This window comes from Micromonospora vulcania, from assembly GCF_042658605.1.
Classification (GTDB): domain Bacteria; phylum Actinomycetota; class Actinomycetes; order Mycobacteriales; family Micromonosporaceae; genus Micromonospora; species Micromonospora vulcania.
Map to the genome: position 1 here is coordinate 1 of NZ_JBHSQS010000001.1, position 226091 is coordinate 226091.

A 226091-nucleotide genomic window follows, 5' to 3' on the forward strand; every position below is an offset into this window, starting at 1 on the left:
GCGGACGGGGTGGGCGCGGCGGCGGCGCGCGGCGCGCGGCGCGGGCGGGGCGGGACGCGGCGCGCGCGGGGCGGGGCGCGGCGCGGGCGGGGCGCGGTGCGGGTGTGGGTACGCGGAGGGGCGCCGGTCAGGTTGACCGACGCCCCTTGCGGACCGGGAACCAGCGGCTCAGCCGAAGCGGCCGGTGATGTAGTCCTCGGTCTTCTTCACGCTCGGGTTGCTGAAGATCTTCTGGGTGTTGTCGTACTCGATGAGCCGGCCCGGGTCGCCCGTCTTCTCGATCGAGAAGAAGGCGGTCCGGTCCGACACTCGGGCGGCCTGCTGCATGTTGTGCGTCACGATGATGATCGTGAACTTGTCCTTGAGCTGGAACATCAGGTCCTCGATCGCCAGGGTGGAGATCGGGTCCAGGGCCGAGCAGGGCTCGTCCATCAGCACGACCTGCGGCTCGACCGCGATGGTACGGGCGATGCAGAGCCGCTGCTGCTGACCGCCGGAGAGGCCCGCGCCGGGCTTGCCCAGCCGGTCCTTGACCTCGTCCCACAGGTTCGCCGAGCGCAGCGCCTTCTCGGCCGCGTCCTCCAGGATCGACTTGCGGCGGACGCCGTTGAGCTTCAGCCCGGCGACCACGTTGTCGAAGATCGACATGGTGGGGAACGGGTTGGGGCGCTGGAAGACCATGCCGATCGTGCGCCGGACCGCGGTGACGTCCACGTCCCGGTGGTAGATGTCCTGGTCGTCGATGGTCAGGCTGCCCTCGACCCGGGCGCCCGGCAGCACCTCGTGCATCCGGTTGATCGACCGCAGGAAGGTGGACTTGCCGCAGCCGGACGGCCCGATGAGGGCGGTGACCGTCTTCGGCTCGACCGTCAGGTTGATGTTCTCGATCGCCTTGAAGCCGCCGTAGTAGGCAGTGACGTTCGCGGCTTGGACGCGCTTGGCCATGGTGGTACCTCCGGGGTTCATCGGCTGAGCCTGTTGCGGCGGGCCAGCAGCTTCGCCGCGATCGTCAGGATGAGCACGAGGGCGACCAGGGTGAGTGCCGCGGTCCACGCCCGTGCCGGCGCGTACCTCGACGCGTCACCGGCCTGCTGGTAGACGAAGAGGGACAGCGACGACTGGTTGTTCTCGAAGGGGTTGGTGTTGATCGCGGCACCGCCGCCGGCGACCAGCAGCACCGGCGCGGTCTCGCCGGCCGCACGGGCGATGGCGAGCATGACGCCGGTCACGATGCCGGGCAGTGCGGTCGGCAGCACCACCCGCAGGATGGTCTTCCACTTGGGTACGCCGAGCGCGTACGCGCCCTCGCGCAGCGGCGCCGGGACGAGGCGGAGCATCTCCTCGGTGGACCGGACGATGGTGGGCAGCATCAGCACGCTGAGTGCCAGCGCGGCGGCGAAGCCCGAGAAGCTCGGCCGGCCGTCGTTGAACCACGGCGACACGACCAGCACCCAGAACGCCAGCACGAAGAGGCCGGAGACGATCGACGGGATGCCGGTCATCACGTCCACGAAGAACCGGATCGCGAACGCGAACCGGCCCCGCCCGTACTCGACGATGTAGATGGCGCAGAGGATGCCGAGCGGCACGGTGATCAGGGCGGCGATGCCGACCTGCTCCAGCGTGCCGATGATCGCGTGGTACGCGCCGCCGTTCGCGTCCCGGGCGCCGATGTTGTTCATCGAGGTCTGGAAGAAGTTGCCGTCCAGCCGCTCGGCGCCCTTGCTGACCAGTGTCCAGACCACCGACGCGAGTGGCAGTACGGCCAGCACGAACGCGGAGTGGATCAGCGCGCTCCAGGTGCGGTTGCGGGCCGACCGACGTCCCTCGACGGCGTTGGCCGCGGCGAAGAGCCCGGCCAGGTAGAGCACCGCGGCCAGGGCGACCACGAGAACCGGGCCGCCGATGCCGGTGCCGTAGACGAGCACGGCGGCGAGCGCCAGGGCCGCCACGGCGATGGCCGGTGCGGCGTACGGGGGCAGCCGCCGGGCCCGCAGCGAAGCGGGCTGGGCCGGCGGGCGGGAGCGATGGGAGGTGACGGTTGTGGTCATGCGGCCGACTCCGTGAACTCCCGGCGGCGGTAGATGATCGCCCGGGCGGTGATGTTGACGATCAGCGTGATGGTGAAGAGCACCAGGCCGGAGGCGATCAGCGCGCCCCGACCGGTCTCGTTCGCCTCGCCGAACGCGTTGGCGATGTTGGCGGCGATGGTGTTACCGCCGTTCTGGATCAGGTTGAACGAGATCCCGAAGGTGATACCGAGGGTCAGCGCGAGGGCGATGGTCTCACCGAGTGCGCGGCCCAGCCCGAGCATCACCGCGGCGATGATGCCGGGGCGACCGTAGGGCAGCACCGCGGTGCGGATCATCTCCCAGCGGGTGGCGCCCAGGGCGATGGCGGCCTCCTCGTTCGCCTTCGGCGTCTGGAGGAACACCTCGCGGGAGAGTGAGGTGACGATCGGCAGCACCATGATCGACAGGACCAGGGCACCCAGCAGGATGGACGCTCCGAAGGGCCCGTCGCCGCCGAAGAGCGGGATCCAACCGAAGTATTCGTTCAGCCAGGCCGAGAAGTCCCGGACCGGGCTGCTGAAGACGTCCCGCCCCCAGAGGCCGAAGACCACGCTCGGTACGGCGGCGAGCAGGTCGACCAGGAAGCCGAGCGCGGTGCCCAGCCGGCGGGGCGCGTAGTGCGAGAGGTAGAGCGCGATGCCCAGCGCCACCGGTACCGCGATGAGCAGGGCCAACGCCGAACTGAGCACGGTGCCGAAGGCGAGGGTCCCGATGCCGAACTTGGGCTCGGTGTCGTTCGGGGACCAGCCCTCGTAGGACCAGAAGTTCTCGGTGTTGGCGCGTAGGGCCGGTACCGCCTTGGCGATCAGGAAGATCGCGATGGCGGCGATGATGACCAGGACGGCGGTGCCGGCGGCCAGGGTGAGACCGCGGAAGGCCCGCTCGGCGCCGAATTTCCGGTTGCGCGGCAGCGCGCCGCCGCCGCCCAGCCCGGCGCCGCCCGGGGTACGGGTGCTGACTGGTGCCTCGGCCACACGCGCCGAGGCACCGGCGGGCCACTCGTGACTCTGGGTCACGCGCGTCCCGCCGGTGCCGGCGTCGGCCGAGCGGTGAGGGGTTTCACCCATCTGCTCGCTCGATTCGGTTGCGGAGGTGGTGGGGTCGGGTCAGGAGAGGTTCTTGACCGCGGTCTCGACCTTGGTGCGGACCGTCTCCGGCAGCGGGGCGTAGCCCAGGTCGGTCAGCGAGTTCTGGCCCTCGGTGCTGGCGGCGTAGGTCAGGAGGCCCTTGACCAGCTTCAGCTTGTCGGCCGCGAGGCCCTTGCTGCAGACGATCTCGTACGTCGCCAGGACGATCGGGTACGCCCCGGCCTCCTTGGTGTTGTAGTCGATCGACAGCTTGAGGTCGTCGCCCTGGCCCTCGACCTTGGCACCGGCGATGGTCTTGCCGGCAGCCTCGGCGGTCAGCGCGGCGAACTCGCCCGCGCCGTTACCGATCTTGGCGGTCTTCAGGGCGGCGTTCTCGGCGAACGACCACTCCATGTAGCCGATCGAGCCGTCGGCGGCCTTGACCTTGCTGGCCACGCCGTCCGAGCCCTTGGCACCGGTGCCGCCCGGGGCCTTCCAGGCCTTGGCGTTGCCCAGGGTCCAGTCCGCCTCGGAGGTCTTGGAGAGGAACTTGGTGAAGTTGTCGGTGGTGCCCGACTCGTCCGACCGGTGCACGGTCTGGATGGTGGTCGCCGGCAGCTTGGCGTCCGGGTTGTCAGCCTTGATCGCGGCGTCGTCCCACTTGGTCACCTTGCCACCGAAGATCTTCGCCAGGGTGGCCGGCTTGAGCTGGAGGTTGTCCACGCCGCTGACGTTGTAGGCGACGGCCACGGGGCCGATCACCATCGGCAGGTGGATGGCCTTGCCGCCGACGCACTTGGCGTCGGCCTGCGGCTGCTCCTCCGGCTTGAGCGCGGAGTCGGAGCCGGCGAAGTCGGCGGTGCCGGCGATGAACGTCTGGATGCCGGCGCCGGAGCCGCTGGCCTCGTAGTTGATCGTGGTGCCCTGGCACTTCTGCTGGTACGCCTTGATCCACTCGGCCATGGCGTTCTTCTGGGCCGACGAGCCCTGGGCGTTCACCGTGCCGGTGGCGCAGTCGACCGCGGCGGCCGAGCCCGAAGCGCTGGTGGTGGGCTCGTTGTTGTCCGAGCCGCATGCACTGAGACCGAGCGTCGCGGTAAGAGCGAGGCAGGCAAGAGTGCCGTACCGCTGGAGCTTCACCTGAGGGGTTTCCCTTCGCGTCTGACTTGGCACCCCGATCCCGGGGCCCGAGAACCGGCACTGACCGGCTGATACGAAAGTTAGAAGTGCCAGGTAGCCGGTTCGCCGGTCGCAAGTGAACGCAAGGTGAACACGTACGGCCTCCGAGGTGACCGCTCGCTGAGGGCGAGTTGTCCGTTAAGTGAACTCGGATGCGCCTGTCGGAAGTATGGTCATATTTCCGGTTCGCCGTTATCCCGCCGACGCGTGGCCGTTACCCCTCGGTGACCCCGGTCCGAGGCCGGGCGAGACTCAGCCCAGGTGGTAGTTGATGTGCGCGGACCAGCGGGCGAAGCCCAGCCGCTCGTAGAGCGCGACCGCCCCGGTGTTCGACTCGTCCACGTACAACATCACCCGGTCCAGGCCGCGCTTGTCCCGCAGGTACGCCAGCCCGGCGGTGGTCAACGCCCGACCGAGCCCACCGCCGTGCGCGGTCGGCTCCACGCCGAGCACGTACACCTCGCCGATCCGGGCCGAACCGGGCCGCTCGTGCACCTTGGTCCAGTGGAAGCCGAGCAGTCGGCCGGTCGTGGTCTCCTCGGCGAGCAGGAAGCCGGCCGGATCGAACCAGGGCTCGGCCAGTCGGACCCGCAGATCGTCGGTCGTCCACCGGCCCTGCTCCGGGTGCTCGGCGAACGCCCGCGCGTTGAGCGTGAGCCAGGCGTCGTCGTCCGCTCCCGGGCGGAACGCGCGCAGCACGACACCGTCGGGCAGCCGCAGCTCGGTCAGCGGGGCGGCCAGTGGCCGGCGGAGCTGCCAGAGCACCCGGGCACGGGTGAACCCGAGGTCGACCGCGAGCGCGGCCGCCGAGGGGTGATCGCCGTGCGCCCAGGCCCGCAGCGGGCCGGTGGCCGAGGCGAGCACGCCCCGGGCCAGCGCCCGGCCGGTGCCCCGCCGCCGGTACGCGGGATGCACCGCCAGCTCCACACCGATTCCGCCGACGGGGTCGGTGGTGTCCAGGTGCGCGTACCCGGTGAGGGTGCCGTCGTCGGCCCGGGCGATCAGGTGCACGGCCGGGGCCTCGGGGTCGCGCAGCCGGAGCAGGACGTGCTCGTCGAGCGGGTCCGCGCCGTCGGTGTCACCCGCGGACCGGGCCAGCGCCAGCACGTCGGCGATCTCCGCCGGGCCCAGTCGGCCGGTCCGGGTCACCTGGTCACTGGTCGGCTCCGCGCTGCTCATCCCGTCACCGTAGTCGTCGGGAACCTCGGTCGGCCGGGATCCCCGGGCCGCCGGACCGCGCCGCTGGGCCGGTGCACGTCGGGCCGGTTCACGTCGTGCCGGTTCACGTCGGGCCGGTTCACGTCGGGTCGGTGGGCAGTGCCTCCAGCTCGAACCGCTCGGTCAGGTTGGACAGGATCTGGCGCAGCGCGTCCACCGTGCCCTGCCGGTCGCCGCCGGCGTCGTGCATCAGCACCACCGAGCCCGGTTCGACCTGGGTCACCACCGCCGCGGTGATCTTGCTGGCGCCGGGCACCTGCCAGTCCGACGGGTCCACCGACCAGTGCAGCGGCGTCATGCCGAGCTGCTGCGCCACCGACACCACGGGGAGGGTCCAGGCGCCGCCGGGCTGCCGGTACCAGACGATCGGCGCGCCCGGGACCGCAGCGCGGATCGCGTCATTGGTACGCAGCAGGTCGGTGCGGATCGTCTCCGCCGATCGGGTGCCGAGAGTGACGTCGTGGTGCCAGGAGTGGTTGCACAGGCTGTGCCCGTCGGCCACGATCGCCTGGATCAGGTCGGGATGGTCCTGCGCGTTCTCACCCACCACGCAGAAGGTGGCCTTGACGTCGAACTCGCGCAGCGTGGCGAGGACCTGCGGGGTGTAACGCGGGTCCGGGCCGTCGTCGAAGGTCAGCGCGACCCGTGGCGTGCCGGTGGTCGCGTGCGCGCCGAACAGCCGCTCGCCTCCGGTGTCCTGACCGGCACCCTTCTGCCCCGTCCCGTCCTGCCCGGCCTCGGTGGGGCCGGCGCTGGAGCTGGCACTCGGCGGCTCGCCCGGTTCGTCGCCGCTGGGTTGGTCGGCGTAGTACGGCCCGTCGGCGTTGCTGGTGACTCCGGTTGCCTGCCGCTGGGGTGGATCGGGAACGAGGCTGCGGCCCAGCACGTACGCAGAGCCGAGCAGCGCCGCCACCACCAGTGTGACGATCCCCACCGCGCGTGCCGTCGAGCTGGCCGGCGTCACCGCTTCCGCCCGACTGACCGGTCACTCCGGCCCGTCGCCCCCGTGGTCATTGCGCGCACCGTCGCCCCTTCCTACAGCAAACCCGGCAGTCAGAATAGAACCGACGAGCTGCGCAAAAAGGGCATATAGGAATTCGCCCCGGGCGAGCGGGGATCTCAGACGGGCAGCGGCGCGTGCTCCGCCTCGGGCAGGGACCGCGACGGCGGCACGACGAACTTGTAACCCACCTGGCGGACGGTGCCGATCATCGACTCGTACTCCGAGCCGAGCTTGGCGCGCAAGCGGCGGACGTGTACGTCCACCGTCCGCGTGCCGCCGAAGTAGTCGTACCCCCAGACCTCGCGGAGCAGCTGGTCGCGGGTGAACACCCGGCCCGGGTGCTGGGCCAGGAACTTCAGCAGCTCGAACTCCTTGTAGGTGAGATCGAGCGGGCGTCCCTTGAGCTTGGCCGCGTACGTGTCGGGGTCGATGGTCAGCTCACCGGCCCGGATCGAGCCACCGGCACCGGCGGTCGCGTTGCTCAGCCGACCGACCGCCAGTCGCAGCCGCGCCTCCACCTCGGCGGGGCCGGCCGAGGCGAGGATGACGTCGTCGACGCCCCAGTCGGCGTTCAGTGCGATCAGGCCCGCCTCGGTCACCACCGCGACCAGCGGCACCCCGAGCCCGGTGGCGTGCAGCATCCGGCAGGTCGCCCGGGCCTCGCTCAGCTCCGACCGCGCGTCCACCAGGACAGCGTCCGGGCTGGGGCCGGCGACCAGGGTGCGGACGTCACGTGGCGCGGTGCGGACCGAGTGCGGCAGCAGGTCGAGTGCCGGCAGCACAGCGGATGGCTCCCCTGCGCGCGCGGTCACCAGCAGCAGGATCTCCACGATCACCTCCGTCCCGGCGGCGCGTGGCCGCGCGCGACCAGCCACACTCGTGCATGAGTGCGCTGAGAACTTGCGTGGGTCCCGGCGTCGCTGACGGGCGGGTAACGGGTTGAGAGTAACCGATCGCCCCGGCTGTACCGCCGGGCCATTTCCCGTTTGTCTATCTTGCCCCTGATCGTGGCACAGGTTTTAACGTTGCCGAAACCCTTGACCACCGCGTTGGGCGGTCGGTCTGGCACGATCGGGGCGTGTTTCCCTCCACCTCGCCCGAGGCCGGCCGCGATTCGTGGCCCGACGGGCCCCGTCCGGGCCCCGCCGCTCCGACCCGTGGCCATCCGCCCGCGCCGCGTACCGGGCCGGCCGTCGACGACGGCGACCGCCGGGAACGAGGCGGGCCGCGCCGTGCCCGCCGTGCCGGAGAACCGGCCCGTCGCTCCGAGGACGAGATCGACGAGCCGGAGGAGGAGGTCGTACCCCCGGTCGAGGTCCGCCGCCCGCTGGCGCTGACCATCGCCGGCTTCGCCGCGCTGCTCGGCGTCGGCCTGGTGCTCGGCGCGCAGACCTCGGGCCCCGGTCACCGGCTGCCGTTCGCCTTCATCATCTTCGGCGTCCAGTTGCTGTTCGTGCTCGCCTGGACGATGGCCATGCGCCCGCCCGCACTGCTGCTGGTCGGCGGGATCAGCGCCGGTGTCGCCGCGTTCGCCGACATCGCCGCGGTGCAGTCCGACATCGCCGGCCTGGCGCCGCTGGGATACCTGGCCGCTGGTGGATTCCTGGCCGCGGTGCTCGGTCAGTTGGTCCGCCGCGTCGACCGGGTCCGGGTGACCGACTCCCTCGGCGCCACGCTGCTCATCGTGGTCGGGGTGGTGGCCTTCGGCACCCTGATCGTGCTCAGCCGGATCCCCGCCGGCACCCAGGCGATCACCGTCTGCCTGACCGCGAGCGGTGTCGCCCTCACCGTCGCCCGCCTCACCGACGCGGTGCTGCCGTGGCCCCGGCTGGCTCCCCAGGTGCCCCGGGGCGCAGCCGGCGTGGTTGGCGGCGCGATGGTCGGCACCCTGGTCAGCGCGGTCCTCGGCAGCTACCTGGTGGCACCTTTCACGCCAACCCGCGCCGCGGTGATCGGCCTGGTCGCGGCGGTCACCGCCGTGCTCTCCGACCTCGCCGTGGGGTACGCGGAGGCGGGCCGCTTGATGGCCGGAGAACTGCCCACCATGTGGGTCGCCCGGCACATGCAGGGTCCGCTCGGTGGCTTCGCCCTGGCCGCGCCGGCCGCGTACGCGATGTGCATGCTCTTCCTCTGAGCCACGGTTGAGTCCAGAGTCGGTCGGGTACCAACGGGTGCACCGGGACGGGACGACTCGCCGCGCTGCGGCGGGCGGAGACAGGAGGCGGCGTGGCGCAGGAGTATCCGGCCGGCGAGGCCCGGCCCCGACGGCGCGGTCGCAAGCTGTTCATCGGCCTGGTCGTGCTGCTCCTGCTGGTGGCAGGGCTGCTGGTCGTCGCGGACCGGGTGGCGGTCGGGGTGGCCGAGAGGGCCATCGCCGACCGGGTCAGCCAGGAGGTCACCAAGCAGAACGCGCAGGCCGCCGCGCCCGACGTCGAGGTCCACGGGGTTCCGTTCCTCACCCAGGTGCTCGATGGTCGCTACGAGCGGATCTCCATCCATCTGCGGGACGTGCAGGCCTCGGTCGAGGGTGACGCCGTCCGACTGCCGGTGCTCGACGTGGACGCCCGCAACGTGCGGGCCTCGCTGGACACCCTGCGCAGCGGTCAGGGCGACGTCGTCGCGGACACCGTCAACGGCACCGGCACGATCAGCTACGACAGCCTCGCCGCGCTGTTGAACCGGCCCGGGCTGACGCTCGGCGAGCAGGGCGGCAAGCTCGCCGTCACCGCCCCGGTCGACATCCTCGGTGCGAAGCTCACGGTCCGGGGCACCGCCGACGTCACGGTCGCCGACAACGGAGCGGTCGCACTGCGCGTCAACAACCTGGACGCCGAGGGGCTGCCGAACCTGCCGGTGGCGCGTGCGCTGCTGAACAGCTACGCCAAGGGCATCTCCATCGACATACCCCTGCCGGATCTGCCGTTCCAGCTCGCCGTCCGGAAGGTTCAGCCGATGCCCGACGGGCTGACCGTCACCGCCGACGCGAAGAACGTGCCGATCAACTCCGCCAGCTGAACGAGCGTCTGCAGGCCGGGGCGGAACCCACCGTCCGGTTGATTCCCGGATGCTGGTCGGCCCGGTGGCAGGTTGGTCACAGACTGGTAGGCTCCCTGGCCATGGGGACCCACCTCACCAAACGGCGCGCGGTCGACCTGTGCCGCGTGGCCACCTGCCTGTGTCGCCCCGTCATCTGACGGCGGGGCTGTCTCCGGCCGCCTGACGGCGGCCACCGGCACGCAGGATCTTCGTATCCCTCCGGTGATCCCACCGAAAGCCCGGCAGCGGCGCCGTCGCACGAACCCGTGATCCCGTCCTTCCGCTGGGTCCCGCGCGTGGTGCGACAGTCACACCTATCGATACTCGCGCGTTGGCTCACCATCCATCCTCACCAGGGAGTGATTCGATGAGTCGCGACACCGCACTCGTTTCGGCCGAGTGGGCCGAGAAGAACCTCGACGCCCCGGGCGTCGTCTTCGTCGAGGTCGACGAGGACACCTCGGCCTACGACACCGGCCACATCGCCGGCGCCATCAAGCTCGACTGGAAGACCGACCTCCAGGACCCGATCCGCCGGGACTTCGTCAACAAGACCCAGTTCGAGGCGCTGCTCTCCGAGCGGGGCATCGGCAACGACGACACCGTGGTCCTCTATGGCGGCAACAACAACTGGTTCGCCGCGTACGCCTACTGGTACTTCAAGCTCTACGGCCACGGCGACGTGAAGCTGCTCGACGGCGGCCGCAAGAAGTGGGAGCTGGACGCCCGTCCGCTGGTCACCGACGCGGTGACCCGCCCGGCCACGCAGTACGCCGCGCAGGAGCCGGACACCTCCATCCGGGCCTTCCGCGACGAGGTCGTCGCCGCGATCGGCACCAAGAACCTGGTCGACGTGCGCAGCCCCGACGAGTTCGCCGGCCGGCTGCTCGCCCCCGCCCACCTGCCCCAGGAGCAGGCGCAGCGCGGCGGCCACATCCCCACCGCGATCAGCGTGCCGTGGTCGAAGGCCGCCAACGAGGACGGCACCTTCAAGTCCGACGACGAGCTGCGCCGGATCTACGGCGACGCGGGGCTCGACGACGGCAAGGAGACCATCGCCTACTGCCGGATCGGCGAGCGCTCCTCGCACACCTGGTTCGTGCTCCAGGAGCTGCTCGGGCACCGCAACGTGAAGAACTACGACGGCTCCTGGACCGAGTACGGCTCGCTGGTCGGCGTGCCGGTCGCGCTCGGCGACGAGCCCGGGGAGGCCTGACATGACCGCTCCCACCGCCGCGGGTTGCGCCGCACCGGACCAGGCCGCGCCGTTGCCGGCCAGCCTGGATCTGGAGAAGGAAACCGTGATCACCGGCATCGTCCGCGCCGAGGGGGACGAGGTCGTGGCGGGCGCGTACGTCCGACTGCTCGACTCGACCGGTGAGTTCACCGCCGAGGTGGTCACCTCAGCGGCCGGCCAGTTCCGGTTCTTCGCCGCGCCGGGCACCTGGACGCTGCGGGCGCTGTCCCGGCACGGCAACGGCGACACCGCCGTCACCGCAGGCCGGGGCATCAACGAGGTCAGCGTCACCGTCGCCTGACCCACTGCTCTGATCGACCGGGGCCGGTCACCCGCGAGGGTGACCGGCCCCGGTCGCTTCGCAGGGGATCAGTAGGCGCGCATCCTGCTCTGGTTGTCGGCGGGGGGCGAATCGGGTTGAACCACTTTGTAGTCCAACTCCTGCAGTGCCTGAGCAGCGACGCCGGGTGCGTCGCGTACCGCGGCCAGCAACTGGAGCCTGCGCCATTCCTCGCGGCCCTCGTCCACCGCGTTCCGCCATCCCTCGACAGTGTCGACGCAGAACTCCTCCACTACGGCTTGCAGGACATCCTAGACGCAGGGTCGGAAGCGATGTCCACCGAGCGGGAAGTGGAACTTGGCCAGCCGGGGGACCTCATGCCTGCGCTTGCGGGCCTTGGGGCGTCCCCGCGCTCCGTCCTGCATGACGAAGGCGAACTCGTCGCGATGGCCGTGAACGTGCAGGTGGGCACAGGGCACCCCGGCTTGGAGTTCCCGAACGTACTCATAGCGGAACAGGGGCGCCTTGTCGCCCTTCGATGTCACGTGAATCCAGGAGGCATCCGTGGCTAGGTGCTGGCCGCTCGAATCCATGCAGCAGTTGAACTTGAGCAGCAGGTCGAGGCGGTGCCTGTTGTCGATGTACAAGGGGAAGGTGCCGAAGTCGTCTCCCTCGACTACGCCCACCATGACGCGACCGCCGTTCCTGCCAGGCATCAGCAGCGCGGACAGGGTCTTGTCCGTCTTCACCACGCGTTGTAAGCGGGTGGTGATGTCGTCGGCGAACGCGCTGGCTCTGGCGACCAGATCGGGGGAGACGGCGGAACCGTCAGTCGTCATCGCCGAGGAGATAGTCAATGGACCGGACCATCTCGTAGACGCTGCGTTCGTCGGCTCGTAACTCGAAGTCGCGCCCCAGGTCGTACAGCGTCTCTTTGCTCATGTGGACGCGCTCCAGAAGCCGAGCTCGCCATTCACGCAGCTGTTCTGGGGTCTTGACGATGGCGGTGCCCATTGCTGGTCCTCTCGCCGTCGACGACGTCGCTGTTGGCGTCACCTTACTGCCTCCCTCCGACGCCGTGGACCACACAGTGGATTCCACGCGTCACCAGTCCACTACTCAAGGTCAATCGATGGCACCGGCTGTCTGGGTGCGTTCGTGTCGGTTAACCGACAGTGGTTCTCAATCGGCGTCGGCCGGACGGGACTTGGGCCTGCGGGTGGCCGACGATGCGGTCGACCGCCGACCACCCGCAGCGGCCAATCAGATGCCGGTCGCTCTCGCGCAGGACTCGGCCGGGTCGAGTACGAAGTCGACCGTCCTGACGGTGCCCGCCGCGATCCGGACGCGTTGTGTCTTCGGTACCCAGCCGTCCCGGGCCACGATCACCTCGTAGCGGCCCCTGGGCAGCCACCAGGTGTACCGGCCCTGGGCGTTGGCGGTCAGCGTGTGGCCGGTCGTCGTGCCCACCCGGTTGACCCGTACGGTCGCGCGGAGCGGGACGCTCGTTCCGCCGCAGCTCACGCCGGTGCTGGTGCCCTGGATCCGGCCCCAGGTCGCCGGTGGCGACACGCTCATCTTCACCGGCACCGCGGGCACCGGGTACGGCGTGTCCGAGGCGATGGCCAGTTCGCCGGTCCAGGTGCCCGGTCGCGGCACGCCAGCCGCCGCGGTGGCGCTCAGTGTGACGGTGACCGTCCGGGACGCGCCCGGGGCCAGGGTGACGGTGGTCGGCGCGGCGGCCAGCCAGGGCAGGTCCGCCTCACCGGCGCAGAGGCCCAGACCGCCCAGCCGCTCACTGTCCGTCGATCCCACGAACGGGGTGGGCGAACCACCGATCTTGTACGCGCCGCAGGCGGCGGCGCCCCGGTACCGGGCGAACTGGACGTTGGGCAGGTCCCGCCACCTGCCGGCCACCGGGTCGTACGCGATGGTCCGGTTGGTCGCGGTGGTCGAGCCGGAGGTCACCCCACCGGCCAGCACCAGCAGCCCGCCGGCCGCCGTGTACTGGGAGGCCCAGAGGTCCACCGGCATGTTCGGCAGTGGGCTCCAGGAGTCGGCCGCCGGGTCGTACCGGTAGGCATCGGTGTATTCGGTGCTGCCGGTGCCGCCAGCGCAGTAGACCGCACTGCCGATCCCGCCACAGGAGAGCCAGGCGACCGGGTGCGGGTAGGCCGCTCCGGTGCGGAACAGGCCGGTCGACGGGTCGAAGACGACCAGCCGGTCCGATTCGGCGCAGGCGCTGTCGAGGCAGCCGCCGACCAGGTAGACCTTTCCGCCGGCCACCGCCCCGCCGGCCGCCGCCACCGGGAACGGGTTCGTCGGCCCGGCCAGCGTGCTCCAGTTGCCGGCGGCCGGGTCGAACACGTCCACCGAGGCGACCGTGCCGTCATCGGCATCCCAGCCGCCGATCACGTACAGCTTGCCGTCCGCCGCCGCGGCGACCGGCTTGGACCGGGGGGTCGGCAGATCGGGCAGTGCGGTCCAGGCATCCGGGCCGGGGTCGTACCGCCACGCCTTGCTCTCCAGGCCGCTGCCGCCACCACCGCCGACGGAGTAGATCCGGCCGTCCAGGCCGGCTGCCGCGTTGTCGAAGACCCCCTCCGGCAGGCCGGCGGTTGCGGCCCAGCCGTCGTCGGCGCGAGGTGCCGCGGCGATGCCCGTCGCGCCGTACGCGGTGCCGGTCCGGGCCTTGCTGATTCCCTTCATCACCTGCTCGCGCAGCGGTGCGCCGGCCCCGGACAGCGCCTCGTACCGCCCGTTGCGCTCGATCAGGTTGGCGGTCGCCGGTGCCGTACCGGTGTTGCGCAGCGTCACCTTCCTGGTGCGGGTGCCGCCGTACGGCTGGTGTGACTCGACGGTGGCCGGGGTGACGGTGAGTCGGCCGGCGGCCAGCGCGATGTCCAGCCGCCGGGCCCCGTCGGCCAGTACGGTCACCCGCTTCGTCGTGGTCCGGTACGGCGGTCGGCTGGCGGTGAACGGGTGCGCTCCGGTCAGTCCGGAGTAGAGCCACCAGAAGCCGTCCGGCAGGTTCGGGTCGTCCGGCGTCGCCGCCGACACCCCACGGTCCTCCGGACGGTCACGGCTGACCACGGTGATCCGGTTGAGTGGTGCCCCGGTGTTGCGGTCGGTGGTGATGCCGAGCACCAGCCCGCCGGGGACCGGAGCGCACTCGCGGTTGACCACCTGCACGTCGTCCACCTGCCACCACCAGGCGAAGGTGCCGTTGAAGCGGAACCTGACCTGGACGGAGGACGCCCCGCCCGCCGGGCCCAGCGGCACCTCCTCGACCCGCGGTCCGCGTCGGCTGTCGCTCTGGTGCCAGACCGTCGTCCAGGTGCTGCCGCTGTCGGTGGAGACGTCCACCTCGGCGGTGTCGCTGACGCCGACCGCCCGCCAGTCGCTGCGGAAGCGCAGCACCGGCGCCGGTGCGGTGCTCAGGTCGATCGTCGGCGTCACCAGGTCGGTGTCCTGGGTGTTGTCGGCACCGAGCCGGTCGCTGTCGACGATCGCGAAAGCGCCGGCGCCGCCGGTGAGGTTGCCGCGCTCGCCGAGGTCGGTGAAGGTCCAGCCACCGCCTTCGGTGCGGTTGCGGACCGTCCAGCCGGCCGGCACCTCGGTGCCGTCGAAGCTCTCGCTCAACAGTGGCGCGTCGAAGCTGCCGGCATAGCCGGGCGCCGCGCAGGTCGGTTCGACCGGTACGGCGATGTCGGCCGTCACCCGCCGGGCATCCACCGGCACGTCCCGGGTGACCGTGCGGTAGCCGGGGTAGTGGGCGGTCACGGTCAGTTGGTGGCTGGCGTCGCCCGGGACGGTGAACGAGTACCGCCCGGTGACCGGGTTGGTGAAGATCGGACCACCGGGTCGACCGGCGACCTCGATCCGGGCGTAGAGCGGCCAGCCGTGCCCGGAGCCGTCGGTGACCCGGCCGCTGATGGTGACCCTTGGCTTCGCCACCAGGGCGAAGTCGCGGGTGACGGTACCGCCGTCGGCGACGGTGACGGTGGCCGACTGCTCGCGGTAGCCGTACGCGTCGACGGTGACCGTGGTCGGGCCGACCGGCGCGGTGAGTGCGTACCGGCCGTCCGCGTCGGTGGTGACGCTGCGGGTGCCGTCGCTGACGGTCGCACCGGCGATCGGGTCACCGTCGGCCGCCTCGGTCACCTGGCCCACGATCCGCCCGACTGCGCCGCGCGGCGCGTCCCGCACCGCCGCGTACGCGTCCAGCCGGCCCTCGCCGAAGACGTTGTTGTCGGCGGCGGTGCCACCGCAGGTGGAGTCGTCGACGTCCCGGGCGGTCCGGTCCAGCAGTTCCTCGGTGCCGGCGACGTCGCCCCGCAGGCTCGGTGCCGCCGACCAGATCAGCGCGACCGTGCCGGAGACGTGCGGCGCGGCCATCGAGGTGCCGCTGAGGACGGCGTACGAGTCGTCGGGGACGCTGGAACGCACGCTGCTGCCCGGGGCCGAGATGTTCGGCTTGTACGACTGCGGGTCGGTGGCGTCGCCCCGCCCCGAGAAGCCGGAGGGGGCGTTGTCGACGTCGTACGAGCCGACCGCGTACGCGTTGGCGTTGTCGCCGGGGGAGCCGGCGCTACCGCAGTCGGGTCCGTTGTTGCCGCTGGAGAAGACCGGGAACATCCCGGCCGCCCGCCAGGCCGCGATGGTCTGCTGATACCACGGGTCGGCACCGGCACCGCCCCACGAGTTGTTCACCACGTCGGGACGCAGGTCGGGGCGGGGATTCCGTCCAGCCAGATCCGTCGGGGCCAGCACCCACTGGCCGGCGGCGAGCAGCGAGGCGTCGGAGCAGGAGGTGCCCTCGCAGCCCTTGGCGGCGATCCAGGTCGCGCCGGGCGCGACGCCGATCTGGTTGCCGGCGTCGTCGTCGCCGATCATCGTGCCCATCGTGTGGGTGCCATGGCCGTTGGTGTCGCAGGGCGCCGGGCTCGGGCAGTCGCCGGCCGGGTCGTACCAGTTGTGGTCGTGGTCGAACGCGCCGCCGCCGAGGTTGCCCCGGTACGCCCCGACCAGCGCCGGGTGGTCGTACTGGACGCCGCTGTCGATGTTGGCGACGACCACGCCCTCGCCACGGTCGCCGAACTCGCTCCACACCTGTGGCGCGTTGATGTTGCTGAGCCCCCACTCGGCGCCGTTGGTGCCCGCGCGGCTGCCGGCGGCCGGCGTCGGTTGGATCAACGGGTAGCTGCGGGCGGGCTCGATCCGGGCCACGTCGGGGCGCTTGGCGATCTCGTCGACCAGTGCCCGGTCGCCGGTCACCCGCACCGCGTTGGCGATCCAGTAGGCGGTGTGCGGCGCTCGGCGGGCCGTCAGCAGCGCCCGCAGGTCGTGTTGGGTGCGCTCGGCGGTGGTGGTGAGCAGGCGATGCACCTCACGGGCCCGGTCGTCCGGGTCACGCAGCCTGGCGGTCTCCGCCACCGGTGCGGTGTCCCGCAGATAGACCAGGAAGCTCCCGCTGGCCGTCGTACCGAGCTGGCCCAGTAGTCCTTGATCCACGCTGGCCCGCGTCGGTGTGGGTGCGGCCCGCGCCGCGATCGTGGGTTGGGCGGTGAGGCCGATCAGGAGCGCGGCGCACGCCACGGTCGTCCGCCAGCGTGCGGACCGTGCGGTTGATGGTCGGAACACTCTTTCTCCCCACGTCATGACAGCCAGGCAGTGGCGTGTCCATCCGGTGCTGACTGGATAACGCCGTTCAGTACCTGGTCAGTGACGAGGCGCGGGGGAACCGGGCGCGGCGGACGCCGTCGCGACGGCCGACCGCCGCCGGTTGAGCGGACCGTCCGTGACACCATGGCCGGGTGAGCGGTGCTGTGCGGACGGGGTGGGCCCCGTCGACCGGTCCCGCCGCGCCGGCACCCGCCCGGCGGCGGCGCTGGCTGCTGGTCGCGAGCGTGGTCTGGGCCGTGCTGCTGGCCGTGCTCACCTGGACGTCGGTCCGCGACGACCCACCGACCGTCCGCGAACAGCGGTCCCTCGACCAGGCCGGGCCGGTGGCCGACCGGGCGGCCGGCGAGCTGGTCCGGGCGGCCGGCGCGGCCGGGCTGCTGGAGCTGGGCCCGGTGCGGATCGAGTCGGGCTGCCGCGTCACCCCGTTCGCCGACGGCCGCACGCTGCGACGTGAGGTCGGGGTGCTCGCGCCCGCCGGCACCGAGCGGGCCGTGCTGACCGGGATCGCCGATCGGCTGCCGGCGGATTGGCGGGCCGTGGTCGGTCCCGGGCTGGACGGCTTGGAGCTGCGCGCCGACGCCGGGGACTTCGTGGCCGTCGAGGGGCGGCCGACCGGGGACGGTCGCGTCCGCTTGACCATCGACACCGGCTGCCGGCCGGTCGGTGCCGGCCACACCCCGCCGGCGGCAGCCGTCGGCGAGGAGGCCGCCGCCCTGACGGCCGCGCTGCGGGCGCTCGACCAGCCGGCCGACGCCGCGCCGGAGCTGGTGACCGCGTCCTGTCCGGGCGGCGCGTTGGCCCGTACCGTGCGGTCCGTCGTCGGACCCGGCCCGGCCACGTCGCCGGGTGGGCTCGCCCCGCTGGCCGGCGGCTCACCGCTCCTGGACCACCCCCCGGTGTACGCGTACCGCGCCGGTCCGGTGACCGTGCTGGCCGACCTCACCCCGGACGCCGGCCGGGTGACGGCGACCGTCGGCTGCCCGGCCTGAGGCAGGGTCAGTCGTCCCGCTGTTCCTCCGTGCCGCGGCTGCGGCCCAGCGCGTCGACCCGGCCCCACCGGCCGGGGATGTCCAGCAGCTCCACCCGGCCCATGCCCGGTGGCACCGCCGGATCGATGATCAGGTGCTCGCCCTGCGGCTCCAGCCCCAGCATCACCCGTAGTAGCAGCAGCGGGGTGCCCGTCGACCAGGCCTGCGGGCTGCACGCGGTCGGGTACTCCACCGGGTAGTCGGTGAGGTCGCGGGAGTAGCCGGCGAACGCCTCCGGCAACCGACCGTTGAAGTAGCCGGACGCGTCCAGCATCGTCTCGCAGAGCTGCCCGGCCTCCTCCCGGAAGCCGTACCGCCACAACCCCCAAGCGATGATCGAGTTGTCGAACGGCCAGACGGTGCCCACGTGGTAGCCGATCGGGTTGTACCGACCCTGGTCCTCGGCGAGGGTCCGCACTCCCCACCCGGAGAACAGTTGCGGCCCGAGCAGGTGCTCGACCACCTTGCCGGCCCGGGACTCGTCGACGATGCCACTCCAGAGCAGGTGACCGATGTTCGACGTGAGCGCGTCCACCTGTCGGCCGTCGGCGTCCAGTGCGAGCGCGTAGTACTCCCGGTCGGGGATCCAGAAGTCGTGGTTGAACCGCTGCTTGAGGGCCGCGGCCTCGCGCTCCAGCCGATCGGCGTACGCCGGGTCGTTCCAGAACGTCCGGGCCAGCCGGGCGGCGCGGATCTTCGCGTCGTACGCGTACCCCTGTAGCTCGCAGGTGGCCCGGGGAAAGCCGGGCATCCGGCCGTCGGCGTACGAGATGGCGTCCCAGGAGTCCTTCCAGCACTGGTTCTGCAGGCCACTCTCCGGGTTGCGGGTCTGGTACCAGAGGTAGCCGGTGCCGAGCAGGTCGCCGTACGTGTCGATCCAGGTCAGCGCCGCGCGGACCTGTGGTTCCAGCCGCCGGATCAGCTCGGCGTCGCCGGTCCACCGCTCGTACTCGTCGAGCAGGATGATGAACAGCGGAGTCGAGTCGGCTGACCCGTAGTACGGCGAGTGCGGCTGCTCCTCGAAGCCGGCGGTCTCCCCGTACCGCAGCTCGTGCAGGATCTTGCCCGGCTCCTCGTCCCGGAAGTCGTCGACCCGCTCACCCTGTAGACCCGCCAGCATCAGGATGGTCGGCGGAATCAGCTCCGGCAGGAACGGCAGCACCTGCAACGAGGTGATGATGCTGTCCCGGCCGAACAGGGTCATGAACCAGGGCAGCCCGGCGGCGAGCAGCCGTACGCCCAGGGCGATCGACTCGTAGCGCAGCGCCGCCAGGTCGTTGAGGCTACGCCGGTACGCCCCGGCCAGCGGCTGGCAGTCGCAGCCGAGCTTCGGCGCCCGGTCGATCAGCTCCTGCTGCTCGGCGCGGATGGCGTCCGCGCTGCGGCTGCCGCCGTACGGCAGGGTGGCCCGGATGTCCTCCCCCCGTGCCCCGAAGACGACGGTGGACACGTGCAGCCGGGTGGTCCACTCGCGGTGCGGGCCGACCCGGATCTGGAAGGTCATTCCGGCGACGTCGACCTGCGCCGGCGCGGTGGAGCTGATCGTGGTCTCCCGGTGGAACGCCTCCCGCCGGTAGGTCAGCCGCAGCGCGTTGTCGGCGACGGTGGCCGTCGTCCGCCCCTTCTTCTGCCGGGCGTGCTTGATCTCGAACAGGTCGGCGAAGTCGGCGCCCATCTCCAGCCGGACGGTGAAAATGACCTCCTCGCTGGTGTGGTTCAGCACGGTCAGCTCCTCCTGGAAGCTGCCCACGATCGCCCGACTGCGGATCACCGACGCCTTGGCGTCCAGGTAGTGCGTGGGCTCGCCGGGCGCCAGGAAGAACTTGGTGCGGTACGAGTCGGCGTCGTCGATGGAGAGGGCGTGCAGCCGCTTGCCGTCCAGGGTGAGGACCCAGCTGGACAGGAAACGGGTGTCGAAGGAGAACAACCCGGTGGGGAAGTCGAAGGACGATTCGATGTCCCCTCGTCGATCGCTGACCAGGAAGGTGTTTCCGTCCAGGATGCTGACGAGTTCCCTCACCCGAGCCGCCCGGCCGACTTCCGGGCGACGTCACGCGGGTCGCGGGTGCCCGGTGGGTTCGGGAAGAACCGACGGAAGGCCAGGAACAGCACCACGTTCCCGCTGAACGTGCTCTCGTTGCGCAGCACCGCCGCGACCCCCTGGGCCTCGCCGGTGATCAGCCGGTCGAACAGGGCGGCGCTGCTGTACCAGATCGCGTCGGCCGGCCCGCGTTCGCGGCTGACCCGCACCGAGCCCGGCCGCATCCGGACCAGCCAGTGTTCGGTGAGATTGTCGATGCCGAGGTCGATCTGGAGGGTCCCGTCGGCCAGGCCGCCCAGGAGTTCGGGGCCGCGCGCCGGCAGTGATTCGAAGAACCTCTCCGTCGCCTCGGTCACATCCGAATCGTAGGCAGCTGTCCGAGATGTCGGGCCGGTATCCGCACTCCGCCCCTGCCACCCCGCCGGGCGGGCCGGTGGTCAGTAGACGAGCGCCTGCGCGCCCTCGGCCAGTGCCTCCTCGACGAAGACCGCGGCACCCGCGATCCGGATGCCGGGCAGCACGTCGTCCGGGCCGATCTCCCGGCGGGCCGCGCACTGGGTGCAGGCGGTCACCCTGCCACTGGTCAGGATGACGTGCAGCAGCTCAGCCAGCGGCGCGGAGTGCGGCAGCTCGAACTCCTGGGCGCGGCCGGGCAGCGCGAACCAGGTCGACTCACCGGTCAGCCAGAGCGACACGTCCACCCCGGCCGCGACCGCCGTGGCGGCGACCGTGAACGCCTGTGCGCACCGCTCCGGGGCGTCCGCCCCCGCGGTGGCCTTGACGACGAGAGTGCGGGCCATGGGCCCAGCATAGGATGGCCGGGATGGTTACCGAGATCGGGTTCGTCAGCCTGTTGGTCGCTGGCCTGGGCGGGCTCGCCGGTGGCCTGGTCTACCTTGCCGTACGCATATCGAGAGGACGCTGGTGAGCGCGAGGAGTGAGCCGGGCCTGCGAGCCCCGCAGTCGCGAGCGAGGGTGGCAGGGTGAGCGACGAGAACCCGCTGCAGCCACCGTGGCTGAACGCGCCGCCCGTCGACCCGTACCCGTTCGAGGAGAGCCACGACCTGCGGGTCGGGCCGAAGCTGCACCCGGCGCTGGACGGTCTGCTGCCCTACATCGGTGTGTGGCGCGGCCGGGGCAAGGGTGGCTTCCCCACCATCGAGGACTTCGACTACGCGCAGGAGATCCGGATCAGCCACGACGGCCGACCGTTCCTGCACTACGAGTCCCGCGCCTGGATCCTGGACGAGCAGAGCAAGCCGGTCCGCCCGGCCGGGCGTGAGGTCGGCTGGTGGCGGCCGGTGCTCAACGGCGACCGCGCCACCGACGAGTTGGAGGCGGTGCTGACCACCCCAACCGGCGTGATGGAGCTGCACCTGGGCAAGCGCACCGGCACCCAGGTCGAGTTCGCCACCGACGCGGTGGTCCGTACGCCGACCGCCAAGGAGGTCACCGGGGGGCACCGACTCTTCGGCATCGTCGAGGGCGCGCTGCTCTACGCCCAGGAGATGGCCGCGATGGGTCACGAGCTCAGCCCGCACCTCTCCGCCCGGCTGCTGCGGGTGGCCGGCTGACCTCCCTCAGCGTGTGAAGCCCAGCAGCTTCTGCAACTCGGGGGTCCGCGAGGAGGCGTCCCGGCGTACCCCGTCCAGGGTGTGCAATTCGGTCAGGCCCCGGACGGACGAGCTGAACCAGACCGCGTCAGCGGCGTGCAGCTCCGCCGGGGTGACCATCCGCTCGGCCGCGGTGAGGCCCACCTCGGCGGCGTGTTCCAGCAGCCAGGCGACGGTGACCCCGGGCAGGATGCCGGTTGTGGCGGCCGGCACCGTGCAGAGCGTGTCGCCGGTGAGCCACACCACGTTGGAGGTGGGACCCTCCAGCGCGTAGCCGTCGGAGGACACCCAGAGCACGTCGTCCACCCCGGCCCGCCGAGCCCAGCGGTGCGCGGCGCTGTTCACCGCGTACGAGGTGGACTTGATTCCCGCCGGCAGCCAGTCCAGCTCGATCCGGCTGGTGGCCGGCACACCCAGCGGCAGGGTGGCCACGCTGATCCCGGTCCGACGGGAGGCCCGCGACGATGCCGCCACCGCGCTCAGCGTGGCGTAGACGGTGGGCGTCTCGCCGGTCCCCGGGCCTCGGGTGCAGACCAGCCGCAGCGCCCCCTCCACCTCGGCCGGCCAGCCGGCTTGGACGGTGTCGAGCAGTTCGACGAGCGTGTCGGTGGGCGGCAGGTCCAGCTCGACGGCGGCGGCGGCCGAGGCCAGCCGGGCCAGGTGCTGGTCGCGCAGCCAGGGCCGGCCCTCGCGCAGGTGCATGGTCTCGAAGAGCCCGTCACCGCGCAGCACACCGAGGTCGTCGGCGCGCAGCACCGGTTCGCCGGCGGGGATCGGACCACGTCCCAGGACGGCGAGGCGCTCGGGCGGACTTGCGGTGGTGGCGCGGGTCGACGAGATCACCATGACCGTCGAGCGTAGCGGCGCTCGGCGGCCGCGCGGGAGGGGCGAGATACCGAACTATGATTGGGCGATGTCCGAATCCTCCCTCGCGGAAATGCTCCGGGCCCGCGGGCTGCGGCTGACGGCCCAGCGGCAACTCGTTCTCCAGGCCGTCCTGGATCTGGGCCACGCCACGCCGGAGCAGGTGCACACCGCGGTCCGGGAGGTCGCCGCCGGCGTCAACATCACCACCATCTACCGCACTCTGGAGTTGCTGGAACGGCTCGGCCTGGTAACCCACACCCACCTTTCGCACGGCTCGCCCACCTACCACGCGGCGGGTGAGCACCAGCACATCCACCTGGTCTGCCGGGAGTGCGGCGCGATCGACGAGGTCGATCCGGAGCTGCTCCGCCCGCTCGCCGAGCAGTTGGCCGAGCAGCGCGGGTTCCGGGTGGACATCGGGCACGTGTCACTCTTTGGAGTCTGCGCACGCTGCGAGAACGGGGACCAGAAATGATCGACATCGCGGGAGCGGTGGCCGTCGAGAGCATCGACGAGGCCAGCCGCGACCAGCCGGACCCGGCCCACGCCGCAGCCGGGGTGCGCGGAGTGGCCGCACACTACGGCGACCCGCTGCGCGAGCAGCGCATCCTGGACACCGAGGTCGGCCTGGTCGACCGGTCGCACCGTGGCGTCGTCGCGGTGCCCGGTGAAGAGCGGGCCGGCTGGCTGCACACGATCACCTCGCAGCACCTGACGACGCTGGCCGCCGGCGAGGGCACCGAACTGCTGGTGCTCTCCCCGCACGGGCACGTCGAGCTGCACGCCCTGGTCGCCGAGGACGGCGAGACCACCTGGCTCGACACCGAGCCCGGCGCGACCGCCGGCCTGTTGGCTTATCTGGAGAAGATGCGGTTCTTCAGCAAGGTCGAGCCGCGCGACGCCACCGTCGAGCGGGCGCTGCTGTCGCTGGTCGGGCCGGCGGCGACGGAGGCGCTCGGCACGCTGGGCGTGACCGGGCTGGCCGCGCCGGATCTGGTCGCGGTGCCGGGTCCGAAGTTCGCCGCCGGGGCCGTGCCGCCCCGGGCAACCGTGCGGTACGACGTACGACCGCTGCCGATCGGCGGCTGGGCGCGGCGCGGTCCACTCGGCGTGGACCTGCTGGTGCCCCGGGCCGCGATGGAGCAGGTGGTGGCAGAGCTGCGCGGCGCGGGCGTGCCGGTCGCCGGGCTCTGGGCGTACGAGGCGATCCGGGTGGCCGCCCGGCAGCCCCGGCTCGGGGTGGACACCGACCACCGGACGATCCCGGCCGAGGTGGACCTGATCGGCCCGGCGGTGCACCTGGACAAGGGCTGCTACCGGGGGCAGGAGACGGTGGCCCGGGTGCACAACATGGGCCGTCCGCCACGTCGCCTGGTGCTGCTTCACCTGGACGGGGTGACCACCGACCAGCCGCCGACCGCCGGTACGCCGGTGACGCTGGACGGCCGCACGGTGGGCTTCGTGGGCAGCGCCGTGCTGCACCACGAGCTGGGCCAGGTGGCGCTCGCCGTGCTGAAGCGGAACGTTCCGGACGACGCGTCGCTGCGCATCAACGAAACCGCAGCAGCAATCGACCCCCTGTAAGGAAGGGCACCTTATTAACGCCTGATGTATAGGAGGGGACCCCTCCTAACGTTTGGCGATCGACCCGTCCTGAGCGGGCCGTCTAGGATCGCCGGCATGACGACAGGGACGTTGATCACGGTGGCGCCGACCGGTGCCGAGTCGGCCAAGACCGAGGTGCCGGCGCTGCCGGTGACCCTCGACGAGCTGCTGCTCACCGCGAAGGAGTGCGAGGCGCTCGGCGCCGCCGTCATCCACGTCCACATCCGCGACGACGCGGCACGGCCCACGCTCGACCCGGAGCGGCTGCGGGAGACGGTGGTCGCGCTGCGGGAGAGCACCGACCTGATCGTGCAGCTCTCCTCCGGTGGCGCGGTGACCGACCCGGAGTCGTCCCGGCTCGCCGTGCTCGACGCGGGGCCGGACATGGCCTCGTGCACCATGGGCACGGTCAACTTCGGCGACGACGTCTTCCTCAACCGCTGGGAGTTCATCGTCGACCTGCACACCCGGATGCAGGAACGCGGGATCGTGCCGGAGTACGAGATCTTCGACCTGGGCCACCTGTCCGCGTTGCAGCGACTGTTGGGCAAGTACGGGCTGCCGGCCGGTGGGCACGTGCACGTCGACTTCGTGATGGGTGTGCCGGGCGGAATGCCGGGCACCACCGAGACGCTGGTGGCCGCACACCGGATGCTGCGCGACCTGCCCGAGGGCACCACCTTCTCGGCCACCGGCGTGGGCCGCAGCACGCTCCCGGTGCTGCTGGCGTCGCTGTCGACCGGCGGGCACCTGCGGGTCGGCATGGAGGACACCGTGACGTACGCCAAGGGCCGCCCGGTCGAGTCCAACATGCAGCTGGTCGCCCGCGCGGTCGGCTTCGCCCAGCTCGCGCAGCGTCCGCCGTTGACCACCACCGAGGCCCGGGAGCTGCTCGGCCTGTAAGGCCGCGCCTGTCCGCCGCCCCTGTCACTCGGGCGGTGGACGACCTGGTCACCCCGCCGTCGGCTCCCCGTGCTCCGTCGGTACCGTCCACCACGTGGGAAAGACGTACGAGGGCGGCGCGCCGCTCGCCGAGGTGGTCCGATCCGGGTTCGTGGAGGGCGCGCACCGCGGGTCGGTGGTGGTGCTGGACGCCGCCGGTGTGCCGCTGGCCGCCGCCGGGGACGTGACCGGGGCGGTCTTTCCCCGATCGGCCAGCAAGCCGATGCAGGCGATCGGGATGCTCCGCGCCGGCCTGCCCCTGACCGACCCGGCCGACCTGGCACTCGTCTCGGCCAGCCACGCGGGGGAGGACTTCCACCTCGCCCGGGTCGGCGCGTTGCTGGACCGGGCCGGGCTGGACGGCTCGGCCCTGCACTGCCCGCCGGACCTGCCGGTGGGTACGGCGGCCCGGGAGGCGGTGCTACGCGCCGGCGGTGGACCGACCCGGACGCAGATGAACTGCTCCGGAAAGCACAGCGGAATGCTGTTGACCTGCCAGGCCGCCGGCTGGCCGCTGGATGGCTACTGGCGGCCGGAGCACCCGTTGCAGCAGCGGTTGCGGGCGACCATCGAGGAGTTCACCGGCGAGCAGGCGGCGGCGGAGGGGGTGGACGGCTGCGGCGCCCCGGTGCTCGCGGTGTCGCTGACCGGCCTCGCTGCGGCGTACCTCCGCTTGGTCGACGCCGAGCCCGGCTCGGAGCCGCGCACGGTGGCCGACGCGATGCGTGCGCACCCGGAGATCGTCGGCGGCACCCGGGCCGACGACACCCGGCTGATGCGGGGCATCCCCGGCCTGCTGGCCAAGGTCGGTGCCGAGGGGGTGATCGCGGTCGGGCTGCCGGGCGTCGGCGCGGTCGCTCTGAAGATCGACGATGGCGCGGACCGTGCCCGGATGCCGGTGCTGGTCTCCGCGCTGCACCGGCTCGGCGTCGAGGCCCCGGTGCTGGCCGAGTACGCCGAGGTGCCGCTCTTCGGCGGCGGCGTGCCGGTCGGCGCGGTCCGCCCGCTCTGGTGATCGACGACGCCCGCCCGACGTGATCGGCGGGCGGGCGGTCCGGCCCCCGGTCCGGGGGCTGTCGGTCAGCTCAGGAAGTCGAGCAGAGCGGCGTTGACCACCTCGGGGCGCTCCAGCGGAAGCAGGTGCGCGGCGTCCGGCACGTCGGGCAGTCGTACCGCGCCCGGCACCTCGGCGGCGATCCGGTCGGCGAGCCGGCTGATGTCCGGCACGTCGGCGGCACCGGCGGTGACCAGGACGGGCACCCGCAGGTCGCCGAGGCGGCCGATCGCCGGGGGCGTCAGCTCGGCCACCTCCACCGCGCCGAGCGCCTGCTCGGTGGCGAGCGCGCGCTGGTCCAACTCCTGGGCGAACGCCAGCAGTTCCGGGTCGACGTCGGCCGGCTGCCGGCCCGGGCCGACCACCCAGAAGCGCACCTCGCCGGCCGCTGCGGCGGCGAGATCATCGGGGTCGACGTCGCCGACCAGGTCGTCCCAGAGGTCGTTGGCCTCCTCGGACCACTCGTTGCCGGAGACTGCCGTGTCGAACAGCGCGAGCGCGCTCACCCGGTCGGGGTGAGCCAGCGCGGTGTCGATGGCGACCAACCCGCCGAAGGAGCAGCCGACCAGGGCGGCCCGCGGCAGGTCGAGCGCGTCCAGCAGGCCGGCCACGTCGTCGTGGTGCGCGAACGGCGTCGAGGGCAGCTCGGAGTCGCCGTAGCCGCGCAGGTCCGGGACGATCACCCGGTGCCGGGCGGCGAGCGCGGACACCTGTCCCCGCCACATCCTCCGGTCCGCGATGCCGGCGTGCAGCAGCACCACCGGTGATCCGCTGCCGGCCTCGTCGTACGCGATGTCTGCCCCATTGACTGCGATCTTGTGCACGGACGGACCGTACGGATCGCGGGAGCGGCACGCAAATGGGACGCTGAGACCTTGCTAACTCTGGTTAGCGTTTTGCTTGCAAGAGCTAGCGCAGCCGGTTAGCGTCGATGTCATGGCCACACCCAAGGACCTTCCCGACGTCGGCGGGTTCATCCGCGATCTGCGCCGCAACGCCAAGATCTCGTTGCGGCAGCTCGCCGAGCAGGCGGGGGTCAGCAACCCGTACCTCAGCCAGATCGAGCGCGGCCTGCGCAAGCCCAGCGCCGAGGTCCTGCAGCAACTGGCCAGCGCGCTGCGGGTCTCCACCCCGGCGATGTACCTCCGCGCCGGGCTGCTGGACGACAAGGAGGGCCAGGGTGTGCTCGCGGCCATCGCGGTGGACCCCGACCTGACGATGGCGCAGAAGCAGTCGCTCAGCCAGATCTACGAGACGTTCCGCCGGGAGAACGCCCGGCTGGCGGAGGCCCAGGCCGCCGCCGAGGGCACCACCGGCGACGCTGCCGGGGCGACCACCCCGACCGACGTCACCGACCAGCCGTCCGATGTGGCCAACCTTGCCGCCACCGGCCCCACCACCGCCGACGGCACGCCGACCGAGGCCGTGCTCGAGTCGGTCGCCGTCACCGAGGCGGGTGCTGCCCCCGCCCCGACCAGCACCAACACCCCCGCGAAGAAGGCCGCCCCGGCGGCCGAAGAGGAGACGTCATGACCGAGCCGAAGACCAACCGCATCCCCGCCCCGATCTACGCCGCCGCCGGTGCCGGCGAGCTCGCCCTTGAGCAGCTGCGCAAGCTGCCGGCTGCGGTCGGCCTGCTCGGCACCCGGGTCGTCGCCGACCTGGGCGGTCGGGCCGTGCTGACCGGCTTCGAGCTGCGCCAGAAGGCCACCGAGACGCTGCGTACCGCCAATGAGACGGCCGGCACCCTGCGCGGCCGGGCCCAGGCCGAGCTGGACCTGGCCAAGCTGCGCGAGTCGGCCGACCTGGCCAAGCTGCGCGAGGTCGCCGACCTGGACCGGCTGCGCGCCGCCGCGACCCGCAACGCCGCCGTGGTCGTCGCCGGTGCCCAGGCCGCGCAGGAGCGGGCGTTCGCCGCGTACGGCGCGCTGGTCGCCCGCGGTGAGCGGGTCGTCGGCGCGGGCGTGCTGGAGGCCGCCGAGACGGTCAACGCCGACATCGAGGCCACCCAGGCCGTGCCGTCGGCCCCGGCCGAGGTCACCGCCCCGGCTGCGGTGCCCGCCCCGGCCGAGGTGCCGACCCCGGCCGAGGTGGCCGAGATCGCCGAGGCCAAGCCGGCCGCGGTCAAGAAGGCCGCCCGGGCGCCGAAGGCCGCCAAGCCCGCCGCGACCCCGTCGGCGAAGCTGCCTCGGGCCAGCAAGCGGACCCAGCCGTCGGCCGAGTAGTTCGTCAATGTCGGCGACCCCGGCGGCGTCCTTGTCGGACGTAGCCGGGGTCGCCGACATAAGCTTGTCGGCATGGCCAACGCCGCGCCGATCTTCGCCTTCGCCGTCCGTGATGTGATCCAGCTGATCCTGCTCGTCTTCGCGCTGATCGTTCAGGGCGTCGCCTTGGTGCACGCCATCACGCAGCGCTCCGACGCCTTCCCCGCCATCGGCACCCTTCCGAAGGGCGGCTGGATCGCCATCCTGGCCGTCTGCCTCGTGCTGACCCTGCTCGGCTTCGGTCCGATCAGCCTCTTCGGACTGATCGGCATCGCCGCCGGTCTCATCTACCTCCTCGACGTCCGGGTCGGCCTGCGCGACCTGAGCGACGGCAAAGGGTTCTGGTGAGAGGTTTCCGCTGGCCCCCTCCACCGGACGGTGGGCCGCGCACCTGGGGGCCCGGGCCGGGCGGGCCGCGTACCGGCCGACCGGCGCTTCCGGAGCCGGAGACCGACCTGGTCACCACCCCGCACGGCGTACGGCTGGAGCGGCTGGTCACCGGCACCGGTGATCCGGTCACCGTGTTCGCGCACGGGCTGGGCAACGGCATCGCCACCACCCGTCCGTTCGGCAGCGGGGTGACCGGCCGCAAGGTGTTCTTCCAGTTCCGGGGGCACGGCCGCTCCGACGCGCCGGACGGGCCGTGGACCTACCTGGATCTGGCTCGTGACCTGCGCGCCATCGCCGATCTCGGTGGGGCCAGCCGGGCGTTCGGGGCGAGCCTCGGCGCGGCGGCGCTGTGCCGGCTGCTGGCCGAGAGCCCGGAGCGCTTCGAGAAGCTGGTCTTCTTCCTGCCGGCCGTGCTCGATCAGCCGCGCGGCCCGGTCGCCCGCGAACGTGTCACCGACCTGCTGGAGGCCGTGGAGAGCGGTGACGCGTCGGCGGTCGCCGACGTGGTCTCGCTGGAGCTGCCGACCGCGGTGCGCAACACCCCGGCCGGCTGGGCTTACCTGCGGCAGCGGCTCGACCAGTTGCTCCGCGACGGTCTGGCCGCCGGCCTGGCCACCCTGTCCGAGCAGACGCCGCTGAATGACGTCGCCGACCTGGCGGCGGTCACCGCGCCGGTCCTGGTGATCGGCTGTGCGGGCGACGATCTGCACCCGGTCGAGGTCGCCGAGCGGCTCGCCGCCGCGCTGCCCCAGGCCACCCTGCACGTGTACGACCGGCCCGGCGTGCTCTGGACGGAACGCGCCGATCTGCGCGAGCGCGTGTCCGGCTTCCTCAACGAGTAACGTCCCCTGTCATGGGCGTCACACAGCACGGCCGGACGCACCGGCTGGATCTCGCCGACCCGACCCTGCGCGAGTGGACCTGCACGGTTCTGCACGCCGACCCGGAGCAGGGCATCGTGCTCGACCGCTCGGCGTTCTATCCGGGCGGGGGCGGGCAGCCACCGGACCACGGGGTGCTGCTCTGGCAGGGCGTGCAGACCCGGATCGTCGGCACCCGCAAGGGCGACGACCTGTTCCTGATCCCGGCCGAGGGTGACCCACTGCCGCCGGCCGGCACCGAGGTGGCCGGTGCGCTGGCGGACGAGCGTCGTACCCGGTTGATGCGTACGCACTCCGGGCTGCACGTGCTCTGCGGGGTGGTGTTCCGCGACTTCGGGGCGCTGGTGACCGGGAACTCGATGGAACCGGGCGAGGCGCGGATGGATTTCAACCTGCCCGAGGTGCCGGCCGACTTCAAGAGCCGGATCGAGGAGCTGGTCAACGCCGAGGTGGCCGCGGACCGTTCGGTGGCGGTGCGGGTGCTGCCACGGGCCGAGGCGCTGGCCCTTCCGGACATCATCCGTACCCAGTCCAACCTCATCCCTCCGAACGAGCAGGAGGTCCGGATCGTCGACATCGTCGGGTTGGACGTGCAGGCCGACGGCGGCACCCACGTCGCCTCCACCGCGCAGATCGGCAAGGTGCAGGTGGTCAAGGTGGAGAGCAAGGGCCGGGCCAACCGTCGGGTCCGCGTCCGCCTGGTGGACTGAGCCCGTACCCGTCGGTCAGTCGGTGGGCTCGGTTCGGCGGGCCCGCAGCGACCGGATCTTGTGCCGGTTGCCGCAGCGTTCCATGGCGCACCAGCGGCGTCGCCCCGGGCGTGAGGTGTCCACGAAGACCAGGTAGCAGTTGTCCGCGCCGCACTCCCGGATCCGGTCCGCGTACGGCCCGCTGAACAGCTCGACCGCGTCCCGGGCGATGCTGGCCAGGGCCTGCCGCCCGTCGGCGGGGAGCACCCAGCGTCGTGTCCCGTCCGGATCGAGTCGGGGGGCCAGGGGTGCGCCGGACGCCGCCTCGTTGAGGATGTCGAGGTCGTCGGGCGTCGCGTCGAAGTCGGTGGGGGTGCTCGCCGGTGGCCGACTGCCGGTACGGACGCAGACCAGCCGCCACAGCGCGTCCCGTAGTCGCCGGCCGTCGGCCAGCTCCGTCGGCTGCACCTGGACCTGCCTCGGGTCCAGGTGCAGCCGGGACAGCGCCAGCCAGTCGGCCAGATCCTCCGGCGTGTGCAGCACCTCGTAGCGGGCACCGATGCCGGGCCCGCCGGTGGTCAGGAACTCCAGGCAGAGGGTGCCGGGATCGAAGGTGAAACGGGTCCCTCTCAGCGACACCAGGGCGAGTCCGTTTGCGCCGTCAGTCACGTAACCACCATAAACGGTTACCGGGATCGGCGCGTGATCATCAGGCCGGTAAAGGGTTGGACGGGATGCTGCTCGGCTTGTAACTTGCAGTTGACCGTGACACGGCCCGAGGAGGTGAGACCCATGAACGCTGTATCGATGTGGGTGCTCCCCCTTCCGGTCGCGGTCGGGCGGCTGACGTAGGTGTCGCCGGGAGCGCCACGCCACAGGGCACTCCCGAAAGGCAACTCCCATGCACTCTCCGCAGTTCACCGCCGAGCCGTCGTCGCCCGACACGACCGACCGCGCGCCCCTCATCTTCGACGTGATCATTGCCGGCTGCGGGCCGACCGGTGCGATGCTGGCCGCCGAACTTCGGCTGCACGACGTACGGGTACTCGTCCTGGAGAAGGAGACCGAGCCCGCGTCGTACGTCCGCATAGTCGGTCTGCACATCCGCAGCCTCGAACTGCTGGCGATGCGCGGGCTGCTGGCGCGCATTCTCGAACGCGGAAGACAGCGTCCGGCCGCCGGTTTCTTCGCCGCCATCAACAAACCCACCCCCAAGGGTCTGGATTCCGCGTACGCCTACCTGCTGGGCATCCCGCAGCCGGTCATCGTCCAACTGCTCGAAGAACATGCGATCGAACTGGGTACGCAGGTCCGGCACGGTTGTGCGGTGACCGGCTTCGAGCAGGACGACGACGGCGTGACCGTCGAGCTGGCCGACGGGGAGCGGGTGCGTGCGCGCTATCTCGTCGGCTGTGACGGCGGGCGCAGTACGGTGCGCAAACTGCTCGGCGTCGGCTTCCCCGGCGAGCCCTCGCGGAACGAGACGCTGATGGGCGAGATGAGCGTGGCGGTGCCGCCGGAGGAGATCGCCGCCAAAGTGGCCGGCATCCGCGAGACCCAGCAGCGATTCTGGCTCCGGCCCTTCGGCGCGGGGGCCTACAGCGTCGTGGTTCCCGCCGCGGGAGTCAGCGACCGCGCGGAACCGCCCACCCTCGAGGATTTCAAACGACAGTTGCGGGCCATCGTCGGAACCGATTTCGGCGTGCACTCCCCGCGCTGGTTGTCCCGCTTCGGGGACGCCACACGGCTGGCCGAGCGTTATCGGGTCGGGCGGGTGCTGTTGGCCGGTGACGCGGCACACATCCATCCACCCATCGGCGGACAGGGCCTCAACCTGGGCGTTCAGGACGCGTTCAACCTCGGCTGGAAGCTGGCCGCACAGATCCGCGGCTGGGCGCCGGAGACCCTGCTGGACAGCTACCAGGCCGAACGTCATCCGGTCGCCGAGGACGTGCTGGACAACACCCGCGCCCAGACCGAACTCCTGTCCACCGATCCGGGCCCGCGGGCCGTGCGGAGGCTGCTCACCGAACTGATGGACTTCGACGAGGTGAACCGTCACCTGATCGAGAAGATCACCGCGATCGGCATCCGCTACGACTTCGGCGCGGGCCCCGACCTGCTCGGCCGCCGCCTGCCGGACCTCGACGTGCAGCAGGGCAACCTCTACGGCCTGCTGCACCGCGGCCGCGGCCTGCTGCTGGACCGCACCGAACGCCTGACGGTCGGGGGCTGGTCGGACCGGGTGGACCACCTCGCGGATCCCACTGTGGCACTGGACGCTCCCTGCGTCCTGGTACGCCCCGACGGCCACGTCGCCTGGATCGGCGACGACCAGCAGGACCTGGACGGCCACCTCTCCCGCTGGTTCGGCAATCCCGCCGGTCCGGTCGGTTGACGAATTCGGACGTCGGCTGTCAGGTATTGCTGACAATCTCGGCAGCATGACGCAACCGCTGACAGGAAAGATCGCGCTCGTCGCCGGCGCTACCCGGGGCGCCGGGCGGCAGATAGCGGTCCAGCTCGGTGCTGCCGGGGCCACCGTGTACGCCACCGGCCGCAGCAGCCGCGCCGGCCGTTCGGAGATGGGTCGGCCGGAGACCATCGAGGAGACCGCCGAGCTGGTCACCGCCGCCGGGGGCCTTGGCATCCCGGTCCGGGTCGACCACCTGGTCCCGGAGCAGGTCCGCGACCTGGTGGCCCGGATCGACGCCGAACAGGGTCGCCTCGACGTGCTGGTCAACGACATCTGGGGCAGCGACCCGTTGATCACCTGGGAGAAGCCGGTCTGGGAGCAGCCGCTGGAGGCCGGCTTCCGCACCCTGCGGCTGGCTGTCGACACGCACATCATCACCAGCCACTTCGCGCTGCCGTTGTTGATCCGCAAGCCCGGTGGCCTGGTCGTGGAGATCGGCGACGGCACCAAGGCGTACAACGACGAGAACTACCGGCTCTCGGTCTTCTACGACCTGGCCAAGACGTCGGTCAACCGGCTCGCCTTCGTCTGGGCGCACGAGCTGACCCCGCACGGTGGCACCTCGGTCGCGCTCACCCCGGGGTGGCTGCGCTCCGAGGCGATGCTGGAGCACTTCGGCGTCACCGAGGAGACCTGGCGCGACGGCGCGGCGACGGACCCACACTTCGTGATGTCCGAGACACCGGCCTTCGTCGGCCGCGCGGTCGCGGCCCTCGCCGCCGACCCCGAGCGGGCCCGCTGGCACGGCCAGTCGGTGGACAGCGGGGGCCTGGCCCAGGTGTACGGCTTCACCGACATCGACGGCACCCGGCCACACTGGTCGCGCTACTACGACGAGGTGGTCTCGGCCGGTAAGCCGGCGGGTGACACCGGCTACCGCTGATCCGGCACGTCGGGGTCGGCCGGTCCGGGCGTGCGGTAGAGCCCGCTCATCCGGTCGGCCGCCCCGGCCACCAGCCGTCGCAGCTCCGGCGGATCGAGCACCTCGACCTCGGGGCCGAGACCGAGCAACTGGTGGTACGCCACCTGGACGGACTCGACCGGCAGCCGGGCCAGCACCCAGCCCTGCTCGTCGGGCGTCCCGGCGGCGGCGACCACCTCCTCGTACACGAAGGGGGCGTCCACCAAATGCCGGAGCTGGCGCAGGCCGGCGGGGCTGAGCCGGACGGCGACCTCGGCCCGCAGCATGGTCCGCAGGAACGAGCCGGCCTGCTCGCGCCAGTACCCGGCCAGGTCGAAGCCCTCGTCCCGGTCGAAGCCCTCGTCGCCCACCTCGACCCCGGTCACCCGGTCCACCCGGTAGGTGCGCGTGCCGTCGCCGACGCGGCCGATCAGGTACCAGATCCCGCTCTTGAGCACCAACCCGTACGGCTGCACCCGACGGGCCACCTCCCCGTCGCCGCGCCGGTAGCGCAACTCCACCACCCGGTCCCGCCAGACCGCCCGGGCCAGCTCGGTCAGCCACGGTGGCGGGCTGGTCTCGCGGAACCAGCCCGGCACGTCCAGGTGGAACCGCTGGCCGGCGCGAGCGGGGGCGTCCCGCAGGGCGGGCGGCAGCGCGGCGAGCACCTTGAGTTCGGCGGCGGCGACCGCGTCGGCGAGCCCCATCTCGCCGGCCGGTCCGGGTAGGCCGGCGAGGAAGAGCGCCTCCGCCTCGTCCCGGGTCAGCCCGGTCAATCTGGTCCGGTAGCCGCCGAGCAGCCGATATCCGCCGGCCCGGCCCCGGTCGGCGTACACCGGCACACCAGCGGCGGAGAGCGCCAGCACGTCCCGGTAGACGGTCCGCTCGGAGACCTCCAGCTCCCGTGCCAGCTCGCGCCCGGTCATCGAGCCGCGCGTCTGCAACAGCAACAGCAGCGAGATCAACCGGGACGCGCGCACCTGCCCATCCTGCCCGTCGAGGCAGCCCGAGGGCGCATCGTCCACGCGCCACCGGGCGGCGGTTGGCAGTGATCGCTAGGCTGCTCGATCGTGGACGTCAGCAGAATCGCCAGCCCGGTGACCGGGGTCGTCGGACGCTTCTTCCTCGGGGTCAGGCTGCTCCTGCGTGGGCTCGGCCTCTACGTCCGTAGCCCGAAGTTGATGCTGCTCGGCATCATCCCGGCGCTGATCTCCGGTGTGCTCTTCGTGGCCGCGTTCGCCGCCCTGGTGTACTTCGTGGACGACATCGCGGCGCTGGTCACCCCGTTCGCCGACGACTGGTCGGCCACCACCCGCAACCTGGTCCGGGTGATCGCCGGACTGGCCTTCCTGGGGCTCGGCGGGCTCCTCGGCGTGCTCACCTTCACGGCGGTGACCCTGGTCATCGGCGACCCGTTCTACGAGAAGATCTCCGAGCGGGTGGAGGAGCGGCTCGGCGGCACGCCGGGTGCGGTGGAGGTGCCCTTCTGGTCGTCGCTGCGCCGGAGCCTCGCCGACTCGGTACGGCTGGTGGCCCTCACGGCGTTGGTCGGCATCCCGCTCTTCGCCGCCGGTTTCATCCCGGTGATCGGTCAGACGGTGGTGCCGGTGATCGGGGCGGCGGTGGGCGGCTGGTTCCTCGCCCTGGAGCTGGTCGGGGCACCCTTCTACCGACGCGGCATGCGGCTGCCGGATCGCCGGTCGGTGCTGAAGGCGGACCGACCGATGGCGCTCGGCTTCGGCGTGGCGGTCTTCGTCTGCTTCCTGATCCCGCTCGGCGCGGTGCTGATCATGCCGGCCGCCGTCGCCGGCGCGACCCTGCTGGCCCGCCGCTCGCTCGGTCAGACGATCGTTGAGCACTGACATGGAGATCACCCTGGTCGACGGGGACATCACCGCGCAGCGGGTGGACGCCGTCGTGAACGCAGCCAACTCGTCCCTGCTCGGCGGCGGTGGGGTCGACGGTGCCATCCACCGACGCGGCGGGCCGGCCATCCTGGCCGAGTGCCGGGCGCTGCGGGCCTCCCGGTACGGCCGGGGCCTGCCCACCGGGCAGGCGGTGGCGACCACGGCCGGCGAGTTGCCGGCCCGTTGGGTGATCCACACCGTCGGCCCGGTCTGGTCCGCCAGCGACGACCGCTCGGGCCTGCTGCGCGACTGCTACGCCAACAGCCTGCGGGTGGCCGACGAGTTGGGCGCGACCACCGTGGCGTTCCCGCTGATCTCCGCCGGCATCTACGGCTGGCCGGTCGACGACGCGGTGCGCCAGGCGCTGTCGGTGCTGCGTTCGGCCACGCCGGCCGCCGTCACCGAGGCCCGCCTGGTGCTCTTCGGCGCCGACACCCACGCCATCGCGAGCCAGGTCTACGAGGTCAACTGACCAGTCCGGCCGCCTCCGGTCAGCCAGCCCCAAGATCACTTTGTCGTGAGTAGTTGCAGCGGGGCGTCCATAGCTACTGACGACAAAGTGCTCTTGGGACGCGCCTGGGTGCGAGGGCCGCTGATCAGGTCAGCTCGGCCAGGCAGGACCACTGGGCCGCGACCGGGCGGTAGCCCAGCCGGGCGTTGATCGCGAGCATCGGCGCGTTCGCCTCGTCGTTCGACGTGTACGCGATCCGGACGCCGTTGGCGGCGGCCCGGTGCAGCGCGGCCGTCTTGGCCAGCCGCGCCAGCCCTCGACCCCGGTACGCCGGGACGGAACATGTGTAATCCGACCACATCCGGTCCCCGTCGCGTTTCACCACGCTGAACGCGGCCACGTCCCCGTCGACCTCGACGGCGGTGCTGGCCACCTTGTCCAGGCCGAGGTTGTCCCAGACGTCGTGCAGCCAGCTCTGGTAGCTCATCGCGTCGACCGGCACGTCACCCGGCTCGTCGACGGCCGATGCCACGTCCGCCGCGTACAGCAGGTGCGGATCCAGCTCGACGATCGGGCGCAGTCGTACGCCCTGCGGCGGGTCGGGCGGCGCGGGCGCCGGGTCCAGGTCGAGCGCCGAATAGCGCACCTCGCGGCTGGGCTCGAAGCCGTGCCGGCGGGCGAACGGCAGCGCCTCCGGCTGTGCCCACGCCCGGACGCGGCGGATCCCCAGCGGGGTGAGGTGACCCGTCGCGGCGGTCAGCAGCGCGGTGCCGATGCCGCGACGCCGGTGCTCCGGGTGGACGTGCAGCAGCGAGATGTCGCCGAAGTCCGCCGTCGAGGTCCAGGCGGCACGCTGGGCCGACACCCAACCCACCACCCGGTCGTCGGATTCGGCCACGAAGGCGGTCCACCCCTCCTCCGGCAGCGGTTTGGCGATCATCTTCCGGGTCGACTCGACCCCGCGGACCAGGTACGGATAGACCACGGCCCGCAGCGCCACCACAGCCGCCGCATCGTCCGGGAGTGCCACGCGAATCCGCATCTCAGGCCCCCGTCCGTACGGCGGCGACCGCCTCGACCTCGACGAGTTGGTCGGTGTAGCCCAGCACGGCCACCCCGAGCAGGGTGCTCGGCGGATCGTGGTCGCCGAAGAAGTCGCGGACCACCTCCCAGACGGTCACCAGGTCCGCCTGCCGGGAGGACGCCACGTAGACGGTCGTCTTGACCACGTCGGTGAGGGTGGCGCCGGCCGCCGCGAGGGCGGTCTTCAGGTTCGTCATCACCTGCCGGGCCTGTGCGGCGTGATCGCCCGGCGCAACGGTGCGTCCCTCGGCGTCCAGCGGGCACGCGCCGGCGGTGAAGACCAGTCGGGCGGGTGGCTCGACGGTGGCCGCGTACGCGTACTCGGCGACGTCGGAGAGAGCGGGGACGTGCAGTAGCGCGACAGGATCCGGCATGCCGGCGAGGCTAGCGAGCCTCGCACCGCCAACGCGATGCATTAACCGCCGCGCCGCCCCGTACCACGCCGCGCCGCCCCGTACCCCCGGCAGGCTGCAACCGCCGGGTGCTGAGGAGGACCCGTCAGGCGGAGTCGCGCAGGATCAGCTCGGTGGGGAGCATGACCGCCGGTTCGATGCTCTCGCCGGCGGCGAGCCGGAGCAGTTGGCGGGTCATCCGCCGACCGATCTCCACGATGGGCTGCCGGACGGTGGTCAACGGCGGCTCGGTGTACGCGGCCGTCTCGATGTCGTCGAAGCCGACCACCGCGACGTCCTCGGGCACCCGCCGGCCGGCCGCACGCAGCGTCCGTAGTGCGGCGTGCGCCATCAGGTCGGAGGCGGCGAAGACCGCGTCCAGGTCGGGGTGCTCGACGAGCAGCCGGCGCATGGCCGCCGCCCCGGACTCCCGGGTGAAGTCCCCGATCGCCACCAGCTCGGGCAGCCCGGCGGCGGCCATCGTGGTCCGGTAGCCGGTGAGGCGTTCGATCCCGGCCACCATGTCCTGCGGCCCGGCGATGCTGGCGATCCGTCGTCGCCCGCTGTCGATCAGGTGCCGCACCGCCGCGGTCACCCCGCCGACGTGGTCGACGTCGACGTACGGCACGGGCACGTCGCCGAGCGGACGGCCGCTGCACACCACCGGGATGCCGAGGCGGGCGAGCGTTCCCGGGAGCGGATCGGCACCGTGCAGCGAGGCGAAGAGCACCCCGTCGACGTGCCGCCCGGTGGTGAACCGCTCGACCCGGTCGTGCCCGGCCGGCGAGCCCGCCAGCATCAGCACCAACTGCTTGTCGGCGGCCTCCAACTCCTGGCTGACCCCGCGAATGATGCCGGGGAAGACCTGGTCGTCGGAGAAGACCCGGGTGGCCGCCTCCGGCATGACCAGGGCGACCGAGTCGGTGCGCTGGGTGACCAGGCTGCGGGCGGCGAGATTGGGTACGTACCCCAGTTCGGCGACCGCTCGGTGGACGGCCTCGCGGATCGGCTCGGCGACGGTGGTGGAGCCGTTGACGACGCGGGAGACGGTGGCTCGGGAAACCCCTGCCCGGGCCGCCACCGCCTCAAGCGTTGGCCGCTGCGCCGTCGTCATCGCGACTCCCCCGCTCGTCACAGCCCGTTCCGGGAGATCACCTCCTGGTACCACCGGGCGCTGGCCTTCGGTGTGCGCCGCTGGGTCAGGTAGTCGACGTGCACGATCCCGAACCGCTTGCGGTAGCCCTCCGCCCACTCGAAGTTGTCCATGAACGACCATACGAGATAACCGCGCAGGTCCACGCCCCGGGAGATCGCCTCGTGCGCGGCGCGCAGATGCCCGTCCAGGTAGGCGATCCGGTCGGTGTCGATCACCTGCCCCGGACCGTCGGGGGAGTCCGAGCCCGCCTTGTCGGGGAACGCCGCGCCGTTCTCGGTGATCATCAGCGGCACGCCGGGGTAGTCGGTGGCGATCCGCTCCAGCAGCCGGGTCAACCCGGCCGGCTCGATCATCCAACCCATCTCGGTGAGCGGCCCGGCCGGCGGCACGAAGTGCACCGCGCCATCGGTGCCCGGGTATGCGGCGTCGCCCGCACCGTCGGGCCGCCCGGCGACGTAGGTGGGCGCGTAGTAGTTGATTCCGAGCAGGTCGATCGGCGCGGCGATCAGCTTCTCGTCGCCGTCCCGGATGAACGTCGGCTCGACGATGCGCGCCACGTGCTCCCGCACGTCGTCGGGGTAGCCGCCGGCCAGCAGCGGGTCGAAGAAGATCCGGTTGTGCAGGCCGTCCACCAGGCGGACCGCCGCGGCGTCGGCCGCGCTCTGTGGATCGGCCGGCAGCACGTCCGCCGGGTTGAGGGTGATCCCGACGGTCCGCGCGCCGGCCGCGCGCAGCGCCCGCGCCGCCAGGCCGTGCCCGAGCAACAGGTGGTGTACGGCGGTGAAGGCCGCCGCCGGGTCCTGCTCGCCGGGGGCGTGCACCCCGTTGCCGTACCCGAGGTAGGCCGAGCACCACGGCTCGTTGAGCGTGGTCCAGGTGCCCACCCGGTCGCCCAGTCGGGCGTACACCGCCGTGGCGTACGTGGCGAAGTGCTCGGCGGTGTCCCGGTTGGTCCAGCCGCCCCGGTCACCGAACGCCTGTGGCAGGTCCCAGTGGTAGAGCGTGACGATCGGGTCGATGCCCCGTTCGAGCAGCGTGTCGGTGAGCCGGTCGTAGAAGTCCAGCCCGCGCGGGTTGACCGGGCCGGTGCCGTCCGGCTGGATCCGCGGCCAGGCGACCGAGAACCGGTATGCCCGCAGCCCCAGCTCGGCCATCAGCGCGACGTCGTCGGCGTACCGGTGGTAGTGGTCGCAGGCGACGTCACCGGTGTGGCCCTGGTACACCTTCCCCGGCGTACGGCTGAAGGTGTCCCAGATGGACGGGCCGCGGCCGTCGTCGCGGGCGGCACCCTCGATCTGGTACGCCGCGGTGGCCGCTCCCCAGACGAAGTTCTCGGGAAACCGGAGTTCGCTCACGCCTTGACCGCACCTTCCATGATCCCGCCGATGGTCGCCGGCACGGTCGGGTTCGCCGGTCGCTCAGCACAGCGTACGGCCACCGAGCCTCGTCGCAGGTGGCCGTAACGCCGCAACATGAACGACGCACACGAGCGTGCCGCCGCCGTTCGGGGGACGCCCTCAGCCGATGCGCAGCCCGTCGAGCAGGGCGCGGTCGCCGCTGACGGTCAACGACTCGAAGCTGACCCGCCCCCAGAGCGCCAGCAGCAGGTCGCTCGCGGTGCCACTGACCTGCGCCCGGGCGTGGTGGTCGTCGTGGTCGAAGATGGTCGCGGTGTCGAGCAGCGCCACCCCCTCACCGCGCAGCCGCAGGTACCACTCCTGGTCGGCGTCGGTCGCGGAGAGCTGCACCACCCCGTGCCAGTCGCCCGGAACCCGTCGTCGGCCGGCGGGCAGCCAGGTGTCCAGCACCTCGCTCACGCCGTCGGCGGCGAGCTTCGCCTCCACCGGCTCGCCGGCGGCGATGGCGAGCTGGGCGTCCCAGCGGTGCACCGCCGTCTCGTGCGCCATCCGGCGCGGCCAGAAGCCGGCCTTCTTCGGTTGCGGGGCCCAGTTCCACGCCGGGGCCTCCGGGTCGAGACCGTCGAAGACGGTCATCAGTTGGTCGTACCCCTGCTGCCAGAGCTGAAGCGGGCTCAGGCCCGGGGCGGCCTGGGCCAGGTCGGGACGGGCCGGCACGGTGGTCTGGCCGGAGCCGGCGAACGAGGACACCCAGTGGTAGGCGCCGGCCAGGTGCAGTGTGAGGTCGCCGACCGTCCAGCCCGGACAGGACAGCACCGGTGTCTCGGGTGGGGCGTCCGCCACCGCCGCCGCGAAGGCGGGGCCCTCCGCCCGGAGTGCCCCGATCCAGAAGTCCTTGCTGCCCTGCAGTCTGTTCATCGCCATCCTCCCGGGGGTGCCGGGCGACCAGTGGGTGCCACGGCTGCCCTTCAGCCTAAGGTGAAGGGCGTGCCAGACGCCTACGCCCAGTCGACAACCGACGCCGATCGTCCCATTCCCGGCCCGCTGGCCAGCTACACCACGCTGCGGATGGGCGGGCCCGCCGGGCGGATCGTGGTCGCGGGCAGTGCCGACGAGATCATCGAGGCGGTCCGGGTCGCGGACGAGCCGGTCTTGATCCTGGCCGGCGGCAGCAACGTGGTGATCGGCGACACCGGATTCCCCGGCACGGTCGTCCTGGTGCGCTCCCGTGGCCTGCGGGTCATCGCCGAGGACGCCGAGTCGGTCACCGTACGGGTCGAGGCCGGCGAACCGTGGGACGACCTGGTCGCCGCCACGGTGGCCAACGGCTGGGCCGGCCTGGAGTGCCTCTCCGGCATCCCCGGCTCGACCGGCGCCACCCCGATCCAGAACGTCGGCGCGTACGGCCAGGATGTCGCCGAGACCATCACCGGCGTCGAGGTGTACGACCGGGCCGAGGGCACCCGCCAGTGGATCCCGGCCGCCGACTGCGGGTTCGCCTACCGGGGCAGCATCTTCAAGTACCGGGACCGCTGGGTGGTGCTCTCCGTCGAATTCCGGCTCACCCGGTCCCCGCTCTCCGGCCCGGTGCGCTACGCCGAGCTGGCTCGGGCACTGGGCGTCGAGGTGGGTGACCGGGTGCCGCTGGCCGAGGCGCGGGCGACGGTGCTGCGGTTGCGTGCCGGCAAGGGCATGGTGCTCGACGCGGCCGACCCGGACACCCGTTCGGTCGGGTCCTTCTTCACCAACCCGGTGCTCGACCAGGCCACGTACGAACTGCTCCGCGAGCGTGCGGCCGAGCTGGGCGAGCCGCCGGCCTGGCCCGGCGCCGACGGCATGGTCAAGGTGAGCGCGGCCTGGCTGATCGACAAGGCCGGCTTCGCCAAGGGCCACCCGGGCCCGGCCGGCGTGGCGATCTCCGGCAAGCACACCCTGGCGCTCACCAACCGCAGTGGCACCGCCACCACCGGTGACCTGCTGGCCCTGGCCCGCACCATCCGCGACGAGGTCCAGACCCGCCTGGGGGTGACCCTCCACCCCGAACCGGTCCTCATCAACTGCACGTTCTAGCCCGCCCCCTGCGGGGGTGCGACGGTGGGCCAGGGGACCGTCAGCTCGCCCTGCCGCCAGCGGGCCGGGGTGTTGGTGATGGGCCAACCGGTGGTCTTGAGCTGGGTCACCGCTTTCAGCCAGCGTTGGCGCGGGCCGAACGGGGCGTAGGGGGCCGCCGCGTGCCAGGCGTCGTCCAGGGCCCGGATCAGGTCGTGCACCGGCTCGCCGGGGACGTTGCGGTGGATCAGCGCCTTGGGCAGCCGTTCGGCGAGCTCGGCCGGGCTGCCCAGCGTGGTGAGCCTGGCGGCCAGGGTGAGCGTCCGCGGCCCGTCGGCGTCGACCAGCAGCCAGCCGGCGAGCCGGCCCAGCTCGTCACAGGTGCCCTCGACCAGCACCCCGCCCGGGGCGAGCGCGGCGGTCATCGTCCGCCAGGCGTCCGGTACCTCGCTCTCGTCGTACTGGCGTAGCACGTTGAACGCGCGGACCAGCACCGGCCGGAGCCCGGCCAGCTCGAATCCACCCCGGGCGAAGGTCAGGCCGGGCGGGTCGGCGGCCGGTGTCGCGGCGGCCACCCGGGCCGGGTCGATCTCCAGACCGACCAGGCGTACGTCCGGACGGACGCCGGCGGCCAACCGCGCCCGCAGCTCCACCGCCGTCACCGGAGTGGCGCCGTAACCGAGGTCGACCACCAGCGGGTCGGCCGCCGCCCGTAGCTGGTCGGCGCAGGTGGCGACGATCCAGTTGTCCACCCGGCGGAGTCGGTTCGGGTTGGTCGTGCCCCGGGTGACCACGCCGAGCGGCCGGCGCCGCGCCGCGCCGCTCATCCCGGCCGGCTCAAGGCTGGCCGACGCGGTGCACCTTGTGCTGTGCGGCCTGCGCCCGTGGCCGGACCACCAGGCGGTCCACGTTGACGTGCTCGGGGCGGGTGGCGCACCAGGCGATGCAGTCCGCCACGTCCTCGGCGACCAGTGGCCCGGGCACTCCGGCGTAGACGGCGGCGGCCCGGTCCGCGTCGCCGTCGAAGCGCACCAGCCCGAACTCGTCGGTCCGCACCATTCCCGGGTCGATCTCGATCACCCGGAGCGGTCGGCCGCACAGCTCCAGGCGGAGCGTGCCGGCGATCGCGGTCTGCGCGTGCTTGGCCGCGGTGTAGCCGCCCCCGCCCTCGTACACCGTCAGGCCGGCGGTGGACGAGACCACTACGATGGTGCCGGCGCCGGACGCCTCCAGCGCCGGCAGCAGCGCCTGGGTCACCCGCAACGTGCCGAGCACGTTGACGTCGTACATCCACTGCCAGTCGCCGATCGACCCGGACTCCACCGGGTCCAGCCCACGCGCCCCGCCGGCGTTGTTGACCAGCAGGGTGACCGGCCCGGGCGCCTGTGCGGCGGCCTCGGCCAGCCCGGCAACCGACTCGTCCGAGGTGACGTCGCAGGTCACCGCGGTGGCCTGCCCGCCGTTGGCGGCGATCTCGGCGACCAGGTCGGCGAGCCGGTCGGCGCGACGGGCGGCGGCGAGTACGTGGAAGCCCTCGGCGGCGAGCCGTCGGGCGGTGGCCGCACCGATCCCGCTGGACGCTCCGGTGACGATGGCGACAGAGGTCATCCGGTCATTGTCACCCCGGCTGCGCGGCGCGCTCCGGCCGGGCAGGGCGGCTCCGGGGGTACGTGGGCGGTGATGAGGTCCGTCACCCCGGGGGGCCGCGCCGGGAATTTCCGTACGCCGATGGGGAAGATGACATCTGGCGTACAGGTTGACCGAGAAGCGCCGGTCGTGCGAGACGGCATTAACCGTGACAGAAGGAGCGGACGTGGCGGAACTGCACACCGGTGTCGGTCGTCAGCGAGGTGCCCGTCCGTGGCCCCGGCCCCGCCGGATCGCCACCCTGTCGGTGCACACCTCCCCCCTGCACCAGCCCGGCACGGGCGACGCCGGCGGGATGAACGTCTACATCCTGGAGGTCGCCCGGCGGCTCGCCGAGGCCAACGTCGAGGTGGAGATCTTCACCCGGGCCACCTCCGGCGACCTGCCCCCGGTGGTGGAGATGGCACCCGGCGTGCAGGTCCGGCACATCACCTCCGGCCCCCTTGAAGGGCTGACCAAGGAGGAGCTGCCCGGTCAGCTCTGCGCCTTCACGGCCGGGGTGCTGCGGGCCGAGGCGGCCCGCCCGCCCGGCCACTACGACCTGATCCACTCGCACTACTGGCTCTCCGGGCAGGTCGGCTGGCTGGCCAAGGAGCGCTGGGGGGTGCCGCTGGTGCACACCGCGCACACCCTGGCGAAGGTCAAGAACGCCCAGCTCGCGGCCGACGACCGGCCGGAGCCCAAGGCCCGGGTGATCGGCGAGGAGCAGGTGGTCGCCGAGGCGGACCGGCTGGTCGCCAACACCCAGGTCGAGGCCCGCGACCTCGTCGAGCGGTACGGCGCGGATCCCACCCGGGTCGCCGTGGTCCAGCCGGGCGTCGACCTGGACCGTTTCCGGCCCGCGCCGGGTGACCGGGCCGCGGCCGCTCGTACGGCCCGCCGCCGGCTCGGGCTGCCGGTCGACGGATACCTGGTGGCCTTCGTCGGCCGGATCCAGCCGCTCAAGGCCCCCGACGTGCTGATCCGCGCGGTCGCCGCGCTGCGCAAGCGCGACCCGGTGCTGGCCGACGAGGTGACCGTGGTGATCTGTGGCGGGCCCAGCGGCAGTGGACTGGACCGGCCGACCGCGCTGATCGAGTTGGCCGCCACGCTCGGTGTCGCCGATCGGGTGCGCTTCCTGCCGCCGCGCACCGGGGACGACCTGCCGGCTCTGTACCGGGCCGCCGACCTGGTCGCGGTGCCCTCGCACAATGAATCCTTCGGGCTGGTCGCCCTGGAGGCGCAGGCCTGCGGTACGCCGGTGCTGGCCGCCGCCGTCGGCGGGCTGGTGACCGCCGTGCAGGACCAGGTGAGCGGTGTGCTGATCGACGGGCACGACCCGGCGGACTGGGCCCGCGCGCTCGGTCACCTGCTGCCGGACCAGGCGCGGCGCGAGGCGCTGGCCAAGGGTGCCGAGCAGCACGCGCAGCAGTTCTCCTGGGACCGTACGGTCAGCGGCCTGCTCGCCGTGTACGGCGAGGCGATCGCCGCGCACCGCACCCGTCTCGCCGCCGACCTGGCGCCCGACCCGGCCCTCTCCTGCTCCTGGTGAGCAGGGGCGCTGTTCGCCACCGGGTGCGCCGGCCGGGTCGGTCGTAGAGTGGTCCGGTGAGCCCGAACAGCGATCTTGCGACCCTGATCGAGTCGGTCTGTGCCGAGCGTGACCTGGCCTGGGAGTCGACCGGGCCAGGCTCGTACGCGGTGACCCTGCCGGGCACCCACAAGCTCAAGACGATCTGCAACCTGATCATCGGTGAGCACGCACTGCGTGTCGAGGCGTTCGTCATGCGTCAGCCGGACGAGCGGCGCGAGGACCTGTGGGCCTGGCTGTTGCAGCGCAACGCCCGGATGTACGGGGTCTCGTTCTCCACCGACGCCGTCGGCGACGTCTACCTGACCGGGCGCGTCAATCCGGCCGGTGTGGACGCCGACGAGTTGGATCGGCTGCTCGGCGCGGTGCTCACGTACGCCGACGAGTCGTTCGACACCATGCTCGAGATCGGCTTCGGCAGCTCGATCCGGCGCGAGTACGAGTGGCGGGTCAAGCGCGGCGAGTCGACCGCCAACCTGGCCGCCTTCGCCCACCTCTTCGAGCCCTCCGGCTCCGGCCCCGAGCCGGCCTGACCGCACTTCCTGCCGGCTGGTGGTTCGGACTGCTCCTGACGGGTATGCCGCACCGCGCGGTGCGGCATAGGGACCCCCGCGCGCCGAAGACGGAGTGTCGAGGAGCGTGAGCGTCCCATGGCTCAGCGGAACAGCTCAGGTCGCGGCGGGACTGCGACCAGGACGAAACGACAGGCCGGCAACCAGACACCGGGTACGCCCGGAGTCTCCGAGTCGGATATCTCGCGGATGCGGATGGACGACATCCGCGGCCAGTTGCGCAAACGCGGGGTCTCCGGGATCTCCGCGCTGCGCAAGCCCGAGCTGGTGAAACAGTTGGTTCGCTCATTGCGGGCCGAGCGTGGCGGCGCGGGCCGGCGCAGCACCGGTCCGGCGGGCCGGGCCACCGGCACCAGGGCGTCGGCAGGTCGTGCCGCCGCCACGAAGAAGTCGGCGGCCAAGGCGGCGCCGAGCCGCGCGAAGGCCGTACCGGCGAACAAGAGCGCCCCCGCGAAGCGCGCCGCCGCGAAGAAGACCACCGCCGCGCGCAAGTCGACGGCGGCGGTGAAGAAGACCGCGGCGGTGAAGAAGACGACCGCCGCGAAGAAGACAACGCCAGCGAGGAAGACGACGGCGGCGGTAAAGAAGACGACGGCCGCCAAGAAGACGACGGCCGCGAAGAGGACCGCGACAGCACGGACGACGGCCGCGCGCAAGACGACGGCCGCGCGTAAGACGACCGCCGCCCGGTCCGCGCCCGCGCGTAAGGCGCCGGCGAAGAAGGCCCCGGCACGGCCGGCGGCGAAGCGTGCGCCCGCGAAGCGCGCTGCGGCGACCCGCCCGGCCAGCGGCGGTACGGCGGCTGGCAGCGGGATCCGGACCGGGCGGGGTACCGGGCGATCGGTCCGCAGCTCGCAGGTGATCTCGTCGACCGCGGACCGTCCGGAGCGCCCGGGGCGGAGCCTGATCACCACGAATCACGAGGTGATCCAGCAGTGGGCCCGGCGGCGCGGTGCGAAGCCGGCGACCATCGCCGGCACCGAGCGGGACGGCCGGGCGGGGGTGTTGACGTTCAACATTCCCGGTTATCGGGAGAGCAGCCGGATCCGCGAGATCACCTGGGACCAGTGGTTCCACACCTTCGACCTGCGTCGGCTGAATCTGATCTATCAGGAGCAGCTGCGCGACGGCCGGCCGAGCAATTTCTTCCGGACGGAGTCGCCCGATCGGGAGGACGGTTGAGGTGTTTGCGGGAATGCCCGACGGGTATGCGGCGGTTGCCAGAGACCGGGGCCCGAGCAGGGGATACTCGCCAGTTGTGACCGGCAAGACAGCCGGTGCGGGTTGAATCCGGAATCCGGGCGAACTAACTTTATTGCACCGCACCACGCTTGGAAACGTTCGGGGGAGCGGCGGATCGAACAGATCCGCGCACCAAGCGAGGTGCGAGGGGACGGGTGGACCTACCGTTGGGGGACGGTGCCCACCTGTTTGGACCGGCGGCGTGAGCGGGCGATGCTTACGGGGGTGAGTGTCTGCCCGCCGCCGCCGGCCCCACTGCGGGCGCCCACCACGACCTTCGGGCCGTGGTGGGCGCTTTGCGTCTCGCGTACCCCTTGGGTGGTTCAGTCGATCATGGCCGGCACCCGGTCGGCGGCCCTGCGCAGCGCGGCGACGTGCCGCTCCCGGGGCGGCCCGGCGAGCAGGTGGCCGACCGCGGCCAGCAGGCCGAGCCCGCCCACGATCAGCCAGTGCCCGTTGCCGAGGTACTGCAGGCTGAATCCGCCGAGCGTGGGGGCCAGGAACGACGCGGCCGGGAAGGTCAGATAGAAGACCGACTGGTACCGGGCGCGTAGCTGCGGTGGTGCCAGGTCGGCGTTGATCTGCGCGTTGGGTGGGGCGGCGAGCATCGAGCCGATCGTCCAGACCACCGCCGCACCCAGGTAGACGGCCAGCTCGTCGGCGACGGCGAGCACCCCGAAGCCGAGCGCGAGCAGGGCGGTGGAGGCTGCCAGCACCACGTGCTTGCGGTGCCGGTCGATCAGCCGGGGCACGAACAGTTGCCCGAGCACGATCAGCGCGCCGCCGAGCGCCACCACCAGCCCGTACGCCGACGGACCCAGGCCGTCCGCGCGCATGGCCAACGGCATGATCGTCGAGGTCTGCAGGGTGAGCACGGCCAGCACGAAGGTGAGCCCGACGAAGACCAGGAAGGTCCGGTCGGTGAGCGCGGTGCGCAGGCCCGCCCGTCGAGGGGCGCCCGGCGTCGAGCGGGTGGGCGGTCGGAGACCGGCGGTCCGCCGCAGTGTCTCCGGCACCTTCCAGCCGATCACGGCGGCAGCGGTCAGGGTGGCGCCCGCGTCGACCAGGAACAGCGCGGTGAAGCTCGCCTCGGCCAGTACCCCGGCGAGCAGCGAGGCGACCGCCATGCCCAGGTTGAACGCCCAGAACTGGAGGTTGAACGCGCGCGAGCGGCGTTCCTCGGGCACCACGTCGACGATCGCCGCGACGAAGGCCGGGCTGGGCATCGAGTGCACCACCCCGACCAGCGCGGAGAGCACCGCGATCAGCGCCAGCGGCCGGGTGAAGGCCAGCGTCACCATCAGCCCGGCGGTGGACAGGTGCGCGGCGAGCAGGGTGGCCCGGCGGCCCCACCGGTCGGCCAGTACGCCGCCGAGCAGCACGCCGGCCGCCCCACCGGCCCCGTACGCGCCGACCACCGTGCCGGCCAGAGCCTCGCTGGCACCACGTTCGGCGGTGAGGTACAGCGAGAGGAAGAGCATGGCGAACGCGCCGGCCCGGTTGATGAGCAGGCCGGCCCAGAGGTACCAGAAGGTGGCGGGGAGCCCACCCGCGGTGTCGTGCCACCAGCGCCGCAGGGTCTGCACCCGAACCTCCCGACAGTTCAGTTTCCTAACCGTTTCTCCTGCACGGTAGAAACCCGGGCGGCGTATCGCCAGTCACTTCCCTGATCTTGGGCGTTTCGCCTCGGCGATCGGGCCGTTGCTCAGGCGGCCGTGGCCTCAACGGGCTGCGGAACCGACGGCCGGGCGCTGCCGACCGGCGCCATGGCATCGCCAGCGCGCCGTAGCGCGTCGGCCCGCCGTTCCCGGGCCGGGCCGGACACCAGATGGGCCACCGCGGTCACCACGCCGATCGCGGCGCAACCGAGCCAGAGCGCGGCGTTGCCGATGTGCTCCCGCACCAGGCCGCCGAGGATCGGCGCGCTGGCTCCCGCGATCTGCCAGGAGAGGGAGAACACGCCCTGGTAGCGGCCGCGCAGATCGGCCGGGGAGAGTTCGGCGATCAGGGTGGAGTTGGACGGCGAGTTCAGCATCTCGCCGATCGTCCAGATCAGCACGGTCAGTCCGTACAGCCAGACGGTGCCGGCGAACGCGGTCAACCCGAACCCGGCCCCCATCGCCACGGCGGCCAGTGCGAGCACGTGCGAGCGGCTCCGGCCCCGGATCAGCCGGGGTACGAAGAGTTGGCCGACCACGATCAGGACGCCGTTGAGCGCGATCACCGACCCGTAGGTGGCCGGGCTGAGTCCGTCGTCGCCCATGGCGATCGGCAGCATCGAGATGTGCTGGAGGTAGACCAGCGCGGCGAGCAGGTTCAGCGCCACGAAGCCGAGGTAGATCCGGTCGCTGAGGATCGTACGCAGGGCGCCGCGCGGAGCGGCCGCGGCGGCGGTGAGCCCCTTCGCCTCGCGGGTGTGCCGGGTCTCCGGCACCCGGGTGAAGATGATCAGAGCGGTGATCACCATGGTGCCCGCGTCGACCACGAACAGCAGCAGGTAGTTGGCCTGCGCGGCGAAGCCGGCGAGGATGGCCGCGCAGGCGAAGCCCAGGTTGATCGCCCAGTAGTTGAGCGAGAAGGCACGCAGCCGGTCCTGCACCGGCACCACGTCGATCATCATGGCCCCGAAGGCGGGCCGGGCCGCCTCGGCGAACATGCCGAGCAGCAGTGCGCCCAACGCCACCGCCCAGATGTCCCGGGCCAACCCGAGGCCGAGCATCATGGCGGCCGCACCGAGGTGTGCGGTGAGCAGGGTGGGTCGCCGGCCCCAGCGGTCGGCCAGGGTGCCGCCGGCGGTGGTGCCGACCGCGCCGCCGACGCCCCACAGCCCGATCACCAGGCCGGCCTGGGAGGCGGAGAAGCCGCGTTCCTGGGTCAGGTAGATGGCGAGGAACACCAGGACGAACGAGCCGAGTCGGTTGATCAGAGTGCCGGACCACAGGTACCAGAAGGTGGCCGGCAAGCCTCCGGTGGTTTCCCGGAACCAACTCCGCATCGTCCGCATTTGGCGCCCCCGCACACAAGTAATGACCGATCTGACCGCAACGCCTTACAACCCTAGTCGTGGGCGGATTGGCAGGTCACCCGCTTTTTCACGTGGTGGTCGTCACGACGGGTGCCCGCGTGTCCCGTCCGTGGGTGGGGCAGGATGATCCGCATGACTGCAAGCGAGGGGCCCACCGTCGGGACGCTGGTCCTGCTGCGGCACGGTGAGAGCGACTGGAACGCCAAGAACCTCTTCACCGGCTGGGTGGACGTCGACCTGACCGAGAAGGGCGAGGGGGAGGCGCGGCGCGGCGGCGAGCTGCTGCGCGAGCACGGCCTGCTGCCGGACGTGGTGCACACCAGTGTGATGCGCCGAGCGATCCGCACCGCCGAGTTGGCGCTCAACGCCGCCGACCGGCACTGGATCGCGGTGCGCCGGTCGTGGCGGCTCAACGAGCGGCACTACGGTGCCCTGCAGGGCAAGAACAAGAAGCAGACCCTGGAGGAGTACGGCGAGGAGCAGTTCATGCTCTGGCGCCGGTCGTACGACACCCCGCCGCCGCCGATCGCCGACGACGACGAGTGGTCGCAGGTCGGCGACCCCCGGTACGCGCTGCTGCCGACCGAGCTGATGCCGCGGACCGAGTGCCTCAAGGACGTGGTCGAGCGGATGCTGCCCTACTGGTACGACTCGATCGTCCCGGACGTGCTGGCTGGCCGGACGGTGCTGGTGGCCGCGCACGGCAACTCGCTGCGCGCCCTGGTCAAGCACCTCGACCAGATCTCCGACGAGGCGATCGCCAAGCTGAACATCCCGACCGGTATCCCGCTGCGCTACGACCTGGACCCGCAGCTGCGCCCGCTCACCCTGGGCGGCACCTACCTCGACCCGACGGCGGCAAAGGAAGCCGCCGCCGCGGTAGCCAACCAAGGCCGCTAGATGTAAGGAAGGGCCCCTTGTTATCGGTTTTTGGATAACAAGGGGCCCTTCCTTACATCGTTCAGCTGCTGGCGGGGGACGACTCGCCGGTGATCAGGTAGACCACGTGCTCGCCGGCGTTGACGGCGTGGTCGGCGAACCGCTCGTAGAAGCGGCCCAGCAGGGTGGCGTCGATCGCGGTCTCCACCCCGTACGGCCAGTCGTCACCGAGCAGCACGGCGAACAGGTTCTTGTGCAGCTCGTCCATGGCGTCGTCGTCGCGGTCCAGCTCGCCGGCGAGGTCGGCGTCGGGCTTCGCCAGCACCGAGCCGATCTTCACTGCCATCCGGTCGGCGATCTCGGCCATCTCGGTGAAGATCGTCCGCAGCTCGGCCGGCACGGCGGGCGAGGGGTGCCGGCGTAGCGCGGTCTTCGCCACGTGGTCGGCGAGGTCGCCCATCCGCTCCAGATCCGCGGCCACGTGCAATGCGGTGATCATGGCACGCAGGTCGGAGGCGACCGGCGCCTGTCGGGCGAGCAGGTCACAGACCCGCTCCTCGACGTGCCGGTAGAGGTCGTCGATCTCGGCATCCCGCTCGATCACCGTCTCGGCGGCCTGCCGGTCGGCGGTGAGCAGTGCCCGGGTGGCCTGGCGCATGGCGGCGCGGACGCCCTCCGCCATGTCCACCAGCAGTTGGCTGACGATCTGGAGGTCGGCCCGGAACTCGTCGCGCATCATCACGTCCTGTGGTCGGTCGCCGCCGGCGGGTGCCGGCGCAGGGGCTGAGCAGGTGCGACGCCAACGGTAGGGGGCGCGGACGGACCCCGGATGAACCACGGTGAACGACGCCAGACGCAGGGGTGAACATTCCCGAAAGTGAGGGTGTTTCGTCCTGGTCTGTGTGGTAGCCAGGTTAACAATGACCCTACGATCGCCGGGTGGAGTGGGTGGTGGCGGTCGTGGTGGCCGTGGCGTTGGTGGCCGGGATGGCCGCCGGTTTCGTGCTGCCCCGGTTCCTGCCGGCTCGGGACGACCGCTCCACGTCGACGGGGAGCGCGAGCTCCCGCTGGAGCAGGGGGAGGCCCACGATCGCCGACGAGCAGCAGGCCGGGCTTGGCCGCCGGACGATCGACTCGCTCCGGGCCGGCGTCGTGGTGCTGGACACCGACGACGTGCCCGTGCTGATCAACCCGGCCGCCCGCGCGATGGGTCTGCTGCGCACCGGCAGCACGCCCGGCTCGATCGCCGCGCACCCCTTGATCCGTACCCTGGCCGGCCAGGTGCGGCGCACCGGAGTGCGGCGCGAGATCGAGCTGGACCTGCCCCGGGGCCGCGACAGCGCGGGAGAGAACCCGCTCGGCGTGCACCTGCGGGCGATGGGCATCGGCAGTGGATTCATCGCGGTGGAAGCGGTCGACGTGACCGAGTCGCACCGGCTGGCCCGCGTACGACGCGACTTCGTGGCCAACGTGAGTCACGAGCTGAAAACCCCCATCGGGGCGCTCCAACTGCTCGCCGAGGCGTTGCTGGACGCGACCGAGCCGGCCGACGCCGCGACGCCCGACCTCTCCGAGGACCTGGTCGCCGCCCGCCGGTTCGCCGAGCGGATCCAGCACGAGTCGACCCGGCTGGGTCGGCTGGTGCAGGAGTTGCTGGAGTTGACCCGGTTGCAGGGCGCCGAGCCGCAGCCGCCGGCCGAGCCGGTCGCGCTGGACTGGGTGATCGCCGAGGTGGTCGACCGGACCCGCACCACGGCCTCCGCGCGCGGCGTCGAGGTGACCGTTGCCGGGGAGCGCGGCCTCACCGCCTACGGCAGCGACACCCAGCTCGCCACGGCCGTGGCGAACCTGGTGGAGAACGCCATCAACTACTCGGGCGAGGACACCACGGTACGAGTGACCCTGCGCGGCGACGACGAGCACGTCGAGGTCGCCGTCGCTGACCAGGGCATCGGTATCGCCCCGACAGACGTGGACCGGATCTTCGAGCGGTTCTACCGGGCCGACCAGGCCCGCTCGCGTGCCACCGGCGGCACCGGGCTCGGCCTGGCCATCGTGAAACACATCGCGAGCAACCATGGCGGACGGGTCGAGGTGTCGAGCACTCTTGGTGGTGGTTCGACGTTCACCCTCCGGCTGCCCGCCAGCCCACCGGACGACCTGCTGGCGACACTGCCGCCGGCTGGGATCGAGGCCGGTCCGGCCGGGCTACAGCAGGTCTGACAGCAATGGAAAGGAAATCCCCCTTGAGCCGCGTTCTGGTGGTCGAGGACGAGGAGTCGTTCTCCGACGCCCTGTCGTACATGCTCCGTAAGGAGGGTTTTGAGGTGTCGGTCGCTGCGACCGGCACCGACGCCCTCACCGAGTTCGACCGGACCGGCGCCGACATCGTGCTGCTCGACCTGATGTTGCCGGAGATGTCGGGGACCGAGGTCTGCCGGCAGCTCCGGCAGCGGTCGGCCGTGCCGATCATCATGGTCACCGCGCGGGACAGCGAGATCGACAAGGTGGTCGGCCTGGAGATCGGCGCTGACGACTACGTCACCAAGCCGTACTCGCCCCGGGAGCTGGTCGCCCGGATCCGGGCTGTGCTGCGGCGGCAGAGCCCCGAGGTGGCCGACGCGGGTGCCCCGACGCTGGCCGCTGGGCCGGTGCGGATGGACATCGAGCGGCACGTGGTGACCGTCGACGGTGGCGCCGTGCAGCTGCCGCTCAAGGAGTTCGAGCTGCTCGAGCTGCTGCTGCGCAACGCCGGCCGGGTGCTCACCCGGGGTCAGCTCATCGACCGGGTCTGGGGGGCCGACTACGTCGGCGACACCAAGACGCTGGACGTGCACGTCAAGCGGTTGCGATCCAAGATCGAGCCGGAGCCGTCGGCACCGCGTTTCATCGTCACCGTCCGGGGGCTGGGCTACAAGTTCGAGCCGTGATCGGCGTACCCGAAGGGGGCCCGCGCGCTGCGTGGGCCCCCTTCGGGCTGTCTGCGGTCGGTCAGCGGACGACCTTGACGTTGAAGACGGCGGTGTCGAGTCGGCCGTAGAGCCGCAGCCAGAGCGGCAGCAGCATCTCGGCGCCCCGGGCGGTGGAGAGGTCGCCGAGGTCGATCACGTCGGTGTGTCCGAAACTGGTGAGCAGCCCGGTGACGATCCGCTTGGCCTCCGCGTCGTCGCCGGAGACGAACACGCTGTGTGCGCCGTCGGCGAGCTGGCGCGGGCGCACCATCAGCTCGGCGGTCATCGTGTTGAGCGACTTCACCACCTTGGCCTGTGGAAACTCGCGCTGGATCCGCTCGGCGAGGGAGTCGGTGTCGACCACCGACAGGGTGGGCGGGAAGCCGGCGCCGAAGTCGAGCGGGTTGGCGATGTCGAGCAGGACCTTGCCGGCCAGGTTCGCGGCACCGGCCGCGGTGAGGGCCGGAAGCGAGCCGCTGCCGTTGGTGGCGTTGACCACCAGCTCGGCGTCGGCGGCGGCCTCGGCCAGCGTGGCCAGGCCGATCTCGGGATGCTGTGCGGCCCAGCCGGCGTACTCTCCGGCGCGGGTGGCCCCGACGTCCCGGGTGCCGATGGTGACCTGGTGGCCCAGCTCCGCCGCGCGGGCGGCGACGGCCCGGCCGACCGAGCCGGTGCCGAGAACTGCGATACGCATGTCGATCGATCCTCCGTCGGGGCGCGGGGTGGCCTCGCGCCGGTTGCGGGCAGGCTAACAGACAGGTCTGTCTAGTGCTGTCCCTGCGGCGCGCGATAGGCCCTCGACAAGCAGGCGATGAGCGCAGACGGACCCGTCTGTAGAATCGGCCCGCCACTCGCAGACTCGAAAGGAAGCGCCGATGCCCGCGCCTCGTACCCCGGCCGGCTCGGCCCGGGACCGGATCCTCGACACCGCGTTCCGGCTCTTCTATGCGCACGGGCCCCGAGGCGTGGGGGTGGACACCGTCATCGCCGAGTCGGGCGTGGCGAAGGCGACGCTCTACAAGCACTTCCCGCGCAAGGACGATCTCGTGCTGGCGTACCTGGACAAGGTCGACCAGGCGTGGTTCGGCGCGTTGCGGGCCGCGGCCCGGGACGCCGGTGACCAGCCCGGTGATCAGTTGGTCGGAATGTTCGACGCGTTGGCCGGCGCCTGCCGTCGGGACGGATACCACGGCTGCGCGTTCATCAACACCGCCGCCGAGTCGCCCGCCGGCGGTGCCGTGCACGCCCGTACGGTCGAGCACAAGACCGTGGTCCGGGCCTGGGTGACCGAACTGGCCCGGCGGGCCGGTGCGACCGATCCGGAACTGCTGGCCCGACAGCTCACCCTGCTGCTCGACGGCGGGCTCGCCGGCGGCGTGCTGGACGGCGACCCGGTGCTCGCCGACGCGGCCCGCCGCAGCGCGCGGACCCTGGTCGACGCCGCCCTACGCTGACCCGCCGGTCGAGCGGGTCGTCCAGGCGGTCAGAACAGCTTGCGTAGCGCGGCGGCGATCTCGGCGACCTCGGTCAGCCCGCTCTCCGTCACGCTGATCACCAGGTCGTACGCCAAGCTTGCTACCAAGATCAGGCAGGAGTGCTCAGACCTCGTCGGCGGGGTGCGGGGCGACCATGCCCTGCTTCGTCCGGATCGCGCACAGCTCGGCCAACCGCTCGTACGCCGCGGCGCCGATCAACGCGGTCAGCTCCGGCCCGTACGACAGGTACATCGGCTCGGCGCCGACGTGCGCGTCGGTCGAGGAGGTGCACCACCAGTCCAGGTCGTGCCCACCGGCGCCCCAGCCCCGCCGGTCGAACTCCGACAGCGTGGAGACCAGCACCTTGGTGTTGTCCGGCCGCTTGACCCAGTCCTGGTCCCGCCGGATCGGCAGCTGCCAGCAGACGTCGGGCTTGTATTCCAGTGGGTGGACCCCGTCGCGCAGCGCCTGGGCGTGCAGCGCGCAGCCGCCCCCGCCGGCGAAGTCGGCGTCGTTGAGGAAGACGCACGGTCCGTCGGCGGCCTGGGTGGCGGTCCGACGGGCCGGGGTCTTGCCGTCGATGGTGTCGTCGTCGGTCCAGTTCTTGAAACCACGCCGGAAGTGCTGCCAGGTCGACGGGGTGAGCCGCTTGACGGCGTTGCGGACCCGCTTCTCGTCGTCCGAGTCGGTGAAGAACGCGCCGTGCGAGCAGCAGCCGTCGGCGGACCGGCCCGCGATGATGCCGTGGCACCCCCGGCCGAAGATGCAGGTCCAGCGGGACAGCAGCCAGGTCAGGTCGGCTCGGATCAGGTGGGTCTCGTCCGCCGGGTCGGCGAACTCGATCCATTCTCGGGGGAAGTCCAGCGGCACCTCGCGGCTGCGCGGGTCGCCCGGGTCGTCCACCAGCACACGGAGCTCCATCGTCACCCGGACCAGCGTACGCGCGGCGACCTCCGCAGGCCGGCGAGCCGCGCAAACGTGTTGCCCTAGGGTCTTCACCATGCGACTGGGTGTCCTCGACGTCGGATCCAACACGGTGCACCTCCTTGTGGTGGACGCGCACCACGGCGCGCACCCCTGGCCGGCGCACTCCGAGAAGGTGGTGCTCCGGCTGGCCGAGCAGATCGGCCCGGACGGCGCATTGACCGATGCGGGCGCGGACGGCCTGGTCAAGGCGGTCGGCATGGCCAAGGCGGCGGCCACCGGCCTGGACGCCGACGACCTGATCGCGTTCGCGACCTCCGCGGTGCGCGACGCCACCAACGCGGCCGAGGTGCTGGCCCGGGTGCGCGAGGAGACCGGCGTACGCCTGGAGGTGCTCTCCGGCGCGGACGAGGCGCGGATGACGTTCCTGGCGGTGCGGCGTTGGTTCGGTTGGTCGGCCGGGCGGCTGCTGGTGCTGGACATCGGCGGCGGCTCGCTGGAGATCGCCGCCGGGATCGACGAGGACCCGGGCGTCGCGGTCTCGCTGCCGCTGGGCGCCGGCCGGCTGACCCGGGACCGGCTGCGGGTCGAGCCGGGCACGACGGCACCGCCGTCCGCCGAGGCCGTCGACCGGCTACGGGAGTACGTGGACGGTCGGCTGGACAAGGTGGTCGACCAGATGACCGAGGTGGGCTGGGAGCGCGTGGCCGCCACCTCGAAGACGTTCCGCACCCTGGCCCGGCTCGCCGGTGCGGCGCCGTCCGGCGCGGGGCTCTGGGCGCGGCGCAGCCTGACCCACGCCGGTCTGCGGCAGGTCATCGGCTTCATCCGGCACATCCCTCCGGCCCAGCTCATGGAGTTGGAAGGGGTCAGCGCGGGCCGCGCCCACCAGTTGTTGGCCGGCGCCGTGGTGGCCGAGGCCGTGATGCGTCGCCTAAACCTGGAGTCGCTGGACATCTGCCCGTGGGCGCTGCGGGAAGGGGTCATCCTCCGTCGACTCGATCAACTCGAACCGATGTGACGGGGTGGGCGTTAATGGCCGTTTTGCCGGCGCTCGTCACGATGACGCCAGCGTCACCGGGCTACCCTGGCTGATGTGACTACCCGCGTTCCGGTCCTCCTGTCCAGTTCGTCGGTCTTCCCCGAGCCGACCGCGGCGGCGTTCCAACTGGCCGCGGCGCTCGGTTACGACGGCGTCGAGGTGATGGTCTGGACCGACGTGGTCAGCCAGGACGCCGGGGCGCTGCGCGGCCTCTCCACGCACTACGGCGTGCCGGTGCTCTCCGTGCACGCGCCCTGCCTGCTGGTCACTCAGCGGGTGTGGAGCGCGGACCCGTGGCAGCGGCTGCGCAAGGCCGCCGAACTGGCCGAGACGCTGGGGGCGCCGACCGTCGTCGTGCACCCGCCGTTCACCTGGCAGCGCGACTACGCGCGCGGGTTCACCGAGGGGCTGGCCACGGTCGCGGACCAGTTCGGCGGGCTCCGTTTCGCGGTGGAGAACATGTACCCGGTGCGGATGGCGGGCCGGCAGTTCGTCCCGTACGTCCCGGGTTGGGACCCCACCGACACCGGCTACCCGTCGTACACCCTCGATCTGTCGCACTGTGCGGCCTCGCACAGCGACCCGCTCGAGATGGCCGACCGGATGGGCGCCGGGTTGGCCCACGTGCACCTCGGTGACGGCACCGGCGAGGGCCGCGACGAGCACCTGGTGCCCGGCCGCGGCACCCAGCCCTGCGGGGAACTGCTCTCCTCGCTGGCCGGCCGCGGCTTCACCGGCGCGGTCGCGGTGGAGGTGGCCACCCGGGGCGCGAAGAGCCGCGCGGTCCGCGAGGCCGACCTGCGCGCCGCGCTGGAGTTCGCCCGCCAGCACCTGACCGCGCCGTCCCCGATCGACGCCTGACCGGCAGCGCTCGACGCGCAGGGCCGGTCAGGCGTGCAGCGGTACGGCGTCAGCTCACCGGAGTGAGCGCGTCCGCCCCCGCGGTCGGCTGCGCGGCGACCGTCACCTGCTCGCCGATCGCGGCCCGCTTGCGCGCCCGGTGTGCGGCCACGTGCGAGCGGGTGGCGCACCGCTCGGAGCAGAACCGCCGGCAGCAGTTGGACGACGTGTCCAGGTAGACGTTGCCGCACCGGTCGTCCGCGCAGACGCCGAAACGGGCGCTGCCGTACTCGCAGAGCCAGACCGACAGCCCCCAGACCGCGCCGGCCAGGTATTCCGCGCTGACCGACGCACCCCGGCTGGTCACGTGCATGTGCCAGTCGCTGGAGTCGTGCCCGGAGATGCGCGGCTGCACCGGAAACGCCTCGAGCAGCGCGTTGAGCTCGGTCACCGCCTGGGCGTCCCGCCCCGAGGTGCCGTACTCGAAGACGTCGCGCAGCCGCTTCTGCGCCCGCCGGAAGATGGCGACGTCCCGGTCGGCGACCTCGTCGCGCATCCAGGCGTTGTCGTCGGGGAAGAGGGCCCGCAGGTCGTCGAGGTCGTCCAGGCGGGCGTTGACCAGGTCAACGCCGGTCCGGGCGTACGCGTCGAAGTTCACGCCCCCAACGGTAGACGACTCAGGGGGTGCGCGGCGCGTCGATGTAGTGCGGCAGGAACCGCGCGTAACCGTCGGTGATCAGACTCGTGCTCTCGCGCACCCCTACCCCGGCCGCCTCACCGTCGACGATCCAGCTGCCCAGCACCACGTGGTTGCCGTCGAACTGCGGCAACGCCCGGAACTCCTGGTAGCACCAGCCCTCGTCGCCATAGATCCCCGGGTTGGTGATCTCCTGATCGGCGGTGACGATGCGTACCGAGCCACCCTCGCGGCCGAGCAGCGGCTTCGCCACGTACTCCGGCATGCCGCGCGGCGAGTCGAGGTACGCGGGGAGCAGGTACTCGTGGCCGGGGTACAGCTCCCAGAGGACGGCGAGCAGCGCCTTGTTGGACAGCAGCAGCTTCCAGGCCGGCTCGATCCAGGTGGTCGGGGTGCCCGGGTCCAGCGCCGCCGGCCCGTACGGCTCGGCCAGCATCCACTCCCAGGGATAGAGCTTGAAGCAGGTGGTCACCGGGCTGTCGTCGGCGTCGACGAAGCGGCGGCCGTCCCAACCGATGTCCTGGATCGGCTGCAGCTCGACGGTCAGCCCGGCCTGCCGGGCGGTCTCGGCGAGATAGCCGGCGGTCAGGTGGTCCTCGCCGGATTCCTCCTCGTTCGACCAGAGCACGTGCACCCGGGGGTCGTGCAGGCCCGCGCCGATCTTCGCCCAGGCGCCGACCAGCCGCTCGTGCAGGCTGTTCCACTGGTCCAGCTCCGGCCGGGTCTGCTCCAGCCAGTACCACTGGGTGATGCTCGCCTCGACCAGTGCGGTGGGGGTGTCCGCGTTGTACTCCAGCAGCTTCGGCGGCCAACTGCCGTCGTACGCGAGGTCGAAGCGCCCGTAGAGGGTGGGCGGCGCCTCGCGCAGCGACCGGGCCACCGCCTCGGCCGCCCACGCTGGGATGCCGAACTCGGCGTACCGGCGCTGTGCCACCACGTGCTCGGCGGCGGCCACCGACATTCGGTGCAGCTCCTCGGTGGCCTCCTCCAGCCGCAGCACCTCGTCCAGCTCGAAGGCGTACGCGGCGGTCTCGTCCCAGTACGACATGATCTCGCCGTCGGGCAGCTCGGTGTCGACGTAGATCAGGCCCTGGGCCCGGATCGTGGCGTCCCAGTCCGGCCGTGGTGAGACCAGTTCGCGGCGCACCTCAGCCGCCGCAGGAGGCGAGGTGGGTGCCGAACCCGCCGCGGTCGGGCAGGGCGGCGGCGGCCGGCTCCGGGGCGTTGCGACCGGCGGCCGGGTCGGCAACCCGCATCGCCAGGGCGACCGTGTCGCCGCCGCCGACCGGCCCGAGGGCGCAGTCGTCGTCATCGTCGTCGTCCGAGGTCAGGTTGCAGCCGGAGAGGGCGAGCGCGAGAGCGGTGAGCGCGCCGAGCTGCACGGAGGCCGACCGGAGTCGGCGGCGGGGGCGTTGGTCCACGGGATCGTTGTAGCCGATCCACGCCACCGCCGCCGCCCCGCCCCGGAGTAAGGAAGGGTCCCTTGTTATCGGATTTTGTTGTACAAGGGTCCCTTCCTTGCTCCGGGTTCGGATGCACGGCCGCCCCCCGGCAGGGTGCCCAGCAGGGGCGTTACGCTCGGCTCATGCTCCGTTCCGTCATCCTCGCCGCCTCCCGGTCATCCCAGGTCGAGCGGCTCGTCGCGACCGCCCCGTTCACCCGGGACGTCGTCCGCCGGTTCGTCGCCGGCGCCGCCACTGACGACGCGTTGCGCGCGACCCGCGAACTCGTCGACTCCGGCCTCGCGGTCACCCTCGACAACCTGGGTGAGGACACCGTCACCCCCGAGCAGGCCATCGCCACCCGGGACGAGTACCTGAAGCTGCTGAAGATGCTCTCCGGCGCCGGGCTCACCCCGGCCGCCGAGGTGAGCGTGAAGCTCTCCGCCCTCGGCCAGATGTTCGACGAGCAGTTGGCGTACGACAACGCGCGCGCGATCTGCGCGGCGGCCGACGCGGCGGGCACCACGGTCACCCTCGACATGGAGGACCACACCACCACCGACTCGACGCTGGACGTGCTGGGCAAGCTGCGCAAGGATTTTCCGTCGACTGGCGCGGTGCTCCAGGCGTACCTGCGGCGGACCGAGTCGGACTGCCGGGAGCTGGCGTCCGCCGGGTCGCGGGTGCGGCTGTGCAAGGGCGCCTACAAGGAGCCCGAGTCGGTGGCCTACCAGTCGGCCCGCGAGGTGGACAAGTCGTACGTCCGTTGCATGAACGTCCTGATGTCCGGCGACGGCTACCCGATGCTGGCCACTCACGACCCACGGATGATCGCGATCGGCGAGGACCGGGCCCGCTGGTTCGACCGGGGGCCGGAGCGCTTCGAGTTCCAGATGCTCTACGGGATCCGCCCCGAGGAGCAGGCCCGGCTGGCCGGCGAGGGCTACACCGTGCGCACCTACGTCCCCTACGGCGACCAGTGGTACGGCTACCTGATGCGCCGGCTCGCCGAGCGCCCCGCCAACCTGGTCTTCTTCGGCCGTTCGCTGATCTCCAAGAAGTAACCCGGACGAACCGGCCGACGGGCCGGCGGTGACCCCTGTGGTCCCGCCGGCCCGTTCGCGTTCCCGGGCTTGACGAGGGCCGGCTAACCCTATTAGCTTTATGGCTATGACAACTAGCCAGGTGCGGCGGGACGGCGGACACATCGCGTACGAGGTGCACGGGGAGGGCCCGTTGGTCGTCCTCTCGCACGGCATGGGTGAGAACCGGGCGAGCTACCGGCACCTGGTGCCGCTGCTGGTCGCGGCTGGCCACCGGGTCGCCTCGGTGGACGTCCGGGGGCACGGGGAGTCGAGTGTCGGCTGGTCGACGTACGCCCCGGCGGAGGTTGGTGCTGACCTGCTGGCCGTGGTGCGTGACATCGACGGTGGGCCGGCCGTGCTGGTCGGCAGCTCGTCGAGTGCGGCGGCGGTGGTCTTCGCCGCGGCCGAGGCGCCCGAGTTGGTCGCCGGCATCGTGCAGATCGGCGCGTTCGTCGGCCAACGGAAACTCAATCCGGTGCTGCGGGTGATGGTGGCGGCGGTGCTGCGTAGCCCTCGACTGTTCGGAATGTTCCACAACACGCTCTTCCCGGTGCACCGGCCCGCCGACGACGCCGCGTACCGCAAGGCGATGGTGGCCAACCTGCGCGAACCCGGCCGGTTGGCCGCGACGCGCGGTGTGATCGTGCCGGTCGAACCGCACTGGACCGACCGGGCTGGCGCGGTCGAGCAGCCGGTGTTGGTGTTGATGGGGGCCAAGGACCCGGACTTCCCCGACCCGGGTGCCGAGGCGCGGGCGGCCCGGCGGCTCTTCGGCACCGCCGAGGCCCGGATGATCGAGGAGTCCGGGCACTACCCGCACGCCGACCGGCCGCAGCGCACGGCCGACGAGCTGCTCGGCTTCCTGGCGGTGTGCGCCGGTGCCTAGGGTGGGGCTCAACCAGCAGACCGTGGTGCGCGAGGCGGCCCGGTTGGCCGACGAGGTCGGCTACCAGCAGCTCACCCTGGCCGCGCTGGCCGGGCGGCTCGGCGTGGCGCTGCCCAGCCTCTACAAGCACGTTCGGGGGGCGGACGCGCTGGCCCAGAAGCTCTCCGCCCTGGCCACCGCCGAGCTGGCCACCGAGCTGACCACCGCCGCCGCCGGCCGGGCCGGCGGGGACGCGCTGCGGGCGATGGCGGACGCCTACCGTGACTACGCCAGGCGGCACCCCGGCCGCTATCCGGCCACCCAACAGGTGCCCGACCCGACCGACCCCGAGCACGTCGTGGCGGGCGAGCGGGCGGTCGGCGCGATCTACGCGGTGCTGCGCGGGTACGGGCTCACCGGCGACGACGCGGTGGACGCCACCCGGGCGCTGCGCAGCGCCCTGCACGGCTTCGTCTCCCTGGAGGCCGCCGGTGGCTTCGGCCTGCCGCGCGAGGTGGACCGCTCGTACCACCAGTTGGTCGCCGGCCTGGACGTCTCGTTCCGCTCCTGGCCGGACACCGGGCTGGACGCGGACCAGCAGGACCAGCAGGACCAGCAGGATCAGCAGGATCGGGGGTGACGGCTCGGCCTCGCTCTGGTCCTCGTCGGGGTGGCCGGCACCATCCTGCTGCGCCGTCCGTCTGACGCGCCGTCCGCCATCGGGTGATACCGGCCTCGCCCGTACCGCCGATTGGTCGTACCCTTCGGCGGGTGATTGACGGGGTGCGCGAACTGTCGGCGCGGCGGCTCTGGCCGCTGTGGACGGTGCTCGTGGTGGTCCTTCTGCTCGTCGGCTGCGGCCTGCCGACACTGCTGGTGGTGAACGTCGTACGCGAGGCTGGCGGCCGGGCCACAGTCGGCCGGATCGGCGCCTCCGCGACCGACGACCCGGCCACCGCGGCAGCCCGAGGGCTGGCCGATCGGATGACCGCCCAGCTCCAACGGCAGACCACGGCGCTGCTCGGCGGTGACCGGGCCGGTTTCCTCGCCGTCGCCGAGCCGGCCGCACACGTCGACCTGCGCCGCCGCTTCGCCGCACTGCGCGCGTTGAAGGTGACGGTCTGGCGCGCCGAGCCGAGCGGCCTGCCCGTGCCGGTCGCCGACAAGCCGGGCGAGTGGCGGCTGCTGGTGCGCTTCCAGTACTGCTTCGTGGCGCCGAACTGCCGACCCAGCCCGGTGCTGATCGGCACCCGCTGGCGGGAGAACGGCGACCAGCCCCGGCTGGTCGCGATGGAGGAATCCAAGTCCGCCGAGACCGGCACCCGGCCGTGGGAGATCAGCGACCTGGCCGTGGCGATCGGCGCGCGGACCATCGTCGCCACCACTCCCGCCCTGCGTGGCAGGCTGCCGGGCCTGCTCGCCCAGGCCGAAGCCGCCGCCAAGGTCGCCGACGGGTACGTGGTGGCCGGGTCGCCCCCGGACCGGTACCGGATCTTCTACGCCGGCCGCAACGAGTGGAAGCGCTGGTACGGCGGCGGACGACCGCAGTGGACCGGCGGCTACGCGGTGACCGTCGGCAGTGGTCACCACGAGGTGGTGCTCAACGCGGACGGGCTACCCAGCAGCGGTGCCGACGACCTGCTCCGACACGAGCTGACCCACGCCGCCTCACTGCCCGAGCGCGGCTATCCGGGCAAGACGACCTGGTGGCTGGTCGAGGGGCTGGCCGAGTTCGCGGGCGCGGGTGGGCAGCCGGTCGACCGGTACGAGGGGCTCGCCGAGGTGCGCGGGCTGGTCCGGGGCAGTTGGGACGGCCGGTTGGAGGGCATCACCCCCGCCGAGGACGCCCCGGCCGAGCGGGTCGGCGCCAGCTACGGCGTGGGCTACCTGGCCGTCCGGCACCTCGTCGACCGGTACGGACCACAGCGGCTGCTCGCCTTCTTCAAGGCCGTCGTGCACGAGCGCAAGCCGCTCGACGCCGCCGCCAAGGAGGCGTTCGGCGAGCAGTGGTCGACGCTGCACGACGAGTGCGTGGCGTACGTCCGCGCCGCCGCCGCCTAACCGGGGGGACGGCCGTACCATCGATGGGTGCGCCGCACCCACTCGCCGCGGCCCTTGCGCGTCACGCGGCCCCGCCTGTTCACCGCCCTGACCGCCGTCGCCGTTCTCACCGCCACCACGGCCGCCTCGTGCGGCGACGACGACGCCGATTTCGCCCTCGCGTCGGCGGCCAGGAGCGCGGTCACCGAGGTGATCGACGCGCCGGCGACGGTGACCGCCCGGGCCGCCGCCACCCTGACCGCTCCCGCCGACGGCACCCTGTCCAGCCTGAGCGTCCAACCTGGACAACGGGTCAAGCGTGGTCAGGTGCTCGCCGTGGTCGCCTCCCCGTCGGCACAGGACCGGCTGCGCCAGGCCAAGGAGGCGCTGGACGGCGCGAAGCGCGCCGGCCGGGGCGTCTCCACCGGCGACCTGACCGGTAGCCGGCGTGGCACCGACAAGGCCGCCGACGAGGCGTTCGACGCCGCCCGCAAGGCCGCCGAGAAGATCGCCGACCCGCAGCTGCGGGACGCCCTGCTGACCCAGGTGACCTCCGCGCAGCGGCAGTACGCCGCCGCCGCGCGCAGCGCCGACCAGGCCGTCCGCGCGGTGCAGCGGGGGATCAGCGGGCTGAACTCCGCCGTCGGCGCACTGTCCGCGGCGCAACGGCTCCAGGCCCAGCAGGCGTACGACCTGGCGAAGGCGACCGTCGACGCGTTGACCCTGCGCGCCCCGATCGCCGGGGTCGTGCAGCCCGGCGGCACCCGGGCCGGCGGCGGCTCGACCGGTGACCTCGCCGGGCTGCTGGCGCAGGCCGGTGGCGGCCAGGTGTCCGGGCTCGACCCGTCGGTGCTGGGCGGTCCGAGCCAGGGCGGGCCGCCCGCCGGCGTGGACGACGCGGTGCCGGTCGGCGGGCGGGTCACTGCCGGCACGCCGGTGCTCACCGTGGTGGACACCGGGCAGTTGGGTCTGCTCGCCGAGGTGGACGAGACGGACGTGCTGCTGGTCAGGGCGGGCCTGAGCGCCACCGTGGAGTTGGACGCCGTCACCGGCGCCAGCTACGACGCCGCGGTCCGCTCGGTCGACGTACTGCCCACCAGCTCCGCGCAGGGCGGTGTCACCTACCGGGTACGTCTGACGCTCGGCGCCGGCAAGCTGGCCGAGGACGAGCCCGCCCCGACCCCGCGCCCCGGCATGAACGCGATCGTCCACCTCCGGGTACGCGAGGCGGCCGACGCGGTGACCGTCCCCGCCTCGGCGGTGTTCTCGGCCGACGGGCGGGACGCCGTCTGGGTGGTCCGCGACGGCAAGGCGGACCGGGCGCCGGTGACCGTCGGCGTCCAGGGGGCCGACCTGGTGCAGATCCTCGACGGGGTGCAGGCCGGTGACCGGGTGGTGGTGCGCGGCGCCGACCAGGTCCGCGACGGCCAGGACGTCCGGTGACCGAACCTGCCGCGTCGAGCCGGGACGGCGACGCGCTGAACCCAGCGTCGAGCCGGGACGGCGAAGCACCCTCGGGCCGGGACGCCGACGCAGCCTCGGGCCGCAACGGCGACCGGATCCCGGCCATCGAGGCGGTGGACGTGTCCCGGACGTACCAGTTGGACGGCGTGTCGGTCGAGGCGCTGCGCGGGGTGTCGTTGACCGTGCAGCAGGGCGACTACGTGGCGTTGGTCGGCCCGTCCGGCTCGGGCAAGTCCACTCTCATGCACCTGCTGGGTGGGCTCGACCGGCCAACCGGCGGCCGGCTGGTGATCGGCGGCCGGGACGTCAGTGCCCTCTCCCCGCCGGAGATGGCCACCCTGCGCAACGAGACGATCGGCTTCGTCTTCCAGGCGTTCCACCTGCTGCCGCGTACCTCGGCGGTGGAGAACGTGGCGTTGCCGTTGGTCTATCGCGGCGTACCGGCCCGGCAGCGCCGGGAGCGGGCGGCGGCGGTGCTCGGCCGGGTCGGCCTCGGTCACCGGCTGGATCACCGGCCCAACCAGATGTCCGGTGGCGAGCAGCAGCGGGTCGCCATCGCCCGCGCGCTGGTCACCGAACCGACGGTGCTGTTGGCCGACGAACCCACCGGCAACCTGGACAGCGTCACCGGCGCGGCGGTGCTGGAGCTGCTGGAGCGGCTGAACGCCGAGTCCGGGGTGGCGCTGGTGATGGTCACCCACGATCAGGAGGTGGCGGCACGGGCCCGCCGCCGGATCACCATGCGCGACGGCGTGGTGGTGGCCGACAGCGCCAGCGACTCCCCGACGACGGCGGCCGGCACCAGCGACGACGACCCGGCCGACGCCCATGATCGACCGCTGGCCGTTGATCAGGGTCGACCTGCGACACTGGTCCCCGCTCCCAGCGCGGAGCCCCGGTTCGCGTCCGGACGCGGCCCGGGGCACCCGCCCGGTGGCTCCGGTGGCGCCGCCGGAGCCACCGGGCGCCTTCCGCATCCGCCGGTCGGCACCGGAACGCATCCGCCGGTCGGCACCGGAACGCATCCGCCGGTCGGCAGCGGCGGGAACGACTCGTGAGGGTCGCGGAGGCGTGGCGGGTGGCGCTGGACGCGCTACGGGCCAACCGGCTGCGCAGTGCGCTCACCATGCTCGGGGTGATCATCGGGGTCGCCTCGGTGGTGCTGCTGGTGGCGATCGGCACCGGCACCAAGCAGCAGGTGGAGCAGCAGGTCGAAGGGCTCGGCTCGAACCTGCTGCTGGTGGTTCCCGGCAAGATCGAGGTGGGCACCGCGCCGGTGGTCTCGCCGCTGACGCTCAAGAACGTGGACGCGGTCACCCGGGTGGTCGGCGATCCCGATCGGGTGGCGGTGACCATCGCCTCCGGGGCGACCGCGCGGGCCGGTGCCCGCTCCGACTTCACCACCGTGCAGGGCGTACTGGAGACCACCCCGACCGTGTTCACCCGGTCGCTGGCCCGGGGCCGCTACCTCACCGGCACGGACGTGGACACCGGCCGGCGGGTGGCGGTGCTCGGCGACTCGGTGGCCCGGGCGCTCTTCCCCGACCGGGACCCGCTCGGCCAGCAGGTCGCGCTCGCCGGTGTGCGGTTCCGGGTGATCGGCGTCTTCGCGCCGCTCGGCCAGAGCCTCGGCGTCGACCGGGACGACGAGGTACACGTACCGGTGACGGCCGCGCAGCGGCTCTGGGGCACCCAGCGGGTGGACGGCATCGCGGTGAAGGCACCGGACCGGGAGCACATCGACGAGTTGGGCGAACGGATCGTCGCCGAGTTGAGCCGTCGACATCCGGACACCGAGTTCAGCGCGGTCACCCAGCAGCAGATCCTCGGTGTGCTCGGCGACATCCTCGGTGTGCTCACCGGCGTGCTGGCCGCCATCGCCGGCATCTCGCTGCTCGTCGGCGGGGTCGGCGTCTCGAACATCATGCTGGTCAGCGTCCGGGAGCGGACCCGGGAAATCGGGCTGCGCAAGGCGGTCGGCGCGCGTCCCCGCGACATCGGGGTGCAGTTCCTGCTGGAGGCGGTGCTGCTCACCACGATCGGTGGCCTGACCGGGATGGCGCTCGGCGTGGGCACCGCGCTGCTGGTGGACGCGCTGTCACCGATCCCGGCGGCGATCACCTGGTGGTCGCTGGCGCTCGCCTTCGGCGTCTCGGCGGTGGTGGGCATCGTCTTCGGGGTGGTCCCCGCCCAGCGCGCGGGTCGGCTCGACCCGGTGGTCGCGCTGCGTGCCGAGTGAACCAAGGCCGCGGGGGACAACGGGATTCCGGACGCAGGCGGGGAGATACCGGGAGCACGGATCGGGTGAACCAGAGACCGAAACATGATCAGTTGTACGAAGGGATCGCGCCGGTCACAGCCGTCCCGCTACCGTACTGGTAACACGCGCGTCGCCGGCTCGGCCCGGAGCATCCGTCGGGTTGGCACGCGCCGGGCATGGGATGGGTCGGTGAGCCATGGCCGGGTCGCAGTCCGACGGACGGCTGTCGGAGGTCAAGTTCCTCACCGTCGCCGAGGTGGCGACGGTCATGCGGGTGTCGAAGATGACGGTCTATCGCCTGGTGCACAGCGGTGAGCTCACCGCGGTCCGGGTCGGCCGGTCGTTCCGGGTGCCCGAGCACGCGGTGCACGAATATCTGCGGGGCGCCTTTCAGGAGACCGCCTGAGCCACCGGGCCGCCCGCCAAGTGCGACGTAACGGGCATCGGTGATCGCGCGGAGCCGGCATCGACGGGGCCGCGTTGGTCCTGCTGATGCTCTCCAGCTACCCTGGAGCCCGACCGAGACCCCACCGGTGCGCCCCGCCGCCCAGACTGGTCCGGTCCGTTGTCCGCAAGCGGTCGCCGTCGCCACCCGTGTGGTGTCATCCGGTCCGCCCCGCACGTTGCATCGAAAGGCTGTCTCGTATGGGCTCGGTGGTCAAGAAGCGCCGCAAGCGCATGGCTAAGAAGAAGCACCGCAAGCTGCTGCGCAAGACCCGCGTCCAGCGTCGCCGTCTCGGCAAGTGATCGCCGCCGGGCCCCTGGCCCGGCGTCCGGCGTCACTTGCCAAACTGTCGACCTCCGGAGGCTCAGGTGATCAGGCCGTGGTCGTCCCGGCTCGATCCCTCCTGCCGGGGTAGGTGCGTCAGATGACCCCCGGTAGCACCTCAGGTGCTCCGGGGGTCGTCGTCGTCACCGGTGTGGGCCGTTACCTCGGTGCCCACGTGGCGGCCCGGCTGGCCGCCGATCCGCGTATCGAGCGGGTCATCGGGGTGGACGCGCCGGACCCCGGTGCCGAGTTCACCGACCTACTCGACCGGGTCGAACGGATCCGCGTGGACTCCGCCTCGCTCGGCGGGCTGCTCGCCGACCTGGACGTCGACGCCGTGGTGCACCTGGCGTTGGTCAGCGCCCCCGACTCGCAACACGGTGGCCGGTCGGCGATGAAGGACCAGAACGTCATCGGCACCATGCAGTTGCTCGCCGCGTGCCAACGGGCACCCCGGCTGCGCAAGATCGTGGTCCGTTCGTCGACCGCCGCGTACGGGGTGTCGTTCCGCGACCCGGCGGTGTTCACCGAGGAGACCGAGCCGCGCGAGGTGCCACGCGGCGGCTTCGGCCGCGACATCCTCGACGTCGAGGGGTACGTCCGGGGCTTCCGACGCCGCCGGAGCGACGTCACCGCCACGGTGCTGCGCTTCGCCCCGTTCATCGGGTCGACCGCCGACACCACGCTGACCCGCTACTTCGCGCAGCCGTTCGTGCCCACCGTCTTCGGCCGCGATCCCCGGCTGCAGTTCCTGCACTTCGACGACGCGTTGGAGGTGCTGCACCGGTCGATCGTCGAGGACCATCCCGGCACCTACAACGTGGCCGGCCCGGGGGTGCTGTCGCTGTCCCAGGCGATCCGGCGGGCCGGTCGGGTGGCCGTGCCGGTGCTGGAACCGGGCCTGTCCGGCGCCGCCGCGCTGGCGCGCAACCTGGGCTTCGGTCGCTACGGCCTGGACCAGGTCGACCTCTTCGTGCACGGCCGGGTCGTCGACACGACCCGGCTGGAGCAGGAGTACGGCTTCACGCCGCGCTCCACCGCCGAAGCCTTCGAGGACTTCATCCGCGCCCACCACGGCGGGGTGGTCGTCACCCGGGGCCAGTTGGCCGCCGCCGAGCAAGTCGTGCTGGACGGCATCCGGCAGATCCGCTCCGCGGTGCGGGAGCGATCGTGACCGGGGCGGGGGAGGGGCGCGACGGGGCGGACGTCGGTCGTTTCGACGTACCGTCGCGGCCGACCGCGCCCGAGGCGGAGCCGGCGCGGCGCAACGGACACCGACCTGCGGCCCGGGTCGCGCCGACCCCCACGGCGGGCACCGCTCCCGCCGTGCCGGACCGGCCGGGGGACCACTGGGACAGCAAGGTCGCGAACGGCCTGGCGTTCCTGCGTCGGCGTCTCTCCGGCGACTACGAGGTCGACGAGTTCGGCTTCGACCCGGAGCTGACCGACGCGGTCTTCCACCCGCTGCTGCGGCTGCTCTACCGGGACTGGTTCCGCACCGAGGTCAGCGGCGTGGAGCACGTGCCGGTCGACGGCCCCGCCCTGGTCGTCGGCAACCACTCGGGCACGGTGGCGCTCGACGCGTTGATCCTCTCGGCGGCGCTGCACGACCGGCACCCCGCACACCGCTACCTGCGCCTGCTCGGCGCCGACCTGGTCTTCCGGATGCCGGTGGTGTCGGAGATCGCCCGCAAGACCGGCGGCACGGTGGCCTGCAACCCGGACGCCGAGCGGCTGCTCGGCGGAGGCGATCTGGTCGGCGTGTTCCCCGAGGGGTTCAAGGGCATCGGCAAGCTCTACGCCGACCGCTACAAGCTGCAACGGTTCGGCCGGGGCGGCTTCGTCTCGGCGGCGCTGCGTACGGGCACCCCGATCGTCCCGGTCGCCATCGTCGGCGGCGAGGAGATCTATCCGATGCTCGCCGACATCAAGCCCCTCGCGCGGCTGCTCAAGCTGCCCTATTTCCCGGTCACGCCGACGTTCCCCTGGCTCGGGCCGCTGGGCATGGTGCCGCTGCCGAGCAAGTGGCTGATCGAGTTCTGCCCGCCGATCCCCACCGCGCACCTGACCGACTCCGCGGACGACCCGTTGGTGGTCTTCAACCTCGCCGACCAGGTGCGGGAGACCATCCAGCAGACCGTGCACCAGCTGCTGGAGCGTCGGCCGGACCCGTTCGGCCCCTGAGTCGGCGCTACGGCGACTGGGTCAGCCCGCGCGTCGGCGGCGCTGCAACGCCAGGCCGGCGGTCACCGCGCCGACGACCAGTCCGGCCGCCGCCGTCGACGGTACGGCGATCTTGACCGCCCGTCGGCCGGTGCGGAAGTCCCGTACCTCCCAGCCGTGCTGCCGGGCCTGCCGCAGCAGCGCGCCGTCCGGGTTGACCGCCACCGCCCGGCCCACGGCGGAGAGCAGTGGCAGGTCGTTGGCCGAGTCGCTGTACGCGGCACAGCGGGTCAGGTCCAGGCCCTCCACGGCGGCGAGCTGGGTGACGGCCTCGGCCTTCGCCGGCCCGTGCATCAGGTCGCCCACCAGGCGCCCGGTGTACGCGCCGTCCAGCACCTCGGCCACCGTGCCGATTGCCCCGGTCAGGCCGAGCCGGGTGGCGATCACCCGGCCGATCTCCACCGGCGCGGCGCTGACCAGCCAGACGCGCTGGCCGGCGTCCAGGTGACGCTGGGCGAGCTGGCGGGTGCCGACCCAGATCCGGGGTGCCATCAGCTCGTCGAAGATCTCCTCCGCGAGGCGTTCCACATCGTCGATCCGCCAGCCCTCGACGAAGGCCAGGGCGGCCTCCTTGGCCTGGGACATGTCCCCGGCGTGCTCCCGGGCGAGCAACCGGAACCGCAGTTGCTGCCAGGCGAACCGGGCCAGGTCGGCGCTGGTGAAGTAGTTCCGGGCGGCGAGCCCACGAGCGAACCAGTAGATCGACGCGCCCTGCATCATCGTGTTGTCCACGTCGAAGAAGGCCGCGGCGGTCGGGTCCGGTACGGGTGCGGTCGCCGGCGCCAGCTCGGTCTCCGCCCAACCGGCGGTGTGACCCCGGGCGTCGGTGCTGACCGTCACCTTGCGGCTACGCGCCACGCGACTCCCCTCCTCGCCAGGTGCAAACGGATGCTCCAGCGAGGGTAGCCGGCATGCGATGTCGACCGGCCGGGCACACCGCGAACTGTGGCTCGGCCGGCCGGATTTTGGTATAGGAGAGAGTGCTCCCGGGGCGCGGCCTGGCCCCGGGCGGGGTCAGCGGGCGCCGGGGCAGGCGGCCGGGGCGGGGCCGAGGGTGTCGCTGGTCCTCGGTGCCGGCAGGCCGCAGCCGATCGCCGCGCGCAGTGCGTCCGAGCGCTCCCGGATGCTCTCCAGCAGCACCAGCGACCGCCGGGTCCGCTCCCGGTCGGCCCGGTCGGCACCGTCGAGCAGTTTGCCGACCGCCCGACGCTGGCTGGTGACGAAGGTGTTGACGGTGTCCAGGCTGGCCGCCTCGCCCCGCTGCACCGCCGCGGTGGTGAGCAGGCGGATGCCCTGCCGGGTGTCCGCGTCCATGTCGTCCAGGACCGCGCTGAACCCGAGCCGGTCACCGCGTAGCTCGGCGGCCTCGCCGAGCCGGGTCCGGGCGAAGTCCAGGAAGAGCTGGCCGCGGCTGATGTCCGAGCTGGCCAGGGCGAGCTGGGCACTCTCCTTCGACCGCTTCATGCCGTACAGCGCGTCGCCGGGGACCGCGTTCTCACTGGCGGCGGAGATACCGGACACGGCGATGGCGCCGACGGCGATGCCGATCAGGATCGCGCCCCGGGCTCGGGCCCGCCGGGCGGTGACAGCCGGTAGCAACGAGCCGCGTGCGCTGGCGGTACGAGTGGCAGCCGGTTCGCCGGCCGCCGGGGCGGTGCCGAGCCCTTCCCGTTCGGCGGTGGCGAGCAGCATCGCCCGCAGGCCGGTACGGAAGTCGGGGTCGACCTCGACCGTCGGCGGATCGGCGGCGAGCCGTTGACCCACCGCGACGAGCTGTACGAGCTGGCCGTCCACCCGGGACCGGACGTGGTGTCGCCGGCCGCCGTTGGCCTCGTCGAGAAGCTGCGCGAAACGCTCCGCGCGCCGACGAGAGGAGAGGATGTCGTCCACCGCAGGCACCTCCTCTCGCTGGTCACGGCCGGTCGGCCGCCGATCTTGCCAGCGACCGGGCGGCAGTGTGACACCACGGAGGTGAGGCCCCGCCGGGTATGCCGGTCGGACCTCGGTGACCCGGTCCTGCCGGGGCAACCACCGGTCGCACCCGGAGAAACGCGGCGGACCGGGCACGGGTTACGGGCCCGGCGGGGCGGAAATCACAGAAAGTGATGGTCGTCACCGGGCGGGACCGACCGTGAGCTGCCCGGACGTCGATCGACGCCCATCGGTCCCGCCGAGAAAAACCTACGGTTGGAAGCCGTCGGGCAGAAGCCGCGCCAGCGCGCGGACCGCCCGGTACTGGAGGGCCTTGATGGCACCTTCGTTCTTGCCCATCGCACGGGCCGTCTCGGCCACCGAGAAGCCCTGGAGGAACCGGAGCACGATGCACTCCTGCTGCTCCGGGTTGAGCTGCTTCACGGCGGTGAGCAGCGCGACGTTGGTGATGTGCTCGACCACCGCCGCCTCCGGGCTGCCCTCCGGGCCCCGGTCCTCCCGGTCCGCGTCGAGCACGTCGCCGGTGGTGACCTCCAGCCGGTACCGGCCGGACTTGAAGTGGTCCGCGACCAGGTTGCGGGCGATGGTCACCAGCCAGGCGCCGAGGTCACGGCCCTGCCAGGTGAAGCTGCCGATCCGCTTGAGCGCGCGCAGGAACGTGTCCGAGGTGAGGTCCTCGGCTAGCTGTCGGTTGCCCACCCGGAAATAGACGAACCGGAACACCGTGTCGACGTACCGGTCATAGATCAGGCCGAACGCCTCGGCCTCACCGGCCTGGGCCCGCTCGACGAGCGTCCAGACCTCGGTCGCCGGGTCGGACGGGTCCGGGCGGCTCGGAAAGCCGGTGGGAGTGGTGGGGGTGGCGGGAGCGGTGGCCGGCACCACCGGGATCACCGCCGTCTCGCCCGCCGAAACGTCCGCGGGCGCCGCTGGCGCGTCCCCGACGCGTCGGCCGCCCTGGGACGGCATGGTCGGCCGGGCCGGCACGCCGACCCGACCACCGGCCGGTTTCGCGTTCCCGCCCGGCACCGCTGGTCTTGGAGGCGGTTCGTTCTGGTGCGGCTTGTTGCGTGTCCGCTGCGCCGTGCCGTCGGCCCGCACGGCGTTGCCGTTCGGCTCGTCGAGCGGAGCGCGTGCCGCCGGTCGCTCGTTGACGTGGGAGCGAGCGGTTGGACTGGTCAGGCCGACGGGGCGGTCCGCGTAACCGAAGGTGGTCACCAGGCGGCCCCCGTCCCGTCGGTGGCCGGGCGGGCCGGTTTGTGGGTCGTCGGGGCGGACCGACCGGGCTTCCGGTCGGGCAGGACGGTTCCGGGGTGTGCCGACGGGCGGCAGTTCCCCTTGAGGTGCTGGTCCAATGCGCTCACAGGCACGGGGGCCTCCTCGGGCTGAGGGGTGTCGACTCACGGCAAATGGGGTGACCCGACCCGAGTGATGATAGGGCCAACGTCACCCGCGTGTGGCAAGTCCGTTACACAGGGCGGAAGTATTTCCCGCTGCGTCGCACCGGTGGCGGACCGGTTGTCCGTCGTGTGCGGTTGACTTCGACGCGGTCCGCTGATCCAGGATGGATGCCCTGGTCGGGGGCGCATTGTTCGTTCGGCTGAGCGGACCCTCCGAGCGGCGGCACGGGCCCGACCAAACCGTCGGTGGGTGACCCTGCGTGTCCCATCGAGAGGACCCGATCGGCTCACCCATGGCACGGTGGACCGTCCCGTGTACGGGACTGTTCCGGCACCGGTCCGCACGCCGTGCCGCCGTCCGTCGGGCGTGGCCTGTCGCCGCCCGCTGTGCCAGACTCGACCACCGTGCAGGACGCAGCCGCAAGCCTCGCGCCGAACCTCGCCGACCGGGTCCGCCGGGCGGCTCTCGACCACGGCGACCGGGCCGCGCTGCACTGGCGCGACCGGACGCTGAGCTGGTCCGAACTGGACGCCGCGGTGGACGCCGCCGCGCACGGCCTGGCCGCCGCCACACCATCCACCGACCCCGGCGGTACGCCGGCACGCGTCGCGATCGCCCTGCCCAACACCCCCGACTTCGTGGTCAGCTGGCTCGGCGCCCTGCGCGCGGGTCTGGTCGCCGTGCCGGTCAATCCCGGCTTCACCGCGCCGGAGCTGCGGCACGTGCTCGCCGACTCCGGCGCGTCGGTGCTGATCGGCACCGACCGGGTTCGGAGCCTGGTCGCCGAGGTGGCCACCGAACTGCCCGCGCTCACCGCCGTGCACGGCGCACCGCCGGCACCGGCCGTCGACGCCCCCGAGCCGCCAGCCCACCCACGCCGGGGCGGGGACGACCTGGCCGTCCTGCTCTACACCTCCGGCACCGAGGGACGACCCAAGGGCGCGATGCTCTCGCACCGCGCGTTGCTGGCCAACCACGAGCAGGTCGACCGGATCGAGCCGCCGGTCGTCGGGCCGGACGACACCGTGCTGCTGGCCCTGCCGCTGTTCCACGCGTACGGGCTCAACTCGGTGCTCGGATCGGTCGTCCACCATGGCGCGACCGGGGTGCTGCTCGACGACGTGGGGCCGACGGCGGGGCTGGACGAGATCGCCCGGCACCGGGTGAGCGTGCTGGTCGGCGTACCGTCGATGTTCCTGGCCTGGGCCGGCGCGGCCGAGGCGCGGGCGGCGACCGCCTCGGTCCGGGTCGCCGTGTGCGGTGCGGCGCCGCTGGAGCCGGCGGTCGCGGCGCGCTTCACCGAGGTCAGCGGTCACCCGGTGCACGTCGGGTACGGCCTCACCGAGACCGCGCCGGTGCTCACCTCCACCCTGGTCGGCGGTGCCGCCAAGGCCGGCTCGATCGGCCGACCGCTGCCGGGTGTGCGGCTGCGCCTGGTCGGCGCGGACGGGGTGGACCTGTGGCGGGACGGCCTGGCCACCCCCGACGACGACGCCGACGAGCTGGACATCTCCGACGTGGCGCCGGGCACCGACCCGGGGCAGATCGTCGTGCAGGGCCCCAACCTCTTTGCCGGCTACTGGCCGGACGGCCGGGACGGCCCGGACGCCGACGGCTGGTGGGGCACCGGCGACATCGCGTACGCCGACGAGGACGGCGACCTCTTCCTGGTCGACCGGCTCGGCGAGCTGATCCTGGTCAACGGGTTCAACGTCTATCCGCACGAGGTCGAGCTGGTGCTCGCCGGGCACCCCGGGGTGGCCGAGTCGGCGGTACTGGGTGTGCCGCACCCGCGGACCGGCGAGACTGTGCGGGCGTACGTGGTGCCGGCGCCGGGGCGGCCGGTGACCGGCGAGGAACTGCTCACCCACTGCGCGCGGAACCTGGCCCGGTTCAAGTGCCCGAGCGCGATCGAGTTCGTCGACGCACTGCCGCACTCGGCGATCGGCAAGGTACGCAAGACCCAGCTCCGGTCCGAATCGCCGGCCGACGCCGACACCCGCACGGAGGTAACCGATGTCCACTGACGCCCGGCTCGCCCTGATCACCCGACCCGGCTGCCACCTGTGCGACGACGCGAAGGCGGCGCTCGACCGGGTGGTGGCGGTCACCGGGGACAAGTGGGTCGAGTGGGACGTCACCGGCGACGAGGGGCTGGAGCGGGAGTACGGGGACCGGCTGCCGGTGGTGCTGCTCGATGGCAAGGAGCACGGCTACTGGCGGGTCGAGGAGGACCGACTGCTGCGGGACTTGACCACCCCGCAGCTCTGAGCGGTGCCCTAGGGTGCTCGGATGACCCCCGCGCACCCGCACCTCGTCTGGGACTGGAACGGCACCCTGCTCAACGACCTCAGCCTGATCGTGGCCGCCTACAACGTGGCGTTCGCCAGCTCCGGGGGCCCGACGGTGACCTCCGACGAGCACCGGGTGCGGTTCCGCCGTCCGATCGCCGAGTACTACGCCGACGTGCTCGGCCAGGCCGTGGACGACGAGGAGTTCGGTCGGCTGAGCCGGATCTTCCACGACGCGTACCGCGACGGGCTGACCACCTGCGAGCTGGCCGCCGACGCACGGACGGCGATGGCCTCCTGGCCGGGCAGCCAGAGCCTGCTCTCCATGTGGTTCCACGAGGAGCTGGTGCCGACCGTGCACGCCCGTGGGCTGACCGGCCACTTCCTCCGGGTGGACGGATTTGTCCCGGTGGACGGCATGCGGGCCACGGTCGGCGGCGACAGCAAGGCCGAGTCGCTCCGACGGCACCTGGCCGAGCTGGGTGTGGCCGGCTCCTCGGCGGTGCTGATCGGCGACACCGTCGACGACGCGGACGCGGCGCTCGCGGTGGGCGCGCGGGCGGTGCTCTACAGCGGCGGTCACAGCGACCCGGCCGTGCTGCGCGCCTCGGGTCACCCGGTGGCCGACACCCTCACCGAGGCGGTGGCGCTGGCCGGGGAGCTCAGTTTCGTAGGTAGGTGAGGACGGCCAGCACCCGCCGGTGCTGCTCGGTGTCCGGCGGCAGGGTGAGCTTGGTGAAGATGTTGCGCACGTGCTTCTCCACCGCGCCGTCGCTGACCACCAGGGCACGGGCGATGGCGATGTTCGACCGTCCCTCGGCCATCAGGGCGAGCACCTCCCGCTCGCGCGGCGTCAACTCGCGCAGCGGGTCGTCCCGGCGGCGTCGGGCGAAGAGCTGGCCGACCACCTCCGGGTCGAGCACGGTGCCGCCGGCAGCCACCCGGCGCAACGCGTCCAGGAACTCGTCGATGGCGGCCACCCGGTCCTTGAGCAGGTAGCCGATCCCGCCGCCGCCGGCACCGCCGGTGGTGGCCAGCAGGTCGTCCGCGTACGACACCTCGACGTACTGGGACAGCACCAGGATCGGCGTACGCGGCACCAGCCGGCGCGCCTCCACCGCGGCCCGCAGCCCCTCGTCGGTGTGCGACGGCGGCATCCGGACGTCGACGATCGAGACGTCCGGTCGGTGCTCCACCACCGCCTCGATGAGCGCGTCGCCGTCCCCGACGGCGGCCACCACCTGGTGCCCGCTCTCGGTCAGCAGCCGCACCAGCCCTTCGCGGAGCAGGACGGCGTCGTCGGCGATCACGATGCGCATGGCTGTGTTGTCTACCACGTCCGGCCCGCCACGGCGGCTCGGCGCGGCAGCCGGTCGTTCACAGCGGTAGCTCCGCGCGGACCTCGGTGGGCCCGCCGGCCGGGCTGACCACCACCAGTTCACCGCCGGCGGCCCGGACCCGGTCGGCGATGCCGGCCAACCCGTGCCCCTTGGCCAGGTGTGCGCCGCCCTGCCCGTCGTCGCCCACCTGCACCCGCAGCCCGGTGCCCTGCCGGACGACGGTGACCAGGCACTCGGTGGCCCTGCTGTGCTTGGCGACGTTGGTCAGCGCCTCGGCCACCACGAAATACGCGGTGTTCTCCACCGCCGGGTCGAGTCGCCCGCCCGGCGTGCCGAGCTGCGGGTCCACCTGTAGCTCGATCGGGATCAGTCCACGGCCCGCGAGCGCGGCCAGGGCGCTGGGCAGGCCCCGGTCGACCAGGATCGGCGGTGCGATGCCCCGGGACAGCGCCCGCAGCTCGGCCAGCGTGTCCCGGGTCTGGGTGACCGCCTCGTCGATGGTCCGGCCGGCCGCCTCCGGGTCCGAGGCGAGCTGGAGTCGGGCCCGGCTCAGGTCCATCGCAAGCCGGACCAGGCGTTGCTGGGGGCCGTCGTGGATGTCGCGCTCCAGCCGGCGCAGCGCGGACGCCTCGGCCGAGACGGCCGCCCGCTTCTGCTCCTCCAGCACGGTGATCCGGTCCCGCATCTCGGCCACCCCGGTCAGCATCGCCCGGGCGAAGCTGGCCTGGAGCAGCGCACAGCCCCGGACCACGATCGGCAGGGTGATCAGGAAGAACACCCCGATCGCGGTGTACAGGCCGATCCGCGCGGTGGTCGAGTCACCCAGGCCGAGCAGTTGGGCCAGATCGCTGTCGCCCTCGCCGTCGGCCCGGGGCAGCGCCCAGTCGTACGCCCAGTAGAGCGAGCCGGCGATCGTGCCCGCCCACCAGGTCAGCGCCACCACGAACGTGGTGACCGCCACGATCAGCCGCAGCACGCCATGTGCCAGGTCGAGCCAGGACTGGGCGTCCCGCATCGGCACGAAGATCCGCCGCCAGGCGTTCGCCCCCGCCTCGGCCAGCCGGTAGTGCGGCCGGATCCGCGGTTGCCGGAGCACGGCGGGCAGCCGCAGCCGCTCGATGTCGGCCAGCCCCCGGGCGGCGTACAGGGTTCCGCTGAGGATCGGCAGGCCGATCACCGTGACCACGAGGCCGACGCCGACCGCGAGGCCGACGACCAGGACGACGAAGCTCGCCAGGGCCAGGGGCAGGCCGAGCAGTACGTACCCGGAGTCGACGAAGAGCTGTCGGGGGATGCTCGGCGCCAGCGCGGGCTGGTCGCCGGTCGCGGCAACGGCGGTCATGACCACAGGCTAGGCACCGCAACTCCCACCCCCCATCCCGTCGCCCCGCCTCTCGCCCGTAGTGCTGTCCCTACCCCGTCCCGCCCCTTCCGCGCCCGCCCCCCGCCCGTCGATCATGTAGTTGCTGCCGGTGATACGTCCGCTATGCATGGGATGTCCGGGCAGAAAGTGCATGATCGACGAGGAGGGGGGTGGTGGTGGGGGAGACGGGGCGGGAGGGGGTCGTGGGATTGGTCAGAGAAGTCGGGATTGAGCAATAATCGCCGCGGCGGCGAGGGGTGGCGGGCCGTTGGATCGATCTTGCGGAATGGAGGTGCTGGTGGAGCCGCGTCGCGCAGCGACAAGATCGCGATTTGTGCACGTCTTCACAAGCGCCTACTCTGTAGCTCCGACGCGCCCTGCTAGCACAGCCGGAAACCTCGGTCGCCAGCGGGAGTCCACAAGCGGCCGACCAGCGGAGTTGGCCGAGGATCGCACCGCACGGAGTCTCATGAGTCAGCACCGTCACCCAGGCGCGCCCGGCCGCGCCGGTGCCGTACCGACGCTCCCGGATCTGCCCGAGGCGACCGTCGCGCGGCTCCCGGAATACCTGCGCGCGCTGCACAACCTCGCCGACGCCGGGCACGAGACGGTCTCCAGTGAGGGCCTGTCCGCCGCCGCCGGCGTCAACTCCGCCAAGCTCCGCAAGGACCTCTCGCACCTCGGCTCGTACGGCACCCGGGGCGTCGGCTACGACGTCACGTTGCTGATCGAGCAGATCGAGTACGTGCTCGGGCTCACCCAGCGCCGGGCGGTCGCCCTGGTCGGCGTGGGTAATCTCGGTCACGCTCTGGCTGGCTACGACGGCTTCGCCGGCCGGGGCTTCCGGATCGCCGCACTGCTCGACGCCGATCCCTCCCGGGTCGGCGAGGAGATCAACGGCCTGGTCGTCCGGCACGTCGACGAGCTGCCGGCGGTCGCCGTGCAGGAGTCCATCGCGATCGGCGTCATCGCCACCCCGGCCGCCGCCGCTCAGCGGGTGGCCGACCAGTTGGTCGCGGTGGGCGTGACGAGCATCCTCAACTTCGCGCCGTGCGTACTCTCGGTCCCGGAGGGGGTCGACGTGCGCAAGGTCGACCTCGCCATCGAGCTGCAGATCCTGTCCTTCCACGAGCACCGCAAGGCGTCGCTGACCGCCCTGCCGGGCGGGCTCGCGGCCACCGAGACCCAGGAGGCGATCGGCACGTGAAACTGCTCGTCGTCGGCGCGTCCTACCGCACCGCCCCGGTCGCCACGCTGGAGCAGCTGGCCGTGCCTCCCGCCGACCTCACCCGCACCCTGGACCGCCTGGTCGCCCAGCCCTACGTGACCGAGGCGGTGCTCGTCTCCACCTGCAACCGGGTGGAGGTCTACGCCGCCGTCTCCGGTTTCCACGGGGGTCTCGGCGACATCTGCGCCGTCCTGGGTGAGCAGGCCGGCAGCTCGCCGGCGGCGCTCGCCAGCCACCTGTACGTGCACTACGACGCCGCCGCCGTGGACCACGTCTTCCGGGTCGCCACCGGACTGGACTCGATGGTCGTCGGCGAGGCGCAGATCCTCGGCCAGTTGCGTGACGCGTACCACTGGGCCACCGGCGCCGACTCGGCCGGCCGGCTGCTGCACGAGCTGATGCAGCAGGCGCTGCGGGTCGGCAAGCGGGCCCACGCCGAGACCGGCATCGACCGGGCCGGCCAGAGCGTGGTCACCGCCGCGCTGGAATTGGCCGCCGGGCACCTCGACGGCGACCTCGCCGGCCGTCCGGCCCTGGTGGTCGGGGCCGGCGCGATGGGGTCGCTCGGGGTGGCCACGCTGTCCCGGCTGGGCGCCGGGCCGCTCACGGTCACCAACCGGGGCGCCGACCGTGCCGTCCGGCTCGCCGAGTCGTACGGGGCGAGCGCCGCGCCGATGGCCGAGCTGACCGACACCCTCTCCACAGTGGACATCGTAGTGGCCGCCACCGCGTCCACTGAACCGGTCCTCACCCGATCGGTGGTCGGCCGGGCGTTGGCCGACCGGGACCCGTCCCGGGGCCCGCTGGTCCTGCTCGACCTGGCCGTTCCGCGCGACGTCGAGGAGGGCGTCGCCGAGCTGTCCGGCGTCGAGGTGATCGACATCGACCGGATGGCGTCGCTGCTCGCCGACGGCCCGGTCGCCGCGGACGCCGCCGCCGTCGAGCGGATCGTCGTCGGCGAGGTGGAGGGCTTCCTCACCTGGCTGCGCGGCGCCGACGTGGCACCCACCGTGGCCGCGCTGCGCGGCCGGGCCGACGACGTGGTCACCGCCGAGCTGCGTCGCCTGGCCCAGCGTCGCCCGGACCTCGGCGACGACCTGCGCGCCGAGGTCGCCCGCACCGTGCACCGGGTGGTCCAGCGGCTGCTGCACCAGCCCACCGTGAAGGTCCGCCAGTTGGCCGCGGAGCCCGGCGGCGACCAGTACGCGGCTCTGCTGCGCGAGCTGTTCGACCTCCAGGTGCCGCAGACCTCGCCGGTGGACACCGTCCCCGACGTGATCACCCCCGACCTCGGCGCGGCGATCGCCGGCACCGACCCGGTGCTGGGCGTGGACGCCGCCGAGTCGACCCCGCCCACCGGAGGTGCGCGATGACCGCCCCCCTGCGCCTCGGCACCCGGGGCAGTGCCCTCGCGATGGCCCAGTCCGGCCAGATCGCCGAGGCGCTGACCGCCGCCACCGGCCGCGCGGTCGAGCTGGTCGAGGTGGTCACCGCCGGCGACCGATCGAGCGCTCCGGTGCACCGGCTCGGCGTCGGGGTGTTCGTCTCCGCGCTGCGCGACGCGCTGACCGCCCGGACGATCGACTTCGCGGTGCACTCCTACAAGGATCTGCCCACCGCGGCCGCCGGCGGTCTGCACATCGCGGCCGTGCCGATCCGGCAGGACCCGCGCGACGCGCTGGTCGCCCGGGACGGCCGGACGCTCACCGAGCTGTCGGCCGGTGCCACCGTGGGCACCGGCGCGCTGCGCCGCATCGCCCAGCTGCACGCCCTCGGCATGCAGCTGGAGGTCACCCCGATCCGCGGCAACGTGGACACCCGCCTGGGGCGGGTGCTCGGCCCAGAGGCCGACCTCGACGCGGTCGTGCTGGCCCGGGCCGGGCTGGCCCGACTCGGCCGGACCGACGTGATCACCGAGACGCTGGACCCGATGCTGATGCTGCCCGCGCCCGCCCAGGGCGCGCTGGCCGTGGAGTGCCGGGTCGACGACCAGGACCTGGTCGAACTGCTCGCGGTGCTCGACCACGCACCGACGCGCGCCGCGATCACCGCGGAGCGCGCGCTGCTGGCCACCCTGGAGGCCGGGTGCAGCGCACCCGTCGCCGCCTACGCCGTCATCGCCGAAGGCGAGCCGACCGGCTCGGACGCCACTGGTGTTGACACTGATGAGCTCTACCTGCGCGGGGCGGTGATCAGTCCGGACGGCACTCGTGACCTCCGGCTGTCCCGCACCGGAACGCCCGCCGACGCGGCGGAGATCGGCAAGGCACTCGCCGCCGAACTCTTCGAACTCGGCGCCGACTCGATCCTCGGCCACGAAGGACACACCGGCCCGGGGACCCAGCAATTTGGGAGCACAGAATGACCCGCACCCGTAAGCCCGTCGGTCGTATCGCGTTCGTCGGGGCTGGCCCCGGCGACCCGGGCCTGCTGACCCGTCGGGCGCACGACGCCCTGGTCGACGCCGATCAGGTGATCTACGACCGGGGAGTCCCGGAGTCGTTGCTCGCCGTCGTCCGCGCCGAGGCCAGGGACGACGCCGAGTTCACTCCGGCGGAAGGCGCTCCGGGGGACGTGGCGAAGGTGCTGATCTCCGCGGCCCGGTCCGGCCTGAACGCGGTGCACCTGGTCGCCGGCGACCCGTTCGGCCACGACTCGGTGGTCAAGGAGGTGCAGGCGGTGGCCCGCACCGCCGCCCACTTCGAGGTGGTGCCGGGCGTCGGTCAGGCCGAGGGCGTGGCCACCTACGCGGGCGTTCCGCTGCCGGGTGTGCGTACCGCCGCCGACGTCGAGGACGTCAGCGCACTGGACTTCGAGGCGCTGGCCACGGCCGTCGGGCGGGGTTCGCTCGCGCTCGCGGTGGACGCCGGTGACCTCGCCGCCGTCCGGGACGGGCTGCTCGCTGCCGGGGTCGACGGCACCACCGGCGTCGGGGTGACCGGCGACGGCACCGGCGAGACGCAGTACACGACCACGTCGACCGTGGACAGCTTCGTGGCCGCCGCGCTCGGTTTCACCGGCCGGGTGGTGCTCACCGTCGGTGTCGGCGTGGGTCAGCGCGACAAGCTGAGCTGGTGGGAGAACCGCCCGCTGTACGGCTGGAAGGTGCTGGTCCCGCGTACCAAGGAGCAGGCCGGCGTGATGAGCGCCCGGCTGCGTGCGTACGGGGCGATCCCGTGCGAGGTGCCGACCATCGCGGTGGAGCCGCCGCGTACCCCGGCGCAGATGGAGCGGGCGGTCAAGGGCCTGGTCGACGGCCGGTACGCCTGGGTGATCTTCACCTCGGTGAACGCGGTCCGCGCGGTCTGGGAGAAGTTCGCCGAGCACGGGCTGGACGCCCGGCACTTCGGTGGCGTCAAGATCGCCTGCATCGGTGAGGCGACGGCGGACGCGGTCCGCGCGTTCGGCATCCAGCCGGAGCTGATCCCGACCGGGGAGCAGTCCTCCGAGGGGCTGCTGGCCGAGTTCTCGCCGCACGACGAGATCCTCGACCCGGTGGGCCGGGTGCTGCTGCCGCGCGCCGACATCGCCACCGAGACGCTCGCCGCCGGGCTCACCGAGCGCGGCTGGGAGGTCGACGACGTGACCGCGTACCGGACGGTACGGGCCGCGCCGCCGCCCGCCGAGATCCGGGACGCGATCAAGTCGGGTGGGTTCGACGCGGTGCTCTTCACCTCGTCCTCCACCGTCCGGAACCTGGTCGGCATCGCCGGGAAGCCGCACGCGCGTACCGTTGTTGCTGTCATCGGGCCCAAGACGGCGGAGACCGCGACGGAGTTCGGCCTGCGGGTCGACGTCCAGCCGCCGCACGCCTCGGTGCCCGACCTGGTGGAGGCGCTCGCCGCCTACGCCGTCGAGCTGCGCGAGAAGCTCGCCGCCATGCCGGCCAAGCAGCGTCGTGGTTCGAAGGTGCAGGGGCCGACCGCCCTCCGCTTCCGGTAGTCGCACGAGGAGGCTCCGCATGCCGTACCCCGAGATCCGGCCCCGTCGGCTGCGCCGCACCCCTGCGGTGCGCCGGCTGGTCTCCGAGACACGGGTCGACCCGGCCGAGCTGATCGTGCCGATGTTCGTCAAGGAGGGGCTGACCGAGCCCCGGGCCATCGCGTCGCTCCCGGGGGTGCTCCAGCACTCCCGGGACTCGCTGCGTAAGGCTGCGGTCGAGGCGGTCCAGGCCGGCGTCGGCGGGATCATGCTGTTCGGCGTGCCGGAGCAGCGGGACCCGACCGGGTCCGGCGGCATCGACCCGAACGGCATCCTGAACGTCGCCATCCGGGACGTGGTGGCCGAGGTGGGCGACGCCACCGTCGTGATGAGCGACCTGTGCCTGGACGAGTTCACCTCGCACGGGCACTGCGGTGTGCTCACCCCGAGCGGCGACGTGGACAACGACGCCACCCTGGCCGCGTACGCCGAGATGGCGTTGGCCCAGGCCGCCGCCGGGGTCGGCATGGTCGGGCCGTCCGGGATGATGGACGGCCAGGTCGGCGTGGTACGCCGGGCGCTCGACGCCGCCGGGCACCAGGACGTGGCCGTGCTGGCGTACGCGGCGAAGTACGCCTCGGCCTTCTACGGGCCGTTCCGGGACGCGGTGGAGTCGGCCCTGGAGGGCGACCGGCGCACCTACCAGCAGGACCCGGCGAACCTGCGCGAGTCGCTGCGTGAGGTGGCGCTGGACGTCGCCGAGGGCGCCGACATCGTGATGGTCAAGCCGGCGCTGCCCTACCTCGACGTGGTGTCGGCGGTGCGGGCCGCGGTGGACGTCCCGGTCGCCGCCTACCAGGTCTCCGGTGAGTACGCGATGGTCGAGGCGGCCGCCGCGAACGGCTGGATCGACCGGGAGCGCGTGATGCTGGAGACGCTCACCTCGATCAAGCGGGCCGGCGCGCAGATCATCCTCACCTACTGGGCAGTCGAAGCCGCCCAGCTCCTGCGCCAGCGTTACTGACCGCCCCCCGCCCGCGCGCCTGCCACCCGCCCGCGCGTCGCGCGTCTGCTCCAAGATCGCGCTCGATCCGTGAAGTAGTGGCCTTGTCGCTTCAGGATGCCACTACAACCAGGATCGAGCGCGATCTTGCCGATCGTCGGGTGGTCAGTCGTCGTTGGCGATGGTGCCCGTTCCCAGCGGGTCGGCCAGTCGTAGGCCGGGTACGCCGGCCACCACGATGGTCAACTTCTCGTTCGACTCCCGCTTGCGGTCGCCGCGCACGGTCACCGGGAAGGTGACCGACGTCTGCCCGGCGGCCAGCAGCTTGCAGCCGACGTACGGGTCGAAGTCCGAGCCGACCTGCGCCGTGCCGCCAACGGTGGCGGCGCAGAGCAGCACCGGCTGGGACAGCGGCCGGGACACGGTGGCGGTGAAGGTGAGCGGCCGGGTGCCCTGATCGCCCTCGACCACCGCCGCGTCGGCGACGGTCAACGACGCTCGGGACCGGAACCGGGCCACCTGCGGGTCATGGTCGCTGGAACCACGCGACCCGTCGCCGGTGAACTCGGCCGGCCAGTCCGCGTTGATGTGCGCGGCCCGCACCTGCACCAGGTCGGCGTAGAGCGCGTCGTTGACGAACAGGTGGTCGAGCGTCTGCGCCTGCCCCTCGAAGCTGTACGAGTAGGCGGAGGCCGGGACGTCCGCGACCAGGTTGTCCCACAGGCTGTGCAGGCCCGCCTCGTAGAGCGGGGCGAGCTGGTCCGACGGGGTGGGCGAAGTGCCGGTGGCGATCGGGTCGTCCGGGCGGGGGAAGACGTTCAGGTCGCCGCCGTAGACCACCCGGGCGTGCGAGTCGGAGGCCTCGATCGCGGTGACGATCGCCGCGCCGTACGCCGCCTGCTCCCGCCGCTGCCCGACCCGGCTGTCCGGGCCGGAGGAGTAGTGGTTGCTCAGCGCGTACAGGGTGAACCGCTCGGTCGAGCCGGGCGTTGCCGCCACGGTGAACTTGCCCAGCTGGGGAGCACGGGTGAAGACGTTGTTCCCGTCCTTGCCCGTCGAGGTGTCGACGTCGGCCGGCAGCACCGCGTTGAGCGCCTTCGGGTTCTGCACGTCGGCGTTGGCCGGCAGCCCCGCAGCGCGGTACTGGACCGTCGGTGCCGAGCCCAACAGCGGGTCGTTCGCCGTCGCGGCCGGCAGCGAGAGCCGGTCGGTGCGGTACAGGAACGCGGCGGTGATGCCCCGGGCGTCCGCGCCGGTCCGGTCGTAGGTCGCGGCGTACGCCGGCCCGCCGGCCGCCGCCACCGCGAGTGCCAACTCCTGGATGCTGTCCGGAGCGCCGTCGGCGTTGTCGGTGTCACCGCAGGCCAGCGCGGCACCGGAGACGGTGCAGATGTCCTGGTCCTCGGCCTCCTGCACCAGGATCAGGTCCGGCGCGTGCAGGTCCGTGACGATCTGGTCGGCGAGCGCGGTGAGGTGCTCGCGGTAGTCGGCCTCGCTGCTCGGCACGTAGTCGAACGGCGGGTCGACGCCCGGGCAGCCCGCGTTGCCGGTGAAGTCGCAGCCGTCGAACGGGTCGTCCCGGTAGTCGTACAGGTTCTCCACGTTGTAGGTGGCGACCGCCACCTCCTGCGACCGGTCGGCCGGCTGCGGCGGGTTGTTCCTCGACGGGTCGGCCCCGGCGTCGAACTCCGCCCGCTCGACCTGCACGCCGTACTTCTCGAACGAGTAGTAGACCCCGCCGACCGCGTCCGCGTGCAGCGTGTCGAAGGTGTGTGCCGGCGGGAGCAGCGCGGTGCTGTCCCCGGCGGTGGCCTTCACACCCATGCTGCCGAGCATCACCCGCTGGCCGTTGCCGTCGTCGAAGCGGCGGGTCGGGTCGTTGTCGAGCGGGTGCGAATCCCGGAACACCCGCCGGGCGTACGGGTCGGCGCGGTCCAGCAGCGGATCGTCGCGGTCGACGACCCACAGCTCGGCGTCGGCCGTGGAGGAGAAGACGTCCCGGCCGCTCACCGCGCCGCTACCCGCGCGTACGCGTAGCCGGGCGCCCTCGTGCCGCTCCCAGAAGCGCTGTGCGTCGGTGAACTCGGCCGGCGGCACCGCGTCGGTCACCGCGACCGCGGTGTCCACGGCCAGGCCGGTGGCGATCCGGCGGACCAGCGACGCACCGGAGAGCTGGGTGAGGTTGAAGTATTCCGACACCCGGGCGCGGAGCACCACCTCGTCGCCGACCGTCGGAACGTAACCGCCGATCAGCGAGGTGAACGTGCCCATGAACACGAAGATGCCGTCCGAGCTGGTCGCGTCGCCGTCGGTGTCACCCGTACGGCTCTGCAGGAAGAACCCGTGCTGCTCCGCCCCGGCCGCCGTGCGGGCCAGGGTCAACTGGGTGATCACGCCGCGTACGTCGTACAGCGTGCTGCTGGTGCCGTTGCCGCTCGCCGGTGCGAGCGGCGAGCGGTCGGCCGGCCCGGACTCGGCGTCGGTGGTCGGACCCTGCACCTCGCCGACGGTCAGTTCCCTGGTCACCTGCACGACCAGCGCGCAGCTTGCGGTGCCGCCGTCCGCGTCGGTCGCGGTGACCGTGACGGTGTACGCCCCGGCGGCGAGGTCAGCACTCGTGCCGACCGTGGCGCGTGCGGTGCCGCCCACCCCGTCGGCCGGGGTGAACGCGGTGCGGGTGATCGAGCCGGTGGCCGGAGTCGGGCTGATCCCGGTGACCGCCAGGTCCACGATCGTGTCGTCGGGGTCGGTGGCGGCGACCTCGCGGGTCGCGGCCGTGCCGGCGGCGGTGACCAGTGGTCCGCCGCAGGTGAGCGTGGCCGGCACGTCGACCGGCCCACCACCGTCCACGGTGTGCGAGCCGAGCCCGTCGAAGGTGTCGACCGGGAAACCGGCCCACTGCGCGGCGGGGTCGAACGCGTCGGACGGGTCGGTGTCACCGGCGGTCACGCTCGGCAGCCGGCGCAGCGTGTTGTCGGCGGTGCTGGTGGCGCCGGCACCCCACTCGGCGCCCGGGTCGACGCCCACCTGACCGATCGAGTCGAGCACGGTGGTGCCCCGGCGCAGCACGACCGCGTCGTCGCCGTTGAACAGGCTCGCAGCGGTGGTCTGGTCCGCCTGGGCGAGGATGGCGGCCCCGGCCGACGAGCTGGCGAACACGAACGCGTCGCCGGCCGCCACCGTCCCGGTCAGCGCGATGGTGGTAGCCGTCGTGGAGCCGTTGAAGAAGAGCTGGAGCTGGTAGCCGCCGGCAGTGAGGTCGACCGCGGCACCGGTGCCGTTGAACAGCTCGATCGCCTTGTTGTTGGACGAGCCTTCGACGTACTCCGAGATGAACAGGTCGGTGGGCGCGGCGCTGGCCGCGGTGGGTGCGACGCCGAGGGCCGTGACGGTCACGGCGGCGGTCGCGGTCGCGAGCGCGGCGATGGTGCGGCGCGGGCGCATAGGGCCTCCACGATGGGCGGACGGGGGTCAACGCACGTTAAGGTGCGCGCCTGTCCAGCGTCCATCCCCCATAGGACAGTTTCGTGAATTCCTCAGCGGGGCGGATCGATGCGGTGCACCAGCTCGGCGATGTCGACGCTGTATTCGCACCAGTCCCGGTCGGGCCGGTAACCCAGCTCTGCGTTGACCTTGAGCATCGCCTCGTTGGCCTGTGCGTTCCAGGTCTGCACCTCGGCCAGCTCCGGCTCGGCCGAGCGCAGCTCAAGCAGCATCCGGGCCTTGATCGCGCGGTCGATGCCGTAGCCCCGGTGGTCCTGCGCCACGATCGTGTCGTACTGGTCGGCACGGGTCGGGTGCTGTGCCGGGACGACCACCTCGGTCAGGCCGGCCACCTCGCCGCTCTGCTCGTGCCGGGCCAGCACGATGTACGGCTTCATGCCCCGACGGTGCAGCGTGTCCAGGCTGTCCCGCAGCCGCTGCGGGTCGTAGGAGCTGGGCCGCAACTCGCCGTCGTCGACGTCGCGGACCTCGGCCTTGGCCCGCGCGTACGCCTCGATCAGGTCGTCCGGCGGCCCGCCGGGGAAGAACTCCAGGTGGTAGCCCGCCCCGATGCCGGTGGCCATCTGGGCCAACTCGGCCCAGTCGACCGCCGCCAGGTCGAGCACGCTGCGCGTCTCGACGTACTCCCGGGTGAACCCGAGCGCCTCGTAGAAGCCGACCGCCGGCGTGTCGCCGACCACCTCGACCCCGATCGATCGGAAGCCCTCCTGGTAGACCCGGCGCGCGGCGCGTAGCACCAGGTCACGGCCGAGCCCGGCGCGCCGCACGGACGGGTGCACCAGCACCTCGAGCACGCCGATGTCGCCGAGGAGCAGGACGTGGACCTGCCCGAGGACCGTGCCCGGAGCACCGGGGTCGGTCGGCTCGGCCTGAGCGACCCAGGAGAGCCGCCGCTCGCCGGGCATCACCTCGGCGAGGTACTCCCGCAGGGAGGTCTCCCGCCACGGCGGGTCCTGCGGAAGATCGGCCGCCAAGACCGCGTTCAGCGTGGCCAGCAGGGACGCCATCTCGGCGGACGACGCGGTCCTGGGGTCCCACTCGCGCACCATCACCTGTCTAGCTTGCCGCTAACCGCTGCCCGGGGGAAGTGTCCAGTTCTCCAATGTACGCGGACGATCACTTCACGTGCGGCTGGCCTGTCCGTACCGGTTTGCGTTGTCGTAGACGTCCTGGGCGTACCGGCGCACGTCGTTGTACGACAAAATGGCGTTCCACCAGTCACCCGGAATGCTCAGGTTGCGGCCGTTCTTGCACAGGTAGTTGCCTGCCGCAAGGGCGGCGTCGTCCAGGTCGTGTGGGTCCTTGCGGCCGTCGTTGTCGGCGTCCGCGCCGATCTCCTGCCAGGTGGTCGGGATGAACTGCATCGGGCCGATGGCCCGGTCGAACTCGGTGTCCTTGTCGAGCGCCCCGCGGTCGGTGTCGATGATCCGCATCCGACCGCCGTTCCCGTCCAACCGCAGGCCGATGATCTCGGGAAGCACCTTGCCGTCCAGCCCCAACCGGGCGCCGTTGGCCGAGCCGTGCCCGGATTCGACCTGACCGATCGCGGCCAGCGTGGTCCAGCTCAGCGCGCAACTGCGGTTGGTCTGGCCGAGCACCAGCTCGGCGTAGCCGTACGCCTGCATGGCCGCCGGCGGAATCCCGACCTTGGCGCCGACCTGCTGGGCCCAGCCGGCGAGGACGTCCGAGGGGCGCCCGACGCCCACCGGTGGGCCGATCGGACCGCCGGTGGATCCACCGGCGGGCGGGAAGGTGCTGGTGAGCGGCGGACTGGTCGGGAACGGGCTGGTGGGCAGTGGCGCACCGCCGGGCAGCCCGGACGGCACCGCCGGCGGGACGGCCGTGGTCGGCGCGGCGGAGGCGTCGATCGCCACCGGCCGGGGCGCGCGGATGGTGGACGGGACGAGCACCGCGCCCGCCGCGGCGCTGGCGGCCACCAGGGCGAGCAGGAAGACGCCGGGCAGGGTGAGTCGGCCGCTCGGTCGCCGGGCCCACGCCCGGGTCGCCCGGGCCGCGGTCGCCGCCGCCTGGCGCGGCGGTGGCAGACGTACGGCGTGCGCGAACGGCACCCGCCGCCGCCGGCCCGGGTCTCCCGTCGGCGCGCTGGCGGCAACGTCCACCTTGGTGGCCGCCAGACCTGCGGCGGCGCTGGCCGAGGTCTCGGTCTTCGGCTCTTCAGCCGGGACGGTGTCGGTCTTGGTGTCGTCGGCCGGGACGGTGTCGGCCTTCGTGTCGCCTGCCGGGACGGTGTCGGTCTTCGGGTCTCCAGCCGGGACGGTGGCGGGCTTGGTGTCGTCGGCCGGGGCGGCGTCGGTCTTCGTGACGCCGGCCGAGGTGTCGGCCTTCGGGTCCGTGACCGGGACGGTGTCGGTCGTCGTGTCGCCGGTCCGGCCGGTGTCGGCCTTCGGGTCGTCGTCTGGCGCGTCGGTGCCCGGCCCGGCCGCCCGACTCTCGGCGGTCGGCTCGGCGGCCGGGCTCGACACGCCCGGGTCGGTGGCCGGCTTCGCCTCCACCTGATCGGCAGTGGGGGCCTCGGATTTCGGGGCCTGGGCGGGTGCGGTCGCCACGGTCTCCGCCGGTGGCGTGGGCTTGTCGGGGGCGCCGCCGCTCAGCCAGGGCCGGCGGGGGCGGGGCACGGCCCGGGGCACCGGATCAGGCGCAGCTCCGGAACCTTCGAGCGGCCCGTCCAGCGGCGCGGCCGGTCGAAGCGGTCGCACACGCGTTCTGTCCTCGCCGTCCACCACCCGTCGAGTATCACCCATGCCTCGCCGGGCGTCATTCCCGGACGTACCCTGTTGCCATGCCCCGGTACGAGTTCCGCTGCCGCGCCTGTGGTGACACCTTCGAGGTCAACCGTCCAATGGCGGCGGCCGGTGCGCCGGCCACCTGCCCGCAGGGCCACGACGACACCGTCAAACTGCTCTCCGCGGTCGCGGTCACCGGCCGGGGTGCGGGAGGTTCCGGCAACGGCGCCCCGGCGTCCTCCGGCGGCGGTTGCTGCGGCGGTGCCTGCGGCTGCTGATTGGGCCGATTTTCCGCCGCCCGGTGGGCCGGCCTTGCCGCGAACGGGTACGAGTGGCACTTTGAGGCGGCATCTGCCCGGCCGTTCTCACGATGCGTGACCTGGCGGACTCAGGCAGCATGAACCCGACGTCACGGGCGGAGGTTCCACGCATGTCGCCACGGATCCAGCTCCCGAGCGGTTGGGTGACCTTCGTGTTCACCGATATCGAGGGCTCGACCCGGCTGGCTCAGCTGCTCGGCCCGGATTACCGCCCGGTGCTCGCCGAGCATCGCCGACTGCTGCGGCGGACCTTGGCCACCACCGGTGGCGCCGAGTTGCTGACCGAGGGCGACTCGTTCTTCCTGGCCTTCGACGACGCGGCCGCGGCGCTGACCGCCTGCCTGACCGCCCAGCGGGCGCTGGCGAACCACGACTGGCCGACTCCGGAGGCCGCGCCCCGGGTGCGGATGGGCCTGCACACCGGCTACGCCGAGCCGCGCGACGGGGAGTACGCCAGTCCCGAGGTGCACCGCGCGGCCCGGGTGGCGGCCGCCGCCCACGGTGGTCAGGTGCTCTGTTCGGCGTCCACCGCCCGACGGGCCGAGCCGCTGCCGCTGGGTGCCAGCCTGCTTGATCTGGGCCTGCACCGGCTGCGTGGCTTCGACGACCGGGAACGGCTGTTCCAGCTGGTCGCGCCCGGCCTGGAGCGGCAGTTCCCGCGTCCGCGTACCGCCGACGCGGTGGCACACAACCTGCCGAGTCAGGTGACGTCGTTCGTCGGCCGGCGCGAGGAGCGGGTCGAGCTGGGCCGGCTGGTGGAGCAGCACCGGCTGGTCACCGTGCTGGGCGCGGGTGGCGCGGGCAAGACCCGACTCGCGGTGGAGCTGGCCAGTGGAGTCGTCGAGGCGTACCCGGACGGGGTCTGGTTCGTCGACATCGCCGCGGTGACCGACCCGGGGCTGGTGGCGTTCGCCATCGCCGCGGTGCTCGGGCTGCGACCCGAGCCGGGCCGTCCGATGGTGGACACCCTGGTCGAGTACGCGGCGGCTCGCCGGGTGCTGATCGTGCTGGACACCTGCGACTCGCAGCCGTCGGCGTGCGCGGAGGTGATCTCCCGCCTGCTCTCCGGTGGGGGCGGCGTGCGGGTGCTGGCCACCAGCCGGGAGTCGTTCAGCCTGCCCGGCGAGGTGGTGTGGCGGATCCCGCCGTTGTCGGTCGATCCCCGCCCGGACGGCGCGGAGAGCGACGCGGTGGCGTTGCTGCTGGACCGTACGGCGGCGGCCCGTGGTGGCCGTCAACCGGACCCGGCCGAGTCGGCCGACCTGCGCCGGGTGGTCCAGCGGTTGGACGGTCTACCGCTCGCCATCGAGCTGGCCGCCGCGCGGCTGCGGGTGCTCTCCGTCGGCCAGCTCGCCGAGCGGCTGGACGACGTGCTCGGCACGCTGGACGCCGGCCGGGAGGACCCGGGACCGTCGCCCGTGGAGCGGGGCTGGTCGGGCAACCAGCAGGACACCGTGGACCTGGTGGCCGCTGCGTCGGGGGCGTCGCCGCCCAGCCCGGCGAGCCGGGCGGTGCAGCGGTCGGCCGCCGAGCGGCACGTGACCATGCAGGCCACCGTCACCTGGTCGTACCGCACGTTGGGGCCTCGGGCCGCCCGGCTGCTGCGTTGGCTGGCGGTCTTCGCCGGGCCGGTGGACCTGCCGACGGTGGAGTGGCTGCTGGGGGACGACCCGCTGGATCCGTTGTCGGTGCTGGTGGACAAGTCGATGGTGCTCGCCGAGCCGCGCGCCGCGGGCAGCACCTACCGAATGCTCGACCCGATCCGCGCGTACGCGGCGCGGAGGTTGGCCGAGGCGGGCGAGGAGCAGGCGGCCCGGGACCGGCACGTGGCCTGGTCGGCACACGCGCTGGAGCGGGCCCACCTGGGCCCGGACGGCCGGCCCGTGACGCTGTCGCTCTACGCGCTCGACCCGTTGGCCGGGGAACTGCGGGCGGCACTGCGCTGGTGCGCCACCGGCGGTAGCGCCCGCGCCGGTATCGGCCTGGCCGGCGGCCTGGACCAGTGGTGGCGCGAGCGTGGGCTGGCCCGGGAGGGGCGGCTCTGGCTGTTCCGGTTGTACGGGCGGATCGCCGAGACCGGCGAGCGGATCCCCGAGGCGGAGCTGGCAGCGGCGTACCACATGCATTCGCTGCACGCCGGCGCGGACGGCGAGTTCGCCGAGGAGCTGCGCTTCTCCCAGCGGGCCGAGGCCGCTGCCCGGCAGGCCGGCGACGCCGGGCTGCTGGCCCGGGTGCTCGCCGGGCGGGCCGCGCCGTTGGTCGACATGGGACAGTTCGTCGAGGCCGAACGGGTGTGCCGGGAGGTCATCGACTGGGCGCACGGGCAGGACGTGGTCGGCGAGGCGCTGTTCGCGGTGTTCAGCCTGGCCGAGCTGCTCTGGCGACGGGGTGCCCTGGAGGAGGCGGCGGATCTGCTGGGAGCGGTCCGCCCGGTGGAGGCGGCCCGGCCGGTGGAGCGGGGCCGGCGCTCGGTGGACATGCTGCTCGGTATGGTCGCGCTGGCCCGGGGCGACGTGATCGCGGCGCACGAGCATCTGTTGGTGGCGCTGCGCTCCCGGATGGGTCACGGCTACCACGGCCGGGCGTGTGACACGTTGAACGCCATTGCGGTGCGCTGCGCGGCCGGCGGGGACCGGTTGACCGCGGCCCGACTGTTCGGGGCCGCGCAGGCCACCCGGGCCAGCATGCGCTCCACGCCGGGCATCTACGGCGTCTACTGGGCAAACCAGCAGGCCGATCTCCGCGCGGCGCTGGGCGACGTGGCCTTCGACGACGCGTACGGCGAGGGTGCCGAGCTGGGGTTGGACGAGGCGGCGGCGCTGGCACTGGATGTCGAGCACCCGGATCTGGCCGAGGACTCGATCCGGTTCAGCACCGGGCTGTCCCAGCCGGTCGCACCCCACTCCTCCGACGCGGATCGCCACCCGGCAACCCGAACCGAACACGCCTGACCCCCACCCACCCTTGTTGATCAAGAGGTTCCGGTCAGGAAACGGGCTTCCGGTGACCGAAACCTCTTGATCAACGCGGCCGGGTGGGGGTAGGGGTGGGGTTCTAGCGGGTGGCGGCGCGGCGTTCGGCGTCGGCCTTCATTCGGGCGGCACGGTCGATGTCGGCCTGCTGGACGGCCGCGACCGAACCGAAGATGCTGACCGCCTGGTAGTAGGTCCAGGCCAGGCTGTAGCAGGCCGGTCGGACGACCGCGTTGTACGTGGCACAGACCCGCTTCAGGTCCTCGTAGAAGGCGCTGTCCAGCCGGGACTTGTTGGCGGGGAACTGACCGACCGCCTTGTAGTTGCGGTAGCCGAAGTCGTGCCGGTAGCAGCCGAGGTTGAAGGTGAACCCGAGCGGGTTGTCCGGGCTGGTCGAGCAGTAGTCGGTGGACCAGTTGAAGGCGTACTCGGCCCAGGCGCCCTGGTTGGTGCGGGCGCTGTTCCAGGCGTTGTAGCTGGACGCGCTGGTCTGGGTCCAGCTGGAGAGCACCGACAGCTTCTGTGCGGGGGTCACAGCGGCGGCGGCGGGGGAGGCGATGACGACGGTGGCGAGCAGCGCGAGCGCGCCCGAGGCGAGGAGGGTGGAGAGACGTCGGGACACGGGTACCTCCGCAGGTGTGCGGGGAATAAGTTACCGGCGGGTTACCGGATGTCGAGAAGTCTCGATTAACTGATCAACTTGTCGGTATGTGTCGTGCCAACTATTGGTGACATACGTTGAAACAGACGAATGCCCCGGGTGCGCGACGGCACCCGGGGCATCCGGCGAGGGTCGTACGGTCAGCGCAGGACGAAGGCCGGTGGGCTGGTCGGGCTCTCGTTGGCCGAGCGGTCCAGCGCGGTCAGCTGGTAGGTGTACCGCCGGCCGGGCTCGGCCGTGGTGTCCACCCAGGACTGCGTCCCGCCGGGCGTGGCCCGAACGGTGTCGACCAGGTGCGCGGCGTCCGCCGTGCCGCACCGGCCGGGCAGCGTGCTGCCGTCGAACCGGTAGATCGCGTACGAGGTGGCGGTGCCCAGAGGGCCGACGCCGTCGGCCGGCTGACGCCAGGTCAACCGCACCCCGTCGGCCTCCCGTGCGGTCCTGGTGACCACCGGGAAGAGCAGCGGCTTGGCCGGCAGGTGTGTCATGGCCGGCACCAGCGCCGGGCGGGAGTAGTGCTCGGCGGCGTAGATGTCGGTGGCGCCGAGTCGGTTGGCCCGTACCTGGACGGCGGAGAAGTGCACGTTGCCCTGCACCTCCGGGTAGGCCCGGTTGAGTGTCAGGTGATCGGACAGCTCCCGCGGGTTCTGCCAGAACGGCCCGTACGCCGCGTCACCGCTCTTGTAGTCGGCCTGGCCGATGTAGAGCTGCACACGCGTCCCGCGCACGGTCTCGGCCCACCACGGCACCAGCCGCGCGTAGTCGGCCGCCGGGTACTGGCCGATGTACCAGTAGAGCTGCGGCACCACGTAGTCGATCCACTCCTGCTTGACCCACTTGCGGGTGTCGGCGGAGATGATGTCGTAGGACTGGCTGCCGGTGGTGTCCGAGCCGAGCGGGTCGGCGGTCTGGTTGCGCCAGATGCCGAACGGGCTGACCCCGAACTTCACCCACGGCTTCGCTGCCTTGATCTTGCCGCTCATCTCCTGGATCAGCAGGTTGATGTTGTCCCGCCGCCAGTCGGCCCGGTCGGTGAACCCCCGGTTGTACGCCGCGAAGGTGGCGTCGTCCGGCACCTGGTACGTGCCGCTCGGGTAGGGGTAGAAGTAGTCGTCGAAGTGCACCCCGTCGATGTCGTACCGGCTGACCGCGTCCATCATCGCGGTCTGCACGAACTCGCGTACCTCTGGAACGCCGGGGTTGTAGTAGAGCCGGCTGCCGGCCACGCCGGCCGGCGGGTAGGCGAAGGTCCAGTCCGGGTGCTGCCGGGCCGGGTGGCCGGGAGCGAGCTGTGCGAGGTCCGCGCCGGCACCGCCGGGGGCCGGCATGGAGACGCGGTACGGGTTGAACCAGGCGTGGAACTCCAGGTTGCGCCGGTGCGACTCGGCGACCAGGAAGGCCAGCGGATCCCAGCCCGGGTCCTGACCGCGCACCCCGGTCAGGTACTCCGACCAGGGCTCGTACGGCGAGGGCCAGAGCGCGTCGGCGGTCGGCCGGACCTGCACGACGACCGCGTTGTGGTTCAGCCGCTCGGCGAGGTCGAGCAGTGCCCGGTATTCGGCCTGCTGGGCCGCGATCCGGTCCGGGTCGGTCTGGGACGCCTTGCTGGGCCAGTCGATGTTGACCACCGACGAGATCCACATGGCCCGGAACTGCCGCTTCGGGGTGGCCGGGTCGGTGACGCAGGTGGCGGTGGAGGCGGCGCCGGGCGCAGCGCTCGCGGGGGTGGCGGCGCTCGCGGGGGTGGCGGCGCTCGCGGGGGTGGCAGCGCTCGCGGGGGTGGCGGCGACGAGCGTGCCGAGCAGGGCTGCGACCAGCCCGGCGGCTCCGAGCCGAGTTGCCTTCATGCGGTGTGTCCCTTCGTTGGGGCTCCCGGGTGTTCGGCGCGGCCTTGTCGGCAAGATTCGCCGCTGACTATCTGCCGCTGGAAGAAAATTTTCACACTTCACGCGGTTCCCGCAAGAGTTGACGCCGGATCGTGTGCCGCCGAATGGCCCCGATCGTCACGTTCGCTCGCCGTGACGGGGTCGGTGTGGCCATGCGGGGTTGACGGTTTCCTCCGCTGGGTAGCAAACCCCGATCACCGGCCGCCGTGGTGGTGGTCGCACGGTGGGAGGGGTGGGCGCGTGTCCGTGCTGCGCACAAAACCGATCAAGGACGTGATAGCCCAGAGCGAGGGGGACGACGCCGACGGCCGGCCGGCGCTGAAGCGGCGGCTCGGAGCGGTCGACCTCACCGGCTTCGGCATCGGCATCGTGATCGGCACCGGAATCTTCACGCTCACCGGGATCGAGGCCCGGGACAGCGCCGGTCCGGGCGTGGTGATCTCCTTCGCCATCGCCGGGGTGGTCGCCCTGCTGGCCGCGCTCTGCTATGCCGAGCTGGCCTCCAGCGTTCCGACCGCCGGCAGCGCCTACACCTACGCGTACGCCACCATGGGCGAGATCGTCGCGTGGATCATCGGCTGGGACCTGCTGCTGGAGTTCGCGCTCGGCGCGGCGGTGGTGGCCCGCGGCTGGTCCGGCTACCTGGCCGAACTGCTCGACCTGCCGACCCGCTGGTTCGGCGAGGAGGGCAGCACGGTCAACGTGGGCGCGATCGCCATCGTCCTGACCCTCGGCGTCGTCGCGATCGTCGGCGTCCGCGAGTCCGCCCGGATCACCAACCTGCTGGTGCTGGTCAAGGTGGCGATCTGCGTCTTCGTGGTGGTCGCGGGGCTGTTCTTCGTCAAGGCGGCCAACCTCAGCCCGTTCGTCCCGCCGGCCGAGCCGGCCGGTAGCGGTGACGACGGCATCAAGCAGCCGGTCACCCAGGCGCTCTTCGGGCTGGAGCCGTCGGTCTTCGGGTTCGTCGGGGTGCTCAGCGCCGCCGCGGTCGTCTTCTTCGCGTACACCGGCTTCGAGGCGGTGGCCAACCTGGGTGAGGAGACGAAGAAGCCCAAGCGCGACCTCACCCTCGGCCTGCTGGGCACGCTGCTGATCTCCACCGTGCTCTACATCGGCGTATCGCTGGTGGTGGTCGGGATGGTGCCGTACACCGAGATCGACCGGGGTGCCCCGATCGCGTCGGCCTTCGAGGCGGTCGGTGCCGGTTGGGCGGCCGTACTGGTCTCCATCGCCGCCGTCGCCGGCCTGACCAGCGTCATCCTGGTCGACCTGGTGGCGATGGGCCGGATCGGCTTCGCCATCGCGCGGGACGGGTTGATCCCACCGTCGATCGCCGCGGTGCATCCGCGCTGGGGCACCCCGTACCGGGTCTCGGCGATCATGACGGTGGCGGTCGCGTTGCTGGCCGGCTTCCTGCCGCTCTCCGCACTGGCCGACCTGGTCAGCATCGGCGCGCTCTGTGCGTTCGTACTGGTCTCGATCGCGGTGCCGATCCTGCGTCGTAAGCGGCCGGACCTGGAACGGCCGTTCCGGGTGCCGTTCTCGCCGGCGCTGCCGATCGTCTCCGCGCTGGCCTGCCTCTACCTGATGCTCAACCTGTCGGTGGAGACGTGGCTGCGGTTCCTGGCGTGGATGCTGCTCGGTGGGTTGATCTACTTCGGCTACGGCTACCGCCGCAACCGGCTGGCCCGAAACGAGGACGCGGTGGTGCCGGCACCCCGCGAGCCGGCGGCCGAGATCTGAAGGTTGTTGGTAAGGAAGGGTCCCTTGCTATACACGAGGCGATAGCAAGGGACCCTTCCTTACCCCTCAGGGGCGGCGCTGCGGGCCGGCGGTCGGGCCCTGTACGACGGGCTTGCCGTCGACCCAGGTCACCTCGTCCAGCCAGAGTTGGCGGCCCGGGTCGGTGCTGCCCTCCTGCCCGGGCGGCCAGGCGTGGTACAGCAGCCAGGTGCGGCCGTCCTTGACCACCATCGAGGCGTGGCCGGGGCCGGACGCGGCGTCGCTGGTCTTCAGGATCGGGTTCTCGGCGGCCTTCACGCACGGGCCGGTCGGGCTCTCGCAGACCGCGTAGCCCTCGGCGTACTCGGCCCGGTCGTAGGCGTTGGCCGCGAAGAAGAGGTGCAGCCGGCCGTCCTGACGGTGGAAGAACGGCCCCTCGATCAGGGTGCCCTCCCACGGCTCGGACTGCTTGAGTAGCTTCGTCGGCTCGCCCACGAGGGTCAGGCCGTCGTCCGCGAGGCGCTGCGACCAGAGCCAGGTGTCGACCCCGATCGCGTTGCCGTCGTTCTTCCACAGCAACCAGAGGCTGCCGTCGGTGTCCCGGAACGGGCTCGCGTCGATCGCCCCGCCCAGGTCGGCCTGGCAGATCAGCGGGCCGGTCGAGTCGTCCCGGTACGGACCCTGCGGCGCGCTGGCCACCGCCCGCCCAACGCACTGCCGCCCGGATTCCCGACCGGCGACGGTGTAGTAGAGAAGGAAACGGTCCGGTGCCAGCTGGATCGCCTCGGGTGCCCAGGTCTTGCCGGCGTCCGCCCAGTCCGGCAGCGTCGGCAGGGCGTCCCCGGCCTCGGTCCAGTCGACCAGGTCGGTCGAGGTGAGCACCGGGACGTTGCGGCCCCCGGAGTTGGTGTGGAACAGATACCAGGTGTCGCCCACCTGGATCGCCTGCGGGTCTGGTGCGTCGGTACGCACGACCGGGTTGGTGAACATGCTGGGGTCGCTCCCGCTGCTCGTGGGGGTGGGTTCGCTGTCGCTGGCGCAGCCCGCGACGAGCAACGCGGCGGCGATGGTGATCGCCGCCGCGCCGCGACGCAGGATTGGTGCCGCCGTCATCCCTTCAGACCGCTGCGGGAGACGCCCTGGATGATGTGCCGCTGGGCCAGTACGAAGAGGATCAGCACCGGCAGGCTGGCCAGCACCGCGCCCGCCATGATCACTGGGTAGTCGGTGACGTACGAGCCCTGGAGCAGGCCCAGGCCCGGCGGCAGGGTGAGCTTCTCCGGGCTGAACAGCACGAAGATCGGCCAGAGGAAGTCGTTCCAGTTGGTGAGGAACGACAGTACGGCCAGGGTGGCCAGCGCCGGCTTGGACAGCGGCAGCACCACCTTGTAGAAGATCTGCCACTGGTTGGCGCCGTCCAGCGTGGCGGCCTCCTCCAGCTCGTTGGGGAGCGAGAGGAAGAACTGCCGCAGGAAGAACACGCCGAACGCGCTGGCCGCGCCGGGCACCACCACGACGGCGAGCGTGTCGATCCAGTTGAGCTCGTTGACGATCAGGAAGTTCGGGATGATCAGCGAGGTCGGCGGGATGAACAGCGTCCCGACGATCAGCGCGAAGGTCACCCCGCGCCCCCGGAACCGCAGCCGGGCCAGGGCGTACGCGGCCATCGAGGCGGTCACCAGCACCAGCAGCGAGTGCAGCGTGGCGGCCACCATGCTGTTGAGGAACCAGCGCAGCACCGGATTGGCGGTGTTGTTGAGGATCTGCTCGTAGCCGTAGCCGGCGACGGGGTTGGGCAGCCAGCTCGGCGGGATCTGCTGGGCGGCGGTGTAGGTCTTCAGCGAGGTGATGACCATCCACACCAGCGGGGTCAGGAAGACCAGGGCCAGCCCGACCAGGGCGGCGTAGAGCCCGACCCGGCGCAGCCCCGATGCGGAGCCGCCGGTGGTCGGCGTGGGCGTCGTCATGGCGGTCCCCTCAGTCTTCCCGGTAGCGGAAGAGGCGGAAGTTGGCGATGCTCACGACCGCCAGCATCAGGGCGAACACGATGCTCATCGCGGCGGCCTTACCGGCGTTGTTGTTCCGCAGGCCCTCCTCGACGATGAACCAGACCACCGTGCGGGTCTCCGTACCGGGCGCCCCCTGGGTGATCAGGAACGACTGGCCGAACATGTTCGCCGAGGCGAGCACGGTCGTGGTGATCACGAAGAGCAGCACCGGACGCAGCCCGGGCAGCGTGACGTTGCGGAACCGCTGCCAGGCGTTGGCGCCGTCCATTCGGGCGGCCTCGTACAGCTCCGGCGAGATGTCCTGCAGGCCGGCCAGGTAGATCACCGCGTTGAAGCCGGAGGTCCACCAGACGGTGACACCGACCAGCGAGATCCACGCCCACGGCATGTTGGTCACCCACGGGGTGTCCGACGGCAGTCCGACGGCCCCGAGGAGCCGGTTGACCAGGCCCAGGTTGGCGTCGAGCAGGAACCGCCAGAGCAGGCCGATCACCGCGACGCCCAGTACGTACGGCGCGAAGTAGATCGCCCGGAAGAACGTCCGACCCGGGAAGGAGCGGTTCAGCAACATCGCCAACCCGAGCGGTACGACCACCAGCAGCGGCACCGACAACACCGTGAAGATCGCGGTGGCGCGGACGCTCTCCCACCAGTCGCCGTAGATGGCGGAGTCGCTGGAGAACAACTCCTTGTAGTTGTCCAGCCCGACGAACGGCCGGTTGGGCAACTGGAAGTCCCACTGGTGCACGCTCAGCCAGAGGCCGAGGACGATCGGCAACAGGCCGAAGACCCCGAACAGGACCAGGTACGGGGCGAGGAACAGATATGGCGTCGCCCGTCCGGTCCGGCTCGCCGAAGCGCCCCGGCGGGCTCCGTTGGCCGCCGAGGGCGGCGCGTCACCGCGCGCCGCCCCGACCTCGATCACGTCCGCCACTGGTTATCAGCTCCCGTACTTTTTGCGGTTGTCCTCGAGCTGCTTGTTGGCCTTGGCCACCCCGTCGTCGAGCGCCTGCTTCGGCGACTTCTTGCCCAGCGCGGCCACGTTGAACGTGTCGTAGAAGGTCTTGATGACCTCGCCGAGGCCCGGGGTCGCCGGCGGGAACGCCGCGTACTCCAGCTCGGGGGCGAGCAGCGAGATCTCCGGCAGCGCCTTGAACTCGGCGCTCTCGCGGACCGCCTTGCGGGCCGGCACCTGGCCGCCCTTGGCCCAGTCCAGCGAGTGCTGGCTCAGCCAGTTGATGAAGACCTTCGACCCGGCGAGCTTGTTGGCGTTGGCGGCCCGCTGCTTCACGATGGTGAAGTTGTGCGAGTTGGCCCAGGCCGCCTTCTTGCTGCCGATCTGGGGCAGCGGGGCGACCCCCCACTGCACCTCGGGGCTCTTCTTCAGGTCGTTGATCTGCCAGATGCCGTTCCAGGTGAAGGCGTTCTTGTTGCTCTTGAACGCCAGGTACTCGGCGTCCTGGCCGACGTTGGCCGGCGAGTGCCCCTGCTTGATCATGTCGACCAGCCAGGTGCACGCCTCGACCGCCGGGTCGGAGTTGAAGGTGGCCTTGGTCACCTCGGCGTCGAAGAGGGTGCCGCCCCACTGGTTGAGCAGGGAGTAGAAGGTCATCCCGCCGGTGAACTGGAACGGGCTGATCCAGAAGCCCTGTACGCCGGACTTCTTCAGCTCGCCCAGGGCCGCCTCGTACTCGTCCCTGGTGGTCGGCGGCTTGTTCGGGTCGAGGCCGGCCTTCTGCATGACGGCCTTGTTGTAGTAGAAGCCCAGCGGGTGCATGTCCAGCGGGATGCCGTACCGCTTGTTGTTGTAGAGCCCGCCCTGCCACACGGTGGGGGCGAAGTCCCCCTCGGAGAGCTCCAGGTTCTTGGCCACGTCGTCCAGCTCGGTGATGACGCCGCGAGCGGCGAAGGTGGCGAGCTGGTCCATGTGCATGACCGCGATGTCCGGGCCGTTGCCGCTGGAGGCCGCACCGGGGAGCTTGTTGTAGTAGTCCTCCCACTGGTACGTGGCCACCGACACGGCGATGTTCTGGTGCTCGGTGTTGAACTGGTTCACCAGCGTCTTGAAGATGTCACCGTCGCCGCCGGTGAAGCCGTTCCACAGCTTCAGGTCGACCTTCGGGCCGGTGTACTCCTTGCCGCCGTTGCCGGCGGCCGGTCCGGAGTCGCTGTCACCGCCGCCGCAGCCGGCGAGGGTCAGCGAGGCCGCGGCACCAAGTCCGAGTCCGAGGCCGAGCAGGCGCCGCCGGCTCATGTCGTTCTGGATCATGCTGGTATCTCTCCTTGGGGGGACGGAATGAATTGTGCCTGCTCAAACCCGGTACGACATCAGGCGCCAGCCGGGCCGAAGCGCAGGACGCTCCAGGAGACGGCGGGCAGTCGCACGGTGCACCGTCCGCCGTCGGTGGTGGGGGTGGGCAGTTCCTGAGGCGTCACCCGGTCGGGCTCGGCCTCGGTGTTCGTCGCCGACGGGTCAGACCCGGCAGCGATGCTCTGCAAGGACAGACCGGACATGCCCGGCAGGCCGCGCAGGTCGATCTCCAGGGGGAGGTCGGTGGTGTCGCGGTTGACCGCGAACACGGTCAGCTCGCCGGTCTCCTCGTCGTGCACGGCGACCGTGTCGAGCACCGGCACCTCGCCGAACCTCTTCGTGTCGTAGCGCGGCGACACCGGCTCGGTACGCAGCACGGTGCCCCGGGCGTACCGGGCGGTCAGCGCGAACGGGTGGAATATGCTCTGCCGCCAGGCGGGGCCACCGTTGCGGGTACGGATCGGTGCGATCACGTTGGCGAGCTGGGCCTGGGCGGCCACGCCGACCCGGTCCGCGTGCCGCAGCAGGGTGATCAGCAGGTCGCCGACCACCACCGCGTCCACCGCCGTGAAGTCGTCCTCGATCAGCGCCGGGGCCTCGACCCAGCCGCGCCGGTCCAGGTCGGCCTGGAGGCGGGACTCGTACCAGACGTTCCACTCGTCGAAGGAGATCTTCAGCTTGCGCTTGTGCCGCTGCTTGGCGGCCACGTGGTCGGCGGTCGCGACGACCTCGGTGATGAAGTTGTCCATGTCGACGGCCGAGGCCAGGATGCTGGCCTGGTCGCCGTCGGACGGGTCGTAGTAGGTGTGCGCCGAGATGTAGTCGACGTGCTCGTAGGTGTGCTCCAGCACGGTCGCCTCCCACGCGGCGAACGTGGGCATCCGACGGTTGGAGCTGCCGCAGGCGACCAGGCTGATCGACGGGTCGATCATCTTCATCGCCCGGGCGGCCTCGGCGGCCAGCCGGCCGTACTCGTCGGCGGTCTTGTGGCCGACCTGCCACGGGCCGTCCATCTCGTTGCCCAGGCACCACAGCCGCACCCCGTACGGGTCCTCCGCGCCGTGCTTACGCCGCAGGTCGGAGAGCTCGGTGCCGCCCGGGTGGTTGGCGTACTCCAGCAGGTCCAGTGCCTCCTGCACGCCGCGGGTGCCCAGGTTGACCGCCATCATCGGCTCGACGCCGGCCTCGGCGGCCCAGGTCATGAACTCGTCCAGCCCGAACGCGTTGGTCTCGATCGTCTTCCAGGCCAGGTCGAGCCGGCGCGGCCGGTCGCCGACCGGCCCCACCCCGTCCTCCCAGCGGTAGCCGGAGACGAAGTTGCCGCCCGGGTAGCGGACCACCGAGACGCCCAGCTCGCGGGTCAGCTCCAGCACGTCGCGGCGCAGGCCGCGGGAGTCGGCGGTGGGGTGGCCGGGCTCGTAGATCCCGCCGTAGACGCACCGCCCCATGTGCTCGACGAAGGAGCCGAAGAGACGTCGGTCGGCCGGTCCGATCGAGAAGGCCGGGTCGATCGTCAGCTGCGCGGTCCGCAAGGGTGCCACCTTTCCTCATTGCCGGTGCCGGGTGACCGCAGTCACCGCCCACCCGGTGTTCACCGTTTCTACAACGTTGTAGGCAACGTTGTAAAGGGCTGATGACGAGGTATGGTGCGCTGGGTTACATCGGGGAGGTTGCGGAGTGCGACACAGGCTCAAGGACGTGGCCGAACGTGCCGGCGTGTCGGTAAAGACCGTTTCGAACGTGGTGAACGGTTACGTGCACGTCCGTCCGGACACCCGCGCCCGGGTCGAGGAGGCGATTGCCGAGCTCAACTACCGGCCCAACCTCTCCGCCCGCCACCTGCGCAAGGGCCGCACCGGCGTGATCGCGTTGGCCGTGCCGGAACTGGACATCCCGTACTTCGCCGAACTGGCCCGCTACGTGGTCACCGCGGCCGCCGACTTCGGCTGGACGGTGCTGATCGACCAAACCGGCGGCGCGCGCGAGCAGGAGCGGGTCGTCGCCTCCGGCATCACCGACCACCTGATCGACGGGCTGATCTTCAGCCCGTTGGCGCTCACCGCGGACGAACTGGCCAACCTCGACGGCACACCGATGGTGCTGCTCGGTGAGCGGGTCGACCACGGCCCGGCGGACCGCGTGGTGATCGACAACGTGACCGCGGCCCGCGAGATCACCAGCCACCTGATCGGGCTCGGCCGGCGGCGGATCGCGGCCATCGGCTCGCAGCGCACCGCCGAGGGCGCCAGCGCCCGTCTGCGCCTGGCCGGCTACGCCGACGCGCTGCGGGCTGCCGGCCTCGACTACGACGAGGCCCTGGTGGCGCCCGCGCCGGCCTGGCACCGCGCCGACGGCGCGGCCGCCATGCGCGGCCTGCTCACCTCCGGGGTACGCCCCGACGCCGTCTTCTGCTTCAACGACACGCTCGCCCTGGGTGCCCTGCGCGCCCTGCACGAGGCTGGCCTGCGGGTGCCCGAGGACGTGTCGGTGGTCGGCTTCGACGACATCGAGGACGGCCGCTTCTCGATCCCGACCCTCAGCACCGTAGCCCCGGACAAGGCACAGATCGCCCGGCTCGCGGTCGAGCTGCTCGCCAACCGTCTGGACGGCGACCCCGCCGCCCCCGCCCGGGAACTCTCCGCCCCCTACCGCCTGGAATTACGCGAATCCTCCCAGGCATCCTGAGCGCCGCAAGGTCGGGTCAGTCGAAGAAGCGCGCCAGGTGGGACTTGGTCGGAAGGTCGGCGTCCGGTGGCAACGGGGTGAGGTCGGCGAAGATGGAGGCGCCGTCGCAGCCGGAGTGCAGCGGATACCAGCGCGGGGTGCCCGGCGGCCGGAGTTGGCAGATCCCCTTGAACGTCTGGACGTCCATCAGCCGTACGTGGGTCGGGTCCGCCACCGCGTTGACATGCCCCCACCAGGGGCTCATCACGTGCAGCACACCACCCGGGCGGAGTACCCGGTGGCACTCGTCCACCAGCGGCAGGAAGTCGATCAGGTGCTCCAGGATGTGCACCGCGAAGAGGACGTCCACCGAGTTGTCGGCCAGCGGCAGCGAGCCGGACAGGTCCGCCACCGCGTCCACCCCCGGTGCCGGATAGATGTCCAGCCCCAGGTTGCCGGACCACTGCTTGCTCGGCCCGCAACCGAGGTCCACCACCACCGGCGCGCGCCCGGCCACGCCGACCCGGCACCAGACGCCGTAGACCCCGGCCAGCCGCCCCACCAGGTCCCGGACCAGCCGCAGCTCGGCGGGCTCGGCCACCTCCCCGCTCAGATGGGCCACGCCCCGGTCGAACCGCACCTCGACCGCCAGGCCGCGCAGCCGGTCGTCGTGCCGGACCTGGTCGGCCCACGCGTCGGCGAGGAAGTCGTCGATCGCCCGAAGCCGGTCGGCCGAGGGCGGAGTCTGTGCCAAAGCGACCATGCGGGCCACCTCCCGCCGCGCGTTACCCGCATCCGCGCCCGGTATGCCCGGCTCGCCCGGCCGGAACCGGCGCGGTGGCGTGGCGTGGCACGGCCGGCGAACGGCGTGTCGCGGCGCGAGGGGCAAGGCAGGGCAGAACGACATACCTCAGAGTCATAAAAATGCCTCTGAGGTATATGGCTCAACCGAGACACCGGCCAGGCCCGGGTCGCGCCGCCCGCCCTCGGCGGTCAGCCCGAGAGGGTGCGGCGGCCGGTCCGGACGCCGCGCATCCGCTGCCGCGGCGGTGGCTCGGCGGCCTTCGGCCGCTTGAGGTGGTAGCGGTGCAACTCGGACAGGCCCTCCAGGGACGGGTCCTCGCTCATCGAGACCAGCTCCCACCCCTGGTCACCGGCCCGGTTCAGGTGGGCCAGCGCGGTGTCGCCGTACGGCGTCACGTCGACCATCGAGCCGTCCGGGCCGTACCAGACAAAGACGACCTCCCAGCCGAGGTCGGTGGTCGCAGCCTGACGGCGGCGGACCAGCAAGGCGTACTCCCACTTGAGCATGGCGTCATTCTCACCCTGCGGAGGCCCGCCGGCACGGATCAATCCTCGGCGATCCGCCCGGCGTCGACCCGCAGCCGACGGTTCGTCTCGATGGCCGCCAACATGCGCCGGTCGTGAGTGACCAGCAGCAGGGTTCCCGGGTAGCTGGCCAGCGCCGACTCCAACTGCTCGATGGCGGGCAGGTCCAGGTGGTTGGTGGGCTCGTCGAGCACCAGCAGGTTGACCCCGCGACCCTGGAGCAGGGCGAGCGCGGCCCGGGTCCGCTCGCCGGGGGAGAGAGTGGCCGCCGGCCGGGGCACGTGCGCCGCGCGCAGCCCGAACTTGGCCAGCAGGGTCCGCGCGTCCGCCGGCGACATGTCCGGTACGGCCGCCCGGAACGCGTCGATCAGCGGCGCGTCGCCGAGGAACAGGCCCCGCGCCTGGTCCACCTCGCCGACCACCACCCCGGGCCCCAGCGCGGCGGTGCCGGCGTCCAACGGCAGCCGGCCGAGCAGCGCCGCGAGCAGGGTGGTCTTGCCCGAGCCGTTCGCCCCGGTCACCGCCACCCGGTCCGCCCAGTCGATCTGCAGGTCCACCGGCCCGAGGGTGAACCCGCCCCGGCGTACCACCGCACCGCGCAGCGTGGCCACGACGGCGCCGGCGCGGGGCGCGGCGGCGATCTCCATCCGCAGCTCCCACTCCTTGCGGGGCTCCTCGACCACGTCGAGCCGTTCGATCAGCCGCTCGGTCTGCTTGGCCTTGGCGGCCTGCTTCTCGGACGCCTCGCTGCGGAACTTGCGGCCGATCTTGTCGTTGTCGGTGGCCTTGCGCCGGGCGTTCTTGACGCCCTTCTCCATCCAGCCGCGCTGGGTCCGGGCCCGCGCCTCCAGCCCGGCGCGGGTGTCCGCGTACTCCTCGAAGTCGGCGCGGGCGTGCCGGCGGGCCACCTCGCGCTCCTCCAGATAGGCCGCGTAGCCGCCGCCGTAGTGGTGCACCTGCTGCTGCGGGAGGTCCAGCTCCAGCACCCGGGTCACCGTGCGGGTGAGGAACTCCCGGTCGTGGCTGACCAGCACCGTGCCGGCCCGCAGCCCGGTGACGAACTCCTCCAACCGCTCCAGCCCGGCCAGGTCCAGGTCGTTGGTCGGCTCGTCGAGCAGGAACACGTCGTAGCGGCTGAGCAGCAGCGAGGCCAGCCCGGCCCGGGCCGCCTGGCCACCGGAGAGCCCGGTCGTCGGGTGATCCAGGTCGACCGCGAGCCCCAGCTCGGCGGTCACCTGCTCGGCGCGTTCGTCCAGGTCCGCGCCGCCGAGGCTGAGCCAGCGCTCCAGCGCGTCGGCGTACAGGTCGTCGGCACCCGCCGTTCCGGCGGTCAGCGCCTCGGTCGCCGCGTCCAGAGCGGTCTGTGCCGCGGTCACCCCGGTCCGGCGGGCCAGGAAACCGCGCACCGTCTCGCCCGGTCGCCGTTCCGGCTCCTGCGGCAGGTGCCCGACGCTCGCGGAGGGCGGGCTGAGCGTGACGCTGCCGGCCTCCACCGGCAACAGCCCGGCGAGGGTACGCAGCAGCGTCGACTTGCCGGCACCGTTCGGCCCGACCAGGCCGACCACGTCGCCCGGGGCGACCACCAGGTCCAAACCGGCGAAGAGGGGGCGGTCGCCGTGCCCGGCGGCCAGGTCCTTGACGATCATCGTGGCGCTCATCAGGACGGCAGCCTATCCGGCCGCTCGCATACGAACGGGCGGCAGCGGGCAGACTCAACGACGTGGTGACCACACTGGCGATCGACTGCGGCGGCGGAGGCATCAAGGCGTCGGTGCTCGACGAGGCCGGCACGATGCGGGCCCGACCGCTGCGGGTGCCGACCCCGTACCCGCTGCCGCCCGCGCTGTTCGTCCGGACCCTTCTCGACCTGGGTGGTCGGCTGCCGTCGGCGGACCGGCTCACGGTGGGCGTACCCGGGATGATCCGGCACGGGGTGGTGGTTTCCACCCCGCACTACGTGACCCGCAGCGGACCACGTAGTCGGGTCGATCCGGACCTGCTCGCCGAATGGTCCGGCTGGGACGCCCGGGGCGCGCTGGCCGAGGCGTTCGGAGTGCCGGCTCTGGTGCTCAACGACGCCGAGGTGCACGGGGCCGGGGTGGTCGCCGGCACCGGCTGTGAGCTGGTGCTGACCCTGGGCACCGGGCTGGGCAGTGCGCTCTTCGACGGCGGGGTGCTCGCCCCGCACCTGGAGCTGTCGCACGCGCCGGTGCGCTGGGGCACCACCTACGACACCTACGTGGGCGAGCCGGAGCGCCGCCGACTCGGTGACGCCTTCTGGTCCCGGCGGATCCGGCAGGTCGTGGACGGGCTGCGTCCGGTTTTCCGGTGGGACCGGCTCTATCTGGGCGGAGGGAACTCCCGGCTGATCCGGCCCGAGCAGTTGGCCCGGATGGGCGACGATGTGGTGGTGGTGCCGAACACCGCCGGGATCGTCGGCGGCGTCCGGGCCTGGGAACTGGCCGCCGGGCGTCGGGACGCCCGCACCTGACCCGGCGGCTGAGAACCCGACCGATCCCGGTCCGGGGAACAGTCGCTATCCGGCCGGTGTTGTGCCAGCGTCGGAACAGGTGTGACGGCGCGACCCGAGGGGGTGGGCAATTGGATCTTCTGGCGGACTACCGACGGGCGACCATGTTCTTCGAAGCCGGTGACCCGAGCGGAGCGGCCCGACTGCTGGAGCCGATCGTGGACGCCGAACCCGGCAACGCGGCGGTGCGGCAGTTGCTGGCCCGGGCGTACTTCCAGTCGGCCCAGCTCAACCGGGCCGAGGAGCAGCTCCGGGAGCTTGTCGACCGGGACCCGAGCGACCATTACGCGCACCACGTGCTGGGCCGGACGCTGGAGCGGCTGAACCGGCACACCGACGCGCTGCGGCACCTGCGGATCGCTGCCGCGATGTACGCGACCAACAACGACTACCGGGTGGCGCTGCAGCGGGTCGAGTCCCGCGTCGGCGGCTCTCGCTGATCCTCGACGTCTGGGCGGCCCTCCGGGGCCGCCCTTCGCCGTTCGTCGGCCGCCACGCGGCGGGTGCCTAGGATGGCGGACATGGGACCTGACCGGCCGGGGGCGGTGGCGTGAAGCTCAAGCTGGACCTGCACGAGATCTTCAACAAGGGTCAGGACATCGACCGCGCGTTGCGCGGGATCATGGACGAGGCGGTGGCGAAGAAGGCCACCCTCGTGGAAATCATTCCTGGCAAGGGGTCGGGCCAGCTCAAGAAGCGGGTGCTGCGGTTCCTCGACCAGAAGGACGTCAAGCAGCTCTATCACCGGGTCGAGAAGGACTCCAAGAACTTCGGCCGACTCTTCGTACACTTCCGCTGGAAGTGACAACGGCACGGCTGCTGACCCGCATCGCAGGCCGCTGCCAGGGCCGCTGATCCATGATCATGCCGTGTCCAGGCTTGCCGGGGGCGCAGATGTCTAGGCGGGTCGCGGCGGAGCGCAAATCTAATGCTGCGGCTCGGCTCAGGCGTCGTCCGCAGGCCAGAACTGGTTGTGGCTGAGCGCCATGATGGACACGTGGACGCTTGGCAGTCGATCGACGACCTCATCGTGCAAGGGCGGCACGTCCTGGCGGTGAAGGCAATTCGCCAGGCCAAGGTGTGCAGCCTTCAACGAGCGTTCGACATCTTCGCCGAGCGGTGCGAGCTTCTACGGCGGACGAGACCCGATGCCTTCGAGGCCGCCGTAGAACAGCGCTGACGTGGATGACGAGGCTGGCCTACAAGCGGTCCTCGGGGATCATGGCGCGACATGCGTCCGCTCATGACCGATGAGCGGTCGTCAGAGAAGGTGCAAAACCCTGGCAGCGAGTTCGCGTACTCGCGCCCACGCAGGAGCCTCGTGGAGTGCCGCGACGGTCCAGAGCTCAGCGTGATCCGCTCCGCTCATGCCGGTCAGAGCCTCGTCCACGGCCGAGAAGGCCGAGCCTGCATCAGGCGGGAGCCAACCTGCCTCAACCCACTGCGGCAGTAGGAGATGTCCGTCCTCGAACTCCAGTGCCAATTCGTCGACCGATACTTGAATTTCGAGCGACTCCAGCCACGCCACTTGCTGCGGCGGGCTGAGTGCCAAGACCGCCGTCGCTCGAACGAAGGCTGCCAGTTGCTTCGGGTGAGGGGCGTCCACATGGCGAGTATCACGCGCAGCGTTCGATCATGCCGCGACGGTGTCTAGTCCCACCTGATGCTTGACGGATTCGTCCCAGGTGTTGCTTGAGTGACGGTTGGTCCAGGTTCTGTTGCTGACCTTGCGGGGCCGGTGGGCTTTGTTGCTACGGACGGGTTGGCCGTTGGTGCGTTTGACGGTGCGGGGTCCGGAGTCGGTGTGGATGGTCAGGTCGGTGTCGGTGACTTCGATCGTGACGGTCTTGCCGGCGTGGGTTCGGCCGAGCGCGACTTTCGGCCCGACGACCATGACCACGCCGGAGTTCGACGCCCGGCGCTGAACGGCCACTGGTCCGGTTGCTGGTTGTGGTGGCGGACGGCTGACGGGATGGCGAGGGAGGCGGGGGCATATCGGCAGGTGTAGCAGCAGTTCGGCGCCACACTCGTCCGCTTTGATCGACTACGCCCGCAGGCAGGATCAATACCGTTGGAAGTAGCGGCGGCACAACTTCTGACCTGCATCGCAGGCCGCTGCCAGGGCCGACCTTCCTACGCGTTCTGCGGGCGCTGCACGCGCCGTCCGAGCCAAGCGCCGACAGCGGCCGCAGTGGCGAATAAAGGCGTCATGAGGATTGGAGCCACGTAGCCGAAAAACTCGAGGCCGCTACCCCAGCCCCCGTCTATGTAGCGGTAGACCACCACGGTTGGTAGAGCAAACTGCGGCACGAGCGCCGCGATAACTGACATAGCAGCGTGCTTCGGGTAGCGGTAGGACGATAAAAATATCGGTAGGAAGAAAAGAAATCCGGCGTTCCACCAAGCTGGATTCGCGAACTCCGTGTTGTACGAGGTGCCGGCCAGGTGGGTGACACCGGTGGCCGTCTGCAGGGCCAACACGACCAACACGGTGGAGACGAGGAAGACGCACAGTAGTGCCCACCCTGCCGGGCTGAGGTTGTGTCGCCCCGCTTGTCGTGCTCGTATCTGCTCGTCCACCCGAGAATCATCCGCATTGCAACCAGGCGTGTCCACCCCGCCTGGGTGCCCGCACCCCGTTAGCGTTCCCGTTGATTGGTGGACAGCGGCTCAGAGCATTTCAGAAAACATGAAGCCGATCAGACCCGCAGCCAGTGCGCCGAGCCACGCCCAGAGGACGACACGGCCATAGGGGAGGGCGCGGATGGCAGTATAGAAACGGTGGTGTTCGTACCAGAACAGAGGAAATTGACCGGTCACAAGTCCCAGAACACCACCCACCGCCATGGCGAAGGCGATGAGGACGATGCTTATCCCCGCGAACACCCATCCCGCCCCCACCTCCTGATAGACGGTGCCGTTGTCGCGGACCTCAATCCGGTCACCCGGCTGTGCCGTGTCGCTGGCAATCTCTCGTTGAGGATCCGAGGCCGAATCGTCGTTGGCTGTGAACTCGCCCCAGCACCGCCGGGTCTCATGGCGGTCCTCAGCGTCGCGGTCCCTGTCGCTGTATGAGATCTCCACCCGGCAGGAAGCGACGGTGAGGGTGCCGCCGGTACCGGCCAGGCCTGCGGCAGTCGCGAACACCTGTGCGCCATGGGTGCCCATGAGCACGCCCGAGAGAAGGATGGCAAGACTGACGGCGCGGCGGACGATGCGAGGCACGCGGCGGACAGTACAACTCAGAGGCCAGTAGTCAGGGGCTACCCGTCGAGCAGCCAAGCTGGCCAGCATCAGCGGCCTACGGCGGACGGGACGTACCGTCTGTGGCAGGGTGTAGCGGCAGCTCAGAAGCCGGGTCGTCCGCTTCGGTTGACTGCGTCCCGCCCTTTGATCAAGACCGCTGGAAGTCGCGACAGCAGGGCTTCGGCCTGCATCTCCGGCCGCGTCCAAAGCGGATTCGTTACCCGTTCATGAGTAACCGCGCGGTCGGTATCGCCGGTCGCTGGCACTGTGACGCCGTGAACCCCGTCGGCTGGCGACAGATGCTGCTGAGCGAGGACGCCTACGTGCTGCGGCCACGTCTCGGCAGGTGGAGGCGACCACATCTTTGCCTGGGATCCGCGCGGTGGCCTATCCCCTGGCGACCAACCTGTCGACTTCTGGCGCGGCTGGCGTGCCGGCACGTTGAGGACCTGGTTCCTGCCGGCCATCGGAATCAAACCGCTGGAAGTAGCTACCTGACCGCGTTCAGCGCTTCGCGGAAGTCGGCGGTGGCTTGCTCGTGTGGGAACCGGCGGTGGAGTTCGACGTCAACTTCGCCAGCGACGAGCAGCAGCGAGGGCAGGGACCGGCGAGTAGCGGTGAACGCTGCCATCCCCTGCTCGACGGCCCGGTCCAGCTCGCCAGCGCGCAGGGCCGTGGCGGCGAGAGTGAGTCGGGCCTCGGCCATCCGCATCGGTGCGCGTTCGGTGCCGTCGGGCTGAGTGCCGAGACGCAGAACCTCTTTGGCGTAGTGCTCGGCGAGGGCATCGTGCTCGGCGAGTCGGTAGGCGTCCATCGCGTAGAGCAGCCACTTGCCGGGATCGACCTCGAAGTGGTTGTCGGGCCGTTCTGGCGCACCCAGGTCGTCGAGGAGCCGCCGACCGCGGTCGAGTGTCGTCCGCGCACCCTGGAGGTCGCCGAGTCGCGCCAGTGCCTTGGCTTCCTGTGCGATCAGTTGGACCCCCACCCTCTGCCGGCCGGCGGCTTCCTGCCCGGCCCGGGCGGCGGTCAGCACCGCCTCGTGCCGAGACTGGGTGAGTGCGAACCAGGCCGTCATCTCCCACGCCCAGCCGGTGATGTCCGCGTGACCGGCTTCCTCGCCGAGCTGGCGGGCGGCGGTGCGCGTGGCCTCGGCGCTGGCGCGCAGGCCCAGGTCGTACTCGACACAACCGATGAGCAGCGCCAGCCAGCCCGCGCACACCAGCAGGTCGCGGTGCTGCCGTAGCCCGGTGGGCCGGTGTAGCAGCCGGGCGACCTCACGCAGCCAACCGTGACCTTCGACGCGGAGTTCCCCTGCGGCGCGCCACCCGTACTGGCAGCACAACTCGGTCACGGTCGCCTGCAACGTCTCGATGGTGGCGGGGGCGGTGTCGCTGGCGTGCATCCGGTGCAGCAGTTCGACGGTCTCCGACGGCCGGGCGTCGGTGGCGGCGGCGACATCCAGGGCGGCGCAGGCGATCAGCTCCCCGCGAGTGGCGAGAACGTCGTCGATCCGGCGGGCCAGATCCTCCCCGGGGCGGCGACGGCCGTTCTCAAGGCGGGAGAGGTGCCCCTTGTCGGCGGGCACCAGCTCGGCAAGGGCGGCGAGGCTCAGCCCGCGTGCTTCCCGCGCTGCTCGCATGCGGACGCCGAATGTTGGCATGTCTCGCACCTCCCGCCGGAGTTGCCGTGTTGCCGGTGCGGGTGGGCAACGCGCAACCCGTCGACCGCTCCGAGCTTAGCGCCGCACGGTGTATCGGACGAGCACATGCGGTGACCGGCGGGAGGCGTGGTGGCAGTTCGGGCGCGGATCGGATCGTGGGCGCGAAGCGGCGGGCGGGTGGCTCCGTGATGGCTGAGACGCCGACCACCGTGCGGGCGGCACGGGCGATACAGGCGGAGCGGTCGATGTCGGCGTTGAACCGCCGGATGAACGGGGAGCACCTGCCGCGCCGACCACAGTGGCAGTGCCAGATGTGCGAGCCGGATACGCCGTGGCCGTGCCATCCCGCGCGGGTGCACCTCGCCGAGGCATACGGGCGGGACCGGATCGGCCTGTCCATGTACGTCGGCGGCTTGCTCTTCATCGTGGCGATGGAGTTGCCCGACGTGGCACCGGCCGAGTTGTACGAGCGGTTCGTGGCGTGGACGCGATAACGCGTTCCGGGGCGGTGGTCCGGGGGAGAGGAGCCTCCACCGGACCACCGTCGCGACCGTCAGAACTGGTAGGTACGGGCGACCGCCAGCATTTCGGAGCTGTGCGATCCGACGACGCCGACGGCCGGTGGCCGGGGGTGGAAGCCGGGCAGCGCGTCCAGCCCGTCGCTGGCGTCCATCGCCCGCAGCGCCACCTGCCCGGCGGTTGCCCGCAGGGTCAGCGTGACCTCGATCCCCTCGGTGGGCGGGGCGTGGAAGACCAGCCCGAAGCCCCATTTGCCTTCCCGGGGCTCCACCGGCACGGATCGACCGGCGACCTCGGCCCGCAGGACCGTGGCGGTCGACGTGTCGACGTGCAGGGTGGCGAGCCGTACCGCCCGCTGCGGGGTGAGCCGTAGCCGCAACGTCCGGTCGCCGCCGGATCCGCTGTCGGCCAACACCTCCAGCTTCGGCGCCGGCAGGTTCGCCGACTGTGCCGGCCCGGCCCGTAGCTCGCCGCCGCCCAGCCCGGGGAAGTCGTCGTCGACGTCGGCTTCCCCGTCCACGTAGCCGTCGGTCCACGGCTGTGGGTCGGTCTCGTGGCTCAGCCAGCGGGCCTGGCCGGTGCCGGCGTCCATGGCGTACATCAGGTGGGTTGGCGCGGGGTGGGCGGCGTCGAACCGGTCCACGGCCAGCCCGACCCCGGCGAGCACCACCGCCGCCAGGGCGGCGGCCCCGGCCGGCAGCACGGCGAGCCGGCGGGCCCGCAGCGCCACCATGCCGCGCTGGCCGCCGGCCTGCGGATGCAGCAGGTCGACCACCGGCAGCGCGGTCAGGCCGAGCAGCACCGCGACCAGCGCGGCCACCCCGCCCATCGCCATGCCGAGCGCGGGGAAGAGCAGCACGACGGTGGGCAGCAGGATGACCACGCCGACCGCGCCGGCGGCGGTCACCGCCACGACCGGCCACGGCCCGGTCTGCCGGGTACGCAGCGCGACCAGCCCACCGAGGGCGCCGGCCAGCGCCGGCAGGGTGGTGAGGTACGCCCCGCCGGGCACCGCCACGGCGAGCAGCACACCGAGCAGGGCCAGCCAGGCCAGCCCGCCGACGGCGAGCGCGGCCGGCCCGATCCGACGGCGGGTCAGCGCGTACCAGGTGAACAGGATGGCGGCGGCGAGCGCCAGCACGGCCAGCCGGTACCAGGTCGGGCGGTACGGGTCGAGCAGTTCGGCGTACCCCGGTCGGATCGTGGTGATCGCCAGCCAGAGCAGCTGCGCGGCGATCGGCGCGGCCACGATCGGCACCAGGGCCAGCCCGAAGCCGGCGGCCAGCCGGCCGGTGCTGGCCCGGCCCCGCCGACGGGTCAGCCAGCCCAGCGCGCCCACCGCGAGCAGCGCGAGCAGGGCCAGCGGCAGGGTGAGCCAGCCGGGGTAGCGGACCAGCGCGCCGGGGACCGGGAAGTAGGTGGCGTCGTGCCCGGAACGCAGGTCGGTCAGGTCGGTACGGCCGAACTCCCGGGCCAGGCCCAGCGCGTTGTCCCCGTGCTGCTGGAGGCTGCCCCGGTCCATCGCCGCCGGAGTGTCCAGCGGCGTGTGGTAGATCGCGCCGCCGTCGATGTACGCCGAGTTCAGCCCGACGAACTTCTGGTCCAGGAATGCGGTGAAGTCGGTGTCGTTGGGCAGCGCGCGGTAGATCTCCACCGCGAACGACGTGCCGACCGGGTGCGGGGCGGCCCGGCCGAAGATGTCCACCAGCTTGGCGTTGTTCCGGGACGTCTCGAACATGATCACTGGCCCGGTGGAGCCGCGCGCCTCCAGGTTGAGCACCACGCCCCCGTCGGCGGCCAGCGGATGGCTGGCCGCGAACGCGGCCGCGCCGCACAGGCACGCCTCCTCGGCGTCGGTCAGCACGAAGACGATGTCGTTGCGGGGCCGGGGGCCGGCCGCCAGCGCCCGGGCCACCTCCAGGATGGTCGAGGTGCCGGCCGCGTCGTCGTTGCCGCCCGGCCCGGTCTGCACCGAGTCGTAGTGGGCGACCAGGAATACCCGGCCGGTCGAGTCGGTGCCGGGCAGCCGGGCCACCACGTTGCGTACCCGGGCCAGGGTGGCGCCACCCGCCGCTCCGCTGAGCTGCCCCGCCTCGGGGGCGACGGTGTCCTGCACCTCGGTCTCCAGGCCCAGCCCGCGCAGTTGCTGCTCAAGGTGCGCTCGGACCTGCTCGTTGGCGGGACTGCCGGCGACGTGCGACCGGGCCGCGATGACCTGGACGTCCTCGTACGCCCGGCTGGCGCTGAACTCGTCCGCCGGGGCGTCCGTCGGCGTGGGTGCCGGCGTACGCAGGTCGAGCAGGCTGCCGGCGCCGACGGCGGCCAGCGCGACGAGCGCGGCCACGGCGGCGACTAGCCGCCTGGGAGGTCGGGTCAGCGCGCGGTCGGCGGGTGGTACGCCCGGGCCCGGGCGGACCGGCGTGCCCTTCGTGGCGGGGGTGGGGGGTGCGCCCACAGGAACTCCTCGGGGGGTGGGGCAGGGGTTGCACCATCCTGCCTTCCGGTGGCGTCCGGCGGGACGGCCGGGAGGATGAAGTGCCGGCCATCCGCCCGGTTTGTCCTTCGGCGGGCAGTGATCCGGCCCATCACCGGTCGCGCCGCGCCCATCGTGTTGTGTGCGACCGTTGTCTAATACAGGATCAGCAGGGCACTCGGAAGGAGCCCGACATCACCAGCGAACTCCCGCGTCTCGCGGCGGTGACCCGGCCGCACCGGGGAGCCGGCCTGGCCGGTTCCTCCGTGGTGCCGTACCCGCACGGCGGCCTGGCGCGGCACGCCAACCTGCCGCCGGGTGAGCGGTTGCGGGTGCTGTTGGTGGAGGACGACGAGGGGGACGCCTTCCTGGTCGGCGAGCTGCTCGCCGAGACCAACTCGATGATCGAGCTGCTGGTCGCCACCAGCCTCAGCGCGGCGCGGCAGCGGATGACCGACGTCGACTGCATCCTGCTCGACCTGGGCCTGCCGGACGCGCAGGGGCTGGACGGGCTGCGCCAGGTGCTGGAGATGTCCAGCGGTGCCGCGGTCTGCGTGTTGACCGGCCGATCGGACGAGCACCTGGGCATCGTGGCGGTCGCCGAGGGCGCACAGGACTACCTGGTCAAGGGCCAGGTGGACGGGGTGCTGCTGACCCGGGCGCTGCGCTACGCGGTGGAGCGCAAGCGCGCCGACGAGAACGCCCGCCGACTGCGCGAGGTCGAGCTGCGCCAGGCCGAGTCGGCTCGTCTGGAGCGCGGCCTGCTGCCCCAGCCACTGATGTCGACCGACCAGGTCGCGGTGCACACCTTCTACCGGCCGGGCCGGCACGCCGCACTGATCGGCGGTGACTTCTACGACGTGGTGCAGACCCGTCCGGACCGGCTCGACCTGATCGTCGGTGACGTCTGCGGGCACGGTGTGGACGAGGCCGCGCTCGGCGTGGAACTGCGGGTGGCCTGGCGTGCGTTGGTGCTCGCCGGGGTGCCCGACGACGAGGTCCTGCCCGCGCTGGAGCAGGTGCTGATGAGCGAGCGCCGGCTCCAGGAGATCTTCGCCACGGTAGCCACCGCCCGTCTGGACCTGGACGCCAACCGGGCCACCGTCCGACTCGCCGGGCATCCGCCGCCGCTGCTGCTCTCCGGTGGCCGGGTCGTCCCGGTGCCCGCGCCCGGCGGCCTGCTGCTCGGCGTACGACCTCGCCGGCCAATCGCCTACGACCTGGAGTTCGACACCGATGACTGGTCCCTGCTGATGTACACCGACGGCCTGATCGAGGGTCGGGTGGGCGAGGGCAACGAACGGCTCGACGTGCCGGGCCTGAGCGGGCTGCTCGACGAGCCGGCCAACCGCGAGGTGTCGCTTCCCGACCTGCCGGCCTGGTTGGTGGGCCGGGCCGAGCAGCTCAACGGCGGTCCACTCGCCGATGACGTGGCCATGCTGCTGGTCAGTCGGGGCGGTGGCCGGTGAAGCCGGTCGTCGGCGGCTGGAGTCTGCGCCGCCGGGTCATCACGCTGCTCACCGTCGTGGGCGTGCTGCTGATCGGCCTGGCCGGTGCCGAGGCGGCGCTGGCCACCCGCAACCGCACCCAGATCGACGTGGTCCTCAACAAGACCGGCCCGCTGCGGGTGCAGGCGCAGGAGCTGCTCAACGCGCTGCTCGACCAGGAGACGGCGGTCCGGGGGTACGCGGTCAGCGGCGACCCGGCCGATCTCAACCCGTACCAGGCGGGGCTCGCCCAGGAGAAGAGCCGGATCGCCTCGATGCGGACGCTGCTCGACGACTTCCCGCAGATCGACCAGGAGCTGCGAGCCGTCGAGGAGCGTGCCGAGCAGTGGCGACAGTCGGTGGCGGTGCCCGTGGTCGCCACCACCGAACAGAACGGCACCACCGCCGGTCAGGCGTTGATCACCGAACAGGCCCGGCAACAGTTCGACCAGGTCCGGGCGGCGGTGGACGACCTCCAGCAGGAGATCCTGGTCGCCCGGGAGAAGGCCGCCAACGACGTACGCGGTAGCAGCAATCTGCTGGTCGTACTGCTGATCATCGCGGCCCTGGTGGTGGTCATCGCCGGTGCGGTGCTGCTGCTCTCCCTGGACCGGATGGTGATCCGGCCACTGATCGGCCTGGCCGACCAGGTGCGCGAGGTCGCCGATGGCGACTACCAGCACGGCATCGCCACCAGCGGCCCACCGGAGTTCCTCCGGCTCGGCGAGGACGTGGACGCGATGCGCCAGAAGATCGCCTCCGACCTCGCCGAGGTGCGGGAGGCCCGCGAACGCATCGAGTGGGTCAACAGCCAGCTACAGAAGCAGGCCGAGGAGTTGACCCGGTCCAACCGTGACCTGGAGCAGTTCGCGTACGTGGCCTCGCACGACCTCCAGGAGCCACTGCGCAAGGTGGCCAGCTTCTGCCAGCTGCTCCAGCGCCGTTACGCCGGGCAGCTCGACGAGCGGGCCGACCAGTACATCGCCTTCGCCGTGGACGGCGCGCAGCGGATGCAGCGCCTGATCAACGACCTGCTGGCGTTCTCCCGGATCGGCCGGCTCACCAGTGGCTTCGTCGACGTCGACCTCAACAAGGTGATGGGCGACGTCGCCGGCCAGACCGAGGCCGCGCGGCAGTACGCCGACGCCGAGCTGACCTGGACCGAGCTGCCGGTGATCCGGGGCGAAGAGCCGCTGCTCACCAACCTGCTGGCCAACCTGGTGAGCAACTCGATCAAGTTCCGTCGTCCGGACACGCCGCCGAAGGTGCACATCTCGGCTCGCCTGGTCGGTAACGAGTGGGAGATCAGCTGCCAGGACAACGGCATCGGGATCGAGCCGGAGTTCGCCGACAAGATCTTCGTGATCTTCCAGCGGCTGCACTCGAAGGACGCGTACCCGGGCACCGGCATCGGGTTGGCGATCGTCAAGAAGATCGTCGAATACCACGGCGGCCGGGTCTGGGTGGACAGCGACGTGCCGGTGGGCACCGCGATCCGGTTCACCCTGCCGGCGTTGCCCCAGGACGTCGAGGCAGCCGCCGCGGCAGCGGCCGACCAGCCGGATGAGCCGTCCGCGCAGGGCGATGCGGCGGCCGACGACGCGTCCCCGGACGAGGCGTCGGCGCCGTTGCCGAAGCAGTCCGCCGGGGCGGACCGGCCAGACCGGGCCGATGGGTCGCCGGAAAGCGGTAGAACGGGTGACATGAAGGAGACGGTGGGATGACCGCGCCTGCGGACGGCAAGAGCCCGATCGAGGTCCTGCTCGTCGAGGACGATCCGGGTGACGTGCTGATGACCCAGGAGGCGTTCGAGGAGCACAAGCTGCGCAACCGGCTGACCGTCGTCTCCGACGGTGCCGAGGCGCTCGCCTACCTGCGGCGGGAGGGCCAGTACACCGACGCGGTGACTCCGGATCTGATCCTGCTCGACCTCAACCTGCCCCGCCGGGACGGCCGGGAGGTGTTGGAAGAGATCAAGCAGGACGAGGAACTGCGCCGGATCCCGGTGGTGGTGCTCACCACCTCGCAGGCCGACGAGGACATCCTGCGCAGCTACCAGCTGCACGCCAACGCCTACGTGACCAAGCCGGTGGACTTCGAGCGCTTCATCTCGGTGGTCCGCCAGATCGACGAGTTCTTCGTCAGCGTGGTCAAGCTGCCGCCGCGTGGCTGACACTCTGCTCGACGACGTCGGTGACCTGCTGTGGGAGGCCGCCGACCAGGTCGTGCTGCCGTTGTTCCGCAAGCTCGACGAGGCCGACGTGTCGGAGAAGGCGCCCGGTGAGGTGGTCACCGTCGCCGACCGGCGGGCCGAGGAGCTGATCTCCTCGGGGCTGCGCCGGCTGCGGCCGGGCTCGACGGTCGTCGGCGAGGAGGGTGTCGCCGACGATCCGGGCCTGCTGGAGCACCTGCGTGACCGCGGGGACGTCTGGCTGGTCGACCCGGTCGACGGCACCGCCAACTTCGCCGCCGGCCGTCGACCGTTCGCGCTGATGGTGGCACTGCTGACCGACGGGCGGCCGACCGCCGGCTGGATCCTCGACCCGTTGGCGGGGACCCTGGCCACCGGCCGGGTCGAGGACGGCACCCTGCTCAACGGCCAGCCGGTGGGCCAGGACGGCGCGGTCCCGCCGCTGGGCGAGCTGCGCGGTGCGGCGATGACCCGGTTCCTGCCGCCGGACACCCGGGACCGGGTCCGCGCCGGCGGCCGTCGACTCGGTGAGCTGCTGCCCGGTCAGCACTGCGCCGGCCGGGAGTACCTGGACATCCTCACCGGCGAACAGCAGTTCGCCCTCTTCTGGCGCACCCTCCCGTGGGACCACGCGCCGGGCACTCTGCTGGTCCGTGCCGCCGGTGGCGTCGCCCGACGGTTCGACGGCACCGACTACGACCCCGCCGGGGACGGGCGCGGGCTGCTCGTCGCGGCCAACGAGCAGGTCTGGGCCGAGGTGCACGCGGCACTACTCACCCCCTGATCGGTGCGTTCGGCGATGGCGTCGACACGGTGCGTCGACACCAGGGCCGCCGGGCGTTCGTGGGGCTGGTCAACGGCGCGCGGTCCGGTATCGTGACGGCGGTCTCCGCCAGCAGGCCGCCGACCCGGCGCCGGCGGGGGCCTCCGCCGCGCAGTGGTGCACCGGGGGTCGGCGGTCGACGGAAGGACGCTTTCGTGCCCAGGACCAGGCCCAGCCGGCGCGGTCGCCGCGCTCTGCTCACCCTGCTCGCTGCCGTCGCGCTGGTACTCGGCGGCGGCGCGGTGCCCGCGTACGCGGAGCCCGATGAGGGCGGCAGCAAGAAGCTGCGTGACGCGTTGGAGTTGACCGCCCGGGGCCACATCGAGGCGAAGGCCAAGCTGGACAACTCCAAGCGCCGACAGACCGAGCTCACCGGCCAGCTGAAGAGCTTCGAGAGTCAGCTGGTCGGGCTCACCGCCCAGGTCGGCGAGGTGGCCGCGCAGTCCTACCGCTCCGGTCGGCTCACCCCGACGTCGATGCTGCTCAACGCCGCCACGCCGGAGGCGTTCCTACAACGCGCCGCCGACCTCGATCTGATGGCGCAGCGGGACAGCAAGCGGCTGCGCAACCTGACCACGGCCCAGCAGCAGGCGCAGCAGGCCAAGACCGCCATCGACGCCGAGGTGCGCGAGCAGCAGAAGCAACTCGCCGTGATGGCGAAGAAGAAGAAGGAGGCCGAGGCGGCGCTCGCCGAGGTCAGTTCGGGCAGCAGCGGCGGCTTCAGCGGCGGCAGCTCCGCCTCGGCGAAGCCGGCACCGCGTAACCCCGACGGATCCTGGCCGTCGGAGTCCTGCTCGGTGAAGGACCCGACCACCCCCGGCTGCATCACCCCGCGCACCCTCAACGCGCTCAAGCAGACCCAGGCGGCCGGCTACAAGCGGTACGTCTCCTGTAAGCGGTCCGGCGGCGGCGGCGAGCATCCGAAGGGCCGGGCCTGCGACTTCGCGGCCGCCACCAACGGCTTCGAGGACCGCAACGCGACCGGTGGCGACAAGGCGTACGGGGACAGCCTCGCCGCCTGGCACGTGCGCAACGCCAACCGGCTGGGTGTGCTCTACGTGATCTGGTACCGGCAGATCTGGCATCCCGGCACCGGCTGGCGGTCGTACAGCGGCAGCGGCAGCCCCGCCGCGAGTCACACGAACCACGTTCATCTATCGATGTACTGACCCGAAGCACCAGCTTCGCTGCGTACCATCGCGACGATGAGCTCCCCACCGTCCGACGTCGAGGCCCCGCCGGCCTCCTCGGCCCCGCCCGCGCCGGCCACCGCCCTGGCGCTGCCCAACGGGCTGGCCGCCTTCCTGGTCTTCTTCTCCAGCGGCGCCGTGCTGGTGCTGGAGACCGTCGCGCTGCGCCTGGTCGGCCCGTACGTCGGGGTGACCCTGCAGGTGACCAGCTCGGTGATCGGCATCGCGTTGGCCGCGATCGCGTACGGGGCGTGGTCGGGTGGCTGGCTGGCCGACCGGCGTGACCCGCGCACCATGCTGGCCCCGGCGCTGGTACTGGCCGGCATCGCCACGGCGATCACCCTGCCCGTCGTCCGCTACGCCGGTGAGGTACTGCGCGGCGGTGCGGCCAGCGCGATCCTGCTGTTGGTGGCGCTGGCCGTCTTCGTGCCGGCGGCACTGCTGGCCGCCGTCACGCCGCTGGTGGTGAAGCTCCAGCTCGCCGACCTGCGCCGGACCGGTCAGGTGGTCGGTCGACTGTCCGGGATCGGCACCCTGGGTGGCATCACCGCCACCCTGCTCACCGGCTTCGTGCTGGTCGCCGCGCTGCCCACCACGGTGATCCTGCTGTCGCTGGCGATCGCTCTCGGGGTGGCCGGCATCGGCCTCGGCTGGTACCTGCGCCGGCAGGCGCGCACCGAGCTGCCCGGTCCGGCCCGGACCCGGGCCGCGCTGGCGGTGCTCGGCCTGATCGGGGCGGGGCTGACCACGGTGGCGCCGAACCCGTGCGACATCGAGACGGCATACCACTGCGCCCGGGTCGCGGTGGACCCGATGCGGCCCACCGGGCGGACGCTGCTGCTCAACTCGGCCGAGCACTCGTACGTGGACCTGACCGATCCGAAGCACCTGGAGTACGCGTACACCAAGTGGATCGGTGCGGTCGCCGACGTGACCGCTCCGGCCGGGCAACGGCTGGACGCCCTGCACCTGGGCGGCGGCGGGTTCACCGTGCCGCGCTACCTGACCGCCACCCGGCCGGGCACCGACAACGTGGTGTTCGAGATCGACGGCGGGCTCGTCGAGCTGGGCGAGCGGGAGCTGGGCGTACGCCCGGGGCCGGACCTGCGGGCGGTGGTGGGTGACGCCCGGATGCTCGTCGCCGGGCAGCCCACGGACAGCCGTGACCTGGTGGTCGGCGACGCTTTCGGACACCTCGTGGTGCCCTGGCACCTCGCCACCCGGGAGATGGCCGCCGAGATCCGGCGGGTGACGCGCCCCGGCGGGGTGTACGTGCAGAACGTCATCGACTATCCGCCGCTGCGGTTCATCCGCGCCGAGTTGGCCACGGTGGCCGCCGAGTTCGCGCACGTCGCGTTGATCGCCCCGCCGCAGGCACTCGCCGAGCAGCAGGGCGCCAACTTCGTCATCGTCGGCTCTGACGCGCCGCTGCCGCTGGACGCCATCGGCACCCGGCTGAGCGAGGTCGACCCGCAGGTCGCCATGCTCCCCGGTGCGGAGCTGACGGACTTCGTCGGCGCGGCGATGGTGCTGACCGACGATTTCGCGCCGGTGGACCAGTTGCTGGCGACCGCCTGAACGGGTGAATTCCTGACCGATTGCGATCGTCGAGGTGTAGCCGGCCCTCGTGCGGGCAACAACGGCCACCATGGGCGGTGGGGACCGGAACGGCACGCAACTCCTCGATGAGCGGTACCGGCTGATCGAGCAGCTCGGTGCGGGCGGCATGTCGGTGGTCTGGCGGGGTTACGACCTCGTGCTCGGCCGCCAGGTCGCCGTGAAGGTGCTGGCCTCGCGGCTGGCCAGCGACCGGGCCTTCCGGCACCGGATCCGGATCGAGGCGCAGGCCGCCGCGCGGCTCTGCCACCCCAACATCACCAACGTGTACGACTACGGCGAGTCCCAGCAGGTCGGCCTGACCGTGCCGTACGTGGTGATGGAGTTGATCGACGGCGCCTCGCTGGCCAGTCGACTGGGCCGGGACGGGCGGCTGCCCTGGCGGGATGCGGTGACCATCGGCGCGGAGGTCAGCTCGGCGCTGGCCACCGCGCACGCCCGAGGCGTGGTGCACCGCGACGTCACCCCGGGCAACGTGATGCTCACCTCGACCGGGGTGAAGGTGGTCGACTTCGGTATCTCCGCGCTGGTCGGGGAGAGCGAGAAGGGGCCGGACGGCGCGCTGCTGGGCACACCCGCGTACCTCGCCCCGGAGCGGCTGGACAACGGCCAGGTGTCCCCGGCCACCGACGTGTACGCCGTCGGCCTGCTGCTCTACCGGATGCTCACCGGCCGGCTGCCCTGGCAGGCCGGTACCACCACGCAGATGCTGCGCGCGCACATGTACAGCGACCCGGAGCCGATGCCACCGATGCCGGAACTGCCCGACGGGGTGGCCGACCTGGTCTGGCGCTGCCTGGCCAAGCGGCCCGGGGACCGGCCGTCGACCGCCGAGCTGACCCGGATCCTCGCCGACGCGGCCGGGATGCTGGCGGCGGTGCCGGTGTCGCCGGCCGCCGGGCCACTGGACCCGGCCGCGCTGGCGAGCGCGGGCACGACGATCCTGCCCTGGTCGACGGCGACCGACGCGTTGCCGATGTCGCGTACCCGCAACCGGCACCGACTGGCGACCCGCCGCCGACGGCTGGAGGCCGGCGCGGCCGCCGCCGGACTGCTCGCGGTCACCGCGGCGCTCTGGGGAGTCACCTCACGCAGCCCGGCCAGCGGTGAGGATCAGCCGACGACCGAGGCTCGGATGGGTCCGCCGAAGGGCTCGCCGTGCACGGTGGCGTACGCGCTGCGCGCCGACTCCGGCACCGAGTTCGCGGCCGAGCTGACCCTGACCAACACCGGCGACCACGAACTGCGCGACTGGACGATGAGCTTCACGTTCCCTGGCCAGCAGACGGTGACCAAGGCGGAGCCGACCCCGGTGCACCAGCAGGGCAGCACCGTGCTGATCCGGCCGGCCGCCCAGCGCACCACCCTGGCACCCGGCGCGGCGGAGAAGCTCACGCTGGCGGGGAAGTACACCGGGGCGAACCCGTTGCCGGTGGAGTTCCGGCTCGGGGATGCGGCCTGCGGGGTACGGGTCTCCGGCGTGGCCGGCACGAGGCCGTCGACCGCTCCGCCGAACAAGCCGGCCGCGACGAAGGCCCCGCCCAAGGCGACGACGGTCCGCGCCCCGGGGGCGGGCGGCGCCGGCCCAGGCTCCGCCCCGGCGAAGGCCAAGCCCGAGAAGCCCGGCAAGGGCAAGGGTCCGGGTGGCGGCCCGGGCAAGGAGAAGTGACCGAGGGTTCGCGCTCAGCGGAGCCCGGCGAACCGCTGCACCTGGTCGATCCCACCCTCGACGACCAGCACCCCGCCCTGCGGGAGCACCGTGGTGTCCGAGGCGTACCGGAACCGCTCGCCGGGCAGCTTGGCACCGACCACCCGGACCCCGTACCGCTCGTTCGGGCGCAGGTCGAGCAGGGTACGCCCGGCCAACGACTCCGGTACGCGGACGGTGGCGATGGCGAAGTCGTCCCCGAACTCGATGAAGTCGAGCAGCCGGCTGACGATCAGGTGCGCCACCCGGTCACCGGTCTCCGCCTCCGGGAAGATCACGTGGTGCGCGCCCACCGATGACAGGATCTTCGCGTGCTTCTCCGAGGTCGCCCGTGCCCAGACCTGCGGCACGCCCAACTCGACCAGCGCCAGCACGGTGAGCACACTCGCCTCCACCGAGGCGCCGATCGCCACCACCGCCCGCGGGAAACCGGCGACGCCGAGTTGCCGCAGCGACTCCTCCTCGGTCGAGTCGGCCTGGACCACCCGGTCGAGCTCGGCAGACCACCGCTGCACCTGGTCCGGATTGTGGTCGATGGCCAGCACCTCCCGGTCCATCCGGGTCAGCGATCCGGCCAGGTGGCAGCCGAACCGACCCAGCCCGATCACCACGATGCCGTCACCGTCCGATCGCCTGGTCGACACCGCGGCACCCCCTCCTCCTAGCCGACAACGGTCTGTTCCTGCGGGTAGCGGTAGAGCCGGCGTCGGGTGTTCAGTGCGATCGCCGAGCCGAGGGTGAGCGGCCCGACCCGGCCGATGAACATCAGCACGGTCAGGATCAGTTGGCCGCTGCCCGGCAGCGAGCCGGCCAACCCGACGGTCAGCCCGGTGGTGCTGAACGCGGAGGTGACCTCGAACAGGGCCGCCACGAAGCGGACGCCCTCGGTGAGCAGCAGCAGCGCCATCGTCCCGGCCGTGACCAGAGCAACGCTGAGCAGCGCCACGGTGACGGCCTGCCGCTGACTGGCGGTGGCCACCCGGCGGTGCCCGACCGTCACGTCGGGCTCGCCGCGCAGCTCCGCCCAGATGGTGTACGCCAGCAGGAAGAACGTGGAGACCTTGATCCCGCCGGCCGTGCTGGCGCTGCCGCCGCCGATGAACATCAGCACGATCAGCAGCGGGTAGCTCTCCTCCTGCAGTGCGGCGATGTCCAGGACGCTGAAGCCACCGGTCCGGCTCAACGCGATCTGGGTGAACGACGCGAGCACCTTGCCCCGGGCGTCGTACGGGCCGATGGTGCCGTCGTTGGTCCACTCGGAGGCGAGCAGGCCAGCGAAGCCGATCAACAGCAGCGCGGCGCTGCCCCAGATGGTCAGCTTGGTGGCCACCGCCCAGCGCGTCGGCTGTCGCCACTCGCGGACCGCCTCGAACAGCGCCGGGAACCCGAGCCCGCCGACGATCGCACCGAGCGCCAGCGGCAGCGACACCCAAGGATCGCGGTCGAACGCGAGCAGACCGTCCGAGTAGAGCGCGAAGCCACCGTTGTTGAACGCCTGGACGGCGTGGAAGACGCCCGACCAGAGAGCCCGACCGGGTGGGTAGTGGTAGGTCAACCAGAGCCGCCCGGCGACCACCGCGGTCATCACCGCCTCGCAGGCGAAGACGGTCACCGCGATCCGACTGAGCAGTCGACCCAGGTCGCCGATGCCGAACTCCGCCGTCTCGGCCTGCACCAGCAGCCGGTTGCGCAGCCCGAGCCGGCGGGAGACCACCAGGATCACCAGCGCCGCGACGGTGAGGATGCCCAGGCCCCCGAGCGCGGTGAGCAGAGTGATCACCACGAGTCCCCAGGTGGACCAGTAGTTGGGAGTGTCGGTGACCGCCATGCCGGTGACCGACACGGCCGAGGTGGCGGTGAAGAGCGCGGTGACGAAGGGTGGTCGCTGGTGTTGAACGGTCGCCCAGCGCGCCATCAGCAGCCCGGTACCGAGCAGGATCGGCACCAGGAACCCGAACGGCACCAGCCGCACAGGGTTGCGGAGAATCCGGCGCACCAGACAATCTTCCTTTTTCGCCCGAGGACTGGAGCGGGAACGCGCATTCCGGAGATTCATCTGCCGGCCAGTCCTCGACCAACTCCTGGTCAACCCGGCGAGCTGAGCTGGGGCAGTTCATCAGACGACAGGAGACGGCTGTGCCGCGTACCCTCTCGACCCTCGCCGTCGCCGAGCCGGCGGCCGGCACGGACCGCTTCCCGGCGAACGATCGGCCGATCGTGATCGGTCACCGCGGCGCGAGTGGCTACCGGCCGGAGCACACCCTGGAGGCGTACCGGCTGGCGATCCGGATGGGCGCCGACTACATCGAGCCGGACCTGGTGTCCACCTCCGACGGCGTGCTGGTCGCCCGGCACGAGAACGAGATCTCGGGCACCACCGACGTGGCCGCCCGCCCGGAGTTCGCCGATCGCCGGGCCACGAAGACCATCGACGGCGTCGCGGCGACCGGCTGGTTCACCGAGGACTTCACCCTGGCCGAGCTGAAGACCCTGCGGGCGCAGGAGCGGCTGTCGCAGGTCCGCGTGGCGAACACGGTGTACGACGGTCGCTTCGAGGTGCCCACCCTCCAGGAGATCATCGACCTGGCCCGGACCGAGGGGCGGGCACGGGGCCGCACCATCGGTATCTATCCGGAGACCAAGCACCCGAGCTACTTCACGTCGATCGGCCTGCCGCTCGAAGAGCCGCTGCTGCAAGTGCTGCGGCAGAACGAGCTGGACCACAGGAACGCGCCGGTCTTCATCCAGTCGTTCGAGACGGCCAACCTGCGCCGGCTGCGCCAGCTGACCGACGTCAACCTGATCCAGCTGCTCGACTCCACCGGCCGCCCGTACGACTTCACCGTCGCCGGCGACACCCGCGGCCACCAGGATCTGGCCACCCCGGCCGGATTGAAGTGGATCGCCGAATACGCCGACGGCATCGGGCCGAACAAGAATCTGATCGTGCCCCGCGACCCCGCCGGTGCGCTGCTCGCCCCGACCAGCCTGGTACGCGACGCCCACCACGCGGGGCTGCTCGTGCACGCCTGGACGTTCCGCGCGGAGAACCAGTTCCTCCCGGTGGACTTCCGGGTCGGCGCCGACCCGAGCGCGCGCGGCGACATCACCGCCGAGTACGAGCTCTTCCTCGGTCTGGGCCTGGACGGCGTCTTCACCGACCAGCCGGACACCGCCGTCGCCGCCCGCGCCGGCCTCCCCGGAGCTGACCTGCTCCAACGTGACCCGGCCCGGAGCTGACCTGCTCCGAGCCGCCCCTCGGGCCGAACCAGGCCCGACCCACCCGCTGGCCCGTCGTCCGTCACCCCGGACACGGGCCAGCGGCACGTCCGGTAAGTGGGGGCGGTCACCGAGGCCGTCACCGAGGCCGTCACCGAGGCGACAACATCAGGGATGTAGTGGCCTCGGCGTCCGGGGGAGGCGACAACATCAGGGATGTAGTGGCCTCGCCGTCGGGGGAAGCCACAACGTCCGGGATGTAGTGGCCGCGCTTCCGGGGTGGGCGAGTAGGCGTGCGGCACTCGACAGGAGCCGCAGTCGCTTACTGGCGTCCGGGAACGTCGGCGACGTAGGTGCCGCGTCCCGGCTGGCCAGTAATCAACTCGCGGTCGTGCAGCAGGGACAGGGCTCGCGACGCGGTGTTCATGTGCACCCCGTAGGCATCGGCGAGCTCTCGCGTGGACGGCAGTTTGTCACCCGGCTTGAGTTCGCCGCTTTTGATCTTCGCGGTGAGGTCGTTCGCGATCTGGCGATATGGCGCTTCTGCGGTGGGCATGGTGAGGACTCCGGTCGGTTCGGCGTCTTCGATCATGCCGGCCTACACCAGCAACTGCAACAGGCTGTGGTGTCGCTGCTTCGATGGGTCGACCTACACAAGTATTTGGGGTAGGTTGCTGATGTCCGACTCCGGTTGGTTCGGCAAACCCTCGGAGTACGGGCCTGAGGTGGGCTCCGTGTTCGTACCGCCGATTGTGGCTGCGGGCGTGGGGCCGGGCGGTCCGGTGGGCGTCCCTGTCCGCACATCGGGCCGCCTCCCATTGCGGCGAACCCGGGTGCGCCGTCCGATCGACGAGGAGAGCGTGGTCGTGGGCATGAAGAGGGAGCGGTTCGTCGTACACCTGCCGGTGGTGGCCGACGATCTGCCCGGCGCGGTGCGGTTCGCTCGGGCGATCACCCGAGCGCTGGGTTTTCTCGCCGACGTGGATCGGGCCGAGACGACGGTGTCCGAGGAGGATGCTCAGTGCGTACGGCATCGGGTCTTCTGCGACAGCTTGGTCGACGGTCGCCGACGCTGCCCGCGCCCGGCGGCCCACGACGGACCCTGCGGTACCTCGGGCGAGTGACCATCAGACGCGTGGATGCGACGGCGGCCGGTGGATGGCGCGGGACGACACAGCGGCCGGGTGGTCCGTGGGGGTGTGGACCATCGGGGGGTCGGGCCTTCGGGTGGTAGTGCGGCCCGTTGTAACGGCCGGCCACCTCATTCCTGTTACTTGTGTGTTTCCGCCACATAGCTCGTGGGTGACGTCACTTCTAGCGTGAGCCGACACGAAGAAGTTCCCTCCCTCCGAGTCCTCACGTGGAGTCGCAATGACGGTCCGGACGACGCGGCGGGTGTTCCTCTCCGCCGCCACGATGATGGCGGCGGCGTTGGCCGCCACGGCCTGTGGCAGCCCGCAGGACACCGCCACCGGCGGCGGCGACAGCGCCGCGCCGGTCAAGGTCGGCCTGGTGTACTCCCAGTCGGGAGCGCTGGCCAGCTACGGAAAGCAGTACATCGAGGGGTTCAAGGCGGGGCTCGACTTCGCCACCCAGGGCACCGGCAAGGTCGGTGACCGGAAGATCGAGCTGACCGAGGTCGACGATGCGGGCGACCCGGCCAAGGCGGTCTCCGCCGCGAAGGATCTGATCGGCAAGGGCACGAAGATCATTGCCGGTTCCACCGCCTCCGGCGTGGCGCTCCAGGTCGCGCCGATCGCGGCGCAGAACAAGGCCCTCTTCATCTCCGGGCCGGCCGCCACCGACGCGGTGACCGGGGCGAACAAGTACACCTTCCGCTCCGGCCGGCAGTCCTACCAGGACGTGGTGACCGCCAAGTCGTTCATCGGCGACCCGTCCGGCAAGAAGGTCGTGGTCTTCGCTCAGGACGGCGCGTTCGGCGACGCCAACGAGGCCGCCGTCAAGACCGTCATCGGTGGCGCGGGCGCCACCGTGAGCAGCGTCCGGGCCCCGGCCAGCGCCACCGAGTTCACCCCGTTCGCCAGCCAGATCAAGACGGCCAAGCCGGACCTGCTCTTCGTCGCCTGGGCCGGCACCACCGCCCCGGCCATGTGGCAGAGCCTCGACCAGCAGGGCGTGCTCTCCTCCACCACGGTCGTCACCGGCCTGGACATCCGCGCCTCCTGGCCGACCTTCGGCGCCGCCGGCTCGAAGATCTCCTTCCTGTCGCACTACTTCGACGGTGCCAGCGACACCGAGGCCAGCAAGGCGCTGAAGGCCAAGGTGAACACCATCGACCTGTTCCACCCGGACGGCTTCGCCGCCGCCCAGATGGTGGTCCGCGCCGTGCAGGAGGGCGGGGACGACGTCGACAAGATGGTCACCGCGCTGGAGGGCTGGAGCTTCGACGGGGTCAAGGGCAAGATGACCATCCGGGCCGCGGACCACGCGCTGCTCCAGCCGATGTTCCAGGCCAAGCTGACCGGCAGCGGCACCACCTTCACGGCGACCGCGCAGAAGAGCCTCACCGGTGACGAGACCGCGCCGCCGGCCGTGGCCATGAAGGGCTGACCCATGCTCGCCACCCGCGGTCTGACCTGGCGGATCGGTGAGGTCGCCATCGTCGACAGCGTCTACCTCGACCTCGCGCCCGGGGAGTTCCTGGGCGTGATCGGGCCGAACGGCGCCGGCAAGACCTCACTGTTCAACCTGATCACCGGCCTGCGCCGGGCCACGGAGGGCCGGATCACCCTGGACGGGCAGGACATCGGGGCGCTCCCGCCGCACCGGCGGGCCCGTCTCGGGCTGGGCCGTACCTTCCAGGCGTCCTCGGTCTTCGGCTCGCTCAGCGTGCGGGAGAACGTCCGGCTCGCCGTACAGGCGCACCGCGGGGGCTCGATGAAGATGTGGCGGCGGGCGGCGGCCGACCGGGAGGTGGCCGCCGCCGCCGACGCGGCGCTCGACCGGGTCGGCCTCGCCCACCGGGGTACGGCCCTGGCCGGCACCCTGGCCCACGGCGAGAAGCGCAAGCTGGAGATCGCCCTGCTGCTCGCCGGCGAACCGCGGGTGATGCTGCTGGACGAGCCGATGGCCGGGGTCAGCGCCGAGGACGTACCCGAGCTGGTGTCGGTGATCAAGTCGTTGACCGGCGACAGCGGCCGGGCGGTGCTGATGGTCGAGCACCACATGGACGTGATCCTGGAGTTGGCCGACCGGATCGCCGTCATGCACCACGGCGCGCTGCTGGCCTGTGACACCCCGGAGACCGTGATGGCCAACCCGACCGTGCAAGAGGCCTACCTCGGGGAGGCGCTATGACCGAGCCGATCCTCAGCGTGGAAGGGCTGTCGGTCCGGATCTCCGGGCTGCACATCCTCCAGGGTGTGTCCTTCACGGTCGCCCCCACCGGCGTGACCGTCCTGCTCGGCCGTAACGGTGTCGGCAAGACCACCACGCTGCGCGCCATCGTCGGCCTCACCCCGCCCGCCGGGGAGGTGCGCGGCACCATCCGGATGGGCGCGCAGAGCCTGCTGGCCCGACCCACCCACCGGCTGGTCCGCGGTGGGCTCGGCTACGTGCCCGAGGACCGCTGCGTGTTCGCCGGCCTCACCGTCGCGGAGAACCTGCGGCTCGCCGAGCGGCGCGGCACCGATCCGGCGTACGACAAGGTCTTCGCGCTCTTTCCGGAGCTGGACCGGCGCGGACGGCAACGGGCCGGGTCGCTCTCCGGCGGGCAGCAGCAGATGCTCGCGATCGGCCGGGTGCTGCTCAACGACAACCGGCTGCTGCTGGTGGACGAGCCGACCAAGGGGTTGGCGCCGAAGGTGGTGACCGAGGTGGCCGAGGTGCTGGAACGGGTCGCGGAGTCGGTGCCGGTGCTGCTCGTCGAGCAGAACCTGGCGGTGGTCCGGCGGTTGGCCCGCGACGCGGTGGTGCTGGCCGCCGGCAAGGTGGCCTGGACCGGCGACGCCCAGGAGTTGCTGCTGGAGACCGGGTTGACCCGGTCGCTGCTCGGCGTCGGCTCGGCGGAGGTGGCTGCGCCGAGCGCGAGGAGTGAGCTTGCGAGCCCCGCAGTCGCGAGGGAGGAGCGGCTCTGATGGGCACCGTGATCCTGTTGACGCTGACCGGGCTCGGCCTGGCGGCGCTCTATTTCCTGGTCGCGTCCGGGCTGTCCCTGGTGTTCGGCCTGGCCGACGTGCTCAACTTCGCGCACGGGCTGTTCCTGGGCGTCGGCGCGTACGGCACCTGGTGGGCGGCGGGCAACCTGCCGGGCGCCGGTGACGACGGGTTCGGCTTCGTGCTCGCGGTCATCTTCGGGGTGGCAGCCGGCACGCTGGTGGCGGTGCTCGTCGAGCTGGTGCTGATCCGCCCGCTCTACTCCCGCACCATCGAGCAGGTGCTGGTCACCGTCGGTCTGTCCCTGGCCGGGGTGGCGCTCCTGCAGGCCACCTGGGGCGCGGACGCGAGGCCGTTCCCCCGCCCCGACTGGACCCGGCAGGTGACCGGGATCCTCGGCGCGCAGGTGCCCAACGGCGGCCTGCTGCTGATCATCGCGGCGGTGCTGGTGCTCGGCGCGATCCTGGCCTTCCTGCGCTGGACCAGGTACGGCCTGGTGATCCGGGCCGGGGTGGAGAACCGGGAGATGGTGACCGCGCTCGGCATCGACGTACGCAAGGCGTTCACCCTGGTCTTCGCGATCGGCGGGGCGGCTGCCGCGCTCGCCGGTGCGCTCGGCGGCGTCTACTTCGGCACCGTCTCGCCCGGCCAGGGCAGCTCGCTGCTGATCTTCGCGTTCATCGTGGTGGTGATTGGCGGGATGGGCTCGGTGGTCGGCTCCGCGTACGCGGCGGTCGTGGTCGGGCTGGTGCAACAGTTCGTCAACTACTACGGCACGTCCGGGCTGGGCGACATCTGCGTGGTCGGGCTGCTGGCCGTGGTGCTGCTGCTGCGCCCGCAGGGCATCGCCGGAAAGGTGGCAACGGCATGACCAACTCCGTGGTTGACGCGCCCACCGCGCAGGTACCCGCCGAGCTGACCCCGCAGCGGGGGAGGTGGCACCGGGTACGCCCGTTCCTGCCGCTGGTGGCGCTGGCCGTCTTCGCGATCCTGCCGTACTCGACGATCTCCCTGCCCGGGATCTTCGAGGGGCCGGTCAACTCGCCCGGCACGCTGCAACTGCTCGCCATCTGCCTGATCTTCGGCGGTCTGGCCGCCGGGTACGACCTGCTCTTCGGTCGGACCGGGATGCTCTCCTTCGGGCACGCGCTCTATTTCGCGGCCGGCGTGTACGGCACCGACGTCCTGGTCACCCGGGCCGGTCTGCCGCTGTGGCAGGCGGCGCTGCTGACCATCAGCGGCGGCACCATCCTCGCCGCGCTGCTCGGCGCGGTGGCACTGCGTACCGTCGGCATCGCGTTCGCCATGGTCACGCTGGCCTTCGCACAGGTCGGGGCGATCCTGGTGGCGCGGGACTTCGGTGGGCTCACCGGTGGCGAGGAGGGCCTGCCGCTGGACGTGTCCGGGTTGCCCGCCGGGCTGGTCGGGGTGACCAACACGGTCAACCTGTACTGGCTGGCGCTGGCGTACCTCACCGTGGTGGTCTTCGTGGTGCACCGGGTGAGCGCTTCGCCGACCGGGCGGGTGCTCGCCGGGCTGCGGGACGACGAGCGGCGGATCGGCGTGCTCGGGCTCGACCCGTACCGCTACAAGCTGGTGGCGTTCACCCTGGCCGGCGGCCTGGCGGCGGCCGGCGGGGTGGTCTACTGCCTGATCGTGGGCGGGGCTTCGCCGCACATCACCTCGTCCGAGCTGACCCTGTCGCTGCTGGTCATGGTGGTGCTGGGCGGGCCGGGTACCAGGTGGGGGCCGGTGCTCGGCGGCGTCCTCTACATGTACCTGGACCACCGGCTCACCGCCTTCGGCACGAGCGAGGCGGTGGACAACCTGCCGGCCGTCCTCAGCCACCCGCTGAGCCAGCCGCTGTTCGTCCTCGGCACCGTCTTCATCCTGGCGGTCTATTTCTTCCCCGGCGGCCTGACCAGCCTCGCCCCCCGCCTGACCCACCTGACCCGAGCCCTGCGCCCCCCACGCTGACCCCGCGAGCGCGGTCCGCCATCCATCCCGTCCGCCGTCCATCCCGTCCGTCGTCCATCCCGTCCGTCGTCCGTCCCGTCCGTCGATCATGGAGTTATTGTCGCGACACGCCGAGGTGGCTGTCGTTAACGTCATGATCGGCGGGCTCTGGCGGACGGGGCGGGCTCTGGCGGGCGGGGCCGGGGGAGTAGGGGGAGCGTTGTGGGTGGACGGGTTGCGGTTGTCAGTGGGGGCGGGACCGGGATTGGGGCTGCTGTTGCTTCGGGTCTCGCTTCGGACGGGTTTGACGTTCTTGTCGTTGGGCGGCGGGCGGACGTTCTGGTGGCTACCGCCGAGCGGATCTCCGCTGAACGTGGGCGGGCCGACGCCGTCACGGCCGTCACCGCGGACCTGACCGACCCGGAGCAGCTCGACCGGGTCCTCGCGGCGGTCGGTGATCGGCCGGTCGACGTGGTGGTCAACAACGCCGGCGGTTATCTGGGCGGGGACACCGGCACGCTCGCCGGAGTGGCCGCGCAGTGGCGGGCCAACCTGGACGCCAACGTGCTCACCGCCGTGCTGCTCACCGAGGCGCTACGGCCAGCGCTACGCCGTCCAGGCGGGCGGGTGATCCTGGTCAGTTCCATCGCCGCCCAGCGCGGCGGCGGTGGGGCGTACTCGGCGGCGAAGGCGGCCCTGCACGGCTGGGCGTACGACCTGGCCGCGCAGCTCGGCCCGGAACAGATCACGGTCAACGTGGTGAGCCCCGGCTACGTCGCCGAGACCGAGTTCTTCGGCGACCGGATGACCGCCGAGGGGCACGCGAGCCGGGTCGCGGCGACGCTGGTCGGGCGGGCCGGTACGCCGGCCGACATCGCCGACGCGGTTCGCTATCTCGCCAGCCCCGCCGCCGGGTACGTCACCGGCCAGGTGCTCGGAGTCAACGGCGGGTCGGTGCTCGGTCGCTGAGGCCCGTAGGACGCAACGACGACGAAGGGGCGGCGGACCCCCGTGTGGCCGCCGCCCCAACGTCGTGGTGCTCAGCTGTTCAACATCTCGTACGCGGCCGCTGGCGCCTTGGTCGCGGCGGCGCCGGTCGGCACCGTGATCTTCGGGGCACTGCCGTACTCGGCGTAGTTGACGACGTAGTCGTACGCCTTCCGATCGCCGGCGGCCGGGATCTTCAGCGTCAGCGAGGCCAGGTGCTTGTCCGGGTCGACCACCGCCGTGAACGGCACCTGCTTGGCGGCCTCACCGAGCGCCGCCGCCTCGCCCTCCTCCAACGCGTTCGCCGCGTTCTCGCCGCTCACGTCGATGATGCCGGCGTACCGCCCGGGGCTCTGCTCCTCGACGGAGGTGGCCGCCTCGATGAGCGGGCCGGTGTTGCCCTGGTCCGCGCCGTCGTAGGTGGGAATGTCCCCGCTGTTGGTCAACTTCGTACGGTCCAGCTTCATCCACTTGTCCGGGAACTTCGGCAGGCCCGGACGGCCGCTGAACTTCGCCTTGATCCAGAGCTCGTCCCCGATAAGCAGGAACGACATCTTGGCGGTGACGCCGTCGGAGTCCGCCGGGATGGTGCTGTTGATCTCGAACGCCTTCGCCGCCGGGTCGACCCGGCCGGCGTGCGTGCTGGACGCGTCCTTGCCGGTGAACCGGAACGTCCCTTCCGTACCGTCCGGGACGGCGTCGAGGAGCGCATCCTTCGGGCTGGGGGTCGGGCTGGTCCGGGGTGCCGCAGCCGGTCCGCTCTTCGGCCCGCAACCCCCGAGCAGGGTGGTCGCGGCCAGTACGGCGGCGACGGTGCCGACCGTCCGTCGGATGGTGCCGGCGCTGCCCGTTGCCTGTGTCATCGCACGTCTCTTTCTCGCTGTGTGGCTCTTGCCGATGACGATGCTGCGGGCCGGCACGGCGGTTCGGCTGCCGATATGCTGCCGTCCGGCTGCCGGGCACTGCCGTCCGGCTGCCAGGGGGTGTCAGGGAGCGGAAATTCGCATGTCAGGAACGCTGCGTTTCGAGATCCTCGGGCCTCAGCGGGCCTGGTACGCCGACCGGGAACTCGACCTCGGCCCCGGCAAGCAACGCGCCGTGCTGGCCGTACTCCTGCTCTCCACCGGCCGTCCGGTCTCCACCGGGCAGATGGTCGAGGCGGTCTGGCCGGAGGAGCCGCCCGCGAACGGCCCGAACGTGGTGCAGAAGTACGTCGCCGGGCTGCGCCGGGTGCTGGAGCCGGACCGCTCCCCGCGTACGCCGGGGCAGGTGCTGAGCCTGACCGACGCCGGTTACGTGCTCCGGGTCGCACCGGAGGCGCTCGACGCGGTCCGCTTCGAGCGGGGCATCCACCGCGCCCGACAGTGCCGCGTCGAGGGACGTTCGGACGAGGCGCTGGCCGAGCTGGCGACCGCACTGGACCTCTGGCAGGGCGAGCCGTTCAGCGGGCTCACCGGGTCGGTCTTCGATCCCGCCCGGCAGCGGCTCATGGAGTTGCGGGCGGTGGCGCTGGAGACCCGGGCCGAGCTGATGCTGGACCTCGGGCGACACCGTGAGCTGATCGGGGAACTGGTCGAGGTGGTGGCCGAGTTCCCTGTTCGGGAGCGGCTGCGGTACCAGCTCATGCTCGCGCTGTATCGCAGCGGCCGGCAGGCCGAGGCGCTGGCCGCGTACCGGGAGTTCGGTGACCTGCTCCGCCAGGAGTACGGCATCGAGCCGGGCGACGTGCTCCAGGAGTTGCACCGCCGCATCCTCCGCTCCGATCCGTCGCTCGCGCTGGCGGTGTCTGCGAAGAGCCCGCAGCCGCACCGGCCGCCGGCGGCCGGACCGCCGACCGTCGGTCTGCCGGCCGCCGCCCCGCCGGCCGGGTCCGCCGCCGCCCGGGCCGGGTCCGCTGCCCAGGCCGGGTCCGCCCCAGCGCACCCCAGCTTCACCGCTGAACCGCTGACCGGGTCCGCCGCCAGGGCGGCCACGCCTGCTCCCGTCCCGGTGGTCCCGGTCCAGCCTCAGCCGGCGATGCCCACGGACCGGTTCCCCGGCATGCCGCTGTTCCCGCCACCTCCCGCTTTCCCGGTGGCGGAGCGGAACGAGCACCTGTCCCGCCGCAACCCGTCCGAGGCGATTCCGCGTTGGCTCAGCGTCAGCGCGACGGTCGTCGCCGCGCTCGCCGCGTTGTTCTCCTTCGGCCTGCTCACCTGGTTGGTGGTGCTGGTCTACGCCGGCTGGCGGCGGAGTTGGCGCAACGGTGTCGTGGCCCTCGGCTACCTGGCCTTCGCCGTCACGGTCGTCGCCCTGATCGGTACCGGCGAGGAGGAGATCACCGACGCGGAGGGCGTCCTGACCCTCGCCTGGCTGGTCACTTGGATACTCGGCGTCTTCCACACGGTCCTGCTCAACGGCGCGGTCTGGTCGGCGATCACGCGCCGAGGCAAGGAGCCGCCGCTGTCGGTCGTCGACGAACACCGGATCCGTCGTGAGCAGGCCCGCTACCTGCTGTACCACTACCCGGCGGCGCGGCAGGAGTTGCACATCGGCCGGCCCGACCTGCCCCGCACCTTCGACGACGGCGGTCTGGTGGATGTCAACGCGGTCCAGGAGGCGACGATCGCCGGGCTGCCCGGCATCACCGCCAGCCATGCTCGACAGGTGGTGATGGACCGCTGGCTCCGCGGCCCGTTCGGTTCGATGGAGGACCTGGCCGCCCGCTGCCTCCTTCCGCCGCCCCTAACCGAACCCCTCCGCGACCTCCTGATCTTCCTCCCCCCACCCCCACCCCCACCCGACGGTCGTTGATCAAGAGGTTTCGGTCGGAATTCCGGCGCGAGATGACGCAAACCTCTTGATCAACAGTGGGAGCGACGTACGGCGCTGGTAGAAATGCCGGATGAGCGACGATCGGGCGGCGGTACGGGAGCGGGCCGAGGCGGTGCTGCGCCGGCTGGCCGGCGAGCACGCCCGGCTGCGTGAGGACCAGTGGCGGGCGATCGAGGCGCTGGTGGTCGACCGGCGCCGGGTGCTCTGCGTACAGCGCACCGGTTGGGGCAAGTCGGCCGTCTACTTCGTGGCCACCGCGCTGCTGCGCGGACACACCGACGGCACAGACGGAGTCGAGCCGGCCGGGCCGACCGTCATCGTGTCGCCGTTGCTGGCGTTGATGCGCAACCAGGTCGAGGCGGCCGCTCGCGCCGGCATCCGAGCCCGCACCATCAACTCGGCGAACCTCGACGAGTGGGACGAGATCACTGCCGAGATCCAGGCCGGCGCGGTGGACGTACTGCTGATCAGCCCGGAGCGACTCAACAACCCGGACTTCCGCGACGGGGTCCTGCCCAAGCTCGCCGCCACCACCGGGCTGCTGGTGGTCGACGAGGCGCACTGCGTCTCGGACTGGGGGCACGACTTCCGGCCGGACTACCGGCGACTGCGCACGTTCCTCGGCAACCTGCCCGAGCGCACCCCGGTGCTGGCCACCACCGCCACCGCGAACGCCCGGGTCACCCAGGACGTGGCCGAGCAGTTGGGCGACGCTCTGGTCCTGCGCGGCACGCTGGACCGCGAGTCGCTGCGCCTCGGCGTGCTCGACCTGCCCAGCCCGGCGCACCGGCTGGCCTGGCTCGCCGACCACCTGGACCGACTGCCCGGCTCGGGCATCATCTACACGCTGACGGTCGCGGCGGCGGGGGAGACGGCCGAGTTCCTGCGCTCGCGGGGTTACCCGGTCGCGTCGTACACCGGGCAGTCCGACGACGCCGACCGGCGGACCGCCGAGCAGGACCTGCTGGACAACAAGATCAAGGCGCTGGTCGCGACGAGCGCGCTCGGCATGGGCTTCGACAAGCCCGACCTGGGCTTCGTCGTGCACCTCGGAGCACCGCCCTCACCGATCGCCTACTACCAGCAGGTCGGCCGGGCCGGCCGCGCCGTCGAACACGCCGAGGTGCTGCTGCTGCCCGGCGTCGAGGACGCCGCCATCTGGCGTTACTTCGCCTCGCTGGCCTTCCCGCCCGAGGAGCAGGTCCGCGCGGTGCTGGCCGCCCTGCACAGCGACCGCCCGCTCTCCACCCAGGCCCTGGAACCGCTGGTCGACCTGCGCCGGGCCCGCTTGGAGCTGATGCTCAAGGTGCTCGACGTGGACGGCGCGGTCCGTCGGGTGCGCGGTGGCTGGCTCGCCACCGGCGAGCCCTGGGTCTATGACGAGGCCCGGTTGCGCCGCGTCGCCCAGGCGCGCACCGTCGAGCAACAGGCCATGCGGGAGTACGCGACCACGCCCGGCTGCCGGATGCGGTATCTGCGGGAGTGCCTGGACGACACCGGGGCGGGCGACTGCGGCCGATGTGACCGGTGCGCCGAGCCGCTCTTCGCGGCGGACGTGTCGACGGCCGCGCTGACCGCGGCGCAGACGTTCCTGGGTCGGCCCGGCGTGGAGATCGCGCCGAAGAAGCTCTGGCCGACCGGTCTGGACGCGGTGGGCGTACCCCTGAAGGGCCGCATCCCCCCGGCGGAGCAGGCGCTGCCCGGGCGGGCCGTGGGGCGCCTCTCCGACCTGGGCTGGGGTGGCCGGCTGCGTGGCCTGGCCGGTCCGGACGCGCCGGACGCGCCACTGCCGGACGATGTCGCCGGCGCGGTGGTGGAGGTGCTCAAGGCGTGGGCGCACGGCGACGACCCGTGGCCCAGCCGCCCGGTCGGGGTGGTCGCGGTCGGTTCCCGACGGCGGCCCCGGCTGGTCGGCTCGTTGGCCGAGCGGATCGCCGCCGTGGGCCGGCTGCCACTGCTCGGCGAGGTCACCCCGACCGGCCCGGGCGGCCCCGGCGGGCCGCGCGGCAACAGCGCTCAGCGGGTACGCGCGCTGCACGACGCCTTCACCGTCCCGGCCGACCTGGCCGCCGCACTGGTCGGGCTGGCCGGCCCGGTGCTGCTCGTCGACGACCTGGTCGACTCGGGCTGGACGATGACGATGGTGGCCCGGGCACTGCGCCGGGCCGGAGCGCCGGACGTGCTCCCGCTCGCCCTCGCCGTGGCCGGCTGAGCCCCCCGGCCGTGTCGATCCTCGTCCCGGCGGGAAAAGTTCCCGGGCCGGCCGGAATGCGACCGTCGCCACGCCGCACCGGCTACCGCCGGGAACGGCCGGCAGCGACGGTACCGTGGGCGGCATGACCGATCAGCAGCCGGACCGGAGCACCCTCCGGCTGGCGTTGATCGTCGGCGGGCTGGTGCTCGCCGTACTGCTCGGCTTCGGCCTCGGCCGGATGAACGCCGACGGCGTCAGTGCCAGCGGCTCGACGCTGGCCGCCGACCACACCCACCCGCCGGGCACCGCGCCGCACGATCATGGCACCACCGCGGGCACCGACCAGGGCGGAGGCACCGAGCCCGGCGGTCTGTCGGTCAGCTCGGCCGGGTACACCCTGACCCCGGTGGCCACCGAGTTCCCGGCGGGTCGCCCGGGGCAGTTCCGGTTCCAGGTGCGCGACGTGCAGCGCCGGCCGGTCACCCGCTTCGCCGTCGTGCACGACAAGCCACTGCACCTCATCGTGGTCCGCCGGGACCTGACCGGTTACCAGCACCTGCACCCGACGATGGCGGCGGACGGCACCTGGTCGGTGCCGCTGACCCTCGCGCAGCCCGGCGTCTGGCGGGCGTACGCCGACTTCACCGTGGTCGCCGACAGCGGTGCCCAGACCGCGGTGACCCTCGGCACGGACCTGGTCGCACCCGGCGGCTACCAGCCCCGTGTGCTGCCCGCGCCGGCCACCTCCACCGCCGTGGACGGGTTCACCGTCGGCTACCAGGGCAGCCCGCAGTCCGGGGTGACCGTGCCGTTGACCTTCCGGATCGACGCCGCCGGTGGCCCGGCGCGGCTGGAGCGCTACCTCGGGGCGTACGGGCATCTGGTGGCACTGCGCGAGGGTGATCTCGGCTACCTGCACGTGCACCCGGAGCCGGAGTTGGTGGACGGCCAGGTGAAGTTCTGGCTGGCGACCCCCAGCCCCGGCCGTTATCGCCTCTACCTCGATTTTCAGGTGGCGGGCGCGGTCCACACGGCCGAGTTCACCGTCACCGTCCCCTGACGCGGCGGGCTCAGCCGGCGCGACGGATGGGGCGGCGGGCCAGGTAGCGCAGCAGGTCGCGGATGTGGTGCTTCTCCTCGGCCGGGACGTTCGGGTCGGCCAACCGGTCCAGGATGGCGCGGATGTCCGCCTCGACCGGACCGTCGTCATTACGCCGACGAGGTGCCGGGCCGGCGTCGGGCAATCCGAGTGCCCGGAACGCGGCGGCGACCGGCAGATCCAGCGCGCCGCAGAAGCCGCGCACCTTGGCCAACTCGGGGTAGTCCTGCCAGTCGCCGGCCAGCCAACGGAACACCGTGGAACGGCCCACACCCGTGTGCGCGGCAAGGTCGGTCACGGTCCACCCGCGCTCGTCCCGAGCGTCGTCGATGGCACGCCGAACAAAGCGGGCGAAGGCCGCCTGCGGCGTAACGTCTGCGGAACCCATCCCTGCGGGTCGTCCCCCTCCGGACCGGAAAACCGGGTCGATACGAGTTCCGAGGGTAGTACGCCCCGGACGGGAAACCACTGACTGATCGCACAAACTGTCCCGTGGACGGGACTCTGGGTCGGCGACGATGGGAATTGACCCGATGGGACATCGAGCGATCATCGTCGTTCTTCCACTAAGCTCGGTGCCCGCCCGCCCCGCCCGGCATGGTGCGCGTCCGCCATGACCGACCGGAACACCGCCGAGGAGCACCATGGCCGAATCGAGCCGTCCGCAGCCGTACCAGCCCGGTGCGGTGAGCCTCTTCTTCGTCGCCAAGGCTGGCGTGATCGCCGCCGCGTTCTGGATCTGGTTGCTGGTCCTGGTGCTGCGCACCGACGCGGCGACCGGTGCCCAGGTGCTGGCCGCCGTCGGTGCGATCACCACGACGCTGGTGGCGGTGGTCCTGGCCTGCCGGATGGCGTTGCAGCACAACGCCGCCGTCCGGCACGCCGAGGTGAAGAAGTTGCTGGTCGACATCTCCTGGAACGCCTTCACCGCGGCCGGCAACGCCGAGAACGCGGGCACCGTGGTGCCGTTCCCGACCGGCCCGGGCGACGGGGGGCGAGCCGGCAGCGACCGGGTGTCGCTCCTCGACGGTGGTGCCAGCGAGCGCAGCGGCGGCCGGGACCGCAGCGGCAGCGGCGACCGCCGTCGCTAGCCCTACGGCTGGCCGACGGGCTGCTGGTCGGCGGCCAGCAGAGTCTCCAGCCGGGGCGTGACCTGCCACTGGTCGATCAGCTCGCGGTACTCCGCGCGCTGCGCGTCGGTGGCTGCGGTCCCGGTCCGGCGGGCCCGGATCAGCAGGTTGCGCGGGGTGTGCTGGGAGTCCACGAACTCCACCACCTCGGCTCGGTAGCCGTGCACCCGGAGCAGCCCGGCCCGCAGCGCGTCGGTGAGGACGTCGGCGAACCGCTCGCGCAGGATGCCCTGGCGCGTCAGCAGCTCGTACGGGGCCGGTGCGGGGTGGGCCCGCAACTGCTTGGCCAGATCGTGGTGACAGCAGGGCGCGGCGAGCACCCAGCGGGCCTCCCAGCGCACCGCGCGGGCCAACGCCTCGTCGGTGGCGGTGTCGCAGGCGTGCAGTGCCAGCACCAGGTCCGGGGCGGGGTCGACGACGGCATCGGCGATCGTGCCGGCCACGAAGCTGACCTTGTCGGCCCAGCCCAGTCGCTGCGCCAACTCGGTGTTACGCCGCCGCTGGTCCTCCCGGACGTCCACGCCGATCAGCTCGACGTCGAGGCCCCGGCTGGCCAGGTAGCGGTACGCGGCGAAGGTCAGGTAGGCGTTGCCGCAGCCCAGATCGACAACCCGGAGCGGGCCGGTCAACTCGTCCGGCAGGGTCGCGGCCAGCGCCCGTAGGAACGCGTCCACCTGCCGGCGCTTGGCCGCCGACCCACCGATCTCGGCGAAGATCTCGTCACCCGGGTCGAGCAGGTATTCCTTCGCCCGGTCGTGCCCGGTGGGCGCGGGCGTCGCCGCCGGCCGGGTGGCGGCGGCCCGGTGCACCTGGGCCTCGCCGGACTTGGTCACCCGCAGTTGGAGCGTCGCGTCGACCGTCTCCACGTGCCAGTTGCCGAACGGCTCGGCGAGCAGTTCGTCGACCGCGGCGGCGGACTCCGCGCCGGGGGCGAGGTTGCGGGTGTACGGGCGCGCGCCGTCGGTGGTGGCGATCTGGAGCCGGGGCCCGGCTTTGATCGTGACCGGCCGCAGTTCGGCCCGGATCACCGTGGGGCGGCGGCCACGGCGGCGTCCGGCGGCGACCGCCCGGGTCAGCGCGGGATCGAGCAGCAGCGCCCGGACCTCGGTCAGGGCAACGTCCAACGGTTCCGGCATCGTTCCATCTTCGGCAGGTGGGGTGGGAAGGGAACATCCCCCGTACCGCGCGGGGCGGTGCGAGGGATGTCGGGTGGGGCTGTGGTCAGTCCGCGGTCGCCTCGGCCGGCGTACCAGCACCGGAACCGCCACCACGGCGGCGCCGGCGGCGACGCGGCTTCGACGGCTCGTCGTCGGACGCGGCAGACTCGGTCGGGCTCGCGTCGGCGGAGATCACCGCGGTCGGTTCGCCCGCGACCACCTCGCCGGCCCGGCGGCGACGCCGACGGCGCGGGGTACGGGTGCCCTCCTCGGCGGCGTCCGTCGGCGCTTCGGCGACCGGCGCGGCAGCGTCGGAGCGGTCCCGACGGCCGTCGCCCCGGCCACGGCGCTCGCCCCGACCCTCGCTCCGGCCCTCGCCACGGCTCTCACCGCGTCGGGAGCCTCGGCCACCGCTGTCGCCCCGGCGGGAACGGGTCGTCCCACCCAGGTCTTCCTCGATCTCGGCGGACAGGCCGGCCCTGGTCCGCTCGGCGGTGGGTAGCGTGCCGGTGACCTCGGTGGAGATGTGCAGGTCGGTGTAGAGGTGCGGCGACGTGTGGTAGGTCTCCGGCGGCTCCGGCATCTCCAGACCGAGGGTCTTGTCGATGATCCGCCAGCGCGGCATGTCGTCCCAGTCGACGAAGGTCACCGCGACGCCGGTCGCCCCTGCCCGGCCGGTCCGGCCGATGCGGTGGGTGTAGGTGTCCTGGTCTTCCGGGCAGTCGTAGTTGATGACGTGGGTGACGCCGGTGACGTCCAGACCCCGGGCCGCCACGTCCGTGGCGACCAGGATGTCGATCTTGCCGGCGCGGAAGGCGCGCAGCGCCCGCTCCCGGGCACCCTGGCCGAGGTCACCGTGCACCGCGGCGACCGCGAACCCGCGGAAGTCGAGGTCCTCGGCGACCCGGTCGGCGGCCCGCTTGGTACGGGTGAAGATCATGGTCAACCCGCGACCCTCCGCCTGGAGGATGCGCGCCACCACCTCGACCTTGTTCATCGAGTGGGTGCGGTAGACCAACTGCTGGGTCTGCGGCGACGGACCGGTCTCGGCGGTGTGCCCGGCGTGGATCGTCATCGGCTGGCGCAGGAAGCGCCGGGACAGGGTGACGATCGGGTCCGGCATGGTGGCCGAGAAGAGCATGGTCTGCCGGTCTTCCGGCAGCATCGCCAGGATCTTCTCGACGTCGTCGAGGAAGCCCAGGTCGAGCATCCGGTCAGCCTCGTCGAGGACGAGTGCGCGCACCCGGTCCAGTCGAAGGTGCTTCTGCTTCTGCAGGTCCATCAGTCGACCGGGGGTGCCGACCAGGATCTCCACGCCCTTGCGCAGCGCGTCGATCTGCGGCTCGTACGCCACGCCGCCATAGATCGGCAGCACCCGTACGCCCCGCGTCCGGCCGGCGGCGGCGAGGTCCTTGGCGACCTGGATGCCCAGCTCGCGGGTGGGTACGACGACCAGCGCCTGCGGGACGCCGTCGCTGCCCTCGCCCGGCGCGAAGACCCGCTCCAACAGCGGTACGCCGAAGCCGAGGGTCTTGCCGGTGCCGGTCGGCGCCTGGCCGATCATGTCGACGCCGCGCATCGCGATCGGGATCGCATATTCCTGGATCGCGAACGCGCGGGTGATGCCGGCCGCGGCCAGCGCCTCGACGGTCTCGTCGCGGGCGCCGAGTGCGGCGAAGGTCGGGGCCTCCGGTCGGACCGGAGCGGTGGGGGCCAGCTCCTGGCCGTCCATCAGGTCTTGAGTCAGATCGCTCATGTGGATGTGGGGGTGCCCTCTCGTGGGTGCGCCCGTCATGTCCTCAGGGCGCGTTCGGTATGGCGCGGGCCACACGGTCGGCGGCGGAATGCCGAGCCGGACCGGGCCGCACGCGCTCCGCGGGCTGAACGTCGATCAGATCGGCGCCCACGGCAACTGCTCCATGCTACCTGAACAGGCAGGCTCACGTCCCGATTCCCGGTCGGCCAGCCGCCACGCGGGGCGGCCCAATGTGAGCTGCGTCACATATTTCTGGCGTCTGAGCCGTATCACGCGCGGGCCACACCGTCAGGTCCGCACGCGGTAGCCTGCGCTCGTGTCCGCGCCGACCACCCCCGGTACCGCCGTCGCCGACCTGCTGGGCCTGGTCGCCTTCGGTGAGCTGCTCGCCTTCGAACGGATGGCCGGCGACGCCCGGCTCGCCCCCGACCTGAGCCGTCGTGCCGCGCTCAGCGAGATGGCCGCGGCCGAGATCGCCAACTACCGCCGGCTCGCCGACCGCCTCACCGCGCTGGGCGTTCCGCCCGAGGAGGCGATGGAGCCCTATGTGGGGCCGTTGCAGGCGTACCACGACTCGACCGAGCCGCGGGACTGGGCAGAGGTGGTGACCAAGGCGTACGTCGGCGACGCCATCACCGACGACTTCATGCGGGAGGTCGCGGACGCCCTCGACGAACCCGACCGGCAGTTGGTGCTGGAGGTGCTGCACGACTCCCGGTACGCGGAGTTCGCCGCCGCGGAGATCCGGGTGGCGGTCGCCGCCGACGCCCGGGTGGCGGACCGGCTCTCCATGTGGGCCCGGCGGCTGGTCGGCGAGGCGCTCTCGCAGGCCGGCCGGGTCGCCGCCGAGCGGGCCACGCTAACCGCGCTGATCGCGCAGGGCGACCGGGTCGACGTGCCGGGGCTGTTCCGGCGGCTCACCGCCGCGCATACCGCCCGGATGGCCGCCGTCGGGCTGAACAACTGACCACCCGGGTCATCGGGTGCCGTGCCGGCCCGCGGCAGGTGGGCCGATGCCGACCTGCCGCGATGGCCGGACCGGTCAGCGGACGGTGAAACCGACCGAGCGGGGCGATGCCTCGGCGATCTCGACGTAGGCCACCTTCTCGATCGGCACGATCACCCGCCGGCCCTTCTCGTCGGTCAGGGAGAGCGTGCCGCCGTTGTTGGCGAAGGCGTCGGTCACGATCTGCTCGATCTCGGCCGGCGTCTGCGCGCTGTCCAGAACCAGCTCGCGCGGCGCGTACTGCACGCCGATCTTGACCTCCACTGTGCCTCCTCAACTGGGGCGAAAGAACCGCCCTGCGAAGGCTATCCGATCACCGGGCCGGCGGTCAGGCTGACTCACCTTGCAGCGGGAAGCTCGCGATGCCCCGCCAGGACAGCGCGGCCACCAACGCCTCGGCCTCGGCCTTGGGCACCTGCCGGCCGCCGGCCAGCCAGAACTGCGCGGCCGTCTCCGCCGCGCCCACCAGCCCGGAGGCGAGCAGCTCGGCATGCGCCCTGCTCACCCCGGTGTCGGAGATGATGGTGTCGGTTATCGCCGCGATGCAGCCCTGCTCGACCCGCTCCACCCGCTGGCGTACGGCCGGGTCGTTGCGCAGGTCCGATTCGAAGACGAGGCGGAACGCCTCGCTCTCGTGGTCGACGAAGTCGAAGTAGGCCCGCACCGACGCGCCGACCCGATCCTTGTTGTCGCTGGTGCCGCGCATCGCGTCGTGCACCTTGGCGACGATGGCGTCACAGTGCGTGTCCAGCAGAGCCAGGTAGAGCTCCATCTTCCCGGGGAAGTGCTGGTAGAGCACCGGCTTGGAGACCCCGGCCCGCTCGGCGATGTCGTCCATCGCCGCGGCGTGGTAGCCCTGTGCGACGAACACCTCCTGCGCCGCCGCGAGCAGCTGCTTACGGCGCGCGGAACGGGGCAGGCGGGTAGGCCGGCCGGCGGTCTGTGCACCGTTCCCCACAGCGGTCATGGGATCCTCCGAGTTCTCCGTACGAGCCGGCATTATCCCCCCAGACCGGGCGACGCCCCTGACCTCCGTCGTGGAAATGGCCCGCCGCTGTAACTTATCGCCACTCTCACCACACGGTAGCCTCAGCGAGGGCGACCAAGGAGCGCGCGGTGAGTGAAACAGGGCAACCCGGAGCCGCCACCCCGGGAGAGAACGGCGACGGAGCGGGTCAGCACGACGACCCGGGCCGTTCCGGCGGTGGCTGGGCGCCCCCGGCGGGTGGATGGTCGCACGCCGTGGAGCGCGAGGGGCCCTGGGAGCAGCCGCCACGCTGGCAGCCCGACCCCGCGTCCGGCTGGCGCACGTCGTCCGCACGGCACGGCGACCTGCCACCACCGGTGGCCGGGCAGCCCGCTGACCCCGAGCCGCCGGCCCGGGTCAACGGCCATCACGTCAACGGCGTCCGCCACCCCGGTGCCGACGTTCCGGAAGGTCGTTCCGCGCCAGTGAGCGCGCCGCCGGGGCTGGGCGCCGAGGACCGCGGCGACCGGCTGGTGGTGCCCGCCCAGCGTCCCGTACCGCCGCTGGAGCAGGGGACCGGCGAGCCCGATGGCGGCCCGACCCGGCCCACTCCCGCCGAGCAGGGCGGCGGCCACGTCGCCCGCTGGACCAGCCCGGGGCTGCCCACCTCGGCGCCGCCGGCCGTCCAGGTGCCGCCCGTCGGCACCGCCGCCTCCGGCTTCGAGGTCCCACCAGGCTTCCACGCACCCACCGCCGAGCGGCTGGCCGCCGACGAACCGCCGGCCGGCCCGCGCGGCTGGCGGGACCCGCACCAACCGGAGGCGTCGGCCGAGCCGGGCCGGGCCGCCGGGCACGCCGACGAGCCCGATCCGGGCCGCGCCTTCGAGGGAACCCGCGCACCGGACGCGCCCCGCGCCGGGGAGCCGTCGACCGTCGAACCGGACTGGTCCGGGCCGAGTTGGAACCGCCCGAGTTGGGGCAGCGGCTGGGCACCACCCTGGTCGCGCCAGGACGGCGAGCCGGCCGACCGGCAGGCCCGGGACGAGCCCGCGCCCGGCTGGGAGGCCGAGCCCAACCAGCCGTACGAGCCGGTTCGCGCCGAGCGGACCCGCCCGTACGAGCCGGTCCGTGCCGACCCGCCCCGCCGGTACGACGTCACCCCAGCGGAGCCCGAGGCAGCGCCGGAGCACCCCACTTCCGAGCCGGCCGAACGGCCCTTAAGGGCCGGCGGGCGTCCGACGGCGGCTTCCGCCAACGCGCCCGGGGAATCGTCCGGGGCCGAGTCGGCGGAACCGCCCTCGTGGGCCGGCAGTTCTGCCCCGACCAGCGGCCCGCCGGCCGAGCGGCCGTCCTGGGCCGGGCCGGCACCCACCACCGCCCCGCCGTCCCGGCCGTCGTGGGCCGGTGACCCGGACTCGAAGCCGACCAGCTCTGCGCCGTCTCGGCCGTCCTGGGCCGGCGGTGGGGATCCGGCGTCGACCAGTGCCCGGCCGTCCTGGGCGGGTGGTGCGGATCCGGCGTCGACCAGCTCTGCGCCGTCTCGGCCGTCCTGGGCCGGTGGCGCGGATCCCGCGTCGACCAGTGCCCGGCCGTCCTGGGCGGGTGGCGCGGATCCGGCGTCGACCAGCTCTGCGCCGTCTCGGCCGTCCTGGGCCGGTGGCGCGGATCCCGCGCCGACCAGTGCCCGGCCGTCCTGGGCCGGCGGTGCCGATCCGGCGTCGACCAGCCCTGCGCCGCCTCGGCCGTCCTGGGCCGGCGGCCCGGATCCGGCGTCGACCAGCGCCCGCCCGTCCTGGGCCGATGCTGCCGATCCGGCACCGACCAGCGCACCGCCGACCAGCGCGCCCGCTGCCGGTGTTCCGGACCCGGTCCCGACCAGCGCACCGCCGGCGCGACCGTCCTGGGCCGGCCCGGCTTCGACCGACCCGCCGCCGGCTCCGACCGACGCGCCACCCGCACCGGCGGGTCCGCCACCGGCACCGACGGGACTGCCGGCACCGGCCGGCCCGGCGCTGACGGCGGAACGGCCCTCCTGGGCCGGTGGGTCGCCGGCCACCCCGAGCAGCGCCGCGCGGTCCGAGCGACCCGACTGGTCCGAGGGGCGCATCCCCGCCACCCCGATCGAACGTCCGTCCTGGCCGGGCGCCCGGTCGGCGAGCACGCCCCACGCGAGCGAGGCGGGTGAGTCGTCCGGCCCGCTCCGGCCCGAGAGCCGGCCGGCCGCACCGTTCCGGCTCCGCCCGGCGACTCCCGAGCCGACCGGCCCGTCCGCCGTCGAGCCGCCCCGCGCCGCCTCCGCGCCGCCCGACGAGACGCCGCCGGCCTCGGCCGGTACTGGCTCGGCCCCCGCCACGGGCGGGCGTCGCGACCGGACGCCACCCGCGTCCGCTCCTCCCTACGAGGCTCGCCGATCCGCCCCCGACCCGACATCTCCGACCGACGACGACCGGCGGCCGGACGCCACGGCGGTGCTGCCGCAGCGCGTCCCCGCGGAACCGGACGTGCCCGTCGTGCCGGAGCCGCCAGCCGTGGAGCCGCCCGCCGAAACTCCGGAACTCGCCCGCAGCGCCACCCATCTGCGGCGCGACGACGAACCCGCGCCACTGCGGGAGCGTCCCGAGGGGTTCGACGTGAACGCCATCCTGGACGCCGTACGGGAGGTGGCCGGCGTACGCGACGCGGCGCTGCGCCGTACCCCGGCGGGGGCGCACAGCCTGCGGCTGGACCTGGCCGACGGCGCCGACCCGGCCGACGTGAGCCGTCACGTGGCCCGGCTGTTGCAGGAACGGATGGGACTGGCCGCCGCCCCGCAGAACCTGCCCCCCACCCCGCCGGCACCACCGGTCCGCCGTCGGGCGGCCGAGCCACGGGGTGCCACGGCGCGTCCCCCGGAGCCCCGAAGCGCCGAGCCGAGCGAAGCCGGAGCGGAAGCGCGTACCGGGGAGTTGCGGGCCGCCGAGCCGCCCGTGGGTGATCGGGCCGAGAGCACTCCGGCGGGTTCCGAGCAGTGGGCCGGGGCGGATGCCTCGCGTCGCCGCCGGGCTGCGACCACCCCGCATCGGGGGCGTGCCACGGTCGAGGAGCCGGGGTCGGTCTCGGCCGCGCCCGCCGGCATGGCCACCGGCAGCCCGGCGACGGTCGGTACGTCGTACTCCGGTGGTCAGGTGACCACGACGGAGTCGGCGCCGTCCCGCCCGCTGGACACCGGCGGTACGCCGGGGCCGCGGGTGGTGATCGACCACGTGCAGGTCAGCACCTTCGGGCTGGACGCCAACGTCGAGGTCCGGCTGCTGGCCGGCAGTGAGAGCGCCTCCGGTTACGCCACCGGGCCGGCGGTGGACGGCTACGTGTTGCGGCTCTGCGCGGTGGCCGCGGCGGCCGCGGTCGACGAGTTGCTACGCGTCGCCGAGAACGCCGAGCGGGGGCGCTGCTTCGTCGAGCACGCGGCGGTGGTGCCGTTCGGCAACTGCGAGGTGGCGACCGTGGTGGTGCTGCTGGTCTGTGACGGCTGGGTCGAGCAGCTCGCCGGCTCGGCCCTGGTGGCCGGCGATCCGCGGCAGGCGGTGGTGCGGGCGACGCTGGCGGCGGTGAACCGTCGGCTGGAGGCGCTGCTGTCCTGAGTGGTCCGGGGCAGACTGGGCGGATGAAACGTGCCACCCTCTGGCCGGACCATCTCCTTCCCGAGGATCGGATCCCGCCGCCGTGGCCGGGCCGGGCGGTCCGGCTCGGCGGCTCGGTCACGTACGTGCGGGACACCCCCGCCACGGCCGCCGGCGCGGAGCCGGCGCTGTACGTGCACGGGCTCGGCGGCTCGTCGCAGAACTGGACCGACCTGGCCGGGCTGCTCGCCGACCGGCTCGACGGGCAGGCCATCGACCTGCCGGGGTTCGGCCTCAGCGCGCCGGGTCGGCGCTACACGATCCCGGCCTTCGCCGATCTGGTCGTCCGGTGGATCGAGCACTCCGGGCGGGGGCCGGTTCACCTGTTCGGTAATTCGCTGGGCGGCGCGGTCGCGGTCCAGGTGGCCGGCCTCCGGCCCGACCTGGTCCGGACCCTCACCCTGATCTCTCCAGCGCTGCCGTTCCTGGACTTCCGTCGCTCGTTGCAGGGGCGGATGCTGCCGGTTCTGGCCATTCCCGGCGGTGAACGGTTGGTCGCCAAGCGGCTCACCCAGCTCGCGCCCGAGTTGATGGCCGAGCAGGTGCTCGAGGCGTGCGTCGCCGACCTGAGCCGGATCTGCGAGCAGCGCCGCGCCGAGGCGCTGGAGGAGATCCGGGTGCGCTACGAGGCGGACCACTACGCCGCCGCGTACGTCCGGACGTTCCGTGGGCTGGTCTCCAGCTTCCTGCGGGCGTACCTGCCGGGGGCGGGCTCGCTCTGGCGACTCGCCCGGGCGGTACGCGCGCCGACCCTGGTGGTGGGCGGCCGGCAGGACCGGTTGGTCGACGTACGGGTGGCGCCGCAGACCGCCCGGGCCATCCCGGACAGCCGGCTGCTGATGCTCGACGGCGTCGGTCACGTGGCGCAGTTGGAGGTGCCCCGGCTGGTCGCACGTGCGGTGCTGGGCCTGCTCACCGAAACGGAGGAGACCGCCGGGCGGCCTGATCTGGCAGGCTGAGCCGGATGCCCACCACTGTCCGCCGCCCCGCTCGTCGTCAACGACGTTTGGCACTGGTTGCCCAGCTGGCGGCAGTCGTGCTGGCCATCGGCACGACGGTGAGCGTGATCGCCGAGGGACCCGGTGGATACCCGGACGCCGATCGGCTGGCCGCCGAGGAGATCGCCGCCCGGCCGCCGTTGGTCGCCGCGCCGCTGCCGCCGTCGGCCACTCCGTCGCCGTCCGGGTCGTCCGCCGCTCCGTCGAGCCCACCGCCGGTCCTACGGCTGGCCGGGGCGGTGCCGACCGCCGGCACCGGCCGTTTCGGCTACGACGACCGCACCGGCCCGGTGCTGGGCCGCGCGGGTGAGTTGCGGCGCTACCGGGTGGCGGTGGAGTCGGGCAGTGGCGAGGACGCGGGCGAGTTCGGGCAGGCGGTCCGGACGGCGCTCGCCGGCCCGGGCAGTTGGGTCGACAGCGGCCGGATGCGGTTGCAGCAGGTGCCCGGGGGCTCGGTCGGGGACTTCGTCGTCTACCTGGCCACGGCGCGTACGGCGGGGCGGATGTGTGCCGACGGTGGGGTGGACATCCGGGTGGATGGCCGTCCGTACACCTCGTGCCGGGCACCCGGCAAAGTGATCATCAACCTGGACCGGTGGCGGCTGTCCGTGCCGCACTTCGTCCGGGCCGGCGTGCCGCTGTCGGTCTACCGGACGTACGTGGTCAACCACGAGGTGGGCCACCAGCTCGGGCACCGGCACGAGCGCTGCCCCGGTGCGGGTCGGCCGGCACCGGTGATGATGCAGCAGACCCTCTTCCTCGACGGGTGCCGGGTCAATCCCTGGCCGTACGTCAACGGTCGCCGCTACGCCGGCCCCGGGCTCTGAACGCCCGTTCCGACGCGCCGATCCGCGCCGTTCCGACGCGCCGATCCGCGCCTCGATCAGGCACGATGCGGCAATGGCGGCAAAAGCAGCGAAATGCCCGATTAATCTGGCACGCTGGATGACATGACGCCGTTGTCCCCTTACGGCCCGCCCGAGCCGCCCGAGCGGTCGACGTACCGGGTGCCGGGCGAGCGGCCGACGCTGATGCGGATGCGTCGGCGACGTCGCCGCAGCGTCCTGCTGGGCCTGTTGGTGCTCGCCGCGGCCGGCGGGATGATGGTCGGCCGGGGTGGCGAACCACCGGCCGAGTCGCCCGCCCCCACTCAGGGTCGGATGGGCCACGGTGGCGGAGTGGACGCGCAACCGGCTCCCACCAGCTATCCGTCGGTCGGTGCCGGCCGCTTCACCGGAGCCGACGGCGACACCCCGGTGTACGGCGAGGACGGGCCGCTGCGTCGTTACCGGGTCACGGTCGAGCGGGGCACCGGTCAGGACGCGCACGCCTTCGCCGCCGCCGTGGACTCGGTGCTGACCGACCCGCGTAGCTGGATCGCCTCCGGTGAGCTGCGGGTGCAGCGGGTGGCCGACGTCGGGACCGCCGACTTCACCATCTATCTGGCGACCCCGGTCACCTCGGAGCGGATGTGCGCCGAGGGTGGGCTCACCACCGAGCGCTACACCTCCTGCCGGCTCCCGGGCCAGGTCATCATCAACCTGGCCCGCTGGATGGAGGCGGTGCCCGACTACGGCGCCCCGCTCGACACGTACCGCACCTATGTCGTCAACCACGAGGTGGGCCACGAGTTCGGGTTCGAGCACGAGGCCTGCCCGGGCCCGGGGGAGCCGGCCCCGGTGATGCAGCAGCAGACGTACGGTCTGCAGGGCTGCGTCGCCAACGCCTGGCCCTACCTCGACGGCCGTCGCTACGCGGGGGACATCGTCCCCTGATCGACCGGGTCGTCGGTTATTCCCGCTCCCGCATCGCGGGCCACGTGTCCTCCCTCATGGCCGAGCGGGGTGCCGGCGAGCAACAATGGCGCGGTTCACACCGCCGATCCCGGGGAGTCCACCGTGTCGTTGCCCCCGCTCGTCGAGCCCGCCGCCGAGCTGACCGTTGACGAGATCCGCCGCTACTCACGCCACCTGATCATCCCGGACGTCGGAGTGACCGGCCAGAAGCGGCTGAAGAACGCCCGGGTGCTCTGTGTCGGCGCCGGTGGCCTCGGGTCGCCGGCCCTGATGTACCTCGCCGCGGCCGGGGTCGGCACGCTCGGCATCATCGACTTCGACACCGTCGACGAGTCCAACCTGCAGCGTCAGATCATCCACGGCGTCTCCGACGTCGGCCGGTCGAAGGCCGAGTCCGCCGCCGCCTCGATCCGCGAGATCAACCCGCTGGTCAACGTGGAGATCCACAACACCGCGCTGGACCGGGAGAACGTCCGCGAGATCTTCTCCCAGTACGACCTGATCGTCGACGGCACCGACAACTTCGCCACCCGCTACATGGTCAACGACGCCGCGGTGCTGCTCGGCAAGCCGTACGTCTGGGGCTCGATCTACCGCTTCGACGGCCAGGCTTCGGTGTTCTGGGCCGAGCACGGCCCCTGCTACCGGTGCCTCTACCCCGAGCCGCCGCCGCCCGGCATGGTCCCCTCCTGCGCTGAGGGCGGCGTGCTCGGTGTGCTCTGCGCGTCGATCGGCTCGATCCAGGTGAACGAGGCGATCAAGCTGCTCACCGGCATCGGTGAGCCGCTGGTCGGCCGGCTGATGGTGTACGACGCCCTGGAGATGGAATACCGCAAGATCAAGGTCCGCAAGGACCCGAACTGCGCGCTCTGCGGCGAGAACCCGACGGTCACCGACCTGTTGGAGGACTACGAGGACTTCTGCGGTGCGGTCTCCGACGAGGCTCAGGAGGCGGTGGTCGACTCGACCATCACCGCGCTGGAGCTGAAGGAGTGGCAGGACGCCGGCAAGGACATCTTCCTGGTCGACGTGCGCGAGCCGGCCGAGTACGAGATCGTCCGGATCCCCGGGTCCACCCTGATCCCCAAGGGCGACATCATCTCCGGCGAGGCGCTGGTGAAGCTGCCGCAGGACCGGCAGATCGTGCTGCACTGCAAGTCGGGCGTCCGCTCGGCGGAGGCGCTCGCCGCGCTCAAGGCGGCCGGGTTCCGGGACGCCGTGCACGTACAGGGCGGCGTGCTCTCCTGGATCAAGCAGATCGATCCCGCACTGCCCGCGTACTGACCGCGCGCCGGGGCGGCCCGCTAGACCGCCGCCCCGGCACCGCCGCCCCGGCTGCGCGCAAATCGACGCAGGCGGCTCCGAGGGGCCCTGTGCCCGGAGCGACGCAGCCAGTTCCGGCTGGCCGATTCTCCGAGGCGGGATCGCGTCTGCGCAGGTAGCGTTCCCGCCGTGGTCGATTTGGAAGCCGCGATCGGGTTCGTCGTGGCGCATGGGGACGCGGTGGAACGCGCGCGCCTCTCCTGGCTGCGCAACGGCACGCCGGTGCCCGCCGAGCTGTTGGAGACGGCCGAGGTCGGCCAGGCTCCCGACGGCGGCTGGCCGGCGACCTGGGGCGGCGAGATCGCCTCGATCGACGCCACCTGCTTCCGGCTCGCCAAGCTGGACGACCTGGGCGCGCTCGGCCGCCCCGCCGCGCGCCGAGCCCTGGACTGGCTGGCCTCCCGGCAGCAGGCCGACGGTGGCTGGGCCGAGGATCCGGCGCTGGCCGACTCCGCTCCGGAGTGGGCCCGCCCCGGCGACCCGGAGGCCGCGCTCTTCCTCACCGCCAACGCCGGCTTTTGGCTCACCGTCGCGGGCCTGGACGCCCGCGCCGCGGGTCCACTCGACCACCGGGTCGGCGGGGTGTACGCCGGCGTGGTGCAGGCGGCGGCGCACTCGCTCGCCGCGCGGCTGCGCCCGGACGGCAGTTGGCCGTCGTTCCTGGCCGCCGGCTGGCTGAGCGCGGCGGTGCTGCATCGGCAGGACATGTTCCAGGAGTCGGCGCGGATCCAGGTGGTGCTCGCCGAGCGGATGCCCAAGATGTCACCGGGCGACGCCGCCTGGCTGGCGGCCACCCTGCGCCGGGTCGGCATCGACCCACAGGACTGGATCATGGTGCGGGCGCTGCGTCGGCTGGCCGAGACCCAGCGCAGCGACGGTGGCTGGGAGAGCGACGACGGGCACCAGTTCGACGTGCACGCGACGCTGCGCGCGATCCGGGCCTGCCGCCCGGCGCCGATCAGCTAGCGCAGGTGGCCGTTCCCGGTGACCACGTACTTGGTGCTGGTCAGCTCGGGCAGACCCATCGGGCCGCGGGCGTGCAGCTTCTGCGTGGAGATGCCGATCTCCGCGCCGAAGCCGAACTCCCCGCCGTCGGTGAACCTCGTCGAGGCGTTCACCATCACCGCCGCCGCGTCCACCCGGGCGACGAACTCGCGGGCCGCGCTTGCCGAGTCGGTGAGGATGGCCTCGGTGTGCCCGGTGCCGTAGCGCCGGATGTGCGCGACCGCCGCGTCCAACGAGTCGACCACCGCCACGGAGATGTCCGCCGACAGGTATTCGGTGGCGTAGTCCTCCTCGGTGGCCGGGACCACGGCGGCGGAGTGTGCCGACACCTCGGGGGAGCCGTGCACGGTCACCCCGGCCTCGGCGAACGCGGCCAGCATCGGCGGCAGGAACGCGTCGGCGACGTCCGCGTGCACCAGCAGCGACTCGGCCGTGTTGCAGGTGGACAGCCGCTGGGTCTTGGCGTTCAGCGTCACCGCGACGGCCTGCGCCACGTCGGCGGCGGCGTCCACGTAGACGTGGCAGTTGCCCACGCCGGTCTCGATCACCGGCACGGTCGACTCCTCGACAACGGTGCGGATCAGCGACGTGCCGCCGCGCGGGATCAGCACGTCGACCAGGCCGCGGGCGCGCATCAGCTCCTTGACCGACTCGCGGGAGCTGGCGTCGAGCAGTTGCACCGCGTCGGCCGGCAGCCCGGCGCTGGCGACCGCGTCGCGTAGCACCGCGACCAGCGCAGCGTTGGAGTGCGCGGCCGAGGACGATCCGCGCAGCAGCGCCGCGTTGCCGGACTTCAGGCAGATCCCGGCCGCGTCCACGGTCACGTTCGGGCGTGCCTCGTAGATGATGCCGACCACCCCGAACGGCACCCGGATCTGCAGTAGCTCGAGGCCGTTGGGCAGGGTCGAGCCGCGGACCACCTCACCGACCGGGTCGGGCAGCGCGGCCATCTGGCGCAGCGCGTCGGCGATGCCGGCCACCCGGCCCGCGTCGAGGGCGAGCCGGTCCAGCACGGCCGCGCTCAGCCCGGCCTCGCGGCCGGCCGCCAGGTCCGTCGCGTTCGCGGTCAGGATCTCCGGGGTACGCGCCACCAGCGCGTCGGCCATCGCCACCAGCGCGGCGTCCTTGACCGTACGCGTGGCCACGGCCAGCGTCTCTGCGGCCACCCGGGCCCGTCGCGCCTGCTCAACGACGCTCATCCTGCGCTCCTCAAGTGTTAGGAAGGGCCCCTTGTACAACACGAGGCGTTAATAAGGTGCCCTTGCTTACAGCAATACGAGGTCGTCGCGGTGGACTACCTCACGTTCGTACGCGGGGCCGAGCGCCGCGGCGAGTTCCGAGGTGGAGCGGCCGAGTAGCCCGGGCAACTCGACCGCGTCGTAGTTGACCAGGCCTCGGGCCACCGGGGCGCCGCCGACGTCGACCAGATCGACCGGATCTCCGGCGGTGAACGTGCCGTCCACGGCGGTGATGCCGGCCGGCAGCAGTGACTTGCGCCGCCCGACGACGGCGGCCACCGCGCCCGGGTCGAGGTGCAGCCGACCTCGCGGTGAGGTGGCGTGGGCCAGCCAGAAGAGTCGGGCCGTGGGGCGCCGCCGCTGCGGGTGGAACAGCGTGCCGACCGGCTCGCCGGCCAGCGCCTGGGCGGCCAGGTCGGCGGCGGTGAGCACCACCGGTATGCCGAAGCCGGTTGCGATCCGGGCCGCCTCGACCTTGGTCACCATGCCGCCGGTGCCGACGCCGGATCGACCGGCCCCGCCGATGGTGACTCCGGCGAGATCCTTCTCGTCGCGGACCTCGGAGATCCGGGTCGACTGCGGCCGGGCCGGGTCGCCGGTCCAGAGCGCGTCCACGTCGGAGAGGAGCACCAGCAGGTCGGCGTGCACCAGCGCGGCGACCAGGGCGGCCAGCCGGTCGTTGTCGCCGAACCGGATCTCCTCGGTGGCCACCGTGTCGTTCTCGTTGACGATCGGCACCGCGCGCAGGTCGAGCAGCTTGCGCAGCGTCCGGTACGCGTTGCGGTAGTGCGCCCGCCGGGTCACGTCGTCGACGGTGAGCAGTACCTGCCCGACGGTCAGACGGTGTCGGGCGAAGCTGGCCGCGTACCGGCCGATCAGCAGGCCCTGCCCGACACTGGCGGCGGCCTGCTGGGTGGCCAGGTCGCGCGGGCGTCGGGTCAGCCCGAGCGGGGTCAGGCCGGCGGCGATCGCGCCGGAGGAGACCAGCACCACCTCACGGCCGTCGGCGGCGAGCCGGCCGAGGGTGTCGACCAGCGCGTCGACCCGCTCGTTGGCCAGTACGCCGGTGGCGGTGGTCAACGAGGAGGATCCGATCTTGACGACGACCCGTCGGGCCGTCGTGACTGCTTCGCGCACCCGCCCATTCTGCGTGGTCATGGCCGCGCTGCCCGGCGGCCTTCCCATATGGTGGCGGATTGTGACACCGGACGAGTACGTCGAGGCGGTGCTGGACCTGGTCGAGCGGATCCCGCCCGGGCGGGTGATGTCGTACGGCGCGGTCGCCGACGCGCTGGCCGCGCGCTCCGGCCGGGCTTCGGCCCGGTTGGTCGGCTCGATCATGGCGCGGCACGGCGGGGCGGTGCCCTGGCACCGGGTGGTGACCGCCTCCGGGCGGCTGCCTCCGGGGCACGAGCGGGAGGCGCGGGCCCGGCTGCGGGCCGAGGGCGCGCCGCTGCGCGGCGAGGGCGTGGACGTCAGGTCGGCGGGTTGGTCGCCTGAGGAGGGGATGTGACCGTCGACATAACGTGAGTAACATTCGGCCCCATGAACGCGCCGTCCGGTGTTGCCGCCCCGCCAGCCGCCGGCCCGCTGTCCCGGCCGGTGCACGCCGGGTACGCGCTCGGCTCACTGGCCACCGGCGCGTTCGGCACCGTCCCCGGCCTGTTGCTGCTGCCCTACCTGACCGACACGCTGGGCGTCGCGGCCGGGCTGGCCGCCCTGCTGGTGCTGCTGCCCAAGGCGTGGGACGTGCTGGTCAACCCGGTCGCCGGGCGGATCTCCGACCGCACCCGGTCGCGGTGGGGTGCCCGCCGGCCGTACCTGCTCTTCGGCGGTCTCGCGCTCGCCCTGCTCTTCGCGGGCATCTTCGCCGCGCCGTTCGGCAACGGGCCGGCCGCCGTGGCGTACGTGGCGCTCGCCTTCCTGGCCACCGCGACCGCGTTCGCCTTCTTCCAGGTGCCGTACGTGGCGATGCCGGCGGAGTTGACCGACGACTACGCCGAACGTACCCGCCTGATGACCTGGCGGATCGCCGTCCTGGCGCTGGCCATCCTGGTCTCCGGGGCGGTCGCCCCGCTGGTGGTGACCGCCGGTGGCGACGGCGTGCCCGGGCACCGGTGGATGGGCCTGTTCGTGGCGGTGCTGATCGTCGTCGGTGCCCTTGGCGCGTTCTTCGGCACCCGCTCCGCGCCGGTCGGAGCGGTGGGCGTCAGCGAGCCGACGCTGCGCGCCCAACTCGCCGTGGCCGGCGCCAACCGGCCGTTCCGGGCACTGCTGATCTGCTTCGTGGTGCAGTCCGCCGGGGTGGCGACCATCCTGGCCGGGGTCAACTACTTCGCCGGGCAGATCCTGCGCGACGAGGACAGCGGGCCGACCCTGCTGTTCGTGTGCTTCGTCGGGCCGGCGCTGCTGGTGATGCCGCTCTGGACCCGGGTCGGCGCCCGGCTGGGCAAGCGGGCCGCCCTGGTCGCCGCCGCTCTGATCCTCGCCGTCGGGGCGCTGGCCCTGGTCGCCGCGCCGGTGTTGCCGCCGGTCGCGGTCTACCTGCTGGTCGCGGTGCTCGGCGTCGGCTACGCCGGGCAGCAGGTGTTCGCGCTGGCCATGCTGCCGGACTGCATCGCGTACGACACGGCGCGCACCGGCCGCCGGCAGGCCGGAGTCTTCACCGGTCTCTGGACCGCCGGGGAGACCTTCGGCCTGGCCCTCGGTCCGGGCATCTACGGCCTGGTGCTCCAGCTCTCCGGATACGTCTCTTCCGACACCGGCAGCGCCGCCGCGCAGTCCGACCAGGCCCACCTCGGCGTCCTGCTCGGCTTCACCGTCCTGCCGGCCCTCCTGATCGGCCCCCCGATTCTGCTGCTGCGCCGCTACAACCTCACCCCCGCCGTCCTGGCCGCAGCCACGCACCACGGCCGCGTCGACCAGGACGTCACGGCGGGGGGCCGTCACGAGAAGGGCACCATGACTCAATGATCGACGAGAGCAGGGTGGAGGCCGGGGCACTGTCCCGCGACGGGGTCGCCGCCGAGGTCGTGCTTGCCGAGGTACGCAGGCTGCGAGGGCTGGACCGGCCCACGCACGGCGGGCGGTTGTTCGCGTACGTCTACGACCCGGCGGTGCCCGGGTTGGACGACCTGGCCGCCGCCGCGCACCGGGAGAGCGCGCACGTGAACGGGCTCGATCCGACCGCGTTCCCGTCCCTGCTGGCGATGGAGAACGCGCTGGTCGCCGCGGCCGGCCGGGTGCTCGGCGGTGGGCCGGGCACGACCGCCCCGGACGTGGTCGGCACGGTCACCAGCGGTGGCACCGAGTCGCTGATCCTCGCGGTCAAGTCGGCCCGGGACGCCCACCCGGAGCTGGCCGCCCCTCGGATCGTGGTGCCGGCGAGCGCACACGCGGCGTTCGCCAAGGCAGCGCACTACCTGCGGGTGGAGCTGGACGTGGTGCCGGTCTCCCCGGACACGCTGCGACCCGACCCGGCCGCGATGGCCGCGGCGATCCGCCCGGACACGGTGCTGGTGGCCTGCTCCGCGCCGTCGTACGCGCACGGGGTGGTGGACCCGGTCGCGGAGATCGCGGCGGTGGCCGCGGCGGCCGGGGTGCGCTGCCACGTGGACGCCTGCTTCGGCGGCTGGACCCTGCCGTACCTGCGCCGACTCGGTGAGCCGGTGCCGGCGTTCGACTTCGCGGTGCCCGGGGTCACCTCGATCTCGGTGGACCTGCACAAGTACGCGTACGCGCCGAAGGGGGTGTCGGTGCTGCTGCACCGGGACGCCGCGCTGCGCGCCTCCCAGTACTTCGCGTACGCGGACTGGCCCGGTTACACCATGATCAACCCGGTGATCGCGTCCACCCGCTCGGGCGGCCCGATCGCCGCCGCGTACGCGACCCTGCGGCACCTCGGCGACGCCGGCTACCTGGCGCTGGCCGAGCGCACCCGGGACGCGGTAGCCGGGCTGGCCGCCGCCGTACGCGGGGTGGACGGGCTGCGGCTGATGGCCGAGCCGGAGTCGACCGTGGTCTGCTTCACCGCCACCGAGGACGGCCCGGACCTGTTCGTCCTGGTCGACGAGCTGACCGCGCGGGGCTGGCACACCCAGCCCCAGCTGTCGTACGCCGGCCTGCCGGCCAGCGTGCATCTCACGGTGACCGCCTCGGTCGCGCCCCGGGTGGCCGAGTTCGGGCCGGACCTGGCCGACGCGGTCGCGGCGGCGCGGGCGGCCGGCCCGGTCCCGCTGCCCGCGGAGCTGGTCGCCCTGGCCGGCGCCCTCACCCCGGACGCGCTGACCCCGGAGGTGGTCGCCGGTCTGGCGGCCGGGCTCGGGCTGGGCGATGCCGGCGACGCATCCACGCCGGACCGGATGGCGGTGGTGAACACCCTGCTGGACGCCGCACCGCCGGCGTTGCGGGAACGCCTGCTGGTGGAGTTCGTCGGGCTCCTGCAACGTCCCGCCTGGACGGCGGGAGCCTGAACGCGCCGCTGCCCCGCCGTATCGGGCGGGGCAGCGGACGGCTTCACCAGCCGAGGCTCACCAGGGCTTGAGCGTCGCCTTGTTGTCTTCCGGCGTGAGATCGCGCCATGGGCGGTCCTGCTGGTCACGGTCCGTCACGACGATGACCGGAGGTTCCGGGTACTCCTGCCGCGTCCCGCTGGGCACCGCCTCCTCGAAGGTGTATTTGCGGGTCTCGCCGGCCGGCACCCCGTCCAGCAGACACGGCAGGTCGTTGGGCTCGGTCTTCGGCGGCGGATCGCACTTCGACCAGTCTCCGCCCGTCCGCTCGCCCAGGCCCAAGCCCTCGAAGCTGATCCGCTCCGCGTCACGGGGGCCGACGTTCTTGACGGTCAGGATGGTGGTGAGGTATCTCCGGGTGTCGTTCTCGAGGTACGCCCCGAGTTTGTACGTGAGCGTCAGGCGCAGATCGGTGAGCCGCGGGTCCCTCCCGAACTTGGTCGGGCCGTCGGTCTGGATGAACCGGCCACCCTCCCACCGGTACGTGCGCTGCTGTTCCTGCCGCCAGTACGACGGGGTGCCGCAGCACGGCTGGAGGTCGGCCACCTGCACCTCGACCGCACCGGCCGAGGTGACGTTCAACCCGCGGATGTCCTCGACATCGACGTCGGTGGTCCGGACGGCCCGGCCGAGCGTCACGATCCGTCCACTGTCGTCCCGGTCGAAGGCGACCACCTGCTTCGCCAACGCCTCGCCGTACCGGCAGGCGACGACGGCCACCGTCTCCTCGGCGCCGTCACCGTCCAGGTCGGTGTGGCCCACCGGCAGATCGGTGAGCAACGGAACGAAGTCCACGCTCGAACTCGTCGCCAGGCGGACGTTCGAGGTGATGCAGGTCGTGGGCACGAACGATGGCCAGCCCGGCAGATCGAGGCGGGCAGCGAGCAACTGTGCCCGGCTGATCCGGCCGTCCGGCGCACCCGGACTGGCGGGTGCGCTCCCGGTCGCGCTCGGCGAGCCGGTCGCCGACGGCGTCGGTTCGACCGTCGGCGGGGCCGTCGGTTCGACGGATTCCGCCGGCACCGGTGGGGTCTGGTCGCCGCGCAGCGCGGCGTTGGCGACGACCGGGGCCACCACCAGGACGACCGCGGCGGCAGCCACCGCCACCGCCGTCGCCCGCCGACGTCGGCGCAGGGTGTGCCGGGCCTGGTCCGGGCCGGGGCCAACGGCCCGCGTTGTCACCTCGTTGCGGTACGCGGCGAACCGCTCCCGCAGTCGCGGATCGATGTCAGACATCGCACACCCCCTCGGTGTTCTCGTCCAGCAGGCCGGCCAGCGCGACCCGCCCCCGGTGCAGCCAGGACTTGACGGTGCCTTCGGCCACCCCTTCCTGAATGGCGATCTGGTTGACCGACAGGTCCGCCAGGTAGTGCAGGATGACCGCCCGACGGTGGTTGGCGGGCAGCTTCGCCAGCGCCGCGTCGATGGCCACCCGGTCCGGTGTCGGACCGTCCACTTCGGCCTCGGTCGGCCGCTGCCGCAGCAGGTGGTTGCGGGCGGTACGCAGCCGGCGCCAGCGGCTCCGCGCCAGGTTCCACGCGACCCGGCGGACCCAGGCCACCGGATCGTCGTACCGGACCAGCCGTTCCCAGCGGGCCACTGCCCGACAGAACGCCTCCTGGGCAAGGTCCTGGGCCTGTGCGAGATCCCCGGTGTACGCGCACAACTGCGCGGTGACGCTCCGGAAGTGCGCGTGGTAGAAGTCATCGAAGGTGATCGCCGCGGCACTCAGCCCTCCGGCCGTCAGCGTCGCCGGCGGTTCGTTGGCGCGGGCTCCCATCATTGCTGTCACTGCCCCTCCCCGTTGCCGTAGGGCCGGTGCCCTGGGCGCCCGTAACACTCCACGGCGGCGGGTGTGGTTGCGCACGATCCTGCCGCGAACCCGACAGCGCGGCGCGAAGCGGCACGGCCCCGGCCGGCTGACCGGCCGGGACCGCACGCCGCAGTCGATCAGCGGTAGTAGTGGGTGAAGGTGGCGAGGTTGTCGTCCCGCTCGCGTTCGAGCAGTGCGGTCCCGTCGGCGCCGCTGCCGAACAGTTCGATGGTCGCCTTGCCCGAGGCCAACGGTGTGCCCTGTGCCCGTTTCAGTCCGAGGGTGAGCCGGATGTCCGCGTGCGGTGCCAGCCGGCCCAGGGTGCACCGGTACGGCACCAGCGCGGTGGCCATGTTCTCGCGACACCGGTTCCAGCCATCCCCGACCGGCCGCAACTGCCACGGCAGGTCGAACGACAACACCGCCTCGGCCACCTCGCCCGCGCTGGCATTGCGTACCCGGACCTCGATCGTGCCCGCGAAGCTGTCGCCGGGCTCCCGGGCGAGGGCCAGGTTCGACGAGCTGACCGACAGGTCGGCGGCGTGCGGGTTGGGGCCGAAGCCGGAGGGCCCCTCGGTCTGCTTGAACCGGCTCCCGTCCCACCTGTACCCGCGCCACTGGCGTTGCGACTGTTCGAGAGGCCAACCGGGTCCCGGCGCCCGGTCGGCCATCGCCACCCGGGTCACGCCGTCGGCCCGTACCTCGAGCCCGATCAACCATTCCGGAGTCGGGTCGGCGGTGGCGGCCACCCGACCCAGTGTGACGATCCGCCCGACCGTGTCCCGGTCGAAGGCGACCACCTGCGCCGGCCCTCGGGTGCCGAGCAGACAGCGCACCAGCACGACGGTCTCCGTCGCCCCGTCGCGATCGACGTCCCCGTAGCCCATCTCGACCAGCAGATTGGGATCATCGCTCACCGGGTCGCCGCTGAGCCGGATCCCACGAGATTCGCAAGCCTTACCGTCCGGGCGCTCGGGCAGGTCGCCCCACGTGGGCAGGTCGACGGTGGCGGCGAGCAGTTCGGTCCGCTCGATTCTGCCGTCCGGCGCCGGTGGTGCGGTGGAGACGCTCGGCGTCGGTGACGGCGACGGCGATGCGGAGTCGGACGGTGCCGGCGTCGTCGTCGCCGGCGGTCCTGGATCCCGGCGGAGCCCCGCCTGCCCGGCCACCGGGACGACCACGGCCACCACCAGCGCCGCGGCCACCGCCAACGCCGCGCGCCGACGACGGCGACGGACGGTACGCCGGACCGCGGTCGGGCCGTCGGGCGTGATCGCCGGAAGCATTGCCGCCCGGTACGTGGAGAACTCCGCGTCGAGTCGAGCGCTGTCGAACTCAGGCATGGTCGGTCACCTCGTTCTGGGAAGCCAGCTGTGCCGCCAGCGCAGCTCGGCCCCGGTGCAACCAGGACTTGACCGTGCCTTCGGGCACGTCCTCCTGCTGAGCGATCTCGGTGACGGAGAGGTCGGCGAGGTGATGCAGCACCACGACGCGGCGGTGGTTCGGCGGCAGCGCCGCGAGCGCCCGCGTCAACGCCACCCGGTCCGGGTCTGGGCCGGGCACGTACTCCTCACGCTGACGCCGCAGGTAGGACTGGGCGGTCCGCAGCCGACGCCAGCGGCTGGTGGCCAGGTTCCAGGCGACCCGCCGCACCCAGGCGACCGGGTCGTCGTAGCGGGAAACCTTCCCCCACCGCGCGAAGGCCCGGCAGAACGCCTCCTGGACCAGGTCCTGCGCCTGGCTGAAGTCGCCGAAGTAGGCAGCCAGTTGAATGGTCAGCGAGCGGAAGTGGGCATGGTAGAGCTGGTCGAAATCGACGGCGTCGACCGAAGCCCCGCCGGCCTGCCGGGTCATATCCTCTGGTGGAGGCTTGCCAAGCCTCGAATCGGCGCTCACCGTCACCTGGGTCCTCCCCGTCTCCTGTCACCCTCGGGATCCGGGGCGACGTCGCTCACACGCGGGGGAGCGGAGTCGCGTTTCAGCGTCTTCCGATAAGTTCGGTGAACATTTGATGACCTGCCCGACTGCTCCCACCGCCAGGCCGCGCGGACGTCGACTGTGATTCACTGTCCGTCAGAAGAGGGAGGCGGTCGTGCAGCTACCGGCAGTGCTCGGCGAGCCGATCCGGTTCGTGCTGAACTGGGGTCGTCGCTACTCGCTCTGGGTCTTCAACTTCGGCCTGGCCTGCTGCGCGATCGAGTTCATCGCCAGCAGCATGGGTCGGCACGACTTCATGCGGCTCGGCGTGATCCCGTTCGCCCACGGCCCCCGACAGGCCGATCTCATGGTGGTCTCCGGCACGGTGACCGACAAGATGGCCCCGGCGATCAAGCGGCTCTACGACCAGATGCCGGAGCCGAAGTACGTCATCTCGTTCGGCGCGTGCTCCAACTGCGGTGGCCCCTACTGGGACTCGTACTCGGTGACCAAGGGTGTCGACCAGCTCATTCCGGTCGACGTCTACGTGCCCGGCTGCCCGCCCCGACCGGAGGCGCTGCTGCACGGCATCCTGCGTCTGCAGGAAAAGATCGCCGCCGAGCAGGCCGGTGTCGGTGGGGTGTCCCGACCGGATCTGCTGGCCGCCCCGCTGGACTCCGCACCCCGTGAAGCCGCCGCCCCGCGCTCGGTCGACTCACTCACCGCGCCTCCGGTACGCCCACCCACCGCCCCCTGACGGCGGCAGGTCGCCCACCGGGCATCGGAGGGTGGCCGGGCGGGGCTAGCCTGCGCATCATGAGCAATTCCGTGGATCAGCGGTCCGCCCACATCGTCGACGTGCTGACCGAGGAGTTCGGGGCGTCGATGGCGATCGACCCGGCCGCCTTCCGGCGCAAGTTCCGCAAGATGGCGGCGTCCCCGTTCGCCTTCTACCGGGGCAGCGCCGCGCTGTTCTACGCCGACCAGCTCGGCGACTTCGCCGACGACCGGTTCCTGGACGAGCGGACCGGGCGGGTGTGGATCCACGGTGACCTGCACGCGGAGAACTTCGGCACCTACATGAACGCCTCCGGGCAGTTGGTGTTCAACGTCAACGACTTCGACGAGGCGTACGTCGGGCCGTTCACCTGGGACCTGCGACGCTTCGCGGCCAGCGTGGCCCTGCTCGGCTACGGCAAGGCGCTCTCCGACACGGTGATCGGCGACCTGGTGGCCGGCTTCGCCCGGTCGTACCTGACCGAGCTGCGGGCGATCGCCGCCGGCGGGGACGACGCGATCGGCTCGATCACCCTGGAGAACGCCGACGGGGTGCTGCGCCGGGTGCTCCAGCAGGCCCGGCTCAACACCCGGGTCGACCTGCTCGCCCAGCAGACCACCATCGACAACTACGAGCGGCGGTTCTCGGTCGGCGACGGGGTCTTCGAGGTCGACGGGGACACCCGGGACAAGGTCACCGCCGCCTTCCAGGACTACCTGGGCACCCTGCCGGCCGCCTCGGCCCGGCTGCGGCCGGTGGCGGCGCACATCAAGGACGTGGTGCTGCGCAAGGGGGTCGGCATCGGCTCGGCCGGGCTGCCATCGTACAACCTGTTGCTGGAGGGGCACACCCAGGCGCTGGAGAACGACGTCGTCATCTACATGAAGCAGGCGCAGGTGCCGGCGGTGGCGCGGTACATCAGCGACGACTCGGTCCAGGGCTACTTCCAGCACCAGGGCCACCGGACGGCCGAGTCGCAGCGGGCGTTGCAGGCGCACGCCGACCCGTGGCTGGGCTTCACCGAGCTGGACGGCACCGGCCAGTTGGTCGCGGAGGTCTCCCCGTACGCCGCCGACCTGGACTGGTCGGACGTGAACGAGCGGGAGGAGCTGACCGGGGTGCTCGTCGACCTCGGCCGGGCGGTGGCCCGGATGCACTCGGTCGCCGACGACGAGTCCAGCCACGACCTGGTGGACTACTCCACCGAGGAGGCGATCGTCGCCGTGGTGGACACCGACGAGTCGGGCTTCGTCACCCACCTGGTGGACTTCGCGCACGCGTACGGGGTGCGCGCCCGGCAGGACCACCAGCTCTTCGTGGACCTGTTCCGCAACGGCCGACTGCCCGGCATCTGACCGGGCGGCGGTTCGCTCAGGACGCGAACTCCAGCACCACCTTGATGTCGTCCGGCCCGGAGGTGTACGCCTCGCTGTACGCCTCCACCGGCACCCGGCGGGTGATCAGCGAGTCGAGCCAGGTCTGGTCGGCCCGGGTGAGCGCCTCGGCGGCCAGGTCCCAGTGCCGCCGGTTGGCGTTGACCGACCCGAACACCACGTTGTTCTCCAACACCAGGGCCCGGTTGAGCGCTCCCGCGTCGAAGTCGATGCTCCGGCCGCCGCTGGACACCCCGGCCAGGCAGACGATCCCGGTCGGGGCCGCCTTGCACATCACGTCGATGACCACGGTCGGTGCGCCGGTGCACTCGACCACCACGTCCGGCTCGAAGGGCAGGTCGTTGACCGAAACGGTGTGGTACGTGGCACCGAGCGCGGCGACCAGCTCCGGCTTCGGCCCCTCGGGCGCCCGGTCCAGCACGTGGACGGCGAGCCCGCGTTGGGTGGCGAGCAGCGCGGCCAGCAGCCCGATCGGCCCCGCACCGGTCACCAGGACCGTCTGCGGCTGCCACTCGGCCCGGTGCCCGATCCGTTCGATGTGATCCCACGCCTTCGCGACCACACTGGTCGGCTCCAGCAGCACGCCGACCTTGGCCAGGGCCGGGTCGAGCCCGACGGCGAACCGGGGTTGGAGCCGCCACCGGTCGCGCGCGAAGCCCGGCAGGCCCTTGATGCCGTGCTCGGTGTACTGCCCGTTGCGGCACATGTCCCACTCACCGACCGCGCAGTTCGGGCAGGGCACCGGGTCGGGGTGCCGGACGACCCCGGCCACCAGGTCGCCGGGTTGCAGGGTGCCGGTCGGGTCCTCCAGCACGCGGCCCAGCGACTCGTGCCCGATGACCAGGCGGTCCGCGCCCGGCGGCGCTTCGCCGTACTGGCCGGCGATGATCTCGTGATCGGTGCCGCAGATCCCCACGGCCAGCGCCTCGATCAGGATCGCGCCCTCCTCGGCCGCAGGCTCGGGCTGATCCTCGACGAGGCGCAGCGAGTTGGCGATCCCAGGAGTCACAGTCACGGCGCGCACACCCTCATCTTTCCCCGCCGACCGCCGTACCGCCCGCAAAGCCGGCAGATGCCCGGGCACCCGCGGGACCGGCGCGGGCCGGGCTGGCTCCAGAGAGAACACCTAGGATCAGCGGCATGACTCCGGAAGAGGTCGGCGCTCGGCTGGTCGCGTTGCTCGCGCCGGTCGCGGCGACCCCGTCGGTCTCCGGCGGGCAGCGGTACGCCCGGGCCACCGTCGACGTGCCGCCGGCGAGTTGGCCGGACGCGGTCCGCGCCGCCCGGGACGACACCGAGCTGGCCTGCGACTTCTTCGACTGGCTCTCCGCCGTCGACGAGTTGGCCGAGGGCTTCGACGTGGTGGCGCACCTCTGGTCGACCCGGCTGCGGCACGGCGTGCTGCTGCGTACCCGGGTGCCGCGCGGCACCCCCACGGTGGCCTCGGTGGTCGACGTCTATCCGGGCGCCGCCTGGCACGAGCGGGAGACGCACGAGATGTTCGGCATCGGCTTCGCCGGCCACGGTGAGCTGCGCCCGCTGCTGCTGCCGCCGGAGTTCGAGGGCCATCCGCTGCGCAAGGAGTTCGTGCTCGCCTCGCGGGTGGCCAAGCCCTGGCCGGGCGCGAAGGAGCCGGGCGAATCCGAGGCCGGCGGTGGCCGCCGCCCGATCCGCCCGCCGGGCGTGCCCGCACCCGGGGAGTGGGGAACCACGCCCACCCCGGCCGGCGCGGGCGGCGTCGGCGAGGGTCCGCGTGGCGGCACCCCGGCCCGACCGGCCGGTGAGCGGCCCGCGCGGCCAGCTCCGGGGGCCCGTCCGGCGCGTACCCCCCGGCCTGCCGGCACCGCCGACGGCCCGGCCGCGCCCGACCAGCCGACACCCGGCGCAGGCCCGGTCGCGGGCCCGCCGGCGCGCGACGACCGGACCGACGACGGGGGTACGGCCTGATGCCGCTCTGGGTGGAGTTGGTGCTCCGGGTGGGTGGCGTGCTGGTCGCGTTCCTCACCCTGCCGCTGCTGGTCGGCCAGACCGAGCACAAGGTGATGGCGCACATGCAGGGTCGGCTCGGCCCGATGTACGCGGGCGGCTTCCACGGCTGGGCGCAGCTCGTGGCGGACGGGGTCAAGTTCGTGCAGAAGGAGGACGTGACCCCCCGCGAGGCGGACCGCGCGGTGTTCCGGCTGGCACCGGCGGTGGCCCTGGTGCCCTACCTGCTGGTGCTGCTGGTCATCCCGCTCGGCCCGAACGACCTGGTCGGGCAACCGTTGGACATCGGGCTGTTCTTCGTGCTGGCCGTGGTCGGTGTCGGAGTGGTGGCGGTGCTCATGTCGGCCTGGGCGTCGGCCAACAAGTACAGCCTGCTCGGTGGGCTGCGCGGGGCCGCCCAACTGCTCGGCTACGAGCTGCCGCTGGTGCTGGCCGCCGCCTCGGTGGCGATGGCGGCGGGCACGCTCAGCCTCTCCGGGATCGTCGAGGCGTGGCAGCCGTGGTGGCTGCTCTGGCAGGCGCCCGCGATGATCATCTTCTTCGTCGCCGGGCTGGCCGAGATCCGCCGGCCGCCGTTCGACATGCCGATTGCCGACTCGGAGCTGGTCTTCGGCTACATGACCGAATACACCGGCCTGCGCTTCGCCTTCTTCCTGCTCGCCGAGTACGTCGGCATCGTGGTGATCGCCGCGCTGACCACGGTGCTGTTCCTCGGCGGCTGGCAGGGCCCGTTCGCCGACGAGCAGTTGGGCTGGCTCTGGACCCTGCTCAAGATCTTCGCCGTGGCCTTCGTGATCATCTGGCTCCGGGTGTCCTACCCCCGGCTGCGCGAGGACCAGCTCCAGCGACTCTGCTGGCTGGTGCTGGTGCCGGCCTCCCTCGCGCAGTTGGTCCTCACCGCCGCCGTCCGCATCGCCCTGTAGCCTCGACCGCCCGGTAGCCTCGACCGCCCGCTGGCAGCCGCCGAGTCAGCGCAGCGGGGTGTGCGCGGGGTCGACGGGCTCGGCCGGTGGCGGGGGCGGTGTGCCGTCGCCGAAGGGACGCCCGCCGAGGGATTCCCGGCCGTGCGGGATGAGCCAGTTGGACAGGTCCGGGCCGAGCGGGACGATCCCGGTCGGGTTGATGTCCCGGTGCACCTCGTAGTAGTGCCGCTTGATGTGGTCGAAGTCGATGGTGTCGCCGAACCCCGGGGTCTGGAACAGGTCCCGCGCGTACGCCCACAGCACCGGCATCTCGCTGAGCTTCTGCCGGTTGCACTTGAAGTGGCCGTGGTAGACCGGATCGAAGCGGACCAACGTGGTGAACAGCCGCACGTCGGCCTCGGTGATGGTGTCCCCGACCAGGTAACGCTGGTCGGTCAGCCGGTCGGTCAACCAGTCCAGCCGGTCGAAGAGCCGGTGGTACGCCTTGTCGTACGCCTCCTGGCTGCCGGCGAAGCCGCACCGGTAGACGCCGTTGTTGACGTCCCGGAACACCACGTCGTTGACCTCGTCGATCGCCGCCCGCAGGTGCTCGGGGTAGAGCTGCGGGGCACCCTCGCGGTGGTACGCGCCCCACTGCGTGGACAGGTCGAGGCTCATCTGCGCGTAGTCGTTGGTCACCACCTGCCCGGTCGGCACGTCGACGATCGCCGGCACGGTGATGCCCCGCTCGTAGCCGGGGAAGCGCTTGAAGTACGCCTCCTGGAGGCGCTCGATGCCGAGCACCGGGTCCCGCCCGCCCGGGTCGAGATCGAAGGTCCAGCTCCGGGCGTCGTGGGTGGGGCCGGCCACCGCCATCGGAAGGGCGGCCTCCAGGCCGAGCAGCCGCCGCACGATGATCAGACGGTTGGCCCACGGGCAGGCCCGGCTGACCGCCAGCCGGTACCGGCCCGGCTCCACCGGGTATCCATCGCGCCCGTCCGCGGTGATCCGGGTGGCGATGTACCGCTGGTCCCGGGTGAACTCGCCGCCCGGCTCGACGTACTTTCCGCCTGTCTCCTCGCCCACGTCACCCTCCGGTCCGGTTGCCCTCTCGCCTCCATCCTCGCGGATCACCGTCCGCTCCGCGTGCCGCCGCCCAACCTGGCCACCCGCCGCCGGCCGCGACTCGCCCGGCGGGACCAGCGGCGGTCCCGGCTACCCTGCCGGGATGACGGATGTGGAGGCGGCAGCCCGGCGCTTCATCGCGGACGTGTGGAACGCCCGCCGGGAGGAGTCGGCCTACGAGTTGATCGCCGAGGAGTGCCCGGGGCTGGGCGGCACCGGCCCGGAGGCGACGCTGGCCTGGCACCGCGAGCGGCGGGCCGCGTTCCCGGACCTGCGCTACAAGATCGTGGACGTGGTCGCCGCCGGCGAGCGGGTCGCCGTGCACTGGCGGGCCGCGGGCACCCAGGCCGGACAGTTCGGGCCGGTACCGCCGACCGGGCAGGTGGTCAGCTACTCCGGGGCGACGTTCCTGCGCTTCGACGCGGCGGGCCGGATCGTCGAGGTGTGGAGCTGCAACGAGCTGTTCCAGCTGCTCCAGCAGCTCGGCGTCGAGATGCTCCCGCCGACCGGAGGCGTCATCGGCTCCGGGGCGTGATCCTGCTGATCGGCAGGTTGATCGGAAATGGCTCGCCGGTGTCGACGAACTTCGTCCACCGCCCGGTCTCCGTGTAGATCTCGTTCACCGCGTCGATCCGGTAGGTGACGACTTCCAGCGCGCCATCCTCGGTCTCGACCCGCCAGAAGAAAGGGATGCCGGCCTGGGCGTAGAGCGCGGGCTTCAGTACCCGGTCGATCGAGCGGGTGCTCGGAGAGACGATCTCGATGGCAAGGATAACCTCGTGCGGCTCGTACTTCGATGGTTCGCGCGCCGCCGCAGCTGCCGTGGTGATCAGCACGTCCGGGTTGAAGGACCGGGTGCGGTTGATCCGCACCTCGACCGCCTGGGTCACGTCGTAGCCGTCGGGGCAGTCGTCGTCGAGCGCGGCGCCAAGACGCATCGCGATGGTTTGGTGTGTGCGGGTGGGGGAGGGGGACATCAGCAGCACTCCATCGAGCAGTTCCCGGCGGCGGCCATCCTCCGGCAGCGCATCCAGATCGTCAGTCGTCCATCCACCGTCGGGCGGATAGTCGCTCTGCAGCGCGCCGGTCATCGGCGGTCCCTTCCCGTGCGTTCGTTCTCCCCGCGACCACGGTACCGTCGCGGACCGACGGGTGGTGGTCGCGCGCGCCGGGGCCACAGGGCAGGATGGTCGACATGAGCGACCCCAGCGAGCACGGCGACCCGGCCGCCGACACCGGCGAGCGCAGCCTGCCCGGCGCGGGTCTGGTGAAGGGGCTGGCGGTCACCCTCAAGACGATGACCCGCCGCTCGACCACCCAGCAGTACCCGGACGTCGCCCCCGAGCTGCCGCCCCGTTCGCGCGGTGTGATCGCGCTGTCCGAGGAGAACTGCACGGTCTGCATGCTCTGCGCGCGGGAGTGTCCGGACTGGTGCATCTACATCGACTCGCACAAGGAGGAGGTGGCGGTGCCCGGCGCCGCCCGCCCCCGCCAGCGCAACGTGCTCGACAAGTTCGACATCGACTTCTCGCTCTGCATGTACTGCGGCATCTGCATCGAGGTCTGCCCGTTCGACGCGCTCTACTGGTCGCCGGAGTTCGAGTACGCCGAGTACGACATCAAGGACCTGCTGCACGACAAGGACCACCTCGGCGAGTGGATGGCGACGGTTCCGCCGCCGCCCGCGCACGACCCGAACGGCGAACCGGCCAAGGAGGAGACCGCCGCCGCGCGCAAGGCGGCCGCCGCACGCCCCACCCCGCCGGCGGTACGCCCCGAGCCCGACGCCGCTCCGGGTCCCGCGTCGTGACCGCGCGACGCGTCCGAGCCGTGAGGGCGGCCCGGTGACCGGCGCGGACCTGCTGCTGCTCGCGCTCGGCGCGGTGGCGGTCGGTGCCGGCGTACTGGTGGTGACCACGAAACACCTGGTCCGGGCCGGGCTCTATCTGGTGGTCTGCCTGGGCGCGCTGGCCGGCGACTATCTGGTGCTCGGCGCCGAGTTGGTGGCCTGGGTGCAGGTGCTGATCTATGTGGGCGCGGTGGTGGTGCTGCTGCTGTTCGCGGTGATGCTGACCCGGGCGCCGATCGGGGCCTCCGACGACCTGGACCGGCCGGGCTGGCCGGCCGCGCTGATCGGTGGCGGCGCCGGGCTGGGGCTGAGCGCACTGCTGGTCGACGCGTACCGCTGGAGCACCGTCGCGCTGCCCGACGCCGGCACCGCGGAGCGGTTGGGCGAGCAGATCTTCCGGTCCTGGGTGCTGCCGTTCGAGGTGCTCTCGGTGCTGCTGCTGGCCGCACTGGTCGGCGCGGTGGTGCTGTCCCGGCCGGACATCGGCCGTCCCGCTGCGGCGTCGCCCACTTCCGGCGTACCGGGCGGGGTCGACGTGGACGCGGGGCGGCGCCGGTGAGACCCGTCCTCCCGTACGTCACCGCCGCGCTGCTGTTCGGCCTCGGCGTCTACGGCGTGCTGCGCCGACGCAACGCGGTTCTGGTGCTCATGGCGGTCGAGTTGATGCTCAACGCGGTCAACCTGATCCTGGTCACCGCGGACACCACCGCCCGTGCCGTGCTGCCGCACTCCGGTCAGGTCTTCGCGCTCTTCGTCATCGTCCTCGCCGCCGCCGAGATCGGTGTGGGGCTGGCGATCGTCCTGCAGCTCTACCGGTTGCGGGCCACCGTGGCGGTGGACGAGGTGCCGTTGACCGAGCCAGCCGAGTCGCGGGAGACAGAGCCGGCCGAGCCGGAGCCGGCCACCGTCGGCCAGGCCCCGGAGGTGACCCGGTGACCGGGCTGCTCGGAGCGCTGCTGCCCGCCGTACCCCTGGTCGCCGGGCTGGTCGGCCTGTTGCTGCCGCCGACCCCACGGCACGCGACTCCGGCCGGGGCGCCCGGCGACGACCGGTCCCGGCGGGCGGCCATCGCCCTCGGGGTGACCGGCGCGGCCGGCGCACTGGCGTTGGCCGTCGCGCTGCTGGTCACGGTCGACGGGCCGCAGGAGACGTCCACCACCTGGGTCGACTTCGGCGGGCTCGCGGTGACCCTCGGCGTCCGGCTGGACGGCGCCGCCGCACTCGTCGCGGTGGCGGTCGCCACGGTCGCGCTGGCCGTGCAGGTCTACTCGATCGGCTACCTGCGGCGCGGTCCGCACGACGATGTGGACGTCGATCACCGCTACCCGCCGTACGCGGCGCAGATCAGTCTCTTCACCGCCGCGATGCTGCTGGTGGTGGTCGCGGGTGACCTGGTCATGCTGCTGGTCGGCTGGGAGGTGATGGGCCTCTGCTCATACCTGCTCATCGCCCACGACCGCCGGCTGCCCGGCGCACCGGCCGCCGCGATGAAGGCGTTCCTGGTGACCCGGGTCGGTGACGTCGGATTCCTGCTGGGCATCGCGCTGCTCGGCGTGTCGACGGGCAGCTTCCGGATCGCCGACGTGCTCGCCCACGACCACTCCACCGCGACCCTGACCGCCGCCGGCCTGCTGCTGCTGGCCGGGGTGGCCGGCAAGAGCGCACAGTTCCCGCTGCACACCTGGCTGCCGGACGCGATGGCCGGCCCGACGCCGATCTCCGCGCTGATCCACGCCGCGACGATGGTCGCCGCCGGCGTGTACGCGGTGACCCGCCTCTATCCGCTGTTCACGGCCGCCCCGGTGACGTTGACCGTGCTCGGGGTGATCGGCTCGATCACCCTGCTGCTCGGCGCGCTCGCGGCCACCGCGCAGGACGACATCAAACGGGTACTGGCCTGGTCGACCGTCTCGCAACTGGGCTACATGACCGGCGCGCTGGCGGTCGGTTCGCCGCCGGCGGCCCTGTTCCACCTGCTCACCCACGCCGCGTTCAAGGCGCTGCTGTTCCTCGCCGCCGGCGTGGTGATCCACGCGGTGGGCACCACGCTGATGTCGGAGATGGGCGGGCTGCGTCGGACCATGCCGGTGACCTTCTGGTGCACCGTGGTGGGCCTGGGCGCGCTGGCCGGGGTTCCGCCGCTGGCCGGCTTCTGGAGCAAGGACGGCGTACTCACGGTCGCCGAGGCGGCGGCGCGGCATGGTGCCGGCCCGGCGCCGTCGTGGGTGGGCTGGCTGGTCTGGCTGTCCGGGCTGGTGGGCGTGGCGGTCACCGCCTGGTACGCCGGCCGGCTGCTGCTGCGGGCCTTCTTCGGCACGTCCCGGCTGCCACTGGTCCGGCCGCACGATCCGCCGGCGGTGCTGCGCTGGCCGGTACTGCTGCTGGCCGTACCGGCCGCCCTGCTCGGCCTGGCCGGGTTCGTCGGGGCGTTCGCCGACCGACTGCGGTTCGCCACCGTGCCGGTGGCGGGCACCGAGGACGGCTTGGTCCACCTCGGGCCGGGGGTGCTGCTGCCGCTGGCGCTGCTGCTGGTCGGTGCCGGGCTCGTGGTGCTGGGCTGGCGTCGGGACCGCGCCGGCGACCCGGCGGCAGCGCTGGGTCCGCTGCGTTCGGTCTTCGCCCGCGCCTTCCGGCTCGACGACGTCCAGCACGCCCTTGTCGTACGCCCCATCCGGGCACTGGCCCGGGCCACGCGTACCGGTGACGAGGTGGTGGTGGACGGCGCGGTCGAGGGCAGCGGCCGGGCCGCGTCCGGCCTGGGTGCTGGCCTGGCCGCGCTGCACCGGGCGGCCCTGCCCCGGGCCGCAGCCGGCGTGCTGGCCGGCGCGCTGCTGATCGGGCTCGCCGCCGTCCTGGTCGAAGGAGTCCGATGACGTTCGGGCAGGTGCTTCTGGTCGCCGTCCTGGTGCTGCCGGCGCTCGGCGCGGTCGCGGTGGCGGCGACGCCCCGGGACCGGGCGGCCCGCGTGGTCGGCACGATCGCGGCCGCGCTGACCCTGCTGGCCGCCGTGCCGCTGGTGCTCGGCGACCGGAATTGGTTCGCCTGGTCGACGGAGGCGCCGGCGGTGCGCCCCTGGCACCAGGTGGACCTGCCGTGGGTGCCCGGCCTGGCGCTGCGCTTCCACCTCGGCGTGGACGGCATCTCCTGGCCGCTGGTGGTGCTGACCGCCCTGCTCACCGTGCTCTGCTGCGGCTACACGCTGTGGCGGGTGCCAGCCGGCGGCAGCGGCCGGACGCTGGTGGCGTTGCTGCTGGTGGTCGAGGTCGGCATCCTGGGCACGTTCCTCGCCCTGGACCTGGTGCTGTTCTTCCTGTTCTTCGAGGTCGTCCTGCTGCCGATGTACGCGATCATCGCGGGCTGGGGTGGCCCGGACCGTCGTCGGGCGGCCCGCAAGTTCGCGCTCTACACGCTGTTCGGCTCGGTGCTGCTGCTGGTCGGCGTGTACGTCGTGGTCGCCGCCGCCGGCACCGCGGACGTGGTGGCGCTGACCGGCGGTGCCGGGTTGTCCCGGGGCACCCAACTCGCCGCGTTCACCCTGCTCGCGCTCGCGTTCGCGGTGAAGAGCCCACTCTGGCCGCTGCACTCCTGGCTGCCCGACGCACACACCCAGGCCCCCACGGTGGGTAGTGTCGTGCTCGCCGGGGTGCTGCTCAAGATGGGCACCTACGGCCTGATCCGGGTGGCGGTGGGGGTGGCGCCGGAGGGGGCCCGTTGGGCGGCGCCGGTGCTCGGCGTACTCGCCGTCGCCGCCATCCTGGTCGGCTCGCTGGTCTGTCTCGCGCAGGACGAGGTCAAGCGGCTGATCGCGTACTCCAGCGTGGGGCACATGGGTTTCGTGTTGCTGGGCGTCGCCACGCTGACCAGCACCGGGATCCAGGCGGCGCTGATCGGCAACGTGGCGCACGGGGTGATCACCGGTCTGCTGTTCTTCCTGGCCGGGGCGGTGAAGGACCGTACCGGCACGGGCAGCCTCGCCGAGTTGTCCGGGCTGCGGGAGACCGCGCCCCGATTGGCCGGTCTGCTCGCGTTCGCGGCGGTCGCCTCGCTCGGTCTGCCCGGTCTGGCCGGCTTCTGGGGAGAGGCGTTCGCGGTGGTCGCGGCGATCCAGGTGGGCGGGCCGCTGTGGATCACCCTCGGGGTGCTCGCCGCGGTCGGCGGCGCGCTCACCGCCGCGTACTTCCTGCGGTTGTTGCGCCAGGTCACCCACGGCCGGTCAAGTCCGGCGGTCGGTCGGGTCGGTCCCGGGCTGGCCGGAGCCGAGCTGACCGCGTGGGCGCCGCTGGTGCTGCTCGCGCTGGCCATCGGGCTGGCCCCGGCGCTGGTGCTGGGGGTCGCGGAAGCACCGGTCGATGCCCTGATCGGGGTGGTGTTCCCATGAGCGGGGTGCAGAGCGTCGACAACGTGGCCCTGCTCCCGGCCTACCTGGCCGCCGGAACCGCCGTCCTCGTGCTGGTCACCGACCTGCTGCTGGCCCGGCCACGGGCCACGATCCTGGTGGCCGTGCTCGGCGCGTTCGGCACCGCCGTCGCCTCCGCCCTGGTCGGCGCGGGCTCGGAGCGGCGGACGTTCTGCGTGGGCGCCGACTGCTCCTGGATCTTCGGCGGTCGCGCGGCCCTGGTCGGCGCGGTGGTGGCCCTGCTCACCGCGGGCGTGCTGGGGCTGTCCGCGCCCGCGCTGCGGGCCGGGCGGTCGCCGGTCGGCGAATACTGCTTCCTCCTCGCCTGCTCGATGACCGGTGGCGTGGTGCTCGGCGCGGCCGGCGACCTGATCACCCTGATCGTCGCGCTGGAGACGCTGACCCTGCCGCTGTACGTGCTGGTCGGCCTGCGCCGGGGGAGTCTGGCCAGCGCCGAGGCGGCGGTCACCTTCTTCGTGGTCAGCGTGGTGGCCACCACGCTGAGCCTGCTCGGGGCGGCGCTGCTGTACGCGGTGACCGGCGGGCTGCACCTGGACCGGCTCGGCACCCTGCTCGCCGACCAGCCCGAACTGCGGGACCTGCCACTGACCACCGCTGCGGTGGCGCTGCTGCTGCTCGGGCTGGCCTTCAAGGTGGCGGCGGTGCCGTTCCACGCCTGGGCGCCGGCCACCTACGACGGCGCACCCCTGCCGGTGGCCGCGTACCTGTCCACGGCGTCGAAGCTGGGCGGCCTGGTCGCCCTGCTCGCCGTGGTGCAGCGGGCGCTGCCGGCCGACCGGACCGGCCCGGTGCTCGCCCTGCTCGCGGTGCTCACCATGACCGTCGGCAACCTGGTCGCGCTGCGCCAGCGCCGTACCGTGCGACTGCTCGCCTGGTCCTCGGTCGCGCAGGCCGGCTACATCCTCGCCCCGCTGGGCGCGTTGGCGCTGGCGGCCGGCCGTACGGGTGAGGCACGGGCCGCCGCGTACGCCGCCGCGGTCGCGTACGCCGTCTTCTTCGTGGTGCTGGAACTGGCCGCGTTCGCCGGGGTCACCGCGTTGCGCCCGACGGGTGCGGACGGCGGCACGGTCGACGACCTGCGGGGAGCGGCCCGCCGCCATCCGTGGCGGGGTGCGGCGCTCGGTCTGGCACTGATCGGCCTGGCCGGCCTGCCACCCGGTCTGGCCGGGCTGTTCGCGAAGGTGACCGTGGTCCGGGCGCTGCTCGACGGTGGTGCCGCCTGGCTGGCGCTGGTGGTGGCGGTGAACGCGGTGATCGGTCTCGCCTACTACCTGCGGCTGACCGCCGCCCTCTGGGCGCCGGAGGCGTCGCCCGCACCGACCGCGGCGCTTCCGGGGGGTGCGGCGGCCGTACCCCTGGTGGGTGTGGTGGCCGTGGTGCTGGCGGTGGCCACGGTGGCGGCCCTGGTGCTCGGCGTCGCCCCGCAACTGGTGCTCGACCTGGCTGGCCGCTGATCGCACCCGGAGTCTCAGTCAACTCTCAGCGTTGAGATGGATGGTTGACGGGTACCGGGTTGTTGAACCGGTCAGCGGATCCCGGCGATCCGTGCACCGAAGGAGAGATCGTGCACCACAACCGTCTGAAGACCGCCGCGCTGCTCGGCCTGCTCACTGCGCTGATCCTCGCGGTGGGCTACGGGTTCGGCGGCAGTGGCGGCTTGGTCATCGCCGTCCTCATCTCGCTCGTCATGAACGGCATTTCCTACTTCTACTCGGACAAGCTCGCGCTGCGCTCGATGCGGGCGCAACCGGTCAGCGAGGCACAGTTCCCCGAGCTGTACCGGATGGTGCGGGAGTTGGCGGCCGAGGCCCAGCAGCCGATGCCGCGGCTCTATGTCAGCCCGACCGCACAGCCCAACGCGTTCGCCACGGGTCGTAACCCGCAGCACGCGGCGGTCTGCGTGACCCAGGGCATCACCGAGATCCTCGACTACCGCGAGCTGCGCGGCGTGATCGGGCACGAGCTGTCACACGTCTACAACCGGGACATCCTGATCTCCAGCGTCGCGGCCGGCCTGGCCGGCATCATCACCTTCCTGGCCAACATCGCCTGGTTCATTCCGCTGGGCGGTGGGGACGACGAGGATTCGCCGAACCCGGCGGTGCTGCTGCTGACCCTGATCCTGGGCCCCATCGCGGCCACCGTGATCCAGTTGGCGATCAGCCGGAGCCGGGAGTACCAGGCGGACGCCTCGGGCGCCGAGCTGAGCCGTGACCCGCTGGCCCTGGCCAGCGCGCTCCGCAAGATCGACGCGGTGGCTCGCCGCCGGCCGCTGCCGGCACAGGGCACGCTCACCAGCACCGCACACCTGATGATCGCCAACCCGTTCCGGGGTGGCGCGGTGGCGGCGCTGTTCTCCACCCACCCCAAGATGGAGGACCGGGTCGCCCGGCTGGAGCAGATGGCCGCCAACTCGGGGCCGGTGCAGTTCCAGCGCTGACCCAGGCAAACCACCACTCCGCCCGTACCCGGTCGCACCGGGTGCGGGCGGAGTGCCGTGTCGGGCGCGATAACGGGTACCGGCGCGTCAACCGGCGGCGTTAGGGTCAAAACGTCTCAACGCTCATTACATCCTCGGGAGGTTCACGGTGGCGGCACTACGCCAGTACCTGGGTGTCTGGCGGATCCCCGGCGCGCCCATGCTGCTGGTCACCGGGATCATCGGTCGGCTCGGGATCGGCATGACCCCGCTGGCGCTGCTGCTGGTGGTCGAACAGGTGACCGGGCGGTACGCGCTCGCCGCCGTGGCCGGCGGGATCTACGCCGTCGCCGGCGCCGCGCTCAGCCCGGTGGCCGGACGGATCGCCGACCGGGTCGGTCCGAGCCCGGTCCTGCTGGTCACCGCGGTGGCCCACCCGCTGGCGCTCACCGGGCTGCTGCTGGCCAGCCGGTCGGGCGACGACGCTCTGCCCGCCATCTACCTCGCCGCCGCCGTCGCCGGGGCCACCTACCCACCGCTCACCGCCGCCATCCGGGGCGCGTGGAACGACCTGACCGGCCCCAACTCCGGCCGGTACTCCCTGCGCAACACCGCGCTGGCCGCGGAGACCTCGCTGTTCGAGATCGTCTTCGTGCTCGGCCCGCTGCTCGTTGCCGGCTTCGTACTGGTCGCCGACGCCGCGGCCGCGCTGATCGGTGCGGCCGTGGTCACCCTGGTCGGCACCACCGCGGTGGCCCTCGGCCGGGTGATGCGCGGCTGGCGCCCGCACCCGCGCGAGCACCAGGCCCGAGGGCTCGGCCCGCTGCGGGTGGCCGGCTTCCCGGCCCTGCTGGTCTGTGTGTCGAGCCTCGGCATCGCGTTCGGCGCCGCTGGCGTGATCGTTCCGGCGTTCGCCGGCAACTACACCGCCGACGACCCGGAGACCCTGGCCGGGATCCTGCTGGCCGTCTGGGGGATCGGTAGCGCGGCCGGTGGGTTCTGGTTCGGTGTCCGTCGGCCGGCGCCGAACCTGACCCGACAGTTCGCCGCGCTGCTCGCCGCCCTCGCCGGCACCTTCGTGGTGTTCGCGGTCATGCCCACCCCACTGGCGCTCGGCACCGCGCTGGTCGTCGGCGGAGCCACCATCGCGCCCGCACTGACCCTGGAGAACACCCTGGTCGGCCGGATCGCCCCAGCGAGCATGCTGAACGAGGCGTACACCTGGGTGGTCACCATGTCGGTTGCCGCGAGCGCCGCCGGCGGCGCGGTGGCCGGTCTGATCGTGGACCACGCCGGCGGCGTGCCGTGGGCGTTCCTGTTCGCCGGGGCGGCGGTCGCCGTCGGGGCCGCGGTCGCCGCGCTGCCCGCCGGGCCGATCGCCCGCGCGGAGGCCTCGACGGTACGCGAAACCGTCGCCGCCTGACCCGCCCGGCTTTCATGCTGTCGAGGTGCGGACCCACGCATCCAGGAAGCCGAGTAGATCTCGGGCCGCTCCCTAGCTCTGGTCCCGGGCGGCCCCCAGCTCTGGTCCCGGGCGGCCCCCAGCTCTGGTCCCGGGCGGCCCCGGAGCCGGTCGCGAGTGCCGGCGGCGGATCCGGGAACGGCAGTGGATAGCAGGAGCTGCTCGCGCAGGCGACCAGGTCGTCGCAGCCGACGGAGACCGCCGCCCGCAGGGAGTCCCGAACGGCCGTGAGGTCGGCCAGCTTCTGCTCCACCTCGGCCAGCTTCGCCGTGGCCCAGGCAGGTCGGGCGGCACCCTGGTCGCGGTGCCGCCCGCGCCCATCGAGCAGCTCGGCGACCTCGACCAGGGTGAAACCGAGGCGCTGCGCCGTCTTGATGATCCGCAACCGGGTGATCGACTCGGCCGGATACAGCCGGTGCCCACCGGGGGACCTCCGGGGCGCGGCCAGCAGACCGCGACGCTCGTAGTAGCGCAACGTCTGCGGATTCACCCCCGCCGAGCGGGCCAGTTGACCACTGCGCAGCCACGACCCAGCCGGACCTGGCCCGTCGCCCGGGCGCACCCGCTCGGCGAGGGCATCGAGGACGTCGACGTGCGACGCCGGCACCTGTACGTGCAGCGTCAGCTCGATTGGCCCGGTCCGGGTCACCGCAAAGGTGAAGAACGAACAGCACGCCGACTCGCGGGCAGTCAGATCGCGGGCCGTACGTTCAACATCCGGCGTGCCGACCAGCTGCAGCCGCAGACGCTCCGCGGAGAGCCGCTCGAACCCCCGGACGGCGTACGCGAAGAACCGGTCGAACTCGGCGAGCCGGACAGGCCGCTCGGCGGTGGGCAGACGGCAGGTGTCGGGGACCCAGGTTTCTGCTGCGATCCCGTGTAGGTCGCTCACCCCCCGACGGTAAACCCGTACCGGGGTACCGGATGCAAGCCGGCAGCGGGGCGACGGGACGCTGTCCAGCGGTGCGCGCGACGCCGGCCGGAGCGTCATTGGCCAGCGCGCGCGCCTGACCGGCCGCTTACCGGTAGTTGTTGAACTGCAGGGCGACGCCGAAGTCCTCGCCCTTGAGCAGTGCGATGACCGCCTGCAGGTCGTCCCGCTTCTTACCGGTGACCCGCAGCTGGTCGCCCTGGATCTGGGCCTGCACACCCTTGGGGCCCTCGTCGCGGATCTTCTTGCTGATCGCCTTGGCCTTGTCCGCCTCGATGCCCTGGATAACCTTGCAGTCGATCTTGAAGATCTTGCCGGACGGACGCGGCTCGCCAGCGTCCAGCGACTTCAGCGAGATGTTCCGCTTGACCAGCTTCTCCTTGAACACGTCCAGCGCGGCGCGGACCCGCTCCTCGGTCTCAGCCTGGAGGCCGATCGCCTCCTCACCCGACCAGGAGATCTCAGCGCCGGTGCCGCGGAAGTCGAACCGCGTCGCGAGCTCCTTTTCCGCCTGGTGGAGGGCGTTGTCGACCTCCTGGCGGTCGACCTTGCTCACAATGTCGAACGACGGGTTCGTTGCCATGCTTCTGCTCCTGCTGTCCGGCGGTCTGGGCCTGCCGTCGGCCGCCGACCAGCGGCACGACCCTCTGACCGTACCCGGTTGCGCCGGTGCCGGGGTGTGCCGCTATCCTTGCTTCCGCCGCCGCGTTACGACGCGGTGGGGTGCCCTGGCGGGTTGCCCGAGCGGCCAATGGGAGCGGACTGTAAATCCGTCGCGAAAGCTTCAGAGGTTCGAATCCTCTACCCGCCACCAGGTGCAGACGCGGCCCTTGACCAGCAGAGATGCTGATCGGGGGCCGTTGTCGTTGATCTAGCCGAGTCCGGCTGAGTCCAGCCGTTGACGACTGGTTGTGGGCAGATGGTGGGCAGGTCGATCTTGCTCTCTGAGGGCTCTTTTGAGGCTGCGAGTGCTCGTACTCTGCTGGGGCTGGCGCGGCCGTGCCTGGAGCGACCGCCTGAGGGGTTCCTGCGGGGTTGGCGGCTGCGGGAGATAGGCCGGGGGCAAGCCAGTCCTGGGGTTGGACTGGCGCGGCAGTCGGAAGCCCTAGCCCTCGATCAGATCGGTTCGCCGGCTTCCGTGACACCTGGCCATGGTCGTGCTGCTTATCGGTCGCCATCTCCGGGCGGCGGTCCGGCGGCAGTCGGTGGCTCTCCGCCCCGGCGCCGGAGGCGGCCGGGGCGGCTTGCCGCCGGCCGGCTCACCGCCCGCGGCGCGCGGAGCGCGGCGCCTTGATCCAGAACAGAGTGAATCGGCAATACATGCTGCGGACTGAGTTTCGCGTGTCCCGAACGCCATGCCGACCTGGGTCTGGTCGCCACTGCGTCGGAAGTTCGACCTGATTGACAGGTTCCGGCCGGCTGTGGCATGAAGGCTCCAACCTCCCGTACGTTGGAGAGTTCAGACCCCTCCACGGGGATAGGAGAGCAGACCACTTCGCGCGAGCATGATCAACACGAGCCCCGGCGTCTGTCCGCCGCATGGTCGATGGACTAGGCTACCGCCGTCTGGAGTCACAAGGGGCCGGGAGAGCTCGTGAAGGCGCACGTCGGTGGTGAGACTTTCGCTCAGGCTAGCCTCCTAGCCAACCTCCGGTCCTCCGTTGAGCCACGTAATCGGCCTCTTTCACCGAAGCGTCCTCCGACAGAGTCAGCCGGCCTTGCTGACCTCTTCCCCTACTATGCAGGCTTCTCGTTCGAGTGGGCCCGTGAGACCCTCCTCAGTGCCAGCGGGGGACTGGCAGGGGTGGTGTTGGATCCCTGGAATGGAAGCGGCACCACCACTCTGGCTGCTCAGATGGCCGGCATGCCGTCTGTTGGTGTTGACTTGAATCCCGTCGCGAATATTGTGGCGCATCTCCGCGCCAATATTGCGCCCGCCAGCCTATTGACTAGTCCGCCGAATGCAGACATTTGTGCTGAAGATGATCCGTTGCTCGCATGGTTCAGTCCACCCACGGCCTCGCGTCTTCGGAGTTGGTCTTCTCTCGCGACTTCCTCCCCCCGAGGCGTCAGGGCGTTGGCGCTGGTCGCACTGTTCCGCGTTGTTCGAGAGCTGACAAGAAGCTTCCAGGGAAGCAATCCGACATGGGTAAGACGGACCTCTCCGGATAGGCCGCAGGTAGCGATTGAGTCGGAAGAGTTAGACGCGCTGCTACTTAAGGAACAGCGAGATATAAGTAAGCGGCTTGAATCTCACATGAGGGTTGGTGTAAGGCCCATCGTAGTGAATTCATCAGCGAAGGCGCTTCCGATTGCCAGCGATTCGATTGACCTCGTCCTCACGTCGCCGCCGTACCTCACTAGAATCGATTACGCCGTGGCGTATGCGCGTGAGCTCGCTGTTCTCGGGACTGACATCCTGGCAAACAGGAGTCTCCGCGAGCATCTGATGGGAACCACCCTGATCCGCCCTGTGGATGCACGGTTGGGAGCCATCTACGGACCCACAGCGAATCAACTGGTGAAAGCTATCTCCGAACATCAGAGTAAAGCCTCGCGCGGGTACTACCTGAAGCAGGCCTGTCAGTATCTCAACGACTTGGTCGACAGCCTAGATGAAATTAGTCGCGTGTGCAAAAAAGGTGCAGTGGCGATTTTCGTCGTACAAGACTCGTACTACAAGGACGCACCTATTCGACTAGCTGATATTTGCGAAGAGGAGGCCAATTTGCGGGGTTGGACGACCACAGAGAAGCGGCCCTTCGAAGTAAGTCGAACCCTCACTTCTCTAAACAAGGCCGCAAAACTGTATCCGAAGGGGAAAGTGTCGGAGACCGTGCTTACGCTGAAACGTGTGTAACATGATCGGTCGGAACGATGCCCTATCGACTTGCCAGGTAGAACCCCGGACCTTGGCACTCTCCTTCGATCCATGATAGGAAGTCAGACCAGCGATCTTCCCAAACCTGAATTAGGGCCATGATCTCGTCATGGCTGTACCGGCGACCGACCTCTTCCGGTGTCAGTCGACCGTGGGCAATCCCGTTTCTTTGTTCGACCACGGCGTTTATCTGCTCCCAAACCTCTCGTAAGATAGGCGCTGGATTACCGAAATCGAATACGTCGCACAGCAGCTTCACCTGAGAGGACTTCATGAAGCTGCCGTCATCTGGAAAGAGTTCCTTGTTCAGCTCGCGTGCTGGACGGTCGGACAGGGCCCCTACTAGTTGGGGGCCTGCTGCCTTCCAAAGCTTCTTGCGCCCCCCGTCAGCCAAGCTCATTAACTCGCCATGTACCAGGAACAGCTGAATTCCTGGCTTTAGTCTTCTGGCTCGAGCCCGAGATCGCGCCGCAGCTTCAAGAAGACTTCTGCAGAGGCTGGTCAATAGGTTTTCGTAGGCCGCAAACAGGAGAAGGATCGCTAACCCTCGAGCCTCACGGGAGACATCCGCGGGAGGGGTGAAGCTTTGGTCATCATCCTCAGCCAGGGGAAGCAGTCTTGGCTGAGTAGCCTCGACCAAGCGCCTCGCTACTTCCACTCGCTCGTGGAGGGCTTGGCGGTGGGATTCGCAGTCAAGCTTAGGACTCAAGGAACTTATCCCTGCAGTACTCGATCCGGCCCCTGACTCTTGTACGCGTGTTTGTGGCACCGGAGACAAATGGTCGAAGTTCAGGTCCGTTAATCCAGCTCACGTCAACCGGCGCGGCAAGTCTCGGGCGCTCTTGAAGGGCCAACGCCGCGCCAACGGCGACACCTTCGAACAGGTTTACGGGAGTTAATCCCTTTCGGCTCCGGATACCCTCGGGAAAGCATTTGGCCAGGAATCTGAAGGTGTTTTCAAAAACTTTGGTCCGCCGAGGCACATCTGGTTTCCCCTGCGCGGCAATGGTGAAGTCATCCAAGAAACCCTTCACTGCGTGTTCAAAGTTCAGGTAGTTCTCGAGGTATGCAAAGAATCGCAGCACGAACTCCTCGCGAGTGCCATCCATCTGGTTGCTCTCTGCGAGCCGAATTGCCGAATTGAAGCTCTCGTGGGTCGCAAGCGTCTCGAGCATGTCGATAAAAGGTCCGCGGAACACGCACTCTCTAACCTCTTGATGGGTTAGTCGTATTCCGCCCGTGTTGATTCGCTCAAACAGGTCGAAGCGAACGCGGACATCGCTCTTATCATTTAGTACTACCACCTTTAGCGGCCTGTCTTCGAACAAGGATTGCAGATCGCCCGGAAGGGTCGAGAACTCCGCGCCCTCAAAGGTTGGCAATTTGTCCAGCTCTGCGAGGCGAAGGGATCGTTCAGAAATCCCGATTCTATTCTTGGCCTTCTCGCTGCCTGCAAAACGGACCAGAGTGGTGACCCGCTGTAGCCCATCGACGACCTCCCAGCTGTTAGCCTGCCCCGCTTCGGCATTCGTAGCCATGAACAGTGGAGGCACAGGAATCCCGAGGAAGATTGATTCAACTAGTGCCGACTGCCTGGCCGCGTCCCAGCGGAACTTGCGCTGGTAGGCGGGAGCGACATCGATGCGGCCCCTCTCCACTCTTCTAAGTAGCTCGTCCACGGTAACGTCGTAAGTATCGAAGTCGACCTGGCGGCGCTGCTTACTTAACTCCTTGCGCTGTGCAAGGGCATTGTTGCTCAACTTTATTTCCTTTCTCAGGTTGCTAATGCTGGACGCCGTCTGCTGTCTCGGGCAGTCGATAACTTCTGACGACTGTCCTGGCTCCCCCGTTTTGGTGCATAACGCTCTCCTGTTCGATCAGGATTGTTCCGGCCGCGACACCGAGAAGCGCCGCTAACTCTGTGTCGGCCGGAATCTCGCGTTGGTGTGTTGCTGAAGCGCAATGCTGGGCCAAGGGTTGCGCGTTGACCGTGGCGTAAGTTCCCCTGCCGTGTTCGGTGGTGGCTACACCAAGTTCTCGTAGAGCAGCTATTGCCTGCCGGATGGTGCCACGGCTTACTTGGAACTCCGCTACGAGTGCGCTCTCGGCCGGCAGGAGGGCTCCAGGTGGAATGGCTCCGCTCTCGATGCGTCTTCTCAGCGCCTCAGCAATGAGGCGGTACCGAGGCTGGCCGTAGTGCGGGGTGGGCACGCGTTCACCGTACCTGGCACTTGTCTTACCAAGTGTCAACCAAGAGGTCCAATTCGATGACTAGACAACTCGTCCACTTGTAGATACGTTTCCAGGTGTGCGGCTGGGGTGACGGCTCGTGTCAGGGGTGGTCCCGCGCCGGTCCTGGCCGCACATGATGCGCGGCGTCCTGTCGGACCGGTTGCGGTAGCCGCGCGTACAAGTTGGCTCGGCGATACCCGACCCGTCCGGCGTCGGACGGTGCGCCGTGCCTTCATCCGGGCCGGTGGCCGGCCGCATTCCCCCGCGGCTCGCCACCGGCCCCCGTCTACCTGTGGAGGTGCGATGTCCGGCTCTCATCGTCGGTACCGTTGGTTCTCGTCCTGGTGGTCTCGGAGGCACCCATCTGCCCAGGGCGTTACCGGCAACGTTCCGTCGAGTCCTCGCGCGGCTTCTGCAACCTCCTCGCCGCAGTGGCAGACGGGGGCCACCCGTGAACTGCCTGCGCTCCGCTCCGTACCCCTGATGACGCGGGCTCAGCTTTACCGAGGCAACGGCGGGCGGTGGCCGCGATGAGTCGTACGAACAAGCCGGCCGCCGTCACGAGCCACCCGGACTGGTGTGCCCCGGATCGCTGCGGCTACCTGGTGCCGCCGGTGATGTCGCACATGGCCCGCCGCCATCGCAGCTCGATGCAAAGGGTTGGCGAGAGTCGGGCCGGTGGGCTCGTCGCCTCGTACCTCATCAGTGCCGAGGCGCTGGGTGGCGCCATGGTCGGTGTTCACGTGACGTGCCGGGGCGGAAACGCCTGGGCTGAGTTGTCGTTGTCGCAGGCGATCGACCTGGCCGAGCAACTTTGCGATCTGGTGACGCAGGTGATCGGGCGGCAGAGGGCCGGCGATGAGTGAGGGCGTTCCGATCCCGAGGGTTCGGCCGATGTCATCGGCTCCGCCAGTCGTGTGCCCGGTCTGGTGTCGGGGATGCGGAGCGAACGACCCGATGCACCGCGGCTTCCTCGCCACGATCGGGCGAGAGCGGACCGGCTGGGTGACGGTCCAACTGCTTGTTGACCGGTTCGCCCGCCGGGACCTGGCCGTGAAGCTCGACGCGACCCGGTCCGGGGCGACGCAGACCGTACTCCTGTCGCCGACGCAGGTGGATCGGCTGATCGACGAGTTGACGTATGCGCGCCTGGAGATGCTGACTGCCGCTGATGGGCATAAGCGGGCGGGAGGGAAACGGTGAACACCAACAGCCGTCGGGGCGTAGCCGTTCCTCGTACTCCTGGCCCGCGTCCTGGGCGGTCGCCGCGAGCAGCGGTAGCCGTACCGCCAGTTCCCGAGCGGCCCGCCGGCGGGACCACCTGGCAGACGTTGGAACGTCTAGGGGGTACGGTGACCGGTGTGCAAGGCCGGGACTGGCGCCCTCGCTACCTGCAACTCGCCGAAGAGTTGCGGGCGAAGATCGTGAGCGGCGAACTTGCCCCCGGGACGCTGATGCCCAGCGAGACCGAGTTGGCCGACACCTCGGGCCTGTCGCGCACGAGCGTCCGCAACGCCATCCGGCAGCTCCGGGAATGGGGCCTGGTCCGCGCGGAGCAGGGGCGCGGCACCTACGTGCGGGCGCCTCGCCAGCGGGTACGCCGTCGCAACACCGAGCGGTACCAGTGGGAAAAGGATCGCGTCCTGCTCGACGAGGACGAGCGGCTGAAGACTGGCGCCACCGAGCACGACACCGGCCTGACCGTCGACGACCTGAAGTTCCACGCCGAGTATTCGCGGGTGGAGGCGGATGCGGAGATGGCGGCGGCCTTGCAGGTCGAGCCGGGCACTTCGCTGCTGCGCCGGGTCTACTGGACGTCCTCCCGGCATGAGAACGCGCCGCTGACCGTGTCGTACTCCTACCTGCCGCACGATCTGGTGGCCGCGAACCCGGATCTGCTCGACGCGGGCAAGGAGCCGTGGCCGGGCGGCACGCAGCATCAGCTCTACACGCTGGGCATCGAGTTGGACCGGATCGACGACGAGATCCGCGCCCGCCCGCCGTCGCCGGATGAGGCCGAGTTGCTGGACATCGACCCGGGTGTCTCCGTGCTCACCGTGCGGAAGACCTCGTTCGACACCACGGGCCGGATCGTTGAGGTTGCCGACGTGGTGATGCCGGGCGACCGCACCGAGCTTGTCTACTCCCACAAACTCCAGCGGTGGAAAACTTGACGCAGCTCGTCTCGGTCATTACCCCGGTCCACGCGCCCAGCATCGAGCACCTGGCTGGCGCCTACGAGTCGTTGGCTAAGCAGGAGATGCCTGACGGCTGGGACTGGGAATGGCTCGTCCAGGAGGACGGGCAGACCGGCGCCCTGGTCGACGCGCTGCCCGGCGATCCCCGGATCAGTCTGGGCACCGGCCGCCCCGGCGGGCCTGGAGTTGCCCGCACCCTCGCCCTCTCCCGGGTCTCCGGGCAACTCATCAAGGTGCTGGACGCCGACGACCAGTTGACCCCCGGCGCACTCGCCCGGGATATCTTCGCGTTCGACGAGCATCCGCAGGTCGGCTGGACCACCTCGCGGGTACTCGACCTGCTGCCCGACGGGTCGACCGCCGGATGGGGCATGGACCCTGCCGGCGGGGTCATCGACCGCGGTTCGGTCCTGTCGTTCTGGCAGGCCAACGACTATCGGGCCTCGGTGCACCCGGCGACCCTGTGCCTGCGGCGGGATCTCGTCTTCGCCCTGGGCGGCTGGATGGCGTTGCCTGCCTCCGAGGACACCGGCCTCCTGCTCGCCGCCAACGCCGTCACCGCGGGCTACTTCACCCGGGAGTACGGCTTGCTCTACCGCAAGTGGCCCGGCCAGGTCACCAGCCAGGCCGCGCACCGGGAACCAGCCGAGTACCAGGCACGGATGAGAATCATTGAGGCCCGAGCCAACGCCCTGACCTCGATGATCCCAAACGGCTTCGGCGGCAGCGCTACGGCGTAGCTTCGTGCCCCGGCATCCCGTGGGTACGCCGCCGCTCCTTCATCTCCGCCTCGAAGATGTGCCGCCGACCGCCGGCCAGCTTCTGCCGCGCGTCCCGCTCAATTTCCTGGAACGCGGCGTAGTAGCCGTCGTCGAACTCCTCCACGATCTGGAAAGTCCACCGGCCGGGTAGCAGATTGCGCCCCAACAGCTCGCGCTCTACCCGGTCGGCCATCCCGTCGTGCCCGGCTCCGCGTAGCAGCTTCACAACCCGGTCAAGGGTGAGATCCGCGCCGCCGACGAGTTGGTGCGCCGAATATAGGTGGCCTCTCACGCGGTGGATCGTCTCCAGGGCCTTGCTCAACTCACCCAATGCCTCGACGGTCGCATCGTCTACACCCGCCGGCCGCGAGTGCTGGTCATCTACGGCTGCAGTCCGGTGGCTCGACATGGCATGGCGGATACCCTGCCTTTGGGGGTTCAACCAGACATCCTGGCCATCTTCGGCTGGTGGTGCGGGCGTGGTTGAGATTCCTCCCCACGCCCGCACGGAGCTAGACGATGGTGGGAGTGACGCCCAAGACGATGATGATCACCACCAGGATCTGGATCATCACGGTCTGCGGGAGCCGCAGCGAGAACGTCATCTCGGTCAAGGTTCACCTCCTTCGGGTTCGGGTTCAGTGCACTGGACAATGACCTGCAGATATATGCCTTCGACGCTGAGTCTGACGGACTCGCATTCCGCCTGACCCGAAGGAATGCTCCTTGGCCGACGCAGATCATCGCACGAGAGGGCCGAGCGCCGCAATTCACCCCCTGTCGGTTGACCAACTTGGACCGGTGACGCGCTCAGTCGTGCGCCCCGTTTCTGGGCTGCGGTGGCGAGCCGAGGCGGAGAGGCTGTGTCCGGGTGCTTCCCGTGGCAACTTCGTCCGTGTGTCACGGGCAAAGTTGCTGGTCACAGTGTTGATTCATTCCTCGATCGAGCGGAGGTTAAATTCTAAGATGAATGGCTAGATTAGTCGCAAGGCGTTATGCGCTAGCGATCCTGAGGCTTATCAGGACGTTACTCGCTTCGCTCATCTCCACTCTATTGCAAGGCTGTTCGTGGGCTCTTTGGTCGCGCATACTCAAGCGCTTTTCTAGTGCTCAGCGAATGCCGGCGTTCTCAGGAAGTCGTCCGGTGTGCCATACTCCTGATGGCAGCTCGCCGGAGAGCCTCACTAGCGTGACCTGCGGCGATGCGCCCACTTCGGTTGGTTCAATGCACTGGACGCACCGACAGGTTGACGGCCTCTCCGCTCGCATCGGAGGGGCCGTCGCTCGTTTCTGCAGCTACGCCCGAGGTCTACTCCGAGGTGGGCGCTCCTGGCGCGTCGACAGGCCGACTAGGTCGCTTTCAGTAGCCGGACGTGACGCAGAGCAGCTAAGCTTGAGCCCGAATCGATCTAGCTACGCTCCGTGTCTGTCCACAGTGGACATACGAAGCCCAAAGGCGCCTAAAGAGCCTGGTCGCTATTCCCGCTTGCCTTCTCCGGCAGTAGCCGGGCGTCAACGGCGAGCTTGTTGACTTGTCTGCCAAGTGCCGTCTACCTTGGATCCCAACTTGGCAGACAAGTTAACAAGTTGGAGGTTGAGCGATGGCTCTGCGCGGCGGTACGAGGTTCGCGGTGCGGTGTGAGGACGTGTTCCCGGCGGGGTGCGCGTTGGTGCCCGAGTCTCTGGGCGAGGTCGAGGACTACGACGAGAAGACTGGCCGGCGTAGCCCGGCGAAGGACAAGTTGACCGGCCAGCGGGTGTGGCAGGTCCGGGTGATGGACCTGGATCCGGAGCTGGGGAAGCGGTCGCGGGAGACGACAGTGAAGATCTCGGCGGACTACCAGCCGGTGCCGCCGACGGGTGGTCTGTTCGAGGCGGTGGAGTTCGACGGCATGACCGTCACGCCGTACGTGGGCAACAACGGTCGGATGGCGTACTCGCTGCGGGCGACCGGGATGCGAGCCCCGGCGGGCGTGGCCGCAGCAAAGGCGGCGCAGTAGCCGCATCTGGTGGGGGCGGGGCTGTCAGGTCTTGGCGGACGGCAGCCCCGCCCTCTGTCTCTTTCCCCTGCTCTGTCGAGAGAGGTAGTGACATGTCCAAGCGTATGCCTGCCGTCCTGCGGCGGCTCGTCGTGGCGGGTGCGCGATGATGCGTCGGCCGCGGGGTGAGGTCGTGATGACCACCGCCGGGGATCTGATGGTGATCCGGCCGCGTCGGCTGGAGTTGCCGGTATGGCTGATCGCGGTCGGCCTGGTGCTGCGGTGGCTGTGGCGGGGCCTGTGGTGGTGTCTTCGCCACCCGGTCGCCGTCGGCCTGGTCGTGGCCGGGGTGAGCCTCTACCGCGAGTTCGACCGGGCCGGCGTGATCGTGCCCGTGGTCCTGGCCGCCGCTGTGTCGGCGCTGTGGCGGTGGCGGCACGAGTCGTCCTGGTGGACCTGGTGCGCCGGCCCGATCCTCGGCCGATTCCGCCAACTCTTCGTCTACCGGCGGGCCTGGCGAGAGGCCATGACGCTCTGCGGCCTGGCCAAGGTGTACGACCATCGCACGGTCCTGCCGGAGCTGCTGCGGGTCCGCTCGGATCAGGCGCTGGACGTGCTGACCATCCGCATGGTCCGCGGCCAGACACCCGAGGAATTCCAGAAGGCAACAGCAAACCTGGCGTACGCCTTCGGCCGACGGCACGCCCGGGTCTACTCCGAGCGTCCCGATGACCCGCCGATCCGGTCGGGCTACTGGGCGCTGGTCCTGGGCGCGGTGGATCGGCTGCGGTTCCGGGACCGGCCGTCGGTGGTCTACCTGGTGGTGGTCCGCACGGATGCGCTGCGCACCCTGGTCGACCCGTTCGATGTCCCATCGGTGCCCGACTTCACCGCGCTACCCCTGGCTCGACGGGAAGACCTGCGGCACTGGTGCCTGCACCTGCTCGCCACCCACGTCCTCATCGGCGGCGCCACCCGCTCCGGGAAGGGCTCAGTGCTGTGGTCGCTGGTCCGCGTCCTGGCCGGCGGGATCTCCTCCGGGCTGGTCCGGCTCTGGGTGATCGACCCCAAGGGCGGCATGGAGTTCGCCATGGGCCGGCCGCTGTTCGCCCGGTTCGCCTGCAAGTCGTTCGAAGCCATGGCCGACCTGCTCGACGAGGCCGTCACCGTGATGCGGGAGCGGCAGACCCGCCTTGCCGGCGCGGTGCGGGTCCACACGCCGACCTTGGATGACCCCCTGGTCGTGGTCGTCATCGACGAGATGGCGGCACTGACCGCGTACCTCCAGGACGTCGACCTGCGCAAGCGCATCGCCGGGTCGCTCGGGTTGCTGCTGTCGCAGGGTGCCGGCGTCGGTGTCTTGGTGGTGGCCGCGTTGCAGGACCCCCGCAAGGAGGTGCTGCCGTTCCGGGATCTGTTTCCGACCCGGATCGCGCTCGGTCTGACCGAGGCCGCTCAGGTCGACCTGGTGTTGGGCGACGGGGCCCGCAACCGGGGTGCCCTCGCCGACCAGATGCCCCGCTGGGCCAAGGGCGTCGGCTACGTGATCCTCGACGGCACCCCCGAGCCAGCCCGGGTGCGCTTTTCCTACATCTCCGACGACCACATCCGGGAGCTGGCCGCCGAGTACCCGGCGCCGGCCGACGCGGCGGACATCCTCGCCCAGGTTGGCCGGGAAACCGCGACCGAACCGGCCCGGCCGCCGCTGCCCCGGCAGCGTCGTGGACCACTGCTGCCGGATTCGCTGCTGAACTTCCTCGACCGGGACACCGACAGGGGTGAGCCGCGGTGACCGCCCCGACCGCTGGCCGAACCTTCCACCGGCTCCGCGCCCCCGGCACCGACGGCGCCACCAGTACGGCGGTGTCCGTTCGCGTCGACCCCGCCCGGCCTGACGCGTACCCGGTCTATCTCGCCGTTGGCGGCGGCCGGCGCCGCATGTACCTGACTCCCGACGAGGCGTGGGCGCTGTGGCGCTGCCTCTCCGAAGCGGTGGCCTCCCTCGGCGAGCCACCCGACCACATCCGTACCCGCGTCGCCCCGGCCCGGAGGTAACCGATGTCCCTCAAGAGCTTCTTCCTCGGCACCCACCGCCTCAAGCCTATGCACATCGAACTCAACGGCTCCCCGGACCGGCTCGCCGGTGCCCTGCACGGCCTGGCGCACATGGTCAACCGCCGCCGCGACCTCAACGGCCAGCAGATCTGCATCACCCTGACCATCCGCGACAACGGCAGCGGCCGATGATCCGCGCTGAGTCCGGCGTCCGGGTGCTGATCCTGCTCGCCATCGGCACCATGGCCGGCGCCGCCGCCTTCACCCACGTCCACGACCTGACCGTCGCCCACGGCCAACCCGACTGGATCGGCTGGGCCAACGCCGTAGCGGTCGAGCTGATGGCCATCTACCTCGGCCTGGAAATCCGCGCCCGCCGCCGCACCGGTCGTCCCGTCGGCCTGGTCGGCGTGCTCCTGATCGCGTTCGCGCTGCTCTCTCTCGCCGCCCAGGTCGCCGAAGCCGAACCGTCCGTCTGGGGCTGGATCGTCGCAGCGGTGCCGTCGCTGGCCTTCCTCGCTCTGGTGAAGGTCGTCCTGTCCAGCGAACCCGCCACCCCGCCGGCATCGGAGCCCGATCAGCCGCAGGGCGATTGGTACGACGAGCCGCAGCCGGTCGAACCCGCGCCGCAGGCTCCGGTGATGCCGCCGGCATCAGTCGCGGTGCTGCCTCCGGTCGGCGTCGTCCAGTCCAACCGGCCCCAGGTTGTCGGGATCATCCGATGACGGCTCCAACCCTGCCCGGTCTCGAACCCGCCCCGACCCCGGTTGCTCCTCGTCCGGGGTCGCGGGCGGTCCGCATGGCGCTGCCCCGTTCGATCGACGTGCTCAAGGACATCGCCATCGAGTACGGCGTCTGTGTCCGCCCGCTCGCCATGCGCCGTACCGATCTCGACACCGGCCTGACCGAAGTCATCGACCTGCCCTGCGGCGCGACCCGCGAAGACAAGTGCCCGCCGTGCGCCAAGAAGAACCGCCGGCTGCGGCAAGCCCAGATCCGCGAGGGCTGGCACCGCGACGACGAACCACTACCCGGCCCGGAACCCGCAACCGAGGCGCAGAAGTCCCTGATCCTGTTCCGCGCACACCTGGAGTTCTCCCGCGACGAGGCGGTGAGGGCGGCCCAGTGGGATCAGGTGACCGACCTCGACGAGGCGATCCGCGAGGTGGAGGAAGCCATCGCCGCCGAGGGCCTGCGCGGGCGCGTCGGGCCACCGCATGCCAGCGACGACGAGGACCAAGACGATGAGCCCGGCCAGCGACGCAAGCGCTCCACCAAGCGGCGCCAGGATGCCCCCGAACTGCCTCGGCGCAAGGTCGAGCGCCGCACCGTCGGCAAGACCTATACCGCCCCGGACGGCTCCACCTACCAACCGTCGATGTGGCTCACGCTCACCCTTGACTCGTACGGCCCGGTCCGCCCCGACGGCACCCCGGTCAACCCGGCCAGGTACGACTACCGCCGTGCGGCCTGGGACGCCGTGCACTTCCCTCGGCTGCTGGACCGGTTCTGGCAGAACCTCCGACGGTGCGAGGGCTGGAACGTCCAGTACGCCGGCTGCGTCGAGCCGCAACGCCGCCTCGCCCCGCACGCCCACTTCGCCATCCGGGGAACCATCCCTCGCGACGTCCTCCGCACCGTGGCGGCGGCCACCTATCACCAGGTGTGGTGGCCCTCGGTCGACGTCCAGCGCTACACCCTCGACCGGCTCCCGATCTGGGACGAGCAGGCGGCGGCATGGGTCGACCCGGACACCCGCGAGTCACTGACCACCTGGACGGAAGCGCTCGACGCCAATGACGACGACCCGGACGCGGAACCGGTGCACGTCGTGCGCTTCGGCGCCCAGGTCGACGCCCGCGGCGTCATGCCCGGCACCGAGGACGCCGAACGAACCATCCGGTACGTCACGAAATACATCACCAAGCACACCGGCGACTGCCACAAGGCGACCACCGACCGGCAACGCAAGCACCTCGACCGGCTCTGGCAGCAACTCCAGATGACCCCCTGCACCGACCGGTGCGCCAACTGGCTGCTCTACGGCGTCCAGCCCAAGAAGGCACACGCCAAGCTCAAGCCCGGCCGCTGTAAGGGAAAAGTCCACCAGCGCGACACTCTCGGCATCGGCGGCCGGCGCATCCTCATCTCCCGCGACTGGTCCGGCAAGACCCTCGCCGACCACAAGCACGACGCGCGGGCCTGGGTCCGGGCACTGCTCGGTGTCACCACCGACGGTACGCAGCTCGTCGACTACCAGGGCGACACCGCCGAACGGGTCCGGCACGCCTGGGAGTTGGCCCGACCCGATGACCCCGACGTCGGCCCGATGACCCACCGGCTTATGCGGTCGATCAGCGAACGCGCCCGTTGGCGGTCCGAACTGCTCGCCGCCAAGGACCGGGCCGCGCAGGGGTCCTCAGATCTTTCGGCAACTCAGCACAGCGCACAGCACGACGGGGAGGAAACGCAGTGAACGAGGAGTTGTTGACCGTGCCGGAAGTGCTCGCCGAGCTGCGCGTACCGCGCTCGACCTGGTTCTACTGGCGGCAGACCGGCAAGGGACCACGGGTGATCAAGCTCCCGAACGGGCAACTGCGGGTCCGCCGATCGGCGCTAGGCCGGTGGCTCGGCGACCTGGAGCAGGACGCCGCATGAAGAGCTATGAGGTCCAGATCTGGGAGATCGGTAAGCGCGCTGACCGGAAGGCTCGGCCGTGGCGGGTCCGCTGGGCGGTGAGCGGCCAACGCTTCGAGGACATGTTCCGTACCAAAGCCCTGGCCCATTCGTTCCGCGCCGAGCTGGTCCAAGCGGCCAACGCGGGGGAGCCCTTCGACCCGGCCACCGGCCGCCCGGTCTCCGAGGCCAGAACCAAGAACCCCACCACCTGGTACGCGCACAGCCGCGCGTACGTCGAGATGAAGTGGCCCCGGGCGGCGGCCAAGACCCGGCGCTCGATCGTCGAAGCGCTGACCTCGATAACGGTGACCCTGACCCGGCCGACCAAGCGGGGCCGACCGACTGACGCCCTGCTCCGCGAGGCGCTGTACCTCTACGGTCTCAACCCCCGCCGCTGGTCCGACGAGATCCCGCCCGACCACGCGGCGGCGCTCGCCTGGCTGGAAACGGCGTCGCTCCCGGTCGTCGAGCTGGACTCGCCCGCGATGGTCCGCCGGGTCCTCGACAGCCTGTGTGTACGCCTCGACGGCAAGCCCGCGGCTGCCTCCACGGTCCAGCGGAAGCGGGCAACCTTCTACAACGTCCTCGGGTACGCCGTCGAGCTGGAGCTGATCGCTTCCAACCCGGTCGACCGGGTGCAGTGGACCGCCCCCGAGGTCGCCCAGTCCATCGACCGGCGGGTGGTGGGGAACCCGGCCCAGGTCGCCACGCTGCTGGAGGCGGTGAAATCTTTCGGCAAACGCGCCGACAAGGATCATCGCGTTCTTCGGCTGTCTCTACTACGCGGGGATGCGTCCCTCGGAAGCCGCGGACCTACGGCGGGAGGACTGCGACCTTGCCGGCCGGTGCGCCGACTGCGGGGCCGACTTCGACGACCTGGCGGCGGTCAAGCCTTCCCGGTCCTGTGACCACGAGAAGATCGAACATCGCTGGGGCCGCCTGTTGCTCGCGGGCACATCGCCGCGCGCCGGGTCGCACTGGACCGACGACGGCGGCTCCCACGAGCGGCGCGGACTCAAGCACCGGGGGAGGGCCGAGACCCGTACGGTCCCGATCCCGCCCCGGCTCGTCCAACTGCTGTGCGCCCACGTCGAGAATCACGGCGTCGGTCCGGACGGTCGGTTCTTCCGCGGCCTGCACGGTGGGCCGCTCTCCGAGTCGGTCTACGACCGGTGGTGGAAGCTCGCCCGCGAGAAGGCGCTGACCGAATCGCAGGTCGCCTCGCCACTCGTCCGTCGGCCCTACGACCTACGGCACGCGGCTGCCTCGCTCTGGCTCAATGCCGGCGTCCCGCCAACCGAGGTAGCCCGGCGCCTGGGCCACGGCGTCGCCGTCCTGCTCCGCGTCTACGCCAACTGCATCGACGGCGGAGAAGACAACATGAACGACATGATCGGCGAGGCTCTCCGCTGACGTTGAACCGTTCTGTCAGCATCGCTGGTATGGCCGAGAACCGTGCACCGACAGGTGGGCGTTGACGCGCCGGTATCCGTGCAGTGGGATTCATCGCCCGGCTAGAGCCTCAGTTGGCTCCCCTGACAGGAGTTCACCCTGAAGACGCTCCTCTACTCGCTCGCCTTTGCCATCGTCATGCCGTTGGCAATCCTGGTCTGTGCGCTGCCAGCCTTATTCATTGCACGCGTCTACTACTTCGTCAATATGAAGCGATTCCTTAAATATCCATTGAACTTCCCGCTCATAGTCGCCGATATTCCTACGGAAACTAAGCGAGACTTGATAACCCGGTCCACCGTCTGGCGCGTGCTCTACGCGGTTGCGCTCGCGGGGTCAACTGTCGCGGCGGATAAGATCATTGCCGCCAAGTTTGGGAGTCTTCAGTTAACGTTCTTCCCTTGGGTGTTCCTCTTGCTGACCTTCACCGCGAATGCCGCATTGAACATGAAGGCCAGCATTTATTGGACTGGCAATAGAGTGTGCGAAGAACTCAGTAGTAGAACCGGAAATGACTGGCAGCGTGACTCTGTTAGGCTGTGTCAAATGGGGGCATCTGATTGCATTGTCAACGTGGTTGCAGTTATGCTGACCGTAACCGGGATACTCTCCTTTCTGAACCTAGCCGCGTTTCCGGAGAGGTTCAGCGATCCTCCAGCAGGATTCGGGGATAACGAGATTGTCTTCGTGTACGCCCTCGTAGCCTTCCAAATTCCCCTGCTGATTGGCACTAGGGTAATTTCGAGGTATCCCGAGTTCTTGGTGGTCTCTCAGATCGGAAAGCTCAACAGTAAGCGGCGAGAGCGCTTTAGGTCCTCCCCTTACGATCCGCTCGGTGTGGTGCGTGAGGAGATATTTGTACTGGCGCGCTACGTCGAGCAGGCAAGTGCGAAGCTCGAACGATCGATCTCGAAAGACGCTACCTTTGCCCCATCGGTAGTGCTGCGCGCAGGGGCCGCGGACTTGCTCGGCTTCTTGGCCAGCCGAGACTCCCTGGACAATATTAAGATGCCCAAGAGGGTTAAGCGCAATTCCGAATACCTGCTTGCCTTGATGATCGATGCGCCGTCGCGAGCTTTTTATGACCAGGTGGCTTACGAATGGAAAGCCTTTGATGAGCACGGTCGGCCCGCACAGCAGTCCGGGCGCCGTGCGCCGAGACGAATAGGGGATTTCCTCTTAAAGTACGGTCAACCCGGCGCGGCGTCTTTACAATTCATGATCCAAGGGAGTCTCGCCCTAACGGTCGTAGCTCTTGCACTCTTCGGGAAGGTTGACATTTTGGATTTCATCAAAACATTCATCAAGTGATTCTTGCTGCTGAAGTGTCAGTTTCCATCGAGTTGCTGCCGCATCCCCTAACGCATTGGCCCCCGCGCACGAATGGCTACTGGACCGACAACAGCGGCTTCCTCGTGAAGCGCGGACTCAAGTACCTGAGGAAGGCCGAGACTCGACGGTTCGGATCTCACCTTGGCTCGTCGGGCTGCTGCGTGCGCATGCTCATCGAACCGTAGGTTCCTCACCACTTGGTCCGTTGCCCCTACGACCGACGTCGCGCGGTGGCCTCGCTCTGGCTGACTGAACGTCGGCGTCGCTGCGGTTGAGATGGCCCGACGATTGGGACTCAGCATCGTCGTTCTGCTCCAGGTCTAAGCACGCTGCATCGACGGAGCAGGCGACACCAAGAGGGCAGGCTCGCCGGCATGTCCGGTTAAGCGTCCGACCATAAGAAGACTCGCCTGCCATCGTGCGCCACCAACCCAAGACGACTTGACCACTCAGGAGACACTCGTAATCATGTGGCGACTTACAGTGGCAGGCTCGGCGTCGGCTGGCGTGGGTCATGCGGACGGTACACATTGATGGCAGGTCTCGCCATCAGGCGAGTTTCGCCATCTCATAGTCCGTCAGGTCCGCGGACTGCTCGACCGCGTGCCGCCCGCGATCGCGCGGTCTGGGTGACGCTCGTGCTCCTGGTGCTGGCGCTCACCGGCTGCGATCCAGAGACCGAGGGCAAGGTCCGCTACAAGCCCGTGCTGCTACCGGTGTCGCTCACAGTCGGACCTGATGGTGTTGCCATCGAGGGTGAGACGAGCTTCATCACCCCGATCGGCGAGTTCTCGATCGGCGCCGAGTACTCCCTGCCGCCGCGCGACGGAAGCACGATCTACGTGCTACTCCGCGATCGGAAGAAGGGCAAGACCGGGTTTGACCAGGTGTTCAAGGTTCAGACTGGCCGCGACCAGCTCACGGTCGTTGTGAACGGGACCACCACCATCCAGGTGAAGGACGGTCAAGTCTTGATCGACGTCACCGGCGGCGCGGTCAAGAAGGTCCAGTTCAAGCGAGTGGATCAAGCAACGGTGAAGGAGGGCGGCGACTCGTTCTGGGTCAAGGCCGGCGCAAAGTGGAGCCAGGGCTGGGAATCCTCGTTCTACAAGCCCTTCGTGTTGACACGCTGGGCCTACGACGATTCGACGATCGACAAGTGGTGTGGACTCGGGTTCATCTGGTTCCTGATGCGTCTGGCGCTGACGCTTGTGCTGCTCCTCGTCGACCTGGTGCTCAGTTCGATCTTCCTGATAGCGCAGATCGCATACATGTTCTTCGAGGCCACGGGCCGGAACGTGGTCTGGGGAGTCGCCATCCTGGTCGTCGTCGTAGGTTGGATCCGGTGGCTACTTGAATGACTGTGGGCGTGGGCAGATGGTGGGCGGGCCAGGTGCTAGCGGGTGCACGGCACCAAGAAGCAGCAGTTCAGTGCTGCTGTCCTGGCCAGGATCGCCGGTGCCCTGTAAATCCGTCGCGAAAGCTTCAGAGGTTCGAATCCTCTACCCGCCACCAGGCAACAGCAAGGCCCTTGACCTGCGGAGACGTTGGTCGAGGGCCTTTGCTGTATCGCCGCGTTTTGACCTTGATAGTCCCTCCTTGTCTGACCAATCGGGCATGCAACGGGCACGTAGCTGATGGGGCGACGCGTGATGGCATCTCAGGGCAGAGACACAGGCACAGGCTCGGACCGATCCAGTCGTGGACGTGCGGCAACGGCGATCGCTCGTGGCGGAGGCGTTCTAGGACTCGTAGCCCTCCTGCTCGTCATCCCCAGCTCGATCCAGGACGGCTGGAGCATCCTCGACCGAGTATGGTCCGGTCCTTCGCCTTCCCCTGGACCGAGCCGCACTTCCGCCGGTAGTGCTCCTAGCTCTGGGAGCCCCTTGGCGTCGCCATCGGCACCCCACCCGTCGGCAACGCCATCGGCGACGAATTTGGGAGCCGGACCTGGCCCAACTGCCAGCAAGCGGTCCCCCAGACCCAGCCCGACTACCAACCTGGCGATCCCTTCTGCCGAACTCATGCAGGCCTGCATCAGGCAAACCAAGGGCCAAGGCGAGTACGAGTTCTACATGAGCGACATACCTGCGGACAGGTGGGGAGATCCAGTACAAGGCAAGGTTTCGTCGCCTAACCGTGCCTACGTGCTCTGGCTGTTCGACGCTGACTGCAAGTCCTACAAGGCGGTAGCTGTCCCAGCCGCGGGCGAGAGATCGTTTCGAGGGTATGTGGGCCAAGTTTGGAAATACGTTGTTGCCTCAGAGGATCGACCGGTTGGTAGCTGCGACTGCGGTGTTTTCAACCCCTCAAACCACGGCGTCGACTGGAAGTTCGATGACAACGCGCATCTCACGTTCTTCGCAGCGTAGGTAGATGGTGGATCCTCTGGTCGGGCAGTCGTAGACCGTCCGGGCAGGCCGTTAGCCCTTGTAGTGCCCGACGGAGTGATCTGCCCGGCAGCTTCCTGGAAACAGCGTCGGTCCCGGTCGTCGAGCTGGACTCGCCCGTGATGGTCCGCCGCGTCCTCGACAGCCTGTCTGTACGCCTCGGCGGCAACGATCCCGCCCCGTCTCGTCGAGCTGCTGTGCCTTGTACGTCGAGAATCACGGGGTCGGCCCGGACGGTCGGTTCTTTCCGGGTCTGCACGGTGGGCCGTTGTCGGAGTCGGTCTACGACCGGTGGTGGAAGCTCGCCGCGAGAAGGCGCTGACGGAATCGCAGGTCGCCTCGCCGCTCGTCCGCCGGCCCTACGACCTGCGGCACGCCGCGGCTTCGCTCTGGCTGAATGCCGGCGTCCCGCCGACCGAAGTCGCCCGGCACCTGGGTCACGGCGTCGCCGTCCTGCTCCGCGTCTACGCCAACTGCATCGATGGCGGCGACGACACCATGAACGACAAGATCGGCGAGGCTTTGGCGTGACCCCGCCTGAGTCAGTCGGTGGAGTCGGCACCTCGGGTGGCTACGCCTGTGGCGGTCAAGCGTCGGGCTTCGGTAAAAACGCGAGCGTTGATCTCCGCTTCGGTCTCCTCGCAGTACTCCAGCGTGTCGTACACATCGTCGAGCATGACCAACCCCTCGGCGAGGGGCGTGCCGTCATGCCCGATAGCCGAGTGGGTCCAGCGAGCCAGCTCGCGCGGGGAGAGGGCGCCGACGAGAAGCTTGGTAGCCATGATGCGTACGGCGGCGTCCTCAACCTCCTCGCTGCCCCTGGGGTAGAAGGTCAGGCCAAGCTCGTCGAGGGTGGGTTCAAGCCACTGGAGCAGATCCTGTTCGGTGGCGGTGGGCGAGACCCCGGCCAGAATGCACAGCGAGGGGCTGTCAACGCCTGCCACGAGGCAGTCACAGGCGGCCTCGATCACCTCGGCTGCCGTGCCCTGCCCGATGCTCCAAAGGGTGGTGGCGTCTTGGAAGCGCGCGAGCGCATCGTTGCTGAGCATTGGTACATGTTCCGCCGCCAAGCCAGCGGAGTCACTCCGATATCCGCCAGTTGAAGATGCGGGGCGCTGGTTCTGTGGGCGTGAGCAGATGGTTGGCGGGAGCCTGTTCGGCGCCATATCAGGCGAGCGAAGCACCAGCTCGCGGGCTTTTCTAGGGCTGCGACGATGCGCTCTGGCGTCTTGCCGGGCTTGGCATGAGCAGCTGTTGTCGCAAGCGGTTGAGGGCCGCCTGCTGGCGGGTTGGGTGACACGCCGGCTGGGTCCGTGGCGCGGACATTTACGCCCTGGCTGCGGGACGAGGATGACGATCTCAACGAGCGTTGATGCTCCGTGTGCTGAGTGAAGAGCTCCATCTTGACCGATAAGTTGATGATCTGCTTATGTAGATAACATGATTAAGCCCTCCGCGCCGATGCGCGAACCCACATATTTCATCCTCGCCGCGTTGCAGGACGAACCGTTGCACGGCTACGCCATCGTCAAGCGCGCGCAGGAGTTGTCCGACGGGCGAGTGCGGTTGACGACCGGCACGCTGTATGCCGCGCTGGACCGGCTCACCGGTGAAGAGATGGTGCGGGTGGCCGAGGAGACGGTGGTCAACGGTCGCGCCCGTCGCACGTACGAGCTGACCGAACGCGGGTTGTCCGCACTGCACGAGGAGGCGGCGCGGCTGATCGCCGCGGCTCGGGTCGTTCGAGACCGCTCCGTACGGTCGACGACCGCGACGGTTCGGACGGCGCCGGCATGACCGGCCTGGAGCGTCGCTACCGGTGGCTGCTGCGCGCGTACCCTCGGGCCTACCGGCAGTACCGCGCCGACGAGATGCTGGAGACGCTGCTGGTCGCAGGCGAGACGGACCGGAGGCACCCGAGGCTCCGGGAGTCCATTGCACTCGTGGTGGGAGGTCTGCGGGTCCGCTCCGGTGTGGACCGGCTCGGCTCGCGGGAGACCCTGCGGCACTCCGCGCTGCGATTGACCGCACTGTCCCTGCTCGTGTGCGGCGCTGCACTTGCGGCTCTGCCTCTCCTGTGGCGCTTGTGGATGCTGTTGCCGGGTAGTTCCGCCAGCAATGAGCATCAGGGGAGCCTGGTCACGCCCGCGTTGCTGCTTCTCGCGTTGGCCGCTGCGGCATGGGCTCGCTACCGTCTCGCGCTCGCGATGACGATCGGCGCCTTCGGCGCGGAGATCTGGTACGCCGTGGCGAATGACCCGTGGTATCTAGAGCCATGGACGGGGCTTGACACGCTGCTGGGGGTCCGGACGGGTCTCTACCTGCCCATGCAGTTTCCCATGTGGGCGTGCGTGATGGCCGCACTGACGATGCTGCCACTGCTTCGAGCGCGTCAATCACGGGCGGCGCGACCATGGATCTGGCTTGTCGTCGTGGCAATGACCATAACTGTCGTGACGCCTAATCCGCTCAATGGCTGGGTCGACCAGTTGACCCTGCCGGTCATCGTGGCTGCGGGGCTGGTGGCGGCTCTCGTGGGTGCCGCGCTCGATGCGCGGATATCAATCGCGGCCAGCGCAGTCCTTCTGGCGCTGATCCTGCCTATGTTGGCGTCCAAGCAGAACCACTGGATGCTTTACGGTCTGGAGGACTTTGGACCGCGGGATGTGCTTCTCGGAGCCGTGCTCGGAGTCTTGGCAATCAATATCACGGTCAGCCGATTGGCCGCCCGCCGGCAAGTCGCCCTGTGAGTAGCGTGGTCGCCCGTATGGATCCGGCCGGAGGATCGCCGAGCGACCATGCCACGCCATCCAAGCTCAGTCGAATGCCGTGCACCACGGGACGCGGAACACCGAGCGTGGCGGCCCGTCGCCTGCCCGCACGACCCGCGCCCGGTCCGCGCCGCGGGCCCGACCGGCGTGTCACCCAGTCCGGCGAGCGTTAGGAGGAGGGGGTGGAGTTGCCCGCACCACACGCTCAACTCGATCAGAGGTCGGTGTCGCGGTCGGTTCGATTACAGCCACTGTAGTCGCGCGCCGGAGCTGCGCCTAGAAGGCATTCGTCGGTCAATCGCCTTGGCTGTCGCAACTCCGTTGCTGCTGGTCGGGGCCTGATTGCTGCGGTGCTCGGCTCCGCCGGTTGGCCTGGCCTTGAGCGGGGCGCAACCGTCACAGCGGCCACGCAGTTCGAGTTGCTGATGCTCGTCTTCGCCGTTGTGGCGGTGTCGCCGCCTTGGTGGTCGCCTACCGTCGGCAGCGGCTAGGGGGGCGCACGAACGCGCTGCTGATCTGCGTGCCGAAGGAACCAAAGCTTCGTCGCCGGGCGACACCTCGTCGAACAACGCGAGGTATTCCGACAGGCGCTGATTGGCCTCACTGACGCTGGTGCCGCCGGCCACGCAGACCGCCTCCGCGGTCAGACGCCGGTCACACCCCGGGTGCGGCGAGGCGGCCGAAGGTCGGGCCCGGGGTGTCACCCGCGCGCAGCCGGACGACGGCAGCCGAGATGCGGGCCGCACGGTTGGGCGAGTCTCGATGCCGCAGAGCGTGCCTCCTCCGATCGCGTGGGAGACAGGACGGGACGGATGGGCCGATGCCCTGCCGGGCTTCCGTCGGAGAGGCTCGTCTATATCGGGAAAAGTACAGGGTGGGGAGTTCGCCTCGATCCCCGTCGCTACGGCGACCGGTCTGAGCTGCGGTGCAGCCACCCGCTGCCGGTGCTGCCGACTACCCGGCCCGGGACACGCGCCATGGTACGAATACCTCGCGGTGCTGGCGCGGGCGCAATGAATCGGTATGGTGGTCGATGGCCGGACACGGAGCGCGAGCGCCGGCACGCCGCTTACGAATATTACGCACGGTGACCGGTTTGGTGGATTCGGTGGCCGCCTTTGCGACTGGACCGAATTGTGTTGAAGGTCGTATTGAACGTTCTACGAAGCGGGGAGCTGCCCTGCAGGCTTGTGATCTGGCCCGGTGCGACGAGGCTGGTAGGCCGAACGGGGGGAAGTCACGGACGGTGGGCCAGTCGGCTCGTCCGCCACTTTCCTGGCTGCCCGTGCTGTGGCACGATCGTGGAACCTCCACCATCCCTGTGACACTTCCCCCGACAGGAGCAAACATGTCTGGTCGAAGGCTGGGCCGACTGCTTGGCTCGCTCCTCTTGCTCGCCGTCGTCCTCGGTGGACCGTTCGGTGCCGACGCGCTCGCCGGCTCGGATCACGCCCAGTTGACCGACGTCGTCTGGGGCGCGGGTCAGGGCGACGTCGTGTGGGGCCTGAACGCCTCCCGGTAGCTCGCCGGTTCGTCGCCGTCAGGGCAGCACGGCGGGCGGCGTCTTTCAGAGGGAGCGGTATGGCGGGGCGTGACCAGCGGCGTAAGTCCACGGACCACGCCTGGCTCATCACCGGCCCGCTAGCTCTGCTCGCCATCCTTTGCTGCACCGCGATCAGCGTCATCTCGGACCGTCCCTACGGGGACTGGGGGCTGGCGTTCCTGATCTTCCTGGCGATGGCCGGCATCAGCATCCCGGTGCTGAACTTTGTCGTCCGACGGCAGTCCGTGGGCGTGACGCTCACCGAGATCCCACTCGTGGTGGCGCTGTTCTTCCTGCCGCCGCTGACGGTGGTCCTGATCTACACGCTGGCCTCATTGATCTGGAGCGCCTCGCAACGCTTCCGGCCGGCGAAGTTCTGGTTCAACGTCGCGAGGGCCGCGGCTGCTACGTCGCTGGCCAGCCTGCTGCTCCTGCGGCTGCCACCGTTGCACGACGTGGGCCCTGGGACATGGGTCAGTCTCTTCCTCGCGGTCAACACCATCACCCTGGTCAGCCTCGTGTCGGTTGTCGGCGTGCATGTGCTTCTGCAGGGTTGGCAAGCTGGCCGGGAAGCCCTGCGGACCACGCCGTCGGTGTTCCTCACCACCTCGATCAACGCCGCCGTCGGTCTTCTCGTGCTGATCGCACTGCGGCAGACATGGTGGTCGGCGCTGCTGCTGGCAGCCCTCTTCGCCGCCCTGGCTCTGGTCTACCGGTCCTACGCCCAGTTCTTCCGGCAGCACCGCACCCTGACCGGGATGTACGACCTGGCCCGGTTGATCACCACCAGCGGCGCCGACGCCGCGCTCGCCGATGTCCTGCTCGACCGGGTCCGTGCCCTCATGCAGGCGGAGTCCGCGACGCTGTGGCTTCCCGCCCAGGGCCGGCACCCGGAGGTGCTGTTGACGGCCCGCGTCGACACACCCGGGCTGCTCGACGTCGCCCCGACCCCGCCGGTTCTTCGTGAGCGGACGCGGGAGCTGGCGAAGACTCTGTCGATGGGGCGTTTGCTGGGTGATGAAGGGGCATTGCGCCGCGAGATCAGCGCCCGCGAGATCAAAGATGTGATCGTGGTGCCACTGCGCTCCGGGCAGGCCGTGATCGGAACCCTGGAGGTGGCGAACCGCCTCAGCGACATCGGGCACTTCGCCCCCGGCGATATCCCCATCTTCGAGACGGTGGCGGCGCACGCCGCGGTCGCCCTGGAGAATTCGCGGCTGGTCGACCGGCTGCGGCATGACGCGTACCACGACACGTTGACCCGACTGCCCAACCGGCGGCGGATCACCGGGGCGTTGGAGGAGTCGGTCAAGATTCGCGCCCCCGGCGAGGTGGTCGCGTTGCTGCTCTTCGACGTCGACGGGTTGCGGCAGGTCAACGAGTCGCTCGGCCATGCGGCGGGGGACAAGGTCCTCGCCGAGGTCGCCGCCCGGTTGCGGGCAAGCGCGCCGTCGTCGGCCCTGGTGGGCAGGGCCGGTGGGGACGAGTTCCTGGTGACGCTGCGGTTGGAGAGCGCCGACGAGGCGCTGGAGCTGGCAGGCCAGCTGCGCGACCAGATCCGCGACGAGATGGTCTTCGACGCGCTCACCCTCGACGTGAACACCGCCGTCGGGGTGGCCGTACATCCGGATCACGGCAGCGACGCGGCTACCCTGCTGCTCCGGGTCGATCTTGCCGCCACCGCGGCCAAGTCGGTGCCGGGCAGCGTGCAGCTGTTCAACCCGGGGCTGGAGTCCCGGTCGCTGCACCGGCTGGGCCTCGCCGGCGATCTGCGGCGTGCGTTGGACCAGGGCGAGTTGGAGGTCTACTTCCAGCCCAAGGTGACGTTGCGGGACCGGCGCCTGGTCGGGGTGGAGTGCCTGGCCCGGTGGGAGCACCCGACGCACGGCACGGTCGCTCCGGAGGATTTCGTCGCGGTGGCCGAGCACACCGGCCAGCTGAGTCGGCTCACCGAGGTGGTGCTCCGCGAAGGGTTGCGCCGCAGCCGGGAGTGGGCCCAGGCCGACCAGTTGCTGCCCGTCGCGGTCAACCTGGCCGCCCGTACGCTGACCGACCAGCATTTCCCGGACCGGGTGCAGGAGTTGCTGACCGAGTACGGGGTGCCGGCGCAGAGCCTCACCCTGGAGATCACCGAGGCGGGGGTGCTGGACGGCACGGACCGCCCCATTCCGACTCTGCACCGGCTGCGCGACCTCGGCGTCCGGCTGTCGGTGGACGACTTCGGCACCGGCGACTCGTCCCTGGCCCATCTGCGCCGACTGCCCGTGCACGAGGTGAAGGTGGACCGCTCCTTCGTGCAGGGTATGGCGACCGACCCGGGGGATCTGGCCATCGTCAACGCGGTGGTGACCCTCTCCCAGCAGTTCGGTCTCGCGGTGGTCGCCGAGGGCGTGGAGAGTGAGCTGACCCTGGAGTTACTCCAGGACATCGGCTGCGAGATCGGTCAGGGCTTCCTGTTCAGTCGGCCGCTGCCGTACGAGCGGCTGGCCGCCTGGTTCGGCGCTCAGGTGGACCCGGAAACGATCTCCGGCGCGGAGCTCCCGCGCCTTCGTGTCGTGCCCTGAGCTGGGCACAAACGATCTCTGGGGATCCGATTTCACCTGCCGGGTCGGGCCGTGTACTCTTACTTCTGCGCGCCCCACGGGGAGATCGCGCAGGCCCCCTTAGCTCAGTCGGCAGAGCGTCTCCATGGTAAGGAGAAGGTCTACGGTTCGATTCCGTAAGGGGGCTCGAGGGTTCTCGGACCCACCGCGGCGGTGTAGCTCAGATGGCAGAGCAAGCGGCTCATAATCGCTGTGTCGCCGGTTCAATTCCGGCCACCGCTACTCTCGTCTTCCGGGCGTGATCCCGGTGGTCGCGGGGATGGGCGCTCCTGGGCGCCCACTTTGCATGTCCGCGCTGTCAGCGACTAGGCTGGCGCGTCGTAGTTGTTTCCGTTAGCGAGGAAGGCACTCCGCCGTGGCGAAGGCTACCGATGTCCGGCCGAAGATCACTTTGGCGTGTGTGGAGTGCAAGGAGCGCAACTACATCACGCGCAAGAACCGTCGTAACGACCCCGACCGCATCGAGCTGAAGAAGTTCTGCCCGCGTGACGGTCGGCACACGGTCCACCGCGAGACCCGCTGACCTGCGGTCGGCTCTGCCGGCCCTGCGTCGCAAGCTCTTCGATCGCCGATCTGCCCGGGACGGCGCGGCCCTGCCGCCGCCGACCGAGCAGGTCGGCGATTGTGCTTTCCGTGTAGGTTCGCGGCATGTCGCTGGACCCTTCCTTCGTCGGCCGGACCTATCCGCCGACCGCCCCCTACCAGGTGGGCCGAGAAAAGATCCGTGAGTTCGCCGCCGCCATCGGCGCCACCGATCCCGCTCACCACGACCCGGCGGCGGCTCAGGCGTTGGGCCACCCGGACGTGGTGGCTCCGCCGACCTTCCCGGTGATCGTCACGATGGCCGCCAGCCAGCAGATCATCGACGACCCGGCGCTGGGCGTCGACTACAGCCGCGTGGTGCACGGCGACCAGCGTTTCGCGTACACCCGGCCGGTGGTCGCCGGCGACGAGCTGGTCTGCGTCAACACCATCGAGGACGTCACCACCCGGGGCGGGCACGGCTTCCTGACCACCCGCACCGACGTGAGCACCGTCGCCGGGGACCCGGTGGTCGCCGTCTGGTCGAAGATCGTCGTACGTGGGGAGGCCTGAGATGGAGCTGCCAGCCAAGACGTTCCAGGTGACCCGGGCGGACCTGGTCCGCTACGCCGGTGCCTCGGGTGACTTCAACCCGATCCACTGGAGCGACCGGTTCGCCACCAAGGTGGGCCTGCCCGGGGTTATCGCACACGGCATGTTCACCATGGCGCTGGTCGGTCGGGCCGTCACCGAGTGGGCCGGTTCGCCCGACGCGGTGGTCGAATACGGTGTCCGTTTCACCCGGCCGGTGGTGGTCCCCGACGACGACCAGGGGACCGAGATCGAGGTCACCGCGGTGGTCCGCGAGGTGACCGAGGACGGCCTCACCCGGCTCGACGTGACGGCCACCTGTCTGGGCGAGAAGGTGCTCGCGCAGGCCCGGGCCACCATCCGTACGACCCGCTGATTCAGGCCCGCCACGCGTGGCGGGGAGACCGGTTGGGAAAGTCGGGCGGCTACCCGTACACTGGTCCGCCGTGGGGCAAGTGACCCCTGCTCGGTCGTCTGTGACCGCGTGGGGCGAGTGTTGCCGCACAGGGGTGTAGCTCAATTGGCAGAGCAGCGGTCTCCAAAACCGCAGGCTGCAGGTTCAAGTCCTGTCACCCCTGCGCCTCAGGCCTGACCGTTCCCGTGGGTCGCGCCGCCGACAAGGCGGCGTCCGGCCCGTGGTGGTGGCATCGGCAGGGTGGGTTCCGAGATCGGGGCCCTCCGCTCGATCCGCCGGCCGCGGCCCGTCGCGGGACGGTTGGTCCGGCCGGCGTGACCAGCGCCGTCGCACGCCGCCCGGCGTGCGACCCGAGATTCCGCGACGGAGGGCGAAGTGGCCGACAACAAGCGGCGCGACGACGACGGCGACGATCGTCTGGATGACGAGGTCGTCGACGACGTGGCCGACGGCGACGTGGCCGACGACGACGCCTCCGACGCGGACGAGCCGGTCTCCCGGGGCGGCACCGCGACGCGGTCCCGTACGCGGGCGGAGTCGGCGGACAGCCGGCCGGCCACCCGATCGGAGACCGGTCGTGTGGGTGTGTTCGGCCGCATCGCCCGGTTCTTCCGCGAGGTCGTTGCCGAACTGCGTAAGGTCATCTGGCCGACCCGCAAGGAGTTGCTGACTTACACCGCCGTGGTGGTGACGTTCGTCGCGGTGATGCTGACGATCGTGGGCGTCCTGGACTACGGCTTCGCCAAGGTCGTGTTGTTTGTCTTCGGCAACTCGGACTGACCGGCTGCCTCCAGCCGATAGTGACGGAAGTGAGCGAGCGTGCCTGAGTACGACGAGACCGCCGGACCGGTGGACGAGCAGTCCACGGTCGCGACGGCGGCTGGTGACGAGTCGGTTGAGGCCGCCAGCGAGCCGGAGTTCCCAACCACCGAGCCCGAGCCGGACGAGGACTACGACCCGGTCGCCGAGCTGAGGCAGAAGCTGCGCTACGCCCCGGGTGACTGGTACGTGGTGCACTCGTACGCCGGCTATGAGAACAAGGTCAAGACCAACCTCGAGACCCGGATCACGAGCCTCGACATGGAGGACTTCATCTACCAGGTCGAGGTGCCGACCCGGGAAGAAGTCGAGGTCAAGAACGGCAAGCGGTCCCAGATCCAGGCCAAGGTCTTCCCGGGCTACATCCTGGTCCGGATGGAGCTGACCGCCGAGTCGTACTCCTGCGTGCGCAACACCCCGGGCGTGACCGGCTTCGTCGGCGCGACCGACCGGGCCGACCGGCCCGCGCCGCTCTCCCTCGACGAGGTGCTGAAGTGGCTGGCGCCGGCCGTCGAGACCGAGCAGAAGAAGGCCAAGCCCGAGATCAAGGTCCTCGACTTCGAGGTGGGCGACTCGGTCACCGTCACCGACGGCGCCTTCGCGTCGCTGCCGGCCACGATCAGCGAGATCAACGCCGACCAGCAGAAGCTCAAGGTGCTGGTGTCGATCTTCGGTCGAGAGACGCCGGTGGAGCTCAACTTCAACCAGGTCGCCAAGATCTGACCGGTCGTCGGGGGGGGGGGCCCGCCCGCCCCCCCCCCCCCCCCCCCCCCCCCCCCACCACGTCGGCGTACGCCCTCCCGCTCGACCTCGGCGGACGAGCGGGGTGCGGCCTGCGCTACTCTTGAACGTCGCCGCTGTCGCACCGCGCTGACCGTGCGCGCCTCGAGAGCGGCGTCGGCCGCATTTTTCCCAGCTCCAAGCCCCAGGAAGTGACATGCCTCCGAAGAAGAAGCTCGTCAAGACGTTCACGCTTCAGCTGCCGGCGGGCCAGGCCACGCCGGCGCCGCCGGTCGGCCCCGCGCTCGGCCAGCACGGCGTGAACATCATGGAGTTCTGCAAGTCCTACAACGCGCAGACCGAGTCCCAGCGGGGCGACATCGTCCCCGCCGAGATCAGCGTGTACGAGGACCGGTCCTTCACCTTCGTGCTGAAGACCCCGCCCGCCGCCCGGCTGCTGATCAAGGCCGCCGGTGTGCAGAAGGGCTCGGGCGTTCCGCAGAGCGAGAAGGTCGGCTCGGTCAGCCGCGCCCAGCTGCGTGAGATCGCCGAGAAGAAGATGGCCGACCTCAACGCCAACGACCTGGCCCAGGCCGAGAAGATCATCGCCGGCACCGCCCGGTCGATGGGCATCACCGTCAACGACTGACCTCGGCCCCGGCCGAACACCCGATCGTGGGAGGGCACGCGCCGAGCGGCCCGCCAGAGACCACAGGAGTAATCAGCAATGCAGCGCAGCAAGAGCTACCGCAAGGCCGCCGATGTCATCGACCGGTCCAAGCTCTACACCCCCACCGAGGCCGTGAAGCTGGCCAAGGAGACCACCAACGTCAAGTTCGACGCCACGGTCGAGGTCGCCATGCGCCTCGGCGTCGACCCCCGCAAGGCGGACCAGATGGTCCGCGGCGTGGTCAACCTGCCGCACGGCACCGGTAAGACCGCCCGCGTGATCGTCTTCGCCGCCGGCGCGAAGGCCGACGAGGCCGCCGCGGCGGGTGCGGACGAGGTGGGCACCGACGAGCTCGTCGCCCGGATCCAGGGTGGTTGGCTCGACTTCGACGCGGCGATCGCCACGCCGGACCAGATGGCCAAGATCGGCCGGATCGCGCGGATCCTGGGCCCGCGCGGTCTCATGCCGAACCCGAAGACCGGCACGGTGACCATGGACGTCACCAAGGCGGTGCAGGACATCAAGGGCGGCAAGATCACCTTCCGGGTGGACAAGCACTCCAACCTGCACCTGATCATCGGCAAGGCCTCGTTCACCGAGGACCAGCTGGTGGACAACTACGCCGCGGTGCTTGACGAGGTGCTGCGTGCCAAGCCGTCCGCGGCCAAGGGCAAGTACCTCCGGAAGGTCGTCCTGACCACCACGATGGGCCCGGGTGTCCCGGTCGACCCGAACCTGGTGAAGAACCTCAAGGAGGGCTCGGCCGAGGCCTGAGCCACACTCCACTCCGTCCGGGGCGCCGCCACATTGTGGCGGCGCCCCGACGCGTCTCGGGTGTGGCAGGCTCGACCGCATGCGGCTGGAGAACGTGTGGTTGCGCTATCACCGGCGGGGTTCGTGGGTGTTGCGTGACGTGGACGTCCGGATCGGCCCGGGTGAGGTGGCCGTCGTGCTCGGTCGCAACGGGGTGGGCAAGTCGACGCTGCTCCAGGTGGCCGCCGGGGTTCTCCGGCCGGGCCGGGGCCGGGTCATCGACCGCCCGGCGCGGGTGGGTTGGGTGCCGGAGCGCTTCCCGGCCGACCAGCCCTTCACCGTGGCTCGCTACCTGACCGGGATGGCCCGGGTCGCCGGGCTCGCACGCTCGGCCGCCGACGAGACGGTGACCGCCTGGACCGACCGGCTCGGGCTGGCCGCGTTCCGTGGGGTCCGGTTGCCGGAGCTGTCGAAGGGCACCGCACAGAAGGTCGGTCTCGCCCAGGCGATGCTGCGCCCGCCGGGCCTGCTGGTGCTCGACGAGCCGTGGGAGGGCCTGGACGCGGCCACCCGCGACCTGGTCCCGGAGCTGATCGACGAGGTGCTGGCGACCGGAGGCGCGGTCCTGGTCAGTGATCATCGTGGGGAGACGGTCCGGTTGCCGGGTGCCCGCCGCTGGACGGTTGCCGACGGCACGGTGACCGAGGAGACGTCGTCGGGAGACGAGGCGATGGCGGTGGTCGAGGTCGCGGTGCCGGCCGCGCGGGTCGCCGGCGCGGTCGCCCGGTTGCGCGCCGAGGGCCATCAGGTGCTTCGGGTACGCCCCGAGGCAGAGCCGGCCCGACCGCCCGCACCGGATCCCGCGGCCGTGGACGGTGGCGTGCCGGCCGTGGGGGAGGCCCGATGAGCGCCCTGATCCGGCTGCGCCTCGCCGGCTTCCTGCGGACCGGCCGGGCGATCGCACCGCTGCTCGCCGGTCTGGTCGCGCTCGGCATCCTGTACGGCGGCGGTCGCGCCCAGCCCGCCGAGGCGTACGGGGTCTCCGCGGTGGTGCTCTTCCCGGTGCTCGCCTGGCAGACCAAGATCCTGCTGGACGTCGAGCCGGACGTTCAGCGACGGCTGGCACAGGTGTCGGTCGGGGCGGCCCGGGAGCGGCTGGCCGGGCTGCTCGCGGCTGGCGTGGCGGCACTGGTCACGGTGGCGGTCGCGCTGGTCTTCCCGTGGCTGGTCGGCGGGGTCACCGGCCCGGTCGACCCGGGGGACCGGTCGGTACCGGTCGGTGTCGCGCTGGGGGTGTGGGCGCATCTGCTGGCCGTACCCGCGTCGGTGGCGCTCGGCGCGCTGGCCAGCCGGGCGTCGGTGGGCGGCGCGGGGTACGGCGTCGCGGTGCTCGCCCTCGGCGGCGTCGGAGCGGTGGTGCTCGGCCTGGCCGGTTCGGTGGCGCCCTGGCTGGCACCGCCGATCATGGCCACCGCCCGGACCACGGCCGGCGACGCCGCCGCGCTCACGGTGCTCGGGCTCACCGCGTGGGCACTGGCCTGGAGCGCCGCGGCGGTCGGCGGCTACCTGTGGCGGCGGTGGGCGCGGAGCTGAGGCGACGGGGTCGGTGCGGTGCCGAGGGTGGCCCGGCCCACACCGGGGTGATTTGGCGCTGGTCACACGGTCGCGTAGTCTTCAACCGTCATCCGTGTTCTCATGGATGAGGAACCACCCAAAGACCGCTGGTCACCGTGCTTCGGCACGGTCGAAGGTCCCGCGACGACGGGCGACCCGCGCAGGGCGGCAAGCGTAACTCGGCAGTGAGCATGGTCCGCCGACCGTGACGATCCGCCGGCCCTCGCCCCGTGCGCCCTGCGCCGGGGCTTTTTCGTTGTCGTGCTGCCTCCGCCCCCGTTCGGCTCCGGCCGCGACGGGGACCAGCCTCGAGTAACGAGAGAGGAGGGACATGGCGGACAAGCCGATCCGGGCCGACAAGGCCACGGCCGTCGCTGAGCTGACCGAGAGCTTCCGCAGTGCGGGCGCTACCGTGCTGACCGAGTACCGCGGTCTGACGGTTTCCCAGCTCACCCAGCTGCGGCGCACGCTCGGCGCCGAGACCAGCTACACGGTCACGAAGAACACGCTGGCCAAGCGTGCTGCGACGGACGCGGGCATCACTGGGCTCGACGAGTTGTTCACCGGTCCTACCGCGCTGACTTTCGTTTCGGGCGACGTCGTCGAGGCGGCGAAGGGGCTTCGCGACTTCGCGAAGGCCAACCCGAAGCTCGTCATCAAGGGCGGCGTCTTCGAGGGCAAGGCCATTTCCGCGGCCGAGGTCACGAAGCTCGCCGACCTGGAGTCCCGCGAGGTGCTGCTGGCCAAGCTGGCCGGCGCGATGAAGGGCAACCTGAGCAAGGCCGCGGCCCTGTTCCAGGCCCCGCTGTCGAAGACCGCCCGCCTGGCGGCTGCCCTGCAGGACAAGCGCGAGAAGGAGGGCGCCGAGGCGGCCTGAGGCCGTCGCGGCGCACCAGTTCTTACTTAACAGTTTCAGGAAAGGACGCCAGACATGGCGAAGCTCAGCACCGACGAGCTCCTCGACGCGTTCAAGGAGATGACGCTGATCGAGCTCTCCGAGTTCGTGAAGCAGTTCGAGACGACCTTCGAGGTCACCGCGGCCGCTCCGGTCGCCGTTGCCGCTGCCGGCGGTGGCGGTGCCGCTGCTGCCCCGGTCGAGGAGGAGAAGGACGAGTTCGACGTCATCCTCGAGGCTGACGGCGGCAAGAAGATCCAGGTCATCAAGGTCGTGCGTGAGCTGACCGGCCTGGGCCTCAAGGAGGCCAAGGACGCGGTCGAGTCCGCGCCGAAGGCCATCCTGGAGAAGGTCAACAAGGAGACCGCCGACAAGGCGAAGGCCAAGCTCGAGGGCGAGGGCGCCAAGGTCACCCTCAAGTGACCTGACGTTCCACCTGCGCGTTGCCCGGCTCGGTGAGCCGGGACACCACCGCGTTGCGACGGGCGGTGATCCGACACGGATCACCGCCCGTCGTGTTCGGCGGATCCGGTCGACAAGGCCTCTGAGCTGGGTGTCGGCGCCGGCGATCGAGGACCGGTGCGGGTAGGTCGGGTCGCCCGGCGGAGGGAAAGACGGTACGACCCGGATACCGGCCCTTGACGCGGCCCCGGGCTGCCAGGCACGCTGACACCAGCAAGACACCGCGCTTGCGACGGCCACGACGTGGGTATGACAGCGGCGGCACCATGAGCCGCAGCAACCCGAGCGGCCCAGCGGGAACGTTGCGTTCCGAGCGGCCCGGCAGACCCCGGTTTTCGGGGGGCCGAGGTGCGTTCCGCAAACGACCTGCGGGGTGGGCTGGACAGCGGTTAGCCTCTCGGCTACACTGCTAGTTTGCGCTGCCTTCCGACTTGACCCCTGCTCGGAAATGTCCGTTTACGGATATTTCTGGTGGGGTCATTGGAGTGCACGCGTACCAGCCGTTCTGCAGCACCGGTCCTCGGAAGGACGCATCTTGGCAGCTTCCCGCCCTGCGAAGACCAGTCGTACGTCGAGCGCTTTCGCGCCCCGCCGAGTTTCATTCGGCAGGATCACCGAACACCTCGAGGTCCCCAACCTCCTCGCCATTCAGAACGAGTCCTTCGACTGGCTCGTCGGCAACGAGGCTTGGCAGGGCCGGTCGGCGGACGACCCGCACGCACGCTCGGGTCTCGCGGAGATCCTCGAAGAGATCAGTCCCATTGAGGACTTCTCCGGCACCATGTCGCTCTCCTTCTCGGCGCCGCGCTTCGACGAGGTCAAGGCCTCGATCGAGGAGTGCAAGGAGAAGGACCTGACCTACTGCGCTCCGCTGTTCGTGACCGCGGAGTTCACCAACAACACCACTGGCGAGATCAAGAGCCAGACGGTGTTCATGGGTGACTTCCCGATGATGACGCCCAAGGGCACCTTCGTCATCAACGGCACTGAGCGCGTCGTGGTCAGCCAGCTCGTCCGGTCCCCGGGCGTGTACTTCGACAAGCAGCCGGACAAGACCTCCGACCGCGACCTCTCCAGCGTCAAGGTCATCCCGAGTCGGGGTGCCTGGCTGGAGTTTGACATCGACAAGCGCGACACGGTCGGCGTACGCATCGACCGCAAGCGTCGGCAGGCCGTCACGGTCCTGCTCAAGGCCGTCGGATGGTCGGCCGAGCGGATCCGTGAGCGGTTCGGCTGGTCCGAGCTGATGATGACCACGCTCGAGAAGGACCACATCGCCGGCCAGGACGAGGCCCTGCTCGACATCTACCGCAAGCTGCGCCCTGGCGAGCCGCCGACGCGCGAGAACGCCCAGACCCTGCTCGACAACCTCTTCTTCAACCCGAAGCGGTACGACGTCGCCAAGGTCGGTCGTTACAAGTTCAACAAGAAGCTCGAAGTCGACGTGCCGATCACCACCGGCACGCTGACCGAGGACGACATCGTCGCCACCGTGGAATACCTGTGCCGGCTGCACGCCGGTGAGGACGGCTACGAGGCCGACGACATCGACCACTTCGGTAACCGTCGCCTGCGCACCGTGGGTGAGCTGATCCAGAACCAGGTTCGGGTCGGCCTGTCCCGGATGGAGCGGGTCGTCCGCGAGCGGATGACCACGCAGGACGTCGAGGCGATCACCCCGCAGACCCTGATCAACATCCGCCCGGTGGTGGCGGCGATCAAGGAGTTCTTCGGGACGTCGCAGCTGTCCCAGTTCATGGACCAGACCAACCCGCTGGCGGGCTTGACCCACCGGCGCCGGCTGAGCGCGCTCGGCCCGGGTGGTCTGTCCCGTGAGCGGGCCGGCTTCGAGGTCCGCGACGTGCACCCGTCCCACTACGGCCGGATGTGCCCGATCGAGACGCCGGAAGGCCCGAACATCGGCCTGATCGGCGCGCTGTCCACCTTCGCCCGGGTCAACCCGTTCGGCTTCATCGAGACGCCGTACCGGAAGGTCGTCGAGGGTCGGGTCACCGACCAGATCGACTACCTGACCGCGGACGAGGAGGACCGGTTCGTCAAGGCGCAGGCCAACGCGCGGCTGAAGGCGGACGGCACGTTCGCTGAGGACCGGGTGCTGTGTCGCCGTAAGGGCGGCGAGACCGAGGACGTCGTCCCCGGTGCCGTCGACTACATGGACGTCTCGCCCCGGCAGATGACCTCGGTCGCGACCGCCATGATCCCGTTCCTCGAGCACGACGACGCCAACCGGGCACTGATGGGCGCGAACATGCAGCGCCAGGCGGTGCCGCTGGTCAAGGCCGAGGCGCCGCTGGTGGGCACGGGCATGGAGTACCGGGCCGCCGTCGACGCTGGCGACGTGGTTGTCGCCGAGGTCGGCGGTGTGATCGAGGATCTCTGCGCCGACTACGTCACGATCCACCAGGACGACGGCCACCGCCGGACGTACCTGCTGCACAAGTTCCGCCGCTCCAACGCCGGCTCCTGCGTCAACCAGAAGCCGGTCGTCTTCGAGGGCGACCGCGTCGAGGCCGGTCAGGTCATCGCCGACGGTCCGTGCACCGACGAGGGCGAGATGGCGCTCGGACGCAACCTGTTGGTGGCGTTCATGTGCTGGGAAGGCCACAACTACGAGGACGCGATCATCCTGTCGCAGCGCCTCGTGCAGCAGGACGTGCTCACCTCGATCCACATCGAGGAGCACGAGGTCGACGCCCGGGACACCAAGCTCGGCCCGGAGGAGATCACCCGCGACATCCCGAACGTCAGCGAGGAAATGCTCGCTGACCTCGACGAGCGCGGCATCATCCGGATCGGCGCCGAGGTCGTCCCCGGCGACATCCTGGTCGGTAAGGTCACGCCCAAGGGCGAGACCGAGCTGACCCCGGAGGAGCGGCTGCTCCGCGCGATCTTCGGTGAGAAGGCGCGTGAGGTCCGGGACACCTCGCTGAAGGTGCCGCACGGCGAGACCGGCACGGTCATCGGTGTGCGTACCTTCTCCCGCGAGGACGGCGACGAGCTGCCGCCGGGCGTCAACGAGCTGGTCCGGGTCTACGTCGCCCAGAAGCGCAAGATCCAGGACGGTGACAAGCTCGCCGGCCGGCACGGCAACAAGGGCGTCATCTCGAAGATCCTGCCGATCGAGGACATGCCGTTCCTGGAGGACGGCACCCCGGTCGACATCGTGCTCAACCCGCTCGGTGTGCCGAGCCGGATGAACATCGGCCAGGTTCTGGAGACCCACCTCGGTTGGGTCGCCAAGACCGGTTGGAAGGTCGAGGGTGACGACGCCGACTGGAAGCGTCAGCTGCGCTCGATCGACGCGCACGAGTCCGAGGGGGACACGAACGTGGCCACCCCGGTCTTCGACGGTGCCCGCGAGGAGGAGATCTCCGGTCTGCTCGAGTCGACCCTGCCCAACCGGGACGGCAAGCAGCTGATCGGGCGCACCGGCAAGGCGCAGCTGTTCGACGGTCGTTCCGGCGAGCCGCTGCCGGACCCGATCGCGGTCGGCTACGTCTACATCCTGAAGCTCAACCACCTGGTCGACGACAAGATCCACGCTCGTTCGACCGGTCCGTACTCGATGATCACGCAGCAGCCGCTGGGTGGTAAGGCGCAGTTCGGTGGTCAGCGCTTCGGTGAGATGGAGTGCTGGGCGATGCAGGCGTACGGCGCTGCCTACGCCCTGCAGGAGCTGCTCACGATCAAGTCCGACGACGTTCTTGGCCGGGTGAAGGTCTACGAGGCCATCGTCAAGGGCGAGAACATCCCGGAGCCGGGCATCCCGGAGTCGTTCAAGGTGCTGCTCAAGGAGCTGCAGTCGCTGTGCCTCAACGTTGAGGTGCTGTCCAGCGACGGTGTGGCCCTGGAAATGCGCGAGACCGACGACGAGGTGTTCCGGGCCGCCGAGGAGCTGGGCATCGACCTGTCCCGGCGCGAGCCGAGCTCGGTCGAAGAGGTCTGAGGTGAGCGGTCGGGGGCCGGCGTGCCGGCCCCCGACCTCACCCGAGAATTAGCAGTACAGACGACGACATAGGGGACAGAGTGCTCGACGTCAACTTCTTCGACGAGCTGCGCATTGGTCTCGCCACCGCCGACGACATCCGTCAGTGGTCGCACGGCGAGGTCAAGAAGCCTGAGACGATCAACTACCGCACCCTGAAGCCGGAGAAGGACGGACTCTTCTGCGAGAAGATCTTCGGTCCGCAGCGGGACTGGGAGTGCTACTGCGGTAAGTACAAGCGCGTCCGGTTCAAGGGCATCATCTGCGAGCGCTGCGGCGTCGAGGTGACCCGCTCCAAGGTCCGTCGTGAGCGCATGGGTCACATCGAGCTGGCCGCTCCGGTGACCCACATCTGGTACTTCAAGGGCGTGCCGAGCCGGCTGGGCTACCTGCTGGACCTCGCCCCCAAGGACCTCGAAAAGATCATCTACTTCGCCTCGTACGTCGTGACGAGCGTGGACGCGGAGTCGCGTCACCGCGACCTCTCGACGATCGAGAACGAGATCCTGGCCGAGAAGCGGCAGTCCGAGAACAGCCGCGACTCGGAGATCGAGAAGCGGGCCGCCAAGCTCGAGGCCGATCTGGCCGAGCTGGAGGCCGAGGGTGCCAAGGCGGACGTCCGGCGCAAGGTCAAGGAGGGCGGAGAGCGCGAGATGCGCCAGATCCGCGACCGGGCCCAGCGCGAGATCGACCGCCTGGACGAGGTGCTGGACACCTTCCGCAAGCTGGAGCCGAAGCAGCTGGTCACCGACGAGCTGCTCTACCGCGAGCTGCGCGACCGGTTCGGCGAGTACTTCACCGGTTCGATGGGCGCCGAGGCGATCAAGGCGCTGGTCCAGAACATGGACCTCGACGCCGAGGCCGAGAGCCTGCGGGAGACCATCCGGTCCGGCAAGGGTCAGCGGAAGATCCGGGCGCTCAAGCGGCTCAAGGTCGTGGCGGCGTTCCTGAACACCCGCAACTCGCCGCTCGGCATGGTGCTGGACTGCGTCCCGGTCATCCCGCCGGACCTGCGCCCGATGGTGCAGCTCGACGGTGGCCGCTTCGCCACCTCGGACCTGAACGACCTGTACCGCCGCGTGATCAACCGGAACAACCGCCTCAAGCGGCTGATCGACCTCGGCGCGCCCGAGATCATCGTCAACAACGAGAAGCGGATGCTCCAGGAGGCCGTCGACGCGCTGTTCGACAACGGCCGTCGCGGCCGGCCGGTCACCGGTCCGGGTAACCGTCCGCTCAAGTCGCTGTCCGACATGCTCAAGGGCAAGCAGGGCCGGTTCCGCCAGAACCTGCTCGGCAAGCGCGTCGACTACTCCGGCCGTTCGGTCATCGTGGTCGGCCCGAAGCTCAAGCTGCACCAGTGCGGTCTGCCCAAGCAGATGGCGCTGGAGCTGTTCAAGCCGTTCGTGATGAAGCGGCTGGTCGACCTCAACCACGCGCAGAACATCAAGTCCGCCAAGCGGATGGTCGAGCGGCAGCGCCCGGTCGTGTGGGACGTGCTGGAAGAGGTCATCGGCGAGCACCCGGTGCTGCTCAACCGCGCGCCGACCCTGCACCGCCTGGGCATCCAGGCCTTCGAGCCGCAGCTGGTCGAGGGCAAGGCGATCCAGATCCACCCGCTGGTCTGCACCGCGTTCAACGCCGACTTCGACGGTGACCAGATGGCGGTGCACGTGCCGCTGTCCGCTGAGGCCCAGGCCGAGGCACGGATCCTGATGCTGTCGTCGAACAACATCCTCAAGCCGGCCGACGGCAAGCCGGTCACCATGCCTACCCAGGACATGGTCATCGGTCTCTACCACCTCACCCACCTCACCCCCGGTGAGAAGGGCGAGGGCCGGGCGTTCAGCTCGGACGCCGAGGCGCGGATGGCCTTCGACAACGGTGAGCTGCACCTGCAGGCGCCGGTGAAGATCCGGCTGCGCGGCGTGATCGGGGTCGACAACGGCGCCGGTGCCGAGCAGTGGACCGCGCCGGAGGGCTGGGTCGAGGGCGAGACCCTGACCGTGGAGACCACCCTGGGTCGGGTGCTGTTCAACGAGACGCTGCCGCAGGGCTACCGCTTCGTGAACTACGAGATCCGCAAGGGCCAGCTCTCCGCGATCGTCAACGACCTCGCCGAGCGCTTCCCGAAGGTGGCGCTCGCCGCCACCCTGGACGGCCTCAAGGAGGCCGGGTTCCACTGGGCCACCTGGTCCGGCGTCACCATCGGCATGGAGGACGTCATCGCGCCTCCGCGCAAGGCGGAGATTCTCGAGAAGTACGAGAAGGAAGCCGACCGGATCGACAAGCAGTACCAGCGTGGTCTGATGACCGCCGAGGAGCGTCGCGGCGAACTCATCGAGATCTGGACCAAGGCGACCAACGAGGTCGCCAAGGAGATGGACACCGCGCTGCCGCAGGAGAACCCACTGTGGAAGATGATCAACTCGGGTGCTCGCGGTAACCTGCTCCAGCTCCGGCAGATCGCGGCGATCCGTGGTCTGGTGGCAAACCCGAAGGGTGAGATCATCCCGCGGCCGATCAAGGCCAGCTACCGGGAGGGTCTGTCCGTGCTGGAGTACTTCATCTCCACGCACGGTGCCCGTAAGGGTCTCGCGGACACCGCCCTGCGTACCGCCGACTCGGGTTACCTGACCCGTCGTCTGGTGGACGTGTCGCAGGACGTCATCATCCGCGAGGAGGACTGCGGCACCGACCGGGCCATCCCGATGCAGATCGGCGAGCGGCTCAACGGCAAGCTGGTGGTCCACACCCACGCCGAGACCAGCGTGCACGCCCGGACCCTGGCCGACGACATCAAGGGGCCGGACGGCACCGTCGTCGCCGAGCGGGGTCAGGAC

214 protein-coding genes, 4 tRNA genes and 2 pseudogenes (1 of these 220 running past the window's edge) are annotated in these 226091 nt (G+C 71.3%); 139 read left to right on the forward strand and 81 right to left on the reverse strand.

Features of this window, described 5'->3' with window-relative positions; all coding sequences use genetic code 11:
* Positions 1 to 168: 168 nt before the first annotated feature.
* The 7 genes from pstB to ACFQGL_RS00035 all read right to left on the reverse strand — a co-directional run bounded on the left by pstB (position 169) and on the right by ACFQGL_RS00035 (position 7375).
* On the reverse strand, positions 169 to 945 hold the full coding sequence (pstB, locus tag ACFQGL_RS00005; protein ID WP_377504628.1) for a phosphate ABC transporter ATP-binding protein PstB: 777 nt from the start codon (positions 943 to 945) through the stop codon (positions 169 to 171).
* Positions 946 to 962: 17 nt separating this feature from the next.
* Positions 963 to 2051, reverse strand: a complete 1089-nt coding sequence (gene pstA, locus ACFQGL_RS00010; protein WP_377503684.1) for a phosphate ABC transporter permease PstA — start codon at positions 2049 to 2051, stop codon at positions 963 to 965.
* Positions 2048 to 3139, reverse strand: a complete 1092-nt coding sequence (gene pstC, locus ACFQGL_RS00015) for a phosphate ABC transporter permease subunit PstC (RefSeq protein WP_377503686.1) — start codon at positions 3137 to 3139, stop codon at positions 2048 to 2050. The genes pstA and pstC overlap by 4 nt, the downstream gene beginning before the upstream one ends.
* Before the next feature lie 39 nt (positions 3140 to 3178).
* Positions 3179 to 4279: a phosphate ABC transporter substrate-binding protein PstS gene (gene pstS / locus ACFQGL_RS00020; protein WP_377503688.1), complete on the reverse strand. Its 1101-nt coding sequence runs from the start codon at positions 4277 to 4279 to the stop codon at positions 3179 to 3181.
* Between the two features lie 291 nt (positions 4280 to 4570).
* Positions 4571 to 5497: a mycothiol synthase gene (mshD, locus tag ACFQGL_RS00025; RefSeq protein WP_377503690.1), complete on the reverse strand. Its 927-nt coding sequence runs from the start codon at positions 5495 to 5497 to the stop codon at positions 4571 to 4573.
* Between the two features lie 118 nt (positions 5498 to 5615).
* Positions 5616 to 6470 carry a polysaccharide deacetylase family protein gene (locus tag ACFQGL_RS00030; RefSeq protein ID WP_377503692.1) on the reverse strand — a complete coding sequence of 285 codons (855 nt, stop codon included), beginning with the start codon at positions 6468 to 6470 and terminating at the stop codon, positions 5616 to 5618.
* Between the two features lie 185 nt (positions 6471 to 6655).
* A complete protein-coding gene (locus tag ACFQGL_RS00035) occupies positions 6656 to 7375 on the reverse strand; it encodes a winged helix-turn-helix transcriptional regulator (protein ID WP_179781168.1) in 720 nt (239 codons plus the stop codon).
* Positions 7376 to 7617: 242 nt separating this feature from the next.
* On the opposite strand from ACFQGL_RS00035, the gene ACFQGL_RS00040 reads away from it, so the two are divergent.
* The 5 genes from ACFQGL_RS00040 to ACFQGL_RS00060 all read left to right on the forward strand — a co-directional run bounded on the left by ACFQGL_RS00040 (position 7618) and on the right by ACFQGL_RS00060 (position 11113).
* A complete protein-coding gene (locus tag ACFQGL_RS00040; RefSeq protein ID WP_377503695.1) occupies positions 7618 to 8673 on the forward strand; it encodes a hypothetical protein in 1056 nt (351 codons plus the stop codon).
* 92 nt (positions 8674 to 8765) lie between these two features.
* Positions 8766 to 9554 carry an LmeA family phospholipid-binding protein gene (locus ACFQGL_RS00045; RefSeq protein WP_377503696.1) on the forward strand — a complete coding sequence of 263 codons (789 nt, stop codon included), beginning with the start codon at positions 8766 to 8768 and terminating at the stop codon, positions 9552 to 9554.
* 101 nt (positions 9555 to 9655) lie between these two features.
* Positions 9656 to 9733 (forward strand): Ms5788A family Cys-rich leader peptide, encoded by a 78-nt coding sequence (locus ACFQGL_RS00050; RefSeq protein ID WP_310503780.1) that lies wholly within the window; start codon positions 9656 to 9658, stop codon positions 9731 to 9733.
* A 209-nt stretch (positions 9734 to 9942) separates the two neighbouring features.
* Entirely contained in the window at positions 9943 to 10791 is an 849-nt protein-coding gene (locus tag ACFQGL_RS00055; RefSeq protein ID WP_377503698.1) for a sulfurtransferase, read from the forward strand.
* Position 10792: 1 nt separating this feature from the next.
* On the forward strand, positions 10793 to 11113 hold the full coding sequence (locus ACFQGL_RS00060) for a DUF1416 domain-containing protein (RefSeq protein WP_377503700.1): 321 nt from the start codon (positions 10793 to 10795) through the stop codon (positions 11111 to 11113).
* Between the two features lie 68 nt (positions 11114 to 11181).
* Here ACFQGL_RS00060 and ACFQGL_RS00065 read toward each other — a convergent pair whose 3' ends face one another.
* The 4 genes from ACFQGL_RS00065 to ACFQGL_RS00080 form a co-directional block, all read right to left on the reverse strand.
* Positions 11182 to 11340, reverse strand: coding sequence for a hypothetical protein (locus tag ACFQGL_RS00065; RefSeq protein WP_377503702.1), 159 nt, complete (start codon positions 11338 to 11340; stop codon positions 11182 to 11184).
* A 63-nt stretch (positions 11341 to 11403) separates the two neighbouring features.
* Positions 11404 to 11931 (reverse strand): hypothetical protein, encoded by a 528-nt coding sequence (locus ACFQGL_RS00070; RefSeq protein ID WP_377503704.1) that lies wholly within the window; start codon positions 11929 to 11931, stop codon positions 11404 to 11406.
* Complete coding sequence (locus ACFQGL_RS00075) at positions 11921 to 12106, reverse strand: hypothetical protein (RefSeq protein WP_377503706.1); 186 nt, start codon at positions 12104 to 12106, stop codon at positions 11921 to 11923. The genes ACFQGL_RS00070 and ACFQGL_RS00075 overlap by 11 nt, the downstream gene beginning before the upstream one ends.
* Positions 12107 to 12355: 249 nt before the next feature.
* Complete coding sequence (locus tag ACFQGL_RS00080) at positions 12356 to 16735, reverse strand: S8 family serine peptidase (RefSeq protein WP_377503707.1); 4380 nt, start codon at positions 16733 to 16735, stop codon at positions 12356 to 12358.
* Between the two features lie 173 nt (positions 16736 to 16908).
* Here ACFQGL_RS00080 and ACFQGL_RS00085 point away from each other — a divergent pair, with 173 nt between their 5' ends.
* The gene (locus ACFQGL_RS00085; RefSeq protein WP_377503709.1) at positions 16909 to 17766 is read left to right on the forward strand and encodes a hypothetical protein; all 858 of its coding nucleotides are present in this window, start codon (positions 16909 to 16911) and stop codon (positions 17764 to 17766) included.
* A gap of 7 nt (positions 17767 to 17773) precedes the next feature.
* Here the strand turns inward: ACFQGL_RS00085 and ACFQGL_RS00090 are convergent, their stop codons facing one another.
* From ACFQGL_RS00090 to ACFQGL_RS00100, 3 genes are all read right to left on the reverse strand, one after another.
* Positions 17774 to 19825 carry an amylo-alpha-1,6-glucosidase gene (locus ACFQGL_RS00090; protein ID WP_377503711.1) on the reverse strand — a complete coding sequence of 684 codons (2052 nt, stop codon included), beginning with the start codon at positions 19823 to 19825 and terminating at the stop codon, positions 17774 to 17776.
* Positions 19822 to 20202 carry an SCP2 sterol-binding domain-containing protein gene (locus ACFQGL_RS00095; RefSeq protein WP_377503713.1) on the reverse strand — a complete coding sequence of 127 codons (381 nt, stop codon included), beginning with the start codon at positions 20200 to 20202 and terminating at the stop codon, positions 19822 to 19824. The genes ACFQGL_RS00090 and ACFQGL_RS00095 overlap by 4 nt, the downstream gene beginning before the upstream one ends.
* Positions 20203 to 20283: 81 nt before the next feature.
* The gene (locus ACFQGL_RS00100) at positions 20284 to 20646 is read right to left on the reverse strand and encodes a DsrE family protein (RefSeq protein ID WP_377503715.1); all 363 of its coding nucleotides are present in this window, start codon (positions 20644 to 20646) and stop codon (positions 20284 to 20286) included.
* 23 nt (positions 20647 to 20669) lie between these two features.
* On the opposite strand from ACFQGL_RS00100, the gene mtfM reads away from it, so the two are divergent.
* A complete protein-coding gene (mtfM, locus tag ACFQGL_RS00105) occupies positions 20670 to 20774 on the forward strand; it encodes a small membrane protein MtfM (protein WP_030327764.1) in 105 nt (34 codons plus the stop codon).
* A gap of 55 nt (positions 20775 to 20829) precedes the next feature.
* Positions 20830 to 21420 carry a heme-binding beta-barrel domain-containing protein gene (locus ACFQGL_RS00110; protein WP_377503717.1) on the forward strand — a complete coding sequence of 197 codons (591 nt, stop codon included), beginning with the start codon at positions 20830 to 20832 and terminating at the stop codon, positions 21418 to 21420.
* Between the two features lie 6 nt (positions 21421 to 21426).
* Here ACFQGL_RS00110 and ACFQGL_RS00115 read toward each other — a convergent pair whose 3' ends face one another.
* The gene (locus ACFQGL_RS00115; RefSeq protein WP_377503719.1) at positions 21427 to 22305 is read right to left on the reverse strand and encodes an aminotransferase class IV; all 879 of its coding nucleotides are present in this window, start codon (positions 22303 to 22305) and stop codon (positions 21427 to 21429) included.
* A 67-nt stretch (positions 22306 to 22372) separates the two neighbouring features.
* Here ACFQGL_RS00115 and ACFQGL_RS00120 point away from each other — a divergent pair, with 67 nt between their 5' ends.
* From ACFQGL_RS00120 to ACFQGL_RS00135, 4 genes are all read left to right on the forward strand, one after another.
* Positions 22373 to 22801, forward strand: coding sequence for a Fur family transcriptional regulator (locus ACFQGL_RS00120; RefSeq protein WP_377503721.1), 429 nt, complete (start codon positions 22373 to 22375; stop codon positions 22799 to 22801).
* Entirely contained in the window at positions 22798 to 23910 is a 1113-nt protein-coding gene (gene ygfZ / locus ACFQGL_RS00125; protein WP_377503723.1) for a CAF17-like 4Fe-4S cluster assembly/insertion protein YgfZ, read from the forward strand. The genes ACFQGL_RS00120 and ygfZ overlap by 4 nt, the downstream gene beginning before the upstream one ends.
* Positions 23911 to 24006: 96 nt before the next feature.
* Entirely contained in the window at positions 24007 to 24834 is an 828-nt protein-coding gene (locus ACFQGL_RS00130; protein ID WP_377503725.1) for a beta-keto acid cleavage family enzyme, read from the forward strand.
* 94 nt (positions 24835 to 24928) lie between these two features.
* On the forward strand, positions 24929 to 25888 hold the full coding sequence (locus ACFQGL_RS00135) for an asparaginase (protein ID WP_377503727.1): 960 nt from the start codon (positions 24929 to 24931) through the stop codon (positions 25886 to 25888).
* A 65-nt stretch (positions 25889 to 25953) separates the two neighbouring features.
* Here ACFQGL_RS00135 and ACFQGL_RS00140 read toward each other — a convergent pair whose 3' ends face one another.
* Positions 25954 to 26751, reverse strand: a complete 798-nt coding sequence (locus ACFQGL_RS00140; protein ID WP_377503729.1) for an alpha/beta fold hydrolase — start codon at positions 26749 to 26751, stop codon at positions 25954 to 25956.
* Between the two features lie 112 nt (positions 26752 to 26863).
* On the opposite strand from ACFQGL_RS00140, the gene ACFQGL_RS00145 reads away from it, so the two are divergent.
* The 5 genes from ACFQGL_RS00145 to ACFQGL_RS00165 all read left to right on the forward strand — a co-directional run bounded on the left by ACFQGL_RS00145 (position 26864) and on the right by ACFQGL_RS00165 (position 30172).
* Positions 26864 to 27460, forward strand: a complete 597-nt coding sequence (locus ACFQGL_RS00145; RefSeq protein ID WP_377503731.1) for a helix-turn-helix domain-containing protein — start codon at positions 26864 to 26866, stop codon at positions 27458 to 27460.
* Positions 27457 to 28152 carry a hypothetical protein gene (locus ACFQGL_RS00150; RefSeq protein WP_377503733.1) on the forward strand — a complete coding sequence of 232 codons (696 nt, stop codon included), beginning with the start codon at positions 27457 to 27459 and terminating at the stop codon, positions 28150 to 28152. The genes ACFQGL_RS00145 and ACFQGL_RS00150 overlap by 4 nt, the downstream gene beginning before the upstream one ends.
* A 72-nt stretch (positions 28153 to 28224) precedes the next feature.
* Positions 28225 to 28539, forward strand: coding sequence for a DUF2516 family protein (locus ACFQGL_RS00155; protein WP_377503735.1), 315 nt, complete (start codon positions 28225 to 28227; stop codon positions 28537 to 28539).
* The gene (locus ACFQGL_RS00160; protein ID WP_377503736.1) at positions 28536 to 29423 is read left to right on the forward strand and encodes an alpha/beta fold hydrolase; all 888 of its coding nucleotides are present in this window, start codon (positions 28536 to 28538) and stop codon (positions 29421 to 29423) included. Before ACFQGL_RS00155 ends, ACFQGL_RS00160 begins: the two co-directional genes overlap by 4 nt.
* A gap of 11 nt (positions 29424 to 29434) precedes the next feature.
* Complete coding sequence (locus ACFQGL_RS00165; RefSeq protein ID WP_377503738.1) at positions 29435 to 30172, forward strand: alanyl-tRNA editing protein; 738 nt, start codon at positions 29435 to 29437, stop codon at positions 30170 to 30172.
* Positions 30173 to 30187: 15 nt separating this feature from the next.
* Here ACFQGL_RS00165 and ACFQGL_RS00170 read toward each other — a convergent pair whose 3' ends face one another.
* A complete protein-coding gene (locus ACFQGL_RS00170; RefSeq protein WP_377503740.1) occupies positions 30188 to 30820 on the reverse strand; it encodes a CGNR zinc finger domain-containing protein in 633 nt (210 codons plus the stop codon).
* A gap of 295 nt (positions 30821 to 31115) precedes the next feature.
* Between ACFQGL_RS00170 and rox the strand changes: the two genes are divergently transcribed.
* Positions 31116 to 32549, forward strand: a complete 1434-nt coding sequence (gene rox / locus ACFQGL_RS00175) for a rifampin monooxygenase (RefSeq protein ID WP_377504631.1) — start codon at positions 31116 to 31118, stop codon at positions 32547 to 32549.
* 46 nt (positions 32550 to 32595) lie between these two features.
* A complete protein-coding gene (locus tag ACFQGL_RS00180) occupies positions 32596 to 33510 on the forward strand; it encodes an SDR family oxidoreductase (protein ID WP_377503742.1) in 915 nt (304 codons plus the stop codon).
* Here the strand turns inward: ACFQGL_RS00180 and ACFQGL_RS00185 are convergent.
* Positions 33501 to 34508 carry a helix-turn-helix transcriptional regulator gene (locus ACFQGL_RS00185; RefSeq protein WP_377503744.1) on the reverse strand — a complete coding sequence of 336 codons (1008 nt, stop codon included), beginning with the start codon at positions 34506 to 34508 and terminating at the stop codon, positions 33501 to 33503. The two genes, ACFQGL_RS00180 and ACFQGL_RS00185, sit on opposite strands and share 10 nt — an antisense overlap.
* Before the next feature lie 90 nt (positions 34509 to 34598).
* On the opposite strand from ACFQGL_RS00185, the gene ACFQGL_RS00190 reads away from it, so the two are divergent.
* Both ACFQGL_RS00190 and ACFQGL_RS00195 read left to right on the forward strand, forming a co-directional pair.
* Positions 34599 to 35390, forward strand: a complete 792-nt coding sequence (locus ACFQGL_RS00190; protein ID WP_377503746.1) for an EI24 domain-containing protein — start codon at positions 34599 to 34601, stop codon at positions 35388 to 35390.
* A 1-nt stretch (position 35391) separates the two neighbouring features.
* Positions 35392 to 35907: an O-acetyl-ADP-ribose deacetylase gene (locus ACFQGL_RS00195; protein ID WP_377503748.1), complete on the forward strand. Its 516-nt coding sequence runs from the start codon at positions 35392 to 35394 to the stop codon at positions 35905 to 35907.
* 124 nt (positions 35908 to 36031) lie between these two features.
* Here ACFQGL_RS00195 and ACFQGL_RS00200 read toward each other — a convergent pair whose 3' ends face one another.
* From ACFQGL_RS00200 to ACFQGL_RS00220, 5 genes are all read right to left on the reverse strand, one after another.
* Positions 36032 to 36928: a GNAT family N-acetyltransferase gene (locus ACFQGL_RS00200; protein WP_377503750.1), complete on the reverse strand. Its 897-nt coding sequence runs from the start codon at positions 36926 to 36928 to the stop codon at positions 36032 to 36034.
* 1 nt (position 36929) lies between these two features.
* Positions 36930 to 37343, reverse strand: a complete 414-nt coding sequence (locus ACFQGL_RS00205; protein WP_377503752.1) for a RidA family protein — start codon at positions 37341 to 37343, stop codon at positions 36930 to 36932.
* Positions 37344 to 37467: 124 nt separating this feature from the next.
* Positions 37468 to 38475, reverse strand: a complete 1008-nt coding sequence (locus tag ACFQGL_RS00210) for a LacI family DNA-binding transcriptional regulator (protein WP_377503754.1) — start codon at positions 38473 to 38475, stop codon at positions 37468 to 37470.
* Positions 38476 to 38492: 17 nt separating this feature from the next.
* Entirely contained in the window at positions 38493 to 39872 is a 1380-nt protein-coding gene (locus tag ACFQGL_RS00215) for a GH1 family beta-glucosidase (protein ID WP_377503756.1), read from the reverse strand.
* A 162-nt stretch (positions 39873 to 40034) separates the two neighbouring features.
* The gene (locus tag ACFQGL_RS00220; protein ID WP_377503758.1) at positions 40035 to 40793 is read right to left on the reverse strand and encodes a maleylpyruvate isomerase family mycothiol-dependent enzyme; all 759 of its coding nucleotides are present in this window, start codon (positions 40791 to 40793) and stop codon (positions 40035 to 40037) included.
* Positions 40794 to 40862: 69 nt separating this feature from the next.
* On the opposite strand from ACFQGL_RS00220, the gene ACFQGL_RS00225 reads away from it, so the two are divergent.
* The gene (locus tag ACFQGL_RS00225; protein WP_377503760.1) at positions 40863 to 41945 is read left to right on the forward strand and encodes a UDP-N-acetylmuramate dehydrogenase; all 1083 of its coding nucleotides are present in this window, start codon (positions 40863 to 40865) and stop codon (positions 41943 to 41945) included.
* Here the strand turns inward: ACFQGL_RS00225 and ACFQGL_RS00230 are convergent.
* Both ACFQGL_RS00230 and ACFQGL_RS00235 read right to left on the reverse strand, forming a co-directional pair.
* Entirely contained in the window at positions 41942 to 42751 is an 810-nt protein-coding gene (locus tag ACFQGL_RS00230; RefSeq protein WP_377503762.1) for a class I SAM-dependent methyltransferase, read from the reverse strand. The genes ACFQGL_RS00225 and ACFQGL_RS00230 overlap by 4 nt on opposite strands.
* Positions 42752 to 42761: 10 nt before the next feature.
* On the reverse strand, positions 42762 to 43532 hold the full coding sequence (locus tag ACFQGL_RS00235; RefSeq protein ID WP_377503764.1) for an SDR family oxidoreductase: 771 nt from the start codon (positions 43530 to 43532) through the stop codon (positions 42762 to 42764).
* Positions 43533 to 43737: 205 nt separating this feature from the next.
* On the opposite strand from ACFQGL_RS00235, the gene mshA reads away from it, so the two are divergent.
* From mshA to ACFQGL_RS00250, 3 genes are all read left to right on the forward strand, one after another.
* Complete coding sequence (gene mshA, locus ACFQGL_RS00240; RefSeq protein ID WP_377503766.1) at positions 43738 to 45102, forward strand: D-inositol-3-phosphate glycosyltransferase; 1365 nt, start codon at positions 43738 to 43740, stop codon at positions 45100 to 45102.
* Between the two features lie 56 nt (positions 45103 to 45158).
* A complete protein-coding gene (locus ACFQGL_RS00245) occupies positions 45159 to 45674 on the forward strand; it encodes a type III secretion system chaperone family protein (RefSeq protein ID WP_377503768.1) in 516 nt (171 codons plus the stop codon).
* Between the two features lie 327 nt (positions 45675 to 46001).
* Positions 46002 to 46895 (forward strand): hypothetical protein, encoded by an 894-nt coding sequence (locus ACFQGL_RS00250; RefSeq protein ID WP_377504634.1) that lies wholly within the window; start codon positions 46002 to 46004, stop codon positions 46893 to 46895.
* Between the two features lie 383 nt (positions 46896 to 47278).
* Here ACFQGL_RS00250 and ACFQGL_RS00255 read toward each other — a convergent pair whose 3' ends face one another.
* Positions 47279 to 48541: an MFS transporter gene (locus ACFQGL_RS00255; protein ID WP_377503770.1), complete on the reverse strand. Its 1263-nt coding sequence runs from the start codon at positions 48539 to 48541 to the stop codon at positions 47279 to 47281.
* A 119-nt stretch (positions 48542 to 48660) separates the two neighbouring features.
* Positions 48661 to 49959, reverse strand: a complete 1299-nt coding sequence (locus ACFQGL_RS00260; RefSeq protein WP_377503772.1) for an MDR family MFS transporter — start codon at positions 49957 to 49959, stop codon at positions 48661 to 48663.
* A gap of 153 nt (positions 49960 to 50112) precedes the next feature.
* Between ACFQGL_RS00260 and ACFQGL_RS00265 the strand changes: the two genes are divergently transcribed.
* The gene (locus tag ACFQGL_RS00265) at positions 50113 to 50880 is read left to right on the forward strand and encodes a phosphoglyceromutase (protein ID WP_377503774.1); all 768 of its coding nucleotides are present in this window, start codon (positions 50113 to 50115) and stop codon (positions 50878 to 50880) included.
* Positions 50881 to 50941: 61 nt separating this feature from the next.
* Here the strand turns inward: ACFQGL_RS00265 and phoU are convergent, their stop codons facing one another.
* A complete protein-coding gene (gene phoU, locus ACFQGL_RS00270; RefSeq protein WP_377503776.1) occupies positions 50942 to 51595 on the reverse strand; it encodes a phosphate signaling complex protein PhoU in 654 nt (217 codons plus the stop codon).
* A 203-nt stretch (positions 51596 to 51798) separates the two neighbouring features.
* On the opposite strand from phoU, the gene ACFQGL_RS00275 reads away from it, so the two are divergent.
* Positions 51799 to 53082, forward strand: a complete 1284-nt coding sequence (locus ACFQGL_RS00275) for a sensor histidine kinase (protein ID WP_377503778.1) — start codon at positions 51799 to 51801, stop codon at positions 53080 to 53082.
* Positions 53083 to 53105: 23 nt separating this feature from the next.
* On the forward strand, positions 53106 to 53789 hold the full coding sequence (locus ACFQGL_RS00280; protein WP_151489907.1) for a response regulator transcription factor: 684 nt from the start codon (positions 53106 to 53108) through the stop codon (positions 53787 to 53789).
* Positions 53790 to 53850: 61 nt separating this feature from the next.
* Here the strand turns inward: ACFQGL_RS00280 and ACFQGL_RS00285 are convergent, their stop codons facing one another.
* Complete coding sequence (locus ACFQGL_RS00285; protein ID WP_377503780.1) at positions 53851 to 54504, reverse strand: NADPH-dependent F420 reductase; 654 nt, start codon at positions 54502 to 54504, stop codon at positions 53851 to 53853.
* Between the two features lie 181 nt (positions 54505 to 54685).
* On the opposite strand from ACFQGL_RS00285, the gene ACFQGL_RS00290 reads away from it, so the two are divergent.
* Positions 54686 to 55264, forward strand: coding sequence for a TetR/AcrR family transcriptional regulator (locus ACFQGL_RS00290; RefSeq protein WP_377503782.1), 579 nt, complete (start codon positions 54686 to 54688; stop codon positions 55262 to 55264).
* Positions 55265 to 55408: 144 nt separating this feature from the next.
* On the opposite strand, the gene ACFQGL_RS00295 is transcribed toward ACFQGL_RS00290, so the two are convergent.
* The gene (locus ACFQGL_RS00295; protein WP_377504637.1) at positions 55409 to 56206 is read right to left on the reverse strand and encodes a DUF3109 family protein; all 798 of its coding nucleotides are present in this window, start codon (positions 56204 to 56206) and stop codon (positions 55409 to 55411) included.
* A 79-nt stretch (positions 56207 to 56285) separates the two neighbouring features.
* On the opposite strand from ACFQGL_RS00295, the gene ACFQGL_RS00300 reads away from it, so the two are divergent.
* The gene (locus tag ACFQGL_RS00300) at positions 56286 to 57230 is read left to right on the forward strand and encodes a Ppx/GppA phosphatase family protein (RefSeq protein ID WP_377503784.1); all 945 of its coding nucleotides are present in this window, start codon (positions 56286 to 56288) and stop codon (positions 57228 to 57230) included.
* Between the two features lie 75 nt (positions 57231 to 57305).
* Positions 57306 to 58112, forward strand: a complete 807-nt coding sequence (locus ACFQGL_RS00305; RefSeq protein WP_377503786.1) for a sugar phosphate isomerase/epimerase family protein — start codon at positions 57306 to 57308, stop codon at positions 58110 to 58112.
* A 49-nt stretch (positions 58113 to 58161) separates the two neighbouring features.
* Here the strand turns inward: ACFQGL_RS00305 and ACFQGL_RS00310 are convergent, their stop codons facing one another.
* Genes ACFQGL_RS00310 through ACFQGL_RS00320 form a run of 3 tightly spaced genes read right to left on the reverse strand, consistent with a single transcriptional unit; the run spans position 58162 to position 60209 of the window.
* The gene (locus tag ACFQGL_RS00310; RefSeq protein ID WP_377503788.1) at positions 58162 to 58749 is read right to left on the reverse strand and encodes a CGNR zinc finger domain-containing protein; all 588 of its coding nucleotides are present in this window, start codon (positions 58747 to 58749) and stop codon (positions 58162 to 58164) included.
* Between the two features lie 19 nt (positions 58750 to 58768).
* Complete coding sequence (locus tag ACFQGL_RS00315; RefSeq protein ID WP_377503790.1) at positions 58769 to 59935, reverse strand: glutathionylspermidine synthase family protein; 1167 nt, start codon at positions 59933 to 59935, stop codon at positions 58769 to 58771.
* Between the two features lies 1 nt (position 59936).
* Complete coding sequence (locus ACFQGL_RS00320; protein ID WP_377503792.1) at positions 59937 to 60209, reverse strand: hypothetical protein; 273 nt, start codon at positions 60207 to 60209, stop codon at positions 59937 to 59939.
* Between the two features lie 164 nt (positions 60210 to 60373).
* Between ACFQGL_RS00320 and ACFQGL_RS00325 the strand changes: the two genes are divergently transcribed.
* The 11 genes from ACFQGL_RS00325 (at position 60374) to ACFQGL_RS00375 (ending at position 70897) form a co-directional block, all read left to right on the forward strand.
* Positions 60374 to 61294, forward strand: a complete 921-nt coding sequence (locus ACFQGL_RS00325) for a proline dehydrogenase family protein (RefSeq protein ID WP_377503794.1) — start codon at positions 60374 to 60376, stop codon at positions 61292 to 61294.
* Positions 61295 to 61400: 106 nt separating this feature from the next.
* Positions 61401 to 62201: an alpha/beta fold hydrolase gene (locus tag ACFQGL_RS00330; RefSeq protein WP_377503796.1), complete on the forward strand. Its 801-nt coding sequence runs from the start codon at positions 61401 to 61403 to the stop codon at positions 62199 to 62201.
* Entirely contained in the window at positions 62194 to 62820 is a 627-nt protein-coding gene (locus tag ACFQGL_RS00335; protein WP_377503798.1) for a TetR/AcrR family transcriptional regulator, read from the forward strand. The genes ACFQGL_RS00330 and ACFQGL_RS00335 overlap by 8 nt, the downstream gene beginning before the upstream one ends.
* Before the next feature lie 131 nt (positions 62821 to 62951).
* The gene (locus ACFQGL_RS00340; protein ID WP_377503800.1) at positions 62952 to 64241 is read left to right on the forward strand and encodes a hypothetical protein; all 1290 of its coding nucleotides are present in this window, start codon (positions 62952 to 62954) and stop codon (positions 64239 to 64241) included.
* Between the two features lie 27 nt (positions 64242 to 64268).
* Positions 64269 to 65663, forward strand: coding sequence for an efflux RND transporter periplasmic adaptor subunit (locus tag ACFQGL_RS00345; RefSeq protein WP_377503802.1), 1395 nt, complete (start codon positions 64269 to 64271; stop codon positions 65661 to 65663).
* A gap of 116 nt (positions 65664 to 65779) precedes the next feature.
* Entirely contained in the window at positions 65780 to 66742 is a 963-nt protein-coding gene (locus ACFQGL_RS00350; protein ID WP_377504640.1) for an ABC transporter ATP-binding protein, read from the forward strand.
* The gene (locus ACFQGL_RS00355) at positions 66739 to 67923 is read left to right on the forward strand and encodes an ABC transporter permease (RefSeq protein ID WP_377503804.1); all 1185 of its coding nucleotides are present in this window, start codon (positions 66739 to 66741) and stop codon (positions 67921 to 67923) included. Before ACFQGL_RS00350 ends, ACFQGL_RS00355 begins: the two co-directional genes overlap by 4 nt.
* Positions 67924 to 68140: 217 nt before the next feature.
* Positions 68141 to 68350: a helix-turn-helix domain-containing protein gene (locus ACFQGL_RS00360; RefSeq protein WP_007465625.1), complete on the forward strand. Its 210-nt coding sequence runs from the start codon at positions 68141 to 68143 to the stop codon at positions 68348 to 68350.
* A gap of 239 nt (positions 68351 to 68589) precedes the next feature.
* On the forward strand, positions 68590 to 68691 hold the full coding sequence (locus ACFQGL_RS00365) for a 30S ribosomal protein bS22 (RefSeq protein ID WP_007465623.1): 102 nt from the start codon (positions 68590 to 68592) through the stop codon (positions 68689 to 68691).
* Positions 68692 to 68813: 122 nt separating this feature from the next.
* Entirely contained in the window at positions 68814 to 69887 is a 1074-nt protein-coding gene (locus ACFQGL_RS00370) for an NAD-dependent epimerase/dehydratase family protein (protein WP_377503806.1), read from the forward strand.
* A gap of 152 nt (positions 69888 to 70039) precedes the next feature.
* On the forward strand, positions 70040 to 70897 hold the full coding sequence (locus ACFQGL_RS00375; protein ID WP_377504643.1) for a lysophospholipid acyltransferase family protein: 858 nt from the start codon (positions 70040 to 70042) through the stop codon (positions 70895 to 70897).
* Positions 70898 to 70918: 21 nt separating this feature from the next.
* Here ACFQGL_RS00375 and ACFQGL_RS00380 read toward each other — a convergent pair whose 3' ends face one another.
* The 3 genes from ACFQGL_RS00380 to ACFQGL_RS00390 form a co-directional block, all read right to left on the reverse strand.
* A complete protein-coding gene (locus ACFQGL_RS00380; RefSeq protein WP_377503808.1) occupies positions 70919 to 71794 on the reverse strand; it encodes an HAD family hydrolase in 876 nt (291 codons plus the stop codon).
* Positions 71795 to 71950: 156 nt separating this feature from the next.
* Entirely contained in the window at positions 71951 to 72835 is an 885-nt protein-coding gene (locus ACFQGL_RS00385; RefSeq protein ID WP_377503810.1) for a DUF5667 domain-containing protein, read from the reverse strand.
* A gap of 282 nt (positions 72836 to 73117) precedes the next feature.
* On the reverse strand, positions 73118 to 74086 hold the full coding sequence (locus ACFQGL_RS00390; protein ID WP_377503812.1) for an ECF subfamily RNA polymerase sigma factor, BldN family: 969 nt from the start codon (positions 74084 to 74086) through the stop codon (positions 73118 to 73120).
* A gap of 587 nt (positions 74087 to 74673) precedes the next feature.
* Between ACFQGL_RS00390 and ACFQGL_RS00395 the strand changes: the two genes are divergently transcribed.
* Genes ACFQGL_RS00395 through ACFQGL_RS00405 form a run of 3 tightly spaced genes read left to right on the forward strand, consistent with a single transcriptional unit; the run spans position 74674 to position 77242 of the window.
* Positions 74674 to 76296, forward strand: a complete 1623-nt coding sequence (locus ACFQGL_RS00395) for an AMP-binding protein (RefSeq protein ID WP_377503814.1) — start codon at positions 74674 to 74676, stop codon at positions 76294 to 76296.
* A complete protein-coding gene (locus ACFQGL_RS00400) occupies positions 76286 to 76540 on the forward strand; it encodes a glutaredoxin family protein (RefSeq protein ID WP_377503816.1) in 255 nt (84 codons plus the stop codon). Before ACFQGL_RS00395 ends, ACFQGL_RS00400 begins: the two co-directional genes overlap by 11 nt.
* Before the next feature lie 21 nt (positions 76541 to 76561).
* Complete coding sequence (locus tag ACFQGL_RS00405) at positions 76562 to 77242, forward strand: HAD family hydrolase (RefSeq protein ID WP_377503818.1); 681 nt, start codon at positions 76562 to 76564, stop codon at positions 77240 to 77242.
* Here ACFQGL_RS00405 and ACFQGL_RS00410 read toward each other — a convergent pair.
* Together ACFQGL_RS00410 and ACFQGL_RS00415 are read right to left on the reverse strand one after the other, a co-directional pair.
* A complete protein-coding gene (locus ACFQGL_RS00410) occupies positions 77223 to 77879 on the reverse strand; it encodes a response regulator (RefSeq protein ID WP_377503820.1) in 657 nt (218 codons plus the stop codon). The two genes, ACFQGL_RS00405 and ACFQGL_RS00410, sit on opposite strands and share 20 nt — an antisense overlap.
* Positions 77880 to 77937: 58 nt before the next feature.
* Positions 77938 to 79242, reverse strand: coding sequence for a sensor histidine kinase (locus ACFQGL_RS00415; protein WP_377503822.1), 1305 nt, complete (start codon positions 79240 to 79242; stop codon positions 77938 to 77940).
* Positions 79243 to 79732: 490 nt separating this feature from the next.
* On the opposite strand from ACFQGL_RS00415, the gene ACFQGL_RS00420 reads away from it, so the two are divergent.
* Genes ACFQGL_RS00420 through hemB form a run of 5 tightly spaced genes read left to right on the forward strand, consistent with a single transcriptional unit; the run spans position 79733 to position 85436 of the window.
* The gene (locus tag ACFQGL_RS00420) at positions 79733 to 80470 is read left to right on the forward strand and encodes a redox-sensing transcriptional repressor Rex (protein WP_377503824.1); all 738 of its coding nucleotides are present in this window, start codon (positions 79733 to 79735) and stop codon (positions 80468 to 80470) included.
* Complete coding sequence (locus ACFQGL_RS00425) at positions 80467 to 81864, forward strand: glutamyl-tRNA reductase (RefSeq protein WP_377503826.1); 1398 nt, start codon at positions 80467 to 80469, stop codon at positions 81862 to 81864. Before ACFQGL_RS00420 ends, ACFQGL_RS00425 begins: the two co-directional genes overlap by 4 nt.
* A complete protein-coding gene (hemC, locus tag ACFQGL_RS00430; RefSeq protein ID WP_377503828.1) occupies positions 81861 to 82856 on the forward strand; it encodes a hydroxymethylbilane synthase in 996 nt (331 codons plus the stop codon). The genes ACFQGL_RS00425 and hemC overlap by 4 nt, the downstream gene beginning before the upstream one ends.
* Positions 82853 to 84433, forward strand: a complete 1581-nt coding sequence (locus ACFQGL_RS00435; protein ID WP_238644411.1) for a bifunctional uroporphyrinogen-III C-methyltransferase/uroporphyrinogen-III synthase — start codon at positions 82853 to 82855, stop codon at positions 84431 to 84433. Before hemC ends, ACFQGL_RS00435 begins: the two co-directional genes overlap by 4 nt.
* A gap of 19 nt (positions 84434 to 84452) precedes the next feature.
* Positions 84453 to 85436 (forward strand): porphobilinogen synthase, encoded by a 984-nt coding sequence (gene hemB, locus ACFQGL_RS00440; RefSeq protein ID WP_377503830.1) that lies wholly within the window; start codon positions 84453 to 84455, stop codon positions 85434 to 85436.
* Between the two features lie 144 nt (positions 85437 to 85580).
* On the opposite strand, the gene ACFQGL_RS00445 is transcribed toward hemB, so the two are convergent.
* The 3 genes from ACFQGL_RS00445 to ACFQGL_RS00455 all read right to left on the reverse strand — a co-directional run bounded on the left by ACFQGL_RS00445 (position 85581) and on the right by ACFQGL_RS00455 (position 91567).
* Entirely contained in the window at positions 85581 to 88859 is a 3279-nt protein-coding gene (locus tag ACFQGL_RS00445; RefSeq protein ID WP_377503832.1) for a lamin tail domain-containing protein, read from the reverse strand.
* A 92-nt stretch (positions 88860 to 88951) separates the two neighbouring features.
* Positions 88952 to 89968, reverse strand: a complete 1017-nt coding sequence (locus ACFQGL_RS00450; protein ID WP_377504646.1) for a GNAT family N-acetyltransferase — start codon at positions 89966 to 89968, stop codon at positions 88952 to 88954.
* 72 nt (positions 89969 to 90040) lie between these two features.
* On the reverse strand, positions 90041 to 91567 hold the full coding sequence (locus tag ACFQGL_RS00455; protein WP_377503834.1) for a lytic murein transglycosylase: 1527 nt from the start codon (positions 91565 to 91567) through the stop codon (positions 90041 to 90043).
* 152 nt (positions 91568 to 91719) lie between these two features.
* On the opposite strand from ACFQGL_RS00455, the gene ACFQGL_RS00460 reads away from it, so the two are divergent.
* Both ACFQGL_RS00460 and ACFQGL_RS00465 read left to right on the forward strand, forming a co-directional pair.
* Positions 91720 to 91941 carry an FmdB family zinc ribbon protein gene (locus tag ACFQGL_RS00460; RefSeq protein WP_377503836.1) on the forward strand — a complete coding sequence of 74 codons (222 nt, stop codon included), beginning with the start codon at positions 91720 to 91722 and terminating at the stop codon, positions 91939 to 91941.
* A gap of 152 nt (positions 91942 to 92093) precedes the next feature.
* Positions 92094 to 94934 carry an ATP-binding protein gene (locus tag ACFQGL_RS00465; protein ID WP_377503838.1) on the forward strand — a complete coding sequence of 947 codons (2841 nt, stop codon included), beginning with the start codon at positions 92094 to 92096 and terminating at the stop codon, positions 94932 to 94934.
* Between the two features lie 103 nt (positions 94935 to 95037).
* On the opposite strand, the gene ACFQGL_RS00470 is transcribed toward ACFQGL_RS00465, so the two are convergent.
* Positions 95038 to 95577, reverse strand: coding sequence for a phospholipase (locus ACFQGL_RS00470; protein ID WP_377503840.1), 540 nt, complete (start codon positions 95575 to 95577; stop codon positions 95038 to 95040).
* Between the two features lie 179 nt (positions 95578 to 95756).
* On the reverse strand, positions 95757 to 97463 hold the full coding sequence (locus ACFQGL_RS00475) for a glycoside hydrolase family 10-like protein (protein ID WP_377503842.1): 1707 nt from the start codon (positions 97461 to 97463) through the stop codon (positions 95757 to 95759).
* 279 nt (positions 97464 to 97742) lie between these two features.
* Between ACFQGL_RS00475 and ACFQGL_RS00480 the strand changes: the two genes are divergently transcribed.
* Positions 97743 to 99245, forward strand: a complete 1503-nt coding sequence (locus ACFQGL_RS00480) for an amino acid permease (RefSeq protein ID WP_377503844.1) — start codon at positions 97743 to 97745, stop codon at positions 99243 to 99245.
* Between the two features lie 66 nt (positions 99246 to 99311).
* Here the strand turns inward: ACFQGL_RS00480 and ACFQGL_RS00485 are convergent, their stop codons facing one another.
* From ACFQGL_RS00485 to arfA, 5 genes are read right to left on the reverse strand one after another with little or no spacing between them, the layout of a single operon-like run.
* Positions 99312 to 100337 (reverse strand): glycoside hydrolase family 43 protein, encoded by a 1026-nt coding sequence (locus ACFQGL_RS00485; protein ID WP_377503846.1) that lies wholly within the window; start codon positions 100335 to 100337, stop codon positions 99312 to 99314.
* Entirely contained in the window at positions 100334 to 101191 is an 858-nt protein-coding gene (locus ACFQGL_RS00490; RefSeq protein ID WP_377503848.1) for a carbohydrate ABC transporter permease, read from the reverse strand. Before ACFQGL_RS00490 ends, ACFQGL_RS00485 begins: the two co-directional genes overlap by 4 nt.
* A 10-nt stretch (positions 101192 to 101201) precedes the next feature.
* Entirely contained in the window at positions 101202 to 102167 is a 966-nt protein-coding gene (locus ACFQGL_RS00495; protein WP_377503850.1) for a carbohydrate ABC transporter permease, read from the reverse strand.
* A gap of 6 nt (positions 102168 to 102173) precedes the next feature.
* Positions 102174 to 103502 carry an ABC transporter substrate-binding protein gene (locus ACFQGL_RS00500; RefSeq protein WP_377503852.1) on the reverse strand — a complete coding sequence of 443 codons (1329 nt, stop codon included), beginning with the start codon at positions 103500 to 103502 and terminating at the stop codon, positions 102174 to 102176.
* A gap of 59 nt (positions 103503 to 103561) precedes the next feature.
* Positions 103562 to 105076 carry an arabinosylfuranosidase ArfA gene (arfA, locus tag ACFQGL_RS00505; protein ID WP_377503854.1) on the reverse strand — a complete coding sequence of 505 codons (1515 nt, stop codon included), beginning with the start codon at positions 105074 to 105076 and terminating at the stop codon, positions 103562 to 103564.
* 145 nt (positions 105077 to 105221) lie between these two features.
* Between arfA and ACFQGL_RS00510 the strand changes: the two genes are divergently transcribed.
* The gene (locus ACFQGL_RS00510) at positions 105222 to 106229 is read left to right on the forward strand and encodes a LacI family DNA-binding transcriptional regulator (RefSeq protein WP_377503856.1); all 1008 of its coding nucleotides are present in this window, start codon (positions 105222 to 105224) and stop codon (positions 106227 to 106229) included.
* 16 nt (positions 106230 to 106245) lie between these two features.
* Here the strand turns inward: ACFQGL_RS00510 and ACFQGL_RS00515 are convergent, their stop codons facing one another.
* The 3 genes from ACFQGL_RS00515 to ACFQGL_RS00525 all read right to left on the reverse strand — a co-directional run bounded on the left by ACFQGL_RS00515 (position 106246) and on the right by ACFQGL_RS00525 (position 109195).
* Complete coding sequence (locus tag ACFQGL_RS00515) at positions 106246 to 106971, reverse strand: methyltransferase domain-containing protein (RefSeq protein ID WP_377503858.1); 726 nt, start codon at positions 106969 to 106971, stop codon at positions 106246 to 106248.
* A 230-nt stretch (positions 106972 to 107201) separates the two neighbouring features.
* Entirely contained in the window at positions 107202 to 107519 is a 318-nt protein-coding gene (locus ACFQGL_RS00520) for a hypothetical protein (protein ID WP_377503860.1), read from the reverse strand.
* Positions 107520 to 107557: 38 nt separating this feature from the next.
* Entirely contained in the window at positions 107558 to 109195 is a 1638-nt protein-coding gene (locus ACFQGL_RS00525) for an ABC-F family ATP-binding cassette domain-containing protein (protein WP_377503862.1), read from the reverse strand.
* 62 nt (positions 109196 to 109257) lie between these two features.
* Here ACFQGL_RS00525 and ACFQGL_RS00530 point away from each other — a divergent pair, with 62 nt between their 5' ends.
* The 4 genes from ACFQGL_RS00530 (at position 109258) to ACFQGL_RS00545 (ending at position 111247) form a co-directional block, all read left to right on the forward strand.
* Positions 109258 to 110028, forward strand: coding sequence for an ROK family protein (locus tag ACFQGL_RS00530; protein ID WP_377503864.1), 771 nt, complete (start codon positions 109258 to 109260; stop codon positions 110026 to 110028).
* Positions 110029 to 110138: 110 nt separating this feature from the next.
* A complete protein-coding gene (locus ACFQGL_RS00535; protein ID WP_377503866.1) occupies positions 110139 to 110507 on the forward strand; it encodes a tetratricopeptide repeat protein in 369 nt (122 codons plus the stop codon).
* A 110-nt stretch (positions 110508 to 110617) separates the two neighbouring features.
* A complete protein-coding gene (locus ACFQGL_RS00540) occupies positions 110618 to 110872 on the forward strand; it encodes a Smr/MutS family protein (protein ID WP_007465523.1) in 255 nt (84 codons plus the stop codon).
* Positions 110873 to 111064: 192 nt separating this feature from the next.
* Entirely contained in the window at positions 111065 to 111247 is a 183-nt protein-coding gene (locus ACFQGL_RS00545; RefSeq protein WP_377503868.1) for a hypothetical protein, read from the forward strand.
* 453 nt (positions 111248 to 111700) lie between these two features.
* Here ACFQGL_RS00545 and ACFQGL_RS00550 read toward each other — a convergent pair whose 3' ends face one another.
* The 4 genes from ACFQGL_RS00550 to ACFQGL_RS00565 all read right to left on the reverse strand — a co-directional run bounded on the left by ACFQGL_RS00550 (position 111701) and on the right by ACFQGL_RS00565 (position 114973).
* Positions 111701 to 112000 carry a hypothetical protein gene (locus tag ACFQGL_RS00550; RefSeq protein ID WP_377503870.1) on the reverse strand — a complete coding sequence of 100 codons (300 nt, stop codon included), beginning with the start codon at positions 111998 to 112000 and terminating at the stop codon, positions 111701 to 111703.
* Positions 112001 to 112200: 200 nt separating this feature from the next.
* Entirely contained in the window at positions 112201 to 112647 is a 447-nt protein-coding gene (locus tag ACFQGL_RS00555) for a hypothetical protein (protein WP_377503872.1), read from the reverse strand.
* 90 nt (positions 112648 to 112737) lie between these two features.
* Complete coding sequence (locus tag ACFQGL_RS00560; protein ID WP_377503873.1) at positions 112738 to 113292, reverse strand: hypothetical protein; 555 nt, start codon at positions 113290 to 113292, stop codon at positions 112738 to 112740.
* 511 nt (positions 113293 to 113803) lie between these two features.
* Positions 113804 to 114973 (reverse strand): helix-turn-helix domain-containing protein, encoded by a 1170-nt coding sequence (locus ACFQGL_RS00565; protein WP_377503875.1) that lies wholly within the window; start codon positions 114971 to 114973, stop codon positions 113804 to 113806.
* Between the two features lie 188 nt (positions 114974 to 115161).
* Between ACFQGL_RS00565 and ACFQGL_RS00570 the strand changes: the two genes are divergently transcribed.
* A complete protein-coding gene (locus ACFQGL_RS00570) occupies positions 115162 to 115467 on the forward strand; it encodes a hypothetical protein (protein WP_377503877.1) in 306 nt (101 codons plus the stop codon).
* Between the two features lie 59 nt (positions 115468 to 115526).
* On the opposite strand, the gene ACFQGL_RS00575 is transcribed toward ACFQGL_RS00570, so the two are convergent.
* Positions 115527 to 117947 carry a M28 family peptidase gene (locus ACFQGL_RS00575; protein ID WP_377503879.1) on the reverse strand — a complete coding sequence of 807 codons (2421 nt, stop codon included), beginning with the start codon at positions 117945 to 117947 and terminating at the stop codon, positions 115527 to 115529.
* Positions 117948 to 118189: 242 nt separating this feature from the next.
* On the opposite strand from ACFQGL_RS00575, the gene ACFQGL_RS00580 reads away from it, so the two are divergent.
* The 7 genes from ACFQGL_RS00580 (at position 118190) to ACFQGL_RS00610 (ending at position 126942) form a co-directional block, all read left to right on the forward strand.
* Positions 118190 to 119434, forward strand: a complete 1245-nt coding sequence (locus ACFQGL_RS00580) for a PP2C family protein-serine/threonine phosphatase (RefSeq protein ID WP_377503880.1) — start codon at positions 118190 to 118192, stop codon at positions 119432 to 119434.
* The gene (locus tag ACFQGL_RS00585) at positions 119431 to 121176 is read left to right on the forward strand and encodes a sensor histidine kinase (RefSeq protein ID WP_377503882.1); all 1746 of its coding nucleotides are present in this window, start codon (positions 119431 to 119433) and stop codon (positions 121174 to 121176) included. The genes ACFQGL_RS00580 and ACFQGL_RS00585 overlap by 4 nt, the downstream gene beginning before the upstream one ends.
* A complete protein-coding gene (locus ACFQGL_RS00590; protein WP_377503884.1) occupies positions 121173 to 121625 on the forward strand; it encodes a response regulator in 453 nt (150 codons plus the stop codon). The genes ACFQGL_RS00585 and ACFQGL_RS00590 overlap by 4 nt, the downstream gene beginning before the upstream one ends.
* On the forward strand, positions 121618 to 122427 hold the full coding sequence (locus ACFQGL_RS00595; RefSeq protein ID WP_377503886.1) for an inositol monophosphatase family protein: 810 nt from the start codon (positions 121618 to 121620) through the stop codon (positions 122425 to 122427). Before ACFQGL_RS00590 ends, ACFQGL_RS00595 begins: the two co-directional genes overlap by 8 nt.
* A gap of 194 nt (positions 122428 to 122621) precedes the next feature.
* Positions 122622 to 123635 carry a coiled-coil domain-containing protein gene (locus ACFQGL_RS00600; RefSeq protein ID WP_377503888.1) on the forward strand — a complete coding sequence of 338 codons (1014 nt, stop codon included), beginning with the start codon at positions 122622 to 122624 and terminating at the stop codon, positions 123633 to 123635.
* Positions 123636 to 123671: 36 nt separating this feature from the next.
* Positions 123672 to 125234 (forward strand): fused MFS/spermidine synthase, encoded by a 1563-nt coding sequence (locus ACFQGL_RS00605; protein WP_377503890.1) that lies wholly within the window; start codon positions 123672 to 123674, stop codon positions 125232 to 125234.
* 70 nt (positions 125235 to 125304) lie between these two features.
* Positions 125305 to 126942 carry a serine/threonine-protein kinase gene (locus ACFQGL_RS00610; protein WP_377504649.1) on the forward strand — a complete coding sequence of 546 codons (1638 nt, stop codon included), beginning with the start codon at positions 125305 to 125307 and terminating at the stop codon, positions 126940 to 126942.
* Positions 126943 to 126956: 14 nt separating this feature from the next.
* On the opposite strand, the gene ACFQGL_RS00615 is transcribed toward ACFQGL_RS00610, so the two are convergent.
* The gene (locus tag ACFQGL_RS00615; RefSeq protein ID WP_377503892.1) at positions 126957 to 127625 is read right to left on the reverse strand and encodes a potassium channel family protein; all 669 of its coding nucleotides are present in this window, start codon (positions 127623 to 127625) and stop codon (positions 126957 to 126959) included.
* A 17-nt stretch (positions 127626 to 127642) separates the two neighbouring features.
* Entirely contained in the window at positions 127643 to 128977 is a 1335-nt protein-coding gene (locus tag ACFQGL_RS00620; protein WP_377503894.1) for a TrkH family potassium uptake protein, read from the reverse strand.
* 140 nt (positions 128978 to 129117) lie between these two features.
* Here ACFQGL_RS00620 and ACFQGL_RS00625 point away from each other — a divergent pair, with 140 nt between their 5' ends.
* On the forward strand, positions 129118 to 130221 hold the full coding sequence (locus tag ACFQGL_RS00625) for a glycerophosphodiester phosphodiesterase (protein WP_377503896.1): 1104 nt from the start codon (positions 129118 to 129120) through the stop codon (positions 130219 to 130221).
* A gap of 301 nt (positions 130222 to 130522) precedes the next feature.
* Here the strand turns inward: ACFQGL_RS00625 and ACFQGL_RS00630 are convergent, their stop codons facing one another.
* Positions 130523 to 130756, reverse strand: a complete 234-nt coding sequence (locus ACFQGL_RS00630) for a GntR family transcriptional regulator (protein WP_377504652.1) — start codon at positions 130754 to 130756, stop codon at positions 130523 to 130525.
* A 316-nt stretch (positions 130757 to 131072) separates the two neighbouring features.
* On the opposite strand from ACFQGL_RS00630, the gene ACFQGL_RS00635 reads away from it, so the two are divergent.
* The 7 genes from ACFQGL_RS00635 (at position 131073) to ACFQGL_RS00665 (ending at position 137241) form a co-directional block, all read left to right on the forward strand.
* A complete protein-coding gene (locus ACFQGL_RS00635) occupies positions 131073 to 131324 on the forward strand; it encodes a hypothetical protein (protein ID WP_377504655.1) in 252 nt (83 codons plus the stop codon).
* A gap of 247 nt (positions 131325 to 131571) precedes the next feature.
* Positions 131572 to 132771 carry a substrate-binding domain-containing protein gene (locus tag ACFQGL_RS00640; RefSeq protein WP_377503898.1) on the forward strand — a complete coding sequence of 400 codons (1200 nt, stop codon included), beginning with the start codon at positions 131572 to 131574 and terminating at the stop codon, positions 132769 to 132771.
* Positions 132772 to 132774: 3 nt separating this feature from the next.
* Positions 132775 to 133518, forward strand: coding sequence for an ABC transporter ATP-binding protein (locus tag ACFQGL_RS00645; RefSeq protein WP_377503899.1), 744 nt, complete (start codon positions 132775 to 132777; stop codon positions 133516 to 133518).
* Positions 133515 to 134297: an ABC transporter ATP-binding protein gene (locus ACFQGL_RS00650; protein ID WP_377503901.1), complete on the forward strand. Its 783-nt coding sequence runs from the start codon at positions 133515 to 133517 to the stop codon at positions 134295 to 134297. Before ACFQGL_RS00645 ends, ACFQGL_RS00650 begins: the two co-directional genes overlap by 4 nt.
* The gene (locus ACFQGL_RS00655) at positions 134297 to 135187 is read left to right on the forward strand and encodes a branched-chain amino acid ABC transporter permease (RefSeq protein WP_377503903.1); all 891 of its coding nucleotides are present in this window, start codon (positions 134297 to 134299) and stop codon (positions 135185 to 135187) included. The genes ACFQGL_RS00650 and ACFQGL_RS00655 overlap by 1 nt, the downstream gene beginning before the upstream one ends.
* Positions 135184 to 136293 (forward strand): branched-chain amino acid ABC transporter permease, encoded by a 1110-nt coding sequence (locus ACFQGL_RS00660; RefSeq protein ID WP_377503905.1) that lies wholly within the window; start codon positions 135184 to 135186, stop codon positions 136291 to 136293. The genes ACFQGL_RS00655 and ACFQGL_RS00660 overlap by 4 nt, the downstream gene beginning before the upstream one ends.
* A 201-nt stretch (positions 136294 to 136494) precedes the next feature.
* Positions 136495 to 137241, forward strand: a complete 747-nt coding sequence (locus ACFQGL_RS00665) for an SDR family NAD(P)-dependent oxidoreductase (RefSeq protein WP_377503907.1) — start codon at positions 136495 to 136497, stop codon at positions 137239 to 137241.
* Positions 137242 to 137312: 71 nt separating this feature from the next.
* Here the strand turns inward: ACFQGL_RS00665 and ACFQGL_RS00670 are convergent, their stop codons facing one another.
* Complete coding sequence (locus ACFQGL_RS00670; RefSeq protein WP_377503909.1) at positions 137313 to 138122, reverse strand: hypothetical protein; 810 nt, start codon at positions 138120 to 138122, stop codon at positions 137313 to 137315.
* Positions 138123 to 138264: 142 nt separating this feature from the next.
* On the opposite strand from ACFQGL_RS00670, the gene ACFQGL_RS00675 reads away from it, so the two are divergent.
* From ACFQGL_RS00675 to ACFQGL_RS00685, 3 genes are all read left to right on the forward strand, one after another.
* On the forward strand, positions 138265 to 140052 hold the full coding sequence (locus tag ACFQGL_RS00675) for a BTAD domain-containing putative transcriptional regulator (RefSeq protein ID WP_377503911.1): 1788 nt from the start codon (positions 138265 to 138267) through the stop codon (positions 140050 to 140052).
* Between the two features lie 91 nt (positions 140053 to 140143).
* Complete coding sequence (locus tag ACFQGL_RS00680) at positions 140144 to 142285, forward strand: RecQ family ATP-dependent DNA helicase (RefSeq protein WP_377503913.1); 2142 nt, start codon at positions 140144 to 140146, stop codon at positions 142283 to 142285.
* A gap of 124 nt (positions 142286 to 142409) precedes the next feature.
* Complete coding sequence (locus ACFQGL_RS00685) at positions 142410 to 143327, forward strand: hypothetical protein (RefSeq protein ID WP_377503915.1); 918 nt, start codon at positions 142410 to 142412, stop codon at positions 143325 to 143327.
* Positions 143328 to 143337: 10 nt separating this feature from the next.
* On the opposite strand, the gene ACFQGL_RS00690 is transcribed toward ACFQGL_RS00685, so the two are convergent.
* A complete protein-coding gene (locus ACFQGL_RS00690) occupies positions 143338 to 143754 on the reverse strand; it encodes a helix-turn-helix domain-containing protein (RefSeq protein ID WP_377503917.1) in 417 nt (138 codons plus the stop codon).
* Between the two features lie 256 nt (positions 143755 to 144010).
* Here ACFQGL_RS00690 and ACFQGL_RS00695 point away from each other — a divergent pair, with 256 nt between their 5' ends.
* Entirely contained in the window at positions 144011 to 144457 is a 447-nt protein-coding gene (locus ACFQGL_RS00695; protein WP_377503918.1) for a hypothetical protein, read from the forward strand.
* A 2-nt stretch (positions 144458 to 144459) separates the two neighbouring features.
* Here ACFQGL_RS00695 and ACFQGL_RS00700 read toward each other — a convergent pair whose 3' ends face one another.
* Positions 144460 to 145632, reverse strand: coding sequence for a class I SAM-dependent methyltransferase (locus ACFQGL_RS00700; RefSeq protein ID WP_377503920.1), 1173 nt, complete (start codon positions 145630 to 145632; stop codon positions 144460 to 144462).
* A gap of 85 nt (positions 145633 to 145717) precedes the next feature.
* Positions 145718 to 147409 carry a DEAD/DEAH box helicase gene (locus tag ACFQGL_RS00705; protein ID WP_377503922.1) on the reverse strand — a complete coding sequence of 564 codons (1692 nt, stop codon included), beginning with the start codon at positions 147407 to 147409 and terminating at the stop codon, positions 145718 to 145720.
* 316 nt (positions 147410 to 147725) lie between these two features.
* Here ACFQGL_RS00705 and ACFQGL_RS00710 point away from each other — a divergent pair, with 316 nt between their 5' ends.
* Positions 147726 to 148376: a ferritin-like fold-containing protein gene (locus ACFQGL_RS00710; RefSeq protein WP_377503924.1), complete on the forward strand. Its 651-nt coding sequence runs from the start codon at positions 147726 to 147728 to the stop codon at positions 148374 to 148376.
* A gap of 75 nt (positions 148377 to 148451) precedes the next feature.
* Here the strand turns inward: ACFQGL_RS00710 and ACFQGL_RS00715 are convergent, their stop codons facing one another.
* On the reverse strand, positions 148452 to 148679 hold the full coding sequence (locus ACFQGL_RS00715) for a DUF3107 domain-containing protein (protein ID WP_377503926.1): 228 nt from the start codon (positions 148677 to 148679) through the stop codon (positions 148452 to 148454).
* Positions 148680 to 148743: 64 nt separating this feature from the next.
* The gene (locus ACFQGL_RS00720; RefSeq protein ID WP_377503928.1) at positions 148744 to 149382 is read right to left on the reverse strand and encodes a TetR/AcrR family transcriptional regulator; all 639 of its coding nucleotides are present in this window, start codon (positions 149380 to 149382) and stop codon (positions 148744 to 148746) included.
* A 1673-nt stretch (positions 149383 to 151055) separates the two neighbouring features.
* Between ACFQGL_RS00720 and ACFQGL_RS00725 the strand changes: the two are divergent.
* The 6 genes and pseudogenes from ACFQGL_RS00725 to ACFQGL_RS00750 all read left to right on the forward strand — a co-directional run.
* Positions 151056 to 153002, forward strand: a pseudogene (locus ACFQGL_RS00725) (hypothetical protein); the annotation flags it as partial.
* Positions 153003 to 153025: 23 nt separating this feature from the next.
* The gene (locus ACFQGL_RS00730) at positions 153026 to 154000 is read left to right on the forward strand and encodes an alpha/beta fold hydrolase (protein ID WP_377503930.1); all 975 of its coding nucleotides are present in this window, start codon (positions 153026 to 153028) and stop codon (positions 153998 to 154000) included.
* A gap of 5 nt (positions 154001 to 154005) precedes the next feature.
* On the forward strand, positions 154006 to 154866 hold the full coding sequence (locus ACFQGL_RS00735) for a DUF3152 domain-containing protein (protein WP_377503932.1): 861 nt from the start codon (positions 154006 to 154008) through the stop codon (positions 154864 to 154866).
* Positions 154867 to 154989: 123 nt separating this feature from the next.
* The gene (locus tag ACFQGL_RS00740) at positions 154990 to 155814 is read left to right on the forward strand and encodes a DUF3152 domain-containing protein (protein ID WP_377503934.1); all 825 of its coding nucleotides are present in this window, start codon (positions 154990 to 154992) and stop codon (positions 155812 to 155814) included.
* A gap of 123 nt (positions 155815 to 155937) precedes the next feature.
* The gene (gene moeZ / locus ACFQGL_RS00745) at positions 155938 to 157119 is read left to right on the forward strand and encodes an adenylyltransferase/sulfurtransferase MoeZ (RefSeq protein WP_377503935.1); all 1182 of its coding nucleotides are present in this window, start codon (positions 155938 to 155940) and stop codon (positions 157117 to 157119) included.
* Positions 157120 to 157287: 168 nt separating this feature from the next.
* Positions 157288 to 158124: a prenyltransferase/squalene oxidase repeat-containing protein gene (locus ACFQGL_RS00750; RefSeq protein WP_377503937.1), complete on the forward strand. Its 837-nt coding sequence runs from the start codon at positions 157288 to 157290 to the stop codon at positions 158122 to 158124.
* Here the strand turns inward: ACFQGL_RS00750 and ACFQGL_RS00755 are convergent.
* Both ACFQGL_RS00755 and proB read right to left on the reverse strand, forming a co-directional pair.
* Entirely contained in the window at positions 158121 to 159362 is a 1242-nt protein-coding gene (locus ACFQGL_RS00755; protein ID WP_377503939.1) for a glutamate-5-semialdehyde dehydrogenase, read from the reverse strand. The two genes, ACFQGL_RS00750 and ACFQGL_RS00755, sit on opposite strands and share 4 nt — an antisense overlap.
* A gap of 66 nt (positions 159363 to 159428) precedes the next feature.
* Entirely contained in the window at positions 159429 to 160538 is a 1110-nt protein-coding gene (gene proB / locus ACFQGL_RS00760; protein WP_377503941.1) for a glutamate 5-kinase, read from the reverse strand.
* 61 nt (positions 160539 to 160599) lie between these two features.
* Here proB and ACFQGL_RS00765 point away from each other — a divergent pair, with 61 nt between their 5' ends.
* Genes ACFQGL_RS00765 through ACFQGL_RS00775 form a run of 3 tightly spaced genes read left to right on the forward strand, consistent with a single transcriptional unit; the run spans position 160600 to position 163873 of the window.
* Positions 160600 to 160914 (forward strand): MGMT family protein, encoded by a 315-nt coding sequence (locus tag ACFQGL_RS00765; RefSeq protein ID WP_377503943.1) that lies wholly within the window; start codon positions 160600 to 160602, stop codon positions 160912 to 160914.
* A gap of 32 nt (positions 160915 to 160946) precedes the next feature.
* Positions 160947 to 162374, forward strand: coding sequence for an MFS transporter (locus ACFQGL_RS00770; protein ID WP_377503945.1), 1428 nt, complete (start codon positions 160947 to 160949; stop codon positions 162372 to 162374).
* A complete protein-coding gene (locus ACFQGL_RS00775; RefSeq protein WP_377503947.1) occupies positions 162371 to 163873 on the forward strand; it encodes a pyridoxal phosphate-dependent decarboxylase family protein in 1503 nt (500 codons plus the stop codon). Before ACFQGL_RS00770 ends, ACFQGL_RS00775 begins: the two co-directional genes overlap by 4 nt.
* A 57-nt stretch (positions 163874 to 163930) precedes the next feature.
* Here the strand turns inward: ACFQGL_RS00775 and ACFQGL_RS00780 are convergent, their stop codons facing one another.
* From ACFQGL_RS00780 to ACFQGL_RS00795, 4 genes are all read right to left on the reverse strand, one after another.
* Complete coding sequence (locus ACFQGL_RS00780) at positions 163931 to 165148, reverse strand: hypothetical protein (RefSeq protein WP_377503949.1); 1218 nt, start codon at positions 165146 to 165148, stop codon at positions 163931 to 163933.
* Positions 165141 to 165695, reverse strand: a complete 555-nt coding sequence (locus ACFQGL_RS00785) for a SigE family RNA polymerase sigma factor (protein ID WP_377504658.1) — start codon at positions 165693 to 165695, stop codon at positions 165141 to 165143. The genes ACFQGL_RS00780 and ACFQGL_RS00785 overlap by 8 nt, the downstream gene beginning before the upstream one ends.
* Positions 165696 to 165862: 167 nt before the next feature.
* Positions 165863 to 167068, reverse strand: a complete 1206-nt coding sequence (locus ACFQGL_RS00790) for a hypothetical protein (protein ID WP_377503951.1) — start codon at positions 167066 to 167068, stop codon at positions 165863 to 165865.
* Positions 167061 to 167579 (reverse strand): SigE family RNA polymerase sigma factor, encoded by a 519-nt coding sequence (locus ACFQGL_RS00795; protein ID WP_377503953.1) that lies wholly within the window; start codon positions 167577 to 167579, stop codon positions 167061 to 167063. The genes ACFQGL_RS00790 and ACFQGL_RS00795 overlap by 8 nt, the downstream gene beginning before the upstream one ends.
* 238 nt (positions 167580 to 167817) lie before the next feature.
* On the opposite strand from ACFQGL_RS00795, the gene ACFQGL_RS00800 reads away from it, so the two are divergent.
* Positions 167818 to 168399, forward strand: a complete 582-nt coding sequence (locus tag ACFQGL_RS00800) for an NADH-quinone oxidoreductase subunit B (protein ID WP_377503955.1) — start codon at positions 167818 to 167820, stop codon at positions 168397 to 168399.
* A 59-nt stretch (positions 168400 to 168458) separates the two neighbouring features.
* Entirely contained in the window at positions 168459 to 169775 is a 1317-nt protein-coding gene (locus ACFQGL_RS00805) for a DUF2252 domain-containing protein (RefSeq protein ID WP_377503957.1), read from the forward strand.
* 16 nt (positions 169776 to 169791) lie between these two features.
* Here the strand turns inward: ACFQGL_RS00805 and ACFQGL_RS00810 are convergent, their stop codons facing one another.
* Positions 169792 to 170838, reverse strand: coding sequence for a glucose 1-dehydrogenase (locus ACFQGL_RS00810; protein WP_377503959.1), 1047 nt, complete (start codon positions 170836 to 170838; stop codon positions 169792 to 169794).
* A 116-nt stretch (positions 170839 to 170954) separates the two neighbouring features.
* On the opposite strand from ACFQGL_RS00810, the gene ACFQGL_RS00815 reads away from it, so the two are divergent.
* The gene (locus ACFQGL_RS00815; protein WP_377503961.1) at positions 170955 to 171761 is read left to right on the forward strand and encodes an NADH-quinone oxidoreductase subunit C; all 807 of its coding nucleotides are present in this window, start codon (positions 170955 to 170957) and stop codon (positions 171759 to 171761) included.
* Positions 171761 to 172723, forward strand: a complete 963-nt coding sequence (locus ACFQGL_RS00820; RefSeq protein WP_377503963.1) for a complex I subunit 1/NuoH family protein — start codon at positions 171761 to 171763, stop codon at positions 172721 to 172723. The genes ACFQGL_RS00815 and ACFQGL_RS00820 overlap by 1 nt, the downstream gene beginning before the upstream one ends.
* Positions 172724 to 172768: 45 nt before the next feature.
* Here ACFQGL_RS00820 and ACFQGL_RS00825 read toward each other — a convergent pair whose 3' ends face one another.
* On the reverse strand, positions 172769 to 173833 hold the full coding sequence (locus ACFQGL_RS00825; RefSeq protein ID WP_377504661.1) for a glutathione S-transferase family protein: 1065 nt from the start codon (positions 173831 to 173833) through the stop codon (positions 172769 to 172771).
* 97 nt (positions 173834 to 173930) lie between these two features.
* On the opposite strand from ACFQGL_RS00825, the gene ACFQGL_RS00830 reads away from it, so the two are divergent.
* Complete coding sequence (locus ACFQGL_RS00830) at positions 173931 to 174362, forward strand: ester cyclase (protein ID WP_377503965.1); 432 nt, start codon at positions 173931 to 173933, stop codon at positions 174360 to 174362.
* Here the strand turns inward: ACFQGL_RS00830 and ACFQGL_RS00835 are convergent.
* Complete coding sequence (locus ACFQGL_RS00835) at positions 174343 to 174918, reverse strand: Uma2 family endonuclease (RefSeq protein ID WP_377503967.1); 576 nt, start codon at positions 174916 to 174918, stop codon at positions 174343 to 174345. The two genes, ACFQGL_RS00830 and ACFQGL_RS00835, sit on opposite strands and share 20 nt — an antisense overlap.
* Positions 174919 to 175013: 95 nt before the next feature.
* Between ACFQGL_RS00835 and ACFQGL_RS00840 the strand changes: the two genes are divergently transcribed.
* From ACFQGL_RS00840 to ACFQGL_RS00875, 8 genes are all read left to right on the forward strand, one after another.
* Positions 175014 to 175637: a NuoI/complex I 23 kDa subunit family protein gene (locus ACFQGL_RS00840; RefSeq protein ID WP_377503969.1), complete on the forward strand. Its 624-nt coding sequence runs from the start codon at positions 175014 to 175016 to the stop codon at positions 175635 to 175637.
* A gap of 34 nt (positions 175638 to 175671) precedes the next feature.
* On the forward strand, positions 175672 to 176235 hold the full coding sequence (locus tag ACFQGL_RS00845) for an NADH-quinone oxidoreductase subunit J family protein (RefSeq protein ID WP_377503971.1): 564 nt from the start codon (positions 175672 to 175674) through the stop codon (positions 176233 to 176235).
* Positions 176232 to 176612: an NADH-quinone oxidoreductase subunit NuoK gene (nuoK, locus tag ACFQGL_RS00850; RefSeq protein ID WP_377503973.1), complete on the forward strand. Its 381-nt coding sequence runs from the start codon at positions 176232 to 176234 to the stop codon at positions 176610 to 176612. Before ACFQGL_RS00845 ends, nuoK begins: the two co-directional genes overlap by 4 nt.
* On the forward strand, positions 176609 to 178549 hold the full coding sequence (locus ACFQGL_RS00855; protein WP_377503975.1) for an NADH-quinone oxidoreductase subunit 5 family protein: 1941 nt from the start codon (positions 176609 to 176611) through the stop codon (positions 178547 to 178549). The genes nuoK and ACFQGL_RS00855 overlap by 4 nt, the downstream gene beginning before the upstream one ends.
* A complete protein-coding gene (locus tag ACFQGL_RS00860; RefSeq protein ID WP_377503977.1) occupies positions 178546 to 180054 on the forward strand; it encodes a complex I subunit 4 family protein in 1509 nt (502 codons plus the stop codon). The genes ACFQGL_RS00855 and ACFQGL_RS00860 overlap by 4 nt, the downstream gene beginning before the upstream one ends.
* Positions 180051 to 181547, forward strand: coding sequence for an NADH-quinone oxidoreductase subunit N (locus ACFQGL_RS00865; RefSeq protein WP_377503979.1), 1497 nt, complete (start codon positions 180051 to 180053; stop codon positions 181545 to 181547). Before ACFQGL_RS00860 ends, ACFQGL_RS00865 begins: the two co-directional genes overlap by 4 nt.
* Positions 181548 to 181657: 110 nt before the next feature.
* On the forward strand, positions 181658 to 182533 hold the full coding sequence (gene htpX, locus ACFQGL_RS00870) for a zinc metalloprotease HtpX (RefSeq protein WP_377503981.1): 876 nt from the start codon (positions 181658 to 181660) through the stop codon (positions 182531 to 182533).
* Positions 182534 to 182681: 148 nt separating this feature from the next.
* On the forward strand, positions 182682 to 183935 hold the full coding sequence (locus ACFQGL_RS00875; protein ID WP_377503983.1) for an MFS transporter: 1254 nt from the start codon (positions 182682 to 182684) through the stop codon (positions 183933 to 183935).
* 301 nt (positions 183936 to 184236) lie between these two features.
* On the opposite strand, the pseudogene ACFQGL_RS00880 reads toward ACFQGL_RS00875, so the two are convergent.
* Positions 184237 to 184965, reverse strand: a pseudogene (locus tag ACFQGL_RS00880) (MerR family transcriptional regulator); the annotation flags it as partial.
* A 28-nt stretch (positions 184966 to 184993) separates the two neighbouring features.
* The gene (locus ACFQGL_RS00885) at positions 184994 to 185488 is read right to left on the reverse strand and encodes a YajQ family cyclic di-GMP-binding protein (RefSeq protein ID WP_377503985.1); all 495 of its coding nucleotides are present in this window, start codon (positions 185486 to 185488) and stop codon (positions 184994 to 184996) included.
* 147 nt (positions 185489 to 185635) lie between these two features.
* On the opposite strand from ACFQGL_RS00885, the gene ACFQGL_RS00890 reads away from it, so the two are divergent.
* Together ACFQGL_RS00890 and ACFQGL_RS00895 are read left to right on the forward strand one after the other, a co-directional pair.
* Positions 185636 to 185719, forward strand: a tRNA-Tyr gene (locus tag ACFQGL_RS00890).
* 990 nt (positions 185720 to 186709) lie between these two features.
* Positions 186710 to 187765, forward strand: coding sequence for a hypothetical protein (locus ACFQGL_RS00895; protein ID WP_377503987.1), 1056 nt, complete (start codon positions 186710 to 186712; stop codon positions 187763 to 187765).
* 22 nt (positions 187766 to 187787) lie between these two features.
* Here the strand turns inward: ACFQGL_RS00895 and ACFQGL_RS00900 are convergent, their stop codons facing one another.
* The 3 genes from ACFQGL_RS00900 to ACFQGL_RS00910 form a co-directional block, all read right to left on the reverse strand.
* The gene (locus ACFQGL_RS00900) at positions 187788 to 188186 is read right to left on the reverse strand and encodes a hypothetical protein (RefSeq protein ID WP_145778869.1); all 399 of its coding nucleotides are present in this window, start codon (positions 188184 to 188186) and stop codon (positions 187788 to 187790) included.
* 298 nt (positions 188187 to 188484) lie between these two features.
* Positions 188485 to 189546 carry a DUF262 domain-containing protein gene (locus ACFQGL_RS00905; RefSeq protein WP_377503989.1) on the reverse strand — a complete coding sequence of 354 codons (1062 nt, stop codon included), beginning with the start codon at positions 189544 to 189546 and terminating at the stop codon, positions 188485 to 188487.
* Positions 189547 to 189568: 22 nt separating this feature from the next.
* Entirely contained in the window at positions 189569 to 189997 is a 429-nt protein-coding gene (locus ACFQGL_RS00910; protein ID WP_377503991.1) for a GntR family transcriptional regulator, read from the reverse strand.
* 542 nt (positions 189998 to 190539) lie between these two features.
* On the opposite strand from ACFQGL_RS00910, the gene ACFQGL_RS00915 reads away from it, so the two are divergent.
* The 4 genes from ACFQGL_RS00915 (at position 190540) to ACFQGL_RS00930 (ending at position 192956) form a co-directional block, all read left to right on the forward strand.
* A complete protein-coding gene (locus ACFQGL_RS00915) occupies positions 190540 to 190884 on the forward strand; it encodes a hypothetical protein (protein WP_377503993.1) in 345 nt (114 codons plus the stop codon).
* 91 nt (positions 190885 to 190975) lie between these two features.
* Positions 190976 to 191221, forward strand: a complete 246-nt coding sequence (locus ACFQGL_RS00920; RefSeq protein WP_377503995.1) for a precorrin-4 C11-methyltransferase — start codon at positions 190976 to 190978, stop codon at positions 191219 to 191221.
* A gap of 149 nt (positions 191222 to 191370) precedes the next feature.
* Complete coding sequence (locus ACFQGL_RS00925; protein ID WP_377503997.1) at positions 191371 to 192192, forward strand: GntR family transcriptional regulator; 822 nt, start codon at positions 191371 to 191373, stop codon at positions 192190 to 192192.
* Positions 192180 to 192956: a glycosyltransferase family 2 protein gene (locus tag ACFQGL_RS00930; RefSeq protein ID WP_377503999.1), complete on the forward strand. Its 777-nt coding sequence runs from the start codon at positions 192180 to 192182 to the stop codon at positions 192954 to 192956. The genes ACFQGL_RS00925 and ACFQGL_RS00930 overlap by 13 nt, the downstream gene beginning before the upstream one ends.
* Here the strand turns inward: ACFQGL_RS00930 and ACFQGL_RS00935 are convergent.
* On the reverse strand, positions 192946 to 193386 hold the full coding sequence (locus tag ACFQGL_RS00935) for a hypothetical protein (protein ID WP_377504001.1): 441 nt from the start codon (positions 193384 to 193386) through the stop codon (positions 192946 to 192948). The genes ACFQGL_RS00930 and ACFQGL_RS00935 overlap by 11 nt on opposite strands.
* A 1192-nt stretch (positions 193387 to 194578) precedes the next feature.
* On the opposite strand from ACFQGL_RS00935, the gene ACFQGL_RS00940 reads away from it, so the two are divergent.
* The 12 genes from ACFQGL_RS00940 (at position 194579) to ACFQGL_RS00995 (ending at position 205395) form a co-directional block, all read left to right on the forward strand.
* Positions 194579 to 194977: a transcriptional regulator gene (locus ACFQGL_RS00940; protein ID WP_377504003.1), complete on the forward strand. Its 399-nt coding sequence runs from the start codon at positions 194579 to 194581 to the stop codon at positions 194975 to 194977.
* A gap of 175 nt (positions 194978 to 195152) precedes the next feature.
* Positions 195153 to 196748, forward strand: coding sequence for an FtsK/SpoIIIE domain-containing protein (locus ACFQGL_RS00945; RefSeq protein ID WP_377504005.1), 1596 nt, complete (start codon positions 195153 to 195155; stop codon positions 196746 to 196748).
* Positions 196745 to 197011 carry a hypothetical protein gene (locus tag ACFQGL_RS00950; protein WP_377504007.1) on the forward strand — a complete coding sequence of 89 codons (267 nt, stop codon included), beginning with the start codon at positions 196745 to 196747 and terminating at the stop codon, positions 197009 to 197011. The genes ACFQGL_RS00945 and ACFQGL_RS00950 overlap by 4 nt, the downstream gene beginning before the upstream one ends.
* A gap of 3 nt (positions 197012 to 197014) precedes the next feature.
* Positions 197015 to 197203 (forward strand): hypothetical protein, encoded by a 189-nt coding sequence (locus ACFQGL_RS00955; RefSeq protein WP_377504009.1) that lies wholly within the window; start codon positions 197015 to 197017, stop codon positions 197201 to 197203.
* The gene (locus tag ACFQGL_RS00960) at positions 197200 to 197736 is read left to right on the forward strand and encodes a DUF2637 domain-containing protein (RefSeq protein WP_377504011.1); all 537 of its coding nucleotides are present in this window, start codon (positions 197200 to 197202) and stop codon (positions 197734 to 197736) included. Before ACFQGL_RS00955 ends, ACFQGL_RS00960 begins: the two co-directional genes overlap by 4 nt.
* Positions 197733 to 199487, forward strand: coding sequence for a replication initiator (locus ACFQGL_RS00965; RefSeq protein WP_377504013.1), 1755 nt, complete (start codon positions 197733 to 197735; stop codon positions 199485 to 199487). Before ACFQGL_RS00960 ends, ACFQGL_RS00965 begins: the two co-directional genes overlap by 4 nt.
* The gene (locus tag ACFQGL_RS00970) at positions 199484 to 199669 is read left to right on the forward strand and encodes a helix-turn-helix transcriptional regulator (protein ID WP_030329852.1); all 186 of its coding nucleotides are present in this window, start codon (positions 199484 to 199486) and stop codon (positions 199667 to 199669) included. Before ACFQGL_RS00965 ends, ACFQGL_RS00970 begins: the two co-directional genes overlap by 4 nt.
* On the forward strand, positions 199666 to 200598 hold the full coding sequence (locus ACFQGL_RS00975) for a hypothetical protein (RefSeq protein WP_377504015.1): 933 nt from the start codon (positions 199666 to 199668) through the stop codon (positions 200596 to 200598). The genes ACFQGL_RS00970 and ACFQGL_RS00975 overlap by 4 nt, the downstream gene beginning before the upstream one ends.
* A 34-nt stretch (positions 200599 to 200632) precedes the next feature.
* Complete coding sequence (locus ACFQGL_RS00980) at positions 200633 to 201103, forward strand: hypothetical protein (protein ID WP_377504017.1); 471 nt, start codon at positions 200633 to 200635, stop codon at positions 201101 to 201103.
* 183 nt (positions 201104 to 201286) lie between these two features.
* Entirely contained in the window at positions 201287 to 202453 is a 1167-nt protein-coding gene (locus ACFQGL_RS00985; RefSeq protein ID WP_377504019.1) for a hypothetical protein, read from the forward strand.
* A 659-nt stretch (positions 202454 to 203112) separates the two neighbouring features.
* The gene (locus tag ACFQGL_RS00990) at positions 203113 to 203835 is read left to right on the forward strand and encodes a hypothetical protein (RefSeq protein WP_377504021.1); all 723 of its coding nucleotides are present in this window, start codon (positions 203113 to 203115) and stop codon (positions 203833 to 203835) included.
* Positions 203836 to 205158: 1323 nt separating this feature from the next.
* Positions 205159 to 205395, forward strand: coding sequence for a site-specific integrase (locus ACFQGL_RS00995; protein ID WP_377504023.1), 237 nt, complete (start codon positions 205159 to 205161; stop codon positions 205393 to 205395).
* An 11-nt stretch (positions 205396 to 205406) separates the two neighbouring features.
* Here the strand turns inward: ACFQGL_RS00995 and ACFQGL_RS01000 are convergent, their stop codons facing one another.
* A complete protein-coding gene (locus tag ACFQGL_RS01000; protein ID WP_377504025.1) occupies positions 205407 to 205913 on the reverse strand; it encodes a hypothetical protein in 507 nt (168 codons plus the stop codon).
* A gap of 391 nt (positions 205914 to 206304) precedes the next feature.
* Between ACFQGL_RS01000 and ACFQGL_RS01005 the strand changes: the two genes are divergently transcribed.
* The 20 genes from ACFQGL_RS01005 to ACFQGL_RS01100 form a co-directional block, all read left to right on the forward strand.
* Complete coding sequence (locus tag ACFQGL_RS01005) at positions 206305 to 206661, forward strand: PadR family transcriptional regulator (protein ID WP_377504027.1); 357 nt, start codon at positions 206305 to 206307, stop codon at positions 206659 to 206661.
* Positions 206658 to 207614, forward strand: coding sequence for a hypothetical protein (locus ACFQGL_RS01010; protein ID WP_377504029.1), 957 nt, complete (start codon positions 206658 to 206660; stop codon positions 207612 to 207614). Before ACFQGL_RS01005 ends, ACFQGL_RS01010 begins: the two co-directional genes overlap by 4 nt.
* A gap of 1369 nt (positions 207615 to 208983) precedes the next feature.
* Positions 208984 to 209157 carry a hypothetical protein gene (locus tag ACFQGL_RS01015; protein WP_377504031.1) on the forward strand — a complete coding sequence of 58 codons (174 nt, stop codon included), beginning with the start codon at positions 208984 to 208986 and terminating at the stop codon, positions 209155 to 209157.
* Between the two features lie 59 nt (positions 209158 to 209216).
* Positions 209217 to 211742, forward strand: a complete 2526-nt coding sequence (locus tag ACFQGL_RS01020) for a putative bifunctional diguanylate cyclase/phosphodiesterase (protein ID WP_377504033.1) — start codon at positions 209217 to 209219, stop codon at positions 211740 to 211742.
* A 93-nt stretch (positions 211743 to 211835) separates the two neighbouring features.
* A tRNA-Thr gene (locus tag ACFQGL_RS01025) sits at positions 211836 to 211908 on the forward strand.
* A 22-nt stretch (positions 211909 to 211930) separates the two neighbouring features.
* A tRNA-Met gene (locus tag ACFQGL_RS01030) sits at positions 211931 to 212003 on the forward strand.
* Between the two features lie 133 nt (positions 212004 to 212136).
* Complete coding sequence (gene rpmG / locus ACFQGL_RS01035) at positions 212137 to 212304, forward strand: 50S ribosomal protein L33 (RefSeq protein ID WP_007073056.1); 168 nt, start codon at positions 212137 to 212139, stop codon at positions 212302 to 212304.
* 125 nt (positions 212305 to 212429) lie between these two features.
* A complete protein-coding gene (locus ACFQGL_RS01040) occupies positions 212430 to 212876 on the forward strand; it encodes an FAS1-like dehydratase domain-containing protein (protein WP_377504035.1) in 447 nt (148 codons plus the stop codon).
* Position 212877: 1 nt separating this feature from the next.
* The gene (locus tag ACFQGL_RS01045; RefSeq protein WP_377504037.1) at positions 212878 to 213270 is read left to right on the forward strand and encodes a MaoC family dehydratase; all 393 of its coding nucleotides are present in this window, start codon (positions 212878 to 212880) and stop codon (positions 213268 to 213270) included.
* A gap of 129 nt (positions 213271 to 213399) precedes the next feature.
* Positions 213400 to 213472: transfer RNA gene (locus ACFQGL_RS01050), tRNA-Trp, on the forward strand.
* Between the two features lie 212 nt (positions 213473 to 213684).
* On the forward strand, positions 213685 to 214089 hold the full coding sequence (secE, locus tag ACFQGL_RS01055; protein ID WP_377504039.1) for a preprotein translocase subunit SecE: 405 nt from the start codon (positions 213685 to 213687) through the stop codon (positions 214087 to 214089).
* Between the two features lie 39 nt (positions 214090 to 214128).
* A complete protein-coding gene (gene nusG / locus ACFQGL_RS01060; RefSeq protein ID WP_377504041.1) occupies positions 214129 to 214851 on the forward strand; it encodes a transcription termination/antitermination protein NusG in 723 nt (240 codons plus the stop codon).
* 214 nt (positions 214852 to 215065) lie between these two features.
* Positions 215066 to 215497, forward strand: coding sequence for a 50S ribosomal protein L11 (gene rplK, locus ACFQGL_RS01065; protein ID WP_354964806.1), 432 nt, complete (start codon positions 215066 to 215068; stop codon positions 215495 to 215497).
* Between the two features lie 78 nt (positions 215498 to 215575).
* Positions 215576 to 216292, forward strand: coding sequence for a 50S ribosomal protein L1 (gene rplA / locus ACFQGL_RS01070; protein ID WP_377504043.1), 717 nt, complete (start codon positions 215576 to 215578; stop codon positions 216290 to 216292).
* Positions 216293 to 216371: 79 nt separating this feature from the next.
* Entirely contained in the window at positions 216372 to 217178 is an 807-nt protein-coding gene (locus ACFQGL_RS01075) for an ABC transporter ATP-binding protein (RefSeq protein ID WP_377504045.1), read from the forward strand.
* Complete coding sequence (locus ACFQGL_RS01080; protein WP_377504047.1) at positions 217175 to 217864, forward strand: hypothetical protein; 690 nt, start codon at positions 217175 to 217177, stop codon at positions 217862 to 217864. Before ACFQGL_RS01075 ends, ACFQGL_RS01080 begins: the two co-directional genes overlap by 4 nt.
* A 352-nt stretch (positions 217865 to 218216) precedes the next feature.
* Complete coding sequence (gene rplJ / locus ACFQGL_RS01085) at positions 218217 to 218762, forward strand: 50S ribosomal protein L10 (protein ID WP_377504049.1); 546 nt, start codon at positions 218217 to 218219, stop codon at positions 218760 to 218762.
* 54 nt (positions 218763 to 218816) lie between these two features.
* Positions 218817 to 219203: a 50S ribosomal protein L7/L12 gene (gene rplL, locus ACFQGL_RS01090; RefSeq protein WP_377504051.1), complete on the forward strand. Its 387-nt coding sequence runs from the start codon at positions 218817 to 218819 to the stop codon at positions 219201 to 219203.
* Between the two features lie 574 nt (positions 219204 to 219777).
* Entirely contained in the window at positions 219778 to 223209 is a 3432-nt protein-coding gene (gene rpoB, locus ACFQGL_RS01095; protein ID WP_377504053.1) for a DNA-directed RNA polymerase subunit beta, read from the forward strand.
* Positions 223210 to 223289: 80 nt separating this feature from the next.
* On the forward strand, positions 223290 to 226091 hold the 5' portion of the coding sequence (locus ACFQGL_RS01100; protein ID WP_377504055.1) for a DNA-directed RNA polymerase subunit beta'. The gene runs 1086 nt beyond the window's last position; the window shows 2802 of its 3888 coding nt (coding positions 1–2802); its start codon is at positions 223290 to 223292; the stop codon falls past the right edge of the window.

Excerpts from the sequence above, each read along its gene's own strand:
- ACFQGL_RS00920 (WP_377503995.1), top strand. The coding sequence starts at position 190,976 with ATGCACCGCGGCTTCCTCGCCACGATCGGGCGAGAGCGGACCGGCTGG.
- ACFQGL_RS00405 (WP_377503818.1), top strand. The coding sequence starts at position 76,562 with ATGACCCCCGCGCACCCGCACCTCGTCTGGGACTGGAACGGCACCCTG.
- ACFQGL_RS00155 (WP_377503735.1), top strand. The coding sequence starts at position 28,225 with ATGGCCAACGCCGCGCCGATCTTCGCCTTCGCCGTCCGTGATGTGATC.
- ACFQGL_RS00770 (WP_377503945.1), top strand. The coding sequence starts at position 160,947 with ATGAACGCGCCGTCCGGTGTTGCCGCCCCGCCAGCCGCCGGCCCGCTG.
- ACFQGL_RS01040 (WP_377504035.1), top strand. The coding sequence starts at position 212,430 with ATGTCGCTGGACCCTTCCTTCGTCGGCCGGACCTATCCGCCGACCGCC.
- ACFQGL_RS00960 (WP_377504011.1), top strand. The coding sequence starts at position 197,200 with ATGATCCGCGCTGAGTCCGGCGTCCGGGTGCTGATCCTGCTCGCCATC.
- ACFQGL_RS00820 (WP_377503963.1), top strand. The coding sequence starts at position 171,761 with ATGCCGCTCTGGGTGGAGTTGGTGCTCCGGGTGGGTGGCGTGCTGGTC.
- phoU (WP_377503776.1), bottom strand. The coding sequence starts at position 51,595 with ATGCGCGACGAGTTCCGGGCCGACCTCCAGATCGTCAGCCAACTGCTG.
- ACFQGL_RS00200 (WP_377503750.1), bottom strand. The coding sequence starts at position 36,928 with ATGCGGATTCGCGTGGCACTCCCGGACGATGCGGCGGCTGTGGTGGCG.
- pstB (WP_377504628.1), bottom strand. The coding sequence starts at position 945 with ATGGCCAAGCGCGTCCAAGCCGCGAACGTCACTGCCTACTACGGCGGC.
- ACFQGL_RS00650 (WP_377503901.1), top strand. The coding sequence starts at position 133,515 with ATGACCGAGCCGATCCTCAGCGTGGAAGGGCTGTCGGTCCGGATCTCC.
- hemC (WP_377503828.1), top strand. The coding sequence starts at position 81,861 with ATGACCGCCCCCCTGCGCCTCGGCACCCGGGGCAGTGCCCTCGCGATG.
- ACFQGL_RS01080 (WP_377504047.1), top strand. The coding sequence starts at position 217,175 with ATGAGCGCCCTGATCCGGCTGCGCCTCGCCGGCTTCCTGCGGACCGGC.
- hemB (WP_377503830.1), top strand. The coding sequence starts at position 84,453 with ATGCCGTACCCCGAGATCCGGCCCCGTCGGCTGCGCCGCACCCCTGCG.
- ACFQGL_RS00565 (WP_377503875.1), bottom strand. The coding sequence starts at position 114,973 with ATGCCAACATTCGGCGTCCGCATGCGAGCAGCGCGGGAAGCACGCGGG.
- ACFQGL_RS00265 (WP_377503774.1), top strand. The coding sequence starts at position 50,113 with ATGACTGCAAGCGAGGGGCCCACCGTCGGGACGCTGGTCCTGCTGCGG.
- ACFQGL_RS00060 (WP_377503700.1), top strand. The coding sequence starts at position 10,793 with ATGACCGCTCCCACCGCCGCGGGTTGCGCCGCACCGGACCAGGCCGCG.
- ACFQGL_RS00720 (WP_377503928.1), bottom strand. The coding sequence starts at position 149,382 with ATGACCGCTGTGGGGAACGGTGCACAGACCGCCGGCCGGCCTACCCGC.
- ACFQGL_RS00235 (WP_377503764.1), bottom strand. The coding sequence starts at position 43,532 with ATGACCTCTGTCGCCATCGTCACCGGAGCGTCCAGCGGGATCGGTGCG.
- ACFQGL_RS00220 (WP_377503758.1), bottom strand. The coding sequence starts at position 40,793 with ATGAACAGACTGCAGGGCAGCAAGGACTTCTGGATCGGGGCACTCCGG.
- ACFQGL_RS00420 (WP_377503824.1), top strand. The coding sequence starts at position 79,733 with ATGAGTCAGCACCGTCACCCAGGCGCGCCCGGCCGCGCCGGTGCCGTA.
- ACFQGL_RS00365 (WP_007465623.1), top strand. The coding sequence starts at position 68,590 with ATGGGCTCGGTGGTCAAGAAGCGCCGCAAGCGCATGGCTAAGAAGAAG.
- ACFQGL_RS00285 (WP_377503780.1), bottom strand. The coding sequence starts at position 54,504 with ATGCGTATCGCAGTTCTCGGCACCGGCTCGGTCGGCCGGGCCGTCGCC.
- ACFQGL_RS00790 (WP_377503951.1), bottom strand. The coding sequence starts at position 167,068 with ATGCCTGAGTTCGACAGCGCTCGACTCGACGCGGAGTTCTCCACGTAC.
- ACFQGL_RS00975 (WP_377504015.1), top strand. The coding sequence starts at position 199,666 with ATGAAGAGCTATGAGGTCCAGATCTGGGAGATCGGTAAGCGCGCTGAC.
- ACFQGL_RS00145 (WP_377503731.1), top strand. The coding sequence starts at position 26,864 with ATGGCCACACCCAAGGACCTTCCCGACGTCGGCGGGTTCATCCGCGAT.
- ACFQGL_RS00900 (WP_145778869.1), bottom strand. The coding sequence starts at position 188,186 with ATGAGCTTGGCTGACGGGGGGCGCAAGAAGCTTTGGAAGGCAGCAGGC.
- ACFQGL_RS00465 (WP_377503838.1), top strand. The coding sequence starts at position 92,094 with ATGTCGCCACGGATCCAGCTCCCGAGCGGTTGGGTGACCTTCGTGTTC.
- ACFQGL_RS00775 (WP_377503947.1), top strand. The coding sequence starts at position 162,371 with ATGATCGACGAGAGCAGGGTGGAGGCCGGGGCACTGTCCCGCGACGGG.
- ACFQGL_RS01010 (WP_377504029.1), top strand. The coding sequence starts at position 206,658 with ATGACCGGCCTGGAGCGTCGCTACCGGTGGCTGCTGCGCGCGTACCCT.
- ACFQGL_RS00815 (WP_377503961.1), top strand. The coding sequence starts at position 170,955 with ATGACTCCGGAAGAGGTCGGCGCTCGGCTGGTCGCGTTGCTCGCGCCG.
- ACFQGL_RS00520 (WP_377503860.1), bottom strand. The coding sequence starts at position 107,519 with ATGCTCAAGTGGGAGTACGCCTTGCTGGTCCGCCGCCGTCAGGCTGCG.
- ACFQGL_RS00210 (WP_377503754.1), bottom strand. The coding sequence starts at position 38,475 with ATGACGACGGCGCAGCGGCCAACGCTTGAGGCGGTGGCGGCCCGGGCA.
- mtfM (WP_030327764.1), top strand. The coding sequence starts at position 20,670 with ATGGTTACCGAGATCGGGTTCGTCAGCCTGTTGGTCGCTGGCCTGGGC.
- ACFQGL_RS00805 (WP_377503957.1), top strand. The coding sequence starts at position 168,459 with ATGAGCAATTCCGTGGATCAGCGGTCCGCCCACATCGTCGACGTGCTG.
- ACFQGL_RS00840 (WP_377503969.1), top strand. The coding sequence starts at position 175,014 with ATGGTCGACATGAGCGACCCCAGCGAGCACGGCGACCCGGCCGCCGAC.
- ACFQGL_RS00230 (WP_377503762.1), bottom strand. The coding sequence starts at position 42,751 with ATGAGCGGCGCGGCGCGGCGCCGGCCGCTCGGCGTGGTCACCCGGGGC.
- pstC (WP_377503686.1), bottom strand. The coding sequence starts at position 3,139 with ATGGGTGAAACCCCTCACCGCTCGGCCGACGCCGGCACCGGCGGGACG.
- ACFQGL_RS00830 (WP_377503965.1), top strand. The coding sequence starts at position 173,931 with ATGACGGATGTGGAGGCGGCAGCCCGGCGCTTCATCGCGGACGTGTGG.
- ACFQGL_RS01075 (WP_377504045.1), top strand. The coding sequence starts at position 216,372 with ATGCGGCTGGAGAACGTGTGGTTGCGCTATCACCGGCGGGGTTCGTGG.
- ACFQGL_RS00955 (WP_377504009.1), top strand. The coding sequence starts at position 197,015 with ATGTCCCTCAAGAGCTTCTTCCTCGGCACCCACCGCCTCAAGCCTATG.
- ACFQGL_RS01005 (WP_377504027.1), top strand. The coding sequence starts at position 206,305 with ATGATTAAGCCCTCCGCGCCGATGCGCGAACCCACATATTTCATCCTC.
- ACFQGL_RS00325 (WP_377503794.1), top strand. The coding sequence starts at position 60,374 with ATGCTCCGTTCCGTCATCCTCGCCGCCTCCCGGTCATCCCAGGTCGAG.
- ACFQGL_RS00735 (WP_377503932.1), top strand. The coding sequence starts at position 154,006 with ATGCCCACCACTGTCCGCCGCCCCGCTCGTCGTCAACGACGTTTGGCA.
- ACFQGL_RS00485 (WP_377503846.1), bottom strand. The coding sequence starts at position 100,337 with ATGACGGCGGCACCAATCCTGCGTCGCGGCGCGGCGGCGATCACCATC.
- ACFQGL_RS00610 (WP_377504649.1), top strand. The coding sequence starts at position 125,305 with ATGGGCGGTGGGGACCGGAACGGCACGCAACTCCTCGATGAGCGGTAC.
- ACFQGL_RS00700 (WP_377503920.1), bottom strand. The coding sequence starts at position 145,632 with ATGCCGGAACCGTTGGACGTTGCCCTGACCGAGGTCCGGGCGCTGCTG.
- ACFQGL_RS01015 (WP_377504031.1), top strand. The coding sequence starts at position 208,984 with ATGTCTGGTCGAAGGCTGGGCCGACTGCTTGGCTCGCTCCTCTTGCTC.
- rplK (WP_354964806.1), top strand. The coding sequence starts at position 215,066 with ATGCCTCCGAAGAAGAAGCTCGTCAAGACGTTCACGCTTCAGCTGCCG.
- ACFQGL_RS00780 (WP_377503949.1), bottom strand. The coding sequence starts at position 165,148 with ATGTCTGACATCGATCCGCGACTGCGGGAGCGGTTCGCCGCGTACCGC.
- ACFQGL_RS00675 (WP_377503911.1), top strand. The coding sequence starts at position 138,265 with ATGTCAGGAACGCTGCGTTTCGAGATCCTCGGGCCTCAGCGGGCCTGG.
- ACFQGL_RS00360 (WP_007465625.1), top strand. The coding sequence starts at position 68,141 with ATGGCCGGGTCGCAGTCCGACGGACGGCTGTCGGAGGTCAAGTTCCTC.
- ACFQGL_RS00075 (WP_377503706.1), bottom strand. The coding sequence starts at position 12,106 with ATGGGCACCGCCATCGTCAAGACCCCAGAACAGCTGCGTGAATGGCGA.
- ACFQGL_RS01000 (WP_377504025.1), bottom strand. The coding sequence starts at position 205,913 with ATGCTCAGCAACGATGCGCTCGCGCGCTTCCAAGACGCCACCACCCTT.
- ACFQGL_RS00865 (WP_377503979.1), top strand. The coding sequence starts at position 180,051 with ATGAGCGGGGTGCAGAGCGTCGACAACGTGGCCCTGCTCCCGGCCTAC.
- ACFQGL_RS00935 (WP_377504001.1), bottom strand. The coding sequence starts at position 193,386 with ATGTCGAGCCACCGGACTGCAGCCGTAGATGACCAGCACTCGCGGCCG.
- ACFQGL_RS00740 (WP_377503934.1), top strand. The coding sequence starts at position 154,990 with ATGACGCCGTTGTCCCCTTACGGCCCGCCCGAGCCGCCCGAGCGGTCG.
- ACFQGL_RS01020 (WP_377504033.1), top strand. The coding sequence starts at position 209,217 with ATGGCGGGGCGTGACCAGCGGCGTAAGTCCACGGACCACGCCTGGCTC.
- ACFQGL_RS00835 (WP_377503967.1), bottom strand. The coding sequence starts at position 174,918 with ATGACCGGCGCGCTGCAGAGCGACTATCCGCCCGACGGTGGATGGACG.
- ACFQGL_RS00050 (WP_310503780.1), top strand. The coding sequence starts at position 9,656 with ATGGGGACCCACCTCACCAAACGGCGCGCGGTCGACCTGTGCCGCGTG.
- ACFQGL_RS00705 (WP_377503922.1), bottom strand. The coding sequence starts at position 147,409 with ATGAGCGATCTGACTCAAGACCTGATGGACGGCCAGGAGCTGGCCCCC.
- pstA (WP_377503684.1), bottom strand. The coding sequence starts at position 2,051 with ATGACCACAACCGTCACCTCCCATCGCTCCCGCCCGCCGGCCCAGCCC.
- ACFQGL_RS00300 (WP_377503784.1), top strand. The coding sequence starts at position 56,286 with ATGCGACTGGGTGTCCTCGACGTCGGATCCAACACGGTGCACCTCCTT.
- ACFQGL_RS00100 (WP_377503715.1), bottom strand. The coding sequence starts at position 20,646 with ATGGCCCGCACTCTCGTCGTCAAGGCCACCGCGGGGGCGGACGCCCCG.
- rplL (WP_377504051.1), top strand. The coding sequence starts at position 218,817 with ATGGCGAAGCTCAGCACCGACGAGCTCCTCGACGCGTTCAAGGAGATG.
- ACFQGL_RS00690 (WP_377503917.1), bottom strand. The coding sequence starts at position 143,754 with ATGGGTTCCGCAGACGTTACGCCGCAGGCGGCCTTCGCCCGCTTTGTT.
- ACFQGL_RS00885 (WP_377503985.1), bottom strand. The coding sequence starts at position 185,488 with ATGGCAACGAACCCGTCGTTCGACATTGTGAGCAAGGTCGACCGCCAG.
- ACFQGL_RS00795 (WP_377503953.1), bottom strand. The coding sequence starts at position 167,579 with ATGACCCGGCAGGCCGGCGGGGCTTCGGTCGACGCCGTCGATTTCGAC.
- ACFQGL_RS00055 (WP_377503698.1), top strand. The coding sequence starts at position 9,943 with ATGAGTCGCGACACCGCACTCGTTTCGGCCGAGTGGGCCGAGAAGAAC.
- ACFQGL_RS00295 (WP_377504637.1), bottom strand. The coding sequence starts at position 56,206 with ATGGAGCTCCGTGTGCTGGTGGACGACCCGGGCGACCCGCGCAGCCGC.
- ACFQGL_RS00445 (WP_377503832.1), bottom strand. The coding sequence starts at position 88,859 with ATGCGCCCGCGCCGCACCATCGCCGCGCTCGCGACCGCGACCGCCGCC.
- ACFQGL_RS00180 (WP_377503742.1), top strand. The coding sequence starts at position 32,596 with ATGACGCAACCGCTGACAGGAAAGATCGCGCTCGTCGCCGGCGCTACC.
- ACFQGL_RS00260 (WP_377503772.1), bottom strand. The coding sequence starts at position 49,959 with ATGCGGACGATGCGGAGTTGGTTCCGGGAAACCACCGGAGGCTTGCCG.
- mshD (WP_377503690.1), bottom strand. The coding sequence starts at position 5,497 with ATGAGCAGCGCGGAGCCGACCAGTGACCAGGTGACCCGGACCGGCCGA.
- ACFQGL_RS00525 (WP_377503862.1), bottom strand. The coding sequence starts at position 109,195 with ATGAGCGCCACGATGATCGTCAAGGACCTGGCCGCCGGGCACGGCGAC.
- ACFQGL_RS00475 (WP_377503842.1), bottom strand. The coding sequence starts at position 97,463 with ATGAAGGCAACTCGGCTCGGAGCCGCCGGGCTGGTCGCAGCCCTGCTC.
- ACFQGL_RS00630 (WP_377504652.1), bottom strand. The coding sequence starts at position 130,756 with ATGCCCACCGCAGAAGCGCCATATCGCCAGATCGCGAACGACCTCACC.
- ACFQGL_RS00450 (WP_377504646.1), bottom strand. The coding sequence starts at position 89,968 with ATGGTGCGCGAGTGGGACCCCAGGACCGCGTCGTCCGCCGAGATGGCG.
- ACFQGL_RS00660 (WP_377503905.1), top strand. The coding sequence starts at position 135,184 with ATGACCAACTCCGTGGTTGACGCGCCCACCGCGCAGGTACCCGCCGAG.
- ygfZ (WP_377503723.1), top strand. The coding sequence starts at position 22,798 with ATGATCGACATCGCGGGAGCGGTGGCCGTCGAGAGCATCGACGAGGCC.
- ACFQGL_RS00415 (WP_377503822.1), bottom strand. The coding sequence starts at position 79,242 with ATGACCGCCGTTGCCGCGACCGGCGACCAGCCCGCGCTGGCGCCGAGC.
- ACFQGL_RS00330 (WP_377503796.1), top strand. The coding sequence starts at position 61,401 with ATGACAACTAGCCAGGTGCGGCGGGACGGCGGACACATCGCGTACGAG.
- ACFQGL_RS00655 (WP_377503903.1), top strand. The coding sequence starts at position 134,297 with ATGGGCACCGTGATCCTGTTGACGCTGACCGGGCTCGGCCTGGCGGCG.
- ACFQGL_RS01045 (WP_377504037.1), top strand. The coding sequence starts at position 212,878 with ATGGAGCTGCCAGCCAAGACGTTCCAGGTGACCCGGGCGGACCTGGTC.
- ACFQGL_RS00165 (WP_377503738.1), top strand. The coding sequence starts at position 29,435 with ATGGGCGTCACACAGCACGGCCGGACGCACCGGCTGGATCTCGCCGAC.
- ACFQGL_RS00460 (WP_377503836.1), top strand. The coding sequence starts at position 91,720 with ATGCCCCGGTACGAGTTCCGCTGCCGCGCCTGTGGTGACACCTTCGAG.
- rplA (WP_377504043.1), top strand. The coding sequence starts at position 215,576 with ATGCAGCGCAGCAAGAGCTACCGCAAGGCCGCCGATGTCATCGACCGG.
- ACFQGL_RS00605 (WP_377503890.1), top strand. The coding sequence starts at position 123,672 with ATGAGCTCCCCACCGTCCGACGTCGAGGCCCCGCCGGCCTCCTCGGCC.
- ACFQGL_RS00860 (WP_377503977.1), top strand. The coding sequence starts at position 178,546 with ATGACGTTCGGGCAGGTGCTTCTGGTCGCCGTCCTGGTGCTGCCGGCG.
- ACFQGL_RS00945 (WP_377504005.1), top strand. The coding sequence starts at position 195,153 with ATGACCACCGCCGGGGATCTGATGGTGATCCGGCCGCGTCGGCTGGAG.
- ACFQGL_RS00410 (WP_377503820.1), bottom strand. The coding sequence starts at position 77,879 with ATGCGCATCGTGATCGCCGACGACGCCGTCCTGCTCCGCGAAGGGCTG.
- ACFQGL_RS00965 (WP_377504013.1), top strand. The coding sequence starts at position 197,733 with ATGACGGCTCCAACCCTGCCCGGTCTCGAACCCGCCCCGACCCCGGTT.
- ACFQGL_RS00435 (WP_238644411.1), top strand. The coding sequence starts at position 82,853 with ATGACCCGCACCCGTAAGCCCGTCGGTCGTATCGCGTTCGTCGGGGCT.
- ACFQGL_RS00785 (WP_377504658.1), bottom strand. The coding sequence starts at position 165,695 with ATGATGGGAGCCCGCGCCAACGAACCGCCGGCGACGCTGACGGCCGGA.
- ACFQGL_RS00940 (WP_377504003.1), top strand. The coding sequence starts at position 194,579 with ATGGCTCTGCGCGGCGGTACGAGGTTCGCGGTGCGGTGTGAGGACGTG.
- ACFQGL_RS00685 (WP_377503915.1), top strand. The coding sequence starts at position 142,410 with ATGACCGATCAGCAGCCGGACCGGAGCACCCTCCGGCTGGCGTTGATC.
- ACFQGL_RS00205 (WP_377503752.1), bottom strand. The coding sequence starts at position 37,343 with ATGCCGGATCCTGTCGCGCTACTGCACGTCCCCGCTCTCTCCGACGTC.
- ACFQGL_RS00730 (WP_377503930.1), top strand. The coding sequence starts at position 153,026 with ATGAAACGTGCCACCCTCTGGCCGGACCATCTCCTTCCCGAGGATCGG.
- ACFQGL_RS00490 (WP_377503848.1), bottom strand. The coding sequence starts at position 101,191 with ATGACGACGCCCACGCCGACCACCGGCGGCTCCGCATCGGGGCTGCGC.
- ACFQGL_RS00150 (WP_377503733.1), top strand. The coding sequence starts at position 27,457 with ATGACCGAGCCGAAGACCAACCGCATCCCCGCCCCGATCTACGCCGCC.
- ACFQGL_RS00635 (WP_377504655.1), top strand. The coding sequence starts at position 131,073 with ATGAAGAGGGAGCGGTTCGTCGTACACCTGCCGGTGGTGGCCGACGAT.
- ACFQGL_RS00570 (WP_377503877.1), top strand. The coding sequence starts at position 115,162 with ATGGCTGAGACGCCGACCACCGTGCGGGCGGCACGGGCGATACAGGCG.
- ACFQGL_RS00640 (WP_377503898.1), top strand. The coding sequence starts at position 131,572 with ATGACGGTCCGGACGACGCGGCGGGTGTTCCTCTCCGCCGCCACGATG.
- ACFQGL_RS00590 (WP_377503884.1), top strand. The coding sequence starts at position 121,173 with ATGACCGCGCCTGCGGACGGCAAGAGCCCGATCGAGGTCCTGCTCGTC.
- ACFQGL_RS00370 (WP_377503806.1), top strand. The coding sequence starts at position 68,814 with ATGACCCCCGGTAGCACCTCAGGTGCTCCGGGGGTCGTCGTCGTCACC.
- ACFQGL_RS00755 (WP_377503939.1), bottom strand. The coding sequence starts at position 159,362 with ATGAGCGTCGTTGAGCAGGCGCGACGGGCCCGGGTGGCCGCAGAGACG.
- ACFQGL_RS00070 (WP_377503704.1), bottom strand. The coding sequence starts at position 11,931 with ATGACGACTGACGGTTCCGCCGTCTCCCCCGATCTGGTCGCCAGAGCC.
- ACFQGL_RS00400 (WP_377503816.1), top strand. The coding sequence starts at position 76,286 with ATGTCCACTGACGCCCGGCTCGCCCTGATCACCCGACCCGGCTGCCAC.
- ACFQGL_RS00695 (WP_377503918.1), top strand. The coding sequence starts at position 144,011 with ATGGCCGAATCGAGCCGTCCGCAGCCGTACCAGCCCGGTGCGGTGAGC.
- ACFQGL_RS00680 (WP_377503913.1), top strand. The coding sequence starts at position 140,144 with ATGAGCGACGATCGGGCGGCGGTACGGGAGCGGGCCGAGGCGGTGCTG.
- ACFQGL_RS00515 (WP_377503858.1), bottom strand. The coding sequence starts at position 106,971 with ATGGTCGCTTTGGCACAGACTCCGCCCTCGGCCGACCGGCTTCGGGCG.
- ACFQGL_RS00120 (WP_377503721.1), top strand. The coding sequence starts at position 22,373 with ATGTCCGAATCCTCCCTCGCGGAAATGCTCCGGGCCCGCGGGCTGCGG.
- ACFQGL_RS00290 (WP_377503782.1), top strand. The coding sequence starts at position 54,686 with ATGCCCGCGCCTCGTACCCCGGCCGGCTCGGCCCGGGACCGGATCCTC.
- rplJ (WP_377504049.1), top strand. The coding sequence starts at position 218,217 with ATGGCGGACAAGCCGATCCGGGCCGACAAGGCCACGGCCGTCGCTGAG.
- ACFQGL_RS00130 (WP_377503725.1), top strand. The coding sequence starts at position 24,007 with ATGACGACAGGGACGTTGATCACGGTGGCGCCGACCGGTGCCGAGTCG.
- ACFQGL_RS00500 (WP_377503852.1), bottom strand. The coding sequence starts at position 103,502 with ATGATCCAGAACGACATGAGCCGGCGGCGCCTGCTCGGCCTCGGACTC.
- ACFQGL_RS00670 (WP_377503909.1), bottom strand. The coding sequence starts at position 138,122 with ATGACACAGGCAACGGGCAGCGCCGGCACCATCCGACGGACGGTCGGC.
- ACFQGL_RS00645 (WP_377503899.1), top strand. The coding sequence starts at position 132,775 with ATGCTCGCCACCCGCGGTCTGACCTGGCGGATCGGTGAGGTCGCCATC.
- ACFQGL_RS00115 (WP_377503719.1), bottom strand. The coding sequence starts at position 22,305 with ATGGTGATCTCGTCGACCCGCGCCACCACCGCAAGTCCGCCCGAGCGC.
- ACFQGL_RS00195 (WP_377503748.1), top strand. The coding sequence starts at position 35,392 with ATGGAGATCACCCTGGTCGACGGGGACATCACCGCGCAGCGGGTGGAC.